The sequence below is a fragment of the Paradesertivirga mongoliensis genome (assembly GCF_024436395.1).
Classification (GTDB): Bacteria; Bacteroidota; Bacteroidia; order Sphingobacteriales; family Sphingobacteriaceae; genus Paradesertivirga; species Paradesertivirga mongoliensis.
Window position 1 is genome coordinate 403700 of the sequence record NZ_JAFMZO010000003.1, and the last position, 230686, is coordinate 634385.

A 230686-nucleotide genomic window follows, 5' to 3' on the forward strand; every position below is an offset into this window, starting at 1 on the left:
CAATCCATCGGGTAGAACCTGTGGTATTCCGGTTGTCATCGCGCAAAGCCCTAGGCATATTGGTCTCGTCACCTTGCTTTCTCCAGCGCCTTAACACCGTTATCCCTTGATTATTTACATTGTCCATCCTCTCCAACTCATAGCGCATTCCGTTAACCAGGTCGTTTCCATACTGGAAGTTAATGAACGCGGTTAAGCTGAGGCCCCTGTATCTGAAGGTGTTGTTAAGACCGCCGTAAAAGTCCGGATTACCATTGCCTACTTTCACTCTATCCTGGGCATTGATAATCCCATCGTGGTTAAAGTCTTCAAAAATGGCGTCGCCGCCTTTGTATGGTGATCCGGTCTCGGTATTCACACGCATTATGCGTGGGGTTATCCCGTCAAGTTCATAGACAATATTGCCGTCCGCGTCTTTTACCGCGGCGTCTAAATCAGTGGCGTAAACTCCTTTATAAACCAGTCCATAGTAAACACCCAGAGCATCACCTTCTTTAACCTGGCTTGAAAAACGTGCGAATTGATTATCAAATCTGAGAGCTCCTCCAGGAAGACTGCTCACAATATTTACGTTTTTTGCAATATTAAACATGGTAAGCCAGGAAAAGCCTTTTCCGTTTTGTGCTTTTGGTTTGAACACATCGTAGCTTATATCAAATTCCACCCCCCGATTTTTTATACTTCCTAAGTTAACCAGGATACTATTGTTGGAACTACCGCTGGAGCCGGGCAGAGCAAGGTTCCGCAATATGTCTTTAGAATGATTTTCGTAGAAATCCAACGCAATAACCATTCTACGATTGAACATTTCCAAATCCATCCCCAGATTTTTCTGCACGTTGGTCTCCCATTTTAAATTATCCAACTGAGGATTACTCTGAGACACTCCTGAATAATCTCCATAGGCACTTCCCGTAGAAAACTGACTGATGAATTGATAATTGTTTATACCACCGCTTCTACCTGATGTACCGATGGTTGCTTTCAGTTTTAACTCATTCAGAAAAGTGAACTTTTTCATAAAAGGCTCGGAAGATAATCTCCAAAACAGCCCTGCGGCAGGAAATGTGGCGAATCGGTTACCCGGTCCAAACTTCGAGTTACCTTCTCTGGCGAAAGTAAAAGAAGCCGAATACTTGTCGTCTTCACCGAAAAGAACCTGCGCCTGTCCGAAAGCCCTGATCGCCGCATAATCGTCGTTACCACTGCTAAGCGAGAGGTAGCCAGAGGCAGCACCCAGCGAACGCATTTGCCCGGTCGCAGTCGCATAGCCTTCTGTTGTTAAACGATTCCCTTTGGCCCCACTAAGAGTAACTCCCGAAGTTGCCACCAACTTAAACTTATCGGCAAACTTTCTATTATAAGAAAGGAAATTATCAAGGTTATGCGTACGACGTTCTACATCACGATTTTGAATACGGTTAAACAAATTATCGTTCCAAATCACCCCGGTAGCTTCCGGTGGCAGGAACGCAGATGCGTCATCTCCGATAAATTCTATACCGGCCTGAGACCTGAAGGTTAAACCTTTGGCAAGCTCTAATGTAGCGGTGAAATTAGGCTTTAGATTGATAGTTTTTGCTGTGTTGCTTACCGAATTCACGAAAGCGATCGGGTTATCCTGTCCGTTCATAAAGCCAGGAAGAGATAGATAGCTGCTTTGGGGATTCCCCTGCGCATCGATATCATAGATTGGTAACATTGGTGTCCGTGTTAAGGCTATGTTAATCGGTGTTCCTCCGTTCAAATTCCAGTGAAGGTCATTTTTGGAACGTGTGAAGGCTATATTAGCTTGTAATTTAAGCTTGTTAGAGACTTTGTAATCGAGATTAAAACGCCCGGTAAATCTCTTAGCGTTTAAAGCCTTCATAGAGCCTTGCTGATCGTTAAAGGAGGTAGTGAAGCTATATCGAACAGCTTCCCCGCCGCCACTTACAGAAAGATTATAGTTTTGGGTTAAACCAGTCCTGGCAAAACCCTGGAACCAGTTGGTATTGTTTTGATAATACAGATACGCTTCGTAGGTAGGATCGTCTACCAAAGGTCGGAGATTGGCATGTAGCGGGTTAATGTTTCCGTTGTTCTGTTCCGCCTCAAGACGCATTGCTTTATACTGATTGGCGTCAAGCACCGGAATCCCACGCGCTTTTTCTACTAAAGTAGTCTGTGTTTGGAACGTGATATTAGTTACACCAGGACGACCTCTTTTAGTAGTTATCACAATCACACCATTCGCCGCACGGGCGCCGTAAAGTGCTCCGGCGCTGGCATCCTTTAAAATGTCAATTCGCTCAATGTCGTTAGGATTTATATCGGCGATCGGGTTGGTTCTGGCCACATCACTATTAGAGTAGGAGGCATCTGCCGTGATAGGCACACCATCAACAATATACAGAGGTTGCGCGCCACCACCGATTGTCCCTACTCCTCTGATACGGATGTCAGCTCCGGCACCCGGATCGCCTGATTCTGAAACGATCTGAACTCCAGCGGCCCTGCCCTGAAGCATCTGATCGATAGACGTAGCCGGTTCTCTTTCCATCAATTCAGCCTTAACTGTGGTTACAGAGGATACCAAATCTCTTTTTGGGGTGTTTATTAAGCCTAAACTCGGAGCATCCGATCTTGTCCCCGTAATCGCTACCGCAGCAAGTTCGGTACCGGATTGAAGGGCTACATTAATGACACTTCTTCCGTTAACCGACTCCACCTTAGTAGCTGAGCCGATAAACGAAAACTTAATCCGGTTCTTGGCGTCCGCCATTCTTAGCGAATAGTTACCCTCCTCATCGGTGGTCGTACCATTCACCTGACGGTCGTTCGCATTAATTTCCACTACAGACACACCCGGTAAGGCGTCCCCGGAAGGGCTTTCGGTTACTTTTCCTCTGACAACTTGTGCCTGGGCCATTACCGCCGGAATAAAGCAGCAGGTCATAGCAAGAGCAGCCAGATAACAGATTATTTGTTTCTTGAACATAATGTATATCATTAAGATTTTAACTTACTTTCTAGATTTTCTCGAAGTTATTGGAGGGCTGCCGGAATTAGCAATTTGTCGGTTCGGTAAGCATAGCCCGTATTATTCGGTGTTCCGCTATACAGTTGCGGACCTACCGAAGCCACATTATTAGCCGCATTGGTAACCGTATTACCGCCGTTACTGAAGGTAAGGTTCCCGCCAAATTCAGCAGCCTTCGCTCCTGTCAACCCTGCCTTATTTAGATTTGAACTAACGATCTGATGTCTCATCAGGTTAGCAAACTGATTAATGGACATGTATACATCACCCAAAAGCTGCTTCTCGACGTCAATACGAGCGGCTCTCATTGCTGCGTTGTCGGGCATCATATAAGTATTACCCCGGTTATTGATCGCATAGGTGTTAATCAGATTAGTTTTTTGCATCGCCGCGAAATACAGTTTGAATTCTGGCTCAATCATTGCCTTACCGAGCGCGCTTAACTGTCTCGGAGATTCTCTGAACGTGCTGTTAATGAAATGGATGATTCCGTTACTCGCACGGATGTCCTTTCTTCCGAAATCGGCGTCGCTTCGCAAGGTGGTGGACAACATTTCGTAGCCGTTTGAGAGGAAGTGAAGATTTGCACCCACCCTACGGTTTTTCAAGCCCTCAGCGGTCATTACTGTATCGCTAAGAAAATAGTTTTCCAGTACTTCTTCGATATAGGATGGAGATAAGGAATCAATTTTGTTATCGACCTTTGCCATAGCAGGCGCAATGAATGCGTCGAGCACCTGGTTATTAGGGATTAGAATGGTTGTGAAAGCGGGGGTACCTCCCTGGCTGTTGGCTACTGTGTTCCCCACAGCTTTGTATTCGACTGCAATATTTGCGCCTGAATTAAGAAGCGGATAGGTAAAGATATAAGCAGTGTCAATCGTGCCGTTTCTGTCCTTGTCGAAAGAATTTTCGCGATCAATTGTCTTGGTGCGCAAAACTTTCATCATTTTACCGAAAGTTGAGTTCGCTATTTCCGGATCGGAACTAATTATTTCTTCTAAACTTTTCAGCGGAACCATTACTTCTGGAATACCGTGAATAACGCCGTTATCGGCATCCATGTCTTGAAGAGATTTGACTATCTCCAGGTTATTTATTTTAAATACACCTGCAACGCTTGCGTCGATGTCGACAAATTTACGGTTACGGGTTAAATACTGTCTTTTTTGACTATACAATTTATTCAGCGGATTTGTGTAGCGGTCGCGGAGGTCATAATAATACCACATACTCTGCACTACATGGTAGCTGCAAATACTAAACAACTCTGCTACTGGTACGTCTTTCACTGAGCTGTATCCGCTTGCGCTTAAATACTTGGTGAAGGCTTCGTTTGTAGGCGCGAATACAGTGTACGAGCCCCCCTTAATTAAAAAAGGTGTCAAACCAGAATGGTCTAGAGCCTCTGTGAACATGCTGAATTCGGGAGTTTTTTTTATTTTTTCGTACAAGTTCCCGCCCTTGGTGCTTCCGTCACTCCAGTACTCGTCGAAATTCTTGTTACAGCCAGCGAAGGAAAACAACAAGAAAAACAGCAAAAAAACCCGGTAAGGGTAATCCTCTTTTCGTAAAAATCTAATCATTGGTTATATAATTTGGTTAACTATGCAAATTTTATTGGTTTACAGTGCCGACAATCCCTCCAACACGCATAAACAAATACTTGACTTTATTGAAATTGAAATAACTTCCCTTTACTAATTGGCCCCAATGATTGCGATCATTTTGCTGGGTTTTAATTAACTAAAGATAAATTGAGCATGGTTTTTCCTATGCCACATTTGTGCAAATTCGTATCCCATTTGTTCACCCAGGTATTTTGAGAGTTTATCACTGAAATATACTCTTTATACCAACGTTGACATAAAACCCCCTCCTTATTCGAGAAATCCAAATCATAGGGCACCCTTTTTTCATTACAATTCCTTCAAGCCTAAATATTGGGTTCCACGGGGCTCATTCAATTGTAGAAAGAACATTAAGACCTTAAATATTTAAGGCATTCATTCTGCTGCCACTTCTTAATTCAGGGCTAACGACGCCAAATGGAAACTCCGGTTTTTACTGCCGAGATGAAACAGCAGCATCAGGAAAATATAATATGGTTTTGAGGTGCTCCGCTGATATTACTTGTGTTAATTGATGTCATTTTTACGAACATGGAATTCTGCTACCTTAGAACCAGCTGCTCCGTCGGCAGATAACGATTGAACTACTATTTGGTATTTTCCGTCAAGATCTGATGTAAAAAACTCCAATATAGCGGTGCCATCTTTAGCCACTTTATTGCCCGGACTCCAAAACAAGGTGGTTCGATAATCCGGGGTTTTTGAATGGGCGCTGATGTCTGCAGGGTACATGGGTGAATAAAACTCGCGCATATTTTGTAATCCATCATAGTCGGCAGCGGCGGCTCGCTCCGTCAACTTAAAACCTCCTAAATCACCTCTATAGCTGTGCAAACTCAGGATACCCGAGAAAACATTATGACCATACACATATGCATCATTAACTAATTCAATCCTCTCTATATTCATCGGGTTGATTTGAACTACCGCGTCCCCCTCGTCAAAAACAGGAACTCCATCTATCAGAATCAAGGGCGCCTGGTGATGGAAAGTCCCAATAGCCGGACTAAGCATTTTTAACCGGTATGATTTATTTTTTAAGGTTACTAGAACTTCTGAAACATACTCCCTTAACACTTCTTCCATCGTTGTGAAACGGACATAATCGTCAAGTTTATAAACCCGATCGGGCCTCACATAAAAAGCTGCACTATCAATTGGTTCTACTCGTTCTCTATTAAGATTTGTTGATTGGTATATATTATTTACCTGCATTGCAACGCTCCTTAGGAGCAACTCCTGGTTGTTTGGATATGTTTTTTTAAAACTAACTTTAGCCGGATCGGTAAAAAACGTCGAGAAAGGTGAATTTATTTCCAAACGTACAAGACTGTCGCGCCGGGGATCTGTCTGAAAACTAATCTCGGCCCGCCCACTAAAGTCTTTTGTATAAAAATTTACCAGGCCATTACTATTTGACACCCCAGTATAAAATTGCGGCCTGCGACCGGGAATAGATAGAAACGCTATTTGATTAGCAACCGGCTCCAGACTTTTAACATTGGTAATCCGGCCGCTGACAATATGCCCCTCTAGTTCTGGCAGATGGTAAGTATCTTGTTTCTTTTCACCTAACACATCGTCCCATTTAAATCGTCTCCACCCATGTGTCAGCATTAGCTCGTCGGTCGAATTATGGTATGGATTATCTAAGTACCAGGCAGGGTCTTCAACATTTCCTTTCAGCTCGGAAGTTAACCAAAGGACCGAGGTAATATCTCCCCTGCTTTTCTCAACAGAATCTGCTCTATAAACAGCAACGGAAAAATCACCGCTTGCCGGCTCGCCATTTCCGAATTGCTCAAATGAAATAATAACCTTTTCTCGTGGAGAGTATACGGCTTTATTAGCAGAAACGTTGACGTTAAGCAATTTCTCGGGCTTTTTAAAAAACAACCGTTCACATATGGGCCGGCCAGAGGCGTCAAATAATGTAAGGTGAGAAATGCCGTCTCCCAACTGAGTAAAGGGAACAGTAAACCCCTCCGAAAGCGTGTTGCTCGGCAACGTGCTGACAAATCCAAGCTTCTGTCCGGTATGCACAAGCAAGGTGAACTTCTCATTGCTTTGAATAGTATTTTGCACACTAACGTTCAATACTGAAGCTCCCCGCTTAACAGACATTACCACGCCGCTATCGTAGACAGGAGGTAGTGGTGAAGAAAAAGATTTCCCATTTACGGGCATCACTACAGCCCTGTATAACCGCTGTTTCTGCGGTTTGAAGTTGAAGCTCCCTATTCCGTGTCTTGACGGAGTAAATCGTACTATCGTGTCAAGGCCATCGAGAATTGCCCCTTCAAAATCTACAGAATGTCCTTCATTATCCAACACCTTAAATGCGACTTTACTAGTCAGCCCTGAAACAAGATTGCCACCTTCCGGAAAAAACTGAATAGCCAGCGTTTTCTCGGATGCATTTACTACCACTTCCTCCTCCCTTACGGTATTATAAATTGAAAGACTCTTTTGATAATAAAAATCCGGATTAAAATTTTTCATCCAGTTGGTATAACTTCTCAGCCGGTAGCTGCCCGACTCCAATGCAACCGGCAAATAAGCAGAACCTGCGCCTCTACCCTCTTTTAATTCTATTTTCGTTTGGATAACCGGTTTGTTTTGTGAGTTGAGTAACTCGACGTAGGCTACTTTACTCACATTCGAGGGAAGGTTAGTATAGGCTTCAGTACAATAAACTTTAAACCAAATGATCTCGCCGGCCAGGTACACATCCTTGTCGTTGTGAATATAAATCTTCTCCTGAAAATTGGTCTTCAAATGGTTGCTGAGCTTTCGTTGTAAGTCTCCGCCATCCTGCTGGGCCCGGGCGGAAAACTGAACCAGTGTGCATAATAACGATAAAAATATTTGAGCTTTCATCTCGAGTTTCGCTTAATTGGGCCAGAATGAAGGCTTTACATTTGAGCCACGAGTAGTGCAATCAAGACATGCTTTCGGGCCGATAATAATTGAAGTATCACCATCTTTCCAAATCTTACTTTGGATTAGAAAATCCATTTGCGTATAGAACGAAACAGAATCAGAACTAACGGTCAGGACAGGTTCACAGGCTTCTCTATAAACCCAGGTCGCAGGCTTATCCTCCTTATGAATAAAAATTCTCTTTTCGGATACTGTCCCCGCACTTATCCATCCTATAACCTGTTCTTCGGGACGGGTTACGCATCTGATATTTCCCTTGAGTTCGCTGGGCTGAGGATCGAAAATAGTCCCTATCTCCTCGGTATTTTTCTTCATCGTCTCCATATATTGATAAGCTTCGCGAGTTAAGCCACATTGCTGAACAGAAATGCTATACAACTGAGAAAGCTTTATTGATGTTCCCTGGATGTGGGTAAGGGGAAAAAGAGAGACCCGATCATCAGAGAGCCGTTCCGTAGATCCTAAAAGAATACTTGAAGAAGCATTATTTTGCCAGCACCGCTCTACACTAACAAGTCGTTCGATTATTCTTCCGTCTTTGAACTCCCACAAAGAAGGTAAACCAGACCGAACCTCCCATGTCTCGCTAAAATCCCATGAGTAAAACTTAGTTTGGCTATTAGGATCGTGAGTGTTGACATAAACTTCAAAACCTCCTCTTTCTATTTTAAAATTCAAACTATCAATTTCTGGGGTAGCGATATTTTTCAAAAAGTCGGTTTCGTACACCTTTGTGTTTGCTCTGATAATTTTCACCCGGTAGCTTTTTGCGATATCTAAATTTTGAGTATTCAAATTACACTCGCCATTCTGATTGGAGATTCCCATAATGATCGTTCCATCGCTTCCTTCAACCAGCACCCTCGCGTTCGGTTCGGGAATACGCGGCACAGGATCCGGCAAATTTCCGCTCCGGCTTAAAATAAATCTAGTTGTACCTCCTATAGTTAGATGCCCCTCAACCACCAATAAGTCCTTGTTCTCAGCATTTACTTCAGGACTGAAAGGGTCTTTACAGGATATTGCCAATACAAAAAGTAAAAATAGAACTGTATTTAAAAGTCTCATTTGAAGCGGATATTATAATTGACAAAAGGAATTGCCGTGCCAAAAATCGACAGCTTGTACCCGTTAATAACCTTATTCTCACTGGCGAAGAAGCTGGCAAAGGCATTTTTTCGTCCGGTAAGGTTATAAACTCCAAACGTCCAGGAGTTGTGGGTTAGCTGTCTCACTTTATGGTTACCTAGCACATTCAACGAAATATCAGACCGGAAATAATCGGGAATTCTATACTGATTTCGCTCCGAATACAATAGCCGCTGCCCTCCCTTATAAAAATATCTGCCAACAGGCAATGTTATTGGCCTGCCCGTGCTATATGTAGTGTTAAGCGAAAAACTGACCCTGTGCGAAAAACGATAATTTCCAATTAAAGTAAAATCATGAGGCTTGTCGTAGTTAGACGCATAATATTTGCCTCCGTTGATGGAATTTGTTCCGGTGATATCTTCTGTTTTGAGTAAGGTTCGAGAATATGTATAGCCCAACCAACCATTCAGTTTGCCCGTAAGCTTTTTCACCAGGAACTCTATTCCATAAGCTTTTCCCTGAGTTGGGAGTACATCTTGCTCCAGTTTATGATTAAGAATTAAAACTGCTCCACTTTTGTAATCCAGGAAATCCTTTATATTCTTATAGTATCCTTCAACCGAAGTTTCGATGGTATTGGATTTAAAATTCTTGTACAGGCCGAGCGAAACTTGATCTCCCCGCTGAGGCTTGATATTCATATCACTTAACTTCCATACGTCTGTGGGAGACATCGATGTGGTGTTTGACAACATGTGAACATATTGCCGTTGCGTGTTATAACCTGCTTTTACAGAAAATGTGGGACTCAACGCTATTCTTGCCCCCAATCTGAATTCCGGCCCGTGATATGTTTTGATGAACTTTCCCTTCGGGTAACTTTCGGTAGACACCATATTTGCGTCTGTTACCGGGAGGCCGGGTGCGTAGAAATTTACCTTACCGGGACCCATATTGTTATACATGGAATAGCGCAATCCAGCATTCAGCGTGATAGCGTCGCTGAGGTCATAACGGGGTTCCACAAAAATCGCACTCTCTATTGCCTGTTCATTAGCCAAAACATCTGGCACTACCAGCGATCGCTCATTATAAGGCAAGAGCGCACCGGGTTTACTCTTATATAAAATCGAGCTGCCGCCGAACTCCATATTCAATTTTGGCGTTGGATAATAATTGAAAGTCGCTTTTAAATTATTTTGCTGAATACTGAACTTCATACTGTAATCCACTTCTTCCAGATAATTACTGTAATTATTGTACTCATACTTGTCTACACCGCCAGAAACAACGCTATAAAGCTTGTTATTAAAGGTGTGTTTCCAGCGCAGTGATAAATTTTGATTACTGTATCGAAAGGTGGTGTCGGTTGCCAGGTTGGATTGATCACTACTTAGATAAGCTGTGAAATAAAAGCTATTTCTTTCATTTTGTTGATGGCTAACATTAAGATTCAGATCATAAAAACTTGCTTTCGCACCTCGATAACCGGCTTTTTCTGGTAATAGGTCCATAATCCAATTCGAATAAGTGGTGCGACCGCCTACAATGAAAGATGTTTTGTCTTTAATGATGGGCCCTTCGAAATTGAGTCGGCTGGTAATAAGCCCTATACCTGCAGTGCCGGAATACTCCTTTTTGTTACCCTCGCGGGTGTTTAGCTCAAGCACTGAAGCCAACCTCCCACCATATTTTGCAGGAATGCTACTTTTATATAACTGAACGTCTTTGATCACTTCAGGATTAAAGGCAGAGAAAAAGCCAAAAAAATGTGCGGGGTTAAAAACTGTTGCGTCGTTAAAGAGGATCAAATTTTGATCTGTGGAGCCTCCTCTCACATTGAAACCGGTGCTTGATTCTCCTACAGACTTAACCCCCGGAAGAGTCAAAACCACGCGTAACACATCAGCTTCCCCAAAAACCGTTGGTACTTGCTTTATGGTAGCAATGTCCAGTTTCTCGATACCCATCTGAGTCCTCCGGATATTGGCTGTTTTGTCTGCTGTAATAACTACTTCTTTTAAAGAAAGCAATTGGTCTTGCAAGCCAATATCCAATTTTCCATCTCCCAACAGGAGAATGTACCGGCGGGTATCTTTAAAACTTACTGCTCTTAAATTTAATTCATGTCGCCCTTTTGGCAAGGTTAGAGAATAAAACCCGTATGCATCCGTAACAGCTGTAATTCGTGGCTTAGTAATAAATACGGCAACTCCCGAAAGAGGTTCACCCGATGTACTATGCTTCACATATCCTGCTATCGTCGCATTAGTTTTCTGGGAGTTTGTGTTAACTCCGATGGTGTAAATCTTGTTTTCTAACGTAGAGATCACCCTTTGTTCAGGAGCAGCTAAATCTGCAACCTGAACCTTGGGTGCTGAAACGTTATTCGGCGTTTCTCCACTATATTGAGATGGAAGCACTACCATTATTTGCTCCCCTTTCGTCAAGAAAATACTGTTTCCATAAATTGAATAATTAAACTCTGTACCAGAGAACGCCTGTTTTAAAATCGCTTCAGGGGTCGAATTCGAGACGCTTGCCGTTATTCTGATGCTGTCGAACAGTGGTCTATCGTAATATAACCGGTAATCGGATTGCAGCTCGATTTGTTTAGCTAGTTCGTCTATAGAAGCATTCTGGAGGTTTATATTGATCGTTGCCGAATCTCTTTGAGCACTGACTTGCTTTGCTGAAGCAGCGCATAAAATAAAAAAGAAAAAGTATACCAGGTGCAGATGTTCCTTTCCCATACTAGTTTTTTATCGAATCGAAATATCCAACAACTCGTAATATCGACCGCTCCTTTTCTTTTTTAAAGTTTAACTTGTTTGTTTTGATATATTGCTGAATTTGACTTCTGTTAGTTCCGAAAAGATTAACTAAATCACCTTTGGTTTTAACCTGCCGAAATACCGAATCTCTTAACAGGTAATACCGGTCATTCACAGACGCATTACGCTTTACATCAAACTGATTAACAGACTCATGCACTTTCTTCTGCCTCTTAGCAAGCAATACAGAGGGTCCCTTGTGAAGTAAATCATAATATCCGGAAGGGATCTGCTCTTCACTCTCCGTGTCGGTTTTTAGATTTATGAAAGTATGTCCCTGAACAAAAAATGATTCTACAAATTTCGGATTTACGATAACCTTAGATTTTTTGTCTGGGCCTATAACTATTAACTCGTCTCGCACAATATCATACGCTACATCAAGATCATTGTAACTATACCCTTCAGATGTAATGCTCCCTTGCACAAACTGTCCATTACCGAAAAAGGTGTGCTCATTATCATGGAGACTTATATGGTCAAAATAATACCTCCCGTTAAAAATCGATGAGCTCTCCCGCTGTTGGCTTAGATAAAAATTTGTTAGATTTTGAGATGCTGCTGCGATATAAGAGCTATCATTAAGAGCTTGTGAAAACGCACCCTTACTTAAGGTTAAAAACAGACCGGCTGTGGTAAGCAATCGATAGGTTGTGATCATAGGTTTAGATAGGAATTGAGAAAAATGCAGCGTCAATAAAAAGGGTACAAGTAAGTTCTTGTACCCTTAAATAACAATTGGCTGATAGTGCTAAGACCTTTCTTTTTATTTTAGTCCTTCAGCAACACCAACGTATGCTGGTTTCCGTACATAATTTTCGTTCCACAAACCGATAGGCTCGCCTGCTCTCCAGCTTGAGCTTGCAGGACTATCAAGAGGACTCCATATTGTAATACCATAGCGTTGAGCCGCCGGAACAAGTTCAAAATATTTATCCACCACGAACTGATACATTTCTTTCTGGGCAGCGTATTGCTCAGCAGTAGCTTGCGGAGTCTTCACGTTTCCAGCGAAGCCCATATCAAGTTCGGATACTTTTATAAGCTTTCCGGTAGCAGCCAATAGTTGGAACATTTCCACAATTTTCGCTTTGTCGGACGTTGCAGTAATATGCATTTGAGTACCGATCCCATCAATTTTAGCTCCCTTTCCTTCCAGATAGTTAACGTATGCAATCAAACCACGAGTTTTATCGAGGCTCCACTCTAGATTATAATCATTTATAAAGTGGATGTCTGTGGCATTGCCATACTGACGGGCCCATTGAAAAGCTTTCAGAGCATAATCTTTACCCATATAATCCTGCCAATAGAATTCATCGGCGGCCATTGTCGCTTTACCTACTCCGGTCTTCAGCTCAGCCGGACGTCCATCATCCATAGGCTCATTAACTACATCCCATGCTTTAACATGATCTTTAGTTGCAGTCACCATTTCCTTAATCCAGTTCTCCATAGCATTACTGATAAGAGTGTTCTTTTCAGCTGGAGTCTTTTCGATAATTTGGTCTTGAGCACCACCATATCCCTCGCCTTCTGCAGAACGGCCACGGGTAGAACTGCCACCCCAGCCTCCCCAAGTTCCAACGCCGTTTTCGAAATCGCTTGTTGCTATCAGATTTGTGTTACCATCACGCGTTAAAACTACATTATCAATATTAACGGTCCCCGCATAGTCTCCAAAACTAATTACAAACCTGTTCCTGTCCGCTTTCGTAGTAGTTACTTTAAGCTCGTATTCTTTCCAGCCAGTAGTTAAAGCAATCATTCCAAAACTATTGGAAGAGTAATCTGCTGATGATTGGAGCTCTGCCCGGATATTACCGGCAACACTTCCCTTAGCTACGATTTTTAGCGTATATTCCGTATTATTCTGAAGCGGTGGCGCTAAATCATAGGCAACCTGTGCTTCCCAGAAATTTCCAGCAGTTGGGTTTTTAAAAAAGTAGGAATAACCAGCATTGCCGCTACCTTTTTCATTATACTTCTTCAGAGTAATGTTATCAAAGTAAAAAGTAGTGGCGGTTTTTCCTAAGTTAAACGCTATTGCCCCACTTGTCGCCATTGATTCAGATACAGTGATTTCCTTAGTATAAGTTGACCACGTTGGTGTTGAAGAAATAGTACCGAAGAAATCCCAGTGCTTATACGCACCAGCCGTCACATGGGCTTGAGTGGGATAAGACGCTGCAACATCCGAACGCACATCCATCTTTAGCTGATATTTTTCTCCTGCCACCACAGCTGGAGAAAATTTTATAAATAATTGAGCATCATAATCATTTGTCCGAACTGCAGCGTTAGTTATCTTAAGCGCTCTCCCGGTGTTGTTCGTGCCCTGACCTACGGCGGTAAATCCAGCAACAGCATTTGTGTTAGTTTGATAATTTGTTGCGGCGTCGGTTTCAAAGTTAGCACCGGTAACAAGGTCCCAGGTTGGGGTAGCCTTCCCCGGAATTACGATCGGTGCAATTAACTTTTTCAAATAAGTTGCGTTCTGATTTGCATGCCATGCAAGAGTGTGCCCGAAAACAGAGACACCTCCTTCCGCAGCTACATCTAACAATGTAGTAACGTTTCCTAATTTAAGTGAGCCGTCGTTTTGAACAACCGCGCCGTGCTTCATTTCATAGCCCAAGGTAATTTCATCAAAATTACTATTGACCAACCGGTACATCACCCCTTTTTTAGTGTACTCAGCCAAAGATACGGCCGCCCCAAATTTTAAATTTGGGTTAGCAGAGCGATCAATATACTCCTTCAATGGTTTATAGGCGTTTATCGCTTGTTGATTTACATAGCTTTCAGGCGCCTCCACCTTGTACTCAAGAGCATCATATTTCTGGCATGAAGCGAGCACTAGAGACGCGCTAACGCCCAGTGCGATTTGGTAAAATAATTTCATATTTCTTAAATCTAAATTATAACCTTAATTAGCTACGGGGGTGAATGTCTCCATCCTAACTCCCCGATCACGTAAAACCAATGTATCGGTAGTTGTTACGTTAACATCACTTAGCTCAACCTGATAGTTTAGGTAGAGAGCATCGCGGTCTTTATTACCCCAGCTATTTTTCTCACCTTTTTTAACAAACTTACCTGTTCCGCTGGCAGCAAAGGTTCCATCAGCTGAAGAAACAGTACAGTTGCCGCTTGCATCGAAAGTTAAAAGCAGCGTGCGGTTTACATTTACGCCACCTGTTCCTTTAACAACCAGCGGAAATTCAGCCTGAGTCAAAGAACGGGTTGTCATACCTTGAAGTTGATCTTTCTCAACAAACTGCATGTGACGGGTCTCAGTTCTGTTAAGCGCCGTATTACCGCCTTTACCAACAAATACGTCTTTTCCTCTGCGTAAGTAAGTACCGTGCCATGGATTCACATATTTTACAGCGTAAAGTGTATAATCCTTCCCAGCGAGAATTGAATCAGCCTGATTTACGCCAGTCATTTTCAATGGAATGACATAAGTTGTTTTAGTTGACAAGGGGTCAGCAAAAAAAGCATCAGTTAACTGAACTTCTACTCCACCTACAAGACTGCCTTTGGGAATAACAATGTTATTAGACGCAAGGGTATAATAGCTGCTCGGCATGACTTTAACCTGTCCACCTCCAACAGTTGCTGGAAAGGATAAATTTGCAGCCTTCGCATTGTCCACGACAAAACCAATTGAAATGTCTTTTTCATTCGAATAAACCCCACCGGTTGTGGCCATAATTCTAATCTTGTGCTCATTATCGAGGGATGTATCAAATATGTCCTCACCCAAGGTAACTGTTCTAATTGGACCTTGATATGCGAAATAAACCGACTGCATCCCAAAATCAGGAAAATCCCACTCAGCATTTTTACAAGAAGTGAGTGCAGTTAAAAGGATTAACGGGATATAAAATATTTTTTTCATAATATAATTAAGTTTTAAATGGTGATGAGATTCTGTTACCAACTGGATTCAGTATTTCATCGTTCGCTCTACATCTGTCTGAAACATGAGGTGCCTGCGGGCACCTCTTAACTCTACCATCCAGTGTTTTGCTGCAATGCATTATATTTTAAGATCTCGCTGTAAGGAACAGGTCCAAATCTCATAAAATCTTCATAAGGCCTGGCTTCCACATCAATAACCTGATAAATGGAATTGTTCTGCGAAATCCTCATTCCTTTGGCAGCGTCATTCATGCTTTGGTTCCATCTGCGGATGTCCCAAAATCTGAAACCTTCAAAAGCTAGCTCTAACCTCCGCTCATTTCTGATAAGATCGCGCATCAAATCCTTATTCGCTTTGATGGACTCAAGGTACGCATCTCCCCCGGTGATACCTGCTCTATTGCGGATCATTTTGACGATATCATAAGCCGAATGCGCATGACCACCGGTTCCCAACGGGCCGAAAGCCTCATTTGCTGCCTCGGCGTATATCAAAAACAACTCTGTATAGCGAATATGAGGTTTGTAGTGTTTCTGATTATTAACCGTACCAGCTATGGAAACATCTTGACGCAGAAGCTTTTTCATGTAATAACCAGTTCTGGTAGATTGTTCGGTTTTATTCAAACCATCTCGCTCTCTGTCGGGGGTAGCAGTATTTGTATAATCAACACTTGTAAAGATCTCAGTATTTGAGGGACCGGCAGTACCACGGTTAAAAATAACAGTTCGGGCCAATCGCGGATCACGACCAGTGTAAGGCGCAGCTGGATTATAGCCACTCAATGCAGTATTGTCGATAGGATATCCATTTGCCATCGGAAAGGCATCAACCAAGTTTTGTGTAGGATTCAGACGACCCCGCCCCTGTAAACTAGGTGGATAATGATCGGCTTCCAGGTTACTATTTGTTCCAATATTAGTACGCCACAGAACCTCCGGAGGCGTGCCCCCTGAGCCTAATCCGTCAACCTGATCTTTTTCATACCAAATATGACCCTTTGTATCAAAAAGCCACTGATTTGCATTCAAAACGTCCGCTGCGTGATTTGCTGCCATGGTCCAAGTAGTTGTATTACCTGTGCTATAAGCGGGACTCGCAGCCAACAAACTCGCTTTCGCACGAATTGCTTTGGCAATTCGCCGAGTCATAAGCTGCTTGAACTGCTCACCGAAAACGCGGTTATACGTTTCTGCGGAAACACCTGCATACTTTGCGGGCACATCCGATATCGCTGATTGTTTATAATCAAGAGGCAATAACGCTTCAGCCTTATCCAAATCGCTGTAGATTTGCTTCATACAATCTTCAAACGTAGCACGCGGCTTATTAAAGTCTGAAAAGGGATTTTCTGGTTCGAGTATGAGTGGAACACCATATAAAACACCATTTGACCATCCTGCATGTGCTTGTAACAGATAAAACATCATGTATGCTCTCAATCCATACGCTTCTCCCATATAACGATCTTTGAACATCGTGGCAACCATCGGACTTTTTGTATCCCAGGTTACTTTCTCTGCTTCAGCCAGGAAAAGATTCAGGTATTGTATACCTGCCCGCGCGTTATGCCAACGGTCGAAGGGATTGTCAATTGCAGACCACTGACCTGTTGCCGCCCGGCGAAAGCCATTGTTTATATCGTTACTCACCGCATCGTCTGTGGCAACATCATCAAAAGTCCAGCCAGCACTCGGAAGCCGTGTGTAACCGTTCAGCAGGATTCCATGTGCGAGTGTTGGTTGCGTGTAAATATCTTCATATTCACCGTTATTTACTGGTGCAGGTTCGATAAACTTCTCACAACCCGACAGAGTAAATAGCACGCCTATAACAAGTATTGAAATTCTATTCATTTTTTCTAATCTAATTCTGTTAAAATAATGCCTTCAAACCCAGGTTATACAACCTTGTCTGGGGAGCAGTTGTAATATTCGTCTCCAATAACTCTTTTTCTTTGGCCACAGTAAGGAGGTTGAAACCTGCTACGTACACGCCTAGTTCTTTCACTACTTTACTTTTAAGAAGCTTTTGTGAAAAATTATAGGAAACCTGAACTTTAGACAAGTCTACTCTATCTGTGGTATAAGTCCAAAAATCAGAATCCCTGAAGTTGTTATTCCCCGCTGTAGTAGTAAGCCTTGGGAAGGTAGCAGTATTTTTTGTCTCCTCTGTCCAACGGTCGCGAACAACTACTGAGTATTTATCGGCTCCATTCACCCAAAAATAATTGTTGTTCTTCATGCCTATACCACCGAACCTACCGGTTCCCAGAGCAAACACCGAAAAGTTTTTCCATTTAGCGGTAAAATTAAGCCCCATGGTCAACGGGGAACCAAACCATCCTCCACGACCGAGATATACATAATCTTTGCCATCAATTACCTTGTCATTATTCTGGTCCTTATACTTAATATCACCCGCCCTAACTTCACCATAAGCTGGTTTAACCGCTCCATTATCTTCCCGGCTGCTAGCAGCTGCAGCTTCAACTGCGTCCATATAGAATCCTTGACTTTCAAGCCCCCAAACAGCATCTAAGGGTTTGCCCTGTCTGTACTGATACTCATCCAGATAAACTACTTTGTCCGCACGTTTTGTCGCTTCAGTGGTATAATAGGTAGCTGAGGTACCCAGCCCTAAATCTACCGCACCTACCCTCTTCTTCAGGTTTATATTAAAATCTAAACCAGTGCGTAAATCAGCATTGTAATTTACATAAGGAACCAATGACGACACCGGAAACTGTTGTGAAAAATAGTTTGGAAATAAAGCATTGTTTTGAATAGGAATATCTGAGTTATTAATGCGGAAAGCATTAATACCAAAAGCAAGTTGCTTTTTGAACATACTACCCTGAAGACCTATACTCACTTCCTTTCTTTTCGCAAAAGTCAAATCAGGATTTGCTCCACGTCTGTAATCTGTTGACATATAGCCTGAACCATCGCTCCAACCATAATAGGTCCCATTGGTAGGCTGAATAAAAATGTCCTGATATAAGAAGTAATCATTCAAGTCAAGATCTGTATGTAATATACCTGCACTGGCGGTTAGCATCAGATTGTCGAAAATTGAAGAACCTTTCATAAATGACTCCTCACTAATCCGCCAGCCTAAGGATGCTGAAGGTGAAAATGCGGTACGCTTACCTGGAGCATACTTGGCGGAGCGAACGAATGCTCCCGTAAAATCGACGTAATACTTTTTGCTGAGGTTATAACCCAGTTGCAAGCCTAAATTCGAGTTCGCCTCGGGTTGATATTCTTGAGAAAATAATACCCGGTAAGCTGTACCCATTAATATAGCCGAAATATTGTGTTTGTTGCTGATCGATGTGTTATAATTAAACTGACTTGAAATTGATGTGGTTTGTCTGTAATAACTGTCAGCAATCACTTGTTCACCATTCCTGCTATCTAGGCCAAACGGCGCGCTAAGGCTGCCGATAACATCTTTACCAGAGTAATCTGTCCAGTTTGCCTGATAAGTTGCATAACCGTTACGATAACCCTGATTGTATCGGTTATAATAATCCTGACCAAATGTGGTACTAAAGGTTAGACCTTCAAGAATTCCTTTTAAGTCTGCGTCAATTCCTGTTGTAAACTGGAACTCGCGTTGAACATATCCATTGGTACCACCAAGATAGCCTGCTGCAATTGGGTTAGTTTGGTCAACTGATGTTCCACCCGCCAAATACTTACCATCGATAATGTTAGCTGAACTAACTACCGCCCAACTAGGTGAATCGGTTTCCTCTATAAAGCTAAGTGGGATAAGTGGTACGAATCTGTTAGGACGTATTGTCGATGCACCACCGAAATAATCAGTATTTATACCCCGACCAGTCGAAAAAGCCGCGGTAGCATCTACCCGAGCCTTTATAGCCCTTGTTAATTGCATATCTACATTACCTCTAATGTTGAAACGATCACTGGTATTGTTCTTTTTAGCCTCGCCAAAATTTAAAAGAGAACCTGAACTGTTAAAGCCAATATTACTGTAATAGCGGGCACGTTCGTTACCACCATAAATCTCCGTCACTGCATCGTAGCGTCCAAAACTACTCTTCAAATAATCTGAAGAATAAAAATCTACGTCCGGATAACGATATGGATTTATTCCTGAATGATTATAAATTTCTGTGTTTGTAAATAGTCCATTTGGAGTAACGCCAGGAGTAGCATCATTCATTAATGCTTCATTATACAGCGTCATATACTCAGAAGACCCCAGGTAACTCGGGAATCGTTTGGGCACATTAACCCCGGCATTTGTGCGTACATTAATTTTCTGTTTGCCCTCAATACCTCTTTTAGTGGTAATTAATATAACCCCTCTGGCACCGCGGCTCCCATAAAGCGCTACCGCAGGAGCACTCTTCAAAAACGTAATTTGGTCAACCTCATTAGGGGTAACGCTTTCAACCGAGCGTGGAATACCGTCCACCAAAATCATCACACCTGTCAAACCCCATATTCCATTACCGTTAAACCCGGGAGCCAAAGCATCCATTCCGTCCAAAGTATATGTGAAGTAGTTATCTTCAAGCAAACTAGCTACGTCAACATTCGAAACGCCGGCTGGAAGGTCGGCTTCATCAATTTGCTTGAAAGCAACCTGAACACTCCGAACATCCTTCGCCAGAGAAATCTCGGTAAGATCTGATGTCGCAACAATCAGCGACGGTTTATAACCAGGTGCGGTTACCATAAGCACCGCATCTGTTGGAACTTCAACAGTAAAACTACCAGACTGATCGGTAACAACTGAGATGTTATTCGTCTCATTTACGACAGACGCGCCTTTGATAATCTCTCCAGCAGGACCTTTAACAGTAGCTTTTACAGATATTTTAACAGCGTCTTGAGCCCTAAGTACGCTGGCAAACAGCGTAAATAAGACGCATAAGACAATTGCTATTTTTGAATATTTCATCATTTTATCTTTAATTTTCTAATTCTTTGAAATAATGAATTTTACCAGCCCGGGTTCTGTTTAAACTCAGGATACATATTAACATCGGTACGTTTTAACGGTAACCAATAGTGCTTTTCCGAAAACGGGCGTGTTAGAATCAGTTTCTCGCGATAATTTAAAACTTTGTTAGTCTTAGGATCCTTACTTGCATCCAGGGGAGCGGCACGGTCGAATTCAGCTGAAGTTTTTAAGGTGTAAGGCGATTCTGTTAATAACCTCCAGCGACGAAGGTCGTTAAAACGATGCCCTTCAAAAGAAAGCTCAACTGCCCGTTCACGACGAACCTCGTCCATGAATTTATCAGGAGTAAGGTACGAAGCAGTAAGTGGTAACACTCCTGCTCTTGCACGAACAGTATTAATGGCATCAGCAGCGGTTTTACTATAACTAGCGACATCTGATTTTGCAGTAGCCGAATTATTGTTACCAGCTGCCACAGCTTCCGCATACATTAAATACACATCTGACAAACGCATGTAAGGAACCCTTATATTTAGGGAGCGTGAGTAATCCCAGCCTAAATCAAATTTATTTGCGTTGTTGGGGACAAACTTCTTAGTCATAAACCCGGTACGGCTGCCGGTGCGCTCATCGCGATAACTACCTCCGCTGAAAAGGTTTGCGTAGCGATTTCCTTCTTCATTAGCAGGCATAGCACCTTGTACAATCTTTTCGCCATCAAATGCGATATCTTTATAAAATCTAGGGTCACGATCCTTGAAAGGATATTGAGGATCGTAGCCTGAAGCCGGGTCTGCCTGGTATTGATTTTGTATCGGCAATCCGTTCTTCATTCCATAGTAGCCTACATAGTTAGCTGGCGGAGAGAAGATAACGGTTTCTGCGCCAACGATTTGGGGAGTGTACTGTTTTGCAGTATTGTAAGTTGAACCGTGTGCATCCCAGTAAGGTCCCGAGAAAATATTTTCAATCTTGCCTCCGTCAGCCCCGCTAGGCAAAGCCCACTGTTGCCCAACCGTGTAGAAGTTAGAATTATACTTCTCAAAAGGGACAAGAGCATATTGTGTTTCACCACCTTCGACCATGCTCAACACTGCAGCGAAGGCATTAGCAGCCTTTTTGGCTAGTTCAACATTATATGTTTTGCTGCCAGTAGATTCATGATTCATCAAAGGACTGGCTGCCCACAGGTAATTCTTACCAAGGTATGATAAGGCCATGATTTTGTTTATACGAAGCTGGTTTTTGCCACCAGTTTTCTTTCCTGCTGTAGTGTTATCCCAATTTATGGGCAAAATAGCCGCAGCATCGGCAAAATCTTTGGCTGCTTTCTCTGCAGTTTCATGGTAATTCAACCTGGGTTCCCTCAATATCTCATCTCCTGGAAGTACCCGGTCGACGTAAGGTAAGCCACCAAAATACTGCATCAATTGAAAGTGAAACCAGCCGCGAAAAAACAGTAGTTGGCCTTTTATAAGGTCCCGCTCTTCATCCGTAGCGTTAACCATCAAATCCATATTCTCAAGCCCCAGGTTGCATTTACGAATGCCGTACCAGGCCAGAGGCCATAGGCCCTTGTCAAACCTGTTATTGCCTGTAGCTGCATTATCGTCATCCAGCCAGCCAGCGTCCCAGCCGTCGAACTGACGTTGCCAGCCCCAAAAATCGCCCTGGTCTACCTTAATAATAAAATGGAAATTATTGGTGGTTGACTGAATCTCATCTTCACCAAAATTCCAGCTATTGGTCCAATAACCGTTTGTAAAGTCAGGGATACAATTATATAGTTCTTCGGTAAATCCCTGAAAATTTCTGAAATCCTTAAATGCAGTTTCAGCGTCTACAATTGATTCAGGCTCTCTGTCTAAATACTTTTTACAGGAAACCATTCCCGTCATCGACGAAATCATCCCTGTTATCAATATTAATTTTAAATATCTTTTCATAATGTTCTAATTAGAAGGTAATATTAGCACCAAGGTTGTAACGCTTTACACTAGGATATGCACCTTGAGATGCCCAGGCTTGTCCGCCAGCACCCTGAAGATTTCCCTCACGGTCATCAGGCATCTTTGTCCACAAGTAAAGGTTATTCCCATTCAAAAACACCCTCACACTAGACATTCCAGCTTTCTTCACCCAATTTTGATTGAAAGTATAGGCTATTTCAGCATTTTTCAATCGGATATAAGAAGCATCGAACATATAGTTATCCGCTGTATAATATCCTGCCGGTGTTGAATCCCAGCGAGGCATTGGTCTGTCTGCATTGGTGTTATCCATTGACCAATAACTACCCTCTTCATAAGCAACAGTGTTCTTGTTTCCAAGAGTACCAAGCACAACCTGACGAGTTACGTTGTTTACTGCATAGAACTGGGCAAACGCACTGAAGCCTTTCCAATCAAATCCTAAAGTTGCATTGTATGTATTTTCAGGAGCGCCAGAATATCCGTAAGGTATATTGTCGTTAGCATCTATAATACCGTCGGCATTATAATCTATTAAGTGCAGGTTACCCGGAATTTTCTGATTGTCATTTGTGTTATGTACAGTACTTGCGTAAAGTTCGTCCCAGGTATTATAAAAGCCTGAACCTACCGTAGCATAAGCCTGTCCAATCGACTTGTCAATTGATTTAGAATATAAAGGCAGCAATTCAGCAACATCAGCAGAAATCACTTTATTCGTAGCTCTGGTGAAATTTATATTAGACCATAAACGAAGATCGGTGTTCAACTTCTTATTAAATCGTATATCAAATTCATAACCTTTAGAGCGTACACGACCAGAGTTTGCAAAAGGTGCAGTTGCTCCGTAATAGCTCGGAACAGCCCTGTTAGAAGTCAAGATGTCTTTACGATCATCCTGAAAGAAATCGATACTACCACTAAGCATATCTCCGAAAAGGCCGAAGTCAAGGGCTATATTTTTCTTAGTTACAGACTCCCAACGAACTGTTTCATTTCCTACCCTGGCCTCCCGGTACCATTGATATGGGCTATTTTCGGCCGGTATACCGGTAACTCCCATCGGCGTTGTTCCGCCAAATACCCATTGTGTCTGATATAAAAACCGGTTTTGAGCAGAGCCACTATCATCACCAATCTGTCCGTAAGAACCTCTTAATTTCAAAGTGCGGATAAACTTAAGTGGCTTCATAAAATTCTCTTCAGATATCATCCAGCCCAATGCTCCAGATGAAAAGAAATCAAAGCGATAATCCGGGCCAAACTTTTCGGAACCGTTGTAAGCTCCGTTATACTCCGCACTATACTTCCCTTTGAAACTATAAGTAGTTCTGAAAGCCCAGTCTTCACGATAAGAAGGAATCATCGAACCCGTTGCGTTTTGGTCCCGGCTCCATAAACCCATCGCTGTAATATCATGCTTATCAGCAATATTAGTAGCATAATTTAATTGCGCCTGGGTAAATAATTTTCGGAATGTAGCGCCATTATTAACGGAACCAGATCGGTTGTTCCATCTTGTGGCTTCTCTCCACTCGAGATTGGTAACTCCCATAGTATAATTATTCAAAGTAACTGCCCCAGTTTCAGGGTCTATGTATTTTGCAAGGGTTCCTGACGGGTCCTCTATGCCACGCTGGTTCTCCTGAAAAGTATTATCAATCGACACAGTACCTTTAAAGTTTAAACCCTTCAGTAAAACACCGAGATTCTGTTCCAGAATAAAGTCTGTCGTAATACGGGAAGTAGTTATTTTCTGGTTTCCGGTGGTAGATACCAATTGGGCAGAGTTAAGCGCCGATTGCTCTGAGGGTTGATAATATCCCCATGTTCCGTCTGAATATCTTGGCAAATACACATTAGATGGAGCAGAATAGGCTGCAGTCCATGTATTGTATGGATTAACACCTATCCAAGGACGGTTTTGTAAACCTCTGGAACCATAGATATTTGTTCTAAAAACAGTGGAAGGCGTTAGTTGAAAGTCCAAATTACTACGAACATTCAATCGCTTAAAACCATAACCATTGTCATAGCCTCTGTTATTTTCAAACTGTCTAAATAAATCTCCTTCTGTAAGATAATCCACAGACGAGAAGTATTTAACGAAAGAAGTTCCACCTGCAACATTGAGATTAGCATTATAAGACATCGCATTATCCCTGAACAAGGTATTCACCCAATCAACGTTTGGATAGCGTTCAGCTTCTTCCAAGTTCGCGGGATAACGATATTTTGAAATCGTTTCCTGAGGAAGGATAGAGCTCCAGGCGGTCGGGCGTAAAGCCAACTCGTATTCAATCGCACGGTTGCGGACTTGGAACATGTCATATGAATCCAATTTACCCGGAAGTTTAGACGGTGCTTTCATTACCGTGTTGACAGAAGCCCGAATTTGAGCTTTTCCCTCTTTACCTCTCTTAGTAGTAATTAAAATTACACCATTTGCTCCCTTGACACCGAATACTGCGGTCGCAGAAGCATCCTTTAACACAGATATAGATTCTACAGAACTGATATCGATATTATTCATGGAGCGCTCTACACCATCAACCAAAATCAACGGGCTGGCATTATTCCATGTACTGCGACCACGAATAAGGATTTCAGGATCTTCTTCGCCCGGCATCCCGTTACTCGCTGTAGTGATTACTCCTGGTAAATTTCCAGTTAAAGCAGCTCCTAAACTAGAAACCCCGCCCGTACGTTCCAGCGTTTCGCTGGTGGTTTGCGTAATAGCACCAACCACACTTTGCTTTTTCTGTGTACCATAACCTACTACCACAACCTGCTCTAACAATGCAGCGTCATCTTTCATTGTTACGCTCACCGTATTCTTACCGTCGATACTAACCTCCTGGGTTGTCATCCCGAGATATTTGATCACTAGAACTTTCGCGTCAGCAGGTACACTAATTGTAAACGCACCGTTTTCGTCAGTTACCGCGCCGGCGGTGCCACCTTTTACGTTGACACTTGCTCCAATAATCGGCTCCCTTTGCTGATCGAGAACAGTTCCTCTTACCACCCGGCTTTGCTGACCGAACACAATGCCCGCCATCAACAGAAGCAGAACTGTAAAATTTATTTTTAACGCACGCCCCCGCAAACTTTTCTTACCCGGAGCGGGATTACAGAATATGTTAATTTTTTCCATTATTAAGGTTCTAAAGAATATAGAAATATTTAGGTTCGATTTACTGCTTTGTGGACCACAACTCCCGTATAGGCAATAGCATACGTAAAAGAAGGAAAGGGTTCTTTTAAAAGATTTGAAAATTTGTTCATACCTGAGGTTTAATTATTAGTAGTTTGATTAGTACTTGATCATATGTCGAAATCCTGACCCTGAATACAGACAGGATTAAAAATCCCGCAGCACAAAGTCTCCGACTATCCGCTTCCTAACGACTGAATGTAAATAGGAATACTTTTGGATAAACAACCCTGACAGTTGTTTTTAAGTAGTAAAGGTTTTAGCATATAAGTTTAATTAGTTATTTCTCTTAATTGCCCATTGGCTACAAAATCCGAATCGGTTCTCATCGCCGGGCACTGGTTTGATTGGTCAGTCAAACGCCCCTATTCTCACTCGCCTGGAGTTTGAATATCTAAAGGTAGATCAGGCGGCTTTTTATGTATGGCACATTTGTTCATATTCCTATCTCATTTGTTCATATAGCTGCTCACAAGGCGTATTTTCAGTAAAATCTACTTTTTATGCCAACGTTGACATTTATTGGCCTGTTTTACTGAAAAAATCAAAATGAACACCACATTTTATTTTGCTTTTAGAATAAGAAAAACCTTAAACTTATCCGAAAGATCTCATATTGGCCTGTCTCAAAGCGCTAGTTCATACCGCTCCCAACCCGACAAAGACAATTAATAGATTTCGAAAAACCCGCATCTATTTCTTCTTAAAATTCACAACTTCCCAATAAGCTTTCTTTGGCTGCAGATTAGCATCAAACAAAAGCGGGTAATTCTTTCTTCCCGGAACCGGATACGTATCCAGCCAGGTATACCGGTCAGAAATATTCCAGAAGGTGACACTCGTAACCACTTTCTTATGGTCTCTGAAAACTTTGAATACCTTTGAATACTGTTCAATCTGCTTTTGTTCTAAATCTGCCGTGAGAATATCCGATTCACCGGCGCGCTTCTGCCTCCTTTCCTTCTCCCAGGGATAAACAGACATATCAAGCTCGGTAATATGGACTTCCAGACCTAAAGAAGCCATCTTCTCTATAGTGTTGCGAAGTTCTGCTTCAGAAGGCTCATAGATAGACCAGTGTGCCTGCAAGCCCACTCCATCTATCGGAACTTTTGCATCCACTAACTTTTTCATCAGCCGATACAATTTTTCCATTTTGTCGGGTCTTTCCGTATTGTAGTCATTGTAAAAAAGCTTAGCATTAGGATCTGCCTGCCGGGCATACTCGAAAGCTTTCACAATAAAATCTTCGCCACAGATCTGATACCATAGCGAATTTCTGAGAAATTTTGTGCTATCATCGTCAATAACTTCGTTTACTACATCCCAGGCATAGATTTTCCCCTTATACCGGCCCGCTACCGCGAAGATGTGATCTTTTAGTCGCTGCAAAAGGACTTCTTTGCTTACTTGCTTTCCGTCAGCATCTTTAAACATCCATGCAGGCGTCTGCTCGTGCCAGCACAAGTTATGTCCGCGAACACCGATGCCGTGCCGCTGGCCAAAATTCACAATAGAATCTGCATCGCGCCAGAAATATCGGTTTTCCTCGGGGTGTATAGGCCCCATCTTCATCGCGTTCTCTGCTGTGATACTATTATACTGTTTCAATATAAACGCTGCGGTTTCACCGCTCAAATCCTGAGGTCTCACAGCCACGCCCATTTTGAAGTAAGATTTATAATAATCCTTAAGGCCTTTGTCGACATCAGTCGACTCGCTCCTTCTGCTAATACAGGCTACAGCAATTAAAGTGAGAGATGCAATTATGAATAACGCTTTTCTATTCCTCGTCATTTGATATAATATAGTTAAGATATTTACGGTCTCCGGGGCATATCCGGAATTTAATAACCTGCGCAGAAGTAATTAATGGTACAGGTTTACTGTGATAATCCGGAAGTTTATATATTCTCCGAATGATCGCCTGGACCTTTTATTTCTATGCTCTAAAAAAACAGTTTATACGGTTTTGAATTATTGATTAGTCATCATACCCGACGGTGTAAAAATAGAACCGGGGAAAATAGAATGGTAACAGGATTGTCCCTGATTAGGGAACAAATGTTCAAGCCAGCTAAAATGCTATGTTTTGAGAGCGGGTGCCCTTAGTCGCCTTATTTGCTTTTTCTAGATCAATTACGCTTCTGCCCGACCAGAAATTCCCTTAATGATACAGAAATGTTACTGAAAACAGCCCTTAAACCGGCATCCGTAAACATCTGTTACGACATTCTAATCAATTTCGCCAAGCGGCGGACGCTAACGCCAATATCTTTGTTCAATATTTGCAAACTCAATCAAATGCACAAACTAACAAAGACAAACTCACTCTTGGCCCTAACCATAATATCAGTATTATTAATGGGCGCTACAGCACAAAAACGAAACGACAACCCCAAAAAGGGTTTGAAAGACTACTATAAAAAGTATTTCCCGATAGGTGTAGCCGTAAGGCCGTCAGACCTTCGCGATGGTGATGAGAAAAAACTCATATTAAAAGAATTCAACAGTATTACCGCCGAAAATGCCATGAAAATGGCGCCTTTGCACCCGGCCGAAAATCGCTATTTCTGGAGAGATGCTGATTCGATAGTGAATTTTGGTGTTCAGAATAAGTTAAAAGTACGAGGTCATACGCTGTGCTGGCATGCACAGGCGCCGTCGTGGATGTTTGTTGACTCGACAGGAAAACCGGCAACAAAAGAGTTGCTGCTACAGCGTCTGAAAAGCCATGTGCAAACCGTCGTTTCGCGCTATAAAGGAAAAGTATACGCCTGGGACGTAGTAAACGAAGTGATCGCCGATGATGCATCTTTCCTCAGAAAAACGAAATGGACTGACATTACGGGAGACGAATTCATAGAACATGCTTTCCGGTACGCGCATGAGGCTGATCCGAAAGCTATATTATTTTATAACGACTATAACACCGAAATTCCGGCAAAGCGCGAGAAAATTTACCGCTTGCTGAAAGGACTGCTTGATAAGGGAGTTCCTGTTCATGGTGTGGGGCTTCAGGCACATTGGTCAATCAGTTCTCCTTCCAGAGAGGAACTGGAGAAATCGATTCAAATGTTCTCTTCTCTGGGCCTGCAGATACAGTTTACAGAACTGGATGTATCGGTTTATTCGGGAAGGCAGGGCGGACAACTTATTCAGGGACAGCGCCGCCAAATGGAAACTCCGGTTTTTACTCCCGAAATGGAACAACAGCAGCTGGAAAAATATAAAATGGTATTTGAGGTTTTCCGTAAATACCGCAAGAATATCACAGGCGTAACTTTCTGGAACCTATCGGATAAATACAGCTGGCTGGACGGCCGTGGTAGAAAAAATTACCCTTTATTGTTTGATACTAATTTGAAGCCTAAGAAGGTGTATCATGAGGTGCTGAAGTTTTAAAAGGCTTTGTTCGGGACAGGTTCGGAAAGGCTTCGGAAGTTTCCGAACCTGCCCCCCTCTTTTTCCGAACACGCTCCGAACAAAGCCGCCTTCCGTTCGCAGAATCCGGCAAGTTTTCGCAAATACTCGCAAAACCATACGATAAGCTTCGGGAACTACAAATCGCCCAGAGCGGGTAGAAAAAATCTATGCCCTAAAATATTCTTACCTGGAACGGCACAAGCGTAAGCCCTGATCGGGGCCGAGCCCGCTCGCTTCAAAACTATGGCGGTTGGATGATTGGCAACGGTATTCGGCACCAATCCAGCCGCCACCTCTTTGAACCCGGACTAATCCCCGCGTTATTTCAAAATCTTCATACCAGTCTTCACACCACTCTCTAACATTACCCGACATGTCGTAAAGCCCCAACTCGTTGGGCTGCTTACGGCCTACTGGTCTAGTCTGGCAATTATTTTGCTCCAGCAGAGACCAGGCCCAGTCGCCCTTTAAAGTTGAATTTCCTGAATTCCTCCAATACCATGCTACATCATCAATGGTATCGCTTCCGCTGTAAGTGTAGCTCTTACTCTTCTGCCCCCCACTTGCTGCATATTCCCACTCTGTTTCGGAAGGCATACGGTAGCCCTTACTAGCTACATCGATCATTACAGTGTACTTGAGGCTATCAAACTCACTCTTATTAACCGTGTCTTTTATTTTACTGATAGAATAATACGGCTTCAGACCTTCTTTTACACTTCTTCTGTTGCAGTATTCAATACAATCGTACCAACTTACCGTCTCTATAGGCAAGCTGTCTCCTTTAAACTTCGAGGGATTAACTCCCATCAACTCCTTCCATTCTTTTTGTGTTATCTCATATCTTCCGATGTAAAAGTCAGAGACCATCACTCCTTTTCTATACAGATTCGATTTTGTATTTATAAAGGCACCACCTTTCACCAGCACAAAAGCAGGGTCTTCGTGCTCCTTTGGCGTACAGGCAGTAAAGACAAGCACTGTCGCTGCCAGCATTAATAATATCCGCATCGATATTTCTTTTTAAGTCCATCCCGGCAACACTTACAAGCACGACCGGTGGTAATCTCGTTTATAATTATTCTGATTCAATAAAAGCCGACGGTATTTGAACCGCCGGCCTACTAATTCAGTGACTATTACTTTACCATGTTAGATTAATTTGTTATTGCTGCCAGACAGTTGCGTTGACATAACCGTTACTTCCGCCATAAGCCTCTGTTAACAAGATCGCAGCCGGTGAAATATCACTACCAAGGCCTAAACCAACATTGGCCCAGGCATTAGCGTGGTTAGCAAAGGTGATGACTCTGTTTTGTCCGGTAGGTGCCTGCGAGGTCCGGGTGCTGAATACCTGACGAAAAGTTTGAGTTCCATCAATTGAGGGAGCGTTGTAGCGCATAGCAGTATAAATATCGTATGTACCACCGTCAGAGCTCACCGATCCTCGGCGATCGGTTGAAGTAGGCCTGTTGTTACCCCATTTTTCATTCACATAATATTCGATAAGAGGGCTTCTTGTCCAACCGTAATAACCGAAAACGCCACCACCGTTGTTAGTGAATGCGCCACAGTTGTAGCCTACTCGCCTTGTACGCGAGCCTGTACTCCAGCCTTTACCGCAGGTAAAATTGCCAGTATAGTTCCAGGAAACGCTATAGTTACCTCCGGAACCATTGGTGTAAGTGACGTATCCGCTTTGATCGTCTTTCCAAAGCGACCAAAAGTAGCCGTTATTCGTTCCGGATTGATAAGATTTCACATCGGCTGAACCCTTTGCCTGATTAGCGGAAGAACTTTCCACAGCGGTTTGATCCGGCATCTCTTCCTTTTTACAACCTGTTAAGAGCGACATACTTGCGACAAAAAAAAGGATGATGGTTACAAAAGCAGCCTTCCCGGCTACTTTGTTAAAAATTTTAATGTTTGGTTTCATTGATTGTTGATTAAATAAGTAGTTAGTTGTTTGGTTGGTTAATAATTAGTCACCTTGGTGTCTATTAGTTTCTTTGATATATCTCTTTTATTTAGGCAGACATAAGTTTTCGCATGGCAATGCCCTCGCAAATAGTTCTGACATCTGCCGAAACGCGCAATCCGCAATTAAAAATTGTAAACGATAAAAAGACCATTCTTGCAGGATCTACGCAAGAAAACAAGTCTCTTGCTTGGTTAATGTCAGAAATACTGGTTAATAATAGGCATTCAAAGGTGTGTATATTCACCAGAGCGGGGTTGCTCTTTTGTGTAAATTAATAATAAAAATGTTCAGATTATTTGCGGTAACTACGACGATATCAGGCTGATACCGGTTACGTAGAGGTAAAAATATCCCATTTATTAACCCACGGAGACGTTATCCTATGCGGAAAAACATCCCCTTTTGGCGTCGCCATCGATAGCAAGAAGCGGAAAGTCGCCAAGAATTATCTTCGCGTATCTATCGCGAAAACATCCAGTAATCGAAATACATGATTCGGCCTGGCTTATCACCTTTAAAAATGAAGTAAAGGTCATGTACTCCGGTCACCTTCTGAATATCAGTTGTTAGTAATGCCCATCGGTCATCACCTCCGGTAAGGGGCACTTTGAAGGTTCCCAGCAGTTTTCCGTCTTTGCTGTCTGTCCGCACTTCCATGGTCACACCAGAGTGATGTGTGGTGCCTATACGGGCGGTTAGTTTTGTGGCCCCATGGTCCCGGAAGTCGACATCCCTGACTTTTATATAGCCGTCATTTTTTACTGCATTAACGAAAACTCCCACTTCCTCGTTTTGTGTAGCTTTCACACCTTCTGAAAACGCTATCGTCTCAGCTTCCGTCTTACGGTAAGGATTTAGAGTTTCAAGACCTTTTTCAATGCCTTTGCTCATTTTCAGGGGCTTAATAGTTCCGTCCTTGTTAAACTCTGCAGTTTCTACAGCTACCGAGCGGTTAAAACCTCCCCCGCCGGGTAAGCCGCCGTTATGATAAAAGAGGTAGCTTTTTCCCTTATAATCTACCAGGCCAGCGTGGTTGGTGAAGCTCCTGCCCTCGGTTGCCATAAGCGTTCCTTTGTTTTCCCAGGGGCCTACAGGACTTTTACTTGTAGAATATCCAAGATGTTCGGGCAGCGGACCACCCGCCCAGAGCAGGTAGTACAGATTTTTCCGTTTATACAACCATGGGCCTTCTTCGTAGGATGTAGGGCGTTCGGGTACATTGCCCGGACGCTTCCCGAAGGATGCTTCAGTCATTGGCACTTTTACAATTTCGCCCGAATACGAGATCATATCTTCATTCAGCTTCACATAATAATTAAACGGGTTCCCCCAGTACAGGTAAGCCTGACCGTCATCGTCAATAAATACCGTTGGATCAATATCGCCTTTACCCGATCTAACGAGAGGTTTTCCCAGGGGATCTATAAACGGCCCGTACGGACTATCAGATACGGCTACTCCAATCGCAGGGCCATTATTCGCCTTTGTTGTTACCGGTGCATACAGGTAAAACTTCCCTCCCCGTTCAATCACCTGGATTGCCCAGGCATCTCCTTTGGCCCAATCAAATGTTTTATACGACGCTACCGCACCATGATCTGTCCAGTTAACCATGTCTGTGGTGGTGTACAGTTTCCAGTCGTCCATAACAAACCATGTTGACTGATCTTCATCATGACTGGTATAGAGGTATAATTTGTCCTTATAAACCAATGGAGCGGGGTCTGCGGTATACATGGTTTGGACAATAGGGTTTTGGGCAGCCGCATCCTGCAGGAAAAGGCAAAGCACCACTGCCTGGACCCCAAATATTTTGTTGAGCTTGTTCATATTTCTCAATTACTTTGATTTAACACGGCCGGTGAAAAGCTGATAGCGTTTCATACCTTCATCCTGTATCGACCCGAAAATCTTACGAATTATCTATTTAACAGGAGCCAGTATCAATCCACCTCCCGGCTGCATTTCGATTTCCAGCGATGCGCCCTTTCTGATGTTCAAATCTCTGGTGTATGCTTCCTTTTGGGGATTGTCGCCGTACATCCTCACTGTTTTCCCTGCCAGCATAGGCAATTTGATTTTAAGCTTTAAAGCTTCCTTTTCTGCATTCACCCCTGCCACATACCAATCATCTCCGTGCCGGCGGGCTATTACACAGTACTTACCAGGATAACCATCTATGTAAACGGTTTCGTCCCAGGTGGTAGGCACCTGTTTCATAAAATCGATTTCAAAGGCGGGGACATCCGTCAAGTTATTTGGCGTAAGGCCGAACATTTGGACAGGATTTTGAAATAATACTGCTGTCGCAAGTTGAAACACATCAGTTGTAAGACGCTTATTCCTGGTTTCATTGCTTTTTACGAGGTACTTATTAAGCAAAGTGCCTCCAAATTCCATGCTTCCCACCGTATTTCTTATAAAGGGATGAAATGTTGCGTTTTTAGCCTCTGCCTCCCGAACCGCCTGAACAAAAATTAACATCTCTGAAGCAACCACCGCTTCGCTTCCCACAAAATTGGGATACATCCGCTCCCAGCCGCGCGGCAATGTAGCACCATGAAAAATAATCATCAGGCCGTAATCATTAGCATCCGACAAGATATCTTCGTACAGGCGCATGGTCTCCTGCTTGTCCCCGCCGAAAAAGTCAACTTTCAATCCTTTTACTCCCGCCTCGCGAAGCCACTTCATTTCTTTTTTCCGTTCGATGGATGTATTCATTTTATTTCTCGGTCCCTGCGGCGCATCGTTGAATTGGCCGTTAGAATTATACCATAGGAAAACATCCACTCCTTTAGATTTCGCATACTTTATCAGCTCTTGCATGCGCGCCTTTCCAATATTTTTATCCCATAGTGCATCCATAAGGATGTATTCGAATTTTAGATTAGCGGCCAGATCGATATACTTCACCTGATCTTCGTAATTCATGCTGTTATCCTGCCACACGATCCAGCTCCAGGTTGAACGTCCATACTTGTATTTCTGGGAAGCTTCATACAAGGGTTCTACAACATCGAAGGGAATTGTAGTTTCGACAATCGGCTTTAGATTATCACTTACTGTTATGGTTCTCCATGGCGTTACCCCGGGTAAAGCGATAGCCGCTCCGGAGCTTCCAAATCCGTTGTTTTGGCGGACATCCGGATATTGAATAGTATAGATGCCGTCCTTTGATGATTCACTCAAATGCGAGGCACAGTACAGGCTGCTTACGCCGGTCTCCGACAGCAACACCCAACCATTATCCCCCAGCCGGAACAAACCTGGAAATACATACCCACCCCGGCTCGGATTATTCCGAATCATTGGAGCATCTCCCGAGTATGCGTTCTCATAGCTTGGCGTGGTCCGTGCAAATCCAACCATGGGGCTCATCATTGGCGACAGGAATGTGGTTGTACTTTCAGGGAAATTAAAGCCGGTGCTTTCCTTTTCTACTACACACGACATCCTTTCGCCCCATACTGGCAACTCGTAGCGGAAAGCAATGTCATTGTTGCTCAATTGAAACACAACCTTTATTTGTTTTTTCTGCGAATTCTCTAACGTGCAGCTAAGCTTGTTGGCGATGTACTGTATGTGCGATTTCTTTATTTTATCTTCAGTATAATTCTTCTCTACCCTGCTTTCCTCCTTGCCCACATACTTCATCCCGGAAGTAAAATCACCCTCATTGGTCGTCAGACCGAGTGGAGAATCCTCAAGCATGGTTTTTCCCTTATAAGAGACGGAATACACCGGCTTTCCATCTTGAATCTGAACATTCAGCTTCAGCAGCTTATCCGGACTGGAAATTACGACGTCTTGCGCAACGCCATTAAGAAATAAGAAACAGAAGATAACTGCTAAAAAAGGTTTCATCATGAATTAAATTAAATTAAATGTTTGTATGCTGATTTACGCCATCTTGAATTTCAAGAAAAGACGGGTCATCGTTACATAGCTGGTTAAAGCTTGCAATATTGCCAGCCTGAATCAATTCCGGCTGTACAAATGTTCAATATACAAGAATAAATGTCGGATTTGAACATCGCGCTATTTAACAGCTGCAACTCCGGCTGAAGTTTGAACTATGGGTTTGATGGTGCCGTCTTCGTTGTAATACATATAATCCACGCATATAGAACGTCTGTAGCTGCCTCCTGTGGGAAGTACGCCATTATGATAAAAGAAATAAGACTTGCCTTTGTAGTCCAAAATACCAGGATGCGTAGTAAAGCTGTTAGGCACGTTTTCCTGGATTATGCCACGGTAGGTCCAGGGACCTGTTGCAGTTGGAGCAGTGCAATACTCTATCATTTCGGGCTTAGTACCCGCACTTGCATATACCAGGTAATAAAGGTTTTTACGTTTATAAATCCAGGGACCTTCAATAAAGTTTTTAGGCTTGAAGGCGGTAATCGGCCCATCCAGCTCAATCATGTTTTTCTTTAATTTCGCCCATTTAAGGCTTCCATTCCCCCAGTACATATAGGCCTGACCGTCGTCGTCTATCATAACCGTAGGGTCGATATCATCCCAGGCATGGGGCATGTCCTTGGTCATTTCGTTTGTTATAAGCGCCTTCCCGATGGCATCTTTAAATGGTCCTGTTGGATTATCAGAAACTGCCACGCCTATAGCAGCACCGCCATTGCTATTCGCATCCTTTTTATGAAAGGTTGAGACGAACCAGTAGAATTTGCCATCCCGTTCTATACATTGAGCCGCGTAGGCGTCACCCTCTGCCCATGAAAAAGTTTTTGGCGAAAGCAAAGCGCCATGGTCTTTCCAGTTTACCATGTCGGTTGATGAGAATACATGCCAGTCGGGCATTTTGTAATTAGTGTCTTTTACAGAGGCGGTATCATGACTGGTGTAGAGATACACCGTTCCTTTATGCACAATTGGCGAAGGGTCTGCTGTAAAAATATGCTTGATAATGGGATTTTGCGCCTGAGCCCCTAAAAAAGTGCTGCATGCGAAAAGGAGAGATAAAATTAGTCTATTCATTGTCTGATAACGTATATGTTCCTGTTGCCGGCTTAAAACTTAGCAACTACGTTTTTACCGTTGTATGTAATTTGCTTGTTTGACGTATTCTTAGAAGGTGTAACACCGTCACCTTTCTTTACCAAAACGATATTAAATATCCTGCGTTTCAGTTGGCCGGCATAAGAGCCCTGAACATTTCCGATGGTAAGTGATTTAGTGGTTTCGTTCCAGGAAAATGGAACTATGGTATACTTACCTTTTTCATAATTGTAATTATCGCCCTCATCTTCGTAAAGCTCAAATTTGCCATTTGCACCCTGGTAAACACGTATTTCCATGGTATCCGCTTTGTGCTGACCTGTATATTGCATGAGCTTCCCGAAAGGAACGATTGAACCGTTTTTAACGAATACTGGTATTTTATTTTGTGAAGCATCAGCCTGCACCGTTTGTCCGCCCCTGAACTGTTTTCCAGTCCACAGGTCGTACCATAAGGATTTCTTCGGCAAGTATACGTCCCAATTTGACACGGCTGCCTTCGTGACCGGAGCAACCAGCATTGCCTTCCCGAACATGTATTGGTATCCCTGCTGTATGGCCTTCTCATCAGTTGGAAAGTCCATCACCAATGGTCGCATCATCGTAGAACCTTTTTTTGAAACCTGCCATCCCTCTGAATAAATGTAGGGCATCAGCCGATAGCGCAGATTCAGGATTTCACGCATGCTATTTTCGACTTTCTCGCCGTATTTCCAGGGCTCTGTTTCTGTTTGGTACCCATGCATGCGAAACACAGGGTTAAAGGCACCCCATTGAAACCAGCGGGTTAATATGTCGTGATATTTCTCGTCTGTATATTGCCCTCTTCCCGGCCTGAAAAAACCGCCGATATCGGTGGTCCAGTAAGGCATTCCAGTCAGATTGAAATTCAAACCTGCTACAATTTGTCGTTGGTAAGTGTCCCAATCCCAGCCAATGTCTCCCGACCAATTAATAGTACCGAACCGCTGCTGACCCGGAAATGTAGAACGAGTTAAAATGGTTACCCTTTTCGAAGGGTCCGTTGCTCGCTGCCCATCGTACACGGCCTTACTTACAAAAAGAGGATAGGTAAGCCGATAGAAATCACCCAAACCATATTCAGTTTGCTTCCCAACTAAAGCATCGTTTTCGGGTTCAGTAGCATCCATCCACCAGGAATCCACACCAAGACTGAACAGATTTTTGTTTAATGCGTTCCAGTGCGTTCTTTGGGTTTCAGGCTTGTAGATATCTATCCATGGACTGTTTGGGATGTACAGGTTTTTATCAATATATTCCTTGGCTACATCAGATTTCTTATCCAGGTTCTCCCAAACAGAGATTGAAAAATGCGTATTCAAATCGTGTAAACGTTTGATAAATTGAGCCGGATTGGGATAGTTTGCGGTATCGAACTGCGGAACTCCCCATCCGTATTTGCCCCAGTATTGCCAGTCTTGTACAATTACATCGACAGGCAATTTTCTTCTTCTGAACTCTTCTACTGTTTGTACTAAGTGATTGCCCGAAGTGTAACGCTCGCGGCATTGCCAAAAACCATAGGCCCACAAAGGCAGCATCGGCACATTGCCCGAAAGATTTCTGTAATTGGCAATCACATCATCCGCATTGTTTCCATAAAACACTACATAATCAAGCGACTTCGCATTCACGGAGCGCAATACAGTTTCATTACCGGCGGCTTTCCATGTTAGCTTTGGCGTATTTGTTGATTTGCAAAGCACTTGCACGGCATGTTCTCCGGCCTTTAGTTTTACAATTTTACTTGCGGCCGGTGGAAGCCATTGATTCGACTGATCGATATAAGAAACTCCGTCAATTACCAGAAGATGGCGGCTTTCCATATTGCCTAAATCGAGCATAACAGAGTACTCCCCATCCTTAGGAACGCTGAAATTACCAGTATAGAGCGATTGTTGTCTGCTCACCCTTTGGGTACCCGATGTGCTCGTTACCTCCATTGTTCCGCCTTCAGTAGTCGTATCTTTTTTGACAAGAGCAACCAGATTATCTGCGGGATTAAACTCCGTAAGTCCATACTGATGCCAAAGTATGCCATACCCCCTGCTCGAGTAAAGAAAAGGGACGGCAATCTGACTATTAACCTGCGTTAGTTTTCGGGTGACATTTCGGAGATTGTAGTGACCATCCTGAAACTGTCCCAAACCGAATAAATATTCATTCGCCGGTGAATCAAAACTCTGTTCGGCTATAAAACAATCTTCGCCACCTACACTATTTGGTTTCAGTTTTCTGCTGCCGGCTTTCTCGCTTAAAAATATCTTCCCGGAAGGATCACTATAATCAATAGCTCCGGTTCGTTTATCAAATGACACGGTAACAACACTTGTGGCCAGTTTTACCTTTGCTCCTGCTTCTGTAATTTTAAAAGCCGGAACAGGTTTTTTATTGATTAAAACGAACTGTTGTTCTTCCTTCATACCTTTCTCCCATTGCACCCGAATAGCTTTATCAGACAGCGGGATGATGTTCAGAATACCCTCAGAAAGCCGTATGGAAAGACGGTCTTTCTGTGCAGTGTGGTTTTTATAGGTTTGGGCAAAGCTTAACCCGGGAAGAGAAAGTATCAGTAAAAATAGTATGGCTCTTAGTATTATCATCTATTGCATTTATGTTAGTTGGTTGGTGTTAGAGTCGCTACAAAACCGCCGCGGCGAAGTAGTTTCACCTCTACACTTGCAGAATTGTCAACTTCCAGCGATCTGACAGAGAACTTTTTATCGTGCTGGCCATCGGCTATCAAATTCACCTTGTACTTAATCCCTTTTTCCAGGAAAGGTAGTTTCAACATTTTCCTCTTTTCCCTGCCTTCAGCATTGATACCGGCAACATACCATGTTTTACCTTTGCGCCTTGCAATCGTAACGTCTTTACCCGGATAACCGTCCAGCAGTCTCGTTTCGTCCCATGCCGGTGGAACTGTTTTAAGAAAAGACTTCACAAAATCAGGTAGTTCCCGATACCCTTCCGGGCGGTCTGCCATATGCTGTAAACCCGATTCGAAGAGAATGCCCAATGCAAGCTCATGTCCATAAGAAGTGATATGCGGAAATTGAGAATTTGTAAACGTAACGGGAGTATAATCCATCGCCCCCACTACGTTACGGGTAAATGGTAGAATCGTGTTATGCTCGGGTGCAGAGAAAGTAAACTCGGGACCATTATTGTACCATTCTGCTCCTCTAACTCCTTCGTATGTCATTAAATGCGGATAAGTTCTCGACCAGCCACGGGGAACCAGGCATCCATGAAAATAAACCATCATTTCGAATTTGGCAGCATCTTCCAGAATATCCAGGTAATACTTGATCATATCCTGTTTTTCGCTTTCGAAAAAATCTATTTTAACTCCCACGAAGCCCATTTTTTTAAGTTTGGTAAATTCGGCAACCCGGTTCTCGTGATTAAGCATCCGGTCTTTTGGTGTAGACGACACCCACGTGTGATCACCACCCGAATTGTACCAAATCAAAGGCTTTACACCCTTAGAGAGGATGTATTTTGCTGCATCCTCTACATTCCCGCCGTTCGACATAGCGTCCCATTCCCAATCCAGCAAAGTATAGGGCCAGTTCATTTCAGCAGCCAGATCTGCAAAATCTGTAACTATTTTATAGTCCTTTGTACCGTGATTGCTCGACCAGTAGTTCCAGGATACCAGGCCCGGCTTGATCCAGTCTGTATTTTTAACGGTAGAGGGTGCTGAAACATCGTCTACTAAAGTCGAAGCTACGATATCTTGTAAACTGCCCATAATAATTACTCTCCAGGGCGACTTCCATGGGAGTGTAATGGTTGGCTTCGACGATCCCTGCCCGCGGCCATCAGCCGGATTGGGAAATGTAAGCTTGTATTTATCCTGGTCTGCCGTATTGCTTAATTTAGTTCCGCAATACGTCCGGTTTAGATCTGCCTCGTGCAGCAAGTACCAGCAGGTGGTATCTCTTGTTTGGAAAAGAGCTGGATAGCACCATTCTTGCTTTTGAACTTTATCATCGCTCATAGCAGCGTAAAGGCCTTCATTGGCAGGATTCCATTTTTCCATCCAGCGTTTGGTGTCCTTAGGAATTGTGTAAGATGTAAGTTCATCTTCCACGATATAACTTCCGCCCTTACCGGGAAATTCATAGCGAAACGTGAAGCCATCATTATAAGCGCGAACGATAAGATTTATTTTCGCTTTCGCCTGATTTTCAAAAGCTATAGTCACTTCGTTTGCGGAATTGCTGCGGCTCGAACTCTTTCCGTGCGGGCTGCTGTAGTTTTCCGATATCGGCAACGTTTTACTATTTTTCAAAAACCTCAACCCGCTCGAAAAATCCTGGTCACTCCTCTTTAGTCCGAGCTTTACCTCGGGAATAACTTCTGTCAACTTTCCATTTACATGGTATGACGATTTCAAAATCCAGCCGCCATTATCAATAGAATGCAGTCCGACTACTATTTTATTATTCGGTGAACGAATTGTAAGTTTTTGCGCCAGCAATTGCTGGCAGCAAAAACAAAACAACAAAGTCATCCAGCCAGAAGTGAATCTCATGTTCATTTAAATCAAAACTATTTTTAATCTCATCAGCCTTGAAGGCCAGTTACTATTTGAATTTCCGGCATTAAATTACCGCTTATTCAGCAAGGATAACATCTTCTTACCGTACCGTCTTCCGAGCTCCCGGTAGCCTTCAGCACTGAAATGGAGATTGTCCGCACCATCGGCACATCCGGCAGAGGAAATTACGTGTGCGGTGGGAATAGTTTGCGGCAATTCTGCAATGATCTTATTCATACTCGCACAAACTCCTCCCTGATCTGCATGTACAACTTCTCCGGCAAGCAAAGGAACGGATGCAGCATTCAGGTTCAGATCGGCAAGTAAGTTACTGTAAACACCTTTCACCTTTTGCGGCCATGTAGCATCATTGGTGTTTGATTCGCCCTGATGCATTAAAATACCCTTTATTACGCCACTCTTTTGAGCAATTTTGGCCATTTCCACAAGCCTTCCATATGGATTTCCGTCATACTCTTTGAGCATTCCAAGCATCCAGGAAGGTGCCGTGGCGGTATACGACTGGTAATTATCTTTATCAAAAAGCTCAATTTTGCAACCGCCCACAGCTACGTTAATCACCCCTATTTTTACATCTTTCGGAAGGTTTTCTACCAGTGTACGGCCGAAATAATCTGTAGGTCCCAGGCCTGTCTTACATCTGGCAAGCGGAGGAGCGGCAGTGTACCATTCTCCCTTTTTCCTGCCAAGGTTATCGCAGTTAACGGCTTCTAACACCCGAAAACGCTCGTCAACTATAGTATCCTGCGGTTCAAACTTTGCACTGCCTTCCATATTGGATTGACCAAAAGTGAGAAAGATATAAAACTTGGGATCTTGAGCGAAGACTGGTTTGGTTAACGACAGAGCAAATAAAGACAATAAAGCGATTCTTAAAAAATTCATATTTAGTTTCCAAAAAGAGATGCCGAGGGCCTCTGGTTATCAATTGATTTTGGTTCCTAAACTAGATGGTTCTTTGACTATCGATTAGCACGAATCTTACAAAATGCTATCACATTTGTTCAATTTTAATCGCAGCGTTTAATGCATACAGGTTCTTCTCGGATTTTGCTTTCCTTTTAAACATTTCTCCAAAACAGACCTACACAATACAATAAAATCGGAATGCGTGGTTCTGAACAGGAGCAGGTTATTTTCATTTAAAGCAAAGACGGTTATAAAAGGCGTTCCCGAATCCATTTGTTTAAATTCCGATGATGCTCCCTCGACTACAGGCACCTCACAGACCAGTCGATTGCCTGGATATGACACATAAATATTCAGTTAATACTCTGAAGATTTATAAAAGAATTTATAAACTATCAAACCCCTCCGGAGGCGCTGCGGAATCTTAGGTGGGTGAGGTTTCCTTTACAACGTTGAGCTGCAAAAAAGAGTTGGGCCGCTTAGGACAAAAAGCTCAGAAAAAAAACAAAGGCCGGAATAATCCCAGCCTTATGATAGTAAACCGTTAAAAGTTTAGTTTTAATACACCAAACCGTTCAAATACATTTCAAGCATAGTATATCCATTAGGGGATACCTTATTTCTATCATCCGGATTGGCCGGATCAAGCGAACGGGCCTTTTCCCAGCTATCTGGCATTCCGTCGCGATCTGTATCAGCGGGAGCCGGAACACTGCTTAACTTAGGCCAGCCGCCTACACTCTTTTGAGAATCTATGATTCCTTTATTAACACCGTAAGCTCCGCTGCCGCTAATCTTCATTTTACCAGAGGCCTCGTTAACTATACGGGTATCTACCTCATCCCTTTTGGGGAAGGTTGCTCCTGCTTTTGCCAATACAGATTTATAAGCTTCCTTTGCCGATTCTGTTTGTGGCTTTTCAACTTCGAATTCGCTCTCAGCCTTAATATTGTATGCATTGCCAACCTTGCTCACATCCACTCCAATCCAATTATCCTTATTTAGCCCCTTGTCGGCACCTTCCATATAATTACCTGAAATAAACCATTTGGCATAGCCTTTAGCGGCATCCTTACGGGATTCAAGAGAGGGCGCAGCAAAAAGCAGAGTTTCGGAAGTAGCCGGTCCGGGTTTGTAATAGTTATTTATCCAATTGATAGAGCACTTTGCATCCGGAGAGTTAACTTCCAATTCACCTCCATAAACAGCGCCGGCCCTTCCCCAGTTAAAAATTACATTATTTCTAAAATCACAAACAGCTACAGTATCATGAGAACGGGCTCCATTTACCCGGGGCGAGCGGCTTACGTTATGTGCCAATAAGTTGTGATGATAAGAGGCATATTGTCCTCCCCATTGCGAGCCATAACTTCTGGCGCCCTTAGAATCAAACGACTTATACAGTCCTTCACTCAAAATACACCACTGTACCGTAATATATTTATTGTCATAGGCGGTGTGGCTCTCTTCGTTCGACCAGCTTAAAGAACAATGATCGATAATGACATTCTTTGAATTTTCGTTCCCGAGGCTGGCCAGATCGCTCAAACCTGCTTCATCGCCCGGACGAAGTCGCAAATATCTGATAATAAGATTGCTCCCGCTAAACTTAAGATAACCGTTCTTAACGCAAATTCCGTCTCCCGGAGCGGTTTGGCCGGCAATCGTCATGTTCGAGCGGCCTACTTTAACCTGTCCTTTGGTGAGACTTATCGTTCCCGAAACTCTAAACACGATAGTTATCGGATCTGAACCAGGCGTGTTAAGAGCAGCTCTTAAGCTACCCGGCGACTCATCACCATTGAGGTTTGTCACCTCAATTACCCGGCCGCCCCTGCCGCCGGTTGTGTACTTTCCGTAACCTTCGGCGCCCGGAAACGCCAGTTGTTGCGCCCTAATATTCGTAAACAATCCCAGAACGAGAAAACCTGCAAGTATAAATTTGAATGGAAAAGCCATAAAGCAAATTATTTAACCAAAGCTAACTGAATTACAGGCTCGGTAACTGTACTTTTTTCTCAAGATTCTGTAGGATATTATGACGCGCCCCCGCCCCGTTCTGGGATAATATTTAAAGAAAAAGCTTCTTTAGAAGAACATTTTGGAAGCTTTTGATATTATCATTATATCCGCCTAATAAAACATATGCTCAAAAAGATCTTTATTATCGATGATGAGCCTATTCATCATAAACTGGTGTCACTGGTGATAAAATATTCCGGACATCCGGTCGAACACAGGTCGTTTTTGCAAGCTGCCGACGCGTTTTCGTACCTGGTGGATGATGACAATATTGATTCTTTACCAGATTTGATTTTACTGGACCTGAACATGGCCATCATATCCGGCTGGGATTTTCTGGATCTTTTCGAAAGACACAATTCGCGCCTTGATAAGCCTGTTGATATTGTTATTCTGACATCCTCCATCAACCCTCACGATAAAGTAAGAGCATTAACATACAACTGTGTGAAGGGGTTCTTCTCAAAACCTTTCACAGAAGCTATTCTAGATTATCTCATGCACTCAACCACGATTACTGCGAACAAGCACGATTAACGCAGCCGCTTTGAATAGGCATTCCGTCCTTTGGCTCAGTTTTTGGACTAGCAATACAAAACAGAGCATCATGAAAAACGAAAACTTAAATACCCGCATGTTAACTTCAACCGATAAATTTTTAAAAGCACTTTTAGAACACGAGATCAGGAGCTTTAAATCGGCACGAGGACGCTTTGTAAAGCAAACCAGCAAAATGTATGTAGCTTACAGCGCCTTTTCGGTCGCCTAAAACCTTGACTTACAAGGCCAATATAAAAAATAGCACATCCGCATAGAATAGCAGGGCAAAACAGCCAACCTGCTGTTCTCTCAGCCAGCGAACCACTCAGTCCAGCTTTCAATTATACCTCCATTTCATAAAACCATCCGATAGTTGTTCAGTTTTTAGAACACTGGCTTAAAATCTTTGCACCTTCCGATTCTTAATCCCAGGTTTATTTAATTAAAAAAACTCTTTAAACAGGATTGCCGGATTCTTGTTGATTATAACCGAAGCCTTTCGACAACACCAAACCGCCCGGACCTCATGAAAAGTAAAGCCAACATTAAAAGCCATCCTATTCATCCTATACTAATTGTTTTCCCAATAGCTTTTTTCATAGGCACCTTAGTAACGCATTCCTGGGCACTGGCTATCCGGTCGGATATATTGTGGCAGATGGGGAATTATTTGGCTCTGGCCGGCATTGTATCGGCAGCTGCGGCGGCTATTCCCGGCATTATCGACTATCGGTATACTGTGCCGCCGAATAGCTCTGCAAAAAAACGAGCAGCTAAACATGGTTTACTGAACAGCCTGGTACTGGTACTTTTTATTTTGGCGGCATTTTTAGAAAACGAAGTTGAGGCACTATACATTCTCATCATAGAAGCAGTGGCCGTGATCCTGTTATCTGTTGCCGGCTGGATGGGCGGAACACTGGTTCACCGGAATCAAATTGGTGTAGATCCACGGTACGCAAATGCCGGAAAATGGAAAGAGGCTTATTTTACCGAAAGCAGCAATACGCTCGCGGTAGCGGATGAGAATGAACTGGAACCTAACCAAATGAAGCTTTTACATATAGGTTCAACCAGGATTGTTTTAGCAAGAACCGAAAGCAGGTACGTAGCTTTCGACGACCGCTGCCCGCATAAGGGTGGCTCACTGGCCGGAGGCGCCATGATGTGTGAAACCGTTCAATGCCCCTGGCATGGCTCGCAATTTAGTGTAGAAACCGGGGCAGTAAGCGCCGGCCCGGCTAAGGATGCTATTCGTACCTACATGCTTAGTACCATAGATGGCAAGGTGTTTTTGCATTTATAATGTGGGATGTCCTAATGATGGCTTCGCAGTAAACACAGCACCTGTAGAAACGACGCTCTCAACTCTGTCGTCACCCCGATCCGCCAGTTGGCGGACTCCAACAGATTAAAACGCTCACTTCGATTCATCCAGTTCCTCCGAAAACTCCCTGACCGGAATTATCACCACATCGTGCATTTTCCAATCCAGCTTTCTAACCTCATCGTGTGCAGCCTCCATATTCTCAAATAATTTATCCATCGACTTTGGTACTACAAACACCTCCGTGAAGAATATTTCCCCGGCTTCGCGCATTCTAATCCGTACCTCTTTAACCCAGGATTGCTTGTCGAAATATCGATATGTCTTTTCAACCAGCGGATGCTTTTTACTGTTCTCCAGGTTTGTAGGCACCTGATCTATCAGATCCTCAACCGCTCCTTTCAGGCGCTGGAAGCCATCTATGATAATACTGATGGATATAAAACAAGCCGCTGCCGAATCGGCCCACCAAAAGCCCAAACCGACGCCCAGTATCCCTACAATAGCAGCCATGGCAGTCTGCCAGTCGGCCTGCTGAGTGTGGGCATCTGTAAACAGAATCTTATTGTGTAACTTATCAGAAAGTGGCAGTTTTTTTTGCCCCAGAAAAATAGAGGGAATACAACTGTAGAGCAAGGCCGCAATCATAATCCAGCCCATCCAGATCCTATGTCCCCAAATAGTTATCGATCCGATGGTAGGATGCTCCTCTTTTAATAACGTTGAGAACGAATCATAAAACAGGAACAATCCTAAAAACAGCAATGCGAAGGCCCCAAGTTGAAATGCAATGGAATAACAGCGGTGATATCCAAACGGAAACTGCTCGTTAGGTGGCCGGTTATAAAACCTTCGGGCCACCAGAAAGGAAATCCCTGGTATAATACTCAAAACATCTTCCAGCCAGGTGGCTTTCATCGCCTGCGACGATTGCATGGTCAGCATCATAACAACGATCACCGAAGCAATGTAAATTACCGTAATCCACTCTAACGTGGTGGCCTGGTCAAATACTTTCTGCAGGGCTGGCGGTAACTCCTGCTGTGCCGTAGGTTTGAATTTATTCTTTTGCTCTGCCATGTCTGTCTATGAAATGTTCCAGTTTAATTAAAAAAGCATTCTCCCCCTTCGGCACGGCAATCACAAACTCCTCTTTATGTAATAGAATATCCGTGGGCTTTACGTCCATCTTTATTAAGTCATCTTCAGATGCAGCAAGCAAATAATTCCCCTTCGATAAGGAATCGGTAAAGACGGGAATGCCACCTTTTTTTCTCACATACAAAGCAACAAGGTGATCGGCGACCACTACCTTCTCCCCTTTTATCTTTTCCGGCACCGCCTGATTATCGCCCGCTCCTACCATTATTTTTTTGATCAGATATGGCCGGCTGAATGAAACTTTCTTTTCGAACGGAGAAGGACTTGTATATCCTCCTATTGCCATATGCAAATTATTGTAGTGTAATAACTCAACGATTTCTGATTGAGGGCCCCTTACCCATTCTATTTTTGCATTAATCTCCTCAGCGAATTGCTTTACTAAAGAGATTTCAAAATCAATAGACCGGACGGATGTATTCGCCGTGCTGTCGTAAGCCGATAGCCCACTTTCAATACTTTATTTTGCACTTCCTCGAGTGTGTTGTTTGGGTCTTTCGGAAAAGGTTTGCAAGCTGTCAGAACACACAACAAAATGAATAATGCAGAAATAGCTTCTTTTTTCATCTATAGCGTTTTTAAATAAACCAACAGAAGCGCTACAAGTTTGCCAACCAGCAACGATAGACGACCGATGAGCGCAAAGGCAGCCATCCCGGATACAGGCACCAGATCCATCTCGAAACGAGAAAATACTGAAAACAAATTCCCCAAAAACGCTATTATTTTAATAGGTTATTTAGAATTTTTTCTAACCAATTAAAAGGAGGCGTTATGCTACACAGTATTCAAAGTTTATTAGGTTTTACCATGGGCGCAACCGATGGTGAAATCGGCAAGATAAAAGATTTCTATTTTGATGATAAAACATGGAAAGTGCGCTACCTGGTGGTAGAAACCGGCAACTGGCTTGTTGGCCGTAAAGTACTGCTCTCGCCGGTGGCTTTGCATAATCCCGACTGGCAATCCAAAGTCCTGCCTGTAAACCTGAGCAGAGATCAGATCAAGCACAGTCCGGATATCGACACCGAAAGACCAGTCTCACGCCAGCAGGAAGCAGATCTTCACAGCCATTATTCCTGGCCGTATAACGAGCAGGGCGGTATTGGCTTTATGACCACCGGAATGGTGGGCGGAGTAGTAGCTCCCGACATCCCTTTTTCGGATAGGATTGCCGACGAAATGCATCATCACGAGCGGGATACGATATCAGACCGCGGTCCGGAAACGGAACATCACTCTGCTGATCAACATACAACCGGAGATCCGAATTTAAGGAGTTTCAAAGACCTTACGGGATATAACATTCATGCCACCGACGGCGAGTTTGGCGAAGTTGAAGACCTGCTTGTCGACAGCACTACCTGGAGCATCCCATTCCTGGTGATCGAAACCGGCAACTGGTATTCGGGAAAGAAAATCTTAACTTCAACCAATGCCGTAAGCCGGATACAATGGGAAGACTCATCGGTGCATTTGACCCAAACAACCAATACCTTAAGAGGTTGTCCGGAGTATGATTATAACGAGCCGATCAAGCAGGAACAAGAACGGAACCTCTACCACTACCATCAGACGGGAAACCGGATGTAATATTAAATAAACAACCCGGCTGCCAATCAGCCGGGTTGCTTGTTTAACGAGCTGAACTCCATTTCTTAAAAGCGTCAATCTCGCGGTTTTGATCGGCAATCATCTTTTTCGCCATCTCCATCAGCTTAGGATCCTTACCATATTGCAACAATCCTTCGGCCATATATACTGCACTTTGGTGATGAGGAATCATCAACGCAACGAACTGCTCGTCTACCGAACTCCCGGCTGCCAATTCTGGTAGCTCCATCATCATTTTCATGCTTTTATCCATCACTTTTCCAAAGCCGCTATTCTTTGTGGCAGGGTCGTAATTTTTTGCAGCATTTTTAGGACTGCTGATAAATGCTTCCAGTTCTACTATCTCTGTCTTCTGGGCACCGGCAATCTCTCTGGCCATTTGCTTTATCGCCTCGTCTTTTCCACTTTTAAGCTCCTCCTCTGCCATTTCTACCGCTCCTTCATGATGGCTTTTCATCATCACAGCAAAATCAAGGTCGGCGTTTCCCGTCATTTCCGCTTGATGCATATCTTTCATCATATTATCCATCACTATAGCCATCTCTGTTCTTTCGGAAGAAGATGCATGCGATGTACTATCGTGGGAGCTGTGCTCATCTGCGCTTTTCGGACCATTGCTTTGGCATGAGCATAGGCCCGAAATAAGAATTACTGATAAAAACTTTAAGTAGTTCATATGGCTTTCTTTAAGGATTGATAACAAAACCTGTGTACAATAGTTCCAGATTATCAGCTGCAATCGGTTAAAACGTCGAACTAACTGCGGGGGCTTTTGTACTAACTGCGGGGGTTTCTGTACTAACTACAGGTTCTTGTGTACTAACTGCAGGTCCTTGTGAACAAATTGCAGGTCCTTGTGAACAAACTGCAGGTGCTTGTGAACAAACTGCAGGTGCTTGTGAACGAACTGCAGGTGCTTCTGTACTAACTGCAGGTGCTTGTGAACGAATTGCAGGTGCTTGTGAACAAACTACAGGTCATTGTGGACGAATTGCAGGTGCTTCTGTACTAGCTGCGGGTGCCTCTGTACTAGAGTTCCCTTAATACGTAAAAGGAATTCCCTGATTCTTTCAACAGGCGATTCAAGCTCTTCAATACTATTTATTACCTTTAGCCTAAAAGTTTTCTGTGGGTGAAATGAAGAGCTCGGAAAAAGGCATTCTATGAAAAGCTTATTATTAGTTGTAAATATCGACTGGCCGGCACTCATCAGCATCGTGAGCGTGTTTATGATCCCCGGGTTTTTTATCATCAGATATTTCTTCAATGATCCTTTGAAAAAGATGGCCCCTGGCAAAGCCGTTATTTTCTATCTATTCTCCGGTTTTTTGGTCGGAGCTTTCATATTCGTGTTTCTGCTGATGATTTTAATCGGCGGAGTAGATTACATTCCCTGATCTCACAGCCCCGACACCTAAGACATGAACTTTATACCAGCAGATCGTCTTGCTGTCTTAAGGCTGGGCTTCTACCTAATTCCGTCCCCGGAAAGACTGGTCTGGTTAACAAAGACACTTTCCAAAAATACCCTAACAGCAAATGTTGATAGCTGTCCGCCTGGCCCGTTAACATTATAGTCAAAGCCATGTGTTGCCCATGGAATACTCACAAAATAGTTTTTAACTCTATTATCATTAAGCTTCTTCTCGAGTTTGGTAGAATGCTCATAGGCCACCAGAACATCATTTTCTCCATGAATAATTAAAGTTGGAACCGAAGCTGAAGAAACAAAATGAATAGGCGAACTGCTGAGATATTGCTGCTGCTTCTCACCATAAGTTCCTCCCAAATAATCTTCCATTACCTTTCTCGAATCCATTACCAGAGGATTTGCCGGCACTGAATACCCCCAAACCATGTCCGCGGGACCATAAAAATCAATAACACCTTTCAGGCCGGGCTCGTCAAGAGTATAAGCGGCCAGTAACGCAATCTGAGCTCCTGCAGATCTTCCCAGCAATACCAGGTTATTGGTATCCACCGCCAGCCGTTCAGAATGCAGTTTCAAAAAACTTAATGCAGCCTCAACGTCCTGAACCGCAGATGGGCTTTTATATTCAGGCGCCAGGCGATAGTTTATAGCAGCAACGTGATAGCCTGCATTAGCCAGATAAGAATTTAGCTCGGGCAGTTGCTTGTTATCACCGCTTTTCCAGGACCCACCATGAACTACAATTATGCAAGGTCTTTTTCCTTTCGCGTCGGTTCTATAAAAATCGAGGCTTATCACCTCCTTAGCATATGAGGCGTAGGTGAATGGCTGAGGGCTGATCTGCTTAATATCACGGCCTGTAATCATTCTTCGAAAACTAAAAATAGGTTCATCTTGGTTCAGCTTGGTCTTTACCCCCGCTGTCATATCCTTTTCCAGCTTTTTAGCTGAAGAGTACGCCCCTATAACAGGAACAAAAAAGAAGCAAAAAGCTATAGTTGCAACTACAATGTTTGTTAAACGGGTTCGAAATATCCAAAACTCACAGACCATTAAAACTGTGGTGATAAAGATGAAAATAAACGGGTATTCTGTTACCAGGATTGCTGCAAGCCATAAATAATATGCAGGCGCTTTAAAAACAGAAAGCAAAGAGAGACACAATAAAACAATTAAAAACCCCAGTCTAAACATAGAACAAATTAGAACCCAAATTCAAAAAGCGATGTATATCCGCTTCATTCTTTCAGGTTTCCGGATGACAGGTGCGAAGCTATATTTCCTCAGCATACTTTCAATGCGTTAATTTTTAAACTCGAAATATAACCTGCCATTTATGGTTCCGGTGGCTGGCTCATTAACCTGACTCTGCGGCCCCATTGTACTAGCCGGACGAAACTTATTACCGATCGGAGCTATGGCATCCAGAAAACCCAGATTACCCTCAGGGAATGGCGGGTTTACATGAGGAATAAAAGTGGTTGAATGCCTTTGTGGTTTAAGCATCTGCAGGTACAGATCCGGCCTGTCTGTATAAACTGTAAACGACGACTCACCTGCTTGTACTTTTGCCCAGTACAAATTAGCGTGATAGCCTTTAAATTCGGGATAGTCAAACGTTTCACCGGTTAGGGTATTGTTGTAATTCTTCTCCCATACATTTGTTGAAACACCCTGTAAGCGGTTTTTCCATACGCGGTATGGTCCGTCTCCCAACCATTTCATACCCGTGATTTTGGATTCATCTACCTTAAAAGTGATTCCGTAAAAGTTTGCCGGTGCAGTTTGGGTATAGCTGTACTCGAGCTTAGCCGGAGCACCAGCTGCAAAGGTCCATTTCACATTTAAAGCTGCATCGCCTGCATACACTGCATTAACTACATAACTGTTGTCTGCAGCTTTCTGATGATTAAAGCTTTGAAGAGTTAGCTTCACTCCAGCCAGCACCGGACCGTTGCCGAAGGAGATTGGCTTGCCATTTCTGGTAACAGTACTCAGGTATCCTGTAGCCGGATCAAACTTATAAGTAATATCATCACTAGTAACACTATAGGAATTCCCATCTTCTCTCTCACTAATAGATGCTCCTGGTCGCGCAACCGGCAGGTTGAGTATTAAAAATTGTGATGGGGACTTAATCGGCCATGTCCAGGTATATATTTCACGTCCGTATAGATCAATCGCGGTTAAACGCAAAGCGTCTGCATTATTCCAGGTTGGCGGCAAAGGCAATTGCATAGTTCCGGTTTGCCCGGGAGCCAGAGCCTGAACGAACTTCCCCGAGGCTAGTATGGTGTTTGATTTCCTTGCGTCTTTGGCTAAAGGATACTTCAGCAACTGCCAGTTAAACTTACATGAAGACAAGTCGGTGTAGATATAGGTATTTTCAATTTCAAGCTTTCCGGTAAAGGTCTGGTCAAAAACAGGCCTCTTAACCTGAACCGGACTCCATATTTCCTTAATCGCGTAAAAACTACCTTCCTTTTCACGATGAGGTCCAACAATTCCGTCAGCTCCATGATTTCCGTCTGTATCAATGCTGTCTTTTAAATCACGGCGAACAATACCTTCATCCGCCAGTACCCATAAAAAGCCACCTGCATGCCGCGGGTTCTGACGTATGAGATTCCAGTTGTCATATAAGCTTGCCCCATGCCCTCCGTCATACAATCCATGGATCATTTCGGTGTGCAGCAACACACTCCCCTTCTTCGCTGCATTTTCGATGTAGGAATACTCCGGATAATGCTTTGTATCAAGGTTATTAAAGTTGTGCCATGGATGAATAACTACCCGCTTTTGCGGATCGTATAAGGCATAATCATCATCCAGATCGGTATTCCAGCCGCCTTCGTTACCGTTTGCCCACAACAATATCGAGGGATGGTTAACGTCTCGCGCCAGCATCTCCTTTACCAGTTTCTCTCCCACCGATGTGCCATAATTCTGTTGCCACCCGGTTAGTTCGTCTATAACAAACAATCCTATCGAATCGCATAAATGTAAGAACTCTGAATCGGGAGGATAATGCGACATCCGTACTGCATTCATATTCATATCTTTCATCAAACCGATATCCTGAAGATGAACCTTGCGGCTCAGGGTTCTGCCTGTTTCCGGCCATACGCTATGGCGGTTAACCCCTTTTATAAGCACTTTTTTATAGTTCACATAAATACCGTCGCCCGGTTTAACTTCTACCGTTCTGAAACCAAATCGCTGAGGATAGATATGTTGAATGATGTTGTTGCGTTTAATGCTCACATCCACCGTATACAAATTCGGAAACTCGGGACTCCATAGTTCCGGATCGCTGAAGGATTGAGAAAGCGTATATTTTTCGGAAGGAACCGACACCATCGCTTTGAAAACAGGCCCAACCTTTTGTCCCTTCAGCGTTTTAACTTGTGCCAAAATCTCATCGCCATCTCGTAAGTTTTCGGCGAAAACATCCATCAGAAATTTACCATCGGCACGTGCGTCAATGGCAACCCGCTGAACAAACGTTTGAGGCATAATCTTTAAATAAACCGGCCGGTAAATACCTCCAAAGATCCAGAAATCACCTTCCCTTTCGGCATTGTTAACTGTACTGTCTGCACTCTCCTTACTTACAGCCACTTCTAACAGATTCTGAACTCCGGGCTTTATGTAATTTGTTACATTGTACTGAAACCGATAAAAGCCGCCCTGATGCACTGGTCCAACCAACTGGCCGTTTAGCTTAACCTCAGTATCGGTCATAACTCCTTCAAATACTATTTCAACCTGCTTGTTTACCCATGATTTATCAGCTATGAAGCGATGCTTATACAAGCCTTTTTCGGTACCTTTTGCCTTTTTACCACCATCTGGCCTCGTCGTCCCGTCATGGCCATAGTTATAATTACCGAAACCTTGAAGTTCCCAGTTTGATGGAACAGGTATAGTGGTCCATTTCCCACTGTTCATACCTGCACTAACAAAGAAATCCCATTTCACGGTATTGTCTTTATCCTTACCCGACAGATATTTAATGATTGTTTTTTGTGCTTGAGAGGGTAATGCAACCACCATCAGGAGCAAGGCGAAGAAGATTTTGATTGGGTTCATAATGAACGCAATATAAAATTATTTAATGAAGACAGCCTGGTACCAACGAACATCCACCTACCGAAAGATTTCTCCAACAATAAAATCTGTATCAAATTAGAATTGCAGCAACAATTTGCGAACTGTGCTACATCTCATGATGCCAGGCCGGCGCCTATAAACAGAAAGCCTTAAACAGTGATTGAAGCGCTTTCAGCGGGGGCTATATACTGATACCTGGGTTATAATAGTATCCGACTATCCGGACGATCAGTCCGCAGTTTACAAATGAAACCACAAATAAAAGAAATGCTCCCTATCAATCTTGATACTGCTATCAAAAGTATAAGGGATATTATCTTATTTTGCGACATTTATACAAGGGATAAGAATACGTTTCACAATGAAGCCACAATTACTAAAGATCACTCATCAGCCGGTTACATCTTTTAGTGTTCGCCAGGACATCCCCAACATCAATAGCAGGTGGCATTATCATCCCGAAATAGAACTGATCTGCTTCCATAAAGGTGGAGGAACGCAGTTTATAGGCGACCATATAAAAAAATTCGCAGCCGGCGACGTAGTTATGCTTGGCTCCAACCTCCCCCATTATTGGATGTTCGACGAATACTTAGTTGACACAGAAAAGCACCTGCCTTACTCAACGGTGATTCATTTCGAGGAGAATTTTATTGGCGAGCGGTTTTTACATTTACCAGAAAGCCGTGAGCTGAAGATTCTGATCGAAAAAGCACAACAAGGTGTTTTAGTATCAGGGAAAGAAGCTGAACACGTTATCACCCTGATGGGCAAAGTGAAGCAATCAAGCGGCTTTAAAAGAATTATTTCACTGATGGAATGTTTATCGGCTCTTGCCGAAGTAGAACATTTAACCCTGCTTTCTTCAATTGGTTTCCGTTATCATGAATACGATTCGGAAAATGAACGCTTAAACGCAATTTACAACTTCACGCTAAAAAATTTCATGAAAAAGATTGAGTTAAGGGAGGTTGCTGCGATAACCGGTTTAATACCAAACTCCTTTTGCAGATATTTTAAAACCCGAACAGGAAAAACGTATAACCAATTTCTGCTCGAAATAAGAATTGGGTATGCCTGTAAGCTGCTGCTTGACAACACTCAAAGCATCAAACAAGTGTGTTTCGAATCGGGATTCAACAATTTCTCCTGTTTTCATAAAAACTTTAAAAGCATAACTGGCTATACTCCACAGGGCTATCAGCACACTTATCTGAAACAGAAACATCCTGCCGGCAGAACACCAAATCTTTACTCCTCTGGTTCTCACTCATTAAGTGTTTAAACAGCCATTTGAGGCTAATTTTTACGTTTTTAAGCACAAACATTTGTTGATTCTGGCAGTTAATTCTTATTATAGCTGTTATGGACCAATCAATATTTCTTTTGGTAAAGGATTCTCATGACGATTGCAGAGACGTAATACGTCATCGCGATGGTGATTTAAAGGTTAGAGTATATTGCTTGAGTAAAGACAAATATGAACCTGAACCTTCGGAACTGCAGTTTTATGGGAATGATAATGGAGAACTTCTTGCCTTCGAGACGGTGGGTTACGATGGGTCGGATCCCTTGCTGGTAATTGAAGCGATAAGATGGTATGCAGATTATATTGATAATCCTAAAATGGAGATACTGGCAGAAAATCCAAGCCTCTCAGACCCTGACCACGATAAACTCTTTTTCAAATAGACATTTGCTATTGCCTTAAACGCACAAGAGCAGCTATTTTCCAGTAAACCGTGAGCGGATGATAAATAAGGGGCGCAATAAAAATAAGGACTAATATTTTGCTGATATCCCGTAATGAAGAATACGGCCGGTACGATCTCTCCTCAAACAATACCGAAACCGCCGATAAAAACACCGCGAAAAGATAAATCATCGCTAATAATAACCCAAGATACTCCCGGTTAACCTGGCCTGTAAAGACTAAACCGCTTATAACAAGTACCCCAAGTAATTTCATAAGAGGAATAATACCTTCTAAGAAAAACAAGAAAGGAAAATTAATTAGCCCCAGGGAGCCATATTTGCGGTTAAAAAATAAGTCCCTGTGCAGCCAAAAAGTCTGAAAATTACCTCTCGCCCAGGCGTTCTTCTGCTTACTCAGGGCCGAAAAACGCGCCGGTGCCTGTATCCAGCAAAGAGGATCTGGAATATACACTGTCCGATATTTTAAGTTATTGTCGTGCATATATTTACTCATACGCACCATAAGTTCAAATCCTTCTTTTGAAGTTTTAGTGCTATATCCTCCGCACTCCGTCAGGATCTCCTTATCAAATAATCCGACTGCCCCCGAAATCGGGTGGATCCCGTTTAAACGGCTCCAGGTAAGACGTTCCAGTAAATATGATTTAAAGTATTCAATTGCCTGGAAAGCGGGAAGCAGTTTTTTAGGAAAACTGGTGCTTAGCAGATGGCCCTTATGGCGCCCGCCCGAGTTTGCGACGTGCACCGCGGCGCCGACTGCAATTACCCGTGTCTTTTCTTCAAGAAACGGCTTCACCAGCTTAAGCAGGGAATTCTTATCAAGAACGCAGTGCGTTTCAATACATAGAACCAAGTCGCTCTGCGATGCATTCAAACCGGCATTTAAGGAGTCAGGCTCGCCGCCGCGCGCCTTGTCAATCACGGTAAGCTTAGAAAATGCCAGATTCCGGGATTTATAGTATGCCTGAACCGGCTGCGTTTTTATTTGCTCATAACTAACAAAATCAACGGCTTCGAGCTGGTAAAAGTCTCTTAGGTTTTGCAGTGTATTATCCGTGCTTCCATCGTTTACTACAATGATATCAAAGTTGTTATACTGCAAGGCCAAGAGCGCCCTGACATGATCCACAACATCGTCCTGAATGTTAGCAACGGGCGAAATAACAGAAACACAAGGCGCATGGCGAGATATCAGCAACTCGCGATACGACGCATAGTTATTCCTCCTCATGTATCTGCCAAGTTCTATAGAAGATATGAGTACATAGCCCAAACATATTAAGATCAGTAATAACGCATAAAAGAAAATGCTGTTATTTACTATCGCTTCAATTGTAAAGACCCACACTATGCTTTAATCCTTCCATCTAAAATGTGTTTAATAATCGCCCGGTCCTGTAATACCCCTTCATTGTACAGGGTGTCTAACATTTCCCGGCCATCCTTCCTGTGTGCCTTTATTGCTCGTAAAGCGGCCAAGCGAAGCGGAAACTCTTTACTTTTAGCCTGAGAGGTAAGGAAAGATAAACATCCGCCTGATGCAATCAATCCTAGGGTATTTAGAATTTTTTCTTTTATTTTTTGTGGCTGATGAGGATACACGGCTACCAGATGGCTCTCGGCCATTTCTGCTTCCATACGTCCTAATATTTCAATTGCCGCGCCGCGGATTTTCAGGTTGTAGTGATTTAACAGATAAATAAGATTTGGTAAAGCATCAAATTGCTGGTAATATTCTACAAATTTGAGGCAAAAAGATACTACAGAATCATTGGCTGAGTTTAACCAATACGCAAACCGGGGACGCGCCATTGTTTCGGCTTTTGTAATCACCTCGAACAAAATAAGCTGGTGCCAGTCCAGAATAGGCTCTTTAACAGTATCTAAGAAACGAAAAGGGTTGTCGGCACATAACTTAACGAATGCAATTTGTGCTTCTATACGGAGCTGCGGGTGTTTAGCATCGGTAAATTTGAGCACTTTGTCGCACTCATCTTTAATCGACATCTCTGTCAGCTCGCGAATGGCCTCAATCTGCTTATCCCACTGCCGGCTGTTGAGATTTTTGCGTGCTCTTTTGTCAAGATTCAACTGCAAATAAAGTTCTGTAAGCACTTCGGCGCTTCGGCCGCTGAAATTAGCGTGGTTATTTGACAATTCGGCCACCAATATTTTTCTGATAGACTTACGATATAAAGGCAGGCGCGAGAAACGAGGGAGGAAATGAGAAACTACAACTTTAGGATCATCGTGATCATTAAATACCAGAATATTAGCCAGCATGGTAATGATTCGTTCTTTCAGATCGGCGTCCCGCTTTCGTTTGTAAAACTCCTTACCGCGGCGGAAAAAGATATAGATGAGAACTTCTGCGATACCGATAACGCAGAATAAAGCTATAAATAAAGATAGAAAGATGTATAAGGGGTGAGATGAGAGACGGGATATATATAAATCATGCAAGTAATTGCTAACCGAGAACTCTATACCCATTAATCCGGTCTCAGTTAAAAACGTCTTTTTGTCTTACAAATTTTTTGACTCTTATCACCAGCTCCCCCAGATTGAAGGGCTTTGTGATAAAATCGTCCACTCCCAGTTCAAATGCTTCCATAACCACTCTTTCTAATCCTATTGAAGAAAGCACAATCACAGGCGTTTCCTTCATCATTGGATTGCTCTTGATATGGCTCACTACTTCCAATCCACTTACAAAAGGCATCATGATATCAGTAATAACCAGGTCAAAGGAATCTGAGTTTAATTTCTCAATTCCCTGCGCACCATCCCTAGCAAGATGAACGTCATATCCATCCTTTTTTAGGCGAAACTCAAGAGCTTTAATCATCAGCTCTTCATCTTCTATAATAAGAACCTTAGTCATCTTTGAAGCATTTCGCAATATAATGCAAAAATACTACCAAGCAGTGTATGTTTAGATTTTGACCTATATATCATCTTTAGGGCAAAAAAAAGCTATCCGGCAGGTTATCAGCAGAAAAGAGAATAAATTCCACAATGCAACAATCTCCTCAATATGTACCACAAATTCCCGCCAAAGACAGCGCCAGAATTATCAAAAAAAATACATTGATTCCAGACTGGAAAAGATGATCCTACTTACTATATTTGCACGCTGCCCGGGTGGCGAAATTGGTAGACGCACTACCTTGAGGTGGTAGCGCTGCAAGGCGTGCTGGTTCGAATCCAGTCTCGGGCACAAAAAAAAGGGGGAATTTCTTTCCCCTTTTTAATTTTTTATCCAGCCTAAGCTTCCTGAGGCTGATAAGCCGGAGTTTTAAAAGTCGCTCCTACCGGATCTCCAAGATTCTTTATATGAGTCAAATGAGATACAAAGGCACTCAACACTGTAGGATGCTCAATATATCTTACATTAAACTCTTTACAAGTTTCAATAACGAATTTATTTATCTGGGGATAATGGATATGGCTAATGCGTGGAAATAAATGATGCTCCACCTGGAAGTTAAGTCCGCCAACAAACCATGAAACCAATTTACTCCGGGTTGCAAAGTTAGCTGTTGTTGTTACCTGATGAACCGCCCATTCTTCTTCAATTTTATTCGTAGCCGGATGCGGTACAGGAAACTGTGTACCTTCTATCACGTGAGCCAGTTGAAAAACTATACTGATACTATAGCCGCATACAAAGCCGGCGATAAGAAAACCTGCAATAGTTGGAAGAACACCTACCATAAGCATCGGTATAACTAAATACACGCTTACGTAAAACACTTTGGTACTCCAAAATATCAAATGCTCCTGAAAAGCCATTTTGCGGGGAGAATCTTTAGGCCCCATTTTTTGGGTAAAATACTTCTCAAAGTCCTGGAATAAGATCCAGGCCATATACGAAATGCCATAAAGAACCACCCAATAGAGATGCTGATACTTATGATAACCATGCTTTTCCTGTTCGGAATGCATACGCATAAACTTAATATCGATATCATGATCCATACCGTCTATATTGGTATAGGTGTGATGATTAATGTTATGTTTTTGTTTCCAGAAGTAAATGGTACCTCCCATAATATTGAGAGAATAAGCGCCAAATGCATTAAGGATCTTATTTTTCGAGAAACTTCCGTGCCCGCCTTCGTGCATAATATTGAAACCAATAGCGGCAAAAGTGAGCCCCAAAAAACAACATAAAAGCACCGAAACCCAAACATTAGGTGTAAAAAACACCAGAGTTACGTACAGGCCTACCAATGAGGCAATTAAAAACAAGCTTTTAAAAAACAATCTCCATCCGCCGGACACACACAAATTGTTAGAAATAAAATAGTTGTCAACCTTACTTTTTAATGTGTTATAAAATAGTGTGTTTTGACTGTTGAAAGAGACTTTGGTCATAATTTTAATTAGATACTTACTTAAACGTGAACGATCAGGAAACATTGCACCCAGAAAAATCGCTTTCCGTTATATACGACGAATCGTTTTATAAAGATTTAACGCCGCAAACACAATGATACTAAAAGATGGGGATTAAACTACTAATATGGCGGAAAAACCCTTCCTCCTGTTAACACAAAAAACAACTTAAGGTTCTATAACAAGCCCGTCGAATGCAAATTTAATTCCTGGCGGCAATTCTTCACTCACGTCTTCATGCCTACCCATGTTATGACTGATATGAGTCAGATAAGTTGTCTCAATTTCCATCTCCTGGGCAAAAGAGATAGCCTCCTCAAGGGTAAAATGAGATATATGTTTCTCTTTTTGTAAAGCATTGATCACCAAAACCTTCGATCCCTTTATTTTTTCCCGTTCCTGCTCACCAATGGTTTTTGCGTCGGTGATATAGGTAAAATCATTAATCCGAAAGCCATACACAGGCAGCAAATAATGCATCACCTCGATCGGAATTATAGATACCCCCTCAACCTCGAACGGCGCGGACGATATTTCATTTAAATTTATTAGCGGCACTCCCGGATATTTAAAATCTGCGAATGCATAATGAAACTCCCGTTCTAGTGTTTCGTGTACACGCTTATGGGCATACACATTCATAGCTTTTTTCTGGCGGTAGTTAAAAGCTCTGACATCGTCAAGCCCGGCTACATGGTCTTTATGTTCATGGGTTATGAAAATACCATCAAGCTGCTTTACCCTGGCTCTCAGCATCTGATATCGAAAATCCGGACCGGTATCAATCACAAAGGTTTTCCCATCCACTTCAATCAATACAGAAACCCTAAGGCGCGTATCGAAAGGCGATGTTGATGTACATACCTTACAATCGCAGGCAATTACTGGTATCCCCTGCGAGGTTCCTGTCCCTAAAAAAGTTACTTTCACAGTTGCAGAGAGGTTTGTTTTAATACGTAAAGAAACTGTTTCTGCTTTTCATCAAGCATATTTTCATCCGCCTGAATGTTTTGAATAAGTTCTGCCAGCGAATTGATCTTACTCTCGATATTTGAGAATTTATTTACCACAACCACCTTGCTGCTCTCAAGAATACAGGCGCCAGTTTTAAAGCTGCCTTTCTCGTACCGAACTTTATACTCAAGGCTTTTGAGCAACTGCTCAAGTTTTTCTAAGGTATGTTGCGTATAAGACAGGGACATATTTAAAAAGTAAAAAGACTAACCAGCCCGAAATATAAAAAAAGCGATGTGTTATCATCGCCTTTTACTTTTAATTTTTCTTTTTTTTAACGTAAATCTACCACCTCGACCCCCGGATACTTTTTCGCATCGAATGCAAAGATCGATTCCGGTATTTTTACGTTCGGTGTAAATGTTCTGATAAGATAAGTATAGCGATTACCATTCTTGTCGAAAATAACAGCGTTGCTTATTCGCTTGGTTATCTTATCGATATTGAGACGTACTTTAAAAAATGAGCGCTTAATATCTGTCGGAGTTAGATCGATTACATGTACCGACCGATTATTAACCCTCTTTTCGCCACTATAGAAATATTTAAACCCCTTTTCGTACATGGTAAAGATTTGTGCGGGATTTAACGCATTCAAACTGTTGTCAACTTCACTTAGCTGAACCTCTCTATCTGCTTTCGAATACGTCCACTGATTTTTACCGTCGCTTATCAGCTCCTGCGATTTCAACACCACCTTGTATTTATTACTCTTTGCTTTAGCGTAAAGTGTACCAGTTTGGGTATCTTTCAATTTAGCCTGGGGATTTTCCAGGGTAAAAGTAAAATCGGTTTTTATAACATCATAAGAGCGATATTTCTTACTTACTTCTGCCAAAATTGCTCTGGCTTTTGCATCAGTTTGGGCCATTACGCTCACTGCAAATCCAACCATTAACATGGCACTTATCACAAATCTTTTCATCTTCTTCTAACTAAGTGTAACTACTGTTTCTTGTTAAGGTTGTCCAGAAACTGTTCCAGCGCATAATCGTCGGGCAATAGAACTTCTCGTGCTTTACTTCCCTCAAACGGTCCAACAACTCCTGCAGCCTCTAACTGATCAATAAGGCGACCGGCCCTGTTATAACCAAGTTTCAGCTTTCGCTGGATGAGAGACGTGGAGCCCTGCTGATGCATAACAATCAGTCGTGCAGCATCTTCAAACAGCGAATCTCGGTCATCCGGATCGAAATCTTTGATGCTGCCACCTTCACCGTTTTCATCCACATATTCCGGCAACATCCAGGCCGATGAGTATCCTCTCTGATTTCCGATAAAATCTGAGATCCGCTCTACCTCCGGGGTGTCGACAAACGCACATTGAAGTCGTATCAAATCATTTCCGGTAGAAAACAGCATATCACCTCTTCCTATCAGCTGATCGGCCCCACCGGTATCTAAAATTGTTCTTGAGTCAATTTTTGATAATACGCGGAACGCTAATCTGGCCGGAAAGTTTGCCTTAATAGTTCCTGTGATGATATTTACAGACGGACGTTGTGTTGCAATTACAAGGTGAATACCCACCGCCCGGGCCAGCTGTGCCAATCGTGCTATCGGTGTTTCTACCTCTTTTCCTGCTGTCATCATCAAATCTGCAAACTCATCTACAACCAATACTATAAATGGTAAGAACCTGTGACCCTCCTCAGGGTTTAATTTGCGATTGATAAATTTTGAATTATATTCTTTCAAATTTCGCACCTGCCCGTTTTTTAGCAGGTCATAACGCTGGTCCATTTCAATACAAAGTGAGTTTAAAGTATTGATAACCTTCTTTGTATCGGTTATGATCGCATCTTCTTCGCCGGGAAGCTTTGCAAGAAAATGACGTTCGATTTTTCTGAATAAAGTGAGCTCCACCTTTTTTGGATCTACCAGCACAAATTTCAGCTCAGACGGATGCTTTCTATAAAGCAGAGATGCAAGGATACAGTTTATCCCCACCGATTTTCCCTGACCAGTAGCACCTGCAACAAGCAAATGCGGCATTTTGGCTAAATCAGCGATAAAAACTTCATTCGAGATCGTTTTGCCCAATGCGATCGGCAAATCCATGGTGGTGTTCTGGAACTTATCTGTTGCCAGTACCGAACGCATAGAAACCATTTCAGGATGCTGATTGGGAACTTCAATTCCAATAGTTCCTTTTCCTGGCATTGGAGCAATGATTCTGATTCCCAAAGCAGCTAAACTTAAAGCAATATCGTCTTCAAGGTTCTTAATTTTTGAAATCCTAACACCCGGTGCAGGAATAATCTCATATAAAGTAACCGTGGGACCAATCGTTGCTTTTATTTTATCGATTTCGATATTGTAATGGTTCAGCGTCTCAACAATCTTATTTTTGTTGGCTTCCAGCTCATCAGTATTTACTGATATTTTATTGGAACCATAATTCTCTAAAAGCTCGAGGGTGGGATACTGATAAGAAGACAAATCAAGCTTTGGGTCGTACTGGCCGAATTGCTGAACCAGGTCATCTGCTTTCTTTTCATCTTCTGTTTTATTGATTGTTAACTCAGGCTCCGATCTTTGAACATTTAAACTCAAACTTGCGGCCGCTGCCTCTGCGACCGGTGCCCTTGGGATAAGCACCTCTTGCTCAATATCGGTTTCCAGTTCAACAGGAGGAATTATCCGTTCCTGCTTCAGCTGGCTGGCTTGGGTTTTAGGTTCGGCTACCTGCTCCCGCCTGTTTAAAGGAAATTCAACCGGCTGTGTTCTGAAATCGTCTTCGATCTCAATTTCTTCAGATTCATCCGGCACCACTGGGACGAAAGCCTCCTCTCGTTCCTCCTTCGAAGGCAGTTTGAAGTCAATATTATAGGCTACAATCAGCGCCGACAGTCCCGCAAAAGCGAGTAAACCTGCAATACCCGTATTTCCAATTTGAGCCTGCAATAAGCGATTGGTCCAAAAACCAAACTCCCCTTCAAGGAAATGAGGAAAATCGGAAGTGAATGCATGGAAGAACGCTAAGGTAACAGAACCGAAAACGAGAAGAAAGAAAGAATATGCAAGTGTTTTTGTGATCGAAGCTACCCGGATCTTAAATAACAGGCGATATCCGATAATGAAAAAAACCGCTATAAAAATAAAGGAAGCTATCCCAAACCACTCATAAATAAATTGGTGAGAAAGTAATGCACCGAATTTTCCGAGCCAGTTTTCTACCACCGGATTAACCACACCGGCTTTTTCGAGCTCTTCCGAATTTCTAAACAAGTTACTCCAGCCACCGTTCGAGTCAATTACATAGCTTTGATCTTCCTGCCAGGTGAATAGATAGGATGTGAACGCAACCAGAAAATAGATGGATAGGATCAAAAAAAACAGACCCGCTATTTTTATAATTCTACCATCATCAAAATTGAACTTTGGCAATATTTCACTTCTCTCTTTCGCTGCTGTAACCCTCGCTTTAGCTGCTGATTTAGGCGGCAGCTCATCTTTAAAGCTATTGGTTCTAAATTGATTTCCTTTTACAGGCATTTATTTCTTGATGGTATTATCCCTGACAAATATAATGTATATCTCCTATCCGCATCCACCTGGCATGCTAAAATTCTTCTAATAAGGGAAGATTGATTTCGTGGAAGAAATATAAATACTAATTTAGTGATATTAAACATGAACGAGGAAGAATATTTAGTTGAAGAATACATCCAAACAGGCAATAACGCTGCATTGAAGGAATTATTGGGCCTGAAGCCTGCCCTTGCCCAGGGAAAGACCAGCTTAAATGTATCGCCCCTGCTTCTCTCCTGTTATTATAAAAAACCAGAAATTTCTGACACTATTTTAGGATTTGTGAAAAATCCCGATATCTATGAATCTGCTGCAGTAGGCAAGTTCGACAGCCTTGCCAATAACATTTACACAACGCCACACTTAATCAATACTTTTTCTGATGACGGCTTTACGCCCCTGGGGCTGGCTTGCTATTTTGGTCATGAAGAGTCTGCAAGATATCTTCTGCTGAAAGGTGCCGAAGTAAATACGCCATCGCAAAATGGCTACAATGTTTACCCTATTCATTCGGCTGTGGCAGCCAACAATGCCGACATTACAAAAATCCTCCTGGAGGCAGGAGCTGACGTTAATGTAAAACAAGTGTCGGGCATTACCCCTCTGCATTCTGCAGCACACCACGGAAACATAGAGCTGATCATTTTACTGCTTGAAGCCGGCGCGAGTGTTAACGCAAGGACTGAAGACGGAAAAACACCTTCGCAAATGGCGTCTTCTGCCGGCTTCAGTGAACTGGCAAAGATTTTATCCTGACTAGAAATCCCAGATGGTAGTTCGGATTCGTTTTACGTAATTTTTGAATCCCAGAACAAAGGCAGCAAAGAAATAGAAGATTATAGGAAATCCTACCGATAAGACAGAAGTGTAAATAAAAAACAGTCTTATTTTAGAGGTCGACATTGCAAATCGTTCTCCAATATAAGTACAGACCCCAAACGACTGTTTTTCAAAATAGACTAGTATTTTCTGCAGCATATCAATTAAGGGTTTACAATTTTTGTACCAACTGCACAATTTAAGCATTTTTTTAAATCACAATAGCTTTTTTTCAAATGAAGCAGGGCTTGCGACCGGTCGGCGTTGCCCTTCTTTACACCGATCTCTACAAAACGCTTAGTGATCTGGTTCGATTCAAACGGGATTGTTTCGAGAAGGTTAACTGCTCTATCCCTTATATCTTCACTCCCCGTATACTTCCCATATGAAAACAAGCTGAGAGCCACAGAATTCAATAAAATATTATCGATAGAGGAATTCCCCAGTTGAACACTTACGCCCTCAGCGTCCTTCCCGAACCTGTAATGCGACTCCCAATAAGATGAAACTGGCAGGTTTTCGAATAGAGCAAATATCCCCTTGGAGTTTTTGATTTCTAATACTTTAGAAAAAAGATGACTCGACTTAACAACAAGTGCTGAAAACTGGGCCAGACGTAAAGTAGGGAAATTCTGAGGGCGAAGCCTTAAAAACTTCCACAAATAACGGTCGACAGGCTTTAGATTATATTTAAGCCTCAAAAAAGTATATTCCTTACGAAGCTTTTCCTGAAAGTCGTCTTTTAGATCCTCTTCGAGAAACCCGGCCTGCCCAAACACCAGAGCCTCAATTTGCAATGGGCTATTTTTTATGTTTGGCTAGAATTTGCTGAGGCAGAGAGCGAGCGAGCATTTCGAATGGAAGCGCATTCGTATTAAATCCGAAGTTTCGGGCGAGTGAAATATAAAATGCATCGTCCCAACTGCCCTTATACTCGTTTAAAATTTCTATAAACTGCTGCGACCGCTGTTCGAGTCGCTCTATAAGCATCCTGAGCAGCCAGCTTTCCAAATGCAGATCTTCGATCCTAGCAATTTGCTTTTCGCATGGAATCCAGTTGAGGTTCTGCATAAGAACCTGGTACTGATTTTCGATGTTGGGATAAATAAACTTCTTTAGCTCTAGTGTGGGAACGGCGGAACCGTCATTCCTGAGAACCTCTTTATCGTGCTGATAAACCACATGAAGAATTACGTTATTGTAGGCACGGTCGCTTTGATGATGGTGACGATCCCAGTCTGAGGAGTTTATATGTATCTCGATATTTCCAACCCACTCGGTGCCCCCGATCCTCAACTTAGCATCCTGAAAATCCGGACCCGCATTCTTATTTAAAACACCGTTATAAATCAACTCTACCAACTGGCCATCGGTAGTTTTTAGTTCACGCTGGTCAAACACTTTAAATTGCCACACGTAAAACAGGAAATCTTCATAGATAGGCATCCTTAAAAGTAGTAATTTATTGACTCAAAGGAAATAAATTATCCAGATGCACTGCCACAAAATTATTGACGTCTATCGCACCTCATAATTTAAAATCCCTGAAAAAGGAACTCCTTTGTCCGAAATCCCTTCGGCTATTACCCTTATTTTAGATTTAGGGTCGGCATTAAAATAGGATATTGTAGCCTCACCAAGGTGATTGGTATTAATCAAGGGTTGCCAGTGAATGGTTGAGCGAACATCAGGACGAGTACTTGGAGTAGTATAATTGGGTTCGTAAAATACTCGCGCATCATAATATCCCTGCACATCTCTGGTCAGAACCCCTACTTCCGATCCTCCAATTGCATTCATATTGACATTAATATACACTACATATACTTCTTTGGAACCTCCGCTATAAGTATCCATGCCTACCATTCTCTTAACCTTCACGTATTTAACATCAGACATTCTAAGTCCGAAATACACATCTATATAGTCTTTAATTAACTCTGGCGCATCCTGGTCTGTATACGGCATTTCACGGTTATTTACGATCAACCTGGGATAAGTTGGCTTCATTTCCGTAGTTCCGCTATCTCTGTTCGTGCGTATATTATCGCTCACCACGGCACTATTGTAATTTAGGCGGTGCGTTAAAAAATGACGGAGATCCGTATAATCATGATCTGAGGAATTTATCACAAATTCCTCCTCTTTATATCCAAAATCAGTCAGGATCAAATCCCGAAGTATAAGAGATTTTTTCTGGGATTTGATAACAACCTCATTCAGTTGTAGTGTATCAGAAAGGCTCTGCCTTTTCAAAAGATTTTTACGGCGATCAATTTCTGCAACCCGGTCGCTTCCTAACAACGCTTCAGACTCTATTTCGAGAGGCTTTATCGAAGGAAGCAGGCCAACGCTTACCGTATCTACAAAAACAATCCCTTGCTTTACTGCTTTAGAGTTAACCGAAGTTATTTTCACCGGCTGATAGCCATACAAATTAATCCCATCTACATAAAACTTACCTGATTCGTCGGTTTGCGTAACGAATAGTTTGTTGCCCCGGGCTCCAGATGCTGTCAGAGTAATGTTCGAATTCGGGACGGGTTTGGCACTGAATTTTGTTTCTACCCGTCCGGTTACCGATACTCCTTTTTCGGGATTATAAGCGATCCTTAAGTTCTCATCTGCCAATTGCTTCCACAAAAAATCTCTCCAGCCAGAAGATAATAACAATAGATCTAATTGACTTCTCCTGCTTTCATTTTTGGGGTCAAAATATTGCGCTGCATTTTCGATATCCCCCTTCAATTCGGATTGTAAATGTAAATATGTAGCTATATTTCCCTGTGTATCTTCAGGAATTAAGCCGGCATCTACAACAGAGAGAGACAAACGAGCCTTAACGGGCTGACCTTTTTCATCAAGGGCCTTTATTCTCACAGCAGCTTTCTCTTTAGCTGTGTAGGCCGCTTTATTTGAGGTCAAATCCAGAATCACTCTTTCCGTGCCTTCAATAAATATCAATCGCTCGCAGTTGGGCCTCCCGGCAGAATCGTAAACGGTTATAGAGCTTATCCCGGGAGGCAATCCCTGTTTTGGAATTTGAAAAGAGGACTGAACAGCGCTTAAGGGCAGCATTAATGTCGAAACCAGCTTTCCCTTATTTTTTATTACGACGGCTACTTCCTTTTTAGCTAAAGATGCGTAGGTTTTTTCGTTGGTTTTAATGGTTACCGTAAAGATAGAATCGCCCTGCCTCACATATAATCCGTAACCTGCTGCAAGCGCAGACGGCAGTTCAATATTAAAACTTTTTCCATTACTATACGTCCCGACGGCCCGGTATTTCTTTCCTGGTTCTGGCTGGAGTAAAAAACGTCCCATGCCATTAAAACTGGTGTTTAAAGCGGTGATCACCGTACCATCTTCTGCCTGTATGTTTCCTGTCGCACCTAAGCCTTTGCCTCTATTACTTTCCGCTTTAAATGCTACAATCCCCGACACTCCCTCTACCATGGAACCGCCTTCCGGGAAGAAATTTATCCTGTCCGATTTCGCAGAACTTACAGCTTTACTAACCGTTTCATCGGGACTGTACACCGTCAAATTCTTTTCAAAAAGAAATTTGTCACCAAAGTTTCGCATCCAGTTGGTATAAGCCCGTAAACGATAGGTTCCCGAGGGAATAGAATCGCCCAATTTAAAATCGCCCCTGCCTAAACCCTTATCAAGCCGGATCATTTTCCGATCTATGATTTTCGATGCGGGAGAGATTAGCTCGACATATAAATTATTACTGGATTCGGTTAAGACGTTTGTCTGGGCGTTTACCAGGAAAGAGCTATACCAGATGTCGTCGCCGGGAGTATAATGATCCCGGTCTGTGAACAGGTAAACCTTTTCAAAAAACAAGGTGACACTCGCCCCGGAAGGCTTAATAGTTTGAGAAAAGCTTAAGCCGGACAGAAAAACGAAAAAGGTAAAAAGTACTGATTGTGACGGTTTAAATGGCTTCATAAAAAGATATAAAGCGCCAATATATATAAAAATTAAACCCTGATCGCAATCATCATAAATTCATAAAAGGAATTATACTCAGCTATTTAGAAGAAAGCGGAATAAGGATAGCTAAAAAATTGCCTGGAGTACATTTTCCATTTGCTTCTGGACTTTTTGCGCTTCGGCAGCTGCGGCTTCGGCAAAATCAAGCCCTGACGAGGCGTAAATGATGGCACGTGATGAATTGACCAGCAATCCACAATCCCGGATCATTCCGTATTTACAAACATCTTCCAAACTCCCGCCTTGAGCGCCCACACCCGGAACCAGTAAAAAGTTTGTTGGAGCCTGCTTTCTTATATTTAGAAAAGCCTCTCCGCGGGTAGCGCCCACTACAAACATCAACTGTTCATCGCTGGCCCATTCATTCGCCTTACAGACCACTTTTTCGAAAAGCATATCCGAACCCACCTTAAGGTTCTGAAAATCCTTGCTTCCCTCGTTAGACGTTAAAGCCAGAAGGATAACCCATTTGCCATCAAACTTTAAGAAAGGTTTTACCGAATCCTCACCCATATATGGAGCTACTGTTATAGAATCAAAGCTCATTTGAGACGAAGCTTCGTTAAAGAATGCGCTGGCATACATCTCAGAAGTATTCCCGATATCGCCCCGTTTTGCATCGGCTATAGAAAAGCAATCTTTAGGAAGATATTTCCAGGTTTTCACCAAACTTTCCCATCCTTTAACCCCTCGCGACTCGTAAAAAGCGGTATTTATTTTATAAGAGACGCAGAATTCCTTGGTTGCATCGATAATCCGCTTATTAAATTCAAAAACCGGATCATTTAATTCAAGCAAATGTTTCGGAATTTTGTTAAGGTCTGTGTCAAGTCCGATACAAAGAAATGATTTCTTCGACCTGATCTGGTTTACTAGTGCTTTACGGTCCATATTATATGTGCCTCAAAGTAACCAAAACCTTACCTGTGAAAAAATAAAATTTTAATTTTTGTTTAATTCGATTTAATGCAGTAAAATTGTCACGTTATCTCAAATGTTATCCTCTCAAAAGGAAAAATCTTTGTATTTCTTAAACACAATAATTTTCTCTTCCTGAGCGGGATAAACTCTTACAAAATAAAATCCGATAATAATATTTCAATTGAATGGTAGAAATTAATGAATTGAACGACAAGCTTGTCTCAGAGCTTCGTGAGATTGCACGTTCGTTCGGCGTAGAGAACGCCGACGGTTTACGTAAACCAGATTTAATCACTAAAATCATAGAGCAAAAAGAACTCATTGAGGCTGCTCGTCAAAATACTCCGACTTCGGAAACACCTCAGGGCGAGGAAGAAAAACCACGCAAAAGGATCAGAACGCTGCGCTCAAAAGCTGATGCTCCAGAACGTCCGGTGCCTAATACCAGGGAAGATTCTCCTGTCCTGGAATTTCCTGAGCCTGATGAGGAAGCTTTCGTTCCGGCAGAGGAATCTTCTGCTGAAGAGGGTAGTTCGCAAACTGAAGATTCTCAAGCAGCCAGAGAGCCGAAGACCGAGAGGTTCCAGAAATTTGAGAAACCAAGAGCAAACAATGGCAATGTACAGCCCAGGGGCGAAAGTAAATCCGCTGAGCCAGCTCCTGCTACTAATCTCGATTTCGACAATGTAATAGCGAATGAGGGAGTTCTTGAAATCATGCCGGATGGATATGGTTTCCTGCGTTCTTCGGATTATAATTACCTCACCTCACCGGATGATATTTATGTTTCTCAATCTCAAATTAAGCTGTTTGGTTTAAAAACCGGCGATACGGTAAGAGGAAGCATCAGACCTCCTAAAGAAGGTGAGAAATATTTTCCTTTAGTTAGAGTTGAAGCCATCAACGGTCGTATCCCGGCCGAGGTTAGAGACAGGGTTCCGTTTGATTATCTAACCCCGCTGTTTCCTTCCGAGAAATTAAACCTCTTTATGGATGCCAGCAATCAGTCTACACGGATTATGGACCTTTTCACCCCCATCGGTAAAGGCCAGCGTGGACTAATTGTAGCTCAACCAAAAACAGGTAAAACCATCTTACTAAAAGATGTAGCGAACGCAATTGCGAAAAACCATCCTGAAGTCTACCTTATCATTCTTTTGATTGATGAGCGCCCTGAAGAAGTAACAGACATGGCCAGAAGTGTTCGTGCAGAAGTTGTTTCGTCTACTTTCGACGAACCGGCAGAGCGCCATGTAAAAATAGCCAATATCGTTCTTGAAAAAGCTAAACGTATGGTTGAATGCGGGCACGATGTAGTAATCCTTCTTGATTCTATCACCCGTTTGGCCAGAGCATATAATACTGTTGCACCTGCTTCTGGTAAAATTTTATCAGGTGGTGTGGATGCAAATGCTTTACACAAACCTAAACGTTTCTTTGGTGCCGCACGTAACATTGAAGATGGCGGTTCTTTAACTATTCTGGCGACAGCCTTGATTGATACCGGTTCTAAAATGGATGAGGTTATCTTTGAAGAATTTAAGGGTACGGGTAATATGGAGCTTCAGCTTGACCGGAAGCTATCCAACAAACGTATCTTCCCGGCTATCGACATTACTGCTTCAAGTACCAGAAGAGATGATTTACTAAGCGACAAAGACACCCTACAGCGTATTTGGATTCTTCGCAACCACCTGGCAGACATGAACTCTCAGGAGGCCATGGAGTTTTTACTAGGGCAGATGAGAGGTACAAAAACTAACGAGGAATTCCTCATTTCGATGAATTCATAAATAGCAAAACAGCGGCGGAGGTAAATTTGCCGCTGTTTTGTTTTCTTCACTATGAGAAAGCACATCCCTAATGCTATCACTTGTTTAAACCTGTTGTCAGGATGTATTGGTATCGTTTTAGCATTCAATGAAAATCTCATTGGTGCTTCGTATGCGATAGCAATTGCGGCCGGATTAGACTTTCTTGATGGCTATATCGCCAGACTCCTTAAAGCATTTTCCGAATTAGGAAAACAGTTAGATTCGCTTGCCGATATAGTAAGTTTTGGCGTTTTGCCCTCGGTTATTGTTTACCAGCTATTCTTACAGGCGCCACAGTTGGGCATGCTGAGTAACTATATAAATTACTCGGCATTCATCATTGCTGTGTTTTCTGCCCTCCGTCTTGCTAAATTCAATATCGACACCAGGCAGGAAGAGAATTTTCTCGGCCTTCCCACTCCGGCAAATGCATTGCTGATCGCTTCGTTACCTCTTATTATTTCAGGAGATAATTTTTTTCTGAGAGATTATATTTTGAATGCCTTTTTCCTCTTCATATTCAGCTTAGGAATGAGCATTTTGCTGGTGATGGAAATCCCTTTAATGTCGTTAAAGTTTAAAAGCCTAAGTTTCAACGACAACGTTTACCGCTACATTTTAATAATTCTGACAGTGCTTTTGATCCTGATTTTTAAATTTGTGGCCGTTCCGGTAGTTATTTTTTTATATATCCTTTTATCAATAATTCAATTTCGAGTAGTGCGATGAGATTCATTGAAGAAATGAACGTTATGCTCTAAAAGACATCCGAAATGAAGGATAGGTAATTTTACCCTGGAAATTGATGCAGAGTCTGAAACGACTGCCCGTAAAAAGGCCGATACCGGCTGTAAGAAATTCCCGGCAAATTTGATTATAGAAAGCTACGAGTTTTAGAAGCAGCAGGCTCAGAGACTACCCTGCAAATCCGCCTTTACTTTTTCAAGACCGCCGTAAAGCAATTCGCAAACTGCCTTTACTTCTGCGAAATCTTCAGCAATTGTATCCAGATCGCTCTCTGTACGCGCACGGCTTTCTATTGAAGCCATTTGCTCCTTAGCATGATTTACACCCATAAATGCTAGTGTCGGCTTTATTTTGTGGGCAACATCTCCAACTGTTTTCCAGTCTTTAGCGGCAATAGCAGTTATAATCTGATCGGTATATTCGGGTGTTTGCTCGATAAAGATGTCAATCATATCGATCATAAACTCTGCGTCTCCCCCAGCAATCTCATTTAAATAAGTTAAATCTATCTGCAGGTTGTTTGGATCTAAATCTTGTGGCATAAGAGTAAAGTTAATAGTATTTTGTTAATTTCTTCACAGACAAATCATCTGTCAGATCATCTAATAATTGGGCGATAGTTTTATTCAAATTTGGATGTTTAAAATCCGCCGCTATCTCTGCAAGAGGCATCAATACAAACCGCCTTTCCTGTAATAATTTATGCGGTATGGTTAATTCGGGTGTATTAATGACATCTGAACCGTAAAATAAAATATCTATATCAATAGTTCTCGGCCCCCATTTGGTGCCGCGCTCCCTTCCCAATTTATTCTCTATACTCCAAATCGCCTCTAAAAGTTTCATTGGAGACATATTTGAATCGATACAAACTGCTTGGTTAATAAAATCGGGCTGTTCTGTATTGCCCCATGCACGACTTTCGTAATGCGACGACTGCCTGTGTACCCTTCCGATAAGCTCACTAATTGATCGAACGGCCTCAGAGAGGTATTTTTCTCTATCTCCCAAGTTACTTCCGAGAAGTAAAAATATATCTTGCATAAACACAATAGCCCTGTAACGTTTCAAATATATTCATATCTAATTGTATACTTGTATGATTATAGAATTGAAGAGATGAAAGAATTTTTTAAGATGGTTTTTGCCTCGATACTGGGCGTGTTTGTATCGTTTTTTGTAATTTTTCTCTTATTGATAGTGTTTTTAGCGGCGATAATTGCATCTGTTGACAATGAAAAGGTAAAGGTGCATGCCAACTCGGTTATTCATATGTCGCTCGACCACCCGATTCAGGAACGTTCGTCAAAGAATCCATTCGATCAGTTGGATTTTGCGGGATTCGACAATAAAGCAATTGGGTTGAACGATATCCTGGCTAGCCTGAAACGCGCTAAAACAGATGAAAAAATAAAAGGGATTTACCTCGATTTAAGCTCCGTACAAGCCGGGATGGCAACTTCAGAGGAGATCAGAAATGCCTTAATCGACTTCAAAAAATCGGGAAAATTCGTTCTGGCTTACAGTGAAGTTTATTCGCAAGGGGCATATTATTTAGCTTCCGTTGCTGATAAGATTTATCTGAATCCAGAAGGCCTCCTTGAATTTAAGGGTCTGGGGACAGAGCTTGCATTTTTCAAAGGCTCTTTAGATAAACTCGAAATCGAAGCACAAATCATAAAAGTCGGTACCTACAAAAGTGCGGTAGAGCCTTTTATCCTGGAAAAAATGAGCGATGCCAACCGGCAGCAGGTAACGTCCTTCCTCGGTTCGATGTATGATCATTTCCTTAATTCGGTTTCTTCAAGCCGGAAAATCCCGAAAGACTCTCTGTTCGCAATAGCCAACCAATTAAAAGTACAGCAAGCCGCAGATGCGGTAAAATACAAGCTTGCCGATGGATTAAGATACAAAGACCAGATTATCGACGAGTTAAAGTCCAGAACCGGAATTGAAAAAGACAAAGACATAAAAATTGTGTCGCTGGTAGATTACAGCAAGAATAAAACCTCAGACGATTCGGAAGCCGAAAACAGAATTGCGGTTGTTTACGCCAATGGCGAGATAATTGGAGGAGAAGGCGATAACGAGACTATTGGTTCTGAGCGGATTTCAAAAGCAATAAGAGACGCGCGTACCAATAAAAAAGTAAAGGCGGTTGTGTTGCGGATCAATTCGCCAGGAGGAAGTGCCCTTGCCTCAGACGTTATCTGGAGGGAAGTAGTTCTGACCAAAAAAGTGAAGCCTGTTATCGTCTCGATGGGTGATGTAGCTGCTTCAGGGGGATATTATATTGCTTGCGGTGCCGATTCCATTTTTGCCCAACCCAATACAATTACAGGCTCGATTGGTGTATTCGGGATAATACCGAATATGCAAAAGTTCTTCAATAACAAGTTGGGGATCACTTTCGACCGGGTAAAAACCGGTGAATTTGCAGATCTGGGATCGATCTCGCGTCCTCTTACCGAGGGCGAACGTTTAATTATTCAAAACGAGGTAAATCGTATTTACAATACCTTTACTAAAAGGGTTTCCGATGGCCGTAAAAAGCCACAATCATATGTAGACAGTATCGGGCAGGGCCGGGTATGGAGCGGAACTGAAGCCTTAAAAATCGGCTTGGTAGACAAACTCGGTAATATTGATGCGGCTATCCGGTCTGCAGCGAAAATGGCGAAGCTAACTGATTACAAACTGGTTGATTATCCGGCTCAGAAAGATCCTTTTGAATCCATTTTCGATACATCGGAGGATAAATTGAAAGACTATTTTGCCAAAAAAGAAATGGGAGAGCAATATCAGTATTTCGAGCAGCTGAAATCAGCTTTAAAGTTTACCGGGATACAGGCCAGACTGCCTTATACGATTTCTGTAAAATAACTACTTAAAAGGCGTCAGAGACAAGCCTCTGACGCTTGATCGACAAAGCGCTATGGACGCTTTTCTTTTTTTTCGGTCCGGTTAAACCATCCTTTTATTTTATCAATGAATCCGCCCGAACGTTTTTTCTTTTCTTCGCCAATTAAAAATCCGTAAGGCTTCAAGGCTTCAACATTGTCAAATACAATTTTAGTTATCCCCAGCAAGGGGATAGCCAGTACCATTCCGGGGATTCCCCACAGCTCTTCGCCAAGTATCAGCACAAGAATAGTGAACAGCGGGTTTATATTAACCTCCCCGCCCACAACCAATGGCTCAATAATGTATGTTTGTATAAACTGAACAAGAGCATAGGTTATCGCAACGCCTATTGCCACTGTGGTACCACCCTGACTAAGAGCCATTATAAAAGTAATACCAGAACCGGTGAGATTACCCACAAACGGAACAATTTCGAGAACACCGCATAGAACCGCAAAAAATACGGCATTCGGTACACCTGCAACAGAAAAACCTATTCCATACAAAATCCAGAGCAACACAATCATCATAAACATCCCCGTAAGGTACTTATGGGCTACCTGACCACAATCATTTATAATCTTATTTGTTTTTTCGTGTTCATCTGCCGGTGTTAATTTCATCACAAACGTCCGTAAATGGGTGCGGAAGTAGATAAACAGAAAGGTATAAACTAATACCAGAATAATATCGACTAAAACCCCCATCACTCCCGACACCATTTTTGAGGCGCTGCCTTGCCCGGACTGCTGCTGTTGTTGAATTATCTTTTCCTGCTCCGCATGTGGTATTCCAAGCTTTTGATTAAAAAAACCTTTTAACTGCTCAATAGCCTGGGTAAGTTTTTGTTCGAGCTGCGAAAAGTCCTTCGCCAGATCGCTGATTTGCCATACCAGCAACGCTATGATTCCTGACACGGAAAGAATAAAAACAAGGAGACAAACGACAGCGGAAAAACCCCGGCTTAATCCCCGCCCCTCCAAACGTCGGCCTAGCGGAACCAGAAGCATGGAGATGATACCCGCAAACGCTATCGGGATTAAGAAGGTGCGGGCATAATACAATCCTGCAATCACTAGAAACACCAGCAGCAGGACCTGAAGAGCTTTCGATATAGTTAATTTACTTCTCAATACATGACCAACAAACCGACCTCGCGAAAGTTTTTAACCTGATATTGCCAATGGGTTTCACGGGGAGATAATTTCGGCTGCTAACAGAAATTTGCCTGAACAGGTAATCCATAATATAGCTATTTTTACAGTTCACAATGGAAAACAAAACCATAGCCAGAACACTAAGGCTGCTGAGCCAGCTGATAGAATTGCATGACGGAAATGCTTTTAAGGTAAAAACGTTGGCCAGCGCCGCCTATACCATCGGCAAACTTCCATTTTCGCTTGCAAATAAATCGCTTGCCGAATTGGAGCAGATAAGCGCAATAGGAAAAAGCACTGCTTCAAAAGTTTGGGAGCTCGTTCAAACGCGGACAATCGGGGAACTGGAAGAGTTATATGAAAAAACGCCCCGCGGAGTTATCGAAATAATGGGAATTAAAGGTCTGGGTCCGAAAAAGGTGCTTACCATCTGGAAGGATATGGAGATTGAAGATATCGGCGAACTCCTTTATGCATGTAATGAAAACCGGCTGATTGAAGCAAAAGGCTTCGGTGCGAAAACGCAGGAAGAGATTAAAAAAGCCATTGAATTTAAGATGGCGAGCAACGGTCGGTATTTATACGCCCAGGTTGAAGAATATGCCGAATATCTGCTAAAAAGGCTAAAAGAAGTGATCACTAATACACAAATATCATTTACTGGCGATTATCGCAGGAAATGTGAGATTATTGACGGCCTGGACATTCTGATAGGCGCACCTCTCTCTCCTCAAATTGAAAAGAGCATTAGCGAAGTTTCAACACTCGAAGTGGTGGACGTTAAAGAGCGCCGCATCGAGGCAGAAAACACATCCGGTATAAAAGTATACTTCAATTTTTGCCAGGATGAGCAGTTTCCAGCGGAGCTGGCTTTTCAAACAGGTACTGAAGCACATATTGAAGAATTACAAAAACGTTTAGGCAATGTTGCAGTCAAAGCTTCTTCAGAAGCCGAAATCTATGCCATGGCTAAGCTGCCTTTTATAGAACCTGAGTTGCGAGAAGGCCGCAACGAATTTGCTTTGGCCGATGCCGGAAAGCTGCCTGCGCTACTGCAATGGAAAGACTTAAAGGGCTCTCTGCATAACCATAGCACCTGGAGCGATGGCGTAAATACCCTGGAAGAAATGGCTGTATTTTGCAGAGACGAGCTCAAGCTTGAATACTTAGGCATCAGCGACCACTCTAAATCGGCTTTTTACGCAAAAGGCTTGTATGAAGAAGGGGTGTTAGCCCAGCACGAAGAAATAGATGCTTTAAATAAAAAACTGAACGGCTTTAAAATTTTTAAAGGCATCGAGTCGGATATCTTATTCGACGGCTCGCTGGACTATGCGCCCGAGATCTTAGCCACCTTCGATTTTGTGGTTGCATCTATTCATTCGGTTTTTAAAATGACCGAAGAAAAGGCAACCAGCCGTTTAATTACCGCCATAGAGAGTCCGTATACTACCATTCTCGGTCACCCAAGCGGACGCCTTTTGCTGAGCAGAAACGGCTACCCGGTGGACTTTAAAAAAGTAATTGATGCTTGTGCAGCTAATGGCGTGGTAATTGAGATTAATGCAAATCCCCTGCGTCTCGATATGGACTGGCGATGGCATCAATACGCACTGGAAAAGGGTGTGATGCTTTCGGTTAACCCGGATGCGCATAGTAACAACGGCTTTTATGATATGCATTTCGGATTGCTGGCTGCCCGCAAAGGCGGTGTTTCTGCCGACAAATGTCTCAATGCCTTAAACCTGCAGGAAATAAACACCTACTTTCAAAAAAGAAAACTTTGAAGATCTTAATAATCCGCTTCAGTTCTATCGGAGATATCGTTCTAACAACCCCTGTAATACGCTGCCTGAAACAGCAAATAGATGGTGCAGAAATCCACTATCTGACAAAAAAATCTTTTGCTTCAATTTTAGACAGCAATCCGTACGTCGATAAGTTACATCTGCTTAGCGGTACACTTTCAACTACCATTAAAGAACTTGAAGCCGAGAACTTCGATTACATCATCGACCTTCACAATAACCTAAGAACCCGGCTGATTAAACTGCAGTTAGATGTGAAAGCCCGGTCGTTTGATAAGCTTAATCTAAAAAAGTTCCTGCTTGTTAATTTTAAGGTAAATATCCTTCCCGTAAAACATATTGTGGACCGCTATCTGGATACTGTAGCGTTTTTGGATGTTAAAAATGATGGACAAGGCCTCGACTATTTCTTTTCCGGTCAACACGAACTGGAATCCCTGCTTCCAGATACTCATCAAAAATATATCGGATTGGTGATCGGAGCGCAACACGCCACAAAGCGTTTACCGGTTCATAAACTTATCGAAATTTGTAAAACATTATCGCAACCTGTAGTACTGCTGGGTGGAAAAGAAGATGCTGCACGTGGCGAAGAAATTCGCCAGGGCTCGCCTCATAATGTATTCAATGGCTGTGGCAAATATAGTCTGGAACAATCTGCTGTTCTTGTGAAGAACGCTCAACAAATAATCTCTCATGATACCGGATTAATGCACATAGCGGCGGCTTTCGATAAGCCCATAATTTCGGTATGGGGAAATACTGTTCCCGAATTTGGGATGTACCCTTACAAGGTGTCCCGGCATCAGATGCTGGAGGTTAAAGGTTTAAAATGCAGACCATGCTCAAAGATAGGTTACGAGAAATGCCCATTGGGACACTTTAAATGCATGAATGAGCAAAGAACAGACTCGATCACTATTATAGATAGATCTGACAACTAACATTATTCACATGGCAACTAACTCCTTCTGATGAAAAAGCTTGTACTATTGACCGGACTGATACTGATTGCGGCTTCTCTGTTTGCTCAAAACGAATACAACGCGGAGTTCATTGAGAAAAAAAACAGAATTGGATTTAAACTCGGATACCATTTTTCGGGTCAGGATTATAAAATTGATAATTCCAGGCAAAGTACCTCATCTTTAAGTTCTTTTCATATAACTGCATTGACCGACATTGCTCTTAGTGAAAGGATTTATCTTCAGCCGGGTATATCGCTCCTGCAAAAAGGAGCCATCTTAGACAGAGCGCTGGATATGGTTGAAATAAGTCCTCTATATCTCGAAGTTCCACTTAATGCTTTACTAAAAGTTAAAATAGGAAAAGGAAAAGGAAAACTGTTTGCAGGCGGTGGCCCCTACGGTGCATTAGGGATAAAAGGAAGTTATACCATTAATAACAAGTCGTCTAATAATACTACCACTTATCGGATAAATTATGGTTCTGACGAAACACATGATATGGAAAAATTAGACTTTGGGATGAGCGTTTTAGCCGGCTATGAGCTGGATGGAAACTTGAGTTTAGGCGTTACTTACAGCAGAAGCCTGTCGAATCTATCGCCACGTCCATCAGAGATGATGAAAAATAAAGTATTAGCTTTTTCTATAGGAATCACTCTTTAAATTTTTGATCTCCCCGAATTCTAAAAAATAAACTTACATTCGGGCCGATTTATCACAAATAAAAATCAACATGAAAAAACTCTTATTAACAGCTGCCTTATTAGTAAGCACTACGTTTTTGTTCTCACAAACTAAGTTTGGAGTAAAAGCGGGTGTAAATTTTGCAAACCAGGAATTCAAATCAGAGGGGGCCAGTTTCACTCCATCGTCCTTAACATCCTTCCACTTACATGGCTTGATTGATCACCCGTTGAGTCCAACTCTCTCTTTACAGCCGGCACTAGGAATTTCCGGTAAAGGTTTCCGATTAGATGCAGGCGGTGTTGACGCGGATATGAGCTTCCTGTATCTCGACATTCCAGTGAATGTAGTTGCTAAATTCCCAGTTCCGGCGCTCGGCAAGTTTTTCGTAGGCGCTGGACCTTATTTTGCTTACGGCATATCTGCCAAAGCAAAAGGAGATATTGAGAATGATGAAGATATTTTCTCGGATGAAGGATATAAAAGAGGTGATTTGGGACTTAATTTCCTTGGCGGGGTTGAGCTAAGTCAGGGGCTGCTATTAAACGTAAACTACGGCTTAGGGCTGGCTAACATCTCCAACGCATCCGAAGAGGATGGAGACATATCCGTAAAAAATAAAGTATTCTCAATTTCTTTGGGATTTTTATTCTAAAATAAAATACGTTTATTTGAAAAGAGGCATCATTAAAATGCCTCTTTTTTTTATTACTGGAAATGAAACAGTTATTATTAGTTCGCCATGCCAAATCCGATTGGAGCAGTAACGCCAAATCCGATTTCGACCGTCCCTTAAACAAAAGAGGCCATAGAGACGCGCCCGAAATGGCCGAACGGTTACTAACCCAACATCTCATTCCACAGCTTATTGTGAGCAGCCCGGCAGTGCGAGCCCTCACCACAGCAAAATATTTCGCAGATACATTGGGGATTGATGAAACTCAGATTGAATTAGAACCTGCAATCTATGAAGCCTCGGCTGCTGCGCTACTGAAAGTGATTAACAACCTAGATAGTTCGTATGATTTTGTAGCGATGTTTGGTCATAATCCCGGCATGACAAATCTGGCGATCAATCTTTGTGATACTGCGGTTTACGATATGCCAACCTGCGGAATGATCCTGATAGAATTTCCGTTTGATGATTGGAAGCTGATAAGTCAGGATACCGGCTCGGAAAAACTGTATGATTTCCCTAAGAACGAAAACGATTAAACCAGTTTATAGATCTTCCCGGGTAGAGCGACAATAATCCCCTGCATTTCAAGCCCTAAAATAGTAATAGACAATTTACTCTGAGGCAATTGAGTCTGCAAAGCAAGGTCATCTACACCGGTGGGGCCGTTATTCGTTAATACGTCGGCTATTTTCTTTTCCGCACCCGATAAGTTCAAAGGAAAGCTTAGTTGAACTTTCTCCTCCTTTACTTCCGGACCTGACCAACCCAGTAAGTATTCCAAATCTTTTGCGCTTGTTATAAGGTTTGCACGATTGGTTTTTATCAGGAAATTGCAACCAGCCGAGAACTTTTCATTTATATTTCCCGGAAACGAGAAAACGTCTCTATTATATGAATTAGCAAGTTCTGCAGTAATAAGTGCGCCCCCGGTGAGGCTGGCTTCGACAATGATCGTAGCATCGGCCATTCCGGCAACAATGCGGTTTCTTTTCGGAAAGTTTTCACGGTCAGGAACTGTTTGCGAAGGAAACTCGGTAAGAAGGCCTCCACTGCTCACCATTTTTTCGGCTAGTGAGCGATGCTGGGCAGGATAAATTCTGTCGAGCCCGTGACCTACAACACCAACCGTAGGAATACCTTGTTTCAAACATGCCTTATGAGCCATCGCATCGATCCCATAGGCAAGACCACTTACCACCAAAACATTATGCTTAACAAGTTCCTCTACGAGTGCATTTGTAAGTTCCCGGCCATAGGATGTAGCATTTCTGGTGCCCACTATACTTACTACTCTGGTACTGTTTAAATCAGCATTACCTTTATAATACAGTAAAGTGGGCGCATCAAAACATGTCCTGAGCCGTTTGGGATAATCTTGGTCGGTATAAAAAAATGTCCGAATCTTGTATTTCTCTACAAAATCGAGCTCTTGTTCTACCCGCTCAAAAAAGTCATGCTGTAAAATACTGGCAGCGGTTTTCTCTCCAATTCCGGGTATCGCCAGCAACTGAGATTTCTTCGCCTTAAACAAATCTTCTGCAGTTCCGAAGTGCTTTAACAATAGCCGTGCATTAACAGACCCAACTCCGGGAATGAGGGTTAAAGCAATTTGATGAAAGAGCGACATTTTATTTTTTTAATTGATTTACAAACAGTTACAATAAAACTATAAAAATAGTTTGCAAACTATTTTTATAGTTCATACCTTCATATTAAGCAAACTATAAAAATAGTTCAGGTAGGGTTTCAGTCATGAAAGATAAAAGTAAAAAACATATTAAAGAATTAACTAAGGCGGAAGAACAGGTGATGAGAATTCTATGGAAGTTAAAAGAATCGATAGTTAAAGACATCATTGAAGAGATGCCCGAGCCGAAGCCTGCATATAATACGGTATCAACCGTGATCCGGGTGTTAGAAACAAAAGGTTTTGTAGATCACAAAGCTTATGGCGGCTCGCATGTCTACTTCCCGATCGTGGAAGAAAAAGAATACAAGAGCTTCGCCTTTGATAAAATATTCACTAACTATTTCGATAACTCTTACGAACACCTTGTATCCTTTCTGGTAAACGAAAAGAAGATGGATATTCAGGAGCTTGATGAGCTCACCAAGCTGGTTGAACAACTAAAAAACAAAAAGTCATGAGCATATTTTATTATTTTATCGAAGCAAATGCATACTTGATAATCTTCTATGCATTCTATAAAGTTCTGCTTCAAAAAGAGACTTTTTATTCGCTAAACAGATTCTACCTGCTTACAGGTACCGCCTTATCATTTTTGCTACCCTTTATCGATCTAAGTGCTGTACGGGGCGTTATACCGGTGCAGACGTATACTGCCGCGACAGCATTATCTGCCGAGAGTACTGGCGTAGATTTTTGGGAAATAGCTTTTTATTTTTATTCGACGATAGTATTCGGACTTCTTTTACGTCTGGCTAGCCAGATTTATGGTATTTCGAGGCTGGTAAAATCAGGTGAGGTGATTGCCTACGGCAGATTCAAAGAGGTGCAGATTCGGGCAAAGAATCTTCCGTTCTCATTCTTCCATTACCTGTTCATAAATCCCGAACAGCATGACCAAAATACAATAAGGAAACATGAACTGGTACATATTTGCCAACGGCATTCACTTGACATTTTGTTCATTGAACTTGTTCAAATTACAAACTGGTTTAATCCGGTAATCGCACTCCTCAAAACTGATATCAAGGCAATTCATGAGTTTATTGCAGATGAGATCGTGTCTAAAGATGAGCTTGGAGCCCCAGATTATGCTATGTTCCTGATTCAAAACTCCTACGGCAGCAATCTGCCGCATCTAAGTAATCAAATGTTTAATCAATCACTATTAAAGAGTAGAATTATGAAACTCGGTCAAAAAAAATCGGGAGACACAGCCAGGCTGAAATACGGTCTCCTATCCTTACTGATACCTTGTATGCTGGGTGTCTCGGCATTTTCAATCAGTAAGCCTTACGGGATATTTGATTTAATGCCTGCAGAAACAGCGTATCAGGACACGGTGAAAAAGACTGCTATCAATACCAGTTCTCCGTCGAAAATATCTTCAGCGAAAAAGAATCCGGTCAAAGTTATGCCCAAGCCTACGATAAAAAATGTAAAGTTCCCACCTCCCAGAGTCGTGAAGAGTAAGCCAGTTGAAGGGCGAAAAGTGACAAAAGCAGTAACCGGCGACCAAATTAAAGAGGTGAGAGTTGATGAGCGGATTAAAGAAGTTCGAATCAACGAGCCAATCAAAGAGGTGAGAATAATCGAAGTTGGTGAGCCGCAACCGAAGGAACTGGCCCCACCTCCGCCCCCACCCGTAGAACCAGATAGGCCAAAATCATCTGTAACTATTCGTTCAAACCGAAAAAGCGTACCCCCGCCGCCGCCCCCAGTTATGAACATACGCTTAAACAAGGACATTCCGCCACCTCCTCCGGTAGACCCAAAGTCAAAAAGCTTTAAGGGAACTCCGACGAAAGAACAGAATAAATCTGAAACGATTCAAGCTGCTCCTGTTCAATAAGAGTTAGCGCTTGTTTTAAAAAAGCGAACGTTAATGAAATCATGTCCGGAAGAAGCTTATTGAGCAGGAAAATACACCACGTACTTCGTCTCAAAAAAGTCTTCCTCAAAGTATTCAGAAAGCGGGTAAAGATGGACTTCATTAAGCTTTGAATCTTTCAATTCTTCCTGTAAATCACCTCCTTTGAGATACAATACACCATTGGGCAATTTGTTCAATGGTTTTTTGGCAAACTTACCCCTCACCCAGGGATAGAAATCCTTAAGTTGAGTTACCGCCCTCGAAACAATAAAATTAAACTTATCATCAATTTGCTCGGCGCGGGCGTGGGTAGATACTAAATTTTCCAAGCCAATTCCCTTCGAAACTTCCTGTACCACTTTGATCTTTTTCCCAATTGAATCCACCAGGTGAAATTGCGTGTCTGGAAATAAAATCGCCAATGGGATACCGGGAAATCCACCGCCGGTTCCAACATCCAGAACCTTTTCCCCGGGTAAAAAAGGCATCACCTTTGCAATGCTCAACGAATGCAAAATATGATGTAGATAGAGACTATCGATATCCTTTCGGGAAATAACATTGATTTGCGCATTCCAAAAACGATACAATTCTTCAAGCTTGTCAAACTGCTGTTTTTGTTTGGCGCTTAAGCCGGGAAAATACTTATAAATGATATCAGAAGTCACTGCCTGGGTTTTTCTTTCGCCTGCTAAGAACATTATGCAACAGGTCTCTGGCCCGGAATAACTGTGCTTTAACAGTTCCCAAAGGCAGGTCTAATTGCTGAGCAATCTCTTCGTACGACTGTTCTTCGAAGTATCTTAAAATGATAAGTGTTTTATATCGCTGGGGAAGTTTATCAACAATGATCTTTAATTGCTCCTGTTGCTGTTTTTTGATGGAGGTTTCCTCAGGATTTAGGGTATCCGCTTTAATCTGCAACGGGCGCTCATCGCCTTCATCATCCACCATAGAGTTGATAGAAACCATCTTTAACCGCTTTTTGCGAATAAAATCGATGCAATTATTAGTAGCAATCCGAAACAGCCAGGTGCTAAAAGCAAAGTCGGGCTTATATTTATCTATATTCTCGAAAGCTTTTCCAAAGGTCTCGACAGTAAGATCCATCGAATCGTCCTTATTATTCACCATTTTAAGTGCCATAAAATAGATCGAATCTTTGTATCGCTGCATCAACTCAGCATATGCCTTCTGGTCGCCCTCCTTGGCTCTCATCACCAGATTAAAATCGTTTACAGCGTTTGCTGAAAAATTCGGATTTACTTCCATTTAACTTTTTTCTTGAATAAAGAAACTATGCTAAGCACTAGTATATAAAAATTAAAACTCAAATCCAAAACGGGAACCCGCCAAATTAAGTCTTTATAAGCTAACTTTTTCAGAACGGGGTAAAACACAACAAGTTGCACGACCAGCCTCAACAAATAAAAAGAAAGTAACATCCACCACTGGGCTTTCAATATTATCAAAGCAATGATAGACAGATAGAATAATATTGCCGAACCCGTTTGAAGAGAAAGCATTTGCTTATGTTCCGATCTATAAGCTTTCCCGGCTCCCATATGCCGGATTTTTTGCGTAAAATACGCGGAAAAACTACGCTTGGGTTCCGACCAGACATGCGTATCGGGGTGAATTTCAATAGATACATTATCGGGCCGGGCGTTTTGATTTACGAACAAATCATCATCGCCCGAAGGGATATGCATGTGAGAAGCAAAACCCTTGCCTTTGAAAAACAGCGACTTCGTGTACGCCATATTTCTTCCTACTCCCATATATGCTTTCGAAGCAAGAGTATACGAGAAGTAGTTCATCGCTGTCATAAACGTTTCGAAACGAATAAGACGGTTCAAAAATCCGGGATAGATCTTGTATGGCGAGTATCCTAATACTATTTCGGTACTGTTTTTAAAATGCCGCTGCATTTTTTCTATCCAATGGACTGATTGAGGCTCGCAATCGGCATCCGTAAACAAGAGATACTCGTTGCTTGCAGCCTTGATCCCAAGCGAAACGGCAAACTTTTTTCCGTGTTTAAAGCGCTCATGCTCATTTATCGTAACCACCTTTAAACGCTTATAAAGCGAGGCAAATCCCCGCAATACCATATGCGATTCATCACCCGAGCAATCGTTTACTACCACTACTTCAAATTCAGGATAATCTTGTTCAAGGATTAGTGGCAGATTCTTTTCAAGGTTTTTTTCCTCATTGCGGGCGCATATGATCACGGTAACGGGCCGTTTAATCAGAATTTCCTCATCTACAGCTTTATACTTACTGAAGCGCGAATTAATAATCGTGATAAAATATAGTTGAACCCAAAATGCCACCTGCAGCAATAGAAAGGCTGCTATATATAGATTGTCTGCCAATACTTTTTCGTTAAACGGGATGGGCAAAGTTCTAAAATTTCAGCATAATTTAAGCGGCTTTTTTAATTGATTAGCAGGAATTCAGCATTTTTTTCACACGTCTTCCGCTCGCTGACAGCTTTAACAATATTTGACATTTTAAATCAGGCTGACCTTTGTATTTTTAGTATTTTCGCAGGTTTATAATGAGATTTAGACTAGAAGCATCCGATAAGTTTTCGAAAGCAAGAGCGGGCGAAATCACAACCGACCACGGAACGATTCAAACGCCGATTTTTATGCCTGTGGGCACGGCCGGCACGGTAAAAGCAGTCCATCAGCGGGAGCTGGAAGACGATATTAAAGCCGATATTATTTTGGGTAATACTTATCATTTGTATCTCCGGCCCGGTTTAAATACTCTGGAGAAAGCAGGTGGATTGCATAAATTTAACGGATGGACCAGGCCAATTTTGACCGATAGCGGCGGCTACCAGGTTTATTCGTTGAGCGAAGTGCGCAAAATAAAGGAAGAAGGAGTTACTTTTCGCTCGCACATAGATGGTTCTAAACATCTGTTCACCGCCGAGAATGTAATGGATATCCAGCGTGTTATCGGGGCCGATATCATAATGGCTTTTGACGAATGCACCCCGTATCCCTGCGACTATAATTATGCGCGGAAATCATTAGACATGACTCACCGATGGCTAAAAAGATGTTGCGACCGCTTTGATACTACCGAACCGAAATATGGATATTCTCAAACCTTATTTCCCATCGTTCAGGGCTCTGTATATAAAGATTTAAGACAGAAATCGGCGGAAGTGATTGCCTCTTTTAACCGGGAAGGGAACGCTATCGGCGGCTTGTCAGTAGGCGAACCGGCAGAAGAGATGTATGCTATGACAGAGATAGTCTGCGATATTTTGCCGTACGAGAAGCCCAGATATCTTATGGGGGTAGGTACACCGGTCAATATCCTGGAAAACATTGCCCTAGGGGTAGATATGTTTGATTGTGTTATGCCGACGCGAAACGCAAGAAACGGTATGCTCTTCACCAAAAACGGAATTCTGAATATGCGGAATGAGAAATGGAAAGACGACTTTAGTCCGATTGAAGAAGACAGCGATTTGTTTTCTGACCGGAACTATTCCAAAGCTTATCTGCGACATTTAATCATCTCAAAAGAGATTCTTGGGGCGCAAATAGCTACCCTTCATAACCTTCATTTCTACATCTGGCTTGTAAAAGAGGCCCGTGAGAAGATAATATCGGGGGAGTTTTATGATTGGAAGTCTAAAATGATAAAACAGCTATCACAACGTTTATAGAATAATGTTAAAGATTAGATTACTCGATTGGTACATTATCAAGAAATACCTGGGAACATTTGTGTTCACCATGGTAATCTTCTCTGTCATCATTGTAGTGTTTGATATCTCTGAGAGGCTGGATGATTTCATTAAATATGATGCACCGGTTTCAAAAATTATATTCCAGTATTATGCTGGCTTTGTTCCATTTTATCTTAACTTTTTATCTCCTTTAATAAACTTTATCGCAGTGATCTTTTTTACTGCAAAGATGGCTGATCAGACCGAAATAGTACCCATATTAAGCGGCGGTGTAAGCTTTTACCGCTTCCTCTGGCCTTATTTCATCTCATCATTCGTAATATTTTTTGTCACCCTGGTATTCAACATCTTCATCATCCCGGAAACGAACCAGTTAATGGTAGAGTTCGAAAACGTGTATATCGACCCGGAAACGGATAACACTAAGATGTACACACACTTGCAATTGAATAAGAACACCTATGTATATATCGAAAACTTTGATAATAATCAGAAAGTAGGATACAGGTTTTCGCTCGAGAAGTTTAATGGAGACGAGTTGGTAGAAAAAACTGTTGCTGACCGGATTCTGTGGGACTCGGTGAAGCATAAATGGAAACTGGAAAACTTCTCTGTTAGAAAAGTGAGGGGATTGAAAGAAAACATGATAAGCGGCGCCAGCAAAGACACCAGTCTGGATATGAGGCCGGTAGATTTTGAAATCTACGACAATCTCACCAAAGCCATGAACATGCAGGAACTAAACACCCGCATTGAAAAAGAAAAGATCCGCGGCGCGGGAATCATGGACGAGCTTCTTTTGGAGAAATACCGTCGCTTTATTTATCCATTTTCTGCTTTTGTGCTTACGCTGATGGGCGTTGCACTCTCGTCCAGAAAGGTGCGCGGCGGCATAGGTCTGCCCCTGGGAATAGGGATTTTCTTAAGTTTTACATATATTGTATTTATACAGTTCTCTAATATGTTCTGCCTGAAAGGAGGTTTGCCTCCGATAATTGCTGTATTGATTCCGAATATTGCTTTTGGCTTGCTTGGCGTCTACCTGCTGATTAAAGCACCGAAATAAAGGTCATGACTAGTTCCGGTTCACATCTTAAACGCAATCTGTTAGTATTGCATTTAACGGTATTTGTATGGGGTTTTACCGGCATCCTCGGCGCTCTGATCACCATCACGGCCACCCAGTTGGTTTGGTACAGGGTTCTTATCGCGTTTATAACGCTATATGCTTATTTCAGGGCAACTAAGACGAACCTGCGGATAAGCCGAGAAACCTTCTTAAAACTGTTTTTCACAGGAGCGATTGTAGGAGCCCACTGGATTCTTTTTTTTCAGTCCATAAAGTCGTCTACGGTATCGGTTACCCTGGTGTGCCTTTCCTCATTAACACTTTTCACCGCTATTCTGGAGCCAATTTTGAACAGGCAAAAAATCTCCAAACTCGAAATCTTCACTGGATTAGCGATTATAAGCGGCATATACATGATTTTTGAGTTTGAGAGCAAATACACCACCGGCATCATTTTAGGCCTTACCAGCGCGCTTTGTGCAAGCCTGTTTTCAATCATCAACTCCAAACAGATCAAAAACCGGCCGGCCAGTGTTATTAGTTTTTATGAACTGATAGGCGCCTGGTTTTGGATTTCGCTCTTTTTACTGATTACAAATGGCTTCAACAAGCAGATGAATCTTGGATCTCCAGACCTGATTTACCTGTTAATTCTGGGCACCATCTGCACCGCTTTAGCATACGTTGCAGGGGTGTCTGTGATGAAATATTTATCGGCTTTCAGGGTAGCTTTGATCACTAATCTTGAGCCGGTCTATGGCATTATTCTCGGCCTGATTTTCTTCGGAGAGAAGGAACAGATGACGCCAGGATTTTACGCGGGCGCTGTCATAATTTTGACAGCAATATTCCTATATCCCCTTCTAAAAAACAAAAGCGAAAAACGACAGCTTAAGAAACACGCACCCCTGGTCTAAGACTAAAAACAGCACCTTTAAAAAACAAAAAAATACACTAAGCTTTATTTTATAACCCGACTAAAGCACGACTCTTCCGCTCGGTTGGCATGGACAGGCCGGCACATCGTCACCGACCGAAGGTGCTTCTCTCCTAACCAAATCAGCAGCTAGACCGGCAGTACCGACCAGCCCGAAACCAATCCGTTTTCAGAAGCCCACAAAACAAAAATCGCGACTCGAATTACCCGGTCTGCAAGCAGATCACTTCATCCTTTCGTTTTGATGGAAGACCTTGCGAACTTCCAAACAACGAAGAAATACGACAGCGCGCCAGAGGGACCGTCCGCGCTGAGCAACATTGTACAAATTGGAGATCCTCCGAAATCCGCCCGAAACATAATTCAGCACCCGACCGATAACGTAGGAGGGGAGTGTGCAATGACCGCATAAACACACGGAACTTTTAAGCGGGTCTGAATGTATATAATTAAAACTTACCTTTGATCCGATTCCCGGCAAAGCTTCAAGAGAAAACAACACTGATAACAGCTCGAAAAATGGGTAAAATGGGACAAAAAACGGCAAAAATTAGTGCTTCCGAATTAATAATACCTAAACCATAAGATTCTATATAAGAACACATTGAACACTACTAGCAAAATATTCAATTTAATTAGGCAGAAATTTAAAATTCAAATTTTACTAACAAATTTAGCATATGGCCATTTTAAGGCGTAAAAATCAATTTAAATTAATATTAACCAAGGTATTAATATCCTTTATATTAACTTTCACTTTTTCAGTAGCAAGATCCCAGATTTTTCCAGGAGAACAGAACCCTCCTTCCCTTAGATGGATGCAAATTCACACACACAACTTCCAGCTGATCTACCCCACCGGTTTTGAAAACGAAGCCCAACGCATGGCCAATACTCTCGAAGCAAGTATTGGAAAAGTGAGTGCATCTTTAGGAAAGAAGCCGAAGAAAATCTCCATCATTCTCCAGAACCAGGGTACGTCTTCCAATGGATTTGTACAACTTGCCCCGCGCCGGTCTGAGTTCTTTGCTACCCCTTCTCAAGCCTTCGACTTTCAAAATTGGCTCAACAGTCTCGCCGTTCATGAGCTCAGGCATGTGGTCCAATTCGACAAGCTAACTGGCAGATTCAACTCTCCTCCTTTAGAAACATTAGCCCTCGCCATGTTCGGCATTACCCTGCCTTCATGGTTCTTTGAAGGAGACGCTGTAACGACCGAAACACTGCTTACCGGGGCAGGGCGCGGACGCATTCCCGAGTGGTATATAGAATTGAGAACAAATACACTAAGTAAAAAAAAATACAGCTATTCAAAAAATTACTTTGGCTCGGTAAAAGACTTCACACCCGGCTATTATCAGCTCGGGTTTTTCATGAACACCAAAGCGAGAAGAGACTTCGGAAACGATATAAACGACAGTCTGCTCAGCCGCATTTCGCGCAACCCATTCCGACCGTATAACTTCAGCAATTCGCTCAAAAAACTCACCGCAATGAGCACCCGAAAACTTCATGATTCCACCTTTGCCGAACTTGGAAAATTATGGTCGCAGCAGCAGGCCGAACTAAAAACAACAGGCTACGTTTCGCTGAATAAAAGGAGAGATAAAACACCCGAGAATTTATTACTCCCAACGGCAACATCTTCCGGTGGCATCCTCTTTCTCAAAGACAGTAAAGCAGAGACACCGGCTATATACGAACTAAGCTCGGATGGAAAAAGCCGTAAGGTTGTCGCCGTCGGTTCTCAGGAAATTCCTTGGTTCAGTTATGCCGCCGAAAAAATTGTTTGGGATGAATTCAGGTTCGACCCACGCTTCCAGCAGCGATCGTTTAACGTCATCAATATCTTTGACAGAAAAACTAAAACGAAACGACAACTCAGTCACCGAACCCGGCTGTTTGCCCCTGCCCTTTCGCCGGATGGCAATACTATAGCCGCGATAGAAGTTTCGGTTACCCATCAGATCTCGCTGGTGGAAATCAGCGCTGCTACCGGAAAAGAAATCAGGAGGTATTCCGCCCTGAAGGATTACATGTTGCAAATGCCCTCGTATAACCAGTCGGGCGATAAGATCGTGCTTGTTGCAGTAACGTCGGGAGGAAAGGCCTTATATGAGTTAAATCGCATCACGGGCAAATTCATCCAGGTTACAGCCTTTGCCTCACAAGAAATTCTGCGGCCGGTGTATGCCGGTAATCAAATCATCTTTAAGGCCCACTTTAATGGCATCGACAATCTCTACAGATTCGATCCGGCGAATAGCAGAACCTATCAGTTAACCTCAACCAACTTCGGTGCACATAACCCGTTCTTCGACCCGGCCTCTAAACGCCTTCTGTTTAATAACTACAGCGCCGAGGGATACAACATATCGGCGATCCAATTTAGCGGCGCAGAGGGCACAGATATCGCGTTAGCAAAGAAAGAAATAGTGAACTATGCCGACCCCTTACTTAACGAGGAAGAAAAGAAGATCGACTTCGATCAAATTCCACAACAAAAATATTCAAGCAGACGGTACCACGAATTAAACAACCTCTTTTACTTTCACAGTATATTGCCCGTAAACGATGGCAATCCTTTGGCGAACGACAGCAGCCTCGGTTTCCGTCTGCAATCAGACAATAAACTGAACACCCTCAGTTTTTACACCGGCTATCAATTCAATAATGCCCTCAGAAAAAGTGAGTATGAGGCGGGCTTCAGCTACCGCAGATATTTTCCAGTGCTTAATTTCGGTTATATTAACCGTCCAAGGCTGCTCAACCGCACAGTCGTTGTCTCTGGAAAAGGCGTGGTGGTGCCTGTATCTTGGCGGGAGAATGAATACAAAGCAGACGTCAGCATTCCCGTCTTGGCAAACCGTTTCAACAACCTGTATAATTTCAATTTCAAGGTGGGAACCAGCTTTACCGAAAAGTACAACGTGGAAAACAACTTTCCTGCCCTTATCAAAACCTTAGAATTTCCTATGCACTACGAATTCTCTGCTTCGAGAAACTCGAGAAGGAGTGCCCGCGACCTGGCGCCAAAATGGGGACAAAACATTGCCATCAGGTACAGGCACTTTCCGTTCGAAGATCAGGTGAATGGAGAGCTATTTACATTCAGAAGCACATTCTACTTTCCCGGCATGATGAGAAACCATTCACTCCAGGCATCTTTCAACTTTGACAAAGGGAGCGGCGTATATCGGTCTACCGTAGATATTCCGAGGGTAAGTGGTTATGCATTCATGAGCCCTACAAGCAATCCGCGAAATACACTGCTTTTAGACTATAGAATGCCCTTATTTTACCCCGACTGGGAATTAGGTCCACTTGCATATATCAAGCGATTTAAAGGCGGCCTTTTTGCCGATTTTGAAAATATCGATTCGGGGAAACCATTTGCACCACGCTCTTATGGTGCCGAGTTACGCAGCGACATGAATTTACTCCGCTTCCCCTTGCCAAATTTCGATCTAGGGGGAAGAATTATTTTCATCAACGGAAAATCCAATCAAAATCCTATATTCGAAACTATAGTTGTTTATAACCTTTAATCATGAGCGGAAAAACTATTTTCATCGTCATCGCCTCGGTATTAGTAACCATCGTTTTGATGAAGAATACAGAGGAAATTGACTTTTGGCTGTTTGGAGCCACTAAAATTCCGAAGCTGGTGATCCTTGGAACGATGTTTGGCCTCGGTTTTATAATCGGAGTAATGGCGGCAAGGCCTAAAAAGAACGAAATTGTCTATAAAGAACCCGAATTCGAAGTTGTTGAACCTGAACAAAGAAGAACCGGGCTAAGTGACGAAGACCGCGATTACATCAGCTAAATTCCGTAAAACACCTGATTATCCCGCTCTAAATCGGGTAGCGAAACTTCCTTATCAAAAATTCCATATACAGAAGATCCACTGCCACTCATAGAGGCATACAAAGCACCTGCCTGATATAAACCTGCTTTAACTCCTCTCACAGAAGCATGATTTTTAAAAATTGATTCTTCAAAATCGTTTTTAATCTCTGCTTTCCAGTCTTCAAGCGGCAATGATATTAATTCTTTCAAAGATTTGGGGGGATTAGCAGATTTCACTCCCCGGTAAGCTTCCCCCGTTGAAACATGAACAGGAGGCATAACAAGTACAATATAATAACCAGACAGATCAAGTTCTATCGCCTCAAACTCATCGCCCTTTCCAAGTGCAAACACCGGCTTATTCTGAATAAAAAAAGGGCAGTCGGCCCCCAGTTGCCGCGCATAACCCTCCATTGCAGTAGCGTCGAGATTTAAGTTAAACTTGTCATTCAGCAAGCGTATGAAAAAAGCCGCATCCGCTGATCCGCCACCCAGACCTGCTCCAATCGGTATTTGTTTGTGCAGGTGGATTTTTACCGGCGGTATTCCGTAATCCGTTTTGAGCAATTCGTAGGCCTTCAGGCAAAGGTTTTCATTGGCATAACCGGGTATTTCAATTCCAGATGTTTCGAAACTCAGGTCTTCGGCCTCAACCACTTCCAGCGCATCTTTAATGTTCACAGGATAAAAAACCGTTTCAAGATTATGATAGCCATCGCTTCGTCTTGAAAGCACGTTTAAGCCTATATTTATTTTAGCGTTTGGAAAAGTTAGCATGAGTTCTAAACAATTAAGTTTTTGTTCACAATTGTAGGACGGTAAAAATACATTTATTTCTTTTGTAGAAGATGAGACAATATCTTGATTTGATGCAGCACGTGCTGGAGAAGGGCACACAAAAACACGACCGAACCGGCACTGGAACCATTAGTGTGTTCGGGTACCAGATGCGCTTTGATCTGGAGGAGGGATTTCCACTGGTAACCACTAAAAAACTTCACCTGCGATCTATCCTTCACGAGCTCATTTGGTTTCTGAAAGGCGATACAAATATACGTTACCTAAAAGAAAACGGGGTGAGTATATGGGATGAATGGGCTGACGAAAACGGAGACCTTGGCCCGGTGTATGGATATCAGTGGCGCTCGTGGCCAACACCCGATGGCCGGCACATAGACCAGATCACCCAGGTAATTAATCAAATCAAAAACACACCCGATTCCAGACGTTTGATTGTTTCGGCCTGGAACGTGGCGGAGATCGAAAACATGGCGCTTCCTCCCTGCCACAGTTTCTTCCAGTTCTATGTAGCCGATGGAAAGTTAAGCTGCCAACTTTATCAGCGTAGTGCGGATATATTTTTGGGAGTACCATTTAATATCGCTTCGTATGCTTTGCTTACGCTGATGGTTGCACAGGTATGCGGATTAAAACCGGGAGAATTTATCCATACGCTTGGCGATGCCCACCTCTACAATAACCACCTTGAACAAGCAAGGCTTCAACTGAGCCGCGAGCCGCGCCCGCTGCCACAGGTGAGGTTAAACCCTGAGGTTAAAGATATCTTCGATTTCAAATTCGAAGATTTCACATTAGAAAATTATGAGCCGCATCCACACATTAAGGCGCCGGTTGCGGTATGATGTTATCGTCATTCAAATCAAAAATGAACTTATCCGCAGTCGTAGTCGTCGACCAAAATTGGGGAATTGGAAAGAACAACCAACTTCTCGTCCACTTCCCCGCAGACCTCAAACGCTTCAAAGCTATCACCACCGGCCACAGTATTATTATGGGCCGTAAAACGTTTGAAAGCATGGGGCGGGTGCTTCCCAACAGAAGAAATATTGTAATCAGCCGCCAAGCCGATCTTGAAATTCCCGGAGCCGAAGTAACGCACTCTTTAGAAAGCGCAGTGGCGCTATGTAATCAAGAGCAAGAAGTGTTCATCATTGGTGGCGCAGAGATATTTAAACAGGCGCTTCCCCAGCTAGATAAAATATATCTCACAAAAATTCATAAAAGTTTCAATGCTGATACTTTCTTTCCTGAAATCACACCTGAGGAGTGGAAAGAAACAGAGAGGGAAGATTTTCAACCCGACGAGAAAACGCCGTTTTCATACTCCTTCCTTACCTTTCAAAAGCAATAAATCCCAGGCTTAATTTTTTCCACATTAAAGAATTTCATAAAACAAAAATTTACTTAGATTTGCCGTCTTATCTAAAAAGGGCTTAAACAAAAGAAACAATACAATATAAATCAAAATGCAAGGTAAAGGACTGATTAAATTCGTCGCTATAGCGTTAACCATAGGGTGTTTATACTCCCTGTCGTTCACGTGGATGGCAAACATGGTTGAGAATAGAGCTGAGAAATTTGCCAAAGGCGACCCTTCAAAAGAAAAAGCATATCTCGATTCTATGGGCACCGAGCCCATATTCGATTTTTTGCCTTTTACATATAATTATGCAAGAGATCGCGAAATTCCTCTGGGCCTTGACTTAAAAGGTGGGATGAATGTTACTATGGAAATCTCCCTTACCGAGCTGGTAAGTAATCTTGCAAATAAAAATCAGGATCAAAGCCTGAACACTGCGATAAGAAATGCAGATGCCCGCTTAAAAAGCAGTCAAAAAGATTTCATCACATTATTCGGAGAAGAATTTGAAAAGCTTAACCCTAACGGAAAACTTGCAACTTATTTTGCAACCAGAGAGAACTCAGCCTCGGTTAAACCCGATGCCAGCAATGAAGATGTACTGAAGTTCCTTCGTAAGGAGTCTGAAAGCGCAATCGACAGATCTTTCAACGTTCTTCGTACCCGTATTGATAAATTTGGCGTTACATCACCAAACATTCAAAAACAGCAAGGCACGAATCGCATACTGATTGAACTTCCCGGTGTATCCGACCAGCAGCGTGTCCGCAAGCTTTTATCAGGCTCGGCTAAACTGGAGTTTTGGGAAACTTATGAAAATGCAGAGATCTTACCTTTGCTTCAAAACCTAGACAAAACCTTAGCGGCAATCCAGCAACCGGCCAAAGACACTGCAAAAGCAGCTGGAACGACAACTACTACCGGAGGCGGAAAATTAGCCAACCTCGGCGCGAAGAAAGATTCGGCAGGAAAGGATACATCTAAAGCAGCCTTTAATCGTGAAGAATTCGCTAAGACTAATCCGCTATTTGCGGTTCTGCAGCCAGCACTTTATCAGGGAGCAGATGGCCAGCAAGCTCCAAGACCTGGTTCTGTAATTGGCTATTCTGCTCAAAAAGACACAGCGAAAGTAAATGCGTATTTAAACAATTCAGCTGTTAAAGGCATGATCCCGGCAAACGCAAGATTTTACTGGTCTGTTAAACCCCTAAGTGAAAAAGACCTCGTTTTTGAATTACATGCATTAAAAGCAACGGGATTTGACGGTTCGCCGGCACTTGCTGGTGATGTAATTACAGATGCACGTGATGACATAGGTCAGGATGGTCGCCCGGAAGTGGTGATGAACATGAACGCCGATGGATCTAGCAGATGGAAACAGATTACCGCACAAGCTGCTGGTGATGCTAACAATCCAAACGATAATAGATCTATAGCGATTGTATTAGATAACTATGTTTATTCTGCGCCGACTGTACAACAGGAAATAGCGGGTGGCACCTCACAAATATCGGGAAACTTCACTGCGGCTGACACTAAGGATCTTGCAAACGTGCTAAAAGCGGGTCGCTTGCCTGCACCGGCCAAGATAGTTAGTGAGTACGTGGTTGGACCATCTTTAGGAGCAGAGTCTATACAAAAAGGCTTAATATCGACACTAATCGGTATCGCGGTAATTCTGATTTTCATGGCGATGTATTACAGCAAAGCCGGATGGGTTGCCAACGTTGCACTGATAGTGAACTTATTCTTCCTGATGGGAGTTCTCGCTTCGTTAGGGGCAGTGCTCACCTTGCCAGGAATTGCCGGTATCGTACTATCACTCGGTATGTCGGTTGACGCAAACGTACTCATCTACGAACGGGTGCGGGAAGAATTATCGGCTGGGAAAAGCTTAAGAACTGCCATTGCTGAAGGTTTCAGCAAAGCGATGTCTTCTATCCTCGACTCAAACATAACGACCTTTTTAACGGGAGTTGTACTCTATGTATTTGGAAGCGGACCAATAGCAGGTTTCGCTACAACGTTAATGATCGGTATCGTTACTTCGTTATTCGCAGCAATTTTCATTACTCGTCTAATCTTTGAAGGAATGCTTAAAAATGATAAGCCGATCAGCTTCTCCATTAAGGCAACCGAGAATTTATTCAAAGATTCGAAATTTGATTTCATCAGCGGAAGAAGAAAGTTCTATCTACTTTCAGGAATTATCATCTTTGCCGGTTTGGTTTCTATGTTCACTAAAGGCTTCAGCTTGGGTGTAGACTTTAAAGGTGGGCGTTCCTATTTCGTAGAATTTAAACAGGACGTTAACACCAACGAGGTACGGAACGTATTGGAAAAAGAGTTTGGTGATGCTCCTGAGGTAAAAACTATTGGGTTAAACGATAACGAGGTAAAAATAACCACAGCTTATAGAATTGATGAGGCGACTGAAGCTGCGGAATCTGAGGTATCCCAAAGGCTGAATAACGGATTAAAACAGATCAGCCCGGATTATGAGATAAAAGATGCTCAGAAAGTAGGACCTACCATTGCTAACGACATCAAGATCTCGGCCATCTACTCGGTGATATTTACGATTGTGATCATCTTTGTTTACATTCTGATCCGTTTCCGCCGCTGGCAGTTTGGTGTTTCGGCGATCGTTGCCTTACTACACGACGTACTTGTTCTTCTTTCGATATTCACATTATTAGATGGAATTGTTCCTTTCTCGCTGGATATCGACCAGGCCTTTATCGCTGCTGTACTAACAGTGATGGGATATTCTATTAACGATACGGTAGTAGTATTCGACCGTGTAAGGGAGTATATCGCAGAGCGGAACACTAAGAATGAGGCCCTTCCAACGGTTATTAACAACGCCTTAAACAGTACCCTAAGCCGTACGGTAGTAACAGGTATTTGTACCATTGCAGTTCTATTAGTGATCTTCATTTTCGGTGGAGACATTTTGAGAGGATTCTCTTTTGCAATGTTAATCGGTGTTATCTTCGGAACATATTCATCACTATTTGTGGCAACGCCATTTGTGGTTGAAATGATCAAAAACAAAGAAGAAGTTAAACCAGAACCGGCAAAAGTTCAGGCTTAATCCATTCTAAACATATTTTAAAGCACCCATCCCTCCCGATGGGTGCTTTTTTATTTTTAAATTGCGCTGAAATAGAGCCGGCTTCAACATTTTCTACCCAACGTTGGTTATTAAAGCAGAATATGAAATCAAACATTCCCCCAGTAAATTTTCCAAAAGTAATTATAGTCGGCGGCGGTTTTGGAGGCATCCAGTTAGCCAAAAACCTTAATAACAAAGAAGTACAGGTTTTTATGCTCGACAGGCACAATTACCACACCTTTCAGCCTCTTCTATATCAGGTGGCGACGGGGGGCCTCGAAGCCGACTCCATCGCTTTCCCCCTACGGAAAATATTTAAGGGGCAAAAGAATTTTACCTTCAGGAATACAGACGTCCTTTCGATTAATCCGGAAAATAACTCGATAAGCACTACAATAGGCGATTTTGACTACGATTATCTGGTTCTTGCAACCGGCTCGGACACTAATTTTTTCGGATCGAAAGAGCTCGAGCATTTTACCATGCCGATGAAAACTATTCCCGAGGCATTGAATCTGAGAAGTATGCTGTTGCAGAACCTTGAAGAAGCCTTAATAGAACACGATCCTGTTAAGAAAGCCGCGCTGCTAAACTTTGTGGTGGTAGGGGGCGGCCCAACCGGTGTTGAACTTTCGGGCGCTATATCAGAACTAAAGCGCCATGTATTAAAGAAGGATTATCCGGAGCTTAATATCGGCGATGTCAATATCTATCTGATCGAAGGCTCTAATGTGGTGCTCGGCCCTATGTCTGTGCAGGCACAACGCAGCGCCAAAGAGTTTCTCGAAGAAATGGGCGTAAACGTAGTTACCGGGGTTACAGTGGTATCTTACGACGGAGATGTGATAAAGCTCTCTAACGAGGTAGAGATTGTTTCAAAGAATGTACTTTGGTCTGCCGGTGTTAAGGGGAATTTCCCCGAAGGCATCTCAAACGATCATATAGTGCGGGGAGGACGGATAAAAGTAGATCGCTTTAACAGGATTGAAGGCTACAGCAACATTTTCGCTATTGGAGACGTGGCGGCGATGATTACGAATGAAACACCTAACGGTCATCCTGGTGTGGCACCGGTAGCGATGCAGCAGGGAAAACTGCTGTCAAAAAACCTTATCAAAATAATAAATAAAGAAGAACCAGAGCCTTTCGAGTACTTTGATAAAGGATCAATGGCAACAGTTGGCCGAAACCGGGCTGTTGTTGATATTGGTAAAATCAGGTTCCAGGGCATTTTCGCCTGGTTTGTTTGGATGTTCGTCCATTTAATGAGCCTTGTCGGCTTTAGAAATAAACTGGTGGTGTTTGTAAACTGGATTTGGAGCTATTTCAGTTTCGACAGAGGTACAAGACTGATCATCCGTCCGTTTAACAGAGAATCAATGACCGAAGATACTTCAAATAAATAAACCCCATGGCACGCCCGGTGAAAGTGAAGCTGATTGAATGCCCCCGCGATGCGATGCAGGGCGTCAATTATTTTATATCGACGGCCGACAAAATCAAATATCTCAATCTTCTGCTGAAAGCCGGCTTTGACACACTGGATTTCGGAAGTTTTGTATCCCCCAAAGCGATCCCTCAATTGGCCGACACAGCCGAAGTACTGAACAATTTAGACATAGGTTCATCCACCACCAAATTGCTAGCCATCGTAGCTAATTTGAGAGGGGTTGATGAAGCATTGAAACATCCATCTATTACGTATTTAGGTTATCCTTTCTCAATTTCAGAAATTTTTCAAAAACGCAATACTAATTCGAATATAAAAACCTCCTTGTCAACTGTTGAAGAACTGCTTAGCAAGTGTGATAAAGCCCAAAAAACTGCTGTAATTTACCTGTCTATGGCGTTCGGAAACCCTTACGGGGAGGAGTGGAATGAAGAATTAGTAGTTAAATGGACATCAGAACTGGTAAAAAGAGGAGCCTCTATTATTTCGCTCTCCGACACCGTCGGTGTTTCTACCCCAACAAATATTGCCAATCTTTTTGATGGGATCAGCACCAGCTTTCCTGAAATAGAAGTGGGCGTTCACTTGCATAGCAGGCCTGAAAACTGGCGAGAAAAAATCGATGCCGCTTATCAGAATGGATGCCGTCGCTTCGACGCGGCAATTAGGGGTTTTGGCGGCTGCCCTATGGCTTCAGATAGCCTTACCGGAAATATAGCTACCGAAAATCTTATCGGTTACCTCGAAGAGAATAACGAGCCTTTAGGCCTCGACATGCAAAGTATTGAAAAAGCGATAAGGTTTTCTTTTAAGATCTTTCATTAAGGTGAAGCACCATTTTATAGTGCCTTATTCCCACTTCATCAAATTCGGCCCCTTCTTTTACAAAGCCAAACTTTTCATATAGCGAACTGGCCTGAATCTGAGCATGCAGGTAAACGTATCCGGTACCGGTGGGAAGGTCGTTAAGAACAGCCTGAACAAGCGCCTGCCCCACTCCCTTACCTCTAAACTCCTTCAGCACCGCGAACCGTTGCAACTTGATACCTTTTGCAGTGGGCCACCATCTGGCGGTACCTGCAGCCACGTTATCTACAGTGGCCAGAAAATGGACGCATTCGTCTTCATTTTCCCATTCCAGGTCAGGCGGGCAGTTCTGTTCTTCAATAAACACCTTACGCCTGATTTTATGGATGGCATCAAATTCCTGCTTTGTAACCACCTTGCGTACTTCTATCATGATCTTTTTTAACCAAAAACGCCAGGCTGTTGGCCCGGCGTTTCTCAAATCCTTACAGATTAAAGTTTATCATTTACATTGATGCAATTCAAATCTTCGAAGGCCTGGGTTAAACGCTTAACGAAATTTTCTTCGCCTTTGCGTAACCAAACACGTGGATCATAGAATTTTTTATTAGGCGAATCTGCACCTTCAGGGTTTCCGATCTGAGTTTGAAGATATCCTTCTTTCGACTGATAGAAGTCCTTAATTCCTTCCCAAAAAGCCCATTGCATATCGGTATCGATATTCATTTTGATAGCACCGTATGAGATAGCCTCTCTTATTTCTTCCTTCGATGAACCAGACCCGCCATGGAATACAAAGTTTATCGGCTTTTCTTCGGCAATATTAAACTCCTGACGGATATGTTCCTGAGAATTTTTAAGGATTACCGGCTGAAGTTTAACGTTACCTGGTTTGTATACGCCATGCACATTTCCAAAAGCTGCTGCGATAGTAAATCGTGGACTTACTTCACTCAGTTCTTTGTAGGCATAAGCAACTTCAGAAGGTTGTGTATAAAGTTTTGAACTATCTACGTCTGAATTGTCTACTCCATCTTCTTCACCGCCGGTTACACCAAGTTCTATTTCGATGGTCATACCCAATTTCTTCATTCGCTCAAGGTAAGTCTTCGATATTTCAAGGTTTTCCTCAATTGATTCCTCAGAAAGATCAAGCATGTGAGACGAGAACAGGGGCTTGCCTGTTTGCTGATGGAAGCGCTCTCCGTGAGAAAGCAGGCCGTCTATCCATGGCAATAACTTCTTTGCAGCATGATCTGTATGCAAAATTACCGCCACACCATAGTGCTCGGCCAATAAATGAACATGACGTGCAGCAGATACCGCACCCAGTATACAGGCCTCTAACTTTTCGTTATTGAGTGATTTTCCAGCATAAAACTGCGCACCACCGTTAGAAAGTTGAATAATTACCGGAGAGTTAACAGCTTTTGCTGTTTCCATAACGGCATTTATAGAGTTAGTATTAATGACATTGACGGCTGGAAGAGCAAATTGATGCTTTTTAGCCTGTTCAAACAGTTCCTGCACGGCATCGCCATATAATACTCCTTTATAATTCTTAAGATTCATATTCTTTTTTTTCTAATTGAGCCCGAAAATAAAAAAATTATTTAAGCTAATTGATGATAAGGTCAATATTCGTAATTAGATGATAATTATTCATAACAATAGATAAATACAAAGGGTTCTGTTAAAATTTCGTTTATTTGTACCGCTCATTCCAAAAGACATATGGCCTGGTTTAAAAGAGAAAAAAAAGGAATTATCACGTCTACCCAAGAAAAAAAAGAAGCTCCTGATGGGATCTGGAACAAATGTCCAGAATGTAAGAAGCCCTTACATTACGCAGAGCAAGTGGAGAATAAATACGTTTGCCATTACTGCAACTATCACTTAAGAATAGGTTCAAAAGAATATTTTTCTGTTCTTTTCGACAACAACGAGTTTACCGAACTATTTCCCGCCCTCCGCTCCGGAGACCCATTAAACTTCAACGATAACAAAAAATATACCGACCGATTAGAAGAAAGCAATAAAAAAACCGGGTTGATTGATGCCATCCGTTCTGGCCATGGTAAAATTGATGGACAGGATCTGGTAATTGCCTGTATGGATTTCAATTTTATCGGCGGATCAATGGGCTCGGTAGTGGGGGAAAAGATCGCACGCTCTATAGACTATTGTATTCAGCATAGAATTCCCTTTTTAATGATTTCGAAATCTGGCGGAGCCAGAATGATGGAAGCGGCATTTTCTTTAATGCAAATGGCCAAAACTTCTGCCAAGCTTGCCTTGCTTAGTAAAGCGAGGATCCCTTATATTTCTTTGTTAACCGATCCTACTACAGGCGGTGTTACAGCATCGTACGCCATGCTTGGAGACGTTAACATTGCCGAACCAGGAGCCTTAATAGGCTTTGCAGGACCACGCGTAATTAAAGAAACGATTAAGAAAGATTTACCGAAAGGCTTTCAAACCTCAGAATTCGTTTTGGAGCACGGTTTTCTCGACTTCATCGTCGACCGCAGACAAATGAAGGAAAAACTTGCGACCTTTCTGAAAATGATGAATAACTAAGACCTCAGTAAAAAGAAAAAAAGCCCCAAAAGGGGCTTTTTCTTTTTATCTTCCGGTTGTATTTCTACTTCCCAGGTTAGGATCTTTAGCCGTTGTATTAAAGTCTCCCTTTGAAACCAGCTTCTTCTCCCCTTTCTTTTTAGGCGGATTAATCAGTTTCTTAGAAGGCTTATCCGAGGGAGTTTGCCCAGTATGATTATGTTTCAATTTTTCGTCTGACATAAGATTAAGGTCTGTCTGAACCAGGTAAACCGGGTTCGTGATCAAGCATAGTACCGGTTACGCGGCCGTGGGGCCTTGTTGAAAAATCGGCACTTGTATCAACAGATGTTCTTGCCGTAGCATCGTCGATATCGTCATCTTCGTCGAGCAGGTCATCATCATCGGCAAAATCATCTTCCTCTTCCAGATCTGGCGTTATTGCAGTATCCAGATCATCATCGTCGTCTATTAAATCGTCATCATCGTCGAAATCATCATCCGGGTCTATTTGCGATTTTATATCGACAATATCATCATCTTCGTCCAGGTCTTCCTCGGTGTCTAAATCAACATCCAGGTCTTCATCATCGCCATAGTCTTCATCGTCTGGGTCAATTCTTAAATCATTAAGCTCATCTTCCTCGATAGCGTCTCCCAGCGGAGTTATTTCGGTATTCTCGCCCAGGTCATCGTTACTATAATCTACGTCCTCGTCGTCATTAACAGATTCTTCTCTTGAAGGATCTACCCTTAAATAATCATCCTGAATAGTTAAGTATTCTTCGCGAAATAGTTCCATGTCTTTCTAGTTTTAGGTATAATTTATACTCATAGAACAGCCGTGATTACCCAGTTTGTTTTGTAAAAAACCGAAAAAAAATAAAATAAGCTTTAGTTAAGAGAAATTAACCTGAAACAGGCTTCTAAGCTTCGACACTACAAAATCTATTTCTTCTGTAGTATTAAACTTGCTGAACGAGAACCTTATCGCGGGACGGTTGGGATTTGAACCGATTCCTTCCAGCACATGTGAACCGATGTTTGTCCCAGAACTACAAGCGCTGCCGCCGGATACTGATATGCCGGCGATATCGAGATTAAAAAGAAGCATATCTGCTATTTCCGTCTCAGGAAACAAGACGTTTAATACCGTATATAAACTACTGTCGGGTGCAATTTCGCCGTTAAACTCTACGCCGGGAATATTATTGATCAGCTTGTCAATCAGGTAAGACTTCAATCCCTGTATGTAACTATGATGCTCAGCCATTTCCTCAGATGCAATCTCGAGTGCCTTGGCTAAACCAACTATTCCGTGAAGGTTCTCGGTCCCGCCACGCATATTCCTCTCTTGCGCGCCGCCATAAATCATGGGGTTAATTTTGAGCTTATGATTGATATAAAGGAAACCGATTCCTTTCGGTCCATGAAATTTATGAGCGGCACAGGTGATGAAATCAGCTTTAAGAACCTGAAGATCGATAGGGTAATGCCCCATGGTTTGCACCGTATCACAATGAAATATAGCGTTGTGCTTTTTACAGATATCTCCAACAGCTTCAACATCGGTAAGCGTGCCGATTTCGTTATTCGCGTGCATTAAAGAAACGAAGCTTCGGTCGTGTCCGGCCAGCAGTTCATCCAGATGGGATAAATTGATATTACCCCTACCATCAATATCAACGAAACTTAGTTCAATTAATCCACTCTTCTGCATTGCCTGCAGGGTGTGGAGCACAGCATGATGTTCTATTCTGGTAGTTACTGCATGTTTTATATCGTGGTCAACAATTCCGCAACGAATGGCCATATTATCAGCTTCAGTGCCGCCCGACGTAAAAAAAATCTCGGAGGGCGACGTGTGAAGCAAGGCGGCAACGGTTTTACGTGCTTTCTCGATAACGGTGCGGGCTTCGCGTCCATGTGAATGAATAGATGAGGGATTACCAAACTGGCTTTCCATCACACGATACATTTCCTTTAATACTTCCGGGTCTAGCGGAGTTGTAGCAGCATTATCTAAATAAACCTTCACGCCAGATCGTAAATAATCAATACTTATCCCTCTAATTGGAGGATTTCTTTGATATCAGCAATTATCTTATTCGCCAGGTTATTCGCTACCGTTTCAGAATCGCCTTCAGAATAAATCCGGATAATAGGCTCGGTGTTTGAGCGGCGCAAATGTACCCACTGTTTATCAAACTCAATTTTCAAACCGTCTATAGTAGAATAAGGCTGATTTTGATATTTTTCTTCCACTTTCTTCAACAGTCCATCGATATCCATCTCTGGAGTGAGAGTTATCTTATTTTTAGAGATAAAATAGGCGGGATAAGAACTTTTCAAAGCAGAGATCGACTTGCCTGACTTAGCCAGGTGGGTTAGAAACAAAGCTATCCCAACCAATGCATCCCTGCCGTAATGCGACTCCGGATAAATTACTCCACCATTTCCTTCACCACCAATAACCGCATTCGTCTCTTTCATCTTATTAACTACATTCACTTCGCCAACTGCCGCAGCGTTATATTCACTGCCGGATGCTTCAGTAACATCGCGTAAAGCACGAGTTGAAGAAAGATTAGAGACCGTATTTCCAGGCGTGTTTTTCAGTACGTAGTCTGCAACCGCCACCAGCGTATACTCTTCACCAAACATGCTTCCATCTTCGCATACAAAGCATAAGCGGTCTACATCCGGATCTACCGCAATGCCCAGATGTGCCTTTTTAGTGATCACCTCCTGGGCCAGGGCGACTAAGTTCTCTGGAAGCGGCTCAGGGTTATGCGGGAAATGCCCATCGGGGGTACAGTATAATTCGAAAACAGTTTCCACGCCCAGCGCTTTCAGCAAAGCTGGAACGAAGATCCCACCGCTTGAATTCACACAATCAATTGCCACTCTAAACCTTGCATTGCGGATAGCTTCAACATCAACCAATGGAAGCGCTAAAACTTTATCTATGTGTTTTTGAAGGTACGAATCGTCCAGAATAACCTTACCCAACTGATTGACGTCTGCAAACTCCATATCGAGCTGCTCGGCCAGATCAAGTACCTCTTTTCCGTCGGCCTCGCTTATAAATTCACCTTTTTCGTTCAAGAGCTTTAAGGCATTCCATTGTTTCGGATTATGGCTCGCGGTGATTATTATACCACCTCCGGCATGTTCGTCAGGAACCGCAATCTCTACGGTCGGGGTGGTTGATAATCCCAAATCAATCACATCAATGCCTATGCTTTGTAAAGTTCCGGCAATCAGATTACGAACCATCTCACCAGATATCCGAGCATCGCGGCCGATAACTATTTTTTTATTACCACTTCGCTGGGCTGTCCACTTACCAAATGCGGCTGTAAATTTTAATATATCAACGGGCGTTAATCCGTTTCCGGGCGTTCCGCCAATAATACCTCTGATACCTGAAATTGATTTTATGAGAGTCACCTTATTTGTGTTTTGGAGGTCAAAAATAAGAATATAAAGAAGAACCCCCAACCTTAAAAGCGGCGGAAAAGCTTATTTATCTATATTTGCAGGCTTTTAGATCGTTTTATGGCAGCAAAGTGGTATCAGAACTGGTTTAACTCTCCTTATTATCACATTTTATATCACCAGCGGAATGATTCGGAGGCTGAATTTTTCATCGACAACCTTTGCGAGCACCTGCAGCCCAAGCCCGATTCTACCATGCTTGATATCGCCTGCGGAAAGGGCCGTCACTCCATCTACCTTAATAAAAAAGGACATGATGTAACTGGAATAGACCTTTCGTTCTCGAGTATTAAACACGCGAAACAATTTGAGAATGATAAGCTGCATTTTTTCCAGCATGATATGCGGAACTTGCTTTTTATTAATTATTTCGACTACGCATTCAATCTCTTTACCAGCTTTGGATATTTTGAAAGCGACAGAGACAACATCAATGCTCTGAAATCTTTTAGAAAATCGTTAAAAAAAGACGGCCTTCTGGTTCTGGATTATTTTAACAGTCAGAAGATCTTGAATAACTTAACTCAAAAAGAAATAAAAACGGTAAAAGAGATCGATTTTAACATCAGCAAAGAAGTTAAGTCTGGCAGGATTATCAAATCCATCGAATTTGATCATAAAAACCGGAAGCATAAATTCCAGGAAGATGTAAAAGCTTTTACCTTTAACGATTTCGAAAAGTTATTTAAACTCAGCGGATTCAAAATAAATGAATATTTTGGAAACTATTCTCTCGAGGCTTTTGATGAAAAACAGTCTGATCGTTTAATTTTCATTTGCAGTAAAACTGATGCTTGAATCTCTGATACAGTTTGACCACCAACTATTCTTTGCTATTAACAAAGGGCTTTCCAACCCATTCTTCGACTGGATAATGCCCTATCTCCGCAATCGGTATTTCTGGATGCCTTTGTACCTTTTCCTCGTTGTATTCCTTGCCAGAAATTACGGAAAATGGGGCTGGATTTGTCTCCTTTTTATTGTGTTGACATTTGGGCTGTGCGATTTCTTTTCAGCATCAATTGTAAAACCGGCATTCGAACGACTAAGGCCCTGCAATGACATATCAATAAAGGACGAAATGATACTAAGAGTGGGTTGCGGCAGCGGTTTCAGCTTCCCATCCACCCATGCCACCAACCATTTCGGTATTGCTATGTTTCTGGTCGGTACTTTTTACTCCAGGTGGAAATGGATCGCACCCTTAGCATTTCTATGGGCTTTCAGTATCTGCCTTGCGCAGGTATACGTAGGAGTCCACTTCCCGGTTGATGTAACTACGGGCGCTATACTTGGCTGTCTGATCGGTTACCTTACCAGCACAATCTTTTTAACTATAAAATTCGAAAAACAGTGGAAATCTGGAAGCTGATTCTTTTGTTCATGAGTTGCTTTTTGGGCGGAATGGCAATATTTCTGTTCAAAAAGGATAATACACAGCGACTAAAACTTATTCTCTCTTTTAGCGGTGCGTATCTATTCGCCATCACCATTCTGCATCTTATCCCCGAGGTGTACCACGAAGGTGATCATAGCATAGGCCTATTTGTATTGGGCGGCTTTTTATTTCAGATCTTGCTTGAACAATTCTCGGAAGGCATTGAGCATGGCCACATTCATAAACACACGCACGAGCATTATGCATTTCCTTACGGGATAATGTTCAGCTTGTGCCTACACGCATTTCTCGAGGGGATGCCCCTGGCGCAGGGGCACCAAAATCAACTTCTGTTTGGAATCGGGCTCCATCATATTCCGGCGTCATTTGCGTTAGCGAGCGTGCTGATGCAAAATAAAATCTCGAAAAAGCCTATAATAATTCTTCTTGTCGTGTTTTCAATTATGTCGCCTTTGGGATATCTCTTTAGCGAAGGATTGAGTAATGGTTCTATCGGCGATTTGGACGGCTATTTTGATAAGATAATGGCGATTGTGATTGGGATCTTCCTGCATATCTCCACTACTATTCTATTCGAATCGAGTGTTGATCATCATTTTAACTTCAAAAAGCTGGTAGCTGTATTGGCAGGAATCGCCATTGCGCTGCTCAATTTCTTAATTCACTAATTACCCGCGAAGCTTATCCAGTAAAAAGTTAAGCTGCTTTGCCTCTGCCTCGGTTAGATTGGCTTTGAGAATGTCAATAGGTGTAATTACAGGATCGAGTTTTTTGAGCAACTCCAGCCCTTTTTCATTAATAACAATATCTACTGCACGCCTGTCCTTTTGGTTTATACACCTGGTTACCAGACCTTTTTGAACCAAACGTTCCACAATCCGGGAAGCGTCAGACATTTTGTCGAGCATTCGCTCTTTTAAAAGATTAATAGTAGCGGGACCAGGATATTGACCTCTTAAAATCCGTAAAATATTAAATTGCTGGACAGTAATCTGGTGCTTTCCTAACCGCTGTCTGAGCAAATCTGATATCCAACCATAAGTATAAATGGTATTGACCACTATTTTATGATAGTCGTTTTCGAATTTTGTTTGAATCTCTTTTTCCAATTCCATTTTAGATGTTCCTACTTATAATTCCTTTTTACTGATTTTGTTTGTTCTGCATCTTCCGTGTTTTCAGTTTTATTCCAGGGACAATGCCTGCAGCCGTTTTTGCAGCAATAGCCCCGTTTTAAGTGATACTCGCGGGTGAACACCATGTACCCACTTTCTATAAAATAGTAATCCACTCCCTCTTCCGGCATCAGTTTAAAATTTTTACCTGCATTCTGCCCTTTAAATGCTCTTTCAGTTGTGCCCCGTCTCCATGCAAGGTCCATACCTCTTTAGGATTCACATCCTCAATGGTTTTGAGAATATCATTCCAGTCGGCATGATCTGATATATACAATTCCAGATCATTCTGATACTGCAATTTCTTCCAGCCCGAAGCAAAAACGCGGAGTACATTTTTAGCTCTGAAATAGCTGTCAAAAGTAAGCGGAGGAACAATATATACAAAGCCCTGGCCCGGCAGTTTCATCAACTTCCGGTTATAGGGTTCGTATTTTCCGGGCGAAAATGCGAATGATTCGTATATTTTGGTTATAGGGAGCATGGAGTGGTGCAAAAACACCTTTCGCTGCGGACAATGCTTGTTTATGAGGTTGATTAACCGCTGACTTTTCCCCAGGGAGTATGCCCCCAATAAAACGTTATGATTAGACTCGTTTAACTTTCTGATCTCTGCCTCTACGTCGGGGTGGACAACCGATGGATCAGCGAAGGTGGTTTCGGTAATCAATACATCGGCGTTCACCAGTTCCAGCGCCTCACAGGTTTCATCCTCCTGAAGTTTAAAATCTCCGGTGTATAAATACCTTATCTGATTATATTCCATCAAAACCAGGGCTGAGCCAAGAATATGACCTGCTGGATAAAAAGTTATCCTCACATTCCCAATAGTGAAGGTCGCGCGGTATTCTGCCGTAAAAAACTCCTTAGCAGCATTTTTTTTCAGCCTCAACTGCATGATTGAAGCAGTAGCGGGCGTAGAGTAAACACTGTTGCTGCCGCCGCAGGCATGATCTCCATGGGCATGCGAAACTACCGCCACATCAACTGCTTGTTGCGGGTCCAGATAAAATCCGCCATACCGGCAATAAAGGCCCTTCTCGTCAAAGGTTAAAAAATCATCTAATATCATTTAACCGATAAGGAGAGGTTTATAAAATGGTTATGCAAGTCGAGCATTTGCGGAATCAATAGTTGTTTCTCGTCATTGTTGATTGTAAAGTCCGAAAGCGGAGCCTTTTCGGCGTCGCTTAGTTGTTTATTCATTCGTTTAAGCACCTCTCCTTCAGAGACGGAATCTCTTTGCATAATTCTTGATATCTTCAAATTGTGCGGAGAGGTTATCAGAAGGTTAAAATCACAATCTTTATATGAGCCGCTTTCAAAAAGCAAAGCCGCTTCCTTTAATACATAAGGGGCATTTTTTTGTTGATTCAGCCAATTATCAAAAGCGCGAAAAACGGCAGGATGGACAATTGAATTAAGTTTTTTTAGTTTTTCTTCGTCATTAAAAACCAGAGCTCCCAGTTTACTCCTATTCAATTCACCGTTCGAAAAGTAAATATCGGCACCAAATTCCCTGCTTATTTGATCCACCAGCAGCCCGTCTGTATGCATGATGGATTTAGCTTGCTGATCGGCATAAAACACCGGGATCCTCTGCAATTCAAAAAACTTACAGACGGTGGTCTTGCCGCTGCCTATGCCTCCGGTTATTCCGATCTTAAGCATCACTCTTTAACTAGAAAGTCAACGATTTGCGGTTCCGTTTTAACAAGCTTACAAAATGGCGGAAATTTAATAATCCTGAGCGGCAACTGCGAGTACTTGTTTTTCATCCAATTGTCCAGATCCACATTCACTTTTAGTGATTCTCTGTCGATCTTCGAATAGTTGCTTAACGATGTAAGCAGTGTTATCCGTGCCCTTTCCGGAACAAGCTTAACGTCTCTGCCAGGATTATTTTCGATTTCGATGGGTATCTCAATTACCTTTTCGGTGAATTCATCCACCGGAACCTCCACTTTCACCATTTTGGGATAAACATCAACATTATTTTTGTGCCCTTTTTGAAAGCTAACATGCGCATTCACAGAACCATCAATATCTTTCAAAGAAAGGCTATCTGTAGTCCAGAAGTTAATGTCTTTCAAGTCTTCCGCTGCGCCGGTTACAATAACCGTCGAGGGTTCGAGATGGATCGGCCCCGAGATGCCAAAGGGTTTAATGAATGAAAATTTATATAATAACCTAACCGGAACCCGCTTGGTAATTCGCCTTGTGAAGTCAAAAAAGAGCGTATCCGGAAACGCTGATACTACTTTTTGATTCGACTCGAATTGTAAATTAATTTCGCTCAGCTGACTGGAGATAGTAACGTAATTACTAATATTCAGCGGTTTCAGGTTAACATTCACAATCCTTGGCTTAAGCTTTAACTTAGAAAAAAGCAACTGCCAGCCGGTTCCGCGCAATTTGAGAGTAACCGTATCTTCCTGTAAAGGGTGATATGCCTTATTTAGGGGAGGATTTATATAATTAAGCCGTGAATTTACTTTGTATTCATAATCGTTAGACAGCGCAAAAAACAGCCAGCAAAATACGGCAATGAGCAAACAGCTTAAAAAAACTGATACTTTCCTCTTTTCTATGCGGGTGAGCGATATTATCGGCATTACTAAAAACTAAGTTACAATATCTTTACAACAAAAAATGCCCCGCCAAAGGCGAGGCATCTATTAAAAATTTCAATTACGCTTTGGGGGTTAATGCTTTTGTTGCATCTAATGAGATCGCAGATTTATCAAAACGGATTTTTGAACTGCCTTCAACCTCAAGAACAACTGTCGATTCGTTGATGTCTACAATCCGGCCGTGAATACCCGCAGTAGTCACCACCTTATCACCTTTTTTAAGCGCCTCAACGAACTTCTTTTGTTCTTTGGCTTTATTCATTTGCGGGCGTATCATAAAGAAATAAAACACGATGACAATCCCTATCATCGGAAGAAAACCCATTATTCCAGATCCACTCATTTGCAATAAAATATTTGCTATCATTTCTAATTATTATTTGTTTAATTCTTATTTAGCTGCCGCTGCTTTAGCCATCACTTCGCCGGTAAGGTAAATCTCCGTCAAAGATGGATTGGCATTTGAAGTTACCGATACAATCTTGTTTTGCATACCCGGCCTGCCCGAACTGTCAAAAACAACTTTTATAACACCCGTTTTCCCTGGAGCAATAGGCTCTTTTGGGTATTCGGGAATGGTACAGCCACAGCTTGCAGTAGCGTTGGAAATAATTAATGGTTCACTTCCATTGTTCACAAATTCAAATTCGTGAGTAACCTTTTGCCCTTCCGGAATCTTCCCAAAATCGAAATTATTTTTTTGGAAAGTTATAGAAGCACCTTTTACAGCAGCCTCATTATTAGCACCGCTTTCGGTTGATGTAGTTGCACTGTTATTGCAGGAAATTAACATCGCAGAAGCAGCGATAAAGATTAAAACAGCCTTCTTCATATTTTATTCAATTAATCCTCGTCCGGTTTTACGGATTTTACCCGCAGCTTTTAATTCCGCTAAAATTTTGTCTAAAATACCATTTATAAACAAATTACTTTTAGGGGTACTGAATTCTTTTGCCATCTCTATGTATTCATTCATCGACACTTTAATGGGAATCGCGGGAAAATGAATCAATTCGGATAGAGCAAGTTTCATTAAAAGGATGTCGACAATGGCAATTCGCTCTGCCTCCCAGTTTTTCGTCTTATCTGAGATAAGTTTTTGATATTCTTCGTCGAATGCGATAGTTTTATTTAGTAGAGTAACAATAAACTCGCGGTCTTCGGTCCACTCAGGACTTATCTGAGCGAGCTTATTATCCTTTCCCTGCTCGCTTTGAAAATTACTGAATGTTTTGGCCACCATAGCTTCCAACACCGGCCTGTCTACCTGCCAATTTATAAACTTCTCTTCAAAAGCCTGCTCTACAGATGGCACCACAAGAATTACCTTCTTGAAAATATATTTGATGATATCTTTTTCTGCTCTCATTGACACATCCTCTGCAACAAGATAATCTGCATATTGCTGGGATGATTTCAGCTCAGTAAATATGGTTTTTACAATCTCGGGATCGAAATTCCAGGAGGGATTGTATTTCTTTAAATTAATAACGAATTCCGGATTTTCTTTTAAAGCCGTGATAAACTTATTTTTATTCAGCTTAAGATTTGAATTCAGATCAGTTTCCGTGGGAAGATATTTATTTGCACGTTCTTCAGCGTCAACCAGTACGTAATCTGATACCTCTGTTAACAGAGCAAGCAGCCAGATGTACATCTCAAAAACATCATCAATGCTATCAAGAAGCTTTTTCTCGAATGATTTTGCTACTTTGTTTTCTGATAAATGGTATGCATACAATGTTTGTAACACCTTTACCCTCAGCTGCCTTCTGTTTAACATGTTATAAGAACGATTTTATTGTATAAACCTATTTTAATAGGATGCTTTAATTTTTTTAATATCAGAAATACGCTTTTCAGCGATCATATCTGCCGCTTTATTACTTGGAATACTTTCCGCCTTCGACTTCTTTAAGACCACACGGGTGGCGTCGTAAATATTTTCTGCAAGTTGTAACGTGCGCTTTTTACTGTAGCCGGATATTTCAGAATACGAATTGATCATCCCGCCAGCGTTGATTAAGTAATCGGGAGCATAGAGAATCCCTTTTTCAAGGAGCATTTGTCCATGCAAGTCCTCATCAGCGAGTTGATTGTTAGCAGACCCGGCAATGATCGCACATCTCATCTTGGCAATTGTAGCTGAATTGATAATTCCCCCCAGCGCGCAAGGAGAGTACACATCAAATTCAAGATCCAGAATATTGTTGTTCGAGATAGCATCGGCACCCGTCTTTTTAGCGACCTGTCTCACCCGTTCTTCATCGATATCGCTGACATACACCCTGGCGTTTTCTTCTCTTAGCAAATGCACCAGATTTTCACCAACATGGCCGATCCCCTGTACCGCTACCGACCGTCCGGCTAAACTGTCACTGCCATAAAGCTCTTTTAAACAGGCTTTGATCCCCATAAAAACGCCCCGCGCAGTTATGGCCGAGGAATTTGAGCTATTGGAAGATTCATGCCCGCCAACAACGTGTTCAGTCTCCATCCGGATGTATTCCATATCCCGGTTGTTAGTTCCAAGGTCTTCCGCTGTAATAAAGCTACCGCTCAGGTTTTTAATAAAGCGGCCAAGTCTTCGCATTAAAGCTTCTGTTTTATCTGTTCTGCTGTTACCCAGAATAAGCGCTTTTCCGCCGCCCAGATTCAAGCCGCTGATCGCAGCTTTGTAGGTCATTGCCCTCGAAAGACGCAAAACATCGCGCAATGCTTCGCCTTCTGTTTTATATTCCCACATACGCGTACCACCAAAAGCGGGCCCCAAAGTGGTGTTATGAATAGCTATGATTGCTTTTAATCCGGTATCTTCATCGTTGCAAAATACAACTCGTTGATGTTTGCATTTACTAAGCTCGTTAAATACTGAACCTGCTTCGAAAATTTTTGATACCATATTTGAGGTGCGATTCCGTCAGCAAAACTAGCAAAATTTTCAGTACCACAGAGCCTCAAATCTATATTAAGGATTAGTACTTTTGCAAACACACAGCATGAAAGACCTGGCCTATCTAAATAAATTTTTTTACAAATACCGATGGAGGTTAATTCCGGGAGTAATATTTGTCGTTATTTCTAACATCTTCGGCGTTTTACCGGCAAAGGTGATACAGATCGCGTTCGATCTTGTTACAGAAAACATCAGTACTTACAGGCTATTTAACGGCTTCGACAGGCAAGAGCTGGTTTACGAAATTTTTGGCTACAGCCTTTTGCTTTTCGGACTGACTGTTCTGGCACTGGCTTTACTTCGGGGCATTTTTCTGTTTTTCATGCGGCAAACGATCATTTTGATGTCGCGGCATATTGAGTACGACCTGAAAAATGAGATCTATCAGCACTACCAGGAACTTTCAATGAGTTTCTTTCGCCGAAACAATACCGGGGATTTGATGAACAGGGTAACCGAAGATGTGAGCAGAGTCAGAATGTACGTTGGCCCGGCCATTATGTATACCATCAATACTGTAGTGCTTTTTCTGCTGGTTATTATCGCCATGATCAGTGTTAACCTAAAACTGGCTATTTATAGTTTGCTGCCGCTGCCCATACTTGCGCTAACCATATACTATGTGCACAACATCATTAATCAGCGCAGCGAAAAAATACAGGAACGGCTTTCAAAGTTATCCGGGTTTGTGCAGGAAACGTTCTCGGGAATACGGGTGATAAAAGCTTATGTGCGCGAAAATGATATCAAAGAGAAATTCGCCGCAGAAAGCAACTCGTATAAAAAGGATTCACTGGCACTGGTGCAGGTGCAGGCCACCTTTTTTCCAGCAATGCTTTTACTGGTGGGTTTAAGCACTATTGTGACCGTTTATATCGGCGGCATTGAAGTGATGAACGGAACAATTACTTCGGGCAACATTGCCGAGTTTATTGTTTATGTAAACCAGTTAACTTTTCCGGTAACATCACTCGGCTGGGTTACATCACTGGTGCAGCGAGCTGCAGCATCACAAAAAAGAATTAACGAGTTTTTACACACTCGGCCAGAAATTTCGTACTCCAGCAATACAAGGTTTGAGTTGAAGGGACAGGTTGAATTCAAAAATGTCTCCTTCGTTTATCCCGACACAGGGATCAAGGCGCTTGACAATGTTTCGTTTGAGGTAAAGCCGGGAGAGTTTCTGGCAATCATCGGCCGCACCGGATCGGGAAAATCTACACTTGCAAATCTGCTGATGCGGATGTACGACAGCGACTCAGGCGAAATAAAGATCGACGGACAAACGATCACAGAACTTAATTTGAACCACTTCCGCAGCCAGGTAGGGTTTGTACCACAAGAGGTTTTTTTGTTTTCTGACACGATTGCCAATAATATCGCCTTTGGCGAATCCTCTAAAACTGAACTCGATAAAATTGAACAGGCCGCTAAAGACGCAGCGGTTTATAATAACATTGCCGAATTTGATGAAGGCTTCGACACCATGATCGGAGAACGTGGAATCACCCTTTCGGGCGGACAAAAACAGCGCGTTTCTATTGCCCGGGCCCTGATAAAAAATCCCCGTTTATTGATTTTTGACGACTGCCTATCGGCGATTGATACCAAAACTGAGGAAGAAATTTTGAGTAACCTGGGCAAGAACCTCGATGGCAAAACCAGTATCATTATCGCACACCGGGTGTCTACCATTAAAAATGCCGACAAGATTGTGGTTCTCGATAAAGGTCAAATAGTTGAACAGGGCACCCACAAGAGCCTTTTAAAAGCCAATGGCATTTATAAAGACATGTACGAAAAACAATTACTTGAGGAGCAAGAATTACCTGAATAAAAGAAAGAAGCGCTATAATTTTGTATTTTGAAGTTTAAAAATTATTAGTTTATATTTACCGAACTAAACTTTAAAAACAACAAATGGGAGATTTTGACAACAAAGAGAGAGAAGAGGTTTTTTCAAAGAAAGTAAGAGCCGGGAAACGTACTTATTTTTTTGATGTAAAAGCAACACGCTCAAATGACTATTACATCACAGTTACAGAAAGTAAAAAACGTTTGGAAGACGGAGTTTTTGTTAAACACAAAATTTTCCTTTACAAAGAAGACTTCGAAAAATTTGCCGAAGGACTGAAAGACACAGTTGAATACATCAAAGCTCACCAGGAAGTAGTTGAGAAAAGATACGAGTACAGCGAAAACGGTGTAGAAGCTACTAAAGCTGCCGATGATTTCTCTTTCGATATTTAATTAGTCACCTCAATAATATACAGCCATTCCGGTTTCCCGGGATGGCTTTTTTATTTTCTAAATTCGCTTTAAGTTAAGCGAATTGAATTATAAAGCGTAATTTCGCCCGCTGAAAATCGTAATACTTAGCAACAAATAAATGGCTTTACAATGCGGAATTGTTGGTTTACCCAACGTAGGAAAATCTACCCTTTTTAATTGTTTATCAAACGCTAAAGCGCAGGCGGCCAATTTTCCTTTCTGTACTATTGAACCTAACGTGGGTGTAATTACTGTTCCCGACCACCGTTTAACAAAACTGGCAGAGTTGGTAAATCCTAATAAGATTGTCCCCAACACCATCGAGATTGTGGACATTGCCGGATTGGTAAAAGGCGCCAGCAAAGGCGAAGGTCTTGGAAATCAATTTCTTGGAAATATCCGCGCAACAAATGCAATCATACATGTATTGAGATGTTTTGATGATGGAAACGTCGTACATGTTGATGGCTCTGTAGATCCTATTCGCGATAAAGAAATTATTGATACTGAACTTCAGTTAAAGGACCTCGATGCTGTAAGCAAAAAGATCCAGAAGGTCGAAAAAATGGCCAAAACTGGTGATAAAGATGCGAAAAAGGCTTACGAAGTTTGCAATCTTGTTAAATCCCACCTCGAAGCCGGAAAGTCTGTCCGCACCGCTCCTATCAGCGAAGAAGATAAAGAATATCTTGCAGATTTATGGCTTCTTACGGCTAAGCCGGTAATGTACGTATGCAACGTTGACGAAGCATCCGTGGTATCAGGAAACGCCTATGTAGAACGTGTAAAAGAATCTGTGAAAGAAGAAAACGCTGAGGTGTTGGTTATATCTGCCAAAATAGAGTCTGAAATTGCGGAACTGGAGAGTTATGAAGAACGCGAGATGTTCCTTACTGATCTGGGTCTGGAAGAATCTGGCGTAAGCCGGTTGATTCGCTCTGCTTATAAGTTATTAGATCTGTATACTTATTTCACGGCTGGCGTACAGGAAGTGCGTGCATGGACCATTACTAAAGGCTTTACCGCTCCCCAAGCGGCTGGAGTAATTCATACAGACTTTGAAAAAGGATTTATCCGTGCAGAGGTAATCAAGTACGACGATTTTGTTAAATATGGTTCTGAAGCAGCTTGCAAGGAGAACGGAAAGCTAAGTGTAGAAGGAAAAACTTACGTGGTGGAAGATGGAGACATCATGCACTTCAGATTTAACGTATAATTTAAAAAGCATCAAGTTCCTGGAAACCTGATGCTTTTAAGATACTCCTGTTTTTTAAGCATCCTGCCTATATAAAGCACAATTATTTGCGATGAAATGCAGCAGGCTGTAGCCAGCAGAAAGCTGTATCCTATCTGAAGCGGTTGTAAAGAAAAAGCCAGAACCGCAAAAAACACCGAGAACGAGAATAAGCTTATAACTACACTACGCATCAGCCTGATACAGGCATCAGCTCCATATAAATAGTGAGTTGTTACCGCGAAGATGGTGCCGAAAATAGGAAATGTGCCCAGTAAGCCACTTAGCCGAGGGCCCAGTTCTGATGACACATAGGTAAGTGCGATAATAAATAATGTAGCCATAATTATTCTTAGTGGGATATCCCATGCTGGTGGCACAATGGCTAAATGCCCTTCTGTAAATTTCGGAAAGATCAAAAGTAATATCCCCAAGGAAGCCACCGTGACCAGAAATGTTTGCAGCAAAGACCAATCAAACTGTACAAGAAAGAATGTTGCCGATAAGTACGTAATCCAACCCGCTACAACGCAAAACAACCAATGGAATTTTTTTGATAGCATTGAATAAACGAAAGAGAACATCGACAATGATACTGCCCCAAGCAAAATTCCTTTAGATGAAACACTTGCAAAAGCAGTGCCTTGTTCAAGCGCAAGAAACAGCGCTATAGGCCCTGCGTTTAAGGGTAATCCTATCAATAATCCGGTAACCGAATGACCGTATTTCCGACCAGCCCATGTCGCCATCCCGGTTAGTGCAGGAGTAAGCAGAAGTTTTAAAATAAGAATTTGCACAGGGTAAAGATACCAGAAAAGAAGGGCCTGATGTGTCAGGAAAGCCTAATCTTACGAGAATATGAGATAACTAGGTTAGGTCATTTCTATAAACTTATTCATTGTTATCAGATTTTGAACCGCGCTTCCCATCGTATTGTTAAAATAGGCAAAAACTGATTTACCCTCCTCCTGCCACTCTTTGATATATTGAGCATACTCATATAGGTAATCGTCTGGATAGCTTCCCCTGTACCCCCCGTTGGGGCCATGAAACCTGAGGTATATTACATCCGGAATTTCCTTGTGCTGTGGAGTAGCCGAGGCCGGGATATCATGTATAACCATAGTGGCGTGGTATTGATGCAACAACTCGTAAATACCCTCCTCATACCATGACCGGTTTCGAAATTCAACCGCAATTTTCCAGCCCGCCTCATTGTGCTCGTTAAGATCGGTTAAAAGCCTCGCAAGCTGTGTCGAACTTGCTATACTCAGACTGGGCGGAAACTGCACCAACAAACAGCCCTTCCTGGTACCCACTGCCGAAATTCTGTTCATAAAAAGAACTATCTCTCCTGGATCATACACCAAACCCTGGTTGTGAGTAATTTGCTTCCAAAGTTTAAAAGTAAACTTAAAGTACTCGGGAACAGTGTCTGCCCACTTTTTTAAAGTCTTGGCGATTGGCAATTTATAGAATGAGCTATTTATCTCAATAGAATTAAATAGTGAGGCATAATACTCCAGGCGACTTTTGTCCTGAAACTCTGGCGGATAAGATAGTTTGTTAGGAACCGGGAGAACAAGTCCGCTGGCACCGGTATAAATAGTTTGATTGCGGCTGAGATGCATTTACCCTTAACACCGCTGGGAAAAATTAGTTCAGCAACTATTATTCTTCGCGCTGTTTGAAAAGGTCTTTCACACTTATCCTCCTCAACGCCTTTGCTTTACTAAGCGACTTGAGGTTGGTAAGTGTCAGCATAAAGGTAACATTGTCGTACTCGTCTTTGGTTACCTCAAAATTTACATGGAGATTCTCTTTGCTATAGCTTGAATTCTCATCGATACTTTTCGGATCTAACCTTTCAAACTGATTTTGAATCATCAGCTTACGGAAGTGCTCGAATTCGTTACGATCATAAGTAACGTATTTTACGAAAGATTTTAGAGGCTCCCGGGTATATATTCCCTTCCAAACAAATTTAGCGGTCCCGATAGTGTTTTTCCTGTTTGAGAAAATATAGATCTTGTTGGTAGTATCTGCTTTATTTTTCTCCGACAGGAAAGAATATCCGGTTAAAAAAAGCTCTTCTTCAGCTTCATCCAGAGAGGCATTAAGCAACTGTTCAAGCTTCTCCAATTTTAATTTTTGCGCATAACCTGCATTAAGCCAGCAAAGAGCTGCACATAAAAAAAATAGTTTCCTCATCAGACATTTAAAATATCACAGAAATATACAGAAATTTGTGAGAAGTCGAAAAAACCGCTGCGCTCGACACATACCAGGAAATTCAATAATTAAGTAAGACGCTAACGGCTTTTTTATATATTTGCGCACTTCGTGCCCATAGTTCAATGGATAGAATTGCAGATTCCGGTTCTGCTGATGGGGGTTCGAATCCCTCTGGGCACACACCAGCCTTCTCCAATAAGGGGAAGGCTTTTTCATTTCAGGCGATTCTGAAGCTCATCGCATAATTATTACATTTGATCGGCCTGCAATCTAGCAGTTAAATATTATTTTCGAGCACTGAACACAGGTCAAAAAGCCTTAGCAAATGAAAAAAATATTTACTCTCGGGATTTTAATCATCCAATCTATCGTATTGCGCGCTCAAACGAATGATGCTGTTGTGAGAAAAATAGCCGATCAAATCATCAAAGAGTCTGTTCTTGGATTTCGCGGGGTAGACAACCAGCAATTTTACGCTGCATCAAAAGATATTCCCGCCAATGTAAAAGTAAAATATGCTACACCCTATACTGGGTGGCATTATACCCATGGAGTGCTCAATATGGCCATGATCAATCTGGGCAAATTGTTGAACGAGCCGAAATACACTGATTTTGCAGCACAGCACGTTGCTTTCGGATTCAACAATCAGGAAGTTTTTAAGCAGCGGTTCAAAAACGATGTTAAACATTACACCTATCCATACGGTGAGTTCTTCACAATGGAAGAGCTGGACGATTTTGGTGCGATGAGCGCAAGTTTGATCGACGTGTATCAAACCGTTAAAAAGCCAGAATACAAAGCCTATCTCGAAAAAGCGGCCAAACATTTAACAGAGGATCGCGCCCGTTTGAACGATGGCACCTTCGTTAGAGCGTTTCCTCACAAAATGACTTTATGGGCAGATGATTTATATATGAGTGTGCCTTTTCTTGCCCGTATGGGGAAACTGACCGGAGATGGGAAATATTTTGACGATGCGGTTACCCAGGTGATCAACTTCAATAAATATTTATGGGACAAAGAAAGAGAGATCTACTGGCATGTGTACTACAGCGATCTAAACCGAAACGGCGTAGCACACTGGGGTCGTTGCAACGGCTGGATTATGCTGGCTACTATCCATCTTTTAGATAATCTGCCAACCAACCATTCTAAACGTACGGAGATCATCCGCTTATTAGAAAGACAGATTTTAGGAGTAGCCAAATATCAGAATGCAGACGGCCTATGGCACCAGGTTTTAGACAAACCCGACTCATATACAGAATCTTCCTGCACAGCGATGTTTGTATATGGCACGGCACACGCTGTAAACAATGGATGGATCGATAAACGATATGCCTCGATTGCTAAAACAGGCTGGGAAGGCCTAAAAAAACATAAGATTAATGAACTGGGCCAGTTGAAAGACATTTGCGTGGGTACAGGAATACAAGATAACCTTCCGTTTTATTACAACCGACCGGTTGGCTTAAATGAAAAACATGGAACCGGTCCTTTAATCGATGCAGGTGTTGAGATACTTCGCCTGGAGAAGATGGGCAAGTGATAATTCAGAGAACAGCTTACTTAAAACAGGCTCTCCGCGATTGCCTTTTTTAGAAGTATCGTATAAAACAGCGTTTTGAGATGACAAGAGAGCGTTAAAAGCTGCTTGTCACCCCACCATCACGCCATGCAAAGTCTAAGTGAATTTCGTGAATTATTAATTTTATGATAAATTAACCTAATATTTCTTTCCAATTTTACAGGCAAACATCTTCGCAGCCCAAAAAATCATAAAAATTATTTACAGGTAGTTTTTCAATTAAAAATTTCCGTTAATTACATAAACTGTTATAGAATATGGTTGTTACGATGCTTGTTGTGTTTTTGGTGTTAGATGCCGCATGGATTTTTTATGCCATGAAAACGGCCCCTGTGATAGATGAAGAAGAAGCGTACAGCCTCAATGAAACCGATCCGCTTTAACATCTTCTCCAACAATTCATTTTTATCTCCTTTTTTCCATCAACTGAAAGAACTGAGCTAGCCATTTGAATTCGCTAAACTTTCCGTAAAAACGAATCGCGATTATAGGAAATCAAGTCAAAAGGTCGCTTCATTGGACCCAAACGCTTCTTTCTATTATCATTCTCCAGTTTTTTGGCTACCGCCGAAGCTACCAAGCCACCGATCAGATATAAGCCGGTAGTGAAGGCTTTAGTTTTCAGAGTTCGGCTGCTGTAGGCCGGATTCAAGCCCAAAGACTTAGGAAGAAAGATGGCGCCCAAACCCGCTGCAGCACCCGCTAAAGCACCTTTAGGCCAGATATATTTTCTCTTGCCTGCAACTCCAAGGCTATAATAGATGGTGTTACTGATGATGTCGCCAACCATCGCTATCTGATAAAGATGTTTGTCATCAGGTATAGGCTGATCAGCCTTTTTGATTCCTTTCTTTACAGCCTGCATTCCCATCAAATCCATTCTCGGAGCTTCTGAATCCAGGCGTTTAATTATTTCATGCAATAAAGTGAGGGCACAAGCACCTGCAAGTCCTCCTCCAATTGACGAGATCAACTTCATGAAGATATAAGGATTGCTAAAGCGCTTTTGTTTGGTTCTTAGGCGAATAAATCGCTACTCAGATAGCGGTCTCCCCTATCGCAGACGATAAAAACGACAAGCCCTTGCTCCAGCTCAAGGGCCAGTTGGGCTGCCGCATGTGCAGCCCCACCGCTACTCATTCCGGCAAAGATACCTTCTGTACTCGCCAATTTTCTTGTCATCGCGGTAGCAGCTGCCTGTGAAACATCCATCACTCTGTCAACACGTTTGGGTTCGTAGATTTTAGGCAAATATTCTTCGGGCCAGCGCCTTATTCCGGGTATCGACGATTCTTCCGTTGGCTGACAACCCACGATCTGAATTTCGGAGTTTTGCTCTTTTAAAAACATGGATGTACCCATAATAGTCCCGGTGGTACCCATAGCACTTACGAAATGGGTAATACCGCCGTTGGTTTCCTTCCAAATTTCCGGACCGGTAGTTTTATAATGAGCCAGCACATTGTCGGGGTTTGCAAACTGATTAAGGAGGTAGTAGTCGCCGCTTGCCCCCTTCTCTTCGGCATAATCACGACAAAGTTCTATACTGTCAAGCAGGGTAACCTTTGCTCCATAAGCCTCCATGGTCAAAGTGCGCTCGCGGGTTGAGTTTGAAGGCATCACCAGCTCAATTTCTAAATCGTATAACCGGGCAATCATTGCCAGAGCGATTCCGGTGTTTCCGCTTGTCGCTTCTACCAGTTTTGTACCTGCTTTAATATCGCCCCTGTCGAGGGCACTTTTAATCATATTAAGAGCGGGGCGGTCCTTTACACTTCCACCTGGATTATTTCCTTCCAGCTTAGCAAAAATCCTAACCTTAGGGTTGAGGCTAAGCCTCTTAAGTTCTACTAAGGGAGTATTCCCTACAAAATCGATTAAGCCTGCCATTAACTTTTAACCTGCCTTTCCACTACTTTGGCTTTAGATTCGTGATAAACTGTAGAGTAAGGCGGTACACTTTTAGTTAACCATACATTACCGCCGATAATGCTGTTATGACCGATAACGGTTTCGCCTCCCAGGATAGTTGCGCCGGCATAGATCACCACATTATCTTCTACTGTAGGATGTCGCTTTACAGAGGTCATGCTCTTATCAACGCTCAGAGCGCCAAGCGTAACACCCTGGTAAAACTTCACATGGTTGCCAATTTTGGCAGTCTCGCCAATTACAATGCCGGTTCCGTGGTCAATGTAGAGATATTCGCCAATTTCTGCGCCTGGATGTATATCGATACCTGTTCTCGAATGTGCGTATTCGGTTAAAATGCGGGGAATTAACGGAATATCGAGTTTTAACAGCGCATGTGCCAATCGGTAAAATGATATAGCATAGAACCCTGGATATGCTCTGATGATCTCAAACTCACTTTTGGCGGCCGGATCACCATCTAAAATAGCCTTTATATCGGTATTCAACAGCGCATATAGTTGTGGCAACTCATCGAAAAAGAGATTCGCTTTCTCGTCATTATCACAATCCTGACAAGCTTTCGTTGCATTCATAATATTCCGGATTTCGGAACGCAACTGGATCAGCTCAGCTTCGATTTCGCTCAACGAATAAAATACCTGCTTTGATTGCTCGGGATATAACAGCCGGATAAGCCGTAAAGCCCAGCCTGCAATTTCCTTATTGGAAGGAACTGACTCAATATGCTGATGCTTGTTAAAAATATGCTGATAAAAATCCTTGTTCATTTAAAAGAGGCAATTTACACCCTGCCTTTAGTGTGCTAATATAAGACTAACACTTTATTAATTGAAGAAATGGATTTTGAGCTTTAGAAATGTGGCAATTATATGATTCTGGGCAGAAAACGGCGGCGGTAAATCGTCCGGAAATAAATAAGGATGCCAAAAGCGTTCGTCAAAAGGCGAGAACTACTTTTCGGCATCCTTATATCCGCTAAATCACAAATATTAATATGGTGGATTCTCTGTTTGTACGTTATTAGCTTGATTGGTCGATGCAGTAGAAGAACCGCCCTGGCCAAACTGACTTTTAAATTGATCGGTGTACTGTTTGGCTTTGTCCATCCACTCAGGCGCTTTCTCTGTCAGATCATCTATTAAAGATTTCCCGTCTTCTCTTTTTTTAGTGGCATAGTTGACGCCTGCGGCTACCGCGGCTCCAAAGACTAAGTATTTCAATAAGCTCATAAATTTGTTTTTCTAGTGTGACTGATTAAATGCAATTACTGTTCTATTAATTACAATTGATATGATTAAAAGTTCAGCTTATTTTTAACTTGCTGCCATGGATAGTATCGAACTCACCGCCGCATACGTTAAGCAGGTTTTAGAAGGAGCAGAAGGTGGCCACGACTGGTGGCATATCTATCGCGTGTGGCAAACCGCGAGAACAATCGCTGCAAAAGAACAGGCTGATCTACTTGTGGTGGAGCTTGCCGCGCTGCTTCACGACATTGCCGATTCAAAATTCCACGCTGGCGACGAAGAAGTTGGTCCGCAAAGAGCAGGTGAATTTCTGAAAAGTATCTCGGTGAGCAATTCTATCATACACCACGTTCAGCAGATAATCAGGCACATGTCGTTCAAAGCCAGCCTTGGCGATGTCGATTTCCACTCAAAGGAACTTGAGATCGTTCAGGATGCCGACAGATTAGATGCCATCGGCGCAATCGGCATTGCACGGGCCTTTAGCTATGGCGGTTTTAAGCAGCGCGAGTTCTATAATCCTCATATCGCACCAAATCTTAACATGAGTAAAGAGGAATACAAAAACAGCTCGGCACCTACCATAAACCACTTTTATGAAAAGCTTCTTTTGTTAAAAGACAAGATGAACACCCTAACGGGAAGGGAACTGGCGGCCAACCGGCATCGCTTCCTGGAGCTATATCTGGAGCAGTTTTATGCAGAGTGGGAAGGAAAGCGCTGACATAGTTTCCTACCCGGCTTCGTTTTTTCTACCAAATTTTTTTCTCTCTCTCCGGCTCTGCTGACATAGGGTTGTCACGCACCGGGCATTTCTTTGTCTAATAATTTGTAACAAGCAGAACAAGCAATTCGTCAAATAGAAGAATTGTGAAAAAGTTTAAAATGTTTTTTCATGTTGCTCGTCTTCACAATAAACAACAAATACATTGCTTAGCGCCGTAATGCTCGAAGAAAAAAACACCCGAGTTCTGAAATCAATTAAGGAGTACGGAAAAGGGTTGTTAGGATTTATCCGGAAAAGGGTAAAAAGTGACGCTGACGCCGAAGACGTTCTGCAGGATGTTTGGTATCAGCTAAGCGCGGTGATCAACTCTGAGCCTATCGAACAAACCGGCGCCTGGTTGTACCGGGTGGCCCGCAACAAAATTATCGACAAGCATAAAAAGAAAAAAGAAGACCGGCTTGACGATAGTTTTAACGACGATGAGGCTGGTCTGGATCTGAAATCGCTGTTATTAGTGGAAGCTAAGACGCCCGAGACAGAATACCTTCGTAACTTGTTCTGGGAGCAGCTTTTTCTGGCACTTGAGGAGCTGCCACCGGATCAGCGAGAAGTTTTCGTTCTACACGAAATGGAGGATATCCCTTTTCAGGAGATTGCCGAACGAACCGGACAAAATATCAGCACACTGATATCGCGAAAACGATATGCTGTACTCCATTTAAGAAAACGCCTAAAGCAACTGTACCTCGAAATTATTGAAGACTGATTTTAAAAGACATGAAAAAACTATTTTATAAAGGACGATTCTTTTTTATCCCGCTGGGTATCGCAGCATGCCTGTCGCTGGTAAGTGTGATAGTAATGCTTTTGTGGAACAATTTACTGCCAGACATTATGAACGTGAGTGCCATTAGCTTTTGGCAGGCAATGGGAATTTTCATTTTATGCAAAATCCTCTTCGGTTTTGGAGGCGGGCGGCATAAAGGCGGCCCCTCATGGATAAACCGGTGTAAAAATATGAGTCCGGAAGAAAAGGAGAAATTCCGGGCGGAAATGAAAGAACGAATGTGTTTTATGAGAAATAAACATTCTGGCAATAAAAACGAACACACAGAACAACAAAATAGCTGATAGCAATGATTTTAAGAAGCGGTTTTATGAACATACTGGTATTTAAAACAAGCATTACTGCGGAAGAAGAGATAGTGAAAGTGCAGCCATTACTCGATTCAGTTCCAACTATTAAACATTGGAATTTCGACCTCGACGACTGCGATAATATTCTACGGATCGTGTCGAACAACCTGGATCCTGAAAGCATCGAATCGATGCTTCAAACGGCCGGGTTTGATTGCCGGGAGCTGGCAGATTAGACCGTTACCTAGAGTTTCAGAATATAGGCTTTAGAATTCAAGAGAAAGATAGCTGACTACCGCTATCTTTCTGTAATATCCTTGTCCCGTTTAGTTTTTAAATTCAGAATGCATCTTCACTCGTCGGGATTTAAATACTTATTAATACCTTTAAAGTCTATAAACTCCTTTGCACACATTTGCACACATGATGAGATCATTTCTTGTGGCATTGATACTTTGCTCAATGCTGATAACCACCTCTGCACAGAAATCTGAGCCGGGAACTTTTACATTAGGCAAAAAAGAATTTCTTTTAAACGGAAAACCTTTTATCATCAGAGCAGCAGAATTACATTACCCCCGCATTCCGAAAGAATATTGGGAGCATCGGATCCAACTCAGCAAAGCAATGGGGATGAACACCATCTGCATCTATCTTTTTTGGAATATTCACGAGCAAGAGCCGGGAGTTTATGATTTTACCGGACAGAACGATATCGCCGAATTCGTTCGCCTGGTACAAAAAAACGGCATGTACTGTATTGTTCGTCCCGGCCCTTATGTCTGTGCCGAATGGGATATGGGAGGATTGCCATGGTGGTTATTGAAAAAAGACGACCTTCAGGTAAGAACCATGAAAGACCCTTACTTCCTGGAGCGCACCAAACTATTTTTAAATCAGGCGGCTAAGCAACTGGCTCCTTATCAGATTCAGAACGGCGGTAACATCATCATGGTGCAGGTAGAGAATGAATACGCCACCTTCGGGAGCGAGCAGGCATACATGGAAGCAACCCGCGATGCTGTGAAAGCAGCAGGTTTTGACAAAGTCCAGCTTTTCAGATGCGACTGGTCAAATAATTTCGACCGCTATAAATTAGACGATGTTGCCGTTACACTAAATTTTGGCGCGGGCTCTAATATCGACGAAAGGTTCAAATCTTTTCAACAGAAGTATCCTGATGCTCCGCTAATGTGCAGCGAGTACTGGTCGGGATGGTTTGACCATTGGGGGCGTCCGCATGAAACGCGATCCGTGAGCAGTTTTATCGGCAGCATGAAAGATATGATGGACCGAAAAATATCCTTCAGCTTATATATGGCTCATGGAGGTACAACCTTTGGCCAATGGGGCGGTGCCAACGCTCCTCCCTATTCTGCAATGGCTACTTCTTACGATTATAATGCCCCTATCGGAGAACAGGGAAATACAACAGACAAATTCTTTGCAGTTAGAGATCTGTTAAAAAACTACTTAATGACCGGCGAAACGCTGGCAGATATCCCTAAAGCTCCGGCAGAAATAATTGCGATTCCTAAGTTCGAATTGAAACACAGTGCTGCTTTATTCGACAACCTTCCTGTCGCGAAGACAACGGAAAACATCCGGCCAATGGAATATTTTGACCAGGGCTGGGGACGAATCCTTTATCGTACCAAACTTCCGGCGAAGGCTTCAAAACAAAAACTGGTGATTACCGAGTTACATGACTGGGCAACGGTTTTTGTAAACGGACAGCAAATTGGCAAACTCGACCGGCGCAGAGGTGATAACACTGTCATTTTGCCCACACTTAGTGCAGATGCCCAACTCGACATTTTAGTTGAAGCCACCGGCAGGGTTAATTATGGCAAGGCCATTATCGACCGGAAGGGGATTACCGAAAAGGTTGAATTTGGCGATGGCAAGAACGCTACTGAGCTAAAAAACTGGCGCGTTTACAACTTCCCGGTCGACTACAAATTCCAGGCGGAGAAGAAATATAAAACCGGAGACCTTAGCGGACCGGGATGGTATAAAGGCACTTTTAATCTTAGCAAAACCGGAGATACATTTCTTGATGTGAGTACCTGGGGGAAAGGCATGGTGTGGGTGAACGGATACAACCTGGGGCGCTTCTGGAAAATTGGACCGCAACAAACCTTGTATATCCCGGCTCCATGGCTAAAAAAAGGAGCCAATGAAATTATAATTTTAGATGTCGACCGCCCTGCTGAAAGAACAGTTGAGGGGTTAACCGAACCTATCCTTGATAAAATCAATCCCGACGCTTCCCTGCTAAGCAGAAAAAAGGGACAAACCCTCAACCTTGCGGCCGAAACACCTGTTTTTTCAGGCTCGTTCCCGGGCGGGGAAAGCTGGAAAGAAGCGGATTTTGGAAAGACGATTAAGGGCCGCTATTTCTGCTTTGAAGCATTAAATGCTCAAGACGCCAAAGACAAGCTAACTACCATTGCCGAACTTGAATTGGTTGGCGAAGACGGAAACACCCTGCCCCGCTTAAACTGGAAAGTAATTTATGCCGACAGCGAAGAAACAACGGCATCGAACAGTTCTGCCGACAAAGTATTCGACCTGCAGGAATCTACATTCTGGCAAAGCCAGTCGGTGGGCGCACGCCCCGAACACCCGCATTACATCGTGCTCGACCTAGGTAAAGCGATGAACATTAAAGGTTTGAAATACCTTCCCCGATCTGACAAAAAAACGGCAGGTATGGTGAAGGACTACAAGGTGTATATAAAGATGGACGAGTTTAAATTCTAGATATACGTTTAAATATAAAAAGCCTGCTTCTTGAAGGCTTTTTATATTTATTTACACCCTTAGATGTTCAATTCTATTACCTCGATTCATCCCGCAGTTGGTCGTTTTTCCTATGACGGATGCCTTGCTGCCGACCTTCATCCGTATAGACCAGAAAACACTAAAACACTCAGAAAACCAGACACTTGCCGAAATATCTTTTTTTTATTTTTTATTTTAAATGTCGCAACATTTAATGGAGTTATACCGTATTGATACAAAGAGCCTAACAGAAAAACTTTAAACTATTGGCTCGCAATTTGCGGTGTACTAATTACACACACGAAGTTAATCATGGAAAAAATTCTATCAGAAACAGATTCGCGGCATCTGGTCACTAAGCTTACAGATACCGACAGGGAGGAAATCAAACGCGACAAGGTACGCTTTGGTGAATACTTTATTGGCGAAGAAGATCATCGCTGCTTCAGAGTAAACCCGATTAATGTGATTGATGTTGAAGGCAGCTTAAAAAGGGTGAAACTGAATGCTGTTACCTTTATTTAAAGGCTACAACAATTGTAAACTCTGCTCACAAATATTTTGTGATTGCAACCTTATACATCTCCACCGCCTATTTTTACCTCTCAAGCTATTTACTACAAGGCAAAACCATAGCGATTGTGGCAATGCTCTCTTTTGTCACCCATAAGACCCGGGCGAATTTCGAGAGTATTTAAAGCCAAAAAATCTCATATTAATATAAACCCTGCGGCTTGTAGCCCGTATATAATCACTAAATTAAACTAGTAAAACTATTGCACCAGAGTCCGTTAAGGCCGGCTGTGTAATTCAGATAATTTAAGAGATATGAGAAAACTATTTGCTTCTGTGGCGCTGTTATTTGTTTTTGTGTTAAGTTGCTTTGCATCTGATATCACCGGGAGCTGGAAAGGTGTAGTAAAAATCCCTAACCGCGACGACCTGGAGCTTACCTACAGGCTTAAAACCGATGGAGGCAGCCTAACGGGAAGCGTCATTTCACAGTACGGAGAAATCCCCTTACTTGACGGGAAGATCAAAGACGATCAATTCAGCTTTAAAATGGAGATTGGGGAGTATGTGGTAGAGCAAACCGGAACGATGTACCAGGATTCAATTGTTATTAAAAGTAATTTTCGTGGCACAGATCTGCGGGGAACATTTACAAAAATAAAATAAAGCATTTCGAAATGTGAAACGCAGACAGCGTTTGAAACGCTGTCTGCGTTTAATCGTCTATATACCGCATCTTCATCTAATTTCTTATACTTGCAGCTTCATAATCACATCATGGCTGTTCTGTATCCGTTCAAGTTCAAAACTATCTTCAAAGACAAAATCTGGGGAGGTCAAAAGATCAACACGTATTTAGGGAAAGATTTTTCACCATTACCAAATTGCGGGGAAACCTGGGAGATTTCGGGGGTAAAATCAGATGTATCTGTGGTGGAGAACGGTAGCCTTGCCGGCGAAAGTCTGGCTCAGCTTTTAGAAAAGCATCAACACGAACTTGTGGGCAAGAAAATCTATGAAAGATATGGAAAGGAATTTCCGCTGCTCGTAAAGTTTATCGACGCAAACGATGACTTATCGATCCAGGTGCATCCAGACGATGAATTAGCCAAACAACGCCACGACTCTTTCGGGAAAACAGAAATGTGGTATGTTATTCAGGCAGATGCGGGAGCTACTTTAATATCAGGATTTAATCAAACGGTGAATCAGGAAATTTATCTGGAAAAGCTAAATTCCGGATCTATCAATGACATTCTAAACCAGGAAGAGGTTAAAACCGGTGATGTTTTCTTCCTTCCGGCCGGAAGAGTCCATACCATAGGGAAAGGGCTGCTGATTGCAGAAATCCAGCAGACTTCTGATGTGACGTACCGGATTTATGATTTCGACCGCGTAGATGACAAAGGCAATAAACGTGAACTGCATACCGAGGAGGCGTTGGCAGCTTTAGATTATCAGGTTCATCCGGAATACAAGGCTGTTTATGAGAAAAAAAGCAACGAGCCGGTTGAGGTAGTTAAATGCCCCTATTTCACCACTAATATTCTTGATTACAGCCAACCGGTAAGTCGCGATTATTCGTTTGATTCATTTGTAATTCATGTTTGCGTGCAAGGCTCGTACACCTTGCAGTATGGAGATGAGCATTTAAACGTTTCGATGGGAGATTGTGTACTGATCCCGGCGACAATAAAGGATGTAAAGCTCGATACTCAGACAGGCTTTAAGATTTTGGAGAGTTACGTAGAAGAATAGGCCTCCTTCTACGGCTCTTCGCTAATCCGCCAAACTCTGATACACCGCCGCCTTAAACTTATCGTGGATATCACTCCGTAACGGTGACTGCTGAATAAAGATCAAACCGACTATCTTCTCAACCGGGTCAACCCAATAGGTTGTGCCGAAATAACCGCCCCATGCAAAAGTACCTTCCGTTACCCCGAGTTTAGCCATGCCCTGTTCTGATGTGATTTGAAACCCTAATCCGAACTTATCACCGCGTAAGCTGATATCGCCAATCTGGTTCATCGTCATGAGGTCGACCGTGCGACGCGACAATAATTGGTGGCCGTTGTATTTTCCTCTGTTCAGAAGCATTTGCAGAAAGATAGCGTAATCCTGGATCGTGGAGCTTAAGCCCGCTCCTCCTGAGAAGTACGTGCCATTACTAACCGGATAGTCGGAGGTGATGGCTCCTGAACGTACATGCTTAACAAGCTGGTTCTGATCGTTAAAGGTGTAAACAGGAACTAAGCGAGAGCGCTTGGACGCAGGCAGGTAAAAATAAGTATCATTCATTCCCAAAGGCTTAAATATGCGTTCGGAAAAGAACTGATCCAAACTCTTTCCCGACACCACTTCCACCAGATAACCCAATACATCGGTATTCAAACCGTAAGTAAATCTTTCGCCAGGCTGATGCACTAAGGGAGATTTCGCCAGCTTCAGTATTTCGTCCTTCAAAAGCAGTTCTTTACTTCCGAAACCCGGAGAAAGACCATTTTTCGCATATACTGCTTTCATATTAGCAGATCCAATCACCGCATAATCAATTCCGGAAGTATGTGTGAGCAGATCGCGAATAGTTATTTCACGTTTAGCAGGAAGGGTTGTATAACTTGAATCAGTTGCATTAAACTTATCTAAAACAACAGGCTTTGCAAATGCGGGGATATATTTTGAAATCGGATCATCCAATAAAAACCTGCCCTCTTCAAAAAGCATCATTACGGCAATACTGGTAATCGCTTTTGTTTGCGAGGCAATTCTGAAAATATCGCTTGTATGCATAGCCGCTTTAGTTTCGAGATCGCGATAGCCGAAAGCCTTGTTGTAAACAATTTTTCCATCGCGGGCTACAAATCCTATCGCACCGCTAATCAGTTTCTTCTCAATATTTTCTTCGATTACGCGGTCAATCCGCTGCAAGCGCTCTGCGTTAATCTTTGCAGATACCGGGGCCGCAGGTTGCAGGCCATTCTGTGCAAAACTGAATGCGAAAGTGAGCGAAAGAAAGAGAGCGAGTGTTGCGGTTTTTAAGTTCATCATCTTTGATTGATTAGCAATTGCAAAATACTAAAGTTTAGCATCATGCAAAATCATCATATCTGAAACATTTACAGCCTTTTGGAATTTATAGAGTATTAAATTAACTTCTGCTTTGAGCAAATTTGGTAATATTTCTTTAAAAATTCTTCTCGGCCTCGTTGGTTTCATTATCATACTGGTGCTGCTGGTTTTTATTTTAATTGAAGTGCCTGCTGTGCAAAACATGGCCCGAAAAAAGGTAGTTTCTTTTCTTGAAAACAAGATCGGAACCAAAGTAGAAATCAACCGACTGAGCCTGGATTTACCCAAAATGCTGGTATTGGAAGATGTGTACTTCGAGGATAAAATAGGAGACACCCTGCTTGCCGGAGACACCTTAAAGGTGGATATGGCTATGATGAAGCTGCTAAGCAGTGAAGTAATAGTCAACGAAATAGACCTGCGGGGCATTAAATTAAATGTAAGCCGCAGCAAGGATAGTGTCTTCAATTTCGATTATATCCTGAAGGCCTTCGCTACTACACCATCCGCTACGCCGGCCGACACTGCGGCCGCACCAATGAAGATGTCTATTGACAAAATCAACCTCGATCGGATCCACTTAAGGTATAAAGATGCTCCCACAGCCAATGATGTAAACCTTTATCTCTCCCATTTCGACACCCGCATTAAGGAATTTGATCTGGAAAAGATGCGCTTTAATATTCCAAAATTCAAACTCTCGGGAGTTAATGCCGTGGTGATACAGAGCAAGCCTGCCATAAAAAGCGATTCGAAGCAAAAGGATATGATCGAAGCGTCTCAGGCACCCGATTTAGACCTGATCATCGGCGCTGCTGATCTCGACCGTATAAAAGTGAAGTATAGAAATGATGTTTCCGCACTCGATGCCGACGTAAATATTGGCAGACTGAATGTAGAAAGCGATAAACTGGATATGAAAAGACAGCTTATCGATCTAAAAAACGTCAATCTCGACAACTCCATGTTCCGCATCACGCTTGGCAAAAAACCACAGGCAAAGGTTGTAGTAAAAGAAGTAAAAGAAAAAGCAGACGCGGTAACAACCTTTTGGGCATTCAATTCTGATAAGATTAACATTTCCAACAGTCAGTTGAGATATGATGACCAAAGCATGCCTATACTGCGGCGGGGCATTGATTATGGCCATCTCGACTTCAAAAATCTGAGCTTAGATGCCGACGGTTTTAGCTTTGCTCAAGACACCATCGCTGGCAAGATCAATTCCGCCAGCCTGACCGAAAAAAGCGGGCTTCAGCTGCGTCGCCTTACTGCCAATTTCTTTTATGGCAAGAACAAGGCTTATTTTGAAGATTTCTACCTTGAAACCGACAAGACATTAATCCGCAATGATATTAAACTGGCGTACACTTCTATAGAGGATATTAGTAAAAATCCTGGTGATCTAAGAATTGACGCAAACCTGGACGACAGCCGCGTAGGTTTTAGAGATATCTTAATTTTCGCCCCTGCCCTTGCCTCTACAGAACCATTCAGAAGTAATATAAACGAAGTAATAAACATCAACGGAAGTGTGAATGGCCTGGTAAAAAACCTTTCAATTCCCTCGCTGGAACTCTCAGGCTACCGCAACACTAACCTGCTCGCATCCGGAAAGATCACCGGCTTGCCAGACATGAATAATGCCTATTTCGACCTGAACATTCAGCGCTTTAATACCAGGAGTCAGGATATTTATTCGCTTGTTCCGAGAGGTACTATCCCTGATAACATCAGAATTCCGGAATCACTGAGCTTAAAAGGTACATTTAAAGGAAACATGAGCCGCTTCCATACCAATATGAACCTCAATTCGAGCTTTGGAAGTGCTAAGGCGAATGGCATGTTCGCTTTTGGGAAAGTCCCCTCGTATAATGCCAGGATCAACACCTACAACTTCAATGTTGGGCGGATGATTAAACAGGAAGCGACCATTGGCCGGGTAACGATGGCCGCTCATGTAAACGGAAGCGGAATGGATGCCAAAACATTCAGCGGAACGGTAAACGGCAAAGTGATCAGGGCAGATTATAATCGTTACAGTTACCGCAATTTAACTCTTAATGCCAGGGCCAGAAGTGGTGTAATTACCGCAAAGGCTTTTATGAACGATCCCAATATCGACTTCGACTTGAACGCCACTGCAAATTTCAGAAACCGCTATCCTAAGATCGTGGCAACGGCAGATATAGACAGCTTAAACCTGCAGCGGCTTAATTTCTCAAAAGATGATTTCCGCTTCCGCGGGAAGATAGTTGCCGACCTGCAAACTGCTGATATTGATTATTTAAACGGCGATGTTTTAGTAACTAATGCCTTGATGGTTACTCAAGGAAAACGGATTCAGCTTGATTCTGTGAGTGCAGTATCTACAGCCAATGCCGATAGCAATACGCTAAAAATCCGTTCTGAAGTTTTAAATGCTAATGCGGCCGGAAAGTACCGGCTTAGCCAGATTGCACCCGCTATCCAGTCGACTCTTAACCGCTACTACAATCCCAATGGAGCTACGGTAACAACCAGAACAAGCGGACCAGCACAGCATATGCGTTTTGACGCAACACTGGCTGACAACCCGCTGGTGCAACAATTCGTTCCGGAAATAAAAGAAATGTCGACTATTTCCCTGGCGGGAAATTTCAATAATCAGACCGGAGCGCTTAATGTAAGGGGGACAGCTCCGAAACTTGTTTATGGCGCTTACGACCTGAACAATCTAAGCTTTAATATCAGTCCGAATGCTGCCGGAAACGCATTAAACTATAACATTGCTTTAAACAAGTTTGCCACATCGCAGCTTCAGATCCTGAATACTACCGTTACCGGAAACATTCAAAACAATACCATCTCTACAGATCTACAGGTAAGAGATGCTGCAAACCGGCAGCGTTATCGGATAGCCGGAAATATGATGGCGATGGCAGCAAACTTCGAGTTTTCGGTGTTGCCTGATGGACTGGTTCTCAATTACGATCCATGGACGGTGAGCCAGGGTAATGCGATTCAGTTTGGCCGGAGCGGAGTGATGGCACGAAACTTTGTATTGAGTCGCGCCGGCCAGCAGATAAGTATTAACTCCCAGCCCATGGGACTCAATAACCCGATGTCTGTTAATTTCACCAACTTTAAAATCGAGACCATTACAGAGATTGCCCGTAAAGACTCCCTCTTAGCAGGTGGAACCATCAATGGAAATGCGGTGATCCGAAATTTTGCTACTTCCCCTATTTTCACCTCCGACCTCAACATCAGCGATTTCAGTTTCCGCGGAGATACCGTGGGGAATATTGCATTAAAAGTGAATAACGAACGTGCAAACACCCTTGCTGCAAATGTAGGGATCACCGGCAGAGGCAATCAGGTGGATATGAACGGCTTTTATTATATCAACAACAGCAGTTTTGATATGACGATGGACATCACCCGGCTTAATCTGGAAAGTATCCAGGGTTTTACCATGGGAAATCTGAAAGACGCTACCGGTAATTTAAGCGGCCGTTTGGCGATAACCGGCACCACCGCAGCTCCAAAAATAAACGGCGATGTGAATTTCAATGATGCGGCGTTCAGGATCGGGATGTTTAATTCGCTGTATCGTGTAGACGACGAGCGGATCAGGTTTAACGACCAGGGCATCAACTTTAACAACTTTACCCTGCTTGATTCTGCCGGCAACACCGCTAACGTGGATGGCATGGTGTATACACAAAACTTTCTTGATTACCGGTTTAATCTCGATGTTGATACCGAAAACTTCCAGGTGCTAAACTCCACGGCAAAAGACAACGAGCTTTATTACGGAAAACTATTTGTCGACAGCCGGATTCGCATCCGCGGAAGCGTGGAAAACCCGGAGGTAGATTCGGACATCAAAGTGCTTGAAAACACCAATCTTACTGTGGTACTTCCGCAAACTAATCCCGGCATTGTAGAACGCGAAGGAATTGTAGAATTCGTGGACATGGACGACCCTCAGGTTTCGACAGTATTTACCACCGGCCTCGACTCATTAAATACAGCTCCCCTTACCGGGATGAATGTAACCTCGAATATTGAAGTATCCAAAGAGGCAGAATTTAACCTGATTGTTGACCAGGGAAACGGAGATTTTATAAAGCTTAAAGGCCAAGCTCAGCTTAACGGGGGGATAGACCCCAGCGGTAAGGTGAGCCTTACCGGCAATTATATTCTGGAAGAAGGGGCATACGAGCTTTCATTCAATTTCATCAGGAGAAGATTTGAAATACAACAAGGCAGCAGCATTACCTGGAACGGCGAGCCAACCAGCGGAATAATGGATGTTACCGCCGTGTACGTTGCCGAGACTGCGCCAATTGACTTAGTGCAGCAGCAGCTGGCAGGCGCTACCCAAGCCGAATTAAACACCTATAAACAACGTTTACCGTTCGAGCTCCAACTGTCGTTAAAAGGCGAGCTGTTAAAACCGCAGATCTCATTCGACATTGAACTCCCCGAAGGAAATTACCTGGTGGGAAGCGACGTGATATCGACCGTCAACACCCGCCTGGAGCAGGTGCGGGCCGAGCCGGCCGAACTAAATAAACAGGCATTCGCTTTGGTTCTGCTTAACCGCTTTGTATCAGAAAACCCCTTCGACAGCAGCGCCGGAGGCACAAGCGTAGAATCGCTGGCACGGCAAAGTGTGAGCAAGCTTTTAACAGAACAGCTAAATAATCTTGCCGGAGATCTACTTGGAGGAATTAACCTCAGCTTCAACCTCGAATCTACAGACGACTACACAACAGGCGAACTCAAAAACCGAACGGACTTAAACGTTGCCGCATCCAAGCAATTGCTAAACGACCGGCTGAAGGTTTCGATAGGCAGCAATTTTGAGCTCGAAGGGCCGCAGCGTACCGGCAGGCAAACCAATAACATTGCCGGAGATATCGCGGTAGATTACCAATTAAGCAAAGATGGCCGCTACCTGTTGCGTGCGTACCGTAAAGATCAGTACCTGGTAGCTGTAGAGGGCCAGGTGATCGAAACCGGCTTAAGTTTTATATTGAATATGGATTATAACCGATTCCGTGAGATTTTCCAACGCCGCAGCGCCGAAGAGCGAAGATTAAAAGAGGCACAAAAGACGGCAGCGAAAGAAGTTAAAAATGAAGAGAAATTATAGCACACTTTTATTAATTCTTACATCACTTATTCTAAGTTCCTGCAGTGCGGTAAAAACTGTTCCGGAAGGAGATTACTTGTATTTGGGCGGCCGGGTTAATATTGAAGATACGAACAACAGCCGCAGACGTGAAACGAAAGCTTTAACCGAAGAGCTTGAAGGCATTTTACGGCCCAAACCCAACTCCCGCTTTCTCGGCATCCCATTTAAATTATGGATCTATAACTTCTGGGGAAACCCTAAAAAAGAAGGCGGACTGATGAATAAAATCAGGGATCGTTTTGGCGAACCTCCCGTTTTATTCAGTCAGGTTAAGGTAGATTACAATCAAACGCTTGTTCAAAACAGGCTCGAAAACCGGGGGTATTTCCGTTCGTCGGTATCTTCAGACACCACGCTTCGCCGAAAGAGAGCGAGATTGACTTTCAACGCCACTACCGGTCCGCAGTATATGATTAATACGGTAACTTTTACTACCGACAGTTCTGATCTGGGAAAAGCCGTGAATGCCACATCGCCCAGAAGCTTCCTGAAAGTTGGCGAAGCTTACGACCTTGATGTCATCCGTCGCGAACGCGAGCGAATTGATACCCGCTTAAAAGAAAACGGCTTTTATTACTTCAGTCCCGATTATCTAATTGTTCAGGTAGACAGCACCAATAACCAGCACAAGGTAGATTTGATTGTTAACGTAAAACGCGAAACTCCTTACAAAGCGCAACAGATTTATAACATCGACAACATCTATATCTATTCTAATTATGATGTTGCCGAAGATTCGACAAGTATTGAAGAAGGCGACAAACACCGCGACTTTTATGTGATCGACAGTGCAGATACGTTTAACCCGCGGGTGTTCGAGCGGACGATGTTCTTTCAGCAGGGAGATGTGTATAACCGGACGGATCATAACATGTCGTTAAACCGTCTGATGAGCTTAGGAACCTTTAAGTTTGTGAAGAATCAGTTTGTGGAAACCCCTGCCGGGGGAGATAATAAACTGGATACCTATTATTACTTAACGCCTTATACCAAAAAATCGCTGCGGGCCGAATTTACCGGCAGAACCACTTCGGCAAACTTCTCGGGAACCGAGGTGACCCTGAGCTGGCGAAACCGCAACGCCTTCAGGGGCGCAGAACTGCTCACCCTGAGCGCCTATGGCGGTACAGATGTTCAGGTATCGGGAATCAACAAAGGCAATAACTTATATCGTTTGGGGGCCGAAGCAAATTTGAATATCCCGAGGTTTATATCCCCTATTAAGTTAAAATCGAACAGCGCTTTTATCCCGCGCACGCGGATATTACTGGGCGCAGATTTGTTAAACAGATTTGAGAATTATTCCATCGCATCGTTCCGCACATCGTTTGGATACATCTGGAAAGAGGATGTAAAGCGCGAGCATCAATTAAATTTATTATCTGTTAATTATGTACGGCAGTTGAGCGTTACCGCAGCATATGATTCGGCGATGCGTGATAACCCCAACCTGCGAAAAGCTATCGAAGAACAGTTTATTGTGGGCCCAAATTACAACTTTCTGTATACCAATACCACCGAAACAAGAAAAACTAATACTTTTTACTATAACGGAAATATAGACCTATCGGGAACACTGCTTGGATTAGTGGGTGGAGGAAAGGCAAAAGAAGGTAATTACAAAGAGATTTTCGGCACCCGGTTTTCACAATATATCCGTCTGGAGAACGATTTCAGACATTACTACAATCTTGGCTTCGGATCGCAGATTGCGAGTCGATTAATTTTAGGTCTGGGTCTCCCTTATGGCAATTCGGCCTCCCTCCCGTTTATAAAGCAGTTCTTTATTGGGGGGACCAACAGCTTAAGAGGGTTCAGAGCGCGGTCTATAGGTCCGGGTTCTTACGACCCCGATGAGGAAGTTGGCACCACGGCAATAGCTGCCGACAGAACCGGCGACCTGAAGCTGGAGATCAATACAGAATATCGTCCGAAGATTAACCAGATGTTACGGGGAGCCTTCTTTGTTGATGCCGGAAATATCTGGCTGGTAAATGATGACCCGGAATACTCGCGTCCGGGTGCGAAATTCAGCAAAGACTTTTTGAAAGAACTGGCGGTAGATGCCGGTATAGGCCTGCGCTTTGACCTTAACTTTTTTGTGCTGCGAACTGACCTGGCCATGCCGTTGCGTAAACCCTGGCTGCCTGAAGGTGAACGATGGGTGATGAAGGATATAAAATTTACTGATCCGGAATGGAGAAGGGAAAATTTAGTGTTTAACCTGGCGATTGGGTATCCGTTTTAAGGACGTCAAATTACATCGTCTTTCTGCCCAATTACATTGTCTTTCTGCTCGATTACATCGCCTTTCCAACCAATTACATCGTCTTTCTGCCCGATTACACTGCCTTTTTGCCCAATTACATTGCCTTTCCCACCAATTACATCGTCTTTCTGCCCGATTACACTGCCTTTTTGCCCGATTTCACTGCCTTTCCAACCAAATACTGTCGCAGTCGAGTAATTTTTAAAAAAACTATTTTCTTTTTTGAATTTTATTTAGTTTTAGTTTACAATTCACCTATTAATCAACCATTTAAACCCTAAATCTATGAATCAACGTCAAGAAAACAGTTTGACCATGTTTAAAGCAGTGACTGCTTTATTTCAAAATTTGCCGGCCGCCTGGAACGGCTGCGAACCGGTTGCCGACAGTTTTACCAGCTTCGAAACGCTGGTAAGCCAGATTGAGAAGACAGCGTTAAGACAACAAGAAAGCAAGACTAAAGGATACACGGCAGAAAGAAACCAGTATCAGCTAGCGCTGGCGGAAAAAGCTTATTCACTCGTTCTGAAACTTCGTGCTTTTGCCAAGCGAACGAACAATGAAGTATTAAGGAAGGCAATTGATGTAAGCTTAAGTTCTCTTCAGAATATGCCTGAACAGAAAGTTATCGGCCAGTGCCAGATCATCCACGAAAAGGGCAAAAAACATCAGGTTGATGCTGCTGCTTACAAAATTACGGATGAAGCATTAGCAGAACTTCAAAGTGCAATTGACGGATTTAAACCTTTAGGCAGCTTCCGCGATACTGTTGGCGACCAGCTTTCGGTTGCTACAGACGGCCTGGACAGTTTGTTTGGCCAGGCCCGGGAAACGCTGGATATTTTAGACGATGAAGTGGAAGCCCTGATTGAGGATGCAGATTTTATTTCTGCCTACACCGAAGCGCGTAAAATTACAGACAGAAAGGCCAGAATTTCTGGCAAGGAAGAGAATCCTGCTGTGTAACAGCTTTTTCGATGCTAAAAGCCTGACTGAACAGTCGGGCTTTTGGTTTATTATCAGAGAGATTAACCTTCTAAATCTACCATCAGATGAAATGGAAAGCAGAGCTTATCGAACATAGAAATGTAAAACGAATAGGCATTTGGTTTGAGAAGAACCCTGAATTAATACAGAAAATAAAAAAATTTAACGATGCCAAATGGAGCAGCACATTAGGCGTTTGGCATTTGCCAGACAATGCAGAAAACAGGTTAAAATTTAAGATTGATGCGATACCTGAAAAGGTGCTGGTTGCTGATAAATTGAAGCACCTTAATGACTTTACCACATACCTACGTACCAAACGATATAGCGAAAGCACTATCAAAACCTATACAGAAGCGTTGAAATCATTTTTTATATTTTATAATCATAAATCTGTGGATAGTATTAACAACGAGGATGTAGTTTGTTACTATGAGCATCATATTATAAAGAATAATCTGTCTTCATCGTATCAAAATCAGATAGTTAACGCTATCAAATTATATTTCAAAACCTTACAAAATCCGGCGCTCGACATTAACAGAGTTTACCGACCAAAGAGAGAAAAAGTACTTCCCAATGTATTGAGCAAGACTGAAATAAAACAAATCCTCTCAGCTCATCGCAACATCAAACACAATACCATGCTCAGCTTAATTTATAGCTGTGGACTAAGGCGCAGCGAGCTATTAAATTTAAAGCCGGGTGATATCGATTCAAAAAGGGGTCTTATCCTTATCAGACAGGCAAAAGGTAAAAAAGACAGAATGGTACCTTTGTCGTCAAAGATTCTGGGGATGTTGCGAGAGTATTACCGATTATATAAGCCCGCGACCTGGTTATTTGAAGGACAGCAAACAGGCAGGCCATATGATGAGCGGAGTTTAGCCAGCGTATTAAAGCAAGCACTTAAAAAAGCAGGAATAAAAAAAGATGTAAGCCTGCATTGGTTAAGGCATAGTTACGCCACTCATCTGTTAGAAAACGGCACCGATCTAAGATACATCCAGGAGATATTGGGCCATAACAGCAGTAAAACAACCGAAATATACACCCATGTAAGTGCTAAAAGCTTGCAAAGCATAAAAAGTCCTTTTGATGATTTATAATATTATATTCGAAGAAAATAACGCTATAAAAAGTTCCGTTAGCCACCCGGATTTGGGTGTATTATGGTAAGTTTGTTGCGTATATATACTAGTTACCTGTAATTAAATAAACCATGACACGTAGTCTCTTCGAACTCGATTATCTGCTTCTTAACTAGTTGTTCTTCAACTAGTGGGAATTCGACGAATATTTCCTCACTTGACAGCATCAAGAGGTATATAGAAGGAACTTGGCTTCAAAATGATGAACATACGACCAGTGAGTTTAAATTTATCAAAGACTATCGCGGTTTCAGAACTAATGGAAAAAAGCAAGACAAGGAGACCATAATTATTGAATCTAATCCAGACGGCTTTCAGTTGGTTAAAGAAAATGACACCATCAGAATTAAATTAATATCAATGGGCGGCAGGACAAGTTCCACAATCAAACACCTATCGAAAGAAAGGCTAATAATCGACCAGACGGAGTATCATAAAATTAACTACAGGTAACAGCGTGTTTAAATTATGCCCGGGTGACGTAGTTCTCGAAGTTTTCTGCTTTTTAACTACATTAGTGCAGCTCGACCGTGAGGTGCTTTTAAGCGGGCACAATATAAACACTAATCGTTATAGCCAATTTTAAAAAACCCTACATTGAGCATACAAAAACGACTGCTTTACTATTTACTGCTAGCTCTACTGACTGTAGTGGTTCCATATATTGTTACGATGGTTTGCATCATCATCACTATGGACAGAATAGATGGAATGAAAATGGGAGTAATTCCAGGACTTATCGCTGTTCATATCATCTTCGGACTAGCTTTCATCAAAAGCAAGTGGCTTTATAAGACCGTATCAATAATAATTTTAGCGACAATGGTTTACGGGTTTGTATGGTTATCTATGAGTAATAGATTAATTCAAACAGGTTTTGGGAATTATGGCTACTGGGACTTGGCTCTTACCAACTTTTTAGTAGGACTAATTGCCTGGGAAGTATTCTACCAATTTGACCATCGACTAAAGAAAAACTGGCTATAACATGGCCTCTTGCAAAAATGGCGGTGACGTAGTTTATGAACTTTTTCTACATTTAACTAAGTTTTGTGCCGGGGGGACAATGAAGTGATTTCTATCCGCCATCTTCGCAAAGCCCTAACCGTTACCTGTAATTAAATAAACCATGACACGTAGTCTCTTCGAACTCGATTATCTGCTTCTTAACTAGTTGTTCTTCAACTAGTGGGAATTCGACGAATATTTCCTCACTTGACAGCATCAAGAGGTATATAGAAGGAACTTGGCTTCAAAATGATGAACATACGACCAGTGAGTTTAAATTTATCAAAGACTATCGCGGTTTCAGAACTAATGGAAAAAAGCAAGACAAGGAGACCATAATTATTGAATCTAATCCAGACGGCTTTCAGTTGGTTAAAGAAAATGACACCATCAGAATTAAATTAATATCAATGGGCGGCAGGACAAGTTCCACAATCAAACACCTATCGAAAGAAAGGCTAATAATCGACCAGACGGAGTATCATAAAATTAACTACAGGTAACAGCGTGTTTAAATTATGCCCGGGTGACGTAGTTCTCGAAGTTTTCTGCTTTTTAACTACATTAGTGCAGCTCGACCGTGAGGTGCTTTTAAGCGGGCACAATATAAACACTAATCGTTATAAGCCATTTTATGAACCTGCATATTTATCAAAAAGGTAGGAATTATAATATATTTCAAGACTCGCAGGATAACTTGGTTTTCACTGGAAAATGGTTTTGGACATGGAATAAAGGGAATCAGCTCGAGATACGAGACCTTGAGGGACAACTATTACTAACTGTAGTCGCTGGGAGCTCTTGGGCATGGGTCTGGAATGCTAAGTATTTCCTGACGACAATTTATGACCACCAGAAATATGAAATTAAGTGTGTCAAATGGCCTAAGCGACATTATCAAATGACTGGAAACAACTTATCCTTTGACTATTACCGGCATCAAGGTTATTTGAAGTCTATTTTCGTCAACAACGTACAAGTCGCGAAAGTTAACAGGGCTAATTTCAATTTTTTTAAGAAAGACACCATTATTATTCGCTGCGACAGCGACCAAAACCCATTACTGATTTGCGGACTAGCCCTCACTTTTGAAATGGGTTCTGAGAGTGATGGTTCAGAACATTACATCAACGACCCTAATAAGAAACATTATGACGACAACTGGCGCCCAAAATAAAAACGGCTTATAACACAGCCTTTGCAAAAATGGCGGGTGAGGTTAATCTCCAACTTTTTCTACATTTAACAAAGTTTTGTGCAGGGCGAAGAGTAGTGCTTTTTATCCGCCATCTTCGCAAAGCCTTAAACGTTAGTGGCAAGCTTAATGAACCCACCAATCGACACGACATATCGCACAGAAAGACTTCTCGAATGGGAGGTTCAAAGTTTATCAGGTAAATACGGCAACTTCTCGTTCTATAAAAAAACCACTTGGTTTTTGTTTGGAGTTATTGTTTTAGTGATTTTCATTACAGCGTTTATTATGCCCTTTTTCCCTCCTCGCTATGGTTGGGGCAACTGGTTGGCTCCTAGGACCATTGATGAATACCAGTCAAGAGTTTCAAGCTTTTTGATAATTGCGCCCTTAATTCTTTTGATAGGCTTCGCTTTCTTAAGTATCAGAAACACCATTGACCTGAAATCAGGTATTAAAAGGACAGCTAATTTCAAAGTAACAGACGTTATTGATTTAGGAGTTTTTAAAATATTGATTTTAAACGGCTGGCGACTATATAGCCTGAAATATAGGGACAACCAGTTTCACACAGTTACTCCAGGACAAATCATGAATATCAAGCGGACCGGGACTTGCCGATTAATAAGCTACTATATTCGGGACGAAAAAGCTTTTATTCAGGAACAGAATATAAAGAAAGCCAGCCACTAACATGCGTTTTGCAAAAATGGCGGGTGACGTTATTCTCGAACTTTTTCTACATTTAACTAAGTTTTGTGCCGGGCGACATTTTTGTGCTTTCTATCCGCCATCTTCGCAAAGCGCCACTCGTTACCTGCAACCCTAAAATGACACCGCAACCACCTGGACATACAGCATTAAGGTTTCGACTTTGGATACTTATTATTGCTGTTATAAATGTTCTTAGCCTCTTTTCCGTTACTATCACAACTTTTTCTTGGGGAACGGGCAACACGACAATCATTTTTTTATTTTTGTATCCAGCTCTAATCGTTTCGACAATATTGATACTCGCTAAACGACACGTTGGCTACATGCTCACGTTGGGGATATCATTAGCTTATGCCGTCTTACTTGCACGACATGTAGGGCAATATTTCGTTTTTGATTTTCAGAATTCGGTTTTGCTCTTGGTGCTAGTTCTTCCCTTTATGATGACAATAGCACTAATTCCGCTAACAACAGCTTTCCTATTTATCAGACAAAAAAGGGGAAACGCAATAATTGCCTTTTCAATAATAATTGCACTTTCCATCCCATTATTTTCCTTGGCAGAACGAGCAAACATGAACTATCAGAGTAGCGTTTTTGCCGAATTCACGATTGACAATAAAGGCACGGTTAATATTACTTGCAAGCCGCAGCCATCCGACACAAGAATATTTTATTTGACTTCGAAATCAAAGGAGTTAGCTGATGTTGCTAAAGCGAAGGGAACATTTCTAATTGACCATTATTACGTCGCTAACACTATAGTGGAGAAGAATTATCGATTCAGAAAACTTCACTCATTGACAATTAAGAAACTGGAGGACAAAGGACTTCGTTTGCCTTTGACATGGAAAGCAGAACAAATAAAAGGTGACATCTCTTTCCTTGAACCGTAGTAGAAAGAAGGGCTGCAGGTAACACAGGGTTTAAATTATGCCCGGGCGACGTGAATCTCGTTCCTTTTCTTCTTTTTAACTACTTTAGTGCTGGGTGACAGGTGACTGCGTTGTAATCAGGCACAACATAAACCCTTAAACGTTAGCGGGCATTGTAAAAAACCGACAGAGCGCATAATCCAACCAAATGACTAAGCATGAACGAATTGAAATTCCTTTAAGTAAGACGAAGTTGTCTTTGCTGTTATTAGGCTCAATCGCTTTTGTGGTTGGAGGAATTTGGATGGTAGGTAATCCAAACGGATTTGCAACTTCATACCGACCTACTAATCCAATATTTGTATTTGGAGTGGGCTTAGTTTCGATTGTTTTTTTCGGAGGTTGTTTAGTTAATATTGCCAAAAAGCTTTTAGATAGTGCTCCAGGACTTGTTATAGACGAAAAAGGCATTTACGACAATTCCGGTGCGATTTCAACCGGACTTATATTATGGGACGATATTCGGGAATTAAGAACTGCAAATGTTTTTAGGCAAAAATTTATAATAGTGGTTGTAAACAATCCTGAACAGTATATAAAGGCACAAAACCGAGCCTTAAACAAAACGGGATTAAGACGAAATTATAAAAGATGTGGTTCTCCCATCAGTATTTCTGGAAATGGACTTAAGATTAACTTTGAGGAGCTGTATCGACTTCTGGAAAGCGAGCTAAAAGACAGAAGAAGACAAAAAACAACGACCCGCTAACACAGCCTTTGCAAAAATGGCGGGCGACGCTATTCTCGAAATTTTCTACATTTAACTAAGTTTTGTGCTTGGCGACAGTGGGTGCTTTCTATCCGCCAGCTTCGCAAAGCCCTAAACGTTGTAGGCAAGTTTAAAAAACCCGACAAGTCGCCACCAGACATTCGCCTAAAAGGATTGACTATGATGAATATATTGCGACAATGCGTTTTTGGTGTGAATACCATCAAGACCAGAAGAAAACTGAAGAATTATACGACTAAAATTTAAATATGAAAAAACTTGCCTTTTACCTCCTTTTAATAACATCTACTTCTTTTGGACAAGACGTCTTTAAAGTAATAGAGAACAAGGACTATGTAAAATTTGAGAGCTTGTTAAAGGACGGAATTCCGACGGAACAATTCAACGAAAACGGTTTAACACCCTTGTGGCTTGGAGTGTTTAAGAATGACACAACTATTGTTAATCTATTATTCAAGCATAAAGCAGACGCTAATTTACTTTCAAAAAATGGAATGCCCCCAATTATGGTGGGGTGTATTTCCAACTCTTTTGAATGTGTTCAGATTTTGATAAAAAATGGAGCCGATGTTAACTGGAAATCTTCAGCGTCACGAAATCAACAACCAATTAGATTTGCTTCTAAAGGTGGTTCATTAAATTTGGTTAAACTTCTACTTGCGCATGGTGCAGACATGGAGTCATCTCCCGATGACAAAGCAACACCCCTACTGGCCGCGCTCCATGCTAAGAAATTTGATATTGCCGACTTCTATTTTAAGAACAATGCGAATGTTGGAGTAGTCGGACGTGACGGAGAGACCGTAATTCATGAGGCAATTAAGACTGGATCTATAGAAATGGTTCGACTTGCTATTAAATATAAAGCTCCTTTAGACATTAAAGATGAAAACGGAAAAACAACATTGGAACTTGCAAAACAAAGCGGAAACACCGAAATAAAAGACCTGATAAAAAGTGCCCTCGAAACAAAGTAAACATGACGGATCGCATCAGAACAAACCAGCCTACAACATAGGCTTTGCAAAAATGGCGGGCGACCTTGTTCTCGAAATTTTTCTACATTTAACTAAGTTTTGTGCCGGGTGACAATGAAGTGCTTTCAATCCGCCATCTTCGCAAAGCCCTAACCGTTATAAGCAACCAAATGAGACACTGCCTAATCGTAACAACACTTCTTTATAGCTTCTTCCTCGCTTCAGGACAAGAAGTTCAGCGAAAAAAAGATGAGACACTAGAACGATTTGTTGAGAGATTTAAGCCGGAGCATTCCACAGTTACTCATAAGGTAATTCAAACTAATTGGGACTTAAAACCTGTTATCTTAGCGTTCTACGACCAAGCTTATAAACTTCGCCCCAATAGCCCTGACGAACAAGAAGACCACCGGATACTAGCGGTACTATTCGTCAAGAGTAAAACGAATCACTATCAGAAAATTTTCATTGACACAATTCCTACTGAAGGTGGTGCCCCGACAATTGAATCATTTTTTTTCGCTAACGCAGACAAAGACTTAAAAAAAGAACTAGTCATTATAGCTTCATGGAATGTTCAGCATTATGACGTAAGCGGAACCCTTTATCAAACCTTCGTTTATGATAACATGTCGAATCTGAAGGACAATAAGCTCAGATTTTTAAAATATATAAGTAACAAGCTTTCTGGTGGCTGCGAATGTGATTGGCAAGACGAGCGGAGTAGAAAAGCCAAATTTACAACAGCTGCATCTATTAAAGACGAATTGAAACGACTAGGGTATAAATATTAAAAATTGGCTGCTTATAACACAGCCTTTAGGCGTAAATTTAAAAGATGACCGATACCTTTAAAATCATTCTCTTTTCAATCTCTTTCCTTTTTACATGGTCCGAAGCAATGGCTCAAGACTTGCAAGAAAAAATGTTCGAATTTAAGTCGGTAGAGGATACTAGTTACGTAAAAGCAGAGCTATTTCTTTTAGAACAGAACCAGTTCTGTATAATCAGGTACACGAAAAAAGCGAATAAAGTAACCGGAGGAACTTATAAACTAGCTAATGACTCTCTTTACTTAATTTGTACCTAAACTTGTGACTTTGGGCGTGCATGGAAGATTCCGTTTTTATCTTCGGGAAAGAAGGCTTGACTTACCCATCGTTGGCTTCCAAGTCGCAATGAATAATCCAGAACAATTTAATGGAAAGTTATACCAGGAAACATTACCACTTGCAATTCGGACTGTTGACCGTTCCGAGGAGCAAGACCGAATAACTAGTCTACTTGACTCTCCCGAATGGAAAGTATTAAATGGACGAAAAATTAAGGACTTAAAGAGGGAATCAAAAGACGAGAATCAACGGACAAAATAAAATCTACGCCTAACACCATGTTTAAACTATGCCCGGTGATGTGGTTCTCGAAATTTTCTGCTTTTTAATTACATTTAGTGCAGCTCGACACGGGAGTGCTCTCAAGCGGGCACAATATAAACACTTAACGTTAGCACCCTCATTGTAACAACCCGCCTATGAACAAATACATTACCCTAATTATACTTCTCTTATTTTCGGCAACAGCCTTCGCTCAAAATAAAAAGAAAGTTATTGAATATAGGTTTCCGACTGAACGGGATGATTCAATTGCAACGGAGAACTATAAATGCACTTACCGCAACATCTATTCTTTGCAACAACGTTTGCAATTTTATCCTTTTAATAAGGCTAATAAAATCCTTCTAATTTCGTACGACGACACCACCGTAACGCAAAATACGACTCCAGTTAAGAATAGGAAACTTGATATGACCCAGGTGCGTGAAAGCTTAGTTCTAAACGACTTACAAATCGACAGTTTAACAAAAATCCTTTATAATGTTGGCGTTAAATCGACAGACTATTGGTTTCAGCTTGCCGACCCAGGACGAAAATGTTATAACCCCAGAAACTCTGTTATCTTTTTAAACGACAAAGGGCGAGTAATAGATTATATCGAGATTTGTTTTGAGTGCCATCAAGATAGACTAAGCTCAAAGACAATCAAGAATTGGGCGTCATGTGAATCCAAGTTTGAATTACTACAAGACTATTTTTATTGGACAGGACTTAAAATTGGGACCATTAGACGGGCAGACTAGAAAAACGACGAACAGCTAACATCACCTTGTTGCAATTGCGGCTGCGAGATTTATGTTATTCCGGTGCTATCTATTACATCAGTGCTGGCTTGCGGTTGACTTGCTCTCAATTTCGCAATATCAACAAGCCTAGCCGTTAGCAGAATTATAAAAATGTTAAAATGAGATTATCCTTACCAATTATAGTATTGTCTCAACTTTTTTGTACTTCACTTTTGTTCGCAGGAAACTCAATAATATCTGATCCTCTGCAACCTTAACGATTACATCCTGTCTTCCTATTTCTTAAATCTTATTTCTTACATCTCACAACTTCTTTCTTATCTTAATAAAATTTCCGAGTCAAATATGGAAAACCAATCAACAATACGCAATTACACTATTTCTGATAAAGAGGCCGTCTTAAATTTACTGAAGCTCAACACTCCTGCTCACTTTTCTGCGGAAGAAGAAAAAGACCTTAACTACTATCTCGACCATGAAATTGAGCAGTATTTTGTGCTGGAGTTAAATCAGCACATTGTGGGCTGTGGTGGCATTAACTTTTCTGAAGACAATAGCACCGGCATAATAAGCTGGGATATCATTCATCCCGAATTCCAGGGACAATCGCTGGGCAGTAAGCTTTTAAAATACAGAATCGGTAAATTGCAGCAGCTTGAAACGGTTCATCAAATCATCGTGCGGACATCTCAGCTATCTTATAAATTTTATGAGAAGCTAGGCTTTCGGCTTCTGGAAGTGATGAACGATTATTGGGCAAAAGGTTTTCATTTATATAAGATGAAATATGTAGACTCCACCGAGCTTTCCTGCACCAGCGAATAACGAACTTGTAATAAACTGCAAGTCATTTGCGACTCTGTTTCGCCAAAACTAAGGGCATTATCAGAAAGCGACTCACATTCAAGCCTTCTCCCGGTAAACGGATGAGCAAGCTCATCCGGATGACCGCCTTTATTGCACTTTCGTCACTTTACCCGACCCGCTGATAGCAGCATTTACGGTAGGATCACCTTTGTAACGAATGGTCCCGCTTCCGCTGATATTAGCGTTCAGATTATCTGACACGAAAACTTCGATTCCGCCGGAACCCGATATGTTAGCATTTGCCGTATTACAAACCAGTGCAAATGCGCGGATCATACCTGAACCACTCAGCTGTATATCAAAAGTTTGACATGTGCCTTCCATGTCGAGCCTTCCGCTTCCGCTAAGCCGTGCGGTAACTTTCAATGCCGAAACTGAACTTGCGCTGATCTTGCCCGAACCAGCCACTTCAAAAGACATATGCCGCGGGGTAAACCCATCAGATACATCCATATTTCCCGAGCCCGAAAGCTTCGCCTTTTCCAAGTCGCGCGTATAAACGATAAATTTGAAGCGGGTGCTTTTGAGGCATCTTTCACTGTCGATCCGGAGTGTTCCGTTGGATACCCGTGTACGAACATGCTCCATCTGGTTCGAATTTCCTTCGATCATAATTTCGTGCCGCTCTCCTTTTCTGATTTCTATATCGCCCTCCATGAGGTAATCTACGGAATTAAAATCTGCCAGAGCTCTCGTTTCGGTGTTGATAGTATTGTTTCCACGTACACATGGTCTAAATCCGTCGTCGAAGTTGCAGGCGGCAAGCAAAGCAGTGGCAGTAAGCATTAAAAATGCTTTCGTTTTTATAGTATTCATAATATTAGGGTGTGTTTAAAATTCTATACGGTAATACAATGAGGGAATGATTCCGGAAAGGGTAATCGGTTCTATTTTATTTTTCTCCGAATTATAAAATTCTCCTAGTTGGTTAAGCCTGTTCATTGCATTTTGGATGTCGAGGAAGAAGGCATGGGCTACCCGGGGGCGATTTATTCTATAGCTGGCAGAAAGATCGACCCGGAAATAGGCAGACGTTTTCAAAGTGTTTACTCGGTCTTCGTAAATAGTATGATAGTCGTTCTTTACAGATTCCTCAAGATTTATCGGCGAATAAGGACGCCCGCCGGTATATACAATTTTGGTATTCAGCCCCACAAGGTTTTTGCCGGCCGCCCCTGTTTTCCATTCCTTGCCCGATACAAAGCTTCCGGCGTAATTAGTGTTATAATCGGTATTGAATACTTTGCCGTTAATGTTCTTGAATCGTGAGTCGAACAGAGAGGAGGTAGCGAGGAAATAATATCCCCTGCTCAACGATTTCTCTAAAGTAAGTTCCAAACCGGTATTAGATCCTTTGCCCTTATTAACCAGTTGCCTGTATCCACGCGAATAGACAAAATATGCGTTTGCCGTGTTCAGCGAAGAAAAGTTAGCATTGGGGTCGTTCGAAACAGGCACATTAAACAGTTGCTGATAATAGGCCTCTGCTTTGAACCTCAATCCCCCACGAAAACTTCGTTCATAGCCTGCTACCGCATGCATTGCTTTAGTGGGCTCCAGTTTTGAATTAGAAGTAATCACTGTACCGTCTTTAAGTTCGTTCCGCGCGAAATAATAAGCCATAGGTTCTAAACGGCTGTGTACTCCAGTACCAAGTGAAACCTGTTCGCTGGGAGATATCCACCAGGTTAACCCTAGTCTGGGTTCAACGCTGTATGTATCACTCAAATCGAAATAACTGGCATGCAAGCCCGTATGTAGCGCAAATTTATCGGTAAACTGATGCTTCCACTGCCCGTACACTTCCGGATTCCAGGCTGAACCTTTCGCATCCAGTACCATGCTCAAACGTCCGATATCAATTTTATGAGTGAGTGAGCTTAAATCAAAACCAAGTCTTGATACAATCATCCCCGCTCTGAAGGTGTTTCTTGCGCTGGCTTTATAATTTAAAAGCCCCGAATAACGCATGGCTGTATTTTGATAGGCATCTCTTCCGAATACATTCACTTCATAACCGTTCGTTAGGGTATCTCTGTCGTCTGTAATCTTACTTCCGGAAAGAGAGACAATGTTTTTTAGGTAAACTTTATTGCTGAGTTGCAAAATATGCTTCAGGCCTGCACTTCCGGAGTTGTAAACAGATTTCCGGTCGGACTTATCGTCTAACACCTCCCATGAAGTGTAGTCGCGTTCAGCATCCATTTTCTGACCGCTATTTCCCCCGATCCCAAAAATTGAGAAGGTTCCGGCATTTGCGGTAGGAAAGTTGAAGTTGAACGCAATATCCTGGTAAACCGGAGTAAACCCTTCGGGCCATGGCGATATGCCGATCTTATCCAGAAAGCTTAACGTAGAATACCTGTAATTAACGAGGTAGGATGATTTGCCGCCCGCTTTAAACGGACCCTCTAAAGAGGCTTCTGTGCCTAAAACTCCAGCCATAAACGAATACTCTCTTTTCTCTGTGTTTCCTTTACGAAACTGCAGATCAAAAACACCGGACAAGGCATTCCCATACTCAGCCGGAAAGGCACCCGTCAAAAAATCGGAGGTACTGAGCATGCTCGAACTGATCATACTTATTCCCCCTGCCGAGCTTCCCTCCTCTCCGAAATGATTAGGGTTTATAATTTCCACTCCTTCGAGCCGCCATTGCAGGCCTTTTGATGAGTTACCGCGTACAACGATATCGTTATTCACATCGTTACCGGCGGTTACGCCGGCCAGGCTAAGCGCCATACGTGCAGGGTCAAAAAAACTGGCAGCGTACCTGCTCGTTTCTTCTACAGTGAATGATCGGGCGCTTACAGTCGTCATATCATTTATCGACCTGCTTCCGCCCTTTTTTGCGGTTATCACTACGGCATTAAGATCTGTAACAGATTCAGACATAGCGATGGTAAGCACCAGCTCTTTTCCTGAGCTAACCAGAACCTGATTGAGGGCCACGGGTCTGTAGCCAATGGTCGTGGCCTCGATCTCCTGACGTCCCACAGGCACGTTTAAAAAGCGAAACTCGCCAGCCTCGTCTGTCGATACAAGCTTGACAGGGCTTACGGAAGTTAACCGGAGAATAACTCCCGGAAGAGGCGAATTACTTTCTTTATCAATCACTTTACCCCTAACAGTTTGCGTGAGTTGCAACGGAGGTTGATCAATCTCTGCCTTAACTTTAGACGGTCGGCTTTTTAGCACGATCTGTTTGCCAATCTGCTGCCATTGCAAACCAGCTTTTTCAGTTATTGCATTTAATACCTCTGCAATGGTCTTTTTACTAAGCCTTAGGCTGATCTTTTTTTCGAGAGGGATATCTGTATTGCTGTAAGAAAAATTAAGTTTATGATTCTTCCTAAGGTCGGCCAGTATACTTAATAATGGCTGTTCATTGTAATTGACGGAAATTCTGTCGGCTGTAGTTTGCCGCGCCCACACGTTCAGAGTAAGGCATAAAATCCCCGTTAAGATTAATATCTTTTTCAAATTGTTCATCGTGATACGTTTTGGATTACTGTTTCTTTTCGACGACGTAAGCGGAATCAGTTTTTTGTACATGGAGATCCAGCATCGCTTCAAGCACCTGAATAGCCTGATCGAGTGGAATATCCTTGAATGAAGTAGTAATGCGATGCTCGAGAAGCTCCTCATCTTTCAACTCAAACCTTACCCGGTAAGAAGTTTCGAGCGTTTTTAGCACTTCAGATAAAGTGGAGTTATTAAACACGAGTTCTCTATCTTTCCAGTACAAGAAATTTCGGTTTTCAAACTTCGACTTAGCAGCATAGCCTTCCCGGGTAATTAGTCCGGCATCCCCTGGAAGTAAGATCAACTCCTGGCCAGGGTTTTGCGAGGGCTTGAAGGACACTTTACCGGTAACTACCGAGACCTTAGTGCCGCCTTCGCCGTTCTGCCGAACGTTAAAGGACGTTCCCAGCACTTGGGTCAGCGTACCTGCAGTTTCGATGATAAATGGTACATCTGGGTTTCTGGTAACTTCAAAAAATGCCTCTCCGCTTAGTTCCACATTGCGTGATTGAGCCTCGTTTAAGTCGCTGTTAAAAGTCAGCAGACTGTTCTCATTCAGCCACACCTTTGAGCCATCTGGAAGTACAACCTCTTTCTGCTGTCCTTTGAGAGTTGCCACCTCGATCAACTGACTTGAGTTAAGGGATTTGTATCCAAAGAACACAGCAACAGAGATTAATATTAAACTGGCTGCAATACTAAGCCAGCGCATGCTGTTTCGCGGTCTAAGCTCCACGATTTTCTCACTTACATTAATCGATGCTTTAAGCCGCTGCCAACCTGCTTTGGTATCCACATGAAAATCTTCGGGGTAGTTCTTGGTTGCATCCCAGGTTTGCTGAAGCTCTTTAAGCAAATCGGCTCTGGCCGGATCGTCACCCAGCCATGCTAACAACTCATCCGTTTCCTCTATGGAAAGGTCGTTAGACAAATATCTGCTCATCAAGTTCCAGTACTTTTCCTCGGTCATAACATCAGGCGATAATCAAAGCAGCTAAAGCTATTACTCCAAATAAATCATCCATAGAAGCCGAATCTTCCATACACTTTTCAATAGCTTCATTCAACAATTGCTCTTCCATCTTAGGTCGTTTATAAATATGACAGTTCGAGAGGCATCTACCCCTACTCAAATATTAAAAAAATTTAAAATCAGTATAATCCCTATTAAGAGCAGCCATTTTCTGAGATGCTTCAAGGCCTTAGTCATCTGGCTTTCAACCGTTTTTACAGAAATATCCAGATGCTCTGCTATTGCCTTATAGCTTAATTGTTCATATCGGCTTAATATAAAAACGGTACGACATGCTTCGGGTAAGGCCTTGATGGCGGCATCTACACGCAGGCTGGTCTCTTTGAAATCAATGGAATCTGCTGTGGAATTAATGTCAGAACCAGTCTCCAGTCCAAAGTTAAGATCACGGCTTAGAGCGTTCCGGTATTTTTTATTGTAGTTGATCGATTGGTTGATCGCGCTCTTAAATAAATAAGCTTTGAGAGAAGTGTTGATCTCTAATGAATCTCTATTCTCCCAAAGCTTATAAAAGATGTCCTGTACAATATCTTCTGCCAGGTCTTTATCCTGTAGGATACGGTAAGCGGCAGCACACAGGGGCTTATAATTAACCTGGAACAATGCTTCAAAACCCGAGATATCCAGCAACAGGGACATTACAATTATCTATTTGTGTATTTAGCGTATTCTATTGACGTATAAACGCGGTTGCGCGTTACAAAACTCAAAAAAGAATTTCATTCGACACATTGATTTTTTTAACTTGGGCGCTTATTAATCTATAATTAAATAAGCATGAGAGTTACCGTAGTTGGAGCAGGTGCCGTAGGCGCAACCTGTGCCGATAATATCGCAAGGAAAGAACTTGCAGAAGAAGTTGTTCTTTTAGACATCAAAGAAGGATTTGCCGAAGGAAAATCTATTGATATGATGCAAACTGCTGCATTACTGGGCTTCGACACCAAAATAATTGGGGTAACCAATGATTACGCGAGAACTGCAGATTCTGATGTGGTGGTAATCACTTCTGGTCTGCCACGCAAACCTGGAATGACCCGCGAAGAACTTATCGGAACGAACGCTGGTATCGTTAAAAGCGTTACAGAAAACATCCTTAAATATTCTCCAAACACCATTATAATTGTAGTATCCAACCCTATGGATACCATGAATTACCTTACATTCAAAACTTCCGGCTTACCTAAAGAAAGAATCATTGGTATGGGCGGGGCTTTGGATTCTGCGCGTTTTAAATATTATTTAAGTCAGGAACTTCAATGTTCTCCGGCCGATTTGAATGCAGTAGTTATTGGCGGACACGGCGATACCACCATGATTCCTTTAATTCAGCATGCTACGTGGAACAGCATCCCGGTAACACAGTTATTAAGTCAGGAACAACAAGACAGAGTAGTTTCTTCGACCATGGTTGGTGGCGCTACTTTGACGAAACTGATTGGTACATCCGCCTGGTATGCACCGGGAGCTGGAACTGCAGCAATGGTTGAAAGTATCCTGCGCGATGAGAAAAAACTAATTTCTTGTGGTGTAGCGCTTGACGGCGAATACGGACAAAAAGATATTTCGCTGGTTGTACCTGTAATCCTGGGCAAAAATGGCTGGGAAAAAATTATTGACTTTAAATTAAGCGATGACGAACAGGCTGCTTTCAACAAAAGTGCTGATGCTGTTCGTGGCATGAATAATGTACTTGCCGAATCAAAATTAATTTAAGTAAAGCAATCAGCCTTTAAAAGAGGCAGTGTTTTCGACATACGGGTTAAATTCAATCATGCATAAAGTTAACCTTGAAATTTTAAATCTGCACGACGATGGCTTCCACCTTTTGGTGGAAGTTTTCGTTTTCAACCAACCCTTCAAGGCCGTAGTAGATACGGGTGCATCCAGAACGGTATTCGATAAGTCTACCGTTGAAAATTATATCGAAACGGATGCTCTTCTTGCCAGCGACAAGCTCTCCACAGGTTTGGGGACAAACTCCATGGAAAGTTATACATTGACGGTTCCGCACCTCATTATAGGTGAACTCGAAATAAGTGACTTTGAAACAGCAGTATTAGATCTTTCGATGATTAACACGGCATACCAAAGCATTGAAATTGGACCAATAATTGGGGTTATCGGGGGTGATATTCTGATGAAGTATCAGGCTACCATCAGCTATGCTTCGCAAGAAATACATTTTGTAAAACCTGAACCGCCATCTCTGGATAACTAGTAAGCAACCGACATGAAAGACTTAAGGTCCCGGGAAGACATAGAACTACTGGTCGATTCATTTTACCAGAAAGTTCAGCGTGATGAGCTGATCGGCTATATCTTCACAGATGTTGCAAAGGTAAACTGGGACCATCATCTGCCTAAGATGTACGACTTCTGGGAAGCAATTCTTTTCGGACAGAAAGGATTTAAGGGGAATCCCATCGAAGTTCATTTTAAGCTCAATCAGAAACATCCCCTTCTGGACAGCCACTTTGAACGATGGAAAAGTATCTTTTATGCTACAGTTGATGAGTATTTCTCAGGCGAATACGCTCAGTTGGCAAAGGAGAAAGCCCAGTCCATCGCCGATCTTATGTTTTTTAAAATAAGTACTTTAGGCAGACCTACTCAAAATAAAAAATAACACTCAAACAAAATCCAGAATTTTGTACTTTTAACTGAGGACCAAGACCTTAGACCTCAGCCGGAAAATGAAAGCATCGCTTTTCCTCTTTTCTTCTCTTCTGTTACACAGCGTATGCTGGGGGCAAAATATTAGCGGAAAATGGTATGGGAAAATTATCCAGGGGCCAGGTGAGCTTTGCCAGATCTGCAATTTCGAGCTTGAGCTAAGTCACAGAAAAAAAATTTCCGGAGAATCATACACCTTCATTAAAGATACTAGTGATATCCGGATAGGGCTGTTCGGATTTCTTTTAGGTGATAGCATTAAGCTTGAGGAAAGCGAGAATTATATCTACCGTTCTAAAAGGCCACCAGGCTGGGATATTTGCATAAAATCTTTTACCCTGAAATACCATAAAGTCGGGCAGGATGAATTTCTGTTAGGCAGAGGCACCGGCGTTACCCTGGACGACTCTGTTTGCATCCCGGCCCAAATTGTATTGTCGAAAACAAAAACGGCATTAAACGCCTATCTGCACGACCCTTCTGCCGTGCAACTGGCAATCAACAGCCCCCCCAATCTTTCCGTGCTACCCAACTTTACTCCCGTCTTTCTAAATACCTCGCTAAAAACAGTAAAAGAAATTGAGGTACGCAACAGAAGCCTCGAGCTTCGGATAAATGATTACATGAATGTTGACAACGATACCGTCTCGATATATTTTAACCGGGATATTGTTGCAAACAAACAGCGTATTTCAAAGAAACAGGTGAGGTTAAACATAAATCTGGACAGCCGGCTAGAATTAAATGAAATTATTCTTTTCGCCGAGAATCTGGGCCGCATCCCACCTAACACATCACAACTTCTGATCGTTGACGGGGCTAATACACATCGCCTCATGATAGAATCAGATAAACAGAAGAGCGCTGCAATATATCTTAAATATAAACCCTAATAGTTACCAGCAAGATGTTGGACGACAACAATAAGGTTCAAAAAATTAAAATGCAGGCTAATGGCATTTTGCTAAGCCTCATGCTGCTTATTTCTTCACAGAGCCTGTGCCAGACAGATTTAAGAGGAATATGGAATGGTCGTATAACTACTGATAATCATGAGGCTGGTGCAGACTATATGATAAGCATTGAAGAGCATAAAGACGGAATAGTTAGCGGAAAAGCGCTATTATACAAACCGAACCTCTTTGCATATGCTTATGGTGTTCAGCAATTTTTTGGCACTATCGAAAAGGGAACTATTACGATAAATGATATACAGATCATTGATGGCCGCCTGCCTACTTCTCAGTATTATCTCTGTTTCAAGCTGAGCAAACTCCAATATAAACAGTCTGACGGGCAGGAATCATTATCAGGCAACTGGACAAGCGAAACGCCTAACTGCCTGCCTGGAAAGATATCCTTAACGCGGCTCGACGAGCAAAACACAGCAGGAGTTCCGGAATATGTATTAAAAGCGATTAAACGATATGGCACCGAACCCGGATTCAGGAAAACCACCCTGTCAAAGCCATTGGTTGTGGATGTAAGTAACAAGATTCTGAAACTTGAGCTAAAAGATTACCTTAAGGAAGACAATGATACCGTAAGCATTTTCTTCAACCGTCAGCCGCTTTTCAACAAAGTAAATATTAAAAAGAAAGCACATACCTTTATAATTTTGCTAAATTCAGACTTAGCTGTTAACGAACTGATTATGTATGCCAATAATCTCGGAACAATTCCACCTAACACATCAAACCTTGTTATATCTGATGGCAGGAAAACACATAACTTACTCATAGAGTCCACCCTTCAGAAAAGCGTAGCCATATACCTTAAATATAATCCGAGATGAAAAAAATCTTACTTATAGCCTTTTTTATATTCGCTGTATTCTCAGCCCGGGCTCAGAACTACAAAGGAATCTGGCACGGATATCTCACCGGAGACGGACTAGTCAACAAATCATCTTACGCACTTGATGTTAAGAGCCAGGAAGGCCATATCATTACAGGCAGGGCTTATATCTACAATAACTACTTTTTCGTTTTTTATGGGATCTTCGACTTTATCGGCACTATTGACCAGGGAAATTTAAAAATCACCGAGCTTGCCCTTGGCGAATATGAGCTACCCAAACATAATTTATGTACCAAGTTTGCTAATGTAAATTACTCAAAGCAAAGTGGCACTGAATATCTAAAAGGTACATGGAAAACGCTAAAAGGAATGTGTCCGGTTGAGGATGTGGTGCTGAAAAAGTATGTTTCAGAGAAAGAAGACACCGATTTCCCTGAACACCTGATGACCAAGATCAAGGAAGACAAAAGTAACGGGATCTTGTTTAAAGGCACTACCCTGACAAAACCTTTCGTATTAAATATTACAAAGCCCACTGTGAAAATTGAACTGCGCGACTATTTGAAAGAGGATAATGACACGGTAACGGTATACGCCAATCGCGATGAGGTAATTTCTAAACGACGGATTACAAACAGAGTGTATAGGAAGACTATTTCCTTTACCAAACTACACGGCCTCAATGAAATTATCGTCTACGCAGATAACCTGGGAAAAGTCCCCCCGAACACTTGCGTGATGATCATAGATGATGGCCATTCCAGGCAACAGGTCAATATCATTTCGTCAAAGCAAACAAGCGCCGTAGTGTACCTTAACTATAAACCACTGGCAGCGAATCCTTCACAACCTGAAGTCGTGCCAGAGCATCAGCGCGCGCAAACAAAGCAAAAGAAGAAAGTGGTAAAGGTAACCGCAAGCCTTTAGTTTTCTTAAACAATAAAACCCGGTCGATGCCGGGTTTTATTGTTTCTTTTTCAGTTTCGACTACACGTCAATCCTTCTGGCATATTTTGCATTCTTCTCAATAAACTCACGGCGCGGTGCCACTTCATCGCCCATAAGCATTGAAAAAATATGATCACAATCGGCAGCATTTTCGATGCTCACCTGACGAAGTGTTCTGGTCTCCGGATTTAATGTCGTATCCCATAACTGTTCTGCGTTCATCTCTCCCAAACCTTTGTATCGCTGAATGTGCACGCTGTCTTCTTTACCAGAGCCTTTTAAGCGCTGAACTGCCTGATCACGCTGAACATCGTTCCAGGCGTATTCAAACTCTTTACCCTTCTTAACCAGATACAACGGAGGAGCTGCGATATACACATATCCCGATTCGATCAATTCCTTCATATAACGGAAAAAGAACGTGAGAATCAAAGTAGTAATGTGTGAGCCATCGACGTCAGCATCCGTCATGATGATGACGCGATGATATCGAAGTTTTTCGATATTTAAAGCCTTATTATCCTCGGCAGTACCGATACTTACACCAAGCGCCGTAAACATGTTCTTGATCTCGTCGTTCTCATAGATCTTATGTTCCATCGCTTTCTCTACGTTCAGGATCTTACCCTTTAAAGGTAAAATGGCCTGAAAGTTTCTATCCCTTCCCTGCTTCGCCGTTCCACCTGCCGAGTCACCCTCTACCAGATACAGCTCACATTTAGAAGGATCCTTATCAGCACAGTCGGCCAGCTTTCCAGGCAAACCTGATCCACCCATGATACTTTTACGCTGTACCATTTCGCGGGCTTTACGTGCTGCCGCGCGAGCGGTTGCAGCTAAAATAACCTTGTTTACGATCATCTTAGCTTCTTTCGGATTTTCCTCCAGGTAATTCCCTAAGATTTCGCCCACTGCAATATCTACAGCACCCATCACCTCGTTATTTCCTAACTTGGTTTTGGTCTGCCCTTCAAACTGCGGCTCCTGCACTTTTACGGATATAACGGCAGTTAAGCCTTCACGAAAATCGTCGCCTGTAATTTCGACTTTCATGTTTTTAAGCAGCCCGGATTTTTCGGCGTATGATTTCAGAGTACGGGTTAAGCCTCTTCTGAAACCGGCTACGTGTGTACCTCCTTCGTGGGTATTGATGTTATTTACGTAAGAATGGACATTCTCTGCGTAGGTTTCGTTGTATTGAAGCGCAAGTTCTACCGGAATACCCTGTTTAATTCCTTCGACATAAATTGGATCAGGGATCAATGAAACCCGGGTTCCATCCAGATATTTAACAAACTCGCTAAGTCCGCCTTCAGAGTAAAACTCTTCTTTAAGGAAACTTCCGTCTTCCTGCTCCTCGCGCTCATCAACCAATACCAGGCGGATTCCTTTGTTAAGGTAGGCAAGCTCGCGTAAACGTGCAGCCAGAGTGTCAAATTTATACTCCGATGTGAGACTGAAGATAGTCACGTCAGGCTGAAAATGCACGATAGTACCAGTTCTTTGCGTCTCTCCGATTACTTTGACATCATACAGAGGCTTCCCGCATTCGTACTCCTGACGGAAGATCTGTCCTTCGCGGTGAACGGTTGCGGTTAAATGTGTTGATAGTGCGTTTACGCAGGATACACCCACACCGTGCAATCCGCCCGAAACTTTGTAGGTATCCTTATCGAATTTACCACCGGCATGTAAAACCGTCATTACTACTTCGAGTGCCGACTTTTTCTCTTTAGTGTGCATGGCGGTAGGAATACCCCTTCCGTTATCCTCTACAGAGATAGAATTGCCTTTATGTATTTTAACTAAAATGTCAGTACAATAACCTGCAAGCGCCTCATCGATCGAGTTATCTACAACCTCGTAGACAAGGTGATGGAGCCCTTTGAAACCAGTGTCTCCAATATACATGGACGGGCGCTTTCTAACAGCTTCCAGTCCTTCTAAAACCTGAATATTATCCGCGGAATAATTAGACTTATCTTCTTTTTCTTCGCTCATATTTTATTTTAAACAACAATCCCAAATTTAACTTTTTAGAACGAATTTCTGGCATTTGTGGATAAATATGCGGGGTGTGGAAACCGATTTCAATCGCTCTATTTCACTATTCGGTGCAATTTGACATTGTAAGGTTAAAGCAGCTTGTTATTAACTTCGAAAGTTTATCTTTGCTCTGAAATTTAACTCCAAAAAATGAACAAAAATCTTTTTAAACTAACAGCTGGTTTATTAACCGCTGCAAGTTTTATAGTTGCTTGTAACCAGGACAAACCCGCAACTGCGCCTGCTGCCAGCACTACTACAGCCGGCAAAACCGTTGAGCCAATTGTGTATGTACACTCTGATTCATTGCTCGAAAATTATAGCTACTTTAAAGACATCCGCAGCAAAATGGAATCTAAATCTAAAAAGGCGCAGGTCGACTTAACCGCTAAAGGAAATGCTTTCCAAAGAGAAATTGCCGAATATCAGCAAAAAGCACAAACCATGAGCGCAGACGAGCGTGCCAGTACCGAGCAAAGACTTGCGCGCAAGCGTCAGGAATTAGATGCCTTCAACCAGAATGCAAGCTCTGCTTTGGCAAACGAATCTGCAGCCGAAAACGAAAAACTATACGAGAAAGTAGCTGAATATCTTAAGGGATACGCAAAGAAAAAAGGGCACAAAATGGTGCTTACTTATTCAAAATCGAACCCTACCGTTTTGTTTGCTGATGAAAGCCTGGATGTGACCAAAGAAGTGGTAGCGGGTTTGAATAGCACGTACAAAAGCGATAAAAAATAATTTTTCATTTTAGCCATTGATAAAACCTCAGCAATTTGTTGAGGTTTTATTGTTTCAAGGTATGGATAAGGCAAAGCAGGAAAAAAAGTTCATGAGAATGGCGATAGCTCTCTCGCAACAGAATGTTGAAAAGGGCCTGGGCGGACCATTTGGCGCTGTGATTGTTAAAGACGGTAAAGTATTGGCACGTTCTGCTAACCGGGTTACTACCACTAACGATCCCACTGCCCATGCCGAAGTTGCCGTAATCCGCCTGGCTTCAAAAAAGCTCAAAAGCTTCGACTTGACAGGTTGTGAAATCTATACCAGTTGCGAGCCCTGCCCTATGTGCCTGGGGGCGATCTATTGGTCGAGGATATCCAAAGTTTATTATGCTAACACTAAAGATGATGCAGCAGCAATAGGGTTCGACGACAAATTTATTTACAACGAGCTGGACTTGCAGCCAGACGACCGAAAATTACCAGCAACACAGCTCCTTAGGGAGGAAGCGATTAAAACATTTGAACACTGGCAGGAGTCTGAATCTAAAATCCAGTACTAGATTAATCGTCGAAAAAGCTGTCCGCTATGGGCCCTGAATCCTCTCCCATCAAATCTTCAATATCCCGGCGTTCTTTTTTTGTAGGCCTCCCCGCCCCCCTGTCTCTTCGTAAGAGCGGCGAATGAAACATTGACTGATAGGCCTGCGTTTTTTCTACCGGAGTTACATCTTCATAATAGTTCACGGCTTTTTTGGCGTCAACACGATTGAATAATAAGTCTGTAACTTTAATTTCGCGGCGTTCAATACCCTTAGAAACGTGATAAACCCCGCCAATTTTGACTTCATGAGAAGGTTTCATATTGTTTCCCTCAAGCTTCACACGTCCGGCCTTACAGGCCTCGGTTGCCAGAGTGCGGGTTTTAAACACCCTTATTGCCCATAGATATTTATCGATACGTAATTTTTCCTTGTCTGCCATGGTATTGCAGGCTTGCTTTGCTCTATGCAAATGTAAACACCCGCAACTATATTTAAAGCCTAAAAAAAAAGCTTGGAGGATATCTTCCGTAAGACACGCAACGTCATTTTCCAATTCGAGGTTATAAGTATAGATTTATCCGAATATATTTTATGCGATTTATCCTCCTGCTCTCATTAATGTTAATTATTCAATCGGTGTATGCAGCAACTGATAGTTGATTCTGCCAATACGTATTGTAAATAAATGCTTAATCTGAGCCCGGCGATGAACGACAGGTCTAAAGAGTACGATAGCAAAGTAAAGCTCGGCTTCATTCTTCTTTCTATTTAATTTGCTAAAGCTTGGGCATTACTTAAATATTTCTTTTGAAAACCTTTACTTTGCGAAAAATATTAGAAATGATACCTGAATTAAAAAAACGCATTGAAGAAGCCTGGGAAGACCGCAACTTATTAAACTTCCCCGATTATACTTCGGCCATAGAAAGCGTAATATTAATGCTTGATAAAGGCGAGATCAGAGTAGCCGATCCTATTGGGAACCGCTGGCACGTGAACGACTGGGTTAAAAAAGCAGTTATCTTGTATTTCCCTATCCGCCATATGGAAGAAATCAGCGTGGGTCCTTTTGTATTTCACGACAAGATGAAGTTAAAAACAAACTTCAAAGACCTTGGCGTTCGGGTGGTGCCGCAGGCAACTGCTCGCTACGGCGCATATCTTGCCAAAGGCGTTATTATGATGCCGTCGTACGTTAACATCGGCGCTTACGTGGATGAAGGCACAATGGTCGACACCTGGGCAACAGTAGGCTCCTGCGCTCAAATAGGCAAAAACGTTCACCTTAGTGGCGGGGTAGGCATTGGCGGGGTATTAGAACCGGTACAAGCTGCTCCGGTTATCATCGAAGACAATTGCTTTATAGGTTCAAGAGCCATCGTTGTTGAAGGCGTAAGAGTTGAAACCGAAGCGGTATTAGGCGCAAACGTTTGCCTTACTGCTTCGACCAAAATAATTGATGTTACAGGCGAAACTCCGGTAGAATACAAGGGCGTTGTTCCTGCACGTTCGGTAGTAATACCTGGCTCATACACCAAAAAATTTGCCGCCGGTGAATTCCAGGTGCCCTGCGCATTAATTATCGGCCAACGTAAAGAGTCGACCGATAAAAAAACTTCGTTAAACGACGCCCTGCGCGAACATAACGTAGCTGTATAGCACACATCAATCGTAAGAGGCTTGGTCCACCAACCTCTTACGTTGATTCATTGCACTAAAACTACTCCATCTCAACACCTGACACCCACACCTTTTCGCTTTTACCTTTTCGCTTCGATCATATCCTTTTCCCTTTAACCTTTAACCTTTAACCTTTCCCCTCCTACCTCTAACCTTTTCCCACCAACCTCCCCTTCCACCTTTCCTCTAAACATATTACCTTTACAGGATGCGAATTGGCTTTGATGGCAAACGAGTGGTTCAAAATTTTACGGGTTTGGGTAACTACAGCAGGTTTATTTTAGATCTGCTAAATACTCATTTCCCGGAAAATGAATATTGGGTTTATTCAAAGAAAAAAGCATCCGACAACCTTAAAATCCCTAAAGGAGTAAAATTTCGCCATCCCGCCAGATACAAATTTGCACCACTTTGGCGGAGTTACGGCGTGCTTCGCAATCTTAAAAAAGACAACATCACTTTATACCATGGCTTAAGCAACGAATTACCCTTTGGGATTTATAGCGCAAAGATTCCTTCGGTAGTAACCATACACGATTTAATATTTCTGAGGTTTCCAGATTTCTATCCCGCCCTGGACCGGTTTATATATCGTTACAAATTCGATTATGCCTGTAAGAAAGCCACCCGCATAATAGCAGTAAGCGAACAGACCAAAAAAGACATCATCAGCTACTTTGGCACACCAGCCGAAAAAATAGATGTTATTTACCAGGGATGCAATGATGTATTTAAAAATCCTGCATCAGATGAGCACAAAAAGAGGGTCAGCAAAAAATTTAATCTCCCTGATAACTACCTGCTGCAGGTAGGAACTATCGAAGAGAGAAAGAATTTGCTCCTTACTGTCAAGGCCTTAAGAAATGTCCCACAGAATGTAAAGTTAGTGGTGATAGGCAAGCAGACGGATTATATTAAAGAAATAAAAGAGTATATCTTAAACCATAAACTCGAAAACCGGGTGATCTTCTTGAAGAATGTACCGGTAGAAGATCTGCCGGCTATTTATCAGCAGGCAAGAATTTTTGTATATCCTTCAGAATTCGAGGGGTTTGGAATTCCGGTTATTGAAGCGCTTTATTCGGGGGTCCCTGTTATAGCGGCCACGGGTTCTTGCCTCGAAGAAGCAGGTGGACCAAAAAGCTGTTACATCCATCCGAAAGATGATGTACAGCTATCCTGGACAATTAATTCAATTTTAAATAACCCTTCTAAAAGTGCTGAGATGGTAGAAGCTGGATATGAATATGTTAAGAAGTTCTCTGAGGCAGAATTAGCAAAAAAGCTCATGGAGGTATACAAAAAAGTTTTAAATCATGCTTAGAGACGAGGTAAACAAGGCCTTTGATATTATACAGGCAGGCGGAATTATTCTTTATCCAACAGATACTATTTGGGGGATCGGCTGCGATGCCACGAACGAATCAGCTGTCGCAAAAATTCTAAAACTGAAGGGAAGACCCGAAAACAAAAGTCTGATTATCCTTCTGGATAACGAAAACAGATTAGACAGCTACGTTTCTGAGGTCCCCGAAATTGCCTATGACCTGATAGAATACGCCGAAAACCCGCTGACCATCGTTTTTTCGGGAGCAAAGAACCTTGCGAAAAATGTAGTAAATGCAGATAGCAGTGTGGGCATCAGAATAGCCAAGCATCCTTTTTGCCAGCAGCTAATCCAGCGTTTTCGCAAACCAATTGTATCAACATCAGCCAATCTGAGCGGAGAAAACTCACCGGCAACCTTTTCTGAAATAAGTGGGGCCATACTGGATGGCGTAGACTATGTAGTTGATTTTGAACAAGACAAGAACTCTAAAAGCCAACCATCAACCATTATGAAACTGGAAGCAAATGGCCAGTTTAGCTTTATTAGAAGATAACAGGACCTCCATCTGGCTCTGCATGATTAAAATAAGTATTTTTGCGTTGATTTTTGAATCCACTTGGGCGAAACCCGAAATTAATGAAACAACACCTTCAACATCCGGTATTTAAAAAGCTGGGACAACTGGCCGACGAATTAGATACTGAAATTTATGTAATTGGAGGCTTTGTACGTGATATATTTCTTGAGCGATCATCAAAAGACATAGATATTCTGGTAATCGGTAACGGCATTACTTTTGCCGAAAAAGCAGGTACAAAATTAAAGACTCAGGTAGCCGTTTTTAAAAACTTCGGAACCGCCATGTTAAGGCACCGAGATCTCGAAATTGAATTTGTTGGCGCCAGAAAAGAATCATACCGGGCAGATTCGAGAAAGCCGCTGGTAGAAGACGGCACTTTGCAAGACGACCAGAAGCGTCGCGACTTCACGATCAACGCCATGGCTTTAAGTCTTAATGGAAAAACCTTCGGCGAGCTGCTCGATCCATTTAAAGGGATCGAAGACCTTGAAAGCAAACTGATTCGCACCCCGCTCAATCCTAACGAAACTTTTTCAGACGACCCCTTAAGAATGATGCGAGCAGTTCGCTTTGCGAGCCAGTTAGGGTTCAAAATTGACCAGATTGCCATTGAGGCAATTAACAAAAATGCCGAACGGATCAAAATAGTTTCAAAAGAGCGAATTACCGACGAACTGAATAAAATTATTCTTTCTCCAAAGCCTTCAGTGGGCTTTAATTACCTGTTTGATACCGGCCTGTTGAAATTGGTTTTTCCTCAAATGGTAGATTTGTACGGGGTAGAGTATATAAACGGTAGAGGACATAAAGATAATTTCTATCACACACTCGAAGTGCTCGATAACATCGCCGAAATTACAGGTGACCTCTGGCTTCGATGGTCAGCTATATTACACGACATTGCCAAGCCTGCCACCAGGCGTTTCGAACCCGGCCACGGATGGACCTTCCACGGGCATGAGGATAAAGGTGCGAGAATGGTTCCAAAAATTTTCGCCCAGCTTAAGCTTCCGCTGAATGAAAAAATGAAGTTTGTACAAAAGCTCGTGCAGCTACACCTGCGCCCCATTGTGCTGGCACAGGAAATTGTTACAGATTCGGCCGTAAGAAGATTATTATTTGATGCAGGAGACGATATAGAAAGCCTTATGCTGCTATGCCATGCCGATGTAACTACTAAAAATGATTATAAAAAGAAAAAATACCGGCAGAATTTTGAGCTTGTAAAGCAAAAATTAAAAGACGTAGAGGAGCGCGACAAGATACGGAACTGGCAGCCTCCCGTTACCGGCGAAGACATCATGGAAACATTTGGCATACCTGCCGGCCGCGAAGTCGGCATGATCAAAAACCAGATCAGAGAAGCAATACTTGAGGGTGAGATAAAGAATTCGAGAGAAGAAGCCTTTCATTTTATGATTAAAAAGGCGAAAGAAATAGGCTTAAAACCAATTGTCAATTTTAAATAACCTTAAGCAAACATTATTAGTAAAAGGGCGTTATCGTTACGCCAAATTATAACAGCAACATTAAAAATTAAACATGGCTATTTATAGATTCAAGGTTTCCTTTGAAGATTACGACGATGTTATACGTGAGATAGACATCAAATCAACTCAAACATTTGAAGATCTGCATCACGCTATCCATCGTACAACGGGCTACAATTCCGACAAATCATCATCATTTTATGTAAGTAACGACCATTGGATCAAAGCAGAGGAGATAGCCTTTTTACCTAACCAACGAAAAGCCGATGCCGGAGTGGCGTTGATGACAGGCACTAAATTGTACAAGTTTATTGACGACCCGCATCAAAAATTTTATTATACCTATAATTTTGAACGCCCCTACGACTTCCATGTTGAATTGATCAAAATTCTTGACGAAGAAAAAGGCAAAGAATACCCAACCTTGGTACGCAGTAACGGTGAGGCTCCAAAACCTCCGGGAAGCGTGGTGATACCGGTTGAAACAGACGAGGAAGGCGACTTCGATTTCCTTAACGACATTGAAGAACCAGATGAGATTGATGACGTAGAAGTGATGGAAGGCGTAGACGAAGATCTGGGAGAAAACCTGGTAGTTGGAAGCCATCCGGATGAGCCCGAAAGCGAAGAAAAAGATGACATCATGGATGAGTTTTCAGATAATGAAAACCTCGATGCAGATGAATTCGACAGCAAAGAAGATTATTAATCTTTATCTTCGTAACCGGTAGAAATATCGGTTACACTTGCCTAAAATCGGTTTACACTTGATGCAAAAAACGCTTATTGTTATCGCAGGTCCAACGGCGATTGGAAAAACAGCACTCGCAATAAAGCTTGCCCAACACTATCAAACCGAAGTCGTATCGGCCGATTCGCGTCAGTTTTATCGCGAAATGGAAATTGGCACAGCGAAACCATCTCAAGCCGAACTCGATAGTGTAAAACATCATTTTATTAATTCGCATTCTGTTACAGATGAGATCACGGTAGGCGACTATGAAACCGAAGCGCTGGAGGTGATAAACCAGATTTTCAAAACACATTCGCTTGCTGTGTTGGTGGGCGGCTCCGGATTATTTATAAAAGCAGTCACCCAGGGGTTTGACGCACTTCCCAAAGCCCCCCCTGCTGTACGACAGGAACTAAACGACTTATTCACCGGAGAAGGAATCTTAGCCTTACAGGAAAAACTTCGGGTTCTGGACCCGGATTATTATGAACAGGTCGATCTGAGTAATCCTCAGCGATTAATCCGGGCGCTTGAAGTTTCCATCTCTACCGGCAAACCATTCTCATCATTTCGCACTAATCAGCCCGAACCAAGGCCATTTAACATCATTCCGATCGGATTAAATACCGAACGGAGGCTCCTTTACCACAGGATTAATCACAGGGTTGACCAGATGGTTGAGGCTGGTTTGCTGGACGAAGTTGAACGCTTAATACCCTTTCGGCATCTCAACGCATTGAACACAGTGGGATATACAGAAATTTTCGACTTCTTTGATAACAAAAAATCTTTAGAAGAAGCTATCGACAGTATTAAACAGAACACCCGCCGTTTCGCCAAACGTCAGCTCACCTGGTTCAGAAAAGATCCTGAGGTCCATTGGTTCGAACCCGAACAAACCGACGAAATATTTTCCTATATTTCAAACAAGGTCCGGTAAGCAAAATATTCCGCGAACATTTCCTTATCAAGTAAAGTTCTCTTTGTATGATCTAATTCAGGCCCTTAACATAACAAGCATGACGATCGGTGTATTAAATGAACCAAATCCGGAAACCAGAGTATCGTTACTACCAGAGCATGTTGCGATACTAACGAAATGGAACATTGAGGTGATCATAGAAGAGGGTGCCGGCAGCTCTGCTTTTGCAAATGATGATAAGTATGCCGAAGCAGGTGCAATTATTGGTAAGCGGCAAACTGTTGTAAACGCATCACAAATCATACTTTGTATTAACCCGCCCGCTTCATCCGATTTACAGAGCATGGAGAACAAAACCATTTTAGGGGTTTTCCAGCCCTTGTTTAACTATCGGCTAATGCAAACTTTTGCATCACAGAATACAACGGTATTTAGCATCGATATGATTCCGAGAACAACGAGAGCCCAGAGCATGGACGTATTGAGCAGCCAGGCTAACATTGCGGGCTATAAAGCCGTGCTTACCGCGGCAAACCTTTATCCGAAATATTTTCCAATGTTTATGACAGCGGCCGGGAGTATCCCTCCTGCAAAGATGCTGATACTGGGTGCGGGAGTAGCCGGACTTCAGGCTATAGCCACCGGCAGAAGACTTGGAGCGATAGTGGAAGTATTTGACACCCGCCCTGCGGTAAGGGAAGAGGTAATGAGCCTTGGAGCAAAATTCGTGGAAGTAGAGGGTGCGGCCGATCCGGGCAGCGCTGGCGGATATGCTGTAGAGCAAACCGAAGAATTTATGCAGCGTCAAAAGGCTAAAATAGCTGAACACGTTGCAAAGGCAGATATCATCATAACTACAGCGCAAATTCCGGGTAAGAAAGCTCCGGTTCTTATCACGACAGAGATGATTGAGGCCATGAAAAACGGATCTGTGATTATCGATCTGGCTGCGGTAACAGGCGGTAACACAGAACTTACTCGAAATGATCAAACTGTGATCCACCAGGGTGTTAGTATTGTTGGCGATTCGAAACTTGCGTCAACCCTGCCAAGTGATGCGAGTAAGTTATACGGAAAGAACATCGTTAATTTCTTACAGTTGCTGACAGACGCAGAAGGAAATCTTAATTTGAATTTTGAAGACGATCTGGTTAAAGGTACTTGCATAGTACACGAGGGCAAAATAGTAAATAAGCGAGTTTCAGAACTGATCGGTATCTTTCCTAATAAGTAAAACATATGCACACATTCTTAGACTTCTTCCATCAACATGTCGAAATTATCTATATAGTAATCTTGTCTGTCTTTTTGGGCATTGAAGTGATCGGCAGGGTTCCAAGTGTATTGCATACCCCGCTAATGAGCGGCGCCAATGCTATTCACGGAGTAGTAGTGATTGGCGCTATCATCGTAACCGGACAGGCACAGCCAGATAATTACCCGGCCCTGATATTGGGTTTCCTGGCAGTTTTATTAGGAACCCTCAATGTGGTGGGCGGCTTCGTGGTAACCGACCGAATGCTTGAGATGTTTAAGAAAAAGAAATAGTCCGACATGGGAATTCATATACTAACACTTTGTTATTTAATCGCTTCCGTAACCTTCATTTTAGGATTAAAAATGTTATCCCATCCCACTACTGCCCGGAAGGGGAATCTGGTGGCGGCTCTCGGCATGGCCATCAGCATTTTCGGCACTATCTTTTTGTTTGAACACCGTGTGGACGGAGAATCAGCTCACCTGCACAACCTCCCGCTGATATTCGCTGCCTTATTTATCGGATCGGCTATTGGATTTGTGTCGGCAAAAAAAATCCAAATGACAGCAATGCCAGAATTGGTCAGCCTTTTTAATGGAATGGGTGGAGCTTGTGCAATGCTTATTTCCGTAATTGAATTCTATCATTACCAGTTCACGGCTACCCCCTCGCCAAACGACGTACTTTATTTAACCCACAAGCTTAGTACGCTCTCAATCCTCGCTATTACCTCTGGTCTGGTAATCGGCAGTATTTCCTTTTCCGGAAGCATCATAGCATGGGGAAAGTTGAGAGGAGTAGTTAAAGACAGGGTCTTCAAAGGACAGCGGGCTCTTAACATGCTATTGCTGATCGTATTAGTTTCGTCGGTAGTAATCCTGGTCGGCATCACTCCTTCCGTATCGTATGTAAGCACAGAAAGTATTGATCCGCTTAATGCGATATCACAAACGTTTCAATACATCTCTAATCTTCATATCTACTTATTTTATGGCATCCTCGCACTTTCGCTGATATACGGCGTACTGTTCGTGTTCCCAATCGGCGGGGCCGACATGCCTGTGGTCATATCTCTCCTTAACTCATTTACCGGCGTTGCAGCCGCTTGCGCGGGATTTGTATATAACAACCAGGCCATGCTCACAGGTGGCATTCTGGTTGGAGCGGCGGGTACTCTCCTAACTATCCTGATGTGTAAAGCTATGAACCGAAGCTTGCTAAACGTGATTGTCGGGTCGTTTGGCGGCGATGCAGCGGGTGCAGCTGCCTCGGCAGAGCAAGGTCATTTTAAAGAAGTAAGCCTGAGCGATGCCGCAATGGTAATGAGCTATGCCAAAAAAGTGATGATTGTGCCGGGATACGGATTGGCCGTAGCACAGGCCCAGCACATTTGCAACGAGCTCGAATCAATCCTGGAAGATAAAGGAGTGGAAGTGAAATACGCCATCCACCCGGTTGCAGGCCGCATGCCCGGGCATATGAATGTTTTGCTTGCCGAAGCTGACGTGAATTATGAAAAGCTTCTGGAGATGGAACAGGCCAATGATGAGTTTAAAACCTGCGACGTGGTGCTAATATTGGGAGCTAACGATGTGGTAAATCCGGCCGCCAAAAAAGATCCGGCCTCTCCAATCTACGGCATGCCTATTCTGGAGGTTGAGCTTTCAAAAATGGTAATAGTCAATAAAAGAAGCATGAAGCCCGGTTATGCCGGGATAGAAAACGAATTATTTTTTCAACCCAAGACAAGCATGCTTTTTGGGGATGCAAAAAAGGTATTGCAGGATTTATGTACGGAAATCAAGGCGGTATGATTTTTTTGGCCACGAAGACACTAAGGCGCTAAATAGATATCTTCAGGCCTGTGTATCTTCGTAGACATCCTCAGAGCTTTTTAAAAGGGGTTGGAATTTTATGTCGCGACAGCTAAGCTTGCGCAGTCGGCCCGCCAAAATTCATCGGAATTGCACCTTCATCCATTACTTTTATCCGTCCGTTTACGGCTTCAAACTTCTCAATATTATCTTCAAGCGCTCTTGCTAATCTTTTTGCATGCTCAGGCGTCAACACGATTCTGGATTTAACCCGGGCTTTAGGAACGCCCGGCATTACGCGTATAAAATCGACCACAAATTCGGTATTTGAATGGGTGATGATTGCCAGGTTAGAATATATACCTTCAGCAATCTCCTCAGATAGCTCTATATTAAGTTGTCCGTCTAAATTCTGTTCTTCCATAATGTAAAAATAAAAATTCCTCTATGAAAAGAGCTGCGCGGGGATAATAGTTTTATATATCTGCTTACAATACTCAGCCGACCAGAGGCTCAACTCTAAATATCCCTCACCAAAAAGAACTGCCTGCTGTAAAGGAGCTTGTTATTATGATAAACTTCGAGCTCCCAGATGCCGGATTTCACTTCATAATCCTCATCAAAGCGGTAACTAAAAAACATTAAATTATTTGTTACTCCCTGCGACATTGATGATACCTGGTGGTATTTCTTATTCATAGGGTTGACTATATCGGTTGGAAACTTCCATACTACCTTCAGGGGAACCATTAAAAATTCCGGCGATTCCAAAATGAGCTCAGCACCGAAGCTAACATTTAGCTTTGCCGGTATCGTATCGGTAAGCGACATAAATTCGTATTTCCTCAGCACGCCACTTGTACCGGTAGGCGAAGCTCCGTTGGGTATCCTGGCTACCCGCTCCGCCTCAATGCGCCCGTAACGAATTTCCCGTAACACAAAGCTGGCACCATCGGCAGTAATAGAATCTGTGCTCGTCGCCTGAAGCGAAACGCTGGTCAAAAGAAAGAGAACTAAGGTGACTAAGGTTTTAGTGATAGGTTTCATAACTTAAATGTAAGGGAAATTTTGGAATGGCATGATAGGAAGAACAGCAATTCTATACGAGCAGAATCATGCCGTTGTGCAGATAAACGACAACAAAGCAATCTAAAGCAAAAAAGTCCCCGCCTTTCAGCGGGGACTTCAGATTATGTCATTCAGAACAAGCTTACGCTTCTTCTTCTACAACCTCTTCTTTAGAAGCTAATAGTTTATCATATTCTTCCTGAGATCCAACGATGATACGCTCATAGCTACGTAATCCGGTTCCCGATGGAATCAGGTGACCAACAATTACGTTCTCTTTCAGACCTAACAGGTTATCACGTTTACCGTGGATAGCTGCCTCGTTCAATACTTTGGTAGTTTCCTGGAAGGAAGCCGCAGAGATAAACGATTTAGTACCCAATGATGCACGGGTAATACCCTGAAGAACCTGGCTTGATGTTGCAGGAATTGCGTCCCTCGCTTCAACCAAACGCATGTCTTTACGTTTCAGAGCAGAGTTCTCATCTCTCAGCTTACGCAGAGTGATGATCTGACCTGGTTTAAGATTCGTAGAATCTCCCGGATCAACAACAACTTTCTTGTCGTAAATATCTTCGTTCTCGATCATGAAGTCCCAACGAGAGATAGCATCTTTCTCAAGGAAACGGGTATCTCCCGGATCTTCAATCATCACTTTCTGCATCATCTGGTGAACAATCACCTCAAAGTGCTTATCGTTGATTTTCACACCCTGTAAACGGTAAACTTCCTGAATTCCGTTAACCAAATATTCCTGAACTGCTGCAGGTCCTTTAATCGCAAGGATATCCGCAGGAGAAATAGAACCATCTGATAAAGGCATACCAGCTTTAACAAAGTCATTATCCTGTACAAGGATGTGCTTAGAAAGAGGGACAAGATATTTCTTAATCTGACCATCTCTGGATTCGATAGAAATTTCGCGGTTACCACGTTTAACACCTCCTAAAGTTACAACTCCGTCAATTTCGGTTACAACAGCAGGATTAGATGGGTTACGAGCCTCGAATAACTCAGTTACACGAGGAAGACCACCGGTGATATCACGGGTTTTTCCTGTCGAACGAGGAATCTTAGCGATAACTTCACCCATTTTCAATTTCTGACCTTCGTCAATTGAAATGTGTGCACCTACCGGGATATTGTATCCTTTAACAGCCTGACCAGTGTTATCCACGATCTTAATAACAGGGTTTTTAGTTTTATCCCTTGTATCGATAATTACTTTCTCCTTGTGACCAGTTTGCTCATCTGATTCCTCACGGAAGGTTACACCTTCGATAACAGCCTCAAACTCAACTTTACCAGTGAACTCGGATATAATTACCGCGTTATATGGATCCCAGCTACAAATCTTATCCCCTTTAGAAACCTTATCTCCTTCTTTTACGAAAAGATAAGAGCCATAAGGAATATTATTGGTAACGATTACTCTGCCACTGTTCGGCTCAATAATGCGGAACTCACCTGAACGGCCTAATACTACGTCAACAGGTCCTTCTTCAATTTCGTAAGGAACAGTTCTGATGTTTTCGAACTCGATTACACCCTCAAATTTCGCATTGATATAAGATTCTGCAGCAATGTTAGATGCGGTACCACCCACGTGGAATGTACGAAGGGTTAACTGCGTTCCCGGCTCACCGATCGACTGAGCGGCAATTACACCGACAGCTTCACCAGCTTGAACACGTTTACCTGTTGCAAGGTTACGTCCGTAGCATAATGCACAAACTCCTCGCTGACTTTCGCAGGTAAGAACCGAACGAATTTCAATTCCTTCTAAAGGAGACGCTTCTATACGGGTAGCTATTTCTTCTGTAATATCGTGTCCTGCAGGAATCAATAATTCATTAGAAATGGGGTCGTAAACATCATGCAAGGTGGTTCTACCTAGGATACGCTCGTATAAAGGCTCAACAATATCCTCGTTATCTTTAAGGGCAGTTGTGAAAATACCTCTTAAAGTACCGCAATCTGTTTCACCAACAATCATATCCTGTGCAACGTCATGCAAACGACGGGTTAGGTAACCAGCATCCGCTGTTTTTAACGCCGTATCCGCAAGACCTTTACGCGCACCGTGAGTTGAGATAAAGTACTCGAGAACCGATAATCCTTCTTTAAAGTTTGAAAGAATCGGGTTTTCGATAATCTCACCACCGGAACCTGATTTTTGAGGTTTCGCCATCAATCCCCTCATTCCGCAAAGCTGACGAATCTGCTCTTTAGAACCACGGGCTCCTGAATCAAGCATCATATACACAGAGTTGAAGCCTTGATTATCTGAAGATAAAATCTCCATTACGTTAGCTGTCAAACGGTTATTGATACGAGTCCAGATATCGATGATCTGATTGTAACGCTCGTTATTGGTAATGAATCCCATGTTATAGTTATTCATTACCTCGTCTACTTCTTTAGAAGCCTGCGCGATAAGAGTAACCTTAGAATCAGGGATATTTAAATCTTGTAAGTTGAACGATAGTCCTCCACGGAAAGCCATTTGGAATCCTAGTTCTTTGATATCATCAAGGAACTGAGCCGCGCGAGCCATACCCGTGTTTTTAACTACTTCACCGATAATATCACGAAGTGACTTCTTAGTAAGAAGTTCGTTGATATATCCCACTTCTTCAGGAACATGCTGATTAAACAATACACGTCCTACTGTAGTATCAATGATCTTGCTAACGATAGTACCATCTTTCTCTTTCACCTTAGCCTTAACCTTGATGAAAGCATGCAGATCGATCATTTTCTCATTATAAGCAATGAGTACCTCTTCTGCAGAATAGAAAGTCTGTCCCTCGCCTTTTACCACTCTACCGGCATCAGTTTTGCGGCCTTTAGTAATATAATAAAGACCCAAAACCATATCCTGTGACGGAACTGTAATCGGCGTACCGTTTGCAGGGTTCAAAATATTGTGAGAAGCAAGCATCAACACTTGCGCTTCAAGGATCGCAGCCTGGCCTAGTGGTACGTGTACCGCCATCTGGTCACCATCAAAATCCGCGTTGAATGCAGTACAAACAAGTGGATGCAACTGGATCGCTTTCCCTTCAATTAATTTTGGCTGGAACGACTGGATACCTAACCTGTGTAGCGTAGGCGCACGGTTTAGTAACACTGGGTGTCCTTTTAATACGTTTTCCAAAATATCCCAAACGATTGGGTCTTTACGGTCAACGATCTTTTTAGCCGATTTAACTGTTTTAACTACTCCCCTTTCAATCATCTTACGAATAATGAATGGTTTGAATAGCTCTGCAGCCATGTCTTTAGGCAAACCGCACTCATGCAGCTTTAGGTTTGGTCCTACAACAATTACTGAACGTGCTGAATAATCCACACGTTTACCGAGTAAGTTCTGACGGAAACGACCTTGTTTACCTTTTAAAATATCAGAAAGAGATTTCAAAGCACGGTTACCTTCAGTTTTAACAGCGTTCACCTTACGTGAGTTGTCAAATAATGAATCTACCGCTTCCTGAAGCATACGTTTTTCGTTACGTAGGATTACTTCCGGAGCTTTAATCTCGATTAATCTTTTCAGACGGTTGTTACGGATAATTACACGACGGTATAAATCGTTCAAATCCGAAGTCGCGAAACGACCGCCTTCTAATGGAACCAACGGACGCAATTCTGGTGGAATCACAGGTACGATCTTAACGATCATCCACTCCGGCTGATTCTCAATATTAGCACGTGCTCCACGGAAAGCTTCTACAACCTGAAGACGTTTTAAAGCCTCATTTTTACGTTGTTGAGAAGTTTCATTAGCTGCCTGGTGACGTAAATCGTAAGATAACTGATCCAGATCAAGGCGTTTCAATAACTCCTCTAATGCATCAGCACCCATTTTAGCCACAAATTTCTGCGGATCTTTATCGTCTAAATATTGGTTCTCTTTTGGTAAAGTATCAAGGATGTCAAGATACTCCTCCTCTGTTAAGAAATCCATTTTCGCTATTCCGTCAGCTTCTTTCAAACCCGGCTGAATAACAACGTAACGTTCGTAATAAATAATAAGATCTAGTTTTTTGGTAGGAAGACCTAACAAATAACCAATCTTGTTCGGAAGAGAACGGAAGTACCAGATGTGCGCAACAGGAACCACAAGATTAATGTGTCCCATACGCTCACGACGTACTTTTTTCTCGGTTACTTCTACACCGCAACGGTCGCACACGATCCCCTTGTAACGGATACGTTTGTATTTACCGCAATGGCATTCGAAATCTTTTACCGGACCGAAAATTCTTTCGCAGAATAAACCATCACGCTCAGGCTTGTAAGTCCTGTAGTTAATGGTTTCCGGCTTTAAAACCTCACCGCTTGAACGCTCCAGGATAGACTCAGGAGATGCAAGACTGATCGTAATGCTGGTGAAGTTACTTTTGATTTTATTATCTTTCTTGTAAGACATATCTCTTTTTTTATTGAAGGTGAAAGGTTTTGAGGTGAAAGGTAAAAGGTACTGGCACCGCCCGAAAACCTTTTACCTTTTTAGCTTTTGCCCTTAACCTTAGTCTAACGTGATTTCCAAACCTAAACCTCTTAACTCATGAACCAATACATTGAATGATTCAGGAACTGAAGGAGTTGGAAGGGTTTCACCTTTAACAATCGCTTCGTATGTTTTAGCACGGCCTACAACATCATCAGATTTAACCGTTAAGATCTCCTGAAGAATGTTAGCTGCACCGAATGCCTCAAGTGCCCAAACCTCCATCTCACCAAAACGCTGACCACCAAACTGAGCTTTACCACCCAGAGGTTGTTGTGTAATTAATGAGTATGGTCCGATTGAACGTGCGTGCATCTTATCATCAACCATGTGACCCAGTTTCAGCATGTAGATAATACCTACTGTAGTTGGCTGGTCAAAACGCTCGCCTGTTAAGCCATTGTATAAATATGTTCTTCCTGATGCTGGCACGCCTGCTTTAGAAACCCACTCCTCCACTTCTTCATGACTCGCGCCATCAAAAATAGGGGTAGCGAATTTAATTCCAAGCTCCTTACCTGCCCAGCCTAAAACAGTTTCGTAAATCTGTCCAAGGTTCATACGCGAAGGTACGCCGAGCGGGTTAAGAACGATATCTACAGGAGTTCCGTCTTCCAGGAATGGCATATCCTCATCACGAACAATACGTGCAACGATACCTTTATTACCGTGACGTCCGGCCATCTTATCACCCACTTTAAGCTTACGCTTTTTAGCGATGTAGACTTTAGCCATCTGTACAATTCCTGATGGAAGCTCATCTCCAACACTGATCGCGAACTTATCACGTTTGTAAGCACCAAGCTCTTCGTTTAGCTTAATGTTATAATTGTGAAGCAATTGCTTGATCAGCTCGTTTTTATCTTCATCAGTTGTCCATTTAGTTGGATTAATGTTTGCAAACTCAAGGTCGGCAAGCATTTTCTGAGTGAATTTAGCTCCCTTCGGTACTAACAACTCTTTGTAGACATTAAATACGCCCTGAGAAGTTTTACCGTTCACGATAGTGAAAAGTTTATCAATAAGGCCATCTCTCAAAGTTTTCACCGCTTTAAAATGACCGTTATCCAATTTCTCTAAGGCTGCTTTCTCTTCAGCTTTAGTTGTTTTCTTAGCACGTGAGAATAGCTTTGTATCGATAACCACACCACTGATTGAAGGCGGAGTTTTTAAAGACGCATCTTTCACATCACCTGCTTTATCTCCGAAGATTGCACGAAGAAGCTTTTCTTCCGGTGAAGGATCAGACTCGCCTTTCGGAGTAATCTTACCAATTAAAATATCACCTTCTTTCACTTCAGCGCCAACGCGGATGATACCATTTTCATCAAGGTCTTTAGTAGCCTCTTCAGAAACGTTTGGAATATCCGGTGTCAATTCTTCTTCTCCACGCTTTGTATCACGAACCTCTAATTCAAACTCTTCAATATGAAGAGACGTAAAGATATCCTGAGATACAACACGCTCAGAAATTACAATCGCATCCTCAAAGTTGAAACCTTGCCAAGGCATGAATGCCACTTTAAGGTTTCTTCCTAATGCTAATTCACCATCCTGAGTTGCATATCCTTCACAGAGAACCTGTCCTTTTTCAACTTTCTGACCTTTTTTAACGATCGGCTTCAAGTTGATACAAGTGCTTTGGTTGGTTTTTTTGAATTTTGTTAAACGGTATGATTTTGTCTCGCCTTCAAAAGAAACCAGTCTGTCGTCTTCGTTTCTTTCGTAAGTGATGCGGATTTCGTTTGCATCCACATACTCTACCACACCATTTCCTTCCGCATTGATCAACGTACGTGAATCACGGGCAACACGACCTTCCAAACCTGTACCAACAATTGGCGCTTCAGGACGAAGCAATGGTACCGCCTGGCGTTGCATGTTTGAACCCATCAATGCACGGTTAGCATCATCATGCTCAAGGAACGGAATTAATGACGCAGCGATAGAAGTGATCTGGTTAGGAGCAACGTCCATCAAATCAAGTCTGTCTGGCTCGATAATTGGGAAGTCACCCTCGAAACGCGCTTTTACACGTGGAGTTTCGAAATTTCCCTTTTCATCATACGATGCATTTGCCTGAGCGATTGTTTTTCCATCCTCATCTTCAGCAGATAAGTAGATAACAGGCTCTTCAACAACCACGCGTCCGTTGTCTACCTTACGATAAGGTGTTTCAATGAAACCGAGATTATTGATTTTGGCATGAACGCAAAGTGATGAAATCAAACCGATGTTTGGTCCCTCCGGAGTTTCGATGGTACACAACCTTCCATAGTGAGTGTAGTGAACGTCACGAACCTCGAAACCAGCGCGCTCTCTTGAAAGACCACCGGGTCCTAAGGCCGACAGACGACGCTTGTGCGTAATCTCTGCCAGAGGATTGGTCTGATCCATGAACTGTGATAACTGATTGGTTCCGAAGAACGAGTTGATCACAGATGAAAGTGTACGTGCGTTAATTAAATCTGTTGGGGTAAACACCTCGTTGTCACGAATGTTCATACGCTCGCGGATAGTACGAGCCATACGCGCCAGACCTACACCAAACTGAGCATATAACTGCTCGCCCACTGTACGTACACGACGATTTGACAAGTGATCAATATCATCCACCTCAGCTTTTGAGTTGATTAATTTGATCAGGTATTTTACTATCGCGATGATATCTTGTTTCGTTAAAACTTTGGTAGCATCAGGCGTATCCAGTTTCAACTTACGGTTGATACGGTAACGGCCTACATCTCCAAGGTCATAACGTTTGTCTGAAAAGAATAAACGGTCGATGATACCACGCGCAGTTTCCTCGTCAGGTGGTTCAGCGTTACGTAACTGACGATAGATATGCTCTACCGCTTCTTTTTCAGAGTTAGAAGTATCCTTCTGTAATGTGTTATATATAATAGAATAATCGGCGTTGCTGGACGCATCATCCTTAGAAAGGATAACGGTTTTAACACCAGCATCGATGATCATATCGATATGGTCGTCTTCTAAGATGGTTTCACGCTCAAGGATGATCTCATTACGATCGATAGAAACTACCTCACCTGTATCTTCATCCACAAAATCTTCTACCCATTTCTTAAGAACCCTTGCAGCGAGCTTACGGCCAACAAATTTCTTCAGGCCTGATTTGCTAACTTTTACCTCATCAGCCAATTCGAACAACTCCAGGATATCCTTATCAGAGTCGTATCCAATTGCACGAAGAAGCGTGGTAACCGGGAATTTCTTCTTACGATCGATGTACGCATACATCACGTTATTTACGTCTGTTGCAAACTCAATCCAAGAACCTTTGAAAGGTATTACACGGGCAGAATATAATTTGGTACCGTTAGTGTGACGGCTTTGACCGAAGAACACACCTGGCGACCGGTGTAACTGCGATACAATTACACGTTCTGCACCATTAATTACAAATGTCCCCTTTGGAGTCATGTAGGGGATAGTTCCCAGGTACACATCCTGAACAATTGTCTCAAAATCCTCATGCTCGGCATCGTTACATGATAAACGTAACTTAGCTTTTAACGGAACACTGTGTGTTAAACCACGCTCAATACACTCTTGTATATCGTAACGCGGCGGATCAATAAAGTAATCAAGAAATTCTAAAACGAAGATGTTTCTTGAGTCAGAGATCGGGAAGTTCTCAGCAAACACCTTAAACAAGCCCTCTGAGTGGCGATTGTCTGAAGTTGTTTCCAATTGAAAAAATTCCCTGAAAGATTGCAATTGCACATCCAGGAAATCGGGATAATCGATCACGTGTTTGCTGGTCGCAAAATTTACTCTTTCGCTTTGATTTTTGTTTGCCAATGGATTAAGATTTTAGTTTAAAAAATAAACTGTGACTTATTCGTTTTTTTGGATTATCCCCAATCTTGTAAAGTCAAACAAAAATGGGTACAATACAAACAGCAATAGACCCCGGTGAAAACCGGAGTCTAAGGCTATTTATTTATTGAGTTAAGATTACTTAATCTCAACAACAGCTCCTGCTTCTTCTAATTGTTTTTTAAGAGCTTCAGCTTCGTCTTTAGCAACACCAGCTTTTAATTCTTTAGGTGCACCGTCAACTAGATCTTTAGCTTCTTTCAAACCTAGACCAGTTAGGTCTTTTACAAGTTTAACAACTGCTAATTTCTGACCGCCAGCCTCTTTAAGGATAACGTCGAAAGAAGTTTTCTCTTCTGCAGCAGCAGGGGCATCGCCACCGCCAGCTGGAGCAGCAACTGCAACTGCAGCAGCAGCAGGCTCAATACCATACTCGTCTTTTAGGATCTGAGCTAATTCGTTAACTTCTTTTACTGTCAAGTTTACTAATTGATCAGCAAACGCTTTTAAATCTGCCATTATATTTAATTTTTAAATCAATACTTTTTTAAAATGTACGGAGCTTGAAGGTGCCCGTTTTAACCTCTTTCTTGTAATGTTTTCACTAAACCTGCGATTGTAGTTCCACCCGATTGAAGAGCAGAAATAACATTCTTAGCAGGCGACTGCAATAATCCGATGATTTCTCCAACAAGCTCCTCTTTAGATTTCAGAGTTGCAAGAGCTTCTAGCTGGTTATCGCCAACAAATACTGCTGTATCAATATAAGCGCCTTTTAAAACTGGCTTATCACCTGTTCTTCTAAGCTCTTTAATCAATTTTGCAGGAGCATTTGCTACTGATGAAAACAGGATAGTTGATGAACCTTTTAATACCGAGTCAAAATCTGAAGAATCTACGCCCGCAGCTTCCATAGCCTTACGAATAAGGGTATTTTTTGCTACTTGTAAAGAGATTCCGTTTTCAAAAAATTTACGACGGATGGTATTAATTTTTGCTACAGTTAGTTCGGAAGTATCGGTAATATAGAAATTACCGTACTCTTTGATCTGCTCAGACAAAGCTTGAACAATCTCTTGTTTTTCTTCTTTTCTCATGATTAGATCCCCACTACTGATTTAGTTTCAACTTCGATTCCCGGAGACATAGTAGAAGAGATATGAATACTCTTGAAATATGTTCCTTTAGACGACGAAGGCTTTAATTTTGAAAGCGTTTGAAGAATTTCAACTGCATTCTCATAAATCTTGTCGGCCGGGAAAGATACTTTTCCTATTGAAGTATGAATGATACCGGTCTTATCAACCTTGAAGTCAATCTTACCACCTTTTACATCTGTTACTGCTTTACCAACTTCGGTAGTTACAGTACCTGATTTAGGGTTTGGCATAAGGTTACGAGGACCTAAAATACGTCCCAGTCTACCTACTTTTGCCATAACGCTAGGCATGGTGATAATGATATCAACATCTGTCCATCCACCTTCAATTTTGGCGATATACTCATCCAGACCCACGTAATCTGCTCCGGCTGCTTTAGCTTCTTCTTCCTTATCAGGAGTTACTAATGCTAAAACGCGGACAGTTTTACCTGTTCCATGAGGTAATGTTGCTATACCACGTACCATTTGATTTGCTTTACGCGGATCTACGCCCAAACGAACGTCGATATCTACAGAAGCATCAAATTTTGTAGTGGTAATATCTTTTACAAGAGCAGATGCATCCTGTAAACTATATGCTTTACCTACCTCAATTTTGGATAGTGCCTTTTTTTGATTTTTTGTTAATCTAGCCACTTTCTTAATTTGATTAATTAATTCCAGGGAGCGTTACCACTAACGGTAATTCCCATACTGCGCGCTGTACCAGCAACCATTCTCATGGCAGACTCTACAGTAAATGCGTTTAAGTCGGTCATTTTATCTTTAGCAATGGTTTCTACCTGTTCCCAGGAAACCTGCGCAACCTTTTTACGGTTAGGCTCTGCTGATCCACTCTTGATACCAGTAACTTCCATTAACTGGATAGCAACCGGTGGAGTTTTAATGATAAAATCGAACGACTTATCAGCGTAAACTGTAATTACAACTGGCAATACTTTGCCTGGCTTGTCTTGGGTACGTGCATTGAATTGCTTACAAAACTCCATGATGTTTACACCCTTAGCACCCAACGCAGGTCCTACTGGTGGAGACGGGTTTGCTGCCCCTCCCTTAATCTGTAATTTAATAAGCGCACTAACTTGTTTTGCCATTTTTGTTGATTATTTGATACTCAATGTTAGTTAGTTGGAAGCTATGTAACAATTAAGATTTTATAGTTAGATTTGATTTGAGACACTAGATTTGATATACGCTCTCATATCTCAGCACTCATACCTCGAATCTTTTTACTCTTTCTCTACTTGCATGTAATTCAACTCCAATGGAGTACGGCGCCCGAAGATTTTCACCATTACTTTCAGCTTTTTCTTTTCTTCGTTCACTTCTTCAATTACACCTGTGAATCCATTAAACGGACCATCCATTACTTTAACGTTCTCGCCAACGTAATATGGCACATTCATGACTTCTCCCTGCTGAGCCATTTCATCTACTTTTCCAAGTATCCGATTTACCTCTGCCGGGCGTAATGGAACCGCATTTCCCTGCTTATCACCAAGAAATCCGATTACACTGTTAATATTTTTGATAACGTGCTCAAGCTCGCCATCAAGATTAGCTTCAATCAGTACGTAACCCGGATAAAAGTTTCTTTCCTTAGCGATCTTTTTACCGTCACGCATCTGGTAATACTTTTCCATAGGAATTAGAACCTGTGGCAACAAATGAGAAATACCAAGACGATTTATCTCCGCCTCGATATATTGCTTTACTTTCTTCTCTTTGCCGCTAACAGCCCTTACTACATACCATTTCAGTTGGTCACTCATTGTGTTAAGCATTAGTCACTGAATGATAATATGATTCTATAATAGTGCGTATCCCATTATCCATTGCAAAAATCATTACTGCAATAATCAATGATGCTACAAGTACGATAACTGCAGAGTTCTGCAATTCAGACCATGTAGGCCACGAGACCTTAGTGGTCATCTCATCGTACGACTCTTTTAAAAATTCTACTACTTTAGCCATTGTGAAGCTTTAGCACGGGAACAAGGATTCGAACCCTGATCAAAGGTTTTGGAGACCTCTATTCTACCATTGAACTATTCCCGTATGAGCCTAAATCCCTAAAGGGACTTAAGTACAAAGTACTCAGGCGTTCAGACCCGAGTACTTTGCGTTTATTTTAAACAGCATCCAATTCCCTTTCGGAATTTGGAATTTATGCTAAGATTTCAGTTACCTGACCAGCACCTACAGTTCTACCACCTTCGCGGATAGCGAAACGTAAACCTTTTTCCATCGCGATAGCGTTGATAAGTTTTACAGTGATAGTAACGTTATCACCCGGCATAACCATTTCTACTCCTTCAGCAAGAGTGATCTCGCCTGTAACGTCTGTTGTACGGAAGTAGAACTGAGGACGGTATTTGTTGAAGAATGGAGTATGACGACCACCTTCAGCTTTTGACAATACGTAAACCTCTGCTTTGAAATCCGTGTGAGGAGTTACTGAACCTGGTTTGCAGATAACCATACCACGACGGATATCAGTTTTCTCAATACCACGTAACAATAAACCAACGTTATCACCTGCTTCACCTCTGTCAAGGATCTTACGGAACATCTCTACCCCAGTAACAGTTGATTTCAAGTTCTCAGCACCCATACCAAGGATCTCAACAGGCTCGCCTGAATTGATTACACCACGCTCGATACGGCCAGTTGCTACTGTACCACGACCAGTGATTGAGAAAACGTCCTCAACTGGCATCAAGAACGGAAGATCAGTAAGACGTGGAGGAATTGGGATGTAGTTATCTACAGCTTCCATTAATTCCATGATTTTACCAACCCAGTTTGCATCTCCGTTCAAACCACCAAGAGCAGAACCTTGAATTACAGGGATATCATCACCTGGATATTCGTAGAATGATAATAGTTCACGAACTTCCATTTCAACAAGCTCTAACAACTCTGGATCGTCTACCATATCCACTTTGTTCATAAATACAACAAGTGCTGGTACACCAACCTGACGAGCTAGAAGAATGTGCTCACGAGTTTGAGGCATAGGACCATCAGTTGCAGCAACTACGATAATCGCGCCATCCATCTGAGCAGCTCCAGTAACCATGTTCTTTACATAATCCGCGTGACCTGGACAGTCTACGTGTGCGTAGTGACGGTTAGCTGTAGAATACTCTACGTGTGCTGTATTGATTGTGATACCTCTTTCTTTTTCTTCAGGAGCTGAGTCAATTGAATCGAAAGAACGAGCTTCAGATAAACCTGCATCAGCCAATACTTTTGTAATAGCGGCAGTTAACGTTGTTTTACCGTGGTCAACGTGACCGATAGTACCGATGTTTAAGTGCGGCTTACTGCGGTCAAATTTTTCTTTTGCCATTGTTTTATACTTATTTAGTAGGTTAAATTTTTATGTTATATTAATACCTTCAAGAGCCAATGATGGGACTTGAACCCATGACCTCTTCCTTACCAAGGAAGTGCTCTACCGCTGAGCTACATCGGCTAATTTCTATTTGCTTTTCATTTACCAGTTCTCACAAAATGAAAAAACTGCAAACGGCAAATGCCGACTGCTTAACTTTTTACTGAGCGGAAGACGAGGTTCGAACTCGCGACCTATAGCTTGGAAGGCTATCGCTCTACCAACTGAGCTACTTCCGCTTTTTTGAACCAGCCGAGGTCCAAATTTAGAATATAGATTTGAAACACCTTTCAGGCCTCAATGTCTACATCCGTGTGTTATAATGATTGAGGACTGAATAATAGCGATAGAATATCAACATTCAATCCTTCGGTATTTCTTCCTTCAATCTGTTCCAGTGGGGGGAGAAGGATTCGAACCTTCGTAGCCGAAGCAACGGATTTACAGTCCGTCCCATTTGACCGCTCTGGTATCCCCCCAGCCGATTTACGATTTTGGGATTTCAGATTTACGATTGCAAAATCAAAAACCAAAAATCTTAATTCGTAAATCTAATGAGCCTCCTATCGGGATCGAACCAATGACCTACTGATTACAAGTCAGTTGCTCTACCAGCTGAGCTAAGGAGGCATGTATTAAAACACTTAAAAAAAACGTATGTTAAAGAACAAAACTCTCAGTGATTAATTCTTAAAAAAGGACCTCTCTGAAAGGGACTGCAAATCTACACAAATTAAAGGCTCAGCAAAATTTTTTTAAAAAAAAATCCGGCAGTGTTTTCAGGCCGGATTTTCATGGTTTTCTTAAATATTTTTTAATCAGGCACTTGCCGTATTTAAAACAAAATCAGTTTTATAATTACTTAAACGAACATTGAGTTTAGACTTGTACCTATCTATCTGACGACGAAGCGATTCGGTCGCCAGATCCGCAGCTTCTTCGAACGATTTACATTGTTGTTTAGAAAAAAGCATATTTCCCGGAAGATTTAGTTTTATCTCGAGGATTTTGTTTAATTCATCCTCCGTCTTCTCTAATCGAAGATAAACTTCCGCACTTATTATCTGATCGAAGAACTGATCTAACTTATCAGCTTTTTTTTGAATGAAGGCCAACAGCTTTCTATCGGCATTGAAATGGATAGACTGAACACTAATTTTCATTTTTCCTCCTTGTTTTAAGCCTTTGGATGGGCTTGTTTATAAATTGTTTTTAATCGCTCGACAGAATTATGTGTATACACTTGCGTGGCTGCGAGGCTTGCATGTCCGAGTAGTTCCTTAATAGCATTTAGATCTGCCCCCTTGTTTAGAAGGCTGGTAGCAAACGAGTGCCGCAACACATGCGGACTTTTTTTCTGATGAGTACTAATGTTAGACAGATATTTATTAACTATACGGTAAATAAGCTTAGGATAAGCAGGCTTACCTTCGTTTGTTACGATTAATGCTGACGAAAGGTTCTCGAATTTCCCGGCTGATTTCGCTTCGGCATATTCATCGAGCAGCTTCATCAGGGTAACGTTGACAGGAATTATTCGCTGTTTGCTGCGCTTGCCTGTTACCCGGATAGTTTGCTCGTAAGTATTAACATCCGAAGCACGTAACGTAATAAGTTCGGCCAGGCGGATACCGGTACCAAATAACATCTCAACTACAACCCTGTCGCGCAACCCGGTGAAGTCGCTATCGAAACCATCTGTTTTATCCAGCAGATCATTCAATTTTTTATCATCAACAAACACCGGAAGCTTTTTTGATATTTTGGGAGCCTTAATCTGCAGCGTTGGATTTAGTTCTACCAGGCACTCGCGCTCAAGGAATTTGTAAAAAGTTCTTAAGGAAGATAACCTGCGATGCACGGAACGGGGCTCGGCGTTAGCATCCATCATATCAACCATCCAGCTTCGTATGTCGTAATGACTTGCGGTCGCAAAATCAGATTCGCTTTTGGAAAGAAATTTATCGAATTGATATAGGTCTTGTATATAAGCGCTTACGGTATGCGCTGAGAAACGTTTTTCGTATTGAAGGTAGTTGGTAAAACGTTCTATAAACATCAAAACCTATTTGTGTACTGCAAAAGCAATATACAAATAGGTTTTTGATTTAGAAAATATATTGAGAAAAACTAGATACCAGCTTCCTGGTTCAAGCCTTGCTTATAAATCGCCTTTTTAACTTGTGTACGACGGGTAATAGATTTTTTTTCAAATGCCTGACGACTGCGAAGCTCTCTTAAAACTCCTGTTTTCTCGAATTTCTTTTTAAAGCGCTTTAATGCTTTATCTAATGATTCTCCGTCTTTTACGTTTATTATGATCATAATCTTTGATACCTCCTCTCGTTTAAGGATTGCAAATTTACGGCAAAAATCTGAATATCAAAGATGAATCGGGAAGTTTTTTTCACTAAATACTTAAACGTAAAAAGGCTACCCTATTTTAGGATAGCCTTTGATCCAGCAAAGCTGCTTTACTTTACTACTAAAGCCTGATTTATCAAATACACGAGATTATTTCTATGTGCCTTTGTTTCTTCGTTGCCGGCCACAGCACCCGACATCTTCGTTTTCAATTTCTTTAACGTGTATCTCGACGCCGCTTTCGAGACATCATCTGTAGGAGATTTAACATCCGCCAACTGCGAAAGCTGTTTTACAAAAGCAGTTTGCAAGTACTGTCGGTAAGTATTCACATTCCCCCTTAGATCCGCGTCGAAGATTCCTTTAGAAAGATCGTTCATCACATCGGCAAGGCTATACTGATTGCCATACATCCTGCTATCCGTGATACGTTGAGTAGTGGTGGGATGAAGAATATGGGCCAGCGCCGAAGTCCCTAAGTTATTATACATGCTACTGAGTTTGGGATCTTCCGTTCCCGAAAAGAAGTTAAAGCCCCTGCGCTGGCTTTGCAAATAAGGCAACAGGTAATTATCGGCTTTAAAAGCATCGGGTGCGAATACCTTATTAGTAAGCACCTGCATGGCGCGCTTCTGAGTAGCGAGAGGAACCGGGGTGAACGGTTTATTCGGACTGTTCTGACCTACAAAGCTTCTGTCGACATAGACGCCACCCACGTATCTGCTCACAACGTTAATCATCGATGAACGCTGACCAAGTAAAGAGTTGTACCGCGCACGCAACTCGGCGTAACCTCTTCCCTCTTTGCTGTATTTATCTTTCAGGTTAGGAATGATATTATTCACGAGTGTCAGCCGCTCAACGGCGTAACCTATCGCATCACTACTCATATCATTTACATTAACACGTGGATCTATAGCTTTACCAGGCGAGCGCATATCGTCGGCATCGTTACCGAAAGCAAGATCTGGTTCTGTACTGCGGCTCAAAAGCTTTTTACGGAACATATCTTCTTCGGCGGCGGAAACAGGCGTATAACCGAATTGTATTGCCCAGATATCATAAGGCCCCGGCCTGGTAGTATAGTAATCGCCTTGTTTTCTGCGATCAACACTAATATTAATTGCCGGATAATCCATTACACTTCCGGTAAGACCTTTTTTTCGGGTTATAGCAGTATTATGCACTTCCGAAAGTTTTAACATCTGGCTTGACTTCATATTATGATTCAAGCCCAGCGTATGGCCCATTTCATGCAATATCAAATAATACAGAAATTGCTTATGCATTTCTTTGATGTCTGCATCTGTTGCCTGGCTTGCCTGAAGCGCCGTAAGCCCTGCTGAATATTGTGCCTTTAGCTCGTGGGCCATGGTGCAGGTGATTTCCTGGTGCTTCATACCGGGAAAAACAAGCGGCTGCGGTGCAGGACTGCGGTATAATTCATCCATAATAGGTGTGGCGCTTCCACTATACCATTCTACAGTAATATCAGAGCCTAGTATCTGGCCAGTTCTGGGATTTACAAAACTCGGACCGATTGCTCCATACTGCGGATGAGCGGAAGAAACCCAACGAATTACATTGTAGCGGATATCACTTGGGTCCCAGTCTACCGTATCAGGCATAATCTTCATTACCACGGCATTTTTGAAGCCTGCTTTTTCAAATGCTTCGTTCCACTTTTCGCCGGCTTCTTTTACGGTTTGCCGAAACTCTACCGGTGTTGTATTTTCAATCCACCAAACAATTGGCTCAACCGGCTCACTTAAGGCCGCATTGGGATCCTTTTTTACCAGATGCCAGCGGTTTATCATGTCCCGGTAGTTTACCGGATCAATACTTGTGAGATTATTTATTTCCTGGGTAAAATATCCAATTCTGGGATCGTCCAGGCGAGGCTGAAAATTATTTTGGGGCACTTCAATAAAGCTATGTTGCATCCGTACACGAATGTATCTTGCGTCTGTTATGTCGTTACCTCCGCCATTGTAAGGTGCAGGGTTATCGTAGGCAAGATCTACCTGTACATCGATGTTGTCGGGGAATGATTTTACTTTATGATATTTTGATTTTGCAGAATTAAAAGACCCCAGATTAAAGAAAGCAGTTGGCGGCGCACCAATCGGAGCAAGAGGCTTTACAGGATCGAGCTTATCGCTAATGAACAGTGCATCAGCGTTTACGAGGTAGCCTACCGAGTCTTCTACTGTATATTTTTCAGAGAGAACTACGGCTTCAGGCACATCAACTCCTGCTGTTTTACTTACAGCATTAGCCTTATCATAGTAAAAATTGGTATTTACTTCTTGGAACTCCAGTTTATCAAAGGCCTTTACTATTTTAAATACACTGGTTGCCCGGTGCATACTTTGGTTTAGATAGAGGCTGGTGGGACCGCTGATCGAAAAACTTTGATAAACGAACTCCTTACCAAGTTGGTTTTTTTTAACGTATAACTGAACGGAGCCCGTAATAGTGTCTTGATAGATAGTAAACAGGCCCTTTAGCTTTTTACTCGATTTGACCTTTTCAGCGAGAGTAGGTTTCTTTTCCTTCGGAGGTTCAGGCGATGTTGGCTTTGCAGCAATATTTGCGTTTTTCTTCCCTTTGTTCTTTTTTTGAGCATTTGCGTCAACACCCGCGAGAGTTCCGATAAGGAGCAGCCCTGCTAATAAAAGTTTTTGCATATAGATTTTTCTTACCTAAAAATAACGGATTTTTTTTTGAATATACTACGGTTGGGACAAATATTTAATTCTTAGGATAGCAGGCAACGCTACCCTGGTGGAATACATATAAAGGTTTGAGCTTTGCAGAAACGGCTCATTAAATGCCATCTGGGAAAATTGGTTTAAAAGACAGTTTCAGTCCTTCAATACTTCCCGGGATATCACAATTTTCTGAATCTCGGAGGTGCCTTCTCCAATGGTACAGAGTTTAGCATCTCTATAATATTTTTCGACCGGAAAATCTTTGGTGTATCCATATCCACCAAAAATCTGGACTGCATCATTAGCTACCCTTACCGCCACTTCGGATGCGTAATATTTCGCCATGGCCGAATTCTTTGTAACGGCTTCTCCTCTGTTTTTTAGATCTGCGGCTTTCATGATTAAAAGTTCTGCGGCCTCTATATCGGTAGCCATGTCAGCAAGCTTGAAAGCTATTCCCTGAAACTTAGAAATAGGCTGCCCGAATTGATGACGTTCCTTCGAATATTTTACAGCTGCTTCAAAGGCACCCTTGGCAATACCTAAAGCAAGCGCCGCAATAGAAATCCGGCCTCCGTCGAGCACCTTCATCGCCTGCTTAAACCCCTCGCCTTCAGCCCCCAATAAGTTGTCTTTATGCACCCTGCAATTATCGAAAACCAATTCGGTAGTTTCCGAGGCACGCATTCCCAATTTATTTTCCTTTTTACCATGAACAAAACCCGCAGTGCCCTTCTCTACCACAATAGCCGAAACACCGGCTGCACTGTTACGCTCTCCGGTCCTCGCCATTACTACCGCTACGTCGCCAGATTTACCATGAGTTATCCAGTTCTTGGAGCCGTTAATAACATAGTAATCACCGTCTTTAACTGCAGTAGTGTTCATATTCAGCGAATCCGAACCTGTGTTGGCTTCAGTAAGCGCCCAGGCTCCAATCCATTCGGCCGTAGCTAAATTTGGGAGCCATCTTTGCTTCTGCTCATCGTTCGCAAAGGATAGGATGTGTCCCGTACATAGCGAATTATGGGCTGCCAGCGACAAACCTATCGAACCACAAACCTTGGCTATTTCTACAATAACATTCACATATTCGAAATAACCAAATCCGGAGCCGCCATATTCTTCTGGAACCAGAACGCCCATCAATCCAAGTTCTCCCAATTTTTTAAATGTATCTACTGGAAAAGTCTGGGCTTCGTCCCATTCCATAACATGGGGTCTTATGTTCTTTTCAGCAAAGTCGCGAACCATTTGCGTAACCATTTGCTGGTTTTCTGAAAAAGAGAAGTCGTAGCCGGGAGAAGTATTGCTGCTCATAAATTTTCAACAGGTTATGTAATTATAACATATTTGGACCAGAAAGGTTACACGAGTATCTAGTTTGTAGCAAACGACAGGTAAGGTGCTATTTTATTCAGAACAGTTTCATTAAGAATGGCAATTGGCCTTAAACCGTCCAGGTCTTTATAATTGCCATGCTGCTTTCTGTATTGAATAATTGCATTCATCTGCTTATAAGTAAGGTATGGATGTTTCCTGAGATCATCAAAAGTAGCGGTATTTATGGAGATCTGCTTTACGGCCTCCGGACGGACCACTACCCGGTTTACCAGTTTTTGATAAACCAGTGAGTCTATACCATAAACCTCTCTCAACTGTTCTTTCCTGCAAAATCCACCAAGGCGGTTCCTGTATTTGATGATCCGGATTGCGAAGGCCGGCCCAATTCCGTTGAGGCTTTCTAACTGCGCAGAATCGGCAGAGTTTAGGTCGACCGGCATCGCGAACTTCATATCCGGCTTTTTATATGCAGCTTCCTTATATGCATCTTTCTTTTCAGGGATGGTAATAAACGGTTCAAGCCGTTCGTAGTCGCTGGCTCTGATTGAATAGATCTTTCTGAGATCCTCTTTTTTATAAAACCTGCCGCCTTTGGATTCGAAGTTTTTGATCACCTTAATTTGTTTTGCAGTTAAACCGAGGCGCTGCCAGTCGGAAACAGATAAGTTGTTGGGATTGAAACTGAACAGTTCTCCCGACAGCTCTCTGTTTTCAACTTCATCACGAAGGAACGGCCTGAATTTGCGGGTTTCTTTTTTTTGGGCCGATGCCATGAAAGCGTTGATTTCTTTTTCGAAGGCAACATGATCATATACTTGAGGCGGTACAAAAAACGAATAAATAACCGGTGCAAGAGCCACTAAAACCAGAAGAACTGCGAAGACCAGCAGCCCGTTTAATTCCTTTTTCGAGAAGGAGAAAGCATCTTTAACGTTCTTATTCATAGGCGATTTAGGTCTGATAAAAATAATTGTTTTTATCAAAAATCATAAATGCGAGAATATTTAATGGCAGACATTTGCGATATACGTGTAAGCACTAATTCTCTTCCCGTTTTACAAGTAAGAAGTCTTCGCTTTCAAGCTTAAGGTATCCGTACTCATAGCAAAAATGATAAACGTTTCCCTTTTGCGTCTGATAGGTGTGAGTAAAGTAAGAAAAACTGAAACCCCTGTTTAATAGTTTTTCACGACTTACTTTAGTCTTTCCATCCGGATTTAACTTCCGCAGAATGTCTCTGTTCTTGCGGAGAATAGTATTCACTTCTTTGACAAAATCGCTTTTTTCTGTTTTGAGACGATTGTTATAATTACTTCTGCATTGGTCATCGCAGAATTTTTTGTCTGCTCGACCTTTAAGAAGTTCCGAACAATCAAGGCAGAACCGATCCATAATTCCAGGTTTAGATACTCGAATATAACACTTATCCGTGTATAACCGGATATACACGGATATAAATGTTTATCCTCCGGTTAATTTTCAGGGCTCTTTCCACCTTTGTATCGTCGGTGATGAAGGAATATCACTGTTCGTTAATCAGGTAATCAAATAAAATTAAAACATGAGTAATTTAAGAAACAGCGTTCGTTTAGTAGGTCATTTAGGAAACGAGCCGGAAGTAAAGAAAACCGCGAACAATAAAACGCTCGCTAGAGTATCCATCGCTACAAATTCTTCTTATAAAAATGAGAAAGGAGAAAAGATTGAAGAAACGCAATGGCACAATCTGATAATGTGGGATAACAACGCTAAGCTGGCCGAAAAGTATTTACGTAAGGGTAGCGAGATCAGTATTGAGGGAAGGTTAAGCTCTCGAAGCTACACAGACAACTCGGGCGTAAAGAAATATATTACCGAAATTATAGTGAACGAAATCTTGCTTTTAGATAAGAAAAAAGATTGAGATCCAAATACCTTATCTCTGAGGGTGGCTTGATTTATTAAGCCGCCTTTTTTACTTTTTGATCTTTACATTTTTGAAATCCTCGCGCGTATAAACTCCGGGCATAGCATGGTCGCCTTCTTCAAACTCGACTTTTATGGCTTTGATTCCTGGCAATTCTGTGAGAGAAAAAGTGACTTCAGCCAAATAGGCCTCGGCTCCAGCGCTGCCCATCTCCTGGGTTAGTTTGCTGGCATCGGCGATTCTTAAATTGACGGTATCGGTCTTCGAGCTTATTAGATCAAGCTTTATTCCTTCATATTTGGCATTGATGACACGAAGCATATCGTCTACGTCAGCTTTACCTATATTCTCCTTGCTCCGCACTAAGTTTAAATCCTGAGTTTCCTGATCGTATTCTACTGCATAAGGCGGAGCATTTATTGGTGCAGGGGCATCTTCCACAACAGTATCCGCCACATCCTGATCTGTTACCTTATTTTCGGATTCGTTGCTACACGATACAACCAGAACATAAGCCAATAGCACATAAACGATTCTTCTCATGATAATCTATTAAGGGGTGGTAACCGCAACCGGAAGCACTTTACCATTAAAAAACTTATGACCAGTTAGCGAAAAGTCTGCAATATATTTACCCATTTCAAAGGCCATTACCGGCGATTGATAACCTGGAAAAGCCTTTTCCAGCATCTCAGTTTGGGCAGAACCTAAAGCTAAACAATTGAAATGAATTTTCCGCTCTTTATATTCCACAGCCAGGCATTCTGTAAGAGTGTGCAATGCAGCTTTGCTGGCGGAATAGGCGGCCAATCCGGGAAACTTCGCGCTTCCTGCCACTCCGCCCATGCTTCCGATATTCACAACATGTGCATTTTCGTTCAAAATGGGCAAAAGGTGATGGATCATTTTCACATGCCCAAGCAGATTGCTTTGCAACATCTCTACAAAATCAAGCTGTGTGGTGTCTTCAAAAGATTTATTAATAAGCTGCCCGGCATTGTTGATTAGAATATCGACCGCTCCGATCCTGTCCTGGATAAAACTTACCAGAGAAGTATAGTCATCGTGCACAATATCAAACTTGGCCGGGTACAATTTACACTCCGGATTCAGTGATAAAGCAATTTGGTAAAGTCGCTTCAAATTATCTTCAGAGCGTGCAAGTGCTACCACCTCATGTTCTGAATTTAAAATCAGTTCCAGGACGGCTTCAAACCCAACCCCGCTGCTAGCTCCTGTAATTACAATTTTCATTATATAATCTATTTAGATGAACGTAGTGTATATCTCCTTCGCTTCCTCAGGTTTTTATCCCAAGTGTTGCAAAGTTCGAAGTTTTAAGGAGATTCCAGTCCTTTGAATTGGCATTTCTCTACAGATGCAATAAGACAACCTTTGAAATTTTAATCAGCTGATTCTGGTATAGTTTTGTCTGCCTGCATCTCGAAGTCCTCTGCCTCTTCTTCGGTTGGGAGTGGCTCAAACTCCCGCGAACGATATACAAACCAAAGGCCCGAAAACGCAACCAGAGTGGATAAGATAGAGAAAGTGAACGTAACGAACACCGCCAGATTTTGGTTCATATCAAAAACTTCCGAGATATGCACCATGACATATTCACGCGTTCCGAAACCAAAGGCGCCAATAGGAATGATTGCAGCAATAGAAGAAACCAGAAAGCTAAACAGATATGGCGAAAATTTTCCTGTAAAATTCTGAGAGAGCAAAATACACATAACGCTTACCAGTTGAAGAGACTGCACAACAATGGCTTTTGCGTGGGCTTTGATAAAATTAGTATTATACTCTTTAAAGAAGATTTGTAATAAAATGTAATAGATAGTAGTGCCCATGGTTAAACCGGCCACAATAACATACCAGGCAATATCAATTCTTGGAATCATCAAAATTAAGGTTGCGAACAAAAATCCAATCGCCCAAAGCCCGCTTACTCGATCCAGAAGTATTGCAAAAATTATCCTGCGCGTTCGTTTCTGGAAGTGCCTTCGAAGCAAATAGATCTTGTAGCCATCACCACCAATGCCCCCATATATATTATAAAACAAGCCCAGAAGATACAGTTTGAAATTGAAATCAAACGAGACATCAATCCCTATCGATTTTAAAAAACTGAGCAATCGCCATGATGAAACCACCTGTGAGAAGAAGTAAGCCAAAAGCGCCAGGAAGATATAAAACAGGTCGCTGGTAAGGTACAGCTTCTTAATATCGTTAAAGTCGATTTTTTGAAATACAACATAAATAAGAGCGATTGTGAGGACAATCTTTAACGGGGTTTTAACGGCTTTCCAGATTTTTTTCATTTCGTAGAAAACTTCTCCTTCCGGATAAGTCTCGATGTGTTAATGTGTGCGTCGGGTTTCTGAATACAACACAATTTATACATGAGTGTTCTTTTTTGAACGATTGATTCATTGCGTACCAAAGCTCACACAGAGTTTACCCGCGGACAAATGTAAGAAATAATGCTTTCAGAAATTCCTTAAGAAGTTCAGTTGTGTCTTTGCAAAAAAAGGATTGAGCTCTTTATTTCAAAACACTGACAACCGATTGAGAACGAAGTCTGATGCATTAATTCGTCAAAATAATTTTGAATATGCAACCCTTTTCCGGCTCGCTTTGAACCGATATACTTCCGCCTAAAGATTCGACTTGTGCCTTCGTCATGTGTAATCCAAGGCCTTTACCCTCACTTTGCGTAGTAAAACGTTTATATAAGCCGAAAATCTGTTGTCCGTATTGTTCCATATCAATCCCCATACCATTATCAGAAACTTCAATATAGGTATGCTGTGTGTCTTTCCAGGCTTTAACCACGATTTTGGGAGGTCTTTCTGCCGATTTATACTTAATCGAGTTTGATATTAAGTTGTGAATAATGCTTTGAATATAGCTTTTGATACTTGTAATCTGCTCTGCGTCTTTATCAATTTGGATGATGACTTCGGCATTTGACTGGATTATTTGCTGTTCGAGGTTATAACAAACCCCGTTTACAATGTCAGTCAATTGAAATACTTCCCGCTTTTCGTTCAAAGGAGACCTGGCAGTTAACACATCATTCAAATCTTTGATTAAGGTATCGATTGACTGGGCTGACTGCATAATGTAATCAAAAATTTGCCGCACGTCCTCGGGAGGAGTATTGGGGTTAAGAATATACGACATACCGAGAATATTCGCAATCGGAGACCGAAGATTATGGGATACAATGTAATTGAATTGCATCAACTCATTATACCTGTTATTGATCTCACGAATCAGACGTTCGCGTTCCTGCTCGTTTTGTTTCTTTTCGGTGATATTTTGTGCAAGGAGAATAATAGAAGTTACTTTTCCCAAATCACTTTTCACCGGTCCGATACTTACGTCGTACCATTCGACAAAACTAGACTCTCCCTGCCCCTGCATCTGAAAATTATCGACAATGCCCAAAGCAAAAACTCGGTCAATAATCTCCTTTAATTGATCCCGGTATGCCGGGAGAACGAAATCGAATGCCAATGATCCAATAACATCTTCTCTCTTTCTGTCGCCAATATTATTAATGTAGGTGATTTTATATTCCGAACATAGTTCAATAATATAGATCGGCGAACTCTCGGCGATTGCCCTGAAATGTTCCTCACTATGCGCCAAAGCATCCTGCGATTCCTTCATCTCGGTAATATCCTGAACCATCCCGAACAGATATTGGTTGGCATTTGAATCGGGTCGCTTACTTGATGACTGCTCTTTTATATATTTTATTTTTCCGGTACTGGTAATCAGACGATACTCAATAGAATAAGAGGAGTTATTTAATTTCGATTGCTCGATGGTGCTTTTAAACTGCTCTTTGTCGTCGGGATGGATATAATTCAAATAAGCAGATAATGACGGAGAAACCGCGTTTTTATCTTCCTCTAAAATTTCAAACACTCCGTCGCTCCACTCATGCTTGCGGTTATTGGGGTACCACACCCAATATCCCACCTTTGCCAATTTATGACTGAAAGATAAAAGATGTTCACGCCGCAACAATTCATTTTGAATAATTTTCAGGGCGGTAATATCAACGCCATAACCAACCTTATATTTTTGGTTATCAGGTCCTTTAAGCGGCTTTAAGGTTCGCACAAAGAAACGCTTCTTGCCAGATTCGTCAGAAAGTTCTTCTATCCACTCGATGGGCTTTTTCAGTTCATCAACCAGATTGTACATTTCAGTTCGAGATTCGGCAATCTCAATGCTCTTTCCTCTGGCTTTACAGTAATCAAAATCGTCTTTACCTATTAACCACTCCCTTAATTTGTCATCCTTTACTGCCGACTTACTAACCAGTATGTAACGATTTTTGTCGTCAAACACAGCTATATCTATGTTGACATTGTCAATTATACTTTCATAGAAGGCGTTCGCTGTCTTAAGTTTCTGCTTTGTGTTTATTGTTGAGGTAATATCTCTTATGATGCACAGCACCTCGACATTGTCGCTTTTTATAAATCGTGCCTCAAAATGGGTTTGCCGGTTATCCGAACCACTGAGGTGATATTCATAACTAATTGCTTTTCCATGCTTCAGGACATCGGAAATATGCATCAGAAAGTCTGATGAGATTTCTGCGGGAAACATTTCCTTAACATTACGCCGAGTGTTGAAATCATGAGAAACACCCAGCTCATCATCCCCCTTATACGAAACACACTCGCCGTTTATGTTCACTCTTAACAGTACGTCTGGTATCTTATCCAGAAGAGATCTTAAGCGTTTCTCAGCCGAACTACTTCCCCTAACCCGGGCCTCCAGCGCAGCGGTTACCTGTCTGTACTCCTTCTTTTCAGAAATGTCAGTAATATACCCCTCCGTATACAACCATTCTCCGCCATCGCTGTAAACGTCATTAGCAATCTCCCTAACCCACTTGATTTCCCCCTGTTTGCTGATGATCCGATATTCGCAACTGAGCTCGGTGTTATTGCCAGAATTTGCCTGAAAATATTCCAGTACCCAATCTTTATCTTCCGGATGAACCAAATCTGCGTGACTTTTATAGGCATTATCTACCAGCTCTTTCGGGTAATATCCGGTTAGATCATAACAACCATTGCTTACGTATAAAAAGGTACGAAGGGGATCAAACCTGCAGTGGTATATCATACCAGGCAAGTTCCTCAGAAGATTTTGTGATAAGGAAGGGTTTATTGTAGGTTGCTCCATTCGGGCACTCATCTGTCACTGACTTAATAAAAATTAAATATAGATTAATTTTCAAAAAAAATGAATTCGAAATACCAATACATCGCTTTTATACGTTAAAAATGAGCGCTAAAGCCAGCGTAGTAATTTCTTGGTGCGGACGGATTGTAATATCTCGCGGCAAACGCGTTCAAATCATTCCCTAAACTATACTTCGCATTTAATAAGTTATCAACCCCTGCAAAGGTTTTTATGCCATATTTCCCCAAGCGGCTTTTCCAGGTTAGTTTCGCCTGCATTAAATGATATTTTTCTGCAAAATGTGAATTAGCATCGTTCAGTGGGATGGAAGATACATAACTATGCTGAGCATACAGACTCGTGGAAAACGGAAGATGTAAATCGGCAGAGCTTACCATATTATGCCCTGGCACCCCAGTAAGTTTTCTCCCCGAAAAGTCCGAACTACCGGTGATATAATCAGAAAAACAAAACCTGCTATAGGTGTAAGACCCATTTATCTTCAACCCTCTTACTAAACCTACATTTCTGGCGACAATTATCCAGCCATTGAACTGGGCCTCCAGCCCGTCTTGGCGAGTGCCTCCAGCGTTCACAAAGTATTCTGCATCATCCGCATTAACCCTTCTTACCAGAGCATTTGTCAAATTGAAATGGAAAAGTGAAGCATCGAAGTATATTCTGTTATTGAGAAACGACATTCGCACACCGCTTTCGTAATTCCATCCGTACTCTGGTTCGAGATCTGTATTAATCAATAAGTTTGAAGGTCTCAACTCTTCGATAGTTGGGGGCGAATATCCCCGGCTTACGGAAGCGCGAAGGGAAACATTGCCGTCGAACATATAAGACAGCGCGGCACGTGGCATTAGCTGAGTTTTAAAATTTCGTCGCTGAGGCGCCGAATGCTTTGGATAGACATCTTTGAAATCGTAGCCGTAAAAATTGAGACTAAAAGCAGTTTCCAGAGTTAACGACTTTGTCAGTTGTCCCGAGAAACGGGTAAAAATAAAGCTCTGCCTGGCCGAGATGTCTGCAAAGCTCTTACTCGCCTGTGGCTGCCCCTGAACATTGTCATAATTTCTTATCTCAGATTTTGTTTGTTGCGACTCGAGGCCATATTGCATCTTCCATTTATCAGAGGACAATTCGATAAAAGTTCTTATTCCTAAACTTTTCTCTTTCCTGCTTTCGTAATTTGTGATAAATGGATTCGTAAAGTCTGTAAGCGATCCTGTAAGCGCAACCACATGCCTCAATCCGGGCAGGATCTGTTTGCTATGAGAAAGCCCCGATAAAAAAGTTTCATTATACACAGAAGCCCTTTGTTCCTCAGCACCGGGGCGTGCCTGCCTGGGATTTTGGTCCAGGAGTGCTGCCGTTAACGCACCGGGCGTTTGATAGTACAAGTCCGAATACAATAGCAAAGCTTTAAGTTCGGCCGACTTAGAATAGCTCCAACCCGAACTCAGCAAGAGGCCTTTCCGGTTCATGCTGCTATTGCGACGATACCCATCGGATTTCTGAATAGACTGATTTAAGCCAATTTGAAAATCTTTTTTCCTGAACTGTGCGGTCGCATTTTGGTGTAATAAACCATACGAACCGCCGGTTATCCCTGCCGAAAGCGCTGCGCTGTCTTTACTCAGTTTTCTGGAATCAATCAGAACTACGCCGCCAGAGTTGGCACCGAAAACACTTCCTTCAGGCCCCTTTAGAACTTCGATCCGTTCTACGCTGGCTGCATCTAATAAATTAAGGTAGGAGTTTCCTCCTGCATCGGTTAAAAGAAAATCATCTAAATAAATTTTGAGATTTCGAATCCCGAAAGGTGAACGAAGAAGACTGCCGCGAATTGACAAGCGATAACTACCTGGAGACCGCTCTTCCATTCTTACTCCTGGTGCGGTGTTTATTCCGGGCAGTAAACTATGCCCTGGCTGATTTTGTAAGACCGTTTGGCTGATCACACTCACCGAGGCCGGAAGCCTCAACAGGGGCTGCTCAGAAAAATAAGCTTTTACAACAACGTCTTTGAGATCCGCAGTGTCTTGCACTGATTGTCCCTGCGAAGTCAGGAATCCAAAAATCAATAATAATAGTACCTGAACAACTTTCATGATGAAGAAAAAGAGTTGGCAATAATATGAATTAAGGTTCGAATTAGCATCGAAAAGCATGCGGGATATAATAATTCAAACACAAGGGGGGCTGATGCGTTTCTATAAAAAACCAGTTGACCCATGGCTATAATCTATCCTGATATGTATAATCATCCGGAAAAGTATAATACCGGAAATACAGACACTCATTTCAACCTTAAAAATGGTATCGTAAATATAAACCATCCGGAGCGGGTTTTATCGGTAATCGGCGGAGCTCTTTTAATGTACTCGGGATTAAAAACTTCGATTAACGATCCATTAGACGGAATAGCAAAACTTGCAGTTGGCGGCGCTATCTTATTACGTGGCACCAGTGGATTTTGCCCGATTTATAAAGCGATGGGGCTTGATAGCTCGCGGCCCGAAGTGATCAATATTAAGCAACGTTTTACGGTAAATAAATCACGCGAAGAGGTTTATCAGTTCTGGCGGCGGCTGGAGAATCTTCCCCTATTTATGCGGCACATTGAATCGGTAAAAGAAACAGACACTATCCATTCACACTGGAAAGCCAAGTTTTCAAAAAACACTCCGGCTATATCCTGGGACGCAGAAATTGTAAAGGAAATTGAAAACCATTTTATAGGCTGGCATTCTGTCAAAGGTTCTGCACTTGACCATGGCGGGAAAGTAGAATTCAACGACGCGGCGGGAGGAGGAACAGAGCTCGAGGTTGTATTCAGCTACCAATCGCCAATTGGCGGCCTCGGCACTGGGCTGGCTAAACAATTCGGTCCTGCTCTCGAAGAAATCATCCGCGAGGATATCCTGCATTTCAAACATTTTATAGAAACAAAGGAAGTGCCTGAAGAAGTAAGGCTATAAAGTTACAACATGCCAAAAGATTCCGCTTTTGGCATGTTCTTTATGCTATATTAACTACAGTGCGTGTACTGCATCTGCGAACTCTTCGCACATCTTTCGGTTAAAGGCAGGCAGATCATCAGGATTTCTGCTGGTAACCAGGCCACGATCTACAACCACCTCCTCATCTACCCAATTAGCGCCAGCATTTATCAGATCTATTTTTATTGATGGATAAGAAGTTAGTGTGCGCCCCTCGGCTACACCCGCAGTGATTAGCGATTGCGGACCATGGCAGATGGCGGCGACCGGTTTGCCTGCGCTGAAAAACGCTTTAATAAACCGAATCGCATCTTCGCTCATTCTGAGCTGGTCTGGATTGATTACCCCGCCAGGCAAAACCAATCCATCATAATTCCGCGCATCGGCTTCCGATACATGCTTGTCAACCGAAACTTCGACAGACCACTGATGGTCTTTCATTGCCTTTACCTTTTGCCTTTGTGGCGAAATGATCTCCACTTTCGCGCCAGCAGCCTCCAGAGCCTGCTTAGGGCTGGTTAGTTCCACTTCTTCAAAGCCACTTTCTGTTAAGATGGCAATGGTACAATTGCTTAAATTAGCCATAATAATTAATGTTAGATAAACTGAGACTTCATCCTCAACAATAATACCACCGTAATATTTTAAAGATAGTTTTGCCACTATACCATTTATTTTTACCGAAATGATATATTTGGCATCTGGTTAACTTATGCATCTGAAAAAACGTATTGCAATCTTCGCCTCTGGCTCAGGCTCAAACGCTCAAAAAATAATGGAACACTTCAAAAAGCATAACGATGCTGAGGTGGCCATTGTACTTACCAATAATCCTGATGCGTTTGTATTGCAGAGGGCAGATAATTTTGAGATACCGACTCATATTTTTAACCGGCGAGAATTCTATGACACCGACACGGTGGTAAATCTGCTGAAGAATCTGCAGGTCGATATTATAGTATTAGCAGGATTTTTGTGGCTTATTCCAGAAAACCTGTTGAAAGCATTTCCTAATAAGATCATCAATATCCATCCCGCTTTGCTTCCTAAATATGGAGGCAAAGGCATGTATGGAGATAAAGTACACCAGAGTGTTTTAGACAACAATGAGGATGAATCGGGCATAACCATCCATTTTGTGAACGAGCACTTTGATGAAGGAGAAATAATTCACCAGTCGCGTTTCAAAATTGAAAAAGCCGACGATTTAAAAATGATAAAGTTTAAAGGCCAGCAACTGGAACATCTTCATTACCCTAAAGTAGTTGAGCAATTGCTAAACAAGATGAAGAGTATTTGAATGTTGAAAACACATACAAATCCGTCTAGAAAATAATTACGAAATCCTTACAAAAAACCTATCTTTGCGGCTTCAAACAAATCCCCCGCAATGAGTCATCCCGTTAAAATAAAAAACGCCTTAATTTCTGTTTATTATAAAGACAATCTGGAACCCTTAATCAGGCAGTTAGCCGGTTTCGGAGTAACGTTTTATTCTACCGGAGGTACCGAAAAGTTTATTAAAGATTTAGGATATGATGTTGTGAGGGTTGAAGACTTAACAGGATACCCATCTATACTGGGCGGTCGGGTAAAGACTTTACACCCCAAAGTGTTTGGCGGAATTCTTTCAAGAAGAGAGTTGCAGGAAGACGTTGCCCAGGCAGAGCAATATGAAATACCAGAACTTGATCTGGTAATTGTAGACCTCTACCCTTTCGAGGAAACCGTAAAAGCCGGCTTGGCAGAAGAAGAGATAATAGAAAAGATTGACATTGGTGGCATTTCATTGATAAGAGCGGCAGCCAAAAACTTTAACGATGTGGTGATCCTCGCATCAAAAGATGATTATTCGAACCTGCACACCATATTGAGCGAAAACAATGGCAGCACCTTACTTTCGCATCGCCGGGAATTTGCCAAGAAAGCGTTTAATACATCTTCACACTACGATACAGCCATTTTCAATTACTTTAATCAGGATAATTCCATAAACGTCTTTAAACAGAGCGAGCAAATTGCGACACCGCTTCGCTATGGAGAAAACCCACACCAAAAAGGCTTTTTCTATGGAAACCTGGACGAAATGTTCAGCAAACTGCATGGAAAAGAGCTGTCCTACAACAATCTTGTTGATGTTGACGCCGCTGTTGCACTGATTGATGAATTCGAAGAACCAACTTTTGCAATCCTGAAACACACTAATGCTTGCGGAGTTGCGTCAAGGAACAACATCACTGAAGCCTGGGAACTGGCTTTAGCCTGCGACCCCGTTTCTGCTTTTGGTGGTGTAATTATTTGCAACAGAGAGATCGACGAAAAAACAGCATCCGAAATTAACAAGTTATTTTTCGAAGTATTGATTGCACCTTCGTTTAGCGAAGCAGCTCTGAATGTTCTCAGAGAAAAGAAAAACCGGATTCTTTTGCAAAGAAAAGAAGTTCAGCTTCCTGCGAAGCAGTTCAAAACCCTTTTAAACGGCGTAATTGAACAAGACAAAGATTTGTCTATTGAAGGGACAGAACTTATGAAGCCTGTTACCGACAGAAAACCTACCGAGCAAGAACTAAAAGATTTATTTTTCGCCGCTAAGCTTGTCAAACACACCAAATCTAACACTATTGTACTTGCACGGGATGGCCAATTGCTTGCAAGCGGTGTAGGCCAGACATCCCGCGTTGATGCGTTACGCCAGGCTTTAGAAAAGGCAAAGTCTTTTAACTTTGACGTAAAAGGTGCAGTTATGACTTCAGACGCATTTTTTCCTTTTCCGGACTGCGTAGAGATTGCCGCTGATGCGGGCATCTCAGTAATCCTTCAGCCAGGAGGTTCTATTAAAGATCAGCTTTCTATCGATATGGCCAACCAAAAGGGCGTTGGGATGGTAGTTACGGGCGTAAGGCATTTTAAACATTGATCTGAGATAAACTTTTTTTAAAAGTTTGGAACTTATAAAAAGTTTTCACGTACTTCGGGATGCAAGTATTAACAACACTTTTTAAAAAAAGACGTTAACTTAGCTTAATTTTAACATCTAACATTTACACTTAATGGGTTTATTTAACTGGTTTACACAGGAAATTGCTATCGATCTTGGTACTGCAAATACCCTCATCATACACAATGATAAAGTTGTTGTCGACGAACCGTCGATTGTTGCATTTGATCGCACAACCAATAAAGTAATTGCAATTGGTCGCCAGGCCATGCAAATGGAGGGAAAAACTCACGATAATATTCGCACCGTCCGTCCATTAAAAGATGGGGTAATAGCCGACTTCAACGCCGCAGAACATATGATCAGAGGCATGATCAAAATGATCAATAACGGAAAAGGCTGGTTCTTTCCTTCTTTGCGTATGGTTATTTGTATCCCTTCGGGAATTACTGAAGTTGAAAAACGTGCGGTAAGAGATTCGGCAGAAATTGCTGGAGCAAAAGAGGTTTATCTTATTCATGAACCTATGGCTGCTGCTGTTGGTATTGGTATCGATGTGGAAGAACCAATGGGTAATATGATCATCGATATCGGTGGCGGAACTACAGAGATCGCCGTTATCGCATTATCCGGAATTGTTTGCGATCAATCTATCCGTGTTGCCGGTGATAACTTCGACAGCGATATTGTTCAATACATTCGCCGTCAGCATAATATAATGATAGGTGAGCGTACAGCCGAAAAAATTAAGATTGAAGTGGGCGCCGCTTTACCAGAACTGAGCGATCCTCCTGCCGACTTTGCCGTGCAGGGAAGAGACTTGATGACAGGGGTTCCAAAGCAAATCACTGTATCTTATACCGAGATAGCACATTGCCTTGATAAATCAATTTCAAAAATTGAAGAAGCTATCCTGAAGGCATTAGAGATCACACCACCGGAATTATCGGCGGATATTTACCAGACCGGAATTTATTTAACCGGCGGCGGAGCCTTGCTAAGAGGTCTCGATAAACGCGTTGCGGCGAAAACTAAACTACCGGTTCATGTTGCAGAAGATCCACTACGCGCCGTTGTTCGTGGCACCGGTATCTCGTTAAAGAATATAAACAACTTTAAATTCTTAATGCAATAACTTAAGTAAGAGAATAGGAGCGGGATTCCTTTTTCTATTCTCTTATTTATCCAAATATTCAATCTATGCGTAACCTTTTGATTTTTATCAGCAAGTACAACGCATTCTTCTTTTTTGTCTTCTTCTTCGCGATGTCCCTTATCCTGGTCTTCAAAAACAACTCTTTCCAGCGGGCAAGCACTTTAAATTCTTCGAATCTTCTAATTGGTCAGGCTTACGAAAGATACAACACCTTACAAAAATATCTGCGGTTAGCACAGGTAAGCGACAGTCTGGCGGCAGAAAATGCGCGGTTACGCAGTCAGCTTAAAAATTCTTTCTACCAAAACAAGGCAGAGGAAAGAATGGTGAACGATACCACTACTTTGCAACAGTATACCTACCTGGTTGCACAGGTGGTAAACAACTCCATCCATCAGAAAAATAACAGCATTACCATCGACAAAGGCAGATCGCATGGAATCCTGCCGGGAATGGGCGTGATCTGTTCATCAGGGATTGTAGGAATTGTAGATAATGTGTCTACTCATTATGCAACCATTAAATCCTTGCTGCATCAGGATACGCGGATAAGTGCCCGGATTACCGAAACCCAGGCTTTTGGTTCTTTAGTATGGGGACAGGAAGATTACAATCCGCGAATTGCCACGTTGAAGGATATACCAAACCATGTTGATGTGAAAAGAGGGCATCACATCGTCACCTCTGGCTACTCCGCTTTATTTCCTGCCGGCATAGCGATTGGACGAGTGAGAGATACCAGGAAAAAGACCGGAGAGATCTCATCGGACATAAAGGTAATTCTCAGTACCGACTTCTCTACTCTGGCGTATGTGTATGTAGTCAAAAGCAATTTCTCGGCCGAGAAGCAAGCGCTCGAATTAGAAACGGAGGAGGCCGATGATTAGGATTATTACAAGCAACTTTATCCGGTTTGTGTTACTGGTATTCATTCAGGTTTTCCTGCTTAAAAACATCGGCTATTACAATCTGTCAGTTCCTTTCCTATACATACTGTTCATTTTACTACTTCCCTTCGAAACGCCGAACTGGCTGCTATTTCTACTATCATTTCTGATAGGATTAACTGTGGATAGCTTTTACGATACTCTGGGGGTAAACGCGGCGGCATGCACCGTTCTGGCACTAGTCCGGGTGATTTTCATTAACCTTACCGTTCAGCGGCTAAGCTTCGAGATTGAGCCGGAGCCTAAGCTGGGTATAATGGGCTTTCGCTGGTTTTTCTTTTATGCGATTATATTAACTGCCGTCCATCACACTATACTATTCGTAATTGAAGATTTTAGCTTTAATGACTTCAAGTACACACTAATTCGGATAATTTTAAGTTCTCTTTTTACAGTATTTTTGATGTTGGTTGCAGAATTCATCTTCTACCGGCAGAAAGAGCGTTAATAAATGAACAGTTTCTTCCCCCGCAGGTATGTTATTCAGGGAATCTTCATAGCGATTGCATTAGTATTATTGCTGCGGTTGTTTTACATCCAGGTAATTGACAAAAGCTATTTACTCTCTGCCAAAGATAACGTTTTACGTCGGATACCTATTTTCCCCGCACGGGGACTGATCCTGGATCGTACGGGGAAAGTACTGGTTCAGAATGAGCCTGTATATGATCTGATGGTCATCCCGAAAGAAGTAAAGCCTTTTGACACTCTTGAGTTCTGCAGGCTAATCGGCATCGACAAGGTAGCCTTCGACAAGAAGTTTCAGAAAGCGATAAGATATTCGCGCTACACCTCATCCATCTTCGAAAAGCAGCTTTCGGCGGTAACATACGCGGCCTTTCAGGAGAAACTTTACGAATATCCGGGATTTTATGTGGTTAACCGCTCTGTAAGATTTTACCCCGACAGTATTGCTGCTCAATTCCTCGGTTATATTGGTGAGGTAAGTGAGCGCGATATAGAAAAGTCGGGCGGATTTTACCGCAAGGGCGATTATATTGGAAAAACCGGGGTTGAGAAGTCGTACGAAGAACTTTTAAGAGGCCAACGCGGTGTCCAGCAGCTCATGGTAGATGCGTTCAACCGCCCCAAAGGACACTTTGCCGATGGCCGTTATGACACGATTGCGGTATCCGGTGAGCGGCTGATCAGTTCGCTCGATAAGAACCTTCAGAAGTTCGGCGAGCAGCTGATGGTGAATAAGATAGGTAGTATAGTTGCTATTGAACCATCTTCGGGAGAAATTCTTGCCTTTGTAAGCAGTCCGAGTTATAACCCCAACCTGATGGTTGGCCGGCAAAGGGGAAAAAACTATAACAAGCTTAATACAGATCCTTTAAAACCTATGTTTATTCGCCCTATCCAGGCAGAATATCCTCCGGGTTCTATCTTCAAAGTGATTAATGCCTTACTTGGACAGCAATTTGGCCTGATAAAGCCAGATACGCGCTTCTTTTGCGGCGGGGGTTACTATTATGGCGGAAGCCGCCCAATGAAATGTACGCACGTCCACGGCTCATCAGACCTGGCGCGTTCTATTCAGGTGTCGTGCAACACGTATTACGGAAATGTCTATGCTGCCATGATCGACCGTTCTGGGATGAGACCGGTAAATGGATTTAAACGCTGGCGCGAAGGCGTAGCAAAGTTTAATATCGGATCGCGGCTGGATATAGATCTTCCGCACGAAAGAAAAGGTCTTTTGCCCACAGATTCTTTATACACCAAGCGGTATAGAAGCGATAAATGGCGGTCGGGCTACAATATATCGCTCTCTATCGGGCAGGGTGAGCTCGGAATTACTCCTCTGCAAATGGCCAATGTGGCGGCTACTGTTGCTAATCGCGGCTTCTTTTACAAACCCCATCTGGTAAAAGCTATCGGAGAAAAAAAATTCATTAAACCAGAGTACACAAAGAAAAACTACGTTGGGGTAGACGAGAAACACTTCGAACCCGTGATACAGGGAATGAGCATGGTGGTGAACCAGTTTCCTGGCACCGCTACGTATTCGGCCATCCATAATATCGAGATTTGCGGTAAAACCGGAACGGTACAGAATCCGCATGGTGACGATCACTCCGTATTCTTCGCATTTGCACCAAGAAATAACCCGAAGATTGCCATCGCCGTTGTGGTAGAAAATGGAGGCCATGGCTCTACCTGGGCAGCTCCCATCGCAAGCTTGCTTATAGAGAAGTACCTTACTGATTCTACAAAACGTGATAAGTATTATTTAGAGCGGATATTGAAAGGTAATTTACTGCCACGGCCAAAAGTTGCGCCCAAGCCGGCCCCTGTCAAAAAGCCCGACAGTACTTCAAATAAGCAAAAGCCCAAGCCTGCAACCACAAATAAAATAGCTATTTTAAGAAATGATTAATCAGCGAAGCCTTTTCTTCAACATAGACTGGATAATAATATTTATCTATGTGGCGCTATGTGTCATCGGCTGGTTCAATATCCATGCAGCAGTATACGACCCTCAAAACCCAAGCATTGTTGATTTGGATACCAATTATGGCAAGCAATTACTGTTTATTGTTACTGCATTAATTCTTGGAGCTGTAATACTTCTTTTAGACAATAAATTTTTTAACGCATTTTCTCCTATTTTCTATGGAGTAACCTTGATTCTGCTGGTTGTAGTACTATTTGTCGGCCGAAATGTAGGCGGGAATCAGGCATGGATTCCTATCGGGAGTTTCAGACTTCAACCCTCCGAGTTTGCAAAATTTTCTACTTGTTTACTGCTCGCAAAATACCTTAGCTCCACCAATCTTAAACTGCAGGATTTTCAGACTTTACTCATCTGCGGATTAATTCTGGTTATACCAACGGCATTAATTATGCTTCAACCAGATACCGGATCGGCGCTAACGTTTACTTCGCTGATATTTGTATTATACCGCGAAGGGCTTTCGGGTTACACTTTGGTAATAGGCGCCTTGTTTATTGCTTTGTTTGTGTTAACGCTTCTCTATAGCACATGGATTGTAGCAGGCCTGCTTATTGCGGTCGCAGCAGTTCTAATCGCATCCAATAAAAAGAATCGCTCCTTTATCACAACCATCGCCATCGGAACTGTTATTTCGATCATCTTTATTTTCTGCGTCGATTTTGCATATAATAGTATCCTTCAATCGCATCAGCGCAATCGGATTGATGTGATCTTGGGAAAAATTCATGATCCGCGCGGCGAAGGATATAACCTGAACCAGTCTAAAATCGCGATCGGCTCAGGAGGGCTTTGGGGCAAGGGATATCTGCAGGGAACGCAAACCAAATACGATTTCGTACCCGAGCAAAGCACAGATTTTATCTTCTGTACCGTAGGCGAGGAATGGGGATTTGCAGGAAGCTTTGTGGTGATTGCTTTATATGTAACTCTGCTCATTCGCATTATAAACCTGGCAGAGCGACAGCGATCTGCGTTTACACGAGTGTATGGATATGGAGTTGCCTCCATCCTATTCTTTCACTTCTTTATCAATATCGGTATGACCATAGGGCTAGTACCAGTTATAGGGATACCACTGCCATTCATCAGTTATGGCGGGTCATCGTTGATAAGCTTTACAATCCTGCTGTTTATCTTTCTAAAATTGGATTCTAACCGGATGGGAGTTATTTAGCAAACCTGCGGTTCAACAGTTCATAGAATTTATCCACTGTCTTTTGCTTATCTACCCAATTGTTCTTTGCTGCGTAATTTACCTTTAGAAAATTATCTGCAGCTTCAAACGAGTCAAAACGATTGATGATCTCTATAGCCTCACTATAAGCGAGGCTATATCCATTAAAAAGATCCTTTATGAAAAGCAGCTTATCGTTCAGATTAATGGCCGACTTTAGATCGGACAAGGGGGGCAACGGTCGGCTGGGTGATGCCGTTGAGGCCCGCTGTGCAGAGATAAGTTCGTTTAGTGTTGGTATTTTAACGTTCTCTTCTTTGTCCTTTTGAATATCGGTACTTGTTGGATTAACCGGAACAACCTCTTCCAAAACAGGCGCGTTCAAGGTTTCTTTATCGGCCGTGGCCGGCTCAGGATTATTTGACACATTGGCATCAGGTCTAAAGAATGTATTGAACGAAGTTTCCGGGATATGCTCTGCAACAACTTCCTGTGGCTCACTTTCAACCGGATGTTCTTCTTCTGAAGGAACCACAGGCTGAACATCGGGTTGCTGATATTCCTCAATTTGCGGGGCAGCAATAAGTTCGTGTTCTGCAGGCTGCTCAAAACCTGAATACTCCTCAGGAATTTCCTGCCTTATCAACTCTTCTTCGGGAGCAACAGTTTCCAAACCGCTTACACTTTCCTGATACGCTGCAGAATGACTTATATCAGCAGGACTCGCATTTGCTTCTTCCAGGCCAACAGATAGATCTAATCGCTTTAATACTTTGATGTGTTCTGCAAGAAAATCAGCATTAGCCGAAAGGAGCTCCAGTTCGAGCTCATTGAGCTTATCAGGTGACTCTGACAGATATTGATACTGCTCATTTATCTCGGTTAAAATGCTTCCTATTTTCCTGAATATAGTGTGTGCTTTCATCTTTAAGGATAACGTTTACAAGACGTTTATGTTGGTAACTCAGAATCCAAAAATAGGATTAAATTCTGATATTCGTTTGCAGAAAGGGTTAAACATGTTATTCAGCGAACTACATTTCAGGTCGGCAGCGGGGCCGCGTGGCAGCATTGAAGTGGTGTGCGGGTCTATGTTTTCGGGCAAAACGGAAGAGCTGATTCGTCGTTTACGCAGAGCTCAGATCGCCCGGCTGAATGTCGAAATATTCAAGCCCTTTATCGACACCCGGTACGATGATACGGCTGTAGTTTCGCACGATCAGAATTCTATCCCATCTACTCCGGTTGAACATTCGTCTTCCATTTTATTACTCGGCTCAAATACCCAGGTGGTTGGAATTGACGAAGCGCAGTTTTTTGACGATGGGCTGCCTGAAGTCTGTAAACGACTCGCATCAAAAGGGATCAGAGTAATTGTGGCGGGACTGGATATGGACTTTAAAGGAAATCCATTTGGACCTATGCCAGCATTGATGTCCATCGCCGAAGAGGTTACCAAAGTACATGCGGTTTGTGTAATCTGTGGATCGCCGGCAACTTTTTCGTTCCGAACGATCGCTAATGAAAGTAAAATTTTACTTGGAGAAAAAGAGAGTTACGAACCGCGCTGCAGGCTATGTTTCAGCCAGTCTGAAGATCTATTTTAAAACACTGATTTTAGTCGTTCTTACCTGATCGTTATATTTAAAACGATAGAAATAAACGCCGCTACCAATATCCGAAAAGAATCCACCCGAAAAATCATACTTTAAATAATGAACGCCTTTCCCATATCCCAGGCCGGGAATCAATGTTCTAACCCGCTGCCCCATCAGATTAAATAATTCAAGAGTAACCTTCCCCTGTTCCGGCAGTTCAAACCGAACAGTGCTTACGCCATTAGAAGAAAATAGCGGATTAGGATAAACCTCAACATTAAATGCAACTGCAGGTTCATTGGGGATAACCACGTTGAGCTTGTCGTATTTTTGCTGAGCAGCCTGAGCCGAGGCCTGTATATCCTGCAAATTGTCTCCGCCAATAAACGCAAAAGCCACTTTAACAGACCGGTTAGCGGGAATAGAATAAGGGCCGTATCCCGAAACAAAGGACACATCGACGCCGGTACTTACATCCAGTCCTGAAGATTGCACCCCGCTCGAAAGTGTCTCCCACTTTTCTGCGATGGTTAATTCTTCGTCGCTTAGCGGATTGTTCTGCACATCAAACGACAGCGGATAATAGGCGGGGGCAGCATTATTACTCAATAGTTTCACCGCAGCATAAGGCGCATTGGGTACTTCTTTATCATAAACATAAGCCAGACGTTCGGCAGGAATGTATTGCGTTGCATCGGCCCTGCCGCCAAGTATATCCCAATCGGTGAAAAGGCCGATATGAACATTCTTCAATTGAAAATTAGTGCGGTTAAGAACTTCATACTCCGCGATGATATATTTATCGTCGGGCGATTTCTTAAAGGCTGTCATCCTGTGAGTTACGGCAATCTCCAGACCTTTTGGATTTCCCCGGTCGTTAAATTGTGATTCGGCAACGATCGAATCAGCATTGTCAATAACCTCATAGGCCCTCACCAATTTAACAAAATGATCGTGAGTAGTAGAATTATCTGCCCGCGCATTATTCGAAACTCTCTCGGGCGAATTGCCAATCATTAACGCAGCCTCGTAAAGCAGCTGTTCGCCACGGTATTCAAAACCGAGCCCGTTTGTTTCAGATGGAGAACTATATCCGATTCTGCCGTTGCTTGTGATCGTGGTGGCAATAGAGTTGGTTCGAATATTAATAAAATCTTTCGATACGGTTAAAGAGAACCACTCAAAATCCTGGTAATTATTAGCAGCGTAAGTAAGCAAAAAGTCGACGTTCGAGTTTCCGGGTACTTCCTTCGGAATGATCACTTTGAAAGGGCCAACCTGGGTTTTCGTCTCCAATGTACCAATAGACGCAATGTTCGGCACAGACGAAAGTATTTTTATCTCGGGAATGGATGCACTTAGTGTAAGTTTGAGATTGCTTACCGGATAAAGGAAGTTCTTCAGATCAAGATACAAATAGAGCGTATCGGGACTGCCTGCATTGGCGGCAATTTTCTCCTCTTCTGATACGTTCTGGATTCTAACCGAAGGCGGGGTTTCTGTAAGCGCTTTCAGCACATTCACTCTCCCCTTTCCCAGCTGACGCGTAAACTGCGGGTTTTCATTTTCGGTATTGTCGGCAGTAACACGAACAAGTTCCCCTATTTGCTGCATATTAAATGCGGGGCGGTAGGCTTTAACCAAAGCCGCCGTACTTGAAATGATGGGTGCAGACATTGAGGAACCAGAACTCAAGCCATATCCGCCAAATACTGTACTCAAAACCTGGTTTCCCGGGGCTGAGATTGATATATATGGCCCGTAATTTGAACTGCTTGCCCTGGTCTTATCTGCGTTGACATTCGCTACGGCAAGAACACCTTTGTAAGCTGCGGGATACTCGGGAACATCTGTATTGCTGTTACCTCCCGCGGCTACCACCAGGCAGCCTTTGCTGATGGCATAATTCACAACATCCCTTCCAAAGCCGCCACCAGAGGTACTGCCCCATGAACAGTTAATGATATGGGCGCCCATATCTGCGGCGTATTTGATGCCCTCGTAACCGCGGGAAATCTCAGTACCATTGTTATCCGGACCAGCTTTTACGATCAGCAGTTTAGCAGTGTTGAACGCGATACTTGAAACTCCGGTTCCGTTGTCTGTTACCGCCGAAGCAATTCCACTCACATGAACCCCATGATCGTTTGAAGAACCGACAACGTTAGGGTTATTATCTTCATTAAATCCATTGTCGCCTGCAAAATCCCATCCCCGATAGTCATCCACTTTGCCGTTTCCATCATCGTCTACCTGATTTACCGGGTCGGCGGTATTGTAATAAATGTTTGCAGCCAAATCAGGGTGTGTTAGCTCAGAGCCACTGTCGACGATTGCAATAATGAGGCCTGATCCGTTTCTCACCAGGTCCCAGGCCTGCGGAGCTTGCAACTGTGGTAAATATGTTTGTTCGGGAAATCGTGGATCGCTTGGGAGATAGTTAATCCGATGGACATAGCGCGGTTCTGCGTACTCTACGTTCGGGTCTGCTAATATCTCATTGATCACGGCTTCGATATTAGCCGAAGTACTGATTTTAACCTCGTAGATTCGTCCGAGCCCCACCTCATCGTCAGGCTTACGAAGCGCTGAGGTACGAAGTGAAGATATCGGCTGTGAAAACATCTTTCTTTGAGAAACAACCGACCTGGATTTTACATTATGATCCGGCAACGTAACGGATTTTGTTTTTGAGGAGCTCCCTGCAACCGCTTTAAACTTGACGATCAGAACGCCGGGTACGTAGTCCTTTACGGTTACATATTTGGGCAGCTTAAACAATTTCGAGGCAGGTACCGGAGGATTCTGCGCCTGAACAATCAGTATATTAAGACACAGAAAAAGGGCTGGTAAAAGTTTTTTCATTCAGGTGTGTTTCCAGAATAAAGGTATTTATAAAATGGGAGATGGAAATAAGAAAATTCCTGATTTATTTCAATTCATCCAGCACCTTAAACATCTTTTGCTTAATTGCCGAAGTACTCCCATTATAGTTATTGGTTATAAAGGTAAATACCAGGGGTGTTCCGGAAGACGATTTATGATAGCCGGTATAAGCCAGGACGTTCCGGATACTGCCACTTTTCATCTTTATCTTATTATTTTCCGGAAGGCTTTCATACAAAGAGCTGTACCAGGGTTCTTTTGCCGCCGATTGAAGAATAGAGGCCATGGCCAGGGTTGTTATTCTGTTTTCAGGGGATAATCCGCTCCCATCTAAAATAGCTAAAGCGTTCGGATCCATTTTGAGCTTTGAACTCCAGAATTTCTTAATCTCCGAAATACCATTTTCTGTGGTTGCAGCTTTACCTTGCTTTAGGGCGATCGACTTAATTAAGTTTTCTCCGTAAAGATTGAGGCTTTTCTGGTTTAACCAGTATATTATTTGTCTTAAAAGCGGCGACTGGTACTCATCAATAACAGTCGCCGGTGGAAGAAACTTCTCTTTTTCCAGATCAAGCAGCCGCGCAGTGGAGGCTTGTCCGGCTATGGAAATACCATTATCGTCAAGAGCACTTTTCAATTCTCTGGCAAGAGTTAAAGCCGGATCAGGCATCGAGATCATGATTGTCTTTTTCAGATCGATACCATAAGTTCCCCGCAAATAGACGATATCTGTATATGGAGCAGAATACGCGTAAACATTGTCCCCGCTTCCGGCATTACCGGTGGTAACTTCGTTAACGAGCTTTAAGTCGGTTGAATTAGAAACCGCTCCCAGAAGTTCGGTTTTATCTCCCGCTTTTACCCCTGCCCTGAATCTGACACCAATTTCATTTTCTTTCCAGCTTAGAGAGCTCGCACCCGCGCCGTAGTAATTGCCGATATCCTGCCATATCCAACCAAGCGGTGTAATTTGAGTGCCGAATAACGAGTCATCGGCAATCAGGCGGCCGTTTATCTTTTTAATTCCGGCTTTTTTTATTGCGGCCGCCCAGCGATTCAAAAGGGCTTCCGGCTTTGATTGAGCATACCTGTCGCTTCCCAGAGTTGGATCGCCTCCTCCCCTTATAATTAAATCGCCGTTAAGGATTCCGTTCACGATGGATCCGTTATAACACAAAGTGGTTTCCCATCTAAAATCCTGGCCCAGGATGTGAAATGCGCTTGCAGAAGTTACCACTTTTAAAGTTGAGGCCGGCGCTAAGCCGATATGACCATTCTTAGAAAAGACAACTTCACCTGTTTTTGCATTAAGCACCGTCAAAGAACTTAAGCCGTACCTAAGCTGCGAATCATTTTCAAATCTTGAGTAGGCAACGTCTATGTTAGGTACGCTGGTTTGCGCACATGATACCTGAGTTAGGATGAGTAGTAAAGGAAGAAAGTGTTTTTTCATCATTATTTTACATTGAATTCCCTGGTTATCGGCTATTAGACGCGTCTGATGAAAGCTATCCAACATTTGAATCATCGGATAATTATCCGAACGGCCTGAGTCGCCCGATGACTAACTCCCGACAAGACTATAACAAAAAAGGTGGCTAAATCTTATCATTAGCCACCTTTCAAATGTAAATAAAACAAGATTATTTATTCAATAAACCCTGCTTTACTAAATATTCTGCAATCTGAACCGCGTTAGTAGCTGCTCCTTTACGAAGGTTATCTGCAACTACCCAAAGGTTTAAGGTCTTATCCTGCGACTCATCGCGACGGATACGTCCTACAAAAACCTCATCCTTCTCATGGGCATCTTTTGGCATCGGGTATTTCGCATTCGCGGGATCGTCTACTACGATCACACCTTCCTGCTGCTCCAAGATACTGCGCACTTCGGCAAGGTCAAAGTCGTTCTCAAACTCAATATTTACTGATTCTGAGTGTCCTCCCATTACAGGAATACGAACAGTAGTTGCAGTAACCCTGATCGAGTCGTCTCCCATGATTTTATTCGTTTCCTTGATCATTTTCATCTCCTCTTTGGTGTATCCATTGTCCTGGAATACATCAATTTGCGGAATTACGTTAAGATCGATCGGGTATGCATAAGCCATAGGTCCATCAACCCCTTTGCGCTCGTTCATCAATTGCTCTACCGCTTTAACGCCCGTACCCGTAACCGACTGATAGGTTGACACTACCACTCTTTTGATTTTATATTTCGCATGAAGCGGTTGTAATACCACTACCATTTGAATGGTTGAACAATTCGGATTCGCAATGATCTTATCTTCTGCGGTAAGCACATGAGCATTAACCTCTGGCACAACCAGTTTTTTGCTCGGGTCCATGCGCCATGCTGAGGAATTATCAATTACAGTAATGCCTGCTTCCGCGAATAACGGAGCCTGCTCCAATGAAGTGCCGCCGCCTGCCGAGAATAATGCTACGTCAGGTTTCATCTTAATTGCATCTTCCACTGTTACTACTGTGTATTTCTTACCCTTGAAATCCACTTGCTTACCAGCACTTTTGGCTGATGCTACGGGAATCAATTCAGTAACCGGAAAATTGCGCTCTGCTAAAACTTTTAACATCACCGAACCTACAAGGCCGGTAGCGCCTACAACTGCGACTTTCATCTGTTTTGTTAAATTTATTTGTTTGTTTTTTTAATATCCGGCAAAGATGAAAAAATATCTACTCTTCTCAGCCATTTAAATGGATATTTTCCCGGCTAACAAAGAGTTAGCGCATTTAATGACGGTAATTTTACAACTCAGAATATTTTAACAGAGCTGAGACAATTAGTCGGTTCATAGCTTTGAAATTTTATAGTTACATATTGAAGTGCATCTATATGTTTCTTTACATTTGAATACCAGGCCTATAAACCGATTTCTGACATGCATTGCAATCTTTCTTTAAAACTCTTTTCGGCTATCATAATTATTGTTTCAAACGCGTTTGCGCAGCAAAAGCCACCCGCCTCTCAGGTTGCCGGAATCCCGGTAAATTATGATGAAGCATTAACAGGAGATTACATTTTGCCGAATGTCTTGACGTTAAATAATGGGAAACAGGTCAAAAGCATCAAAACCTGGCAAAAGCAGAGGCGACCGGAGATTCTGAAATTTTACGAGGAAAACCAGTTTGGGAAAATGCCACCGCGCCCCACAGCTTTATCATTTAATGTGTTTGATAAGGGAACGCCAGTCTTTGAAGGAAAAGCGATCCGAAAACAAATAACAATTTACTTCACGGAAGATACTTCCAGGCATAAAACAGAACTGCTTATTTACCTGCCTGCAAACAAGAACACACCTGCTCCCTTACTGCTGGTTGTAAATTTCTCACAAAATTCAAATGCTACAAACGACCCGGGGGTAAAACCATCACTGACTTGGACCAAAGAAGGAAGACGTGTGCCTGCGACTACCGGAAGAGCTTTCGGCAAACTTGATGTCGAAAAATTCGTTTTGGCAGGATTCGGAATTGCAACTTTATGCTACACCGACATCGAACCCGATGCCCTCGATGGAATTTTACATGGAATTCGCAGAGAATATTTGAAAAACGGCAGCACCCAACCTGCTCCGGATGAATGGGGCGCTATTTCTGCCTGGGCCTGGGAAATTAGCAGGGCGATTGATTATTTCGAAACAGATAAAGATATAGATGCTAAACGAATAGCCATTCAGGGCACTTCGCGTCTTGGGAAAACAGTATTGTGGGCCGGTGCATCCGACCCGAGGATTGCCATGGTGATAGCAAGTTGCTCTGGTGAAGGGGGCGCTGCCATAAGCCGTCGCAACTACGGAGAAACAATCAAACACCTTACCGCCCCCACCCGGTATCCTTATCAGTTTGCTGCTAACTATCAAAATTTTGCCAGCGATTATAATTCCTACAAAGTAGACGGACATATGCTGGTTTCGCTGATGGCTCCGCGCCCGGTACTGTTACAAACCGGCGATACGGACGTTTGGTCTGATCCGAAAGGAGAATTTTTAGCCGCTGCAGCCGCAGAACCGGTTTATAAATTATTCGGAAAAAGCGGCCCTGGTAATGATATCATGCCTAAGCCTGGAGATCGTTCTATGCTTAATCCCCTGGGATATTTTATGCACGCAGGCGGACATGGAACTATTCCATCCGACTGGGATGTTTACCTTGAATTCATGAAAAAATATTTATAAGCGACATATATTTCAATCTTGAAACGTTCCATGACCAGAAACAACCTTTTAACTTCCTTCGGTCTCCTGATTTTCCTATTGATCTTTTGCGCCGCTGCGTATTCGCAAAATACGATTGAGTCGCTAAAGGCAAATTTTAAAACACCACCCCAAACGGGCTGGCCCCGGACATGGTGGCATTGGTCGCACAGCAACGTCACAAAAGAAGGAATAACCAAAGATCTTGAATGGATGAAAAGGGCCGGTATTGCCGGGATGCAATTAGGTGATGTAGCTTATGGCAGCGGCCAAACAGTAACAGAAAAGATTGTTTTTCGCACCCCCGAGTGGCTTGATGCCGTTCGTCATACCGCAGCTGAAGCAGACAGACTTGGGCTCGAAATGTCGATGTTCACTTCGGCAGGCTGGAGTCTAACCGGCGGGCCCTGGGTAAAACCAGAGCAGGCGATGAAAAAGCTGGTTTGGAGCGAAGTCAGGGTTGAGGGTTCGAAAACATTTAAAGGAAAACTGCCGCAACCGCCTGCGAATGAAGGCGCGGGGCCAAATCTCAGCCCCCTGACCGAACAAACAACGCCAAAGGGCTTCTATAAAGATTTTGCCGTGATTGCATATCGTACTCCGGCAAATGAACTAATATCGGCAACACCGGCAAAAGTGAGTAGTTCATCGGGCGAAATTGATAAAACACAGTTATTTGATAGCAATTTGGCAACATCAGGCACTATAAAAGCCATCGGACAACCACGAAAGGCTTGGCTGCTGCTCGACTTTAATAAACCAGTTACTGCAACCGGGATTACCATTGCAGGGAAAAAAGGAATTCCGTTTGGAAGCATTATGGCGAGTAACGATGGAATCTCTTTCAGCACATTGACAAACATTCCGGGTAAAACAGGCTATCGGGGGGGCAGGATCCGGACGTATGATTTTGCTGAAACCAAAGCCAGATATTACAAAGTTGAAATGACTAACGCTCCTGCAAGACCGGGAGAGATCATTTCTCAAATAACGACGCTGGCCGATAGCGTGTACGACATCAGCGAGATCCAAATACATACCGGCGGCCGGGTAAACCGCTGGGAAGACAAAGCGGGCTTCAACTTTTTATTTGAATATGCCGGAACAGAAACACCTGCCCTGTCTCCAGGATCGGTGATAGCTTCCGCTGATGTGATCGACCTTAGCTCGAAAATGTCCGCTGATGGAACGTTAAACTGGGATCCGCCGAAAGGCAACTGGACCATTATGCGTTTTGGCTATGCACTTACCGGTGCAAAAAACCGTCCAGCAGTACCCGCTGGTTTAGGTTATGAAGTGGACAAGTTAAGTAAAAAACATGCTGAAGCCTACATGCAGGAGTACACCAACCCAATAAAAGGCGCATTGGGAAACCTGTACGGAAAAAGCCTCCAATATATGGTGATGGACAGTTGGGAAGCAGGCATCCAAAACTGGACAGAAGATATGCCTGCTGAATTTAAAAAGAGGCGAGGATATGATATGACTCCATACCTGCCGGTTCTAGCAGGAAGAGTTTACAAAAATTCTGAAATCAGCGATCGCTTTCTCTGGGATTTCCGCAGGACGCTGGTGGATATGTTTGCCGAGAATCACTATGGCACCGTAACAGACTTTCTCAATAAGCAGGGAATAAAAACCTACAGTGAAGCAGGCGGTGTATCGCTCGAATCGATGGAAGACGCCTTGCTGAATAAAAAATATGTTGACATACCGATGGGCGAATTTTGGGTTCGCGACCTGCATCCGTCGTCTATGTATTATGAGGACGTTAGAGGTGCGGCCTCTGCTTCACATGTTTACGGGAAGAATCTGGTAGCGGCAGAGGCTTTTACCGGCGGAAATTATGAATCGCCATATACCTTAAAAAAACTCGCAGATTATTGGTTTACCCAAGGGATAAACAGACTGGTTTTTCACACATCGGCCCACCAACCATTAGACACCAAGCCCGGGAACACGATGGTTGGTACGCACATCAACCGCAATATTACCTGGGCCGAACAGGCCAGGCCCTTCATGACTTATCTTTCAAGAGCTTCATACATGCTGCAGCAGGGAACTTATGTGGCTGATGTTGCCTATTTATTGAACGAAGGTGCACCCTCAACCATGCCGTTTTGGGGTGCCGGTTTGCAGCCTGCTCTGCCAGATGGATATTCTTTCGACTATATTAATGCCGATGTGCTGTTAAACCGCATCAAGTTTGAAGGCGGACGGCTCACACTTCCGGACGGACTTAATTATGGAGTACTTGTTTTACCTCAAACTACCGAGATGACTTTACCGGTACTGAAGAAAATCAGGGAACTCGTTGGAGCGGGAGCTACAGTTTTAGGTCCAAAACCAGTAAAAACCCCGGGTTTAATAGGCTACCCCGCATCCGACGATGAGCTTAAAGAACTGGCTGGTGAAGTCTGGGGCGATTTAGACGGCATCAGCCGTACGGTAAAAACTTACGGAAAAGGAAAAGTACTATGGGGAATGCCTTTACAATCTGCACTAAACATGGCGGGAATAACCAGGGATATAGATGCCAATACCTTTTCTGATGGCTTATCCTGGATACACCGTAAAACTCCCGACGCGGATATCTATTTTATCGTGAACCGAAAAGATTCTCCTCAGCATCTAGATATAAACTTCCGTGTAAGCGGTAAACACGCAGAGATTTTTAATCCCGATAAGGGAACCTATGCGTCTGCAGATTATACAGCCTCCGGCGAAAGAACTATGGTTGATTTACAACTGGAAGAAAGAGAATCTGTTTTTGTGGTATTCCATGGAGTTGCACAGGTTAATGACAATAAGAAGGTCAGTCAATATGAGAGTTTAGCCACGATTGACGGCCCCTGGACAGTATCGTTTCCGCCGAACTGGGGCGCTCCCGAAAAAATTGAAATGACAAATCTTTCATCATGGACCAACCATTCCATTGAGGGCGTAAAATATTTCTCAGGAACAGCCAACTACAACAAGACTTTCGAACTGAATAAAAAATCGATTCAGAATGCCGAAGAGCTATGGATTGACCTTGGTGATGTGAAAGATATTGCGGAAGTATCCTTAAATGGAAAAATTATTGACACGCTTTGGAAAGCGCCTTTCCGCGCAGATATCAGTAAAGCCATAAAACCAGGTAAGAACCAGCTTCAAATCAGGGTAACTAATCAGTGGACCAACCGATTAATTGGTGACCAAGCCACAACGCCGGAAAAAAGAATCTTGGCAAGCTATACGGCTCCTTTTGGAGGAAGATATGTGCTGGCTCCGTCTGGGCTGCTTGGGCCCGTCCGGATTTTATCCTCTGCCCATAAGTGAAGTTTAATTGACTGATAACCAACAGATCCAGTCGCAACCATTTTTAAAATAAATAATTTTTATCTAATTACTCAAAATTATTACTTTAGGATTTTGAATATCTACCAAGATGAAAAATTATTTATTATTTCCACTTCTACTATGTGGAAATCTGGCCTTTGCGCAATTAAACGAGCTGTTTAGCGATGGAAATTTCACAAGCAATCCTGTTTGGACCGGCAGCAATGCCGGAAATGATTTCAGCATTGACACCTCAGGCACTATACAACTTAAATCGAAGTCGACAACTGCAAGCAGCAATTTTTATTTAAGCACGGCCAGTGGGCTTGCCTCTAATTGTATCTGGGAATTTAGTGTGAACCTGCTGTTTAATCCCTCGGGGGCAAATTATGTGGATGTGTATTTGACATCCGATCAGGCTAACCTTCAGGCAACTAATATTAACGGCTATTTTGTACGATTGGGCGGAATAAATGACGAAATCTGCTTATTTAAAAGGTCGGGCAGCGCCGCCTCGAGCGTTAAACTTGTTGATGGTGTAAACGGTATATTAAACACCTCCGATAACAGGATTAAGATCAAAGTAACCCGAACTTCGGCTCATGGATTCACTTTAGAACGAGACCTTACGGGATCAGGAACATCTTATGTAACGGAAGGCACGCTGGTAGACTCCAGCTTCACCACCTCAGTTTTTTTTGGAATTTTTATCCAGCAGTCTACTTCAAGCTTTCATCAAAAGCACTGGTTTGACGATTTCAAAATCCAGCCCCTTGTTACAGACCAAAGTCCACCTTCTTTGATGTCAGTAACACCGATCGATTCCAGCCGTCTGGAAATACTCTTCGACGAACCGATGGATACTACCTCCGCAAAACTTCTGAGCAACTATTCTATGGACAATGGTTTCGGGCACCCTCTTTTGATAAAAACCACTTCGGACGCTGCAAAATTCATCCTAACCTTTGAAAAGGGATTTATTACAGCCTCGTATCTCTTAACTGCCTCCAATATCACCGACAAAGCAGGGAATATCATTTCACCGGCTAATACCGGCCGGTTCTCTTTCCATAAGCCGTATATCGCAAAAAAGGGAGACATAGTCATCAATGAGATCTTTGCTGACCCATCGCCGCAAATAGATTTACCCTCTGTAGAATTCATAGAAATCTTCAACACCAGCAATCAAACCATATCACTTCAAAATTGGAAATATTCGGATCCAGCCTCCTCTGCGACTTTTCCTGCCGACAGCATCAAAGCCGGGGAGCATTTAGTTCTTTGCGCCAGGGCTGATACCAACGAATATAAGCGATTTGGAAAGACGATAGGCTTATCGCCATGGCCTTCTTTAAACAACTCAGGCGATATCATCAAACTAGTCAGCCCTGAAATTCAAACCATTGATTCTGTAGCCTATTCTGATTCCTGGTATCCCACTACCGCAAAGAAACAAGGCGGATGGTCTTTGGAAAGGGTAAATCCTACTTCCATTTGCAGCGGAACGTTCAACTGGACAGCCTCAACCGATATTACCGGAGGGACGCCTGGCAAACAGAATACTGCGTTCATTCACAATTATGATCAACTTGCGTTTACAGCCGACAGCATTATCCAACTCTCGGATACAACTTTCAGGTTTTATTTAAATAAGCCTGCTGATATCTCTACCGCGAATAATGCGTTCAGCATATCTCCTGCCCATGCAGCTATAAAGTCTTTAAGTTTTGATGCATTTTCCCGGGAATCGACGATTTCTGTACTCGGCTTACAACCGAACACCGTGTATCAAATCAGCGTCTCTGCGATAACAGATTGCGCCGGAAATACGATCAGTCCCCGTTCATTTCAATTTACAACACCTAATATTCCGCCGGTCAGGTTGGACACTGCGAAGATCTTTATTACCGAAATATTTGCTGATCCCTCTCCAGAGGTCGGGCTCCCTTTGGCTGAGTTTGTCGAGGTTTACAATGCGGGCCTGGACACAATCCATTTAGATGGATGGACAATAAACAATTCCCCCATCAAAAAAGCATCTATCCTACCTCAAGGATATTTAATTCTTTGCGGGGATACTACTCAGTATAAAACTTTCGGCAGAACAGCAGAAGTATCAATCTGGCCTGGCTTGACTAACGCTTCAGGCCAAATACTCCTGAAAAGTTTTAAAGGCCGCATGATTGATTCGACTTCATATTCAAGCGCATGGCATACAAATACCGCCAAGAAACAAGGTGGTTGGTCGCTCGAACGCATTGACTATACTTCGACTTGCACCGGAATGTTTAACTGGGCATCTTCTACAGACACGACCGGTGGAACACCGGGCGTGCAAAATTCCATTCATATATCAAACTACGGTAAATTGGCTCTGGCAGCAGACAGCATTCGACAGCTAAGCGACTCTACAATTACCATTTATCTAAATAAGGCCGCAAACGTTTCAAGCGCTGCCAACGCTTTGTCCATTGTTCCGGCTTTAGCCGACATAAAGTTCGCTTTTACACCAAACCTCAAACAAATCAACTTGCTGTTCGATAAACCATTCCTTTCGAATACTTCTTACCGCCTGGCTATTTCCGGGTTAGAAGATTGCGCAGCGAACCGGTTAAGCACCGAATTTCTGTTTAAAACGCCAAAAGCTCCACCAGTCCGCGTTGATACCGCGCAGTTATATATCACCGAAATATTTGCCGATCCCTCACCGGAAATCGGGTTGCCTCTCGTAGAATTTGTCGAAATTTATAATCCTGGAAAGGATACGGTAAATTTAGATGGATATATATTTAGCAATTCGAAGACAAAATCGGCGATCAGGAACAGCTTCATATTGCCAGATGATTATCTTATTCTTTGCCCGATTGCTGATACCGTACATTTTAAACCATTCGGCAAAGTTTCCGGCATTACGTCTTGGCCCGCTCTGCTGAATGGTGCAGATCAAATTTCTATCAAAAGCTATAAAAGTCGTCTGCTCGATTCGGTTTCGTATTTAGATACCTGGCATACAACTCCAGTAAAAAAACAGGGTGGATGGTCGCTTGAACGGGTAGCTTACCAATCGCTTTGCAGCGGAGTCTTTAACTGGGCCTCGTCCAGAGACAAATCGGGCGGCACGCCGGGAAAATCAAATTCCGTGTTAATCAGTAATTACGATAAAATCGACTTTAAGGCCGATAGCGTCAAACTTTTATCGGACACCGGTATCAGTGTTTATTTTAACAAACATGCTGACGTCTCCACCTCCCAAGACGTGTTTAAAATAAGTTCGTCATCGGCAGAAATAAAAGTAACTTCATTTGATGCACAGGCTTTAAAAGCTACTCTTATTTTCGACCAGAAACTTTCGGCGGGGACACCCTATCAGCTAAGCGTTTCAAATCTGAAAGATTGCGCTGGCAACATTGTTGTGCCTACCACTTTAAGTTTTAGCACTCCCAAGCCCACACTTACACGTCCAGACACTTCAAATATTTACATTACCGAAATCTTCGCCGACCCCTCTCCTGAAATTAAACTACCGCTTGCCGAGTTTATTGAGCTCTACAATCCTGGTATAGACACAGTCGACTTGAATGGATGGGCTTTGGCTAATTCGAAAACAATATCATCCTTGAAGAACGTTTTTATTTTGCCCGGT

General features: G+C 42.5%; 196 protein-coding genes and 7 tRNA genes (2 of these 203 cut by a window edge). 93 read left to right on the forward strand and 110 right to left on the reverse strand.

What is annotated here, in order from left to right:
- The 13 genes from J3P43_RS12985 to J3P43_RS13045 form a co-directional block, all read right to left on the reverse strand.
- Positions 1-2980 carry the 5' portion of a SusC/RagA family TonB-linked outer membrane protein gene (locus J3P43_RS12985; protein WP_255903053.1) on the reverse strand. Its footprint begins 248 nt before the window's first position, so the window shows 2980 of its 3228 coding nt (coding positions 1-2980); it begins with the start codon at positions 2978-2980; the stop codon falls past the left edge of the window.
- A gap of 47 nt (positions 2981-3027) precedes the next feature.
- Positions 3028-4608: a fasciclin domain-containing protein gene (locus J3P43_RS12990; protein WP_255903055.1), complete on the reverse strand. Its 1581-nt coding sequence runs from the start codon at positions 4606-4608 to the stop codon at positions 3028-3030.
- Positions 4609-5160: 552 nt separating this feature from the next.
- On the reverse strand, positions 5161-7533 hold the full coding sequence (locus tag J3P43_RS12995; protein ID WP_255903057.1) for a Plug domain-containing protein: 2373 nt from the start codon (positions 7531-7533) through the stop codon (positions 5161-5163).
- A gap of 12 nt (positions 7534-7545) precedes the next feature.
- Positions 7546-8664: a DUF4249 domain-containing protein gene (locus tag J3P43_RS13000; RefSeq protein WP_255903059.1), complete on the reverse strand. Its 1119-nt coding sequence runs from the start codon at positions 8662-8664 to the stop codon at positions 7546-7548.
- Complete coding sequence (locus J3P43_RS13005; RefSeq protein ID WP_255903061.1) at positions 8661-11441, reverse strand: TonB-dependent receptor; 2781 nt, start codon at positions 11439-11441, stop codon at positions 8661-8663. Before J3P43_RS13005 ends, J3P43_RS13000 begins: the two co-directional genes overlap by 4 nt.
- Before the next feature lies 1 nt (position 11442).
- Positions 11443-12183, reverse strand: a complete 741-nt coding sequence (locus tag J3P43_RS13010; protein WP_255903063.1) for a hypothetical protein — start codon at positions 12181-12183, stop codon at positions 11443-11445.
- 105 nt (positions 12184-12288) lie between these two features.
- Positions 12289-14427 (reverse strand): endo-1,4-beta-xylanase, encoded by a 2139-nt coding sequence (locus tag J3P43_RS13015; RefSeq protein WP_255903065.1) that lies wholly within the window; start codon positions 14425-14427, stop codon positions 12289-12291.
- A gap of 24 nt (positions 14428-14451) precedes the next feature.
- On the reverse strand, positions 14452-15429 hold the full coding sequence (locus J3P43_RS13020) for a DUF5627 domain-containing protein (protein ID WP_255903067.1): 978 nt from the start codon (positions 15427-15429) through the stop codon (positions 14452-14454).
- Between the two features lie 113 nt (positions 15430-15542).
- Positions 15543-17309, reverse strand: a complete 1767-nt coding sequence (locus J3P43_RS13025; RefSeq protein WP_255903069.1) for a RagB/SusD family nutrient uptake outer membrane protein — start codon at positions 17307-17309, stop codon at positions 15543-15545.
- A 19-nt stretch (positions 17310-17328) separates the two neighbouring features.
- Positions 17329-20397, reverse strand: coding sequence for a SusC/RagA family TonB-linked outer membrane protein (locus tag J3P43_RS13030; RefSeq protein WP_255903072.1), 3069 nt, complete (start codon positions 20395-20397; stop codon positions 17329-17331).
- A gap of 38 nt (positions 20398-20435) precedes the next feature.
- Complete coding sequence (locus J3P43_RS13035) at positions 20436-22343, reverse strand: RagB/SusD family nutrient uptake outer membrane protein (protein WP_255903074.1); 1908 nt, start codon at positions 22341-22343, stop codon at positions 20436-20438.
- A 10-nt stretch (positions 22344-22353) separates the two neighbouring features.
- Positions 22354-25524: a SusC/RagA family TonB-linked outer membrane protein gene (locus tag J3P43_RS13040; RefSeq protein WP_255903076.1), complete on the reverse strand. Its 3171-nt coding sequence runs from the start codon at positions 25522-25524 to the stop codon at positions 22354-22356.
- A 753-nt stretch (positions 25525-26277) separates the two neighbouring features.
- Positions 26278-27381, reverse strand: coding sequence for an endo-1,4-beta-xylanase (locus J3P43_RS13045; RefSeq protein WP_255903078.1), 1104 nt, complete (start codon positions 27379-27381; stop codon positions 26278-26280).
- Positions 27382-27888: 507 nt separating this feature from the next.
- Between J3P43_RS13045 and J3P43_RS13050 the strand changes: the two genes are divergently transcribed.
- Positions 27889-28989: an endo-1,4-beta-xylanase gene (locus J3P43_RS13050; protein ID WP_255903080.1), complete on the forward strand. Its 1101-nt coding sequence runs from the start codon at positions 27889-27891 to the stop codon at positions 28987-28989.
- Positions 28990-29193: 204 nt separating this feature from the next.
- On the opposite strand, the gene J3P43_RS13055 is transcribed toward J3P43_RS13050, so the two are convergent.
- From J3P43_RS13055 to J3P43_RS13095, 9 genes are all read right to left on the reverse strand, one after another.
- Positions 29194-30021, reverse strand: coding sequence for a formylglycine-generating enzyme family protein (locus J3P43_RS13055; RefSeq protein ID WP_255903082.1), 828 nt, complete (start codon positions 30019-30021; stop codon positions 29194-29196).
- A gap of 154 nt (positions 30022-30175) precedes the next feature.
- Positions 30176-30946: a glycoside hydrolase family 11 protein gene (locus J3P43_RS13060; protein ID WP_255903084.1), complete on the reverse strand. Its 771-nt coding sequence runs from the start codon at positions 30944-30946 to the stop codon at positions 30176-30178.
- 504 nt (positions 30947-31450) lie between these two features.
- Positions 31451-32821 carry a glycoside hydrolase family 43 protein gene (locus tag J3P43_RS13065; RefSeq protein ID WP_255903086.1) on the reverse strand — a complete coding sequence of 457 codons (1371 nt, stop codon included), beginning with the start codon at positions 32819-32821 and terminating at the stop codon, positions 31451-31453.
- 93 nt (positions 32822-32914) lie between these two features.
- Positions 32915-34858: a glycoside hydrolase family 97 protein gene (locus J3P43_RS13070; RefSeq protein ID WP_255903088.1), complete on the reverse strand. Its 1944-nt coding sequence runs from the start codon at positions 34856-34858 to the stop codon at positions 32915-32917.
- Between the two features lie 174 nt (positions 34859-35032).
- A complete protein-coding gene (locus tag J3P43_RS13075) occupies positions 35033-35989 on the reverse strand; it encodes a glycoside hydrolase family 43 protein (RefSeq protein ID WP_255903090.1) in 957 nt (318 codons plus the stop codon).
- A gap of 32 nt (positions 35990-36021) precedes the next feature.
- Entirely contained in the window at positions 36022-38634 is a 2613-nt protein-coding gene (locus J3P43_RS13080; protein WP_255903092.1) for a glycoside hydrolase family 31 protein, read from the reverse strand.
- 14 nt (positions 38635-38648) lie between these two features.
- A complete protein-coding gene (locus J3P43_RS13085; RefSeq protein WP_255903094.1) occupies positions 38649-40574 on the reverse strand; it encodes a glycoside hydrolase family 97 protein in 1926 nt (641 codons plus the stop codon).
- Between the two features lie 75 nt (positions 40575-40649).
- Positions 40650-41486, reverse strand: coding sequence for a sialate O-acetylesterase (locus tag J3P43_RS13090; RefSeq protein ID WP_255903096.1), 837 nt, complete (start codon positions 41484-41486; stop codon positions 40650-40652).
- Between the two features lie 582 nt (positions 41487-42068).
- A complete protein-coding gene (locus J3P43_RS13095) occupies positions 42069-43469 on the reverse strand; it encodes a pectate lyase family protein (RefSeq protein WP_255903098.1) in 1401 nt (466 codons plus the stop codon).
- Positions 43470-43655: 186 nt separating this feature from the next.
- Between J3P43_RS13095 and J3P43_RS13100 the strand changes: the two genes are divergently transcribed.
- The 3 genes from J3P43_RS13100 (at position 43656) to J3P43_RS13110 (ending at position 45378) form a co-directional block, all read left to right on the forward strand.
- A complete protein-coding gene (locus J3P43_RS13100) occupies positions 43656-44069 on the forward strand; it encodes a response regulator (RefSeq protein WP_255903100.1) in 414 nt (137 codons plus the stop codon).
- Positions 44070-44139: 70 nt separating this feature from the next.
- Positions 44140-44301 (forward strand): hypothetical protein, encoded by a 162-nt coding sequence (locus tag J3P43_RS13105; RefSeq protein WP_255903102.1) that lies wholly within the window; start codon positions 44140-44142, stop codon positions 44299-44301.
- Between the two features lie 297 nt (positions 44302-44598).
- Positions 44599-45378, forward strand: coding sequence for a Rieske (2Fe-2S) protein (locus J3P43_RS13110; RefSeq protein WP_255903104.1), 780 nt, complete (start codon positions 44599-44601; stop codon positions 45376-45378).
- A gap of 114 nt (positions 45379-45492) precedes the next feature.
- Here J3P43_RS13110 and J3P43_RS13115 read toward each other — a convergent pair whose 3' ends face one another.
- Positions 45493-46479 carry a cation diffusion facilitator family transporter gene (locus J3P43_RS13115; RefSeq protein WP_255903106.1) on the reverse strand — a complete coding sequence of 329 codons (987 nt, stop codon included), beginning with the start codon at positions 46477-46479 and terminating at the stop codon, positions 45493-45495.
- Positions 46460-47017, reverse strand: coding sequence for a substrate-binding periplasmic protein (locus tag J3P43_RS13120; protein WP_369414806.1), 558 nt, complete (start codon positions 47015-47017; stop codon positions 46460-46462). Before J3P43_RS13120 ends, J3P43_RS13115 begins: the two co-directional genes overlap by 20 nt.
- A 317-nt stretch (positions 47018-47334) precedes the next feature.
- On the opposite strand from J3P43_RS13120, the gene J3P43_RS13125 reads away from it, so the two are divergent.
- Positions 47335-48153 carry a PRC-barrel domain-containing protein gene (locus J3P43_RS13125; RefSeq protein WP_255903108.1) on the forward strand — a complete coding sequence of 273 codons (819 nt, stop codon included), beginning with the start codon at positions 47335-47337 and terminating at the stop codon, positions 48151-48153.
- A gap of 43 nt (positions 48154-48196) precedes the next feature.
- Here J3P43_RS13125 and J3P43_RS13130 read toward each other — a convergent pair whose 3' ends face one another.
- On the reverse strand, positions 48197-48850 hold the full coding sequence (locus tag J3P43_RS13130) for a DUF305 domain-containing protein (RefSeq protein ID WP_255903110.1): 654 nt from the start codon (positions 48848-48850) through the stop codon (positions 48197-48199).
- Positions 48851-49337: 487 nt separating this feature from the next.
- Here J3P43_RS13130 and J3P43_RS13135 point away from each other — a divergent pair, with 487 nt between their 5' ends.
- The gene (locus tag J3P43_RS13135) at positions 49338-49571 is read left to right on the forward strand and encodes a hypothetical protein (protein ID WP_255903112.1); all 234 of its coding nucleotides are present in this window, start codon (positions 49338-49340) and stop codon (positions 49569-49571) included.
- Positions 49572-49642: 71 nt separating this feature from the next.
- Here J3P43_RS13135 and J3P43_RS13140 read toward each other — a convergent pair whose 3' ends face one another.
- Together J3P43_RS13140 and J3P43_RS13145 are read right to left on the reverse strand one after the other, a co-directional pair.
- Entirely contained in the window at positions 49643-50800 is a 1158-nt protein-coding gene (locus J3P43_RS13140) for an alpha/beta hydrolase (RefSeq protein ID WP_255903114.1), read from the reverse strand.
- Positions 50801-50908: 108 nt separating this feature from the next.
- Entirely contained in the window at positions 50909-53698 is a 2790-nt protein-coding gene (locus tag J3P43_RS13145) for a glycoside hydrolase family 2 protein (protein WP_255903116.1), read from the reverse strand.
- Positions 53699-54080: 382 nt separating this feature from the next.
- Here J3P43_RS13145 and J3P43_RS13150 point away from each other — a divergent pair, with 382 nt between their 5' ends.
- Positions 54081-55004, forward strand: coding sequence for an AraC family transcriptional regulator (locus tag J3P43_RS13150; RefSeq protein WP_255903118.1), 924 nt, complete (start codon positions 54081-54083; stop codon positions 55002-55004).
- An 80-nt stretch (positions 55005-55084) separates the two neighbouring features.
- The gene (locus J3P43_RS13155) at positions 55085-55411 is read left to right on the forward strand and encodes a hypothetical protein (RefSeq protein WP_255903120.1); all 327 of its coding nucleotides are present in this window, start codon (positions 55085-55087) and stop codon (positions 55409-55411) included.
- A gap of 7 nt (positions 55412-55418) precedes the next feature.
- Here the strand turns inward: J3P43_RS13155 and J3P43_RS13160 are convergent, their stop codons facing one another.
- The 3 genes from J3P43_RS13160 to J3P43_RS13170 all read right to left on the reverse strand — a co-directional run bounded on the left by J3P43_RS13160 (position 55419) and on the right by J3P43_RS13170 (position 58319).
- Complete coding sequence (locus J3P43_RS13160; protein ID WP_255903122.1) at positions 55419-56666, reverse strand: glycosyltransferase family 2 protein; 1248 nt, start codon at positions 56664-56666, stop codon at positions 55419-55421.
- 116 nt (positions 56667-56782) lie between these two features.
- Positions 56783-57928 (reverse strand): HEAT repeat domain-containing protein, encoded by a 1146-nt coding sequence (locus J3P43_RS13165; protein WP_255903124.1) that lies wholly within the window; start codon positions 57926-57928, stop codon positions 56783-56785.
- Positions 57929-57938: 10 nt separating this feature from the next.
- Positions 57939-58319 (reverse strand): response regulator transcription factor, encoded by a 381-nt coding sequence (locus J3P43_RS13170; RefSeq protein WP_255903126.1) that lies wholly within the window; start codon positions 58317-58319, stop codon positions 57939-57941.
- 254 nt (positions 58320-58573) lie between these two features.
- Between J3P43_RS13170 and J3P43_RS13175 the strand changes: the two genes are divergently transcribed.
- Positions 58574-58655: transfer RNA gene (locus J3P43_RS13175), tRNA-Leu, on the forward strand.
- 47 nt (positions 58656-58702) lie between these two features.
- On the opposite strand, the gene J3P43_RS13180 is transcribed toward J3P43_RS13175, so the two are convergent.
- From J3P43_RS13180 to J3P43_RS13200, 5 genes are all read right to left on the reverse strand, one after another.
- Entirely contained in the window at positions 58703-59815 is a 1113-nt protein-coding gene (locus J3P43_RS13180) for a fatty acid desaturase family protein (RefSeq protein ID WP_255903128.1), read from the reverse strand.
- Positions 59816-60004: 189 nt separating this feature from the next.
- A complete protein-coding gene (locus tag J3P43_RS13185) occupies positions 60005-60766 on the reverse strand; it encodes an MBL fold metallo-hydrolase (protein ID WP_255903131.1) in 762 nt (253 codons plus the stop codon).
- Entirely contained in the window at positions 60763-61038 is a 276-nt protein-coding gene (locus tag J3P43_RS13190; protein ID WP_255903133.1) for a hypothetical protein, read from the reverse strand. The genes J3P43_RS13185 and J3P43_RS13190 overlap by 4 nt, the downstream gene beginning before the upstream one ends.
- Before the next feature lie 86 nt (positions 61039-61124).
- Positions 61125-61775, reverse strand: coding sequence for an outer membrane lipoprotein periplasmic chaperone LolA1 (gene lolA1, locus J3P43_RS13195; RefSeq protein WP_255903135.1), 651 nt, complete (start codon positions 61773-61775; stop codon positions 61125-61127).
- 20 nt (positions 61776-61795) lie between these two features.
- The gene (locus J3P43_RS13200) at positions 61796-64348 is read right to left on the reverse strand and encodes an FtsK/SpoIIIE family DNA translocase (RefSeq protein WP_255903137.1); all 2553 of its coding nucleotides are present in this window, start codon (positions 64346-64348) and stop codon (positions 61796-61798) included.
- Positions 64349-64486: 138 nt separating this feature from the next.
- Between J3P43_RS13200 and J3P43_RS13205 the strand changes: the two genes are divergently transcribed.
- The gene (locus J3P43_RS13205) at positions 64487-65140 is read left to right on the forward strand and encodes an ankyrin repeat domain-containing protein (protein WP_255903139.1); all 654 of its coding nucleotides are present in this window, start codon (positions 64487-64489) and stop codon (positions 65138-65140) included.
- On the opposite strand, the gene J3P43_RS19760 is transcribed toward J3P43_RS13205, so the two are convergent.
- From J3P43_RS19760 to pyrF, 5 genes are all read right to left on the reverse strand, one after another.
- Positions 65141-65410: a PspC domain-containing protein gene (locus J3P43_RS19760; RefSeq protein ID WP_439652058.1), complete on the reverse strand. Its 270-nt coding sequence runs from the start codon at positions 65408-65410 to the stop codon at positions 65141-65143. It abuts the gene before it with no gap.
- A complete protein-coding gene (locus tag J3P43_RS13215; protein ID WP_255903143.1) occupies positions 65368-66000 on the reverse strand; it encodes a DUF2851 family protein in 633 nt (210 codons plus the stop codon). The genes J3P43_RS19760 and J3P43_RS13215 overlap by 43 nt, the downstream gene beginning before the upstream one ends.
- Before the next feature lie 4 nt (positions 66001-66004).
- Positions 66005-66649: a DUF2851 family protein gene (locus tag J3P43_RS13220; RefSeq protein ID WP_255903145.1), complete on the reverse strand. Its 645-nt coding sequence runs from the start codon at positions 66647-66649 to the stop codon at positions 66005-66007.
- Between the two features lie 72 nt (positions 66650-66721).
- Positions 66722-69160 (reverse strand): MG2 domain-containing protein, encoded by a 2439-nt coding sequence (locus tag J3P43_RS13225; protein ID WP_255903147.1) that lies wholly within the window; start codon positions 69158-69160, stop codon positions 66722-66724.
- 111 nt (positions 69161-69271) lie between these two features.
- Positions 69272-70096, reverse strand: a complete 825-nt coding sequence (pyrF, locus tag J3P43_RS13230) for an orotidine-5'-phosphate decarboxylase (protein ID WP_255903149.1) — start codon at positions 70094-70096, stop codon at positions 69272-69274.
- Positions 70097-70311: 215 nt separating this feature from the next.
- On the opposite strand from pyrF, the gene rho reads away from it, so the two are divergent.
- The 3 genes from rho to J3P43_RS13245 all read left to right on the forward strand — a co-directional run bounded on the left by rho (position 70312) and on the right by J3P43_RS13245 (position 72837).
- Positions 70312-71919 carry a transcription termination factor Rho gene (gene rho, locus J3P43_RS13235; protein ID WP_255903151.1) on the forward strand — a complete coding sequence of 536 codons (1608 nt, stop codon included), beginning with the start codon at positions 70312-70314 and terminating at the stop codon, positions 71917-71919.
- Between the two features lie 51 nt (positions 71920-71970).
- Positions 71971-72669 carry a CDP-diacylglycerol--serine O-phosphatidyltransferase gene (pssA, locus tag J3P43_RS13240; RefSeq protein WP_255903153.1) on the forward strand — a complete coding sequence of 233 codons (699 nt, stop codon included), beginning with the start codon at positions 71971-71973 and terminating at the stop codon, positions 72667-72669.
- 72 nt (positions 72670-72741) lie between these two features.
- The gene (locus J3P43_RS13245; protein ID WP_255904035.1) at positions 72742-72837 is read left to right on the forward strand and encodes a phosphoribosylformylglycinamidine synthase subunit PurS; all 96 of its coding nucleotides are present in this window, start codon (positions 72742-72744) and stop codon (positions 72835-72837) included.
- Positions 72838-72848: 11 nt separating this feature from the next.
- On the opposite strand, the gene J3P43_RS13250 is transcribed toward J3P43_RS13245, so the two are convergent.
- Positions 72849-73229, reverse strand: a complete 381-nt coding sequence (locus J3P43_RS13250; protein WP_255903155.1) for an Hpt domain-containing protein — start codon at positions 73227-73229, stop codon at positions 72849-72851.
- A 10-nt stretch (positions 73230-73239) separates the two neighbouring features.
- Positions 73240-73731, reverse strand: a complete 492-nt coding sequence (gene folK / locus J3P43_RS13255; protein WP_255903157.1) for a 2-amino-4-hydroxy-6-hydroxymethyldihydropteridine diphosphokinase — start codon at positions 73729-73731, stop codon at positions 73240-73242.
- Positions 73732-73806: 75 nt separating this feature from the next.
- On the opposite strand from folK, the gene sppA reads away from it, so the two are divergent.
- Positions 73807-75570: a signal peptide peptidase SppA gene (gene sppA, locus J3P43_RS13260; RefSeq protein WP_255903160.1), complete on the forward strand. Its 1764-nt coding sequence runs from the start codon at positions 73807-73809 to the stop codon at positions 75568-75570.
- A 50-nt stretch (positions 75571-75620) separates the two neighbouring features.
- Here sppA and J3P43_RS13265 read toward each other — a convergent pair whose 3' ends face one another.
- Entirely contained in the window at positions 75621-76724 is a 1104-nt protein-coding gene (locus J3P43_RS13265) for an AI-2E family transporter (RefSeq protein ID WP_255903162.1), read from the reverse strand.
- Between the two features lie 137 nt (positions 76725-76861).
- Here J3P43_RS13265 and J3P43_RS13270 point away from each other — a divergent pair, with 137 nt between their 5' ends.
- From J3P43_RS13270 to J3P43_RS13290, 5 genes are all read left to right on the forward strand, one after another.
- The gene (locus J3P43_RS13270) at positions 76862-78535 is read left to right on the forward strand and encodes a DNA polymerase/3'-5' exonuclease PolX (protein WP_255903164.1); all 1674 of its coding nucleotides are present in this window, start codon (positions 76862-76864) and stop codon (positions 78533-78535) included.
- On the forward strand, positions 78532-79500 hold the full coding sequence (locus J3P43_RS13275) for a glycosyltransferase family 9 protein (protein ID WP_255903166.1): 969 nt from the start codon (positions 78532-78534) through the stop codon (positions 79498-79500). Before J3P43_RS13270 ends, J3P43_RS13275 begins: the two co-directional genes overlap by 4 nt.
- A 30-nt stretch (positions 79501-79530) precedes the next feature.
- Positions 79531-80187 (forward strand): porin family protein, encoded by a 657-nt coding sequence (locus J3P43_RS13280; RefSeq protein ID WP_255903168.1) that lies wholly within the window; start codon positions 79531-79533, stop codon positions 80185-80187.
- 70 nt (positions 80188-80257) lie between these two features.
- Positions 80258-80863, forward strand: coding sequence for a porin family protein (locus tag J3P43_RS13285; RefSeq protein WP_255903170.1), 606 nt, complete (start codon positions 80258-80260; stop codon positions 80861-80863).
- Positions 80864-80925: 62 nt separating this feature from the next.
- Positions 80926-81423: a SixA phosphatase family protein gene (locus J3P43_RS13290; protein ID WP_255903172.1), complete on the forward strand. Its 498-nt coding sequence runs from the start codon at positions 80926-80928 to the stop codon at positions 81421-81423.
- Here J3P43_RS13290 and dprA read toward each other — a convergent pair.
- Positions 81420-82514 carry a DNA-processing protein DprA gene (gene dprA / locus J3P43_RS13295; protein WP_255903174.1) on the reverse strand — a complete coding sequence of 365 codons (1095 nt, stop codon included), beginning with the start codon at positions 82512-82514 and terminating at the stop codon, positions 81420-81422. The two genes, J3P43_RS13290 and dprA, sit on opposite strands and share 4 nt — an antisense overlap.
- A 125-nt stretch (positions 82515-82639) precedes the next feature.
- On the opposite strand from dprA, the gene J3P43_RS13300 reads away from it, so the two are divergent.
- Positions 82640-83035, forward strand: coding sequence for a BlaI/MecI/CopY family transcriptional regulator (locus J3P43_RS13300; RefSeq protein WP_255903176.1), 396 nt, complete (start codon positions 82640-82642; stop codon positions 83033-83035).
- Complete coding sequence (locus J3P43_RS13305; protein WP_255903178.1) at positions 83032-84426, forward strand: M56 family metallopeptidase; 1395 nt, start codon at positions 83032-83034, stop codon at positions 84424-84426. Before J3P43_RS13300 ends, J3P43_RS13305 begins: the two co-directional genes overlap by 4 nt.
- A gap of 56 nt (positions 84427-84482) precedes the next feature.
- On the opposite strand, the gene rsmG is transcribed toward J3P43_RS13305, so the two are convergent.
- The 3 genes from rsmG to J3P43_RS13320 are packed head-to-tail and all read right to left on the reverse strand — an operon-like array spanning position 84483 to position 86828.
- Entirely contained in the window at positions 84483-85148 is a 666-nt protein-coding gene (gene rsmG, locus J3P43_RS13310) for a 16S rRNA (guanine(527)-N(7))-methyltransferase RsmG (RefSeq protein WP_255903180.1), read from the reverse strand.
- The gene (locus J3P43_RS13315; protein WP_255903182.1) at positions 85105-85719 is read right to left on the reverse strand and encodes an RNA polymerase sigma factor; all 615 of its coding nucleotides are present in this window, start codon (positions 85717-85719) and stop codon (positions 85105-85107) included. The genes rsmG and J3P43_RS13315 overlap by 44 nt, the downstream gene beginning before the upstream one ends.
- Positions 85710-86828, reverse strand: coding sequence for a glycosyltransferase (locus J3P43_RS13320; RefSeq protein ID WP_255903184.1), 1119 nt, complete (start codon positions 86826-86828; stop codon positions 85710-85712). The genes J3P43_RS13315 and J3P43_RS13320 overlap by 10 nt, the downstream gene beginning before the upstream one ends.
- Before the next feature lie 185 nt (positions 86829-87013).
- Between J3P43_RS13320 and tgt the strand changes: the two genes are divergently transcribed.
- The 5 genes from tgt to J3P43_RS13345 all read left to right on the forward strand — a co-directional run bounded on the left by tgt (position 87014) and on the right by J3P43_RS13345 (position 94003).
- Positions 87014-88144, forward strand: a complete 1131-nt coding sequence (gene tgt, locus J3P43_RS13325; protein ID WP_255903186.1) for a tRNA guanosine(34) transglycosylase Tgt — start codon at positions 87014-87016, stop codon at positions 88142-88144.
- Positions 88145-88148: 4 nt separating this feature from the next.
- Positions 88149-89234: an LptF/LptG family permease gene (locus tag J3P43_RS13330; RefSeq protein ID WP_255903188.1), complete on the forward strand. Its 1086-nt coding sequence runs from the start codon at positions 88149-88151 to the stop codon at positions 89232-89234.
- Positions 89235-89239: 5 nt separating this feature from the next.
- Complete coding sequence (locus J3P43_RS13335; protein WP_255903190.1) at positions 89240-90154, forward strand: DMT family transporter; 915 nt, start codon at positions 89240-89242, stop codon at positions 90152-90154.
- An 838-nt stretch (positions 90155-90992) separates the two neighbouring features.
- A complete protein-coding gene (locus J3P43_RS13340) occupies positions 90993-93722 on the forward strand; it encodes a TolB family protein (RefSeq protein ID WP_255903192.1) in 2730 nt (909 codons plus the stop codon).
- 2 nt (positions 93723-93724) lie between these two features.
- Complete coding sequence (locus J3P43_RS13345; protein ID WP_255903194.1) at positions 93725-94003, forward strand: hypothetical protein; 279 nt, start codon at positions 93725-93727, stop codon at positions 94001-94003.
- On the opposite strand, the gene ispE is transcribed toward J3P43_RS13345, so the two are convergent.
- Complete coding sequence (ispE, locus tag J3P43_RS13350) at positions 94000-94803, reverse strand: 4-(cytidine 5'-diphospho)-2-C-methyl-D-erythritol kinase (RefSeq protein ID WP_255903196.1); 804 nt, start codon at positions 94801-94803, stop codon at positions 94000-94002. The genes J3P43_RS13345 and ispE overlap by 4 nt on opposite strands.
- 71 nt (positions 94804-94874) lie before the next feature.
- Between ispE and J3P43_RS13355 the strand changes: the two genes are divergently transcribed.
- The 5 genes from J3P43_RS13355 to J3P43_RS13375 all read left to right on the forward strand — a co-directional run bounded on the left by J3P43_RS13355 (position 94875) and on the right by J3P43_RS13375 (position 101580).
- Positions 94875-95669 (forward strand): thymidylate synthase, encoded by a 795-nt coding sequence (locus tag J3P43_RS13355; protein ID WP_255903198.1) that lies wholly within the window; start codon positions 94875-94877, stop codon positions 95667-95669.
- 23 nt (positions 95670-95692) lie between these two features.
- A complete protein-coding gene (locus J3P43_RS13360; protein WP_255903200.1) occupies positions 95693-96178 on the forward strand; it encodes a dihydrofolate reductase in 486 nt (161 codons plus the stop codon).
- A gap of 115 nt (positions 96179-96293) precedes the next feature.
- Positions 96294-99284: a protein translocase subunit SecDF gene (gene secDF / locus J3P43_RS13365; RefSeq protein WP_255903202.1), complete on the forward strand. Its 2991-nt coding sequence runs from the start codon at positions 96294-96296 to the stop codon at positions 99282-99284.
- Positions 99285-99406: 122 nt separating this feature from the next.
- Positions 99407-100711: an NAD(P)/FAD-dependent oxidoreductase gene (locus J3P43_RS13370; RefSeq protein WP_255903204.1), complete on the forward strand. Its 1305-nt coding sequence runs from the start codon at positions 99407-99409 to the stop codon at positions 100709-100711.
- Positions 100712-100716: 5 nt separating this feature from the next.
- Positions 100717-101580, forward strand: coding sequence for a hydroxymethylglutaryl-CoA lyase (locus J3P43_RS13375; RefSeq protein ID WP_255903206.1), 864 nt, complete (start codon positions 100717-100719; stop codon positions 101578-101580).
- Here J3P43_RS13375 and J3P43_RS13380 read toward each other — a convergent pair.
- Both J3P43_RS13380 and fbaA read right to left on the reverse strand, forming a co-directional pair.
- The gene (locus tag J3P43_RS13380; protein WP_255903208.1) at positions 101564-101995 is read right to left on the reverse strand and encodes a GNAT family N-acetyltransferase; all 432 of its coding nucleotides are present in this window, start codon (positions 101993-101995) and stop codon (positions 101564-101566) included. The genes J3P43_RS13375 and J3P43_RS13380 overlap by 17 nt on opposite strands.
- 59 nt (positions 101996-102054) lie before the next feature.
- Positions 102055-103134 (reverse strand): class II fructose-bisphosphate aldolase, encoded by a 1080-nt coding sequence (gene fbaA / locus J3P43_RS13385; protein ID WP_255903210.1) that lies wholly within the window; start codon positions 103132-103134, stop codon positions 102055-102057.
- A 162-nt stretch (positions 103135-103296) separates the two neighbouring features.
- Between fbaA and accD the strand changes: the two genes are divergently transcribed.
- Complete coding sequence (gene accD / locus J3P43_RS13390; RefSeq protein ID WP_255903212.1) at positions 103297-104142, forward strand: acetyl-CoA carboxylase, carboxyltransferase subunit beta; 846 nt, start codon at positions 103297-103299, stop codon at positions 104140-104142.
- A 45-nt stretch (positions 104143-104187) separates the two neighbouring features.
- Here accD and J3P43_RS13395 read toward each other — a convergent pair whose 3' ends face one another.
- From J3P43_RS13395 to glmM, 4 genes are all read right to left on the reverse strand, one after another.
- Positions 104188-104364 (reverse strand): hypothetical protein, encoded by a 177-nt coding sequence (locus J3P43_RS13395; RefSeq protein WP_255903214.1) that lies wholly within the window; start codon positions 104362-104364, stop codon positions 104188-104190.
- Between the two features lie 4 nt (positions 104365-104368).
- On the reverse strand, positions 104369-104923 hold the full coding sequence (locus J3P43_RS13400) for a hypothetical protein (protein ID WP_255903216.1): 555 nt from the start codon (positions 104921-104923) through the stop codon (positions 104369-104371).
- 96 nt (positions 104924-105019) lie between these two features.
- A complete protein-coding gene (locus J3P43_RS13405) occupies positions 105020-106159 on the reverse strand; it encodes a cysteine desulfurase family protein (RefSeq protein WP_255903218.1) in 1140 nt (379 codons plus the stop codon).
- A 23-nt stretch (positions 106160-106182) separates the two neighbouring features.
- A complete protein-coding gene (gene glmM, locus J3P43_RS13410) occupies positions 106183-107574 on the reverse strand; it encodes a phosphoglucosamine mutase (protein ID WP_255903220.1) in 1392 nt (463 codons plus the stop codon).
- Positions 107575-107682: 108 nt separating this feature from the next.
- On the opposite strand from glmM, the gene J3P43_RS13415 reads away from it, so the two are divergent.
- From J3P43_RS13415 to J3P43_RS13425, 3 genes are read left to right on the forward strand one after another with little or no spacing between them, the layout of a single operon-like run.
- Complete coding sequence (locus tag J3P43_RS13415; RefSeq protein WP_255903222.1) at positions 107683-108420, forward strand: SAM-dependent methyltransferase; 738 nt, start codon at positions 107683-107685, stop codon at positions 108418-108420.
- Positions 108413-108994, forward strand: a complete 582-nt coding sequence (locus tag J3P43_RS13420) for a phosphatase PAP2 family protein (RefSeq protein ID WP_255903224.1) — start codon at positions 108413-108415, stop codon at positions 108992-108994. The genes J3P43_RS13415 and J3P43_RS13420 overlap by 8 nt, the downstream gene beginning before the upstream one ends.
- The gene (locus J3P43_RS13425) at positions 108976-109689 is read left to right on the forward strand and encodes a ZIP family metal transporter (protein WP_255903226.1); all 714 of its coding nucleotides are present in this window, start codon (positions 108976-108978) and stop codon (positions 109687-109689) included. Before J3P43_RS13420 ends, J3P43_RS13425 begins: the two co-directional genes overlap by 19 nt.
- Here J3P43_RS13425 and J3P43_RS13430 read toward each other — a convergent pair whose 3' ends face one another.
- The 9 genes from J3P43_RS13430 to J3P43_RS13470 form a co-directional block, all read right to left on the reverse strand.
- Positions 109690-110136 (reverse strand): MarR family winged helix-turn-helix transcriptional regulator, encoded by a 447-nt coding sequence (locus J3P43_RS13430; RefSeq protein ID WP_255903228.1) that lies wholly within the window; start codon positions 110134-110136, stop codon positions 109690-109692.
- An 11-nt stretch (positions 110137-110147) separates the two neighbouring features.
- Positions 110148-110402, reverse strand: a complete 255-nt coding sequence (locus J3P43_RS13435; RefSeq protein WP_369414798.1) for a C1orf53 family protein — start codon at positions 110400-110402, stop codon at positions 110148-110150.
- Positions 110327-111268, reverse strand: coding sequence for an MBL fold metallo-hydrolase (locus tag J3P43_RS13440; protein WP_255903232.1), 942 nt, complete (start codon positions 111266-111268; stop codon positions 110327-110329). Before J3P43_RS13440 ends, J3P43_RS13435 begins: the two co-directional genes overlap by 76 nt.
- The gene (coaE, locus tag J3P43_RS13445; protein ID WP_255903235.1) at positions 111265-111867 is read right to left on the reverse strand and encodes a dephospho-CoA kinase; all 603 of its coding nucleotides are present in this window, start codon (positions 111865-111867) and stop codon (positions 111265-111267) included. Before coaE ends, J3P43_RS13440 begins: the two co-directional genes overlap by 4 nt.
- On the reverse strand, positions 111867-112811 hold the full coding sequence (locus J3P43_RS13450) for a CdaR family protein (RefSeq protein WP_255903237.1): 945 nt from the start codon (positions 112809-112811) through the stop codon (positions 111867-111869). The genes coaE and J3P43_RS13450 overlap by 1 nt, the downstream gene beginning before the upstream one ends.
- Positions 112812-112887: 76 nt before the next feature.
- A complete protein-coding gene (yajC, locus tag J3P43_RS13455; protein WP_255903239.1) occupies positions 112888-113196 on the reverse strand; it encodes a preprotein translocase subunit YajC in 309 nt (102 codons plus the stop codon).
- A gap of 24 nt (positions 113197-113220) precedes the next feature.
- Positions 113221-113661, reverse strand: a complete 441-nt coding sequence (locus J3P43_RS13460) for a DUF1573 domain-containing protein (RefSeq protein WP_255903241.1) — start codon at positions 113659-113661, stop codon at positions 113221-113223.
- Between the two features lie 3 nt (positions 113662-113664).
- The gene (nusB, locus tag J3P43_RS13465) at positions 113665-114612 is read right to left on the reverse strand and encodes a transcription antitermination factor NusB (RefSeq protein WP_255903243.1); all 948 of its coding nucleotides are present in this window, start codon (positions 114610-114612) and stop codon (positions 113665-113667) included.
- A gap of 33 nt (positions 114613-114645) precedes the next feature.
- A complete protein-coding gene (locus J3P43_RS13470) occupies positions 114646-115731 on the reverse strand; it encodes a Glu/Leu/Phe/Val family dehydrogenase (RefSeq protein ID WP_255903245.1) in 1086 nt (361 codons plus the stop codon).
- A gap of 97 nt (positions 115732-115828) precedes the next feature.
- On the opposite strand from J3P43_RS13470, the gene J3P43_RS13475 reads away from it, so the two are divergent.
- The 3 genes from J3P43_RS13475 to ychF all read left to right on the forward strand — a co-directional run bounded on the left by J3P43_RS13475 (position 115829) and on the right by ychF (position 119272).
- A complete protein-coding gene (locus J3P43_RS13475; RefSeq protein ID WP_255903247.1) occupies positions 115829-117622 on the forward strand; it encodes an ABC transporter ATP-binding protein in 1794 nt (597 codons plus the stop codon).
- 83 nt (positions 117623-117705) lie between these two features.
- The gene (locus tag J3P43_RS13480; protein ID WP_255903249.1) at positions 117706-118035 is read left to right on the forward strand and encodes a DUF3276 family protein; all 330 of its coding nucleotides are present in this window, start codon (positions 117706-117708) and stop codon (positions 118033-118035) included.
- 139 nt (positions 118036-118174) lie between these two features.
- Positions 118175-119272, forward strand: coding sequence for a redox-regulated ATPase YchF (gene ychF, locus J3P43_RS13485; protein WP_255903251.1), 1098 nt, complete (start codon positions 118175-118177; stop codon positions 119270-119272).
- A gap of 11 nt (positions 119273-119283) precedes the next feature.
- On the opposite strand, the gene J3P43_RS13490 is transcribed toward ychF, so the two are convergent.
- The 3 genes from J3P43_RS13490 to J3P43_RS13500 all read right to left on the reverse strand — a co-directional run bounded on the left by J3P43_RS13490 (position 119284) and on the right by J3P43_RS13500 (position 121501).
- Positions 119284-120087: a hypothetical protein gene (locus J3P43_RS13490; protein ID WP_255903254.1), complete on the reverse strand. Its 804-nt coding sequence runs from the start codon at positions 120085-120087 to the stop codon at positions 119284-119286.
- 75 nt (positions 120088-120162) lie between these two features.
- Entirely contained in the window at positions 120163-120921 is a 759-nt protein-coding gene (locus tag J3P43_RS13495; protein WP_255903256.1) for a DUF72 domain-containing protein, read from the reverse strand.
- A 40-nt stretch (positions 120922-120961) separates the two neighbouring features.
- A complete protein-coding gene (locus J3P43_RS13500; protein ID WP_255903258.1) occupies positions 120962-121501 on the reverse strand; it encodes a hypothetical protein in 540 nt (179 codons plus the stop codon).
- Positions 121502-121633: 132 nt separating this feature from the next.
- Here J3P43_RS13500 and J3P43_RS13505 point away from each other — a divergent pair.
- The 3 genes from J3P43_RS13505 to J3P43_RS13515 all read left to right on the forward strand — a co-directional run bounded on the left by J3P43_RS13505 (position 121634) and on the right by J3P43_RS13515 (position 123499).
- Positions 121634-121705: transfer RNA gene (locus J3P43_RS13505), tRNA-Arg, on the forward strand.
- A 145-nt stretch (positions 121706-121850) separates the two neighbouring features.
- The gene (locus J3P43_RS13510; protein ID WP_255903259.1) at positions 121851-123077 is read left to right on the forward strand and encodes a glycoside hydrolase family 88/105 protein; all 1227 of its coding nucleotides are present in this window, start codon (positions 121851-121853) and stop codon (positions 123075-123077) included.
- Positions 123078-123373: 296 nt separating this feature from the next.
- Positions 123374-123499, forward strand: a complete 126-nt coding sequence (locus J3P43_RS13515; RefSeq protein WP_255903261.1) for a hypothetical protein — start codon at positions 123374-123376, stop codon at positions 123497-123499.
- A 74-nt stretch (positions 123500-123573) separates the two neighbouring features.
- Here J3P43_RS13515 and J3P43_RS13520 read toward each other — a convergent pair whose 3' ends face one another.
- The 4 genes from J3P43_RS13520 to J3P43_RS13535 all read right to left on the reverse strand — a co-directional run bounded on the left by J3P43_RS13520 (position 123574) and on the right by J3P43_RS13535 (position 126280).
- Positions 123574-124095, reverse strand: a complete 522-nt coding sequence (locus tag J3P43_RS13520) for a hypothetical protein (RefSeq protein WP_255903263.1) — start codon at positions 124093-124095, stop codon at positions 123574-123576.
- 38 nt (positions 124096-124133) lie between these two features.
- Positions 124134-125006 (reverse strand): cysteine synthase CysM, encoded by an 873-nt coding sequence (gene cysM, locus J3P43_RS13525; RefSeq protein ID WP_255903265.1) that lies wholly within the window; start codon positions 125004-125006, stop codon positions 124134-124136.
- The gene (epsC, locus tag J3P43_RS13530; protein WP_255903267.1) at positions 125006-125818 is read right to left on the reverse strand and encodes a serine O-acetyltransferase EpsC; all 813 of its coding nucleotides are present in this window, start codon (positions 125816-125818) and stop codon (positions 125006-125008) included. The genes cysM and epsC overlap by 1 nt, the downstream gene beginning before the upstream one ends.
- A gap of 222 nt (positions 125819-126040) precedes the next feature.
- The gene (locus J3P43_RS13535; protein WP_255903269.1) at positions 126041-126280 is read right to left on the reverse strand and encodes a YtxH domain-containing protein; all 240 of its coding nucleotides are present in this window, start codon (positions 126278-126280) and stop codon (positions 126041-126043) included.
- A gap of 97 nt (positions 126281-126377) precedes the next feature.
- On the opposite strand from J3P43_RS13535, the gene J3P43_RS13540 reads away from it, so the two are divergent.
- From J3P43_RS13540 to J3P43_RS13575, 8 genes are all read left to right on the forward strand, one after another.
- On the forward strand, positions 126378-127022 hold the full coding sequence (locus J3P43_RS13540; RefSeq protein WP_255903271.1) for an HD domain-containing protein: 645 nt from the start codon (positions 126378-126380) through the stop codon (positions 127020-127022).
- 220 nt (positions 127023-127242) lie between these two features.
- The gene (locus J3P43_RS13545) at positions 127243-127791 is read left to right on the forward strand and encodes an RNA polymerase sigma factor (RefSeq protein WP_255903273.1); all 549 of its coding nucleotides are present in this window, start codon (positions 127243-127245) and stop codon (positions 127789-127791) included.
- An 11-nt stretch (positions 127792-127802) separates the two neighbouring features.
- Positions 127803-128156 carry a hypothetical protein gene (locus tag J3P43_RS13550; protein WP_255903275.1) on the forward strand — a complete coding sequence of 118 codons (354 nt, stop codon included), beginning with the start codon at positions 127803-127805 and terminating at the stop codon, positions 128154-128156.
- 26 nt (positions 128157-128182) lie between these two features.
- Complete coding sequence (locus tag J3P43_RS13555; protein ID WP_255903277.1) at positions 128183-128398, forward strand: hypothetical protein; 216 nt, start codon at positions 128183-128185, stop codon at positions 128396-128398.
- 187 nt (positions 128399-128585) lie between these two features.
- Positions 128586-130928, forward strand: coding sequence for a beta-galactosidase (locus J3P43_RS13560; protein WP_255903279.1), 2343 nt, complete (start codon positions 128586-128588; stop codon positions 130926-130928).
- A gap of 333 nt (positions 130929-131261) precedes the next feature.
- Positions 131262-131474: a hypothetical protein gene (locus J3P43_RS13565; protein WP_255903281.1), complete on the forward strand. Its 213-nt coding sequence runs from the start codon at positions 131262-131264 to the stop codon at positions 131472-131474.
- A 303-nt stretch (positions 131475-131777) separates the two neighbouring features.
- Entirely contained in the window at positions 131778-132128 is a 351-nt protein-coding gene (locus tag J3P43_RS13570; protein WP_255903283.1) for a hypothetical protein, read from the forward strand.
- A 111-nt stretch (positions 132129-132239) separates the two neighbouring features.
- Positions 132240-133220: a type I phosphomannose isomerase catalytic subunit gene (locus J3P43_RS13575; RefSeq protein WP_255903285.1), complete on the forward strand. Its 981-nt coding sequence runs from the start codon at positions 132240-132242 to the stop codon at positions 133218-133220.
- 21 nt (positions 133221-133241) lie between these two features.
- On the opposite strand, the gene J3P43_RS13580 is transcribed toward J3P43_RS13575, so the two are convergent.
- Positions 133242-134513: a serine hydrolase domain-containing protein gene (locus J3P43_RS13580; protein WP_255903287.1), complete on the reverse strand. Its 1272-nt coding sequence runs from the start codon at positions 134511-134513 to the stop codon at positions 133242-133244.
- Between the two features lie 112 nt (positions 134514-134625).
- Here J3P43_RS13580 and J3P43_RS13585 point away from each other — a divergent pair, with 112 nt between their 5' ends.
- The 14 genes from J3P43_RS13585 to J3P43_RS13650 all read left to right on the forward strand — a co-directional run bounded on the left by J3P43_RS13585 (position 134626) and on the right by J3P43_RS13650 (position 152653).
- Positions 134626-139680 (forward strand): translocation/assembly module TamB domain-containing protein, encoded by a 5055-nt coding sequence (locus J3P43_RS13585; protein ID WP_255903289.1) that lies wholly within the window; start codon positions 134626-134628, stop codon positions 139678-139680.
- Positions 139664-141970: a translocation and assembly module lipoprotein TamL gene (gene tamL / locus J3P43_RS13590; protein WP_255903291.1), complete on the forward strand. Its 2307-nt coding sequence runs from the start codon at positions 139664-139666 to the stop codon at positions 141968-141970. The genes J3P43_RS13585 and tamL overlap by 17 nt, the downstream gene beginning before the upstream one ends.
- Before the next feature lie 306 nt (positions 141971-142276).
- Complete coding sequence (locus J3P43_RS13595) at positions 142277-142957, forward strand: hypothetical protein (RefSeq protein WP_255903293.1); 681 nt, start codon at positions 142277-142279, stop codon at positions 142955-142957.
- An 86-nt stretch (positions 142958-143043) separates the two neighbouring features.
- Positions 143044-144087: a site-specific tyrosine recombinase/integron integrase gene (xerA, locus tag J3P43_RS13600; protein WP_255903295.1), complete on the forward strand. Its 1044-nt coding sequence runs from the start codon at positions 143044-143046 to the stop codon at positions 144085-144087.
- Positions 144088-144822: 735 nt separating this feature from the next.
- The gene (locus J3P43_RS13605) at positions 144823-145116 is read left to right on the forward strand and encodes a hypothetical protein (protein ID WP_255903297.1); all 294 of its coding nucleotides are present in this window, start codon (positions 144823-144825) and stop codon (positions 145114-145116) included.
- 655 nt (positions 145117-145771) lie between these two features.
- Positions 145772-146314, forward strand: a complete 543-nt coding sequence (locus tag J3P43_RS13610; RefSeq protein WP_255903299.1) for an LURP-one-related family protein — start codon at positions 145772-145774, stop codon at positions 146312-146314.
- Positions 146315-146461: 147 nt separating this feature from the next.
- Positions 146462-147025: a hypothetical protein gene (locus J3P43_RS13615; protein ID WP_255903301.1), complete on the forward strand. Its 564-nt coding sequence runs from the start codon at positions 146462-146464 to the stop codon at positions 147023-147025.
- 65 nt (positions 147026-147090) lie between these two features.
- Complete coding sequence (locus J3P43_RS13620) at positions 147091-147942, forward strand: hypothetical protein (RefSeq protein WP_255903303.1); 852 nt, start codon at positions 147091-147093, stop codon at positions 147940-147942.
- A 187-nt stretch (positions 147943-148129) separates the two neighbouring features.
- Positions 148130-148690: an STM3941 family protein gene (locus J3P43_RS13625; RefSeq protein ID WP_255903305.1), complete on the forward strand. Its 561-nt coding sequence runs from the start codon at positions 148130-148132 to the stop codon at positions 148688-148690.
- Between the two features lie 269 nt (positions 148691-148959).
- The gene (locus tag J3P43_RS13630; protein WP_255903307.1) at positions 148960-149688 is read left to right on the forward strand and encodes an ankyrin repeat domain-containing protein; all 729 of its coding nucleotides are present in this window, start codon (positions 148960-148962) and stop codon (positions 149686-149688) included.
- Between the two features lie 170 nt (positions 149689-149858).
- On the forward strand, positions 149859-150482 hold the full coding sequence (locus tag J3P43_RS13635; protein ID WP_255903309.1) for a hypothetical protein: 624 nt from the start codon (positions 149859-149861) through the stop codon (positions 150480-150482).
- 44 nt (positions 150483-150526) lie between these two features.
- The gene (locus tag J3P43_RS13640) at positions 150527-150778 is read left to right on the forward strand and encodes a hypothetical protein (RefSeq protein WP_255903311.1); all 252 of its coding nucleotides are present in this window, start codon (positions 150527-150529) and stop codon (positions 150776-150778) included.
- A gap of 441 nt (positions 150779-151219) precedes the next feature.
- Positions 151220-151825, forward strand: coding sequence for a hypothetical protein (locus tag J3P43_RS13645; protein ID WP_255903313.1), 606 nt, complete (start codon positions 151220-151222; stop codon positions 151823-151825).
- Positions 151826-152173: 348 nt separating this feature from the next.
- The gene (locus J3P43_RS13650; protein WP_255903315.1) at positions 152174-152653 is read left to right on the forward strand and encodes a GNAT family N-acetyltransferase; all 480 of its coding nucleotides are present in this window, start codon (positions 152174-152176) and stop codon (positions 152651-152653) included.
- Between the two features lie 129 nt (positions 152654-152782).
- On the opposite strand, the gene J3P43_RS13655 is transcribed toward J3P43_RS13650, so the two are convergent.
- The 4 genes from J3P43_RS13655 to J3P43_RS13670 form a co-directional block, all read right to left on the reverse strand.
- A complete protein-coding gene (locus J3P43_RS13655) occupies positions 152783-153511 on the reverse strand; it encodes a head GIN domain-containing protein (RefSeq protein WP_255903317.1) in 729 nt (242 codons plus the stop codon).
- Between the two features lie 15 nt (positions 153512-153526).
- A complete protein-coding gene (locus tag J3P43_RS13660) occupies positions 153527-156187 on the reverse strand; it encodes a carboxypeptidase regulatory-like domain-containing protein (protein ID WP_255903319.1) in 2661 nt (886 codons plus the stop codon).
- 16 nt (positions 156188-156203) lie between these two features.
- The gene (locus J3P43_RS13665; RefSeq protein WP_255903321.1) at positions 156204-157190 is read right to left on the reverse strand and encodes a FecR family protein; all 987 of its coding nucleotides are present in this window, start codon (positions 157188-157190) and stop codon (positions 156204-156206) included.
- A gap of 159 nt (positions 157191-157349) precedes the next feature.
- The gene (locus J3P43_RS13670; protein WP_255903323.1) at positions 157350-157892 is read right to left on the reverse strand and encodes an RNA polymerase sigma-70 factor; all 543 of its coding nucleotides are present in this window, start codon (positions 157890-157892) and stop codon (positions 157350-157352) included.
- Between the two features lie 138 nt (positions 157893-158030).
- On the opposite strand from J3P43_RS13670, the gene mdh reads away from it, so the two are divergent.
- The 6 genes from mdh to J3P43_RS13700 all read left to right on the forward strand — a co-directional run bounded on the left by mdh (position 158031) and on the right by J3P43_RS13700 (position 162656).
- The gene (gene mdh / locus J3P43_RS13675) at positions 158031-158969 is read left to right on the forward strand and encodes a malate dehydrogenase (RefSeq protein ID WP_255903325.1); all 939 of its coding nucleotides are present in this window, start codon (positions 158031-158033) and stop codon (positions 158967-158969) included.
- A gap of 58 nt (positions 158970-159027) precedes the next feature.
- Positions 159028-159474 carry an aspartyl protease family protein gene (locus J3P43_RS13680; protein WP_255903328.1) on the forward strand — a complete coding sequence of 149 codons (447 nt, stop codon included), beginning with the start codon at positions 159028-159030 and terminating at the stop codon, positions 159472-159474.
- A gap of 12 nt (positions 159475-159486) precedes the next feature.
- Positions 159487-159882, forward strand: a complete 396-nt coding sequence (locus J3P43_RS13685; RefSeq protein WP_255903330.1) for a group III truncated hemoglobin — start codon at positions 159487-159489, stop codon at positions 159880-159882.
- A gap of 67 nt (positions 159883-159949) precedes the next feature.
- Positions 159950-160822 carry a hypothetical protein gene (locus J3P43_RS13690; protein WP_255903332.1) on the forward strand — a complete coding sequence of 291 codons (873 nt, stop codon included), beginning with the start codon at positions 159950-159952 and terminating at the stop codon, positions 160820-160822.
- A 14-nt stretch (positions 160823-160836) separates the two neighbouring features.
- Entirely contained in the window at positions 160837-161724 is an 888-nt protein-coding gene (locus tag J3P43_RS13695) for a hypothetical protein (RefSeq protein ID WP_255903335.1), read from the forward strand.
- Positions 161721-162656, forward strand: coding sequence for a hypothetical protein (locus J3P43_RS13700; RefSeq protein WP_255903337.1), 936 nt, complete (start codon positions 161721-161723; stop codon positions 162654-162656). The genes J3P43_RS13695 and J3P43_RS13700 overlap by 4 nt, the downstream gene beginning before the upstream one ends.
- 60 nt (positions 162657-162716) lie before the next feature.
- On the opposite strand, the gene gyrB is transcribed toward J3P43_RS13700, so the two are convergent.
- Positions 162717-164678, reverse strand: coding sequence for a DNA topoisomerase (ATP-hydrolyzing) subunit B (gyrB, locus tag J3P43_RS13705; RefSeq protein ID WP_255903339.1), 1962 nt, complete (start codon positions 164676-164678; stop codon positions 162717-162719).
- Positions 164679-164873: 195 nt separating this feature from the next.
- On the opposite strand from gyrB, the gene J3P43_RS13710 reads away from it, so the two are divergent.
- A complete protein-coding gene (locus J3P43_RS13710; RefSeq protein ID WP_255903341.1) occupies positions 164874-165464 on the forward strand; it encodes an OmpH/Skp family outer membrane protein in 591 nt (196 codons plus the stop codon).
- A 61-nt stretch (positions 165465-165525) separates the two neighbouring features.
- Complete coding sequence (locus tag J3P43_RS13715) at positions 165526-166008, forward strand: nucleoside deaminase (RefSeq protein ID WP_255903343.1); 483 nt, start codon at positions 165526-165528, stop codon at positions 166006-166008.
- A 1-nt stretch (position 166009) separates the two neighbouring features.
- On the opposite strand, the gene J3P43_RS13720 is transcribed toward J3P43_RS13715, so the two are convergent.
- Positions 166010-166429, reverse strand: a complete 420-nt coding sequence (locus J3P43_RS13720; protein WP_255903345.1) for an RNA-binding S4 domain-containing protein — start codon at positions 166427-166429, stop codon at positions 166010-166012.
- Between the two features lie 401 nt (positions 166430-166830).
- Between J3P43_RS13720 and J3P43_RS13725 the strand changes: the two genes are divergently transcribed.
- The 9 genes from J3P43_RS13725 (at position 166831) to J3P43_RS13765 (ending at position 175797) form a co-directional block, all read left to right on the forward strand.
- The gene (locus J3P43_RS13725) at positions 166831-167649 is read left to right on the forward strand and encodes a 2,3,4,5-tetrahydropyridine-2,6-dicarboxylate N-succinyltransferase (RefSeq protein WP_255903347.1); all 819 of its coding nucleotides are present in this window, start codon (positions 166831-166833) and stop codon (positions 167647-167649) included.
- Between the two features lie 229 nt (positions 167650-167878).
- Entirely contained in the window at positions 167879-168994 is a 1116-nt protein-coding gene (locus J3P43_RS13730; RefSeq protein WP_255903349.1) for a glycosyltransferase family 4 protein, read from the forward strand.
- Positions 168987-169553: an L-threonylcarbamoyladenylate synthase gene (locus J3P43_RS13735; protein WP_255903351.1), complete on the forward strand. Its 567-nt coding sequence runs from the start codon at positions 168987-168989 to the stop codon at positions 169551-169553. The genes J3P43_RS13730 and J3P43_RS13735 overlap by 8 nt, the downstream gene beginning before the upstream one ends.
- A gap of 83 nt (positions 169554-169636) precedes the next feature.
- On the forward strand, positions 169637-171049 hold the full coding sequence (locus J3P43_RS13740) for a CCA tRNA nucleotidyltransferase (protein ID WP_255903353.1): 1413 nt from the start codon (positions 169637-169639) through the stop codon (positions 171047-171049).
- Between the two features lie 73 nt (positions 171050-171122).
- Complete coding sequence (locus J3P43_RS13745; protein WP_255903356.1) at positions 171123-171779, forward strand: IS1096 element passenger TnpR family protein; 657 nt, start codon at positions 171123-171125, stop codon at positions 171777-171779.
- Between the two features lie 61 nt (positions 171780-171840).
- Positions 171841-172743 carry a tRNA (adenosine(37)-N6)-dimethylallyltransferase MiaA gene (gene miaA, locus J3P43_RS13750; protein ID WP_255903358.1) on the forward strand — a complete coding sequence of 301 codons (903 nt, stop codon included), beginning with the start codon at positions 171841-171843 and terminating at the stop codon, positions 172741-172743.
- Between the two features lie 79 nt (positions 172744-172822).
- Entirely contained in the window at positions 172823-173959 is a 1137-nt protein-coding gene (locus J3P43_RS13755) for a Re/Si-specific NAD(P)(+) transhydrogenase subunit alpha (protein WP_255903360.1), read from the forward strand.
- A gap of 5 nt (positions 173960-173964) precedes the next feature.
- Entirely contained in the window at positions 173965-174273 is a 309-nt protein-coding gene (locus J3P43_RS13760) for an NAD(P) transhydrogenase subunit alpha part 2 (protein ID WP_255903362.1), read from the forward strand.
- A gap of 6 nt (positions 174274-174279) precedes the next feature.
- Positions 174280-175797: an NAD(P)(+) transhydrogenase (Re/Si-specific) subunit beta gene (locus J3P43_RS13765; protein WP_255903364.1), complete on the forward strand. Its 1518-nt coding sequence runs from the start codon at positions 174280-174282 to the stop codon at positions 175795-175797.
- 112 nt (positions 175798-175909) lie between these two features.
- Here J3P43_RS13765 and J3P43_RS13770 read toward each other — a convergent pair whose 3' ends face one another.
- The 23 genes from J3P43_RS13770 to J3P43_RS13880 form a co-directional block, all read right to left on the reverse strand.
- Positions 175910-176221 carry a DUF3467 domain-containing protein gene (locus J3P43_RS13770; protein WP_255903366.1) on the reverse strand — a complete coding sequence of 104 codons (312 nt, stop codon included), beginning with the start codon at positions 176219-176221 and terminating at the stop codon, positions 175910-175912.
- Between the two features lie 95 nt (positions 176222-176316).
- Positions 176317-176844 (reverse strand): DUF3859 domain-containing protein, encoded by a 528-nt coding sequence (locus J3P43_RS13775; RefSeq protein ID WP_255903368.1) that lies wholly within the window; start codon positions 176842-176844, stop codon positions 176317-176319.
- 163 nt (positions 176845-177007) lie between these two features.
- Positions 177008-181300: a DNA-directed RNA polymerase subunit beta' gene (rpoC, locus tag J3P43_RS13780; protein WP_255903370.1), complete on the reverse strand. Its 4293-nt coding sequence runs from the start codon at positions 181298-181300 to the stop codon at positions 177008-177010.
- A 99-nt stretch (positions 181301-181399) separates the two neighbouring features.
- Positions 181400-185206 (reverse strand): DNA-directed RNA polymerase subunit beta, encoded by a 3807-nt coding sequence (rpoB, locus tag J3P43_RS13785; protein ID WP_255903372.1) that lies wholly within the window; start codon positions 185204-185206, stop codon positions 181400-181402.
- 156 nt (positions 185207-185362) lie between these two features.
- Complete coding sequence (gene rplL, locus J3P43_RS13790; protein WP_255903374.1) at positions 185363-185743, reverse strand: 50S ribosomal protein L7/L12; 381 nt, start codon at positions 185741-185743, stop codon at positions 185363-185365.
- A 59-nt stretch (positions 185744-185802) separates the two neighbouring features.
- Positions 185803-186321, reverse strand: coding sequence for a 50S ribosomal protein L10 (rplJ, locus tag J3P43_RS13795; RefSeq protein WP_255903376.1), 519 nt, complete (start codon positions 186319-186321; stop codon positions 185803-185805).
- A gap of 2 nt (positions 186322-186323) precedes the next feature.
- Positions 186324-187022, reverse strand: a complete 699-nt coding sequence (gene rplA / locus J3P43_RS13800) for a 50S ribosomal protein L1 (protein ID WP_255903378.1) — start codon at positions 187020-187022, stop codon at positions 186324-186326.
- A 17-nt stretch (positions 187023-187039) separates the two neighbouring features.
- Complete coding sequence (gene rplK, locus J3P43_RS13805) at positions 187040-187480, reverse strand: 50S ribosomal protein L11 (protein WP_255903380.1); 441 nt, start codon at positions 187478-187480, stop codon at positions 187040-187042.
- A 135-nt stretch (positions 187481-187615) separates the two neighbouring features.
- Positions 187616-188158 (reverse strand): transcription termination/antitermination protein NusG, encoded by a 543-nt coding sequence (gene nusG, locus J3P43_RS13810; protein ID WP_255903382.1) that lies wholly within the window; start codon positions 188156-188158, stop codon positions 187616-187618.
- A 4-nt stretch (positions 188159-188162) separates the two neighbouring features.
- Positions 188163-188363 (reverse strand): preprotein translocase subunit SecE, encoded by a 201-nt coding sequence (secE, locus tag J3P43_RS13815; protein WP_255903385.1) that lies wholly within the window; start codon positions 188361-188363, stop codon positions 188163-188165.
- 13 nt (positions 188364-188376) lie between these two features.
- A tRNA-Trp gene (locus J3P43_RS13820) sits at positions 188377-188447 on the reverse strand.
- Between the two features lie 109 nt (positions 188448-188556).
- A complete protein-coding gene (gene tuf, locus J3P43_RS13825) occupies positions 188557-189744 on the reverse strand; it encodes an elongation factor Tu (RefSeq protein WP_255903387.1) in 1188 nt (395 codons plus the stop codon).
- Positions 189745-189798: 54 nt separating this feature from the next.
- A tRNA-Thr gene (locus J3P43_RS13830) sits at positions 189799-189870 on the reverse strand.
- An 85-nt stretch (positions 189871-189955) separates the two neighbouring features.
- A tRNA-Gly gene (locus J3P43_RS13835) sits at positions 189956-190028 on the reverse strand.
- Between the two features lie 159 nt (positions 190029-190187).
- Positions 190188-190268: transfer RNA gene (locus J3P43_RS13840), tRNA-Tyr, on the reverse strand.
- Between the two features lie 78 nt (positions 190269-190346).
- Positions 190347-190419, reverse strand: a tRNA-Thr gene (locus J3P43_RS13845).
- A gap of 188 nt (positions 190420-190607) precedes the next feature.
- Positions 190608-190952 carry a ribosome hibernation-promoting factor, HPF/YfiA family gene (hpf, locus tag J3P43_RS13850; protein ID WP_255903390.1) on the reverse strand — a complete coding sequence of 115 codons (345 nt, stop codon included), beginning with the start codon at positions 190950-190952 and terminating at the stop codon, positions 190608-190610.
- A 14-nt stretch (positions 190953-190966) separates the two neighbouring features.
- Complete coding sequence (locus J3P43_RS13855; protein WP_255903392.1) at positions 190967-191848, reverse strand: phage lytic cycle repressor MrpR family protein; 882 nt, start codon at positions 191846-191848, stop codon at positions 190967-190969.
- Between the two features lie 71 nt (positions 191849-191919).
- Positions 191920-192114 carry a 30S ribosomal protein S21 gene (gene rpsU, locus J3P43_RS13860; RefSeq protein WP_255903394.1) on the reverse strand — a complete coding sequence of 65 codons (195 nt, stop codon included), beginning with the start codon at positions 192112-192114 and terminating at the stop codon, positions 191920-191922.
- 149 nt (positions 192115-192263) lie between these two features.
- A complete protein-coding gene (locus tag J3P43_RS13865; protein ID WP_255903396.1) occupies positions 192264-194843 on the reverse strand; it encodes a zinc-dependent metalloprotease in 2580 nt (859 codons plus the stop codon).
- 177 nt (positions 194844-195020) lie between these two features.
- A complete protein-coding gene (locus tag J3P43_RS13870; RefSeq protein ID WP_255903398.1) occupies positions 195021-196187 on the reverse strand; it encodes an acyl-CoA dehydrogenase in 1167 nt (388 codons plus the stop codon).
- Between the two features lie 59 nt (positions 196188-196246).
- Positions 196247-197155: a ComEA family DNA-binding protein gene (locus tag J3P43_RS13875; RefSeq protein ID WP_255903400.1), complete on the reverse strand. Its 909-nt coding sequence runs from the start codon at positions 197153-197155 to the stop codon at positions 196247-196249.
- A gap of 94 nt (positions 197156-197249) precedes the next feature.
- Entirely contained in the window at positions 197250-197603 is a 354-nt protein-coding gene (locus tag J3P43_RS13880) for a hypothetical protein (protein ID WP_255903403.1), read from the reverse strand.
- Positions 197604-197772: 169 nt separating this feature from the next.
- On the opposite strand from J3P43_RS13880, the gene J3P43_RS13885 reads away from it, so the two are divergent.
- The gene (locus tag J3P43_RS13885) at positions 197773-198114 is read left to right on the forward strand and encodes a single-stranded DNA-binding protein (protein ID WP_255903405.1); all 342 of its coding nucleotides are present in this window, start codon (positions 197773-197775) and stop codon (positions 198112-198114) included.
- A 51-nt stretch (positions 198115-198165) separates the two neighbouring features.
- Here J3P43_RS13885 and J3P43_RS13890 read toward each other — a convergent pair whose 3' ends face one another.
- The 5 genes from J3P43_RS13890 to J3P43_RS13910 form a co-directional block, all read right to left on the reverse strand.
- Positions 198166-198660, reverse strand: a complete 495-nt coding sequence (locus tag J3P43_RS13890) for a hypothetical protein (protein WP_255903407.1) — start codon at positions 198658-198660, stop codon at positions 198166-198168.
- A gap of 9 nt (positions 198661-198669) precedes the next feature.
- Positions 198670-199371 (reverse strand): SDR family NAD(P)-dependent oxidoreductase, encoded by a 702-nt coding sequence (locus tag J3P43_RS13895; protein ID WP_255903409.1) that lies wholly within the window; start codon positions 199369-199371, stop codon positions 198670-198672.
- A 149-nt stretch (positions 199372-199520) separates the two neighbouring features.
- Positions 199521-200441, reverse strand: coding sequence for a lysylphosphatidylglycerol synthase transmembrane domain-containing protein (locus J3P43_RS13900; protein WP_255903411.1), 921 nt, complete (start codon positions 200439-200441; stop codon positions 199521-199523).
- 268 nt (positions 200442-200709) lie between these two features.
- Positions 200710-203277, reverse strand: coding sequence for a PAS domain S-box protein (locus J3P43_RS13905; protein ID WP_255903413.1), 2568 nt, complete (start codon positions 203275-203277; stop codon positions 200710-200712).
- A gap of 155 nt (positions 203278-203432) precedes the next feature.
- Positions 203433-205457: a TonB-dependent receptor gene (locus J3P43_RS13910; protein WP_255903415.1), complete on the reverse strand. Its 2025-nt coding sequence runs from the start codon at positions 205455-205457 to the stop codon at positions 203433-203435.
- Between the two features lie 123 nt (positions 205458-205580).
- Between J3P43_RS13910 and J3P43_RS13915 the strand changes: the two genes are divergently transcribed.
- Positions 205581-206327, forward strand: coding sequence for an SRPBCC family protein (locus tag J3P43_RS13915; protein WP_255903417.1), 747 nt, complete (start codon positions 205581-205583; stop codon positions 206325-206327).
- A 54-nt stretch (positions 206328-206381) separates the two neighbouring features.
- On the opposite strand, the gene J3P43_RS13920 is transcribed toward J3P43_RS13915, so the two are convergent.
- Positions 206382-207011 (reverse strand): type 1 glutamine amidotransferase domain-containing protein, encoded by a 630-nt coding sequence (locus J3P43_RS13920; protein ID WP_369414799.1) that lies wholly within the window; start codon positions 207009-207011, stop codon positions 206382-206384.
- Between the two features lie 55 nt (positions 207012-207066).
- Here J3P43_RS13920 and purN point away from each other — a divergent pair, with 55 nt between their 5' ends.
- From purN to rodA, 7 genes are all read left to right on the forward strand, one after another.
- The gene (purN, locus tag J3P43_RS13925) at positions 207067-207648 is read left to right on the forward strand and encodes a phosphoribosylglycinamide formyltransferase (RefSeq protein WP_255904039.1); all 582 of its coding nucleotides are present in this window, start codon (positions 207067-207069) and stop codon (positions 207646-207648) included.
- A gap of 90 nt (positions 207649-207738) precedes the next feature.
- A complete protein-coding gene (purH, locus tag J3P43_RS13930; RefSeq protein ID WP_255903419.1) occupies positions 207739-209265 on the forward strand; it encodes a bifunctional phosphoribosylaminoimidazolecarboxamide formyltransferase/IMP cyclohydrolase in 1527 nt (508 codons plus the stop codon).
- Between the two features lie 133 nt (positions 209266-209398).
- Positions 209399-210421 (forward strand): rod shape-determining protein, encoded by a 1023-nt coding sequence (locus tag J3P43_RS13935; RefSeq protein WP_255903421.1) that lies wholly within the window; start codon positions 209399-209401, stop codon positions 210419-210421.
- Between the two features lie 65 nt (positions 210422-210486).
- Positions 210487-211329: a rod shape-determining protein MreC gene (mreC, locus tag J3P43_RS13940; RefSeq protein ID WP_255903423.1), complete on the forward strand. Its 843-nt coding sequence runs from the start codon at positions 210487-210489 to the stop codon at positions 211327-211329.
- The gene (locus tag J3P43_RS13945; RefSeq protein WP_255903425.1) at positions 211322-211837 is read left to right on the forward strand and encodes a rod shape-determining protein MreD; all 516 of its coding nucleotides are present in this window, start codon (positions 211322-211324) and stop codon (positions 211835-211837) included. Before mreC ends, J3P43_RS13945 begins: the two co-directional genes overlap by 8 nt.
- Before the next feature lie 3 nt (positions 211838-211840).
- Positions 211841-213772 carry a penicillin-binding protein 2 gene (gene mrdA / locus J3P43_RS13950; protein WP_255903427.1) on the forward strand — a complete coding sequence of 644 codons (1932 nt, stop codon included), beginning with the start codon at positions 211841-211843 and terminating at the stop codon, positions 213770-213772.
- Complete coding sequence (gene rodA, locus J3P43_RS13955) at positions 213765-215024, forward strand: rod shape-determining protein RodA (RefSeq protein ID WP_255903429.1); 1260 nt, start codon at positions 213765-213767, stop codon at positions 215022-215024. Before mrdA ends, rodA begins: the two co-directional genes overlap by 8 nt.
- Here rodA and J3P43_RS13960 read toward each other — a convergent pair.
- Positions 215017-215949: a DUF8457 domain-containing protein gene (locus J3P43_RS13960; RefSeq protein WP_255903431.1), complete on the reverse strand. Its 933-nt coding sequence runs from the start codon at positions 215947-215949 to the stop codon at positions 215017-215019. The genes rodA and J3P43_RS13960 overlap by 8 nt on opposite strands.
- A 94-nt stretch (positions 215950-216043) precedes the next feature.
- Here J3P43_RS13960 and J3P43_RS13965 point away from each other — a divergent pair, with 94 nt between their 5' ends.
- Positions 216044-216631, forward strand: coding sequence for a thymidine kinase (locus J3P43_RS13965; RefSeq protein WP_255904041.1), 588 nt, complete (start codon positions 216044-216046; stop codon positions 216629-216631).
- Here J3P43_RS13965 and J3P43_RS13970 read toward each other — a convergent pair.
- The 3 genes from J3P43_RS13970 to J3P43_RS13980 form a co-directional block, all read right to left on the reverse strand.
- Positions 216623-219487: a S8 family peptidase gene (locus J3P43_RS13970; RefSeq protein WP_255903433.1), complete on the reverse strand. Its 2865-nt coding sequence runs from the start codon at positions 219485-219487 to the stop codon at positions 216623-216625. The genes J3P43_RS13965 and J3P43_RS13970 overlap by 9 nt on opposite strands.
- A gap of 64 nt (positions 219488-219551) precedes the next feature.
- The gene (dacB, locus tag J3P43_RS13975) at positions 219552-220964 is read right to left on the reverse strand and encodes a D-alanyl-D-alanine carboxypeptidase/D-alanyl-D-alanine endopeptidase (RefSeq protein ID WP_255903435.1); all 1413 of its coding nucleotides are present in this window, start codon (positions 220962-220964) and stop codon (positions 219552-219554) included.
- Positions 220965-221151: 187 nt separating this feature from the next.
- Entirely contained in the window at positions 221152-222147 is a 996-nt protein-coding gene (locus tag J3P43_RS13980; RefSeq protein ID WP_255903437.1) for an aspartate-semialdehyde dehydrogenase, read from the reverse strand.
- A 264-nt stretch (positions 222148-222411) separates the two neighbouring features.
- On the opposite strand from J3P43_RS13980, the gene J3P43_RS13985 reads away from it, so the two are divergent.
- The 3 genes from J3P43_RS13985 to J3P43_RS13995 all read left to right on the forward strand — a co-directional run.
- Positions 222412-223704 (forward strand): alpha/beta hydrolase family protein, encoded by a 1293-nt coding sequence (locus J3P43_RS13985; protein ID WP_255903439.1) that lies wholly within the window; start codon positions 222412-222414, stop codon positions 223702-223704.
- Between the two features lie 30 nt (positions 223705-223734).
- Positions 223735-227043, forward strand: coding sequence for a glycosyl hydrolase (locus J3P43_RS13990; RefSeq protein WP_255903441.1), 3309 nt, complete (start codon positions 223735-223737; stop codon positions 227041-227043).
- Between the two features lie 109 nt (positions 227044-227152).
- On the forward strand, positions 227153-230686 hold the 5' portion of the coding sequence (locus J3P43_RS13995) for a lamin tail domain-containing protein (RefSeq protein WP_255903443.1). 2274 nt of this gene lie beyond the right edge of the window; the window shows 3534 of its 5808 coding nt (coding positions 1-3534); its start codon is at positions 227153-227155; the stop codon falls past the right edge of the window.

What these genes read in the sequence shown, in the direction of transcription:
- J3P43_RS12990 (WP_255903055.1), bottom strand. Translation starts at nt 4,608, where the DNA reads ATGATTAGATTTTTACGAAAAGAGGATTACCCTTACCGGGTTTTTTTG.
- J3P43_RS12995 (WP_255903057.1), bottom strand. Translation starts at nt 7,533, where the DNA reads ATGAAAGCTCAAATATTTTTATCGTTATTATGCACACTGGTTCAGTTT.
- J3P43_RS13000 (WP_255903059.1), bottom strand. Translation starts at nt 8,664, where the DNA reads ATGAGACTTTTAAATACAGTTCTATTTTTACTTTTTGTATTGGCAATA.
- J3P43_RS13005 (WP_255903061.1), bottom strand. Translation starts at nt 11,441, where the DNA reads ATGGGAAAGGAACATCTGCACCTGGTATACTTTTTCTTTTTTATTTTA.
- J3P43_RS13010 (WP_255903063.1), bottom strand. Translation starts at nt 12,183, where the DNA reads ATGATCACAACCTATCGATTGCTTACCACAGCCGGTCTGTTTTTAACC.
- J3P43_RS13015 (WP_255903065.1), bottom strand. Translation starts at nt 14,427, where the DNA reads ATGAAATTATTTTACCAAATCGCACTGGGCGTTAGCGCGTCTCTAGTG.
- J3P43_RS13020 (WP_255903067.1), bottom strand. Translation starts at nt 15,429, where the DNA reads ATGAAAAAAATATTTTATATCCCGTTAATCCTTTTAACTGCACTCACT.
- J3P43_RS13025 (WP_255903069.1), bottom strand. Translation starts at nt 17,309, where the DNA reads ATGAATAGAATTTCAATACTTGTTATAGGCGTGCTATTTACTCTGTCG.
- J3P43_RS13030 (WP_255903072.1), bottom strand. Translation starts at nt 20,397, where the DNA reads ATGATGAAATATTCAAAAATAGCAATTGTCTTATGCGTCTTATTTACG.
- J3P43_RS13035 (WP_255903074.1), bottom strand. Translation starts at nt 22,343, where the DNA reads ATGAAAAGATATTTAAAATTAATATTGATAACAGGGATGATTTCGTCG.
- J3P43_RS13040 (WP_255903076.1), bottom strand. Translation starts at nt 25,524, where the DNA reads ATGGAAAAAATTAACATATTCTGTAATCCCGCTCCGGGTAAGAAAAGT.
- J3P43_RS13045 (WP_255903078.1), bottom strand. Translation starts at nt 27,381, where the DNA reads ATGACGAGGAATAGAAAAGCGTTATTCATAATTGCATCTCTCACTTTA.
- J3P43_RS13050 (WP_255903080.1), top strand. Translation starts at nt 27,889, where the DNA reads ATGCACAAACTAACAAAGACAAACTCACTCTTGGCCCTAACCATAATA.
- J3P43_RS13055 (WP_255903082.1), bottom strand. Translation starts at nt 30,021, where the DNA reads ATGCGGATATTATTAATGCTGGCAGCGACAGTGCTTGTCTTTACTGCC.
- J3P43_RS13060 (WP_255903084.1), bottom strand. Translation starts at nt 30,946, where the DNA reads ATGAAACCAAACATTAAAATTTTTAACAAAGTAGCCGGGAAGGCTGCT.
- J3P43_RS13065 (WP_255903086.1), bottom strand. Translation starts at nt 32,821, where the DNA reads ATGAACAAGCTCAACAAAATATTTGGGGTCCAGGCAGTGGTGCTTTGC.
- J3P43_RS13070 (WP_255903088.1), bottom strand. Translation starts at nt 34,858, where the DNA reads ATGAAACCTTTTTTAGCAGTTATCTTCTGTTTCTTATTTCTTAATGGC.
- J3P43_RS13075 (WP_255903090.1), bottom strand. Translation starts at nt 35,989, where the DNA reads ATGAATAGACTAATTTTATCTCTCCTTTTCGCATGCAGCACTTTTTTA.
- J3P43_RS13080 (WP_255903092.1), bottom strand. Translation starts at nt 38,634, where the DNA reads ATGATAATACTAAGAGCCATACTATTTTTACTGATACTTTCTCTTCCC.
- J3P43_RS13085 (WP_255903094.1), bottom strand. Translation starts at nt 40,574, where the DNA reads ATGAGATTCACTTCTGGCTGGATGACTTTGTTGTTTTGTTTTTGCTGC.
- J3P43_RS13090 (WP_255903096.1), bottom strand. Translation starts at nt 41,486, where the DNA reads ATGAATTTTTTAAGAATCGCTTTATTGTCTTTATTTGCTCTGTCGTTA.
- J3P43_RS13095 (WP_255903098.1), bottom strand. Translation starts at nt 43,469, where the DNA reads ATGGCTTTTCCATTCAAATTTATACTTGCAGGTTTTCTCGTTCTGGGA.
- J3P43_RS13100 (WP_255903100.1), top strand. Translation starts at nt 43,656, where the DNA reads ATGCTCAAAAAGATCTTTATTATCGATGATGAGCCTATTCATCATAAA.
- J3P43_RS13105 (WP_255903102.1), top strand. Translation starts at nt 44,140, where the DNA reads ATGAAAAACGAAAACTTAAATACCCGCATGTTAACTTCAACCGATAAA.
- J3P43_RS13110 (WP_255903104.1), top strand. Translation starts at nt 44,599, where the DNA reads ATGAAAAGTAAAGCCAACATTAAAAGCCATCCTATTCATCCTATACTA.
- J3P43_RS13115 (WP_255903106.1), bottom strand. Translation starts at nt 46,479, where the DNA reads ATGGCAGAGCAAAAGAATAAATTCAAACCTACGGCACAGCAGGAGTTA.
- J3P43_RS13125 (WP_255903108.1), top strand. Translation starts at nt 47,335, where the DNA reads ATGCTACACAGTATTCAAAGTTTATTAGGTTTTACCATGGGCGCAACC.
- J3P43_RS13130 (WP_255903110.1), bottom strand. Translation starts at nt 48,850, where the DNA reads ATGAACTACTTAAAGTTTTTATCAGTAATTCTTATTTCGGGCCTATGC.
- J3P43_RS13135 (WP_255903112.1), top strand. Translation starts at nt 49,338, where the DNA reads ATGAAAAGCTTATTATTAGTTGTAAATATCGACTGGCCGGCACTCATC.
- J3P43_RS13140 (WP_255903114.1), bottom strand. Translation starts at nt 50,800, where the DNA reads ATGTTTAGACTGGGGTTTTTAATTGTTTTATTGTGTCTCTCTTTGCTT.
- J3P43_RS13145 (WP_255903116.1), bottom strand. Translation starts at nt 53,698, where the DNA reads ATGAACCCAATCAAAATCTTCTTCGCCTTGCTCCTGATGGTGGTTGCA.
- J3P43_RS13150 (WP_255903118.1), top strand. Translation starts at nt 54,081, where the DNA reads ATGAAGCCACAATTACTAAAGATCACTCATCAGCCGGTTACATCTTTT.
- J3P43_RS13155 (WP_255903120.1), top strand. Translation starts at nt 55,085, where the DNA reads ATGGACCAATCAATATTTCTTTTGGTAAAGGATTCTCATGACGATTGC.
- J3P43_RS13160 (WP_255903122.1), bottom strand. Translation starts at nt 56,666, where the DNA reads ATGAGGAGGAATAACTATGCGTCGTATCGCGAGTTGCTGATATCTCGC.
- J3P43_RS13165 (WP_255903124.1), bottom strand. Translation starts at nt 57,928, where the DNA reads ATGGGTATAGAGTTCTCGGTTAGCAATTACTTGCATGATTTATATATA.
- J3P43_RS13170 (WP_255903126.1), bottom strand. Translation starts at nt 58,319, where the DNA reads ATGACTAAGGTTCTTATTATAGAAGATGAAGAGCTGATGATTAAAGCT.
- J3P43_RS13180 (WP_255903128.1), bottom strand. Translation starts at nt 59,815, where the DNA reads ATGACCAAAGTCTCTTTCAACAGTCAAAACACACTATTTTATAACACA.
- J3P43_RS13190 (WP_255903133.1), bottom strand. Translation starts at nt 61,038, where the DNA reads ATGTCCCTGTCTTATACGCAACATACCTTAGAAAAACTTGAGCAGTTG.
- lolA1 (WP_255903135.1), bottom strand. Translation starts at nt 61,775, where the DNA reads ATGAAAAGATTTGTGATAAGTGCCATGTTAATGGTTGGATTTGCAGTG.
- J3P43_RS13200 (WP_255903137.1), bottom strand. Translation starts at nt 64,348, where the DNA reads ATGCCTGTAAAAGGAAATCAATTTAGAACCAATAGCTTTAAAGATGAG.
- J3P43_RS13205 (WP_255903139.1), top strand. Translation starts at nt 64,487, where the DNA reads ATGAACGAGGAAGAATATTTAGTTGAAGAATACATCCAAACAGGCAAT.
- J3P43_RS19760 (WP_439652058.1), bottom strand. Translation starts at nt 65,410, where the DNA reads ATGCTTAAATTGTGCAGTTGGTACAAAAATTGTAAACCCTTAATTGAT.
- J3P43_RS13220 (WP_255903145.1), bottom strand. Translation starts at nt 66,649, where the DNA reads ATGCCTATCTATGAAGATTTCCTGTTTTACGTGTGGCAATTTAAAGTG.
- J3P43_RS13225 (WP_255903147.1), bottom strand. Translation starts at nt 69,160, where the DNA reads ATGAAGCCATTTAAACCGTCACAATCAGTACTTTTTACCTTTTTCGTT.
- pyrF (WP_255903149.1), bottom strand. Translation starts at nt 70,096, where the DNA reads ATGGACCGTAAAGCACTAGTAAACCAGATCAGGTCGAAGAAATCATTT.
- rho (WP_255903151.1), top strand. Translation starts at nt 70,312, where the DNA reads ATGGTAGAAATTAATGAATTGAACGACAAGCTTGTCTCAGAGCTTCGT.
- pssA (WP_255903153.1), top strand. Translation starts at nt 71,971, where the DNA reads ATGAGAAAGCACATCCCTAATGCTATCACTTGTTTAAACCTGTTGTCA.
- J3P43_RS13250 (WP_255903155.1), bottom strand. Translation starts at nt 73,229, where the DNA reads ATGCCACAAGATTTAGATCCAAACAACCTGCAGATAGATTTAACTTAT.
- folK (WP_255903157.1), bottom strand. Translation starts at nt 73,731, where the DNA reads ATGCAAGATATATTTTTACTTCTCGGAAGTAACTTGGGAGATAGAGAA.
- sppA (WP_255903160.1), top strand. Translation starts at nt 73,807, where the DNA reads ATGAAAGAATTTTTTAAGATGGTTTTTGCCTCGATACTGGGCGTGTTT.
- J3P43_RS13270 (WP_255903164.1), top strand. Translation starts at nt 76,862, where the DNA reads ATGGAAAACAAAACCATAGCCAGAACACTAAGGCTGCTGAGCCAGCTG.
- J3P43_RS13280 (WP_255903168.1), top strand. Translation starts at nt 79,531, where the DNA reads ATGAAAAAGCTTGTACTATTGACCGGACTGATACTGATTGCGGCTTCT.
- J3P43_RS13285 (WP_255903170.1), top strand. Translation starts at nt 80,258, where the DNA reads ATGAAAAAACTCTTATTAACAGCTGCCTTATTAGTAAGCACTACGTTT.
- J3P43_RS13290 (WP_255903172.1), top strand. Translation starts at nt 80,926, where the DNA reads ATGAAACAGTTATTATTAGTTCGCCATGCCAAATCCGATTGGAGCAGT.
- dprA (WP_255903174.1), bottom strand. Translation starts at nt 82,514, where the DNA reads ATGTCGCTCTTTCATCAAATTGCTTTAACCCTCATTCCCGGAGTTGGG.
- J3P43_RS13300 (WP_255903176.1), top strand. Translation starts at nt 82,640, where the DNA reads ATGAAAGATAAAAGTAAAAAACATATTAAAGAATTAACTAAGGCGGAA.
- J3P43_RS13305 (WP_255903178.1), top strand. Translation starts at nt 83,032, where the DNA reads ATGAGCATATTTTATTATTTTATCGAAGCAAATGCATACTTGATAATC.
- rsmG (WP_255903180.1), bottom strand. Translation starts at nt 85,148, where the DNA reads ATGTTCTTAGCAGGCGAAAGAAAAACCCAGGCAGTGACTTCTGATATC.
- J3P43_RS13315 (WP_255903182.1), bottom strand. Translation starts at nt 85,719, where the DNA reads ATGGAAGTAAATCCGAATTTTTCAGCAAACGCTGTAAACGATTTTAAT.
- tgt (WP_255903186.1), top strand. Translation starts at nt 87,014, where the DNA reads ATGAGATTTAGACTAGAAGCATCCGATAAGTTTTCGAAAGCAAGAGCG.
- J3P43_RS13330 (WP_255903188.1), top strand. Translation starts at nt 88,149, where the DNA reads ATGTTAAAGATTAGATTACTCGATTGGTACATTATCAAGAAATACCTG.
- J3P43_RS13335 (WP_255903190.1), top strand. Translation starts at nt 89,240, where the DNA reads ATGACTAGTTCCGGTTCACATCTTAAACGCAATCTGTTAGTATTGCAT.
- J3P43_RS13340 (WP_255903192.1), top strand. Translation starts at nt 90,993, where the DNA reads ATGCAAATTCACACACACAACTTCCAGCTGATCTACCCCACCGGTTTT.
- J3P43_RS13345 (WP_255903194.1), top strand. Translation starts at nt 93,725, where the DNA reads ATGAGCGGAAAAACTATTTTCATCGTCATCGCCTCGGTATTAGTAACC.
- ispE (WP_255903196.1), bottom strand. Translation starts at nt 94,803, where the DNA reads ATGCTAACTTTTCCAAACGCTAAAATAAATATAGGCTTAAACGTGCTT.
- J3P43_RS13355 (WP_255903198.1), top strand. Translation starts at nt 94,875, where the DNA reads ATGAGACAATATCTTGATTTGATGCAGCACGTGCTGGAGAAGGGCACA.
- J3P43_RS13360 (WP_255903200.1), top strand. Translation starts at nt 95,693, where the DNA reads ATGAACTTATCCGCAGTCGTAGTCGTCGACCAAAATTGGGGAATTGGA.
- secDF (WP_255903202.1), top strand. Translation starts at nt 96,294, where the DNA reads ATGCAAGGTAAAGGACTGATTAAATTCGTCGCTATAGCGTTAACCATA.
- J3P43_RS13370 (WP_255903204.1), top strand. Translation starts at nt 99,407, where the DNA reads ATGAAATCAAACATTCCCCCAGTAAATTTTCCAAAAGTAATTATAGTC.
- J3P43_RS13375 (WP_255903206.1), top strand. Translation starts at nt 100,717, where the DNA reads ATGGCACGCCCGGTGAAAGTGAAGCTGATTGAATGCCCCCGCGATGCG.
- J3P43_RS13380 (WP_255903208.1), bottom strand. Translation starts at nt 101,995, where the DNA reads ATGATAGAAGTACGCAAGGTGGTTACAAAGCAGGAATTTGATGCCATC.
- fbaA (WP_255903210.1), bottom strand. Translation starts at nt 103,134, where the DNA reads ATGAATCTTAAGAATTATAAAGGAGTATTATATGGCGATGCCGTGCAG.
- accD (WP_255903212.1), top strand. Translation starts at nt 103,297, where the DNA reads ATGGCCTGGTTTAAAAGAGAAAAAAAAGGAATTATCACGTCTACCCAA.
- J3P43_RS13395 (WP_255903214.1), bottom strand. Translation starts at nt 104,364, where the DNA reads ATGTCAGACGAAAAATTGAAACATAATCATACTGGGCAAACTCCCTCG.
- J3P43_RS13400 (WP_255903216.1), bottom strand. Translation starts at nt 104,923, where the DNA reads ATGGAACTATTTCGCGAAGAATACTTAACTATTCAGGATGATTATTTA.
- J3P43_RS13415 (WP_255903222.1), top strand. Translation starts at nt 107,683, where the DNA reads ATGGCAGCAAAGTGGTATCAGAACTGGTTTAACTCTCCTTATTATCAC.
- J3P43_RS13420 (WP_255903224.1), top strand. Translation starts at nt 108,413, where the DNA reads ATGCTTGAATCTCTGATACAGTTTGACCACCAACTATTCTTTGCTATT.
- J3P43_RS13430 (WP_255903228.1), bottom strand. Translation starts at nt 110,136, where the DNA reads ATGGAATTGGAAAAAGAGATTCAAACAAAATTCGAAAACGACTATCAT.
- J3P43_RS13435 (WP_369414798.1), bottom strand. Translation starts at nt 110,402, where the DNA reads ATGGACCTTGCATGGAGACGGGGCACAACTGAAAGAGCATTTAAAGGG.
- J3P43_RS13440 (WP_255903232.1), bottom strand. Translation starts at nt 111,268, where the DNA reads ATGATATTAGATGATTTTTTAACCTTTGACGAGAAGGGCCTTTATTGC.
- coaE (WP_255903235.1), bottom strand. Translation starts at nt 111,867, where the DNA reads ATGCTTAAGATCGGAATAACCGGAGGCATAGGCAGCGGCAAGACCACC.
- J3P43_RS13450 (WP_255903237.1), bottom strand. Translation starts at nt 112,811, where the DNA reads ATGCCGATAATATCGCTCACCCGCATAGAAAAGAGGAAAGTATCAGTT.
- yajC (WP_255903239.1), bottom strand. Translation starts at nt 113,196, where the DNA reads ATGATAGCAAATATTTTATTGCAAATGAGTGGATCTGGAATAATGGGT.
- J3P43_RS13460 (WP_255903241.1), bottom strand. Translation starts at nt 113,661, where the DNA reads ATGAAGAAGGCTGTTTTAATCTTTATCGCTGCTTCTGCGATGTTAATT.
- nusB (WP_255903243.1), bottom strand. Translation starts at nt 114,612, where the DNA reads ATGTTAAACAGAAGGCAGCTGAGGGTAAAGGTGTTACAAACATTGTAT.
- J3P43_RS13470 (WP_255903245.1), bottom strand. Translation starts at nt 115,731, where the DNA reads ATGGTATCAAAAATTTTCGAAGCAGGTTCAGTATTTAACGAGCTTAGT.
- J3P43_RS13475 (WP_255903247.1), top strand. Translation starts at nt 115,829, where the DNA reads ATGAAAGACCTGGCCTATCTAAATAAATTTTTTTACAAATACCGATGG.
- J3P43_RS13480 (WP_255903249.1), top strand. Translation starts at nt 117,706, where the DNA reads ATGGGAGATTTTGACAACAAAGAGAGAGAAGAGGTTTTTTCAAAGAAA.
- ychF (WP_255903251.1), top strand. Translation starts at nt 118,175, where the DNA reads ATGGCTTTACAATGCGGAATTGTTGGTTTACCCAACGTAGGAAAATCT.
- J3P43_RS13495 (WP_255903256.1), bottom strand. Translation starts at nt 120,921, where the DNA reads ATGCATCTCAGCCGCAATCAAACTATTTATACCGGTGCCAGCGGACTT.
- J3P43_RS13500 (WP_255903258.1), bottom strand. Translation starts at nt 121,501, where the DNA reads ATGAGGAAACTATTTTTTTTATGTGCAGCTCTTTGCTGGCTTAATGCA.
- J3P43_RS13510 (WP_255903259.1), top strand. Translation starts at nt 121,851, where the DNA reads ATGAAAAAAATATTTACTCTCGGGATTTTAATCATCCAATCTATCGTA.
- J3P43_RS13515 (WP_255903261.1), top strand. Translation starts at nt 123,374, where the DNA reads ATGGTTGTTACGATGCTTGTTGTGTTTTTGGTGTTAGATGCCGCATGG.
- J3P43_RS13520 (WP_255903263.1), bottom strand. Translation starts at nt 124,095, where the DNA reads ATGAAGTTGATCTCGTCAATTGGAGGAGGACTTGCAGGTGCTTGTGCC.
- cysM (WP_255903265.1), bottom strand. Translation starts at nt 125,006, where the DNA reads ATGGCAGGCTTAATCGATTTTGTAGGGAATACTCCCTTAGTAGAACTT.
- epsC (WP_255903267.1), bottom strand. Translation starts at nt 125,818, where the DNA reads ATGAACAAGGATTTTTATCAGCATATTTTTAACAAGCATCAGCATATT.
- J3P43_RS13535 (WP_255903269.1), bottom strand. Translation starts at nt 126,280, where the DNA reads ATGAGCTTATTGAAATACTTAGTCTTTGGAGCCGCGGTAGCCGCAGGC.
- J3P43_RS13540 (WP_255903271.1), top strand. Translation starts at nt 126,378, where the DNA reads ATGGATAGTATCGAACTCACCGCCGCATACGTTAAGCAGGTTTTAGAA.
- J3P43_RS13545 (WP_255903273.1), top strand. Translation starts at nt 127,243, where the DNA reads ATGCTCGAAGAAAAAAACACCCGAGTTCTGAAATCAATTAAGGAGTAC.
- J3P43_RS13550 (WP_255903275.1), top strand. Translation starts at nt 127,803, where the DNA reads ATGAAAAAACTATTTTATAAAGGACGATTCTTTTTTATCCCGCTGGGT.
- J3P43_RS13555 (WP_255903277.1), top strand. Translation starts at nt 128,183, where the DNA reads ATGAACATACTGGTATTTAAAACAAGCATTACTGCGGAAGAAGAGATA.
- J3P43_RS13560 (WP_255903279.1), top strand. Translation starts at nt 128,586, where the DNA reads ATGATGAGATCATTTCTTGTGGCATTGATACTTTGCTCAATGCTGATA.
- J3P43_RS13565 (WP_255903281.1), top strand. Translation starts at nt 131,262, where the DNA reads ATGGAAAAAATTCTATCAGAAACAGATTCGCGGCATCTGGTCACTAAG.
- J3P43_RS13570 (WP_255903283.1), top strand. Translation starts at nt 131,778, where the DNA reads ATGAGAAAACTATTTGCTTCTGTGGCGCTGTTATTTGTTTTTGTGTTA.
- J3P43_RS13575 (WP_255903285.1), top strand. Translation starts at nt 132,240, where the DNA reads ATGGCTGTTCTGTATCCGTTCAAGTTCAAAACTATCTTCAAAGACAAA.
- J3P43_RS13580 (WP_255903287.1), bottom strand. Translation starts at nt 134,513, where the DNA reads ATGATGAACTTAAAAACCGCAACACTCGCTCTCTTTCTTTCGCTCACT.
- tamL (WP_255903291.1), top strand. Translation starts at nt 139,664, where the DNA reads ATGAAGAGAAATTATAGCACACTTTTATTAATTCTTACATCACTTATT.
- J3P43_RS13595 (WP_255903293.1), top strand. Translation starts at nt 142,277, where the DNA reads ATGAATCAACGTCAAGAAAACAGTTTGACCATGTTTAAAGCAGTGACT.
- xerA (WP_255903295.1), top strand. Translation starts at nt 143,044, where the DNA reads ATGAAATGGAAAGCAGAGCTTATCGAACATAGAAATGTAAAACGAATA.
- J3P43_RS13605 (WP_255903297.1), top strand. Translation starts at nt 144,823, where the DNA reads ATGGACAGAATAGATGGAATGAAAATGGGAGTAATTCCAGGACTTATC.
- J3P43_RS13610 (WP_255903299.1), top strand. Translation starts at nt 145,772, where the DNA reads ATGAACCTGCATATTTATCAAAAAGGTAGGAATTATAATATATTTCAA.
- J3P43_RS13615 (WP_255903301.1), top strand. Translation starts at nt 146,462, where the DNA reads ATGAACCCACCAATCGACACGACATATCGCACAGAAAGACTTCTCGAA.
- J3P43_RS13625 (WP_255903305.1), top strand. Translation starts at nt 148,130, where the DNA reads ATGACTAAGCATGAACGAATTGAAATTCCTTTAAGTAAGACGAAGTTG.
- J3P43_RS13630 (WP_255903307.1), top strand. Translation starts at nt 148,960, where the DNA reads ATGAAAAAACTTGCCTTTTACCTCCTTTTAATAACATCTACTTCTTTT.
- J3P43_RS13635 (WP_255903309.1), top strand. Translation starts at nt 149,859, where the DNA reads ATGAGACACTGCCTAATCGTAACAACACTTCTTTATAGCTTCTTCCTC.
- J3P43_RS13640 (WP_255903311.1), top strand. Translation starts at nt 150,527, where the DNA reads ATGACCGATACCTTTAAAATCATTCTCTTTTCAATCTCTTTCCTTTTT.
- J3P43_RS13645 (WP_255903313.1), top strand. Translation starts at nt 151,220, where the DNA reads ATGAACAAATACATTACCCTAATTATACTTCTCTTATTTTCGGCAACA.
- J3P43_RS13650 (WP_255903315.1), top strand. Translation starts at nt 152,174, where the DNA reads ATGGAAAACCAATCAACAATACGCAATTACACTATTTCTGATAAAGAG.
- J3P43_RS13655 (WP_255903317.1), bottom strand. Translation starts at nt 153,511, where the DNA reads ATGAATACTATAAAAACGAAAGCATTTTTAATGCTTACTGCCACTGCT.
- J3P43_RS13660 (WP_255903319.1), bottom strand. Translation starts at nt 156,187, where the DNA reads ATGAACAATTTGAAAAAGATATTAATCTTAACGGGGATTTTATGCCTT.
- J3P43_RS13665 (WP_255903321.1), bottom strand. Translation starts at nt 157,190, where the DNA reads ATGACCGAGGAAAAGTACTGGAACTTGATGAGCAGATATTTGTCTAAC.
- J3P43_RS13670 (WP_255903323.1), bottom strand. Translation starts at nt 157,892, where the DNA reads ATGTCCCTGTTGCTGGATATCTCGGGTTTTGAAGCATTGTTCCAGGTT.
- mdh (WP_255903325.1), top strand. Translation starts at nt 158,031, where the DNA reads ATGAGAGTTACCGTAGTTGGAGCAGGTGCCGTAGGCGCAACCTGTGCC.
- J3P43_RS13680 (WP_255903328.1), top strand. Translation starts at nt 159,028, where the DNA reads ATGCATAAAGTTAACCTTGAAATTTTAAATCTGCACGACGATGGCTTC.
- J3P43_RS13685 (WP_255903330.1), top strand. Translation starts at nt 159,487, where the DNA reads ATGAAAGACTTAAGGTCCCGGGAAGACATAGAACTACTGGTCGATTCA.
- J3P43_RS13690 (WP_255903332.1), top strand. Translation starts at nt 159,950, where the DNA reads ATGAAAGCATCGCTTTTCCTCTTTTCTTCTCTTCTGTTACACAGCGTA.
- J3P43_RS13695 (WP_255903335.1), top strand. Translation starts at nt 160,837, where the DNA reads ATGTTGGACGACAACAATAAGGTTCAAAAAATTAAAATGCAGGCTAAT.
- J3P43_RS13700 (WP_255903337.1), top strand. Translation starts at nt 161,721, where the DNA reads ATGAAAAAAATCTTACTTATAGCCTTTTTTATATTCGCTGTATTCTCA.
- gyrB (WP_255903339.1), bottom strand. Translation starts at nt 164,678, where the DNA reads ATGAGCGAAGAAAAAGAAGATAAGTCTAATTATTCCGCGGATAATATT.
- J3P43_RS13710 (WP_255903341.1), top strand. Translation starts at nt 164,874, where the DNA reads ATGAACAAAAATCTTTTTAAACTAACAGCTGGTTTATTAACCGCTGCA.
- J3P43_RS13715 (WP_255903343.1), top strand. Translation starts at nt 165,526, where the DNA reads ATGGATAAGGCAAAGCAGGAAAAAAAGTTCATGAGAATGGCGATAGCT.
- J3P43_RS13720 (WP_255903345.1), bottom strand. Translation starts at nt 166,429, where the DNA reads ATGGCAGACAAGGAAAAATTACGTATCGATAAATATCTATGGGCAATA.
- J3P43_RS13725 (WP_255903347.1), top strand. Translation starts at nt 166,831, where the DNA reads ATGATACCTGAATTAAAAAAACGCATTGAAGAAGCCTGGGAAGACCGC.
- J3P43_RS13730 (WP_255903349.1), top strand. Translation starts at nt 167,879, where the DNA reads ATGCGAATTGGCTTTGATGGCAAACGAGTGGTTCAAAATTTTACGGGT.
- J3P43_RS13735 (WP_255903351.1), top strand. Translation starts at nt 168,987, where the DNA reads ATGCTTAGAGACGAGGTAAACAAGGCCTTTGATATTATACAGGCAGGC.
- J3P43_RS13740 (WP_255903353.1), top strand. Translation starts at nt 169,637, where the DNA reads ATGAAACAACACCTTCAACATCCGGTATTTAAAAAGCTGGGACAACTG.
- J3P43_RS13745 (WP_255903356.1), top strand. Translation starts at nt 171,123, where the DNA reads ATGGCTATTTATAGATTCAAGGTTTCCTTTGAAGATTACGACGATGTT.
- miaA (WP_255903358.1), top strand. Translation starts at nt 171,841, where the DNA reads ATGCAAAAAACGCTTATTGTTATCGCAGGTCCAACGGCGATTGGAAAA.
- J3P43_RS13755 (WP_255903360.1), top strand. Translation starts at nt 172,823, where the DNA reads ATGACGATCGGTGTATTAAATGAACCAAATCCGGAAACCAGAGTATCG.
- J3P43_RS13760 (WP_255903362.1), top strand. Translation starts at nt 173,965, where the DNA reads ATGCACACATTCTTAGACTTCTTCCATCAACATGTCGAAATTATCTAT.
- J3P43_RS13765 (WP_255903364.1), top strand. Translation starts at nt 174,280, where the DNA reads ATGGGAATTCATATACTAACACTTTGTTATTTAATCGCTTCCGTAACC.
- J3P43_RS13770 (WP_255903366.1), bottom strand. Translation starts at nt 176,221, where the DNA reads ATGGAAGAACAGAATTTAGACGGACAACTTAATATAGAGCTATCTGAG.
- J3P43_RS13775 (WP_255903368.1), bottom strand. Translation starts at nt 176,844, where the DNA reads ATGAAACCTATCACTAAAACCTTAGTCACCTTAGTTCTCTTTCTTTTG.
- rpoC (WP_255903370.1), bottom strand. Translation starts at nt 181,300, where the DNA reads ATGTCTTACAAGAAAGATAATAAAATCAAAAGTAACTTCACCAGCATT.
- rplL (WP_255903374.1), bottom strand. Translation starts at nt 185,743, where the DNA reads ATGGCAGATTTAAAAGCGTTTGCTGATCAATTAGTAAACTTGACAGTA.
- rplJ (WP_255903376.1), bottom strand. Translation starts at nt 186,321, where the DNA reads ATGAGAAAAGAAGAAAAACAAGAGATTGTTCAAGCTTTGTCTGAGCAG.
- rplK (WP_255903380.1), bottom strand. Translation starts at nt 187,480, where the DNA reads ATGGCAAAACAAGTTAGTGCGCTTATTAAATTACAGATTAAGGGAGGG.
- nusG (WP_255903382.1), bottom strand. Translation starts at nt 188,158, where the DNA reads ATGAGTGACCAACTGAAATGGTATGTAGTAAGGGCTGTTAGCGGCAAA.
- secE (WP_255903385.1), bottom strand. Translation starts at nt 188,363, where the DNA reads ATGGCTAAAGTAGTAGAATTTTTAAAAGAGTCGTACGATGAGATGACC.
- tuf (WP_255903387.1), bottom strand. Translation starts at nt 189,744, where the DNA reads ATGGCAAAAGAAAAATTTGACCGCAGTAAGCCGCACTTAAACATCGGT.
- hpf (WP_255903390.1), bottom strand. Translation starts at nt 190,952, where the DNA reads ATGAAAATTAGTGTTCAGTCTATCCATTTCAATGCCGATAGAAAGCTG.
- J3P43_RS13855 (WP_255903392.1), bottom strand. Translation starts at nt 191,848, where the DNA reads ATGTTTATAGAACGTTTTACCAACTACCTTCAATACGAAAAACGTTTC.
- rpsU (WP_255903394.1), bottom strand. Translation starts at nt 192,114, where the DNA reads ATGATCATAATAAACGTAAAAGACGGAGAATCATTAGATAAAGCATTA.
- J3P43_RS13865 (WP_255903396.1), bottom strand. Translation starts at nt 194,843, where the DNA reads ATGCAAAAACTTTTATTAGCAGGGCTGCTCCTTATCGGAACTCTCGCG.
- J3P43_RS13870 (WP_255903398.1), bottom strand. Translation starts at nt 196,187, where the DNA reads ATGAGCAGCAATACTTCTCCCGGCTACGACTTCTCTTTTTCAGAAAAC.
- J3P43_RS13875 (WP_255903400.1), bottom strand. Translation starts at nt 197,155, where the DNA reads ATGAATAAGAACGTTAAAGATGCTTTCTCCTTCTCGAAAAAGGAATTA.
- J3P43_RS13880 (WP_255903403.1), bottom strand. Translation starts at nt 197,603, where the DNA reads ATGGATCGGTTCTGCCTTGATTGTTCGGAACTTCTTAAAGGTCGAGCA.
- J3P43_RS13885 (WP_255903405.1), top strand. Translation starts at nt 197,773, where the DNA reads ATGAGTAATTTAAGAAACAGCGTTCGTTTAGTAGGTCATTTAGGAAAC.
- J3P43_RS13890 (WP_255903407.1), bottom strand. Translation starts at nt 198,660, where the DNA reads ATGAGAAGAATCGTTTATGTGCTATTGGCTTATGTTCTGGTTGTATCG.
- J3P43_RS13895 (WP_255903409.1), bottom strand. Translation starts at nt 199,371, where the DNA reads ATGAAAATTGTAATTACAGGAGCTAGCAGCGGGGTTGGGTTTGAAGCC.
- J3P43_RS13900 (WP_255903411.1), bottom strand. Translation starts at nt 200,441, where the DNA reads ATGAAAAAAATCTGGAAAGCCGTTAAAACCCCGTTAAAGATTGTCCTC.
- J3P43_RS13905 (WP_255903413.1), bottom strand. Translation starts at nt 203,277, where the DNA reads ATGATATACCACTGCAGGTTTGATCCCCTTCGTACCTTTTTATACGTA.
- J3P43_RS13910 (WP_255903415.1), bottom strand. Translation starts at nt 205,457, where the DNA reads ATGAAAGTTGTTCAGGTACTATTATTATTGATTTTTGGATTCCTGACT.
- J3P43_RS13915 (WP_255903417.1), top strand. Translation starts at nt 205,581, where the DNA reads ATGGCTATAATCTATCCTGATATGTATAATCATCCGGAAAAGTATAAT.
- purH (WP_255903419.1), top strand. Translation starts at nt 207,739, where the DNA reads ATGAGTCATCCCGTTAAAATAAAAAACGCCTTAATTTCTGTTTATTAT.
- J3P43_RS13935 (WP_255903421.1), top strand. Translation starts at nt 209,399, where the DNA reads ATGGGTTTATTTAACTGGTTTACACAGGAAATTGCTATCGATCTTGGT.
- mreC (WP_255903423.1), top strand. Translation starts at nt 210,487, where the DNA reads ATGCGTAACCTTTTGATTTTTATCAGCAAGTACAACGCATTCTTCTTT.
- J3P43_RS13945 (WP_255903425.1), top strand. Translation starts at nt 211,322, where the DNA reads ATGATTAGGATTATTACAAGCAACTTTATCCGGTTTGTGTTACTGGTA.
- mrdA (WP_255903427.1), top strand. Translation starts at nt 211,841, where the DNA reads ATGAACAGTTTCTTCCCCCGCAGGTATGTTATTCAGGGAATCTTCATA.
- rodA (WP_255903429.1), top strand. Translation starts at nt 213,765, where the DNA reads ATGATTAATCAGCGAAGCCTTTTCTTCAACATAGACTGGATAATAATA.
- J3P43_RS13960 (WP_255903431.1), bottom strand. Translation starts at nt 215,949, where the DNA reads ATGAAAGCACACACTATATTCAGGAAAATAGGAAGCATTTTAACCGAG.
- J3P43_RS13965 (WP_255904041.1), top strand. Translation starts at nt 216,044, where the DNA reads ATGTTATTCAGCGAACTACATTTCAGGTCGGCAGCGGGGCCGCGTGGC.
- J3P43_RS13970 (WP_255903433.1), bottom strand. Translation starts at nt 219,487, where the DNA reads ATGAAAAAACTTTTACCAGCCCTTTTTCTGTGTCTTAATATACTGATT.
- dacB (WP_255903435.1), bottom strand. Translation starts at nt 220,964, where the DNA reads ATGATGAAAAAACACTTTCTTCCTTTACTACTCATCCTAACTCAGGTA.
- J3P43_RS13980 (WP_255903437.1), bottom strand. Translation starts at nt 222,147, where the DNA reads ATGAAAGTCGCAGTTGTAGGCGCTACCGGCCTTGTAGGTTCGGTGATG.
- J3P43_RS13985 (WP_255903439.1), top strand. Translation starts at nt 222,412, where the DNA reads ATGCATTGCAATCTTTCTTTAAAACTCTTTTCGGCTATCATAATTATT.
- J3P43_RS13990 (WP_255903441.1), top strand. Translation starts at nt 223,735, where the DNA reads ATGACCAGAAACAACCTTTTAACTTCCTTCGGTCTCCTGATTTTCCTA.